153 protein-coding genes, 1 tRNA gene and 1 pseudogene are annotated in these 162,759 nt (G+C 59.0%); 73 read left to right on the top strand and 82 right to left on the bottom strand.

All coding sequences use genetic code 11. The annotated features are described in order from the left end of the window. Positions 1-6: 6 nt before the first annotated feature. The 20 genes from ACP7DE_RS22605 (at position 7) to ACP7DE_RS22510 (ending at position 17,126) form a co-directional block, all read left to right on the top strand. Positions 7-483, top strand: a complete 477-nt coding sequence (locus ACP7DE_RS22605; RefSeq protein WP_426074194.1) for a head completion/stabilization protein — start codon at positions 7-9, stop codon at positions 481-483. Further along, the gene (locus ACP7DE_RS22600; protein ID WP_426074185.1) at positions 483-698 is read left to right on the top strand and encodes a tail protein X; all 216 of its coding nucleotides are present in this window, start codon (positions 483-485) and stop codon (positions 696-698) included. The genes ACP7DE_RS22605 and ACP7DE_RS22600 overlap by 1 nt, the downstream gene beginning before the upstream one ends. 65 nt (positions 699-763) lie before the next feature. Beyond that, positions 764-1,135, top strand: a complete 372-nt coding sequence (locus ACP7DE_RS22595; RefSeq protein WP_035820867.1) for a hypothetical protein — start codon at positions 764-766, stop codon at positions 1,133-1,135. Beyond that, positions 1,135-1,695, top strand: coding sequence for a glycoside hydrolase family 108 protein (locus ACP7DE_RS22590; protein ID WP_426074184.1), 561 nt, complete (start codon positions 1,135-1,137; stop codon positions 1,693-1,695). The genes ACP7DE_RS22595 and ACP7DE_RS22590 overlap by 1 nt, the downstream gene beginning before the upstream one ends. Further along, positions 1,692-2,204: a lysis system i-spanin subunit Rz gene (locus ACP7DE_RS22585; protein WP_426074183.1), complete on the top strand. Its 513-nt coding sequence runs from the start codon at positions 1,692-1,694 to the stop codon at positions 2,202-2,204. The genes ACP7DE_RS22590 and ACP7DE_RS22585 overlap by 4 nt, the downstream gene beginning before the upstream one ends. Beyond that, positions 2,188-2,676 (top strand): phage tail protein, encoded by a 489-nt coding sequence (locus tag ACP7DE_RS22580; protein WP_070301026.1) that lies wholly within the window; start codon positions 2,188-2,190, stop codon positions 2,674-2,676. Before ACP7DE_RS22585 ends, ACP7DE_RS22580 begins: the two co-directional genes overlap by 17 nt. Next, positions 2,673-3,131, top strand: coding sequence for a phage virion morphogenesis protein (locus tag ACP7DE_RS22575; RefSeq protein WP_426074182.1), 459 nt, complete (start codon positions 2,673-2,675; stop codon positions 3,129-3,131). The genes ACP7DE_RS22580 and ACP7DE_RS22575 overlap by 4 nt, the downstream gene beginning before the upstream one ends. A gap of 82 nt (positions 3,132-3,213) precedes the next feature. Continuing rightward, complete coding sequence (locus ACP7DE_RS22570; protein ID WP_426074181.1) at positions 3,214-5,148, top strand: ATP-dependent nuclease; 1,935 nt, start codon at positions 3,214-3,216, stop codon at positions 5,146-5,148. 106 nt (positions 5,149-5,254) lie between these two features. Beyond that, the gene (locus ACP7DE_RS22565) at positions 5,255-5,908 is read left to right on the top strand and encodes a phage baseplate assembly protein V (RefSeq protein ID WP_426074180.1); all 654 of its coding nucleotides are present in this window, start codon (positions 5,255-5,257) and stop codon (positions 5,906-5,908) included. Positions 5,909-5,913: 5 nt separating this feature from the next. Continuing rightward, on the top strand, positions 5,914-6,249 hold the full coding sequence (locus ACP7DE_RS22560) for a GPW/gp25 family protein (protein ID WP_426074179.1): 336 nt from the start codon (positions 5,914-5,916) through the stop codon (positions 6,247-6,249). Next, positions 6,246-7,157: a baseplate assembly protein gene (locus tag ACP7DE_RS22555; RefSeq protein WP_426074178.1), complete on the top strand. Its 912-nt coding sequence runs from the start codon at positions 6,246-6,248 to the stop codon at positions 7,155-7,157. The genes ACP7DE_RS22560 and ACP7DE_RS22555 overlap by 4 nt, the downstream gene beginning before the upstream one ends. Next, complete coding sequence (locus tag ACP7DE_RS22550; RefSeq protein ID WP_426074177.1) at positions 7,150-7,770, top strand: phage tail protein I; 621 nt, start codon at positions 7,150-7,152, stop codon at positions 7,768-7,770. The genes ACP7DE_RS22555 and ACP7DE_RS22550 overlap by 8 nt, the downstream gene beginning before the upstream one ends. Next, complete coding sequence (locus ACP7DE_RS22545) at positions 7,767-9,389, top strand: phage tail protein (protein WP_426074176.1); 1,623 nt, start codon at positions 7,767-7,769, stop codon at positions 9,387-9,389. Before ACP7DE_RS22550 ends, ACP7DE_RS22545 begins: the two co-directional genes overlap by 4 nt. A gap of 1 nt (position 9,390) precedes the next feature. After that, the gene (locus ACP7DE_RS22540) at positions 9,391-9,900 is read left to right on the top strand and encodes a hypothetical protein (RefSeq protein ID WP_426074175.1); all 510 of its coding nucleotides are present in this window, start codon (positions 9,391-9,393) and stop codon (positions 9,898-9,900) included. Between the two features lie 30 nt (positions 9,901-9,930). Then, positions 9,931-11,106, top strand: coding sequence for a phage tail sheath protein (locus tag ACP7DE_RS22535; protein ID WP_426074174.1), 1,176 nt, complete (start codon positions 9,931-9,933; stop codon positions 11,104-11,106). Between the two features lie 59 nt (positions 11,107-11,165). After that, positions 11,166-11,675 (top strand): phage major tail tube protein, encoded by a 510-nt coding sequence (locus tag ACP7DE_RS22530; protein WP_426074173.1) that lies wholly within the window; start codon positions 11,166-11,168, stop codon positions 11,673-11,675. A 35-nt stretch (positions 11,676-11,710) separates the two neighbouring features. After that, entirely contained in the window at positions 11,711-12,142 is a 432-nt protein-coding gene (locus ACP7DE_RS22525; protein ID WP_426074172.1) for a GpE family phage tail protein, read from the top strand. Next, positions 12,143-15,229, top strand: a complete 3,087-nt coding sequence (locus tag ACP7DE_RS22520; protein WP_426074171.1) for a phage tail tape measure protein — start codon at positions 12,143-12,145, stop codon at positions 15,227-15,229. It begins immediately after the preceding gene. Between the two features lie 14 nt (positions 15,230-15,243). Further along, on the top strand, positions 15,244-15,852 hold the full coding sequence (locus ACP7DE_RS22515; RefSeq protein ID WP_426074170.1) for a phage tail protein: 609 nt from the start codon (positions 15,244-15,246) through the stop codon (positions 15,850-15,852). Further along, positions 15,849-17,126 carry a phage late control D family protein gene (locus tag ACP7DE_RS22510; protein WP_426074169.1) on the top strand — a complete coding sequence of 426 codons (1,278 nt, stop codon included), beginning with the start codon at positions 15,849-15,851 and terminating at the stop codon, positions 17,124-17,126. The genes ACP7DE_RS22515 and ACP7DE_RS22510 overlap by 4 nt, the downstream gene beginning before the upstream one ends. Positions 17,127-17,393: 267 nt before the next feature. Here ACP7DE_RS22510 and ACP7DE_RS22505 read toward each other — a convergent pair whose 3' ends face one another. From ACP7DE_RS22505 to ACP7DE_RS22495, 3 genes are read right to left on the bottom strand one after another with little or no spacing between them, the layout of a single operon-like run. After that, on the bottom strand, positions 17,394-18,077 hold the full coding sequence (locus tag ACP7DE_RS22505; protein ID WP_219890828.1) for a hypothetical protein: 684 nt from the start codon (positions 18,075-18,077) through the stop codon (positions 17,394-17,396). Positions 18,078-18,128: 51 nt separating this feature from the next. Next, the gene (locus ACP7DE_RS22500) at positions 18,129-18,488 is read right to left on the bottom strand and encodes a hypothetical protein (RefSeq protein WP_426074168.1); all 360 of its coding nucleotides are present in this window, start codon (positions 18,486-18,488) and stop codon (positions 18,129-18,131) included. After that, positions 18,485-18,940 carry a helix-turn-helix domain-containing protein gene (locus ACP7DE_RS22495; RefSeq protein WP_426074167.1) on the bottom strand — a complete coding sequence of 152 codons (456 nt, stop codon included), beginning with the start codon at positions 18,938-18,940 and terminating at the stop codon, positions 18,485-18,487. The genes ACP7DE_RS22500 and ACP7DE_RS22495 overlap by 4 nt, the downstream gene beginning before the upstream one ends. Positions 18,941-19,020: 80 nt before the next feature. Between ACP7DE_RS22495 and ACP7DE_RS22490 the strand changes: the two genes are divergently transcribed. The 12 genes from ACP7DE_RS22490 (at position 19,021) to ACP7DE_RS22435 (ending at position 24,979) form a co-directional block, all read left to right on the top strand. Beyond that, positions 19,021-19,224, top strand: coding sequence for a hypothetical protein (locus ACP7DE_RS22490; protein ID WP_426074166.1), 204 nt, complete (start codon positions 19,021-19,023; stop codon positions 19,222-19,224). Positions 19,225-19,234: 10 nt separating this feature from the next. Then, on the top strand, positions 19,235-19,438 hold the full coding sequence (locus tag ACP7DE_RS22485; RefSeq protein WP_070292043.1) for a hypothetical protein: 204 nt from the start codon (positions 19,235-19,237) through the stop codon (positions 19,436-19,438). A gap of 47 nt (positions 19,439-19,485) precedes the next feature. Next, positions 19,486-19,674, top strand: coding sequence for a hypothetical protein (locus ACP7DE_RS22480; protein ID WP_070292047.1), 189 nt, complete (start codon positions 19,486-19,488; stop codon positions 19,672-19,674). Then, positions 19,671-19,934: an ogr/Delta-like zinc finger family protein gene (locus ACP7DE_RS22475; RefSeq protein WP_219119088.1), complete on the top strand. Its 264-nt coding sequence runs from the start codon at positions 19,671-19,673 to the stop codon at positions 19,932-19,934. Before ACP7DE_RS22480 ends, ACP7DE_RS22475 begins: the two co-directional genes overlap by 4 nt. 123 nt (positions 19,935-20,057) lie before the next feature. Continuing rightward, a complete protein-coding gene (locus ACP7DE_RS22470) occupies positions 20,058-20,459 on the top strand; it encodes a hypothetical protein (protein WP_426074164.1) in 402 nt (133 codons plus the stop codon). Between the two features lie 101 nt (positions 20,460-20,560). Continuing rightward, a complete protein-coding gene (locus ACP7DE_RS22465; protein ID WP_034745810.1) occupies positions 20,561-20,914 on the top strand; it encodes a hypothetical protein in 354 nt (117 codons plus the stop codon). After that, complete coding sequence (locus tag ACP7DE_RS22460) at positions 20,904-22,742, top strand: replication endonuclease (RefSeq protein ID WP_426074163.1); 1,839 nt, start codon at positions 20,904-20,906, stop codon at positions 22,740-22,742. Before ACP7DE_RS22465 ends, ACP7DE_RS22460 begins: the two co-directional genes overlap by 11 nt. Next, positions 22,739-22,891: a hypothetical protein gene (locus ACP7DE_RS22455; protein ID WP_426074162.1), complete on the top strand. Its 153-nt coding sequence runs from the start codon at positions 22,739-22,741 to the stop codon at positions 22,889-22,891. The genes ACP7DE_RS22460 and ACP7DE_RS22455 overlap by 4 nt, the downstream gene beginning before the upstream one ends. After that, a complete protein-coding gene (locus ACP7DE_RS22450) occupies positions 22,885-23,124 on the top strand; it encodes a hypothetical protein (RefSeq protein WP_426074161.1) in 240 nt (79 codons plus the stop codon). Before ACP7DE_RS22455 ends, ACP7DE_RS22450 begins: the two co-directional genes overlap by 7 nt. Then, positions 23,121-23,735, top strand: coding sequence for a hypothetical protein (locus ACP7DE_RS22445; RefSeq protein ID WP_426074160.1), 615 nt, complete (start codon positions 23,121-23,123; stop codon positions 23,733-23,735). Before ACP7DE_RS22450 ends, ACP7DE_RS22445 begins: the two co-directional genes overlap by 4 nt. A 10-nt stretch (positions 23,736-23,745) precedes the next feature. Continuing rightward, positions 23,746-23,970: a DUF4224 domain-containing protein gene (locus ACP7DE_RS22440; protein ID WP_298402779.1), complete on the top strand. Its 225-nt coding sequence runs from the start codon at positions 23,746-23,748 to the stop codon at positions 23,968-23,970. A gap of 19 nt (positions 23,971-23,989) precedes the next feature. Next, positions 23,990-24,979, top strand: a complete 990-nt coding sequence (locus ACP7DE_RS22435) for a tyrosine-type recombinase/integrase (RefSeq protein ID WP_426074159.1) — start codon at positions 23,990-23,992, stop codon at positions 24,977-24,979. Positions 24,980-24,997: 18 nt separating this feature from the next. Here the strand turns inward: ACP7DE_RS22435 and ACP7DE_RS22430 are convergent, their stop codons facing one another. Beyond that, positions 24,998-26,155, bottom strand: a complete 1,158-nt coding sequence (locus ACP7DE_RS22430; protein ID WP_426074158.1) for a Fic family protein — start codon at positions 26,153-26,155, stop codon at positions 24,998-25,000. A 363-nt stretch (positions 26,156-26,518) separates the two neighbouring features. Continuing rightward, a tRNA-Gly gene (locus tag ACP7DE_RS22425) sits at positions 26,519-26,592 on the bottom strand. A gap of 298 nt (positions 26,593-26,890) precedes the next feature. Between ACP7DE_RS22425 and ACP7DE_RS22420 the strand changes: the two genes are divergently transcribed. From ACP7DE_RS22420 to rfbD, 8 genes are all read left to right on the top strand, one after another. Next, positions 26,891-27,127, top strand: coding sequence for a hypothetical protein (locus ACP7DE_RS22420; protein WP_426074157.1), 237 nt, complete (start codon positions 26,891-26,893; stop codon positions 27,125-27,127). A 288-nt stretch (positions 27,128-27,415) separates the two neighbouring features. Continuing rightward, positions 27,416-27,772: a diacylglycerol kinase gene (locus ACP7DE_RS22415; RefSeq protein ID WP_426074156.1), complete on the top strand. Its 357-nt coding sequence runs from the start codon at positions 27,416-27,418 to the stop codon at positions 27,770-27,772. A gap of 265 nt (positions 27,773-28,037) precedes the next feature. After that, positions 28,038-29,456 carry a mannose-1-phosphate guanylyltransferase/mannose-6-phosphate isomerase gene (locus ACP7DE_RS22410; protein WP_426074155.1) on the top strand — a complete coding sequence of 473 codons (1,419 nt, stop codon included), beginning with the start codon at positions 28,038-28,040 and terminating at the stop codon, positions 29,454-29,456. A 77-nt stretch (positions 29,457-29,533) separates the two neighbouring features. After that, positions 29,534-30,997, top strand: coding sequence for an undecaprenyl-phosphate galactose phosphotransferase WbaP (gene wbaP / locus ACP7DE_RS22405; protein ID WP_426074154.1), 1,464 nt, complete (start codon positions 29,534-29,536; stop codon positions 30,995-30,997). 54 nt (positions 30,998-31,051) lie between these two features. Beyond that, on the top strand, positions 31,052-32,131 hold the full coding sequence (rfbB, locus tag ACP7DE_RS22400) for a dTDP-glucose 4,6-dehydratase (RefSeq protein ID WP_426074153.1): 1,080 nt from the start codon (positions 31,052-31,054) through the stop codon (positions 32,129-32,131). Further along, a complete protein-coding gene (rfbA, locus tag ACP7DE_RS22395) occupies positions 32,131-33,024 on the top strand; it encodes a glucose-1-phosphate thymidylyltransferase RfbA (protein WP_426074152.1) in 894 nt (297 codons plus the stop codon). Before rfbB ends, rfbA begins: the two co-directional genes overlap by 1 nt. 23 nt (positions 33,025-33,047) lie before the next feature. Then, a complete protein-coding gene (gene rfbC, locus ACP7DE_RS22390; protein WP_426074151.1) occupies positions 33,048-33,593 on the top strand; it encodes a dTDP-4-dehydrorhamnose 3,5-epimerase in 546 nt (181 codons plus the stop codon). 41 nt (positions 33,594-33,634) lie between these two features. After that, the gene (gene rfbD, locus ACP7DE_RS22385) at positions 33,635-34,507 is read left to right on the top strand and encodes a dTDP-4-dehydrorhamnose reductase (RefSeq protein WP_426074150.1); all 873 of its coding nucleotides are present in this window, start codon (positions 33,635-33,637) and stop codon (positions 34,505-34,507) included. A 190-nt stretch (positions 34,508-34,697) separates the two neighbouring features. Here rfbD and ACP7DE_RS22380 read toward each other — a convergent pair whose 3' ends face one another. The 32 genes from ACP7DE_RS22380 to leuS all read right to left on the bottom strand — a co-directional run bounded on the left by ACP7DE_RS22380 (position 34,698) and on the right by leuS (position 77,330). Next, complete coding sequence (locus ACP7DE_RS22380; protein ID WP_426074149.1) at positions 34,698-36,650, bottom strand: acyltransferase family protein; 1,953 nt, start codon at positions 36,648-36,650, stop codon at positions 34,698-34,700. Between the two features lie 582 nt (positions 36,651-37,232). Then, positions 37,233-38,261 (bottom strand): glycosyltransferase family 10 domain-containing protein, encoded by a 1,029-nt coding sequence (locus ACP7DE_RS22375; protein WP_426074148.1) that lies wholly within the window; start codon positions 38,259-38,261, stop codon positions 37,233-37,235. Between the two features lie 32 nt (positions 38,262-38,293). Beyond that, positions 38,294-39,289 carry a CgeB family protein gene (locus tag ACP7DE_RS22370; protein ID WP_426074147.1) on the bottom strand — a complete coding sequence of 332 codons (996 nt, stop codon included), beginning with the start codon at positions 39,287-39,289 and terminating at the stop codon, positions 38,294-38,296. 17 nt (positions 39,290-39,306) lie between these two features. Next, a complete protein-coding gene (locus ACP7DE_RS22365) occupies positions 39,307-40,695 on the bottom strand; it encodes a lipopolysaccharide biosynthesis protein (protein WP_426074146.1) in 1,389 nt (462 codons plus the stop codon). A gap of 76 nt (positions 40,696-40,771) precedes the next feature. Continuing rightward, positions 40,772-41,944, bottom strand: coding sequence for a DegT/DnrJ/EryC1/StrS family aminotransferase (locus ACP7DE_RS22360; RefSeq protein ID WP_426074145.1), 1,173 nt, complete (start codon positions 41,942-41,944; stop codon positions 40,772-40,774). Beyond that, positions 41,944-42,867, bottom strand: coding sequence for a GDP-L-fucose synthase family protein (locus ACP7DE_RS22355; protein ID WP_426074144.1), 924 nt, complete (start codon positions 42,865-42,867; stop codon positions 41,944-41,946). The genes ACP7DE_RS22360 and ACP7DE_RS22355 overlap by 1 nt, the downstream gene beginning before the upstream one ends. 14 nt (positions 42,868-42,881) lie before the next feature. Continuing rightward, the gene (gmd, locus tag ACP7DE_RS22350) at positions 42,882-44,009 is read right to left on the bottom strand and encodes a GDP-mannose 4,6-dehydratase (RefSeq protein WP_426074143.1); all 1,128 of its coding nucleotides are present in this window, start codon (positions 44,007-44,009) and stop codon (positions 42,882-42,884) included. A 9-nt stretch (positions 44,010-44,018) separates the two neighbouring features. After that, entirely contained in the window at positions 44,019-44,930 is a 912-nt protein-coding gene (locus tag ACP7DE_RS22345; RefSeq protein ID WP_426074142.1) for a glycosyltransferase family A protein, read from the bottom strand. A gap of 54 nt (positions 44,931-44,984) precedes the next feature. Further along, on the bottom strand, positions 44,985-45,887 hold the full coding sequence (locus tag ACP7DE_RS22340; RefSeq protein ID WP_426074141.1) for a transketolase family protein: 903 nt from the start codon (positions 45,885-45,887) through the stop codon (positions 44,985-44,987). Further along, positions 45,884-46,690 (bottom strand): transketolase, encoded by an 807-nt coding sequence (locus ACP7DE_RS22335; RefSeq protein WP_426074140.1) that lies wholly within the window; start codon positions 46,688-46,690, stop codon positions 45,884-45,886. The genes ACP7DE_RS22340 and ACP7DE_RS22335 overlap by 4 nt, the downstream gene beginning before the upstream one ends. Next, positions 46,683-47,729, bottom strand: a complete 1,047-nt coding sequence (locus ACP7DE_RS22330; protein WP_426074139.1) for an NAD-dependent epimerase/dehydratase family protein — start codon at positions 47,727-47,729, stop codon at positions 46,683-46,685. The genes ACP7DE_RS22335 and ACP7DE_RS22330 overlap by 8 nt, the downstream gene beginning before the upstream one ends. Before the next feature lie 64 nt (positions 47,730-47,793). Then, on the bottom strand, positions 47,794-49,122 hold the full coding sequence (gene rfbH, locus ACP7DE_RS22325) for a lipopolysaccharide biosynthesis protein RfbH (RefSeq protein WP_426074138.1): 1,329 nt from the start codon (positions 49,120-49,122) through the stop codon (positions 47,794-47,796). 18 nt (positions 49,123-49,140) lie between these two features. Continuing rightward, on the bottom strand, positions 49,141-50,208 hold the full coding sequence (gene rfbG, locus ACP7DE_RS22320) for a CDP-glucose 4,6-dehydratase (protein WP_426074137.1): 1,068 nt from the start codon (positions 50,206-50,208) through the stop codon (positions 49,141-49,143). Further along, positions 50,208-50,978 (bottom strand): glucose-1-phosphate cytidylyltransferase, encoded by a 771-nt coding sequence (gene rfbF, locus ACP7DE_RS22315; RefSeq protein WP_426074136.1) that lies wholly within the window; start codon positions 50,976-50,978, stop codon positions 50,208-50,210. The genes rfbG and rfbF overlap by 1 nt, the downstream gene beginning before the upstream one ends. A gap of 198 nt (positions 50,979-51,176) precedes the next feature. Further along, positions 51,177-52,058 carry a glycosyltransferase gene (locus ACP7DE_RS22310; RefSeq protein WP_426074135.1) on the bottom strand — a complete coding sequence of 294 codons (882 nt, stop codon included), beginning with the start codon at positions 52,056-52,058 and terminating at the stop codon, positions 51,177-51,179. 1 nt (position 52,059) lies between these two features. Next, the gene (locus ACP7DE_RS22305; RefSeq protein ID WP_426074134.1) at positions 52,060-53,124 is read right to left on the bottom strand and encodes an acyltransferase family protein; all 1,065 of its coding nucleotides are present in this window, start codon (positions 53,122-53,124) and stop codon (positions 52,060-52,062) included. Positions 53,125-53,188: 64 nt separating this feature from the next. Further along, a complete protein-coding gene (locus ACP7DE_RS22300) occupies positions 53,189-54,250 on the bottom strand; it encodes a hypothetical protein (RefSeq protein ID WP_426074133.1) in 1,062 nt (353 codons plus the stop codon). Positions 54,251-54,419: 169 nt separating this feature from the next. After that, positions 54,420-55,676: a GumC family protein gene (locus ACP7DE_RS22295; protein WP_426074193.1), complete on the bottom strand. Its 1,257-nt coding sequence runs from the start codon at positions 55,674-55,676 to the stop codon at positions 54,420-54,422. A 30-nt stretch (positions 55,677-55,706) separates the two neighbouring features. Beyond that, positions 55,707-57,326, bottom strand: a complete 1,620-nt coding sequence (locus ACP7DE_RS22290) for an SLBB domain-containing protein (RefSeq protein WP_426074132.1) — start codon at positions 57,324-57,326, stop codon at positions 55,707-55,709. A gap of 323 nt (positions 57,327-57,649) precedes the next feature. Continuing rightward, a complete protein-coding gene (locus ACP7DE_RS22285) occupies positions 57,650-60,568 on the bottom strand; it encodes a YjbH domain-containing protein (protein ID WP_426074131.1) in 2,919 nt (972 codons plus the stop codon). Between the two features lie 359 nt (positions 60,569-60,927). Further along, the gene (locus ACP7DE_RS22280; RefSeq protein ID WP_426074130.1) at positions 60,928-61,632 is read right to left on the bottom strand and encodes a DUF4197 domain-containing protein; all 705 of its coding nucleotides are present in this window, start codon (positions 61,630-61,632) and stop codon (positions 60,928-60,930) included. A 181-nt stretch (positions 61,633-61,813) separates the two neighbouring features. Next, the gene (locus tag ACP7DE_RS22275) at positions 61,814-63,403 is read right to left on the bottom strand and encodes an SEL1-like repeat protein (RefSeq protein WP_426074129.1); all 1,590 of its coding nucleotides are present in this window, start codon (positions 63,401-63,403) and stop codon (positions 61,814-61,816) included. 2 nt (positions 63,404-63,405) lie between these two features. Next, positions 63,406-65,610, bottom strand: a complete 2,205-nt coding sequence (locus tag ACP7DE_RS22270) for an EAL domain-containing response regulator (protein WP_426074128.1) — start codon at positions 65,608-65,610, stop codon at positions 63,406-63,408. A gap of 5 nt (positions 65,611-65,615) precedes the next feature. Then, complete coding sequence (locus tag ACP7DE_RS22265) at positions 65,616-67,778, bottom strand: HDOD domain-containing protein (RefSeq protein WP_426074127.1); 2,163 nt, start codon at positions 67,776-67,778, stop codon at positions 65,616-65,618. Between the two features lie 202 nt (positions 67,779-67,980). Next, positions 67,981-69,261 (bottom strand): multidrug effflux MFS transporter, encoded by a 1,281-nt coding sequence (locus ACP7DE_RS22260; RefSeq protein ID WP_426074126.1) that lies wholly within the window; start codon positions 69,259-69,261, stop codon positions 67,981-67,983. A 74-nt stretch (positions 69,262-69,335) separates the two neighbouring features. Next, positions 69,336-70,541 carry a THUMP domain-containing class I SAM-dependent RNA methyltransferase gene (locus ACP7DE_RS22255; protein WP_426074125.1) on the bottom strand — a complete coding sequence of 402 codons (1,206 nt, stop codon included), beginning with the start codon at positions 70,539-70,541 and terminating at the stop codon, positions 69,336-69,338. Positions 70,542-70,642: 101 nt separating this feature from the next. Further along, positions 70,643-71,257, bottom strand: coding sequence for a 2-hydroxychromene-2-carboxylate isomerase (locus tag ACP7DE_RS22250; RefSeq protein ID WP_426074124.1), 615 nt, complete (start codon positions 71,255-71,257; stop codon positions 70,643-70,645). 10 nt (positions 71,258-71,267) lie between these two features. Continuing rightward, entirely contained in the window at positions 71,268-71,705 is a 438-nt protein-coding gene (locus ACP7DE_RS22245) for a CopD family protein (protein ID WP_426074123.1), read from the bottom strand. A gap of 71 nt (positions 71,706-71,776) precedes the next feature. Beyond that, on the bottom strand, positions 71,777-73,048 hold the full coding sequence (locus tag ACP7DE_RS22240) for a glutamate-5-semialdehyde dehydrogenase (protein ID WP_426074122.1): 1,272 nt from the start codon (positions 73,046-73,048) through the stop codon (positions 71,777-71,779). 22 nt (positions 73,049-73,070) lie between these two features. Continuing rightward, a complete protein-coding gene (gene holA, locus ACP7DE_RS22235; RefSeq protein WP_426074121.1) occupies positions 73,071-74,087 on the bottom strand; it encodes a DNA polymerase III subunit delta in 1,017 nt (338 codons plus the stop codon). Positions 74,088-74,097: 10 nt separating this feature from the next. Continuing rightward, positions 74,098-74,688: an LPS assembly lipoprotein LptE gene (lptE, locus tag ACP7DE_RS22230; protein ID WP_426074120.1), complete on the bottom strand. Its 591-nt coding sequence runs from the start codon at positions 74,686-74,688 to the stop codon at positions 74,098-74,100. A gap of 2 nt (positions 74,689-74,690) precedes the next feature. Next, the gene (gene leuS, locus ACP7DE_RS22225; RefSeq protein WP_426074119.1) at positions 74,691-77,330 is read right to left on the bottom strand and encodes a leucine--tRNA ligase; all 2,640 of its coding nucleotides are present in this window, start codon (positions 77,328-77,330) and stop codon (positions 74,691-74,693) included. Between the two features lie 132 nt (positions 77,331-77,462). On the opposite strand from leuS, the gene ACP7DE_RS22220 reads away from it, so the two are divergent. Further along, positions 77,463-78,251, top strand: a complete 789-nt coding sequence (locus tag ACP7DE_RS22220; protein ID WP_426074118.1) for a DUF6597 domain-containing transcriptional factor — start codon at positions 77,463-77,465, stop codon at positions 78,249-78,251. A 79-nt stretch (positions 78,252-78,330) separates the two neighbouring features. Next, a complete protein-coding gene (locus ACP7DE_RS22215; RefSeq protein ID WP_426074117.1) occupies positions 78,331-78,696 on the top strand; it encodes a VOC family protein in 366 nt (121 codons plus the stop codon). On the opposite strand, the gene ACP7DE_RS22210 is transcribed toward ACP7DE_RS22215, so the two are convergent. Further along, positions 78,693-79,598 carry a LysR substrate-binding domain-containing protein gene (locus ACP7DE_RS22210; RefSeq protein WP_426074116.1) on the bottom strand — a complete coding sequence of 302 codons (906 nt, stop codon included), beginning with the start codon at positions 79,596-79,598 and terminating at the stop codon, positions 78,693-78,695. The two genes, ACP7DE_RS22215 and ACP7DE_RS22210, sit on opposite strands and share 4 nt — an antisense overlap. A 159-nt stretch (positions 79,599-79,757) precedes the next feature. Here ACP7DE_RS22210 and ACP7DE_RS22205 point away from each other — a divergent pair, with 159 nt between their 5' ends. Together ACP7DE_RS22205 and ACP7DE_RS22200 are read left to right on the top strand one after the other, a co-directional pair. Then, on the top strand, positions 79,758-80,936 hold the full coding sequence (locus ACP7DE_RS22205; protein ID WP_426074115.1) for an acyl-CoA dehydrogenase: 1,179 nt from the start codon (positions 79,758-79,760) through the stop codon (positions 80,934-80,936). Further along, positions 80,936-82,195 carry a CaiB/BaiF CoA transferase family protein gene (locus ACP7DE_RS22200; RefSeq protein ID WP_426074114.1) on the top strand — a complete coding sequence of 420 codons (1,260 nt, stop codon included), beginning with the start codon at positions 80,936-80,938 and terminating at the stop codon, positions 82,193-82,195. The genes ACP7DE_RS22205 and ACP7DE_RS22200 overlap by 1 nt, the downstream gene beginning before the upstream one ends. A 53-nt stretch (positions 82,196-82,248) precedes the next feature. On the opposite strand, the gene ACP7DE_RS22195 is transcribed toward ACP7DE_RS22200, so the two are convergent. Genes ACP7DE_RS22195 through ACP7DE_RS22185 form a run of 3 tightly spaced genes read right to left on the bottom strand, consistent with a single transcriptional unit; the run spans position 82,249 to position 84,047 of the window. Further along, complete coding sequence (locus ACP7DE_RS22195) at positions 82,249-82,575, bottom strand: barstar family protein (protein WP_426074113.1); 327 nt, start codon at positions 82,573-82,575, stop codon at positions 82,249-82,251. A gap of 8 nt (positions 82,576-82,583) precedes the next feature. Next, positions 82,584-83,393, bottom strand: a complete 810-nt coding sequence (dapB, locus tag ACP7DE_RS22190) for a 4-hydroxy-tetrahydrodipicolinate reductase (protein WP_092711959.1) — start codon at positions 83,391-83,393, stop codon at positions 82,584-82,586. A gap of 18 nt (positions 83,394-83,411) precedes the next feature. Then, positions 83,412-84,047: an outer membrane protein assembly factor BamE gene (locus ACP7DE_RS22185; RefSeq protein ID WP_426074192.1), complete on the bottom strand. Its 636-nt coding sequence runs from the start codon at positions 84,045-84,047 to the stop codon at positions 83,412-83,414. 195 nt (positions 84,048-84,242) lie between these two features. Here ACP7DE_RS22185 and fur point away from each other — a divergent pair, with 195 nt between their 5' ends. Further along, the gene (gene fur, locus ACP7DE_RS22180) at positions 84,243-84,674 is read left to right on the top strand and encodes a ferric iron uptake transcriptional regulator (protein WP_099761922.1); all 432 of its coding nucleotides are present in this window, start codon (positions 84,243-84,245) and stop codon (positions 84,672-84,674) included. Positions 84,675-84,723: 49 nt separating this feature from the next. Here fur and hrcA read toward each other — a convergent pair whose 3' ends face one another. Beyond that, positions 84,724-85,740, bottom strand: a complete 1,017-nt coding sequence (hrcA, locus tag ACP7DE_RS22175; RefSeq protein WP_035822689.1) for a heat-inducible transcriptional repressor HrcA — start codon at positions 85,738-85,740, stop codon at positions 84,724-84,726. A 117-nt stretch (positions 85,741-85,857) separates the two neighbouring features. After that, positions 85,858-86,577 (bottom strand): HAD family hydrolase, encoded by a 720-nt coding sequence (locus ACP7DE_RS22170; RefSeq protein ID WP_426074112.1) that lies wholly within the window; start codon positions 86,575-86,577, stop codon positions 85,858-85,860. A gap of 244 nt (positions 86,578-86,821) precedes the next feature. Here ACP7DE_RS22170 and ACP7DE_RS22165 point away from each other — a divergent pair, with 244 nt between their 5' ends. After that, positions 86,822-87,421, top strand: a complete 600-nt coding sequence (locus ACP7DE_RS22165) for a hypothetical protein (protein ID WP_426074111.1) — start codon at positions 86,822-86,824, stop codon at positions 87,419-87,421. A 36-nt stretch (positions 87,422-87,457) separates the two neighbouring features. Beyond that, positions 87,458-88,039, top strand: a complete 582-nt coding sequence (locus ACP7DE_RS22160) for a hypothetical protein (protein ID WP_426074110.1) — start codon at positions 87,458-87,460, stop codon at positions 88,037-88,039. 186 nt (positions 88,040-88,225) lie between these two features. Here the strand turns inward: ACP7DE_RS22160 and mmsB are convergent. From mmsB to ACP7DE_RS22135, 5 genes and pseudogenes are all read right to left on the bottom strand, one after another. Continuing rightward, positions 88,226-89,140: pseudogene (gene mmsB, locus ACP7DE_RS22155) on the bottom strand (3-hydroxyisobutyrate dehydrogenase); the annotation flags it as partial. A gap of 110 nt (positions 89,141-89,250) precedes the next feature. Further along, positions 89,251-90,405, bottom strand: coding sequence for an enoyl-CoA hydratase/isomerase family protein (locus tag ACP7DE_RS22150; protein WP_426074109.1), 1,155 nt, complete (start codon positions 90,403-90,405; stop codon positions 89,251-89,253). Next, entirely contained in the window at positions 90,398-91,183 is a 786-nt protein-coding gene (locus tag ACP7DE_RS22145; RefSeq protein ID WP_426074108.1) for an enoyl-CoA hydratase, read from the bottom strand. The genes ACP7DE_RS22150 and ACP7DE_RS22145 overlap by 8 nt, the downstream gene beginning before the upstream one ends. Then, the gene (locus ACP7DE_RS22140) at positions 91,180-92,340 is read right to left on the bottom strand and encodes an acyl-CoA dehydrogenase family protein (RefSeq protein WP_426074107.1); all 1,161 of its coding nucleotides are present in this window, start codon (positions 92,338-92,340) and stop codon (positions 91,180-91,182) included. Before ACP7DE_RS22140 ends, ACP7DE_RS22145 begins: the two co-directional genes overlap by 4 nt. 9 nt (positions 92,341-92,349) lie before the next feature. Then, positions 92,350-93,846 (bottom strand): CoA-acylating methylmalonate-semialdehyde dehydrogenase, encoded by a 1,497-nt coding sequence (locus tag ACP7DE_RS22135; protein ID WP_426074106.1) that lies wholly within the window; start codon positions 93,844-93,846, stop codon positions 92,350-92,352. 181 nt (positions 93,847-94,027) lie between these two features. On the opposite strand from ACP7DE_RS22135, the gene ACP7DE_RS22130 reads away from it, so the two are divergent. Next, positions 94,028-95,410: a short-chain fatty acyl-CoA regulator family protein gene (locus ACP7DE_RS22130; RefSeq protein WP_426074105.1), complete on the top strand. Its 1,383-nt coding sequence runs from the start codon at positions 94,028-94,030 to the stop codon at positions 95,408-95,410. Here ACP7DE_RS22130 and ACP7DE_RS22125 read toward each other — a convergent pair. From ACP7DE_RS22125 to ACP7DE_RS22095, 7 genes are read right to left on the bottom strand one after another with little or no spacing between them, the layout of a single operon-like run. Beyond that, positions 95,407-96,483, bottom strand: coding sequence for an adenosine deaminase family protein (locus ACP7DE_RS22125; protein ID WP_426074104.1), 1,077 nt, complete (start codon positions 96,481-96,483; stop codon positions 95,407-95,409). The two genes, ACP7DE_RS22130 and ACP7DE_RS22125, sit on opposite strands and share 4 nt — an antisense overlap. A 28-nt stretch (positions 96,484-96,511) precedes the next feature. Next, positions 96,512-97,456, bottom strand: coding sequence for a nucleoside hydrolase (locus ACP7DE_RS22120; protein ID WP_426074103.1), 945 nt, complete (start codon positions 97,454-97,456; stop codon positions 96,512-96,514). 20 nt (positions 97,457-97,476) lie between these two features. After that, positions 97,477-98,508: an ABC transporter ATP-binding protein gene (locus ACP7DE_RS22115; RefSeq protein ID WP_426074102.1), complete on the bottom strand. Its 1,032-nt coding sequence runs from the start codon at positions 98,506-98,508 to the stop codon at positions 97,477-97,479. A gap of 13 nt (positions 98,509-98,521) precedes the next feature. Then, on the bottom strand, positions 98,522-99,301 hold the full coding sequence (locus ACP7DE_RS22110; RefSeq protein ID WP_070290842.1) for an ABC transporter permease: 780 nt from the start codon (positions 99,299-99,301) through the stop codon (positions 98,522-98,524). Beyond that, complete coding sequence (locus tag ACP7DE_RS22105) at positions 99,298-100,137, bottom strand: ABC transporter permease (RefSeq protein ID WP_071075234.1); 840 nt, start codon at positions 100,135-100,137, stop codon at positions 99,298-99,300. Before ACP7DE_RS22105 ends, ACP7DE_RS22110 begins: the two co-directional genes overlap by 4 nt. A 21-nt stretch (positions 100,138-100,158) precedes the next feature. Next, complete coding sequence (locus ACP7DE_RS22100) at positions 100,159-101,181, bottom strand: ABC transporter substrate-binding protein (RefSeq protein WP_426074101.1); 1,023 nt, start codon at positions 101,179-101,181, stop codon at positions 100,159-100,161. Positions 101,182-101,238: 57 nt separating this feature from the next. Beyond that, positions 101,239-102,354: a porin gene (locus ACP7DE_RS22095; protein WP_426074100.1), complete on the bottom strand. Its 1,116-nt coding sequence runs from the start codon at positions 102,352-102,354 to the stop codon at positions 101,239-101,241. A 225-nt stretch (positions 102,355-102,579) separates the two neighbouring features. On the opposite strand from ACP7DE_RS22095, the gene ACP7DE_RS22090 reads away from it, so the two are divergent. Next, positions 102,580-103,497: a LysR family transcriptional regulator gene (locus ACP7DE_RS22090; protein ID WP_426074099.1), complete on the top strand. Its 918-nt coding sequence runs from the start codon at positions 102,580-102,582 to the stop codon at positions 103,495-103,497. An 8-nt stretch (positions 103,498-103,505) separates the two neighbouring features. Here the strand turns inward: ACP7DE_RS22090 and rsmA are convergent, their stop codons facing one another. The 4 genes from rsmA to ACP7DE_RS22070 form a co-directional block, all read right to left on the bottom strand. Further along, the gene (gene rsmA / locus ACP7DE_RS22085) at positions 103,506-104,285 is read right to left on the bottom strand and encodes a 16S rRNA (adenine(1518)-N(6)/adenine(1519)-N(6))-dimethyltransferase RsmA (RefSeq protein ID WP_426074098.1); all 780 of its coding nucleotides are present in this window, start codon (positions 104,283-104,285) and stop codon (positions 103,506-103,508) included. Between the two features lie 51 nt (positions 104,286-104,336). Next, positions 104,337-105,386, bottom strand: a complete 1,050-nt coding sequence (gene pdxA, locus ACP7DE_RS22080; protein WP_426074097.1) for a 4-hydroxythreonine-4-phosphate dehydrogenase PdxA — start codon at positions 105,384-105,386, stop codon at positions 104,337-104,339. A 19-nt stretch (positions 105,387-105,405) separates the two neighbouring features. Then, positions 105,406-106,806 carry a peptidylprolyl isomerase gene (locus ACP7DE_RS22075; protein WP_426074096.1) on the bottom strand — a complete coding sequence of 467 codons (1,401 nt, stop codon included), beginning with the start codon at positions 106,804-106,806 and terminating at the stop codon, positions 105,406-105,408. 103 nt (positions 106,807-106,909) lie between these two features. Next, the gene (locus tag ACP7DE_RS22070; RefSeq protein ID WP_426074095.1) at positions 106,910-109,153 is read right to left on the bottom strand and encodes an LPS-assembly protein LptD; all 2,244 of its coding nucleotides are present in this window, start codon (positions 109,151-109,153) and stop codon (positions 106,910-106,912) included. Positions 109,154-109,251: 98 nt separating this feature from the next. On the opposite strand from ACP7DE_RS22070, the gene ACP7DE_RS22065 reads away from it, so the two are divergent. From ACP7DE_RS22065 to ACP7DE_RS22045, 5 genes are all read left to right on the top strand, one after another. After that, positions 109,252-110,319 carry an aminoglycoside phosphotransferase family protein gene (locus ACP7DE_RS22065; RefSeq protein ID WP_426074094.1) on the top strand — a complete coding sequence of 356 codons (1,068 nt, stop codon included), beginning with the start codon at positions 109,252-109,254 and terminating at the stop codon, positions 110,317-110,319. Between the two features lie 164 nt (positions 110,320-110,483). Beyond that, positions 110,484-111,203: an N-acetylmuramate alpha-1-phosphate uridylyltransferase MurU gene (gene murU, locus ACP7DE_RS22060; RefSeq protein WP_426074093.1), complete on the top strand. Its 720-nt coding sequence runs from the start codon at positions 110,484-110,486 to the stop codon at positions 111,201-111,203. Next, positions 111,203-112,525 carry a Xaa-Pro aminopeptidase gene (gene pepP, locus ACP7DE_RS22055; RefSeq protein ID WP_426074191.1) on the top strand — a complete coding sequence of 441 codons (1,323 nt, stop codon included), beginning with the start codon at positions 111,203-111,205 and terminating at the stop codon, positions 112,523-112,525. The genes murU and pepP overlap by 1 nt, the downstream gene beginning before the upstream one ends. A gap of 9 nt (positions 112,526-112,534) precedes the next feature. Continuing rightward, positions 112,535-113,677: an FAD-dependent monooxygenase gene (locus tag ACP7DE_RS22050; RefSeq protein ID WP_426074092.1), complete on the top strand. Its 1,143-nt coding sequence runs from the start codon at positions 112,535-112,537 to the stop codon at positions 113,675-113,677. 206 nt (positions 113,678-113,883) lie between these two features. Beyond that, positions 113,884-114,837, top strand: coding sequence for a GGDEF domain-containing protein (locus ACP7DE_RS22045; RefSeq protein WP_426074091.1), 954 nt, complete (start codon positions 113,884-113,886; stop codon positions 114,835-114,837). Between the two features lie 48 nt (positions 114,838-114,885). On the opposite strand, the gene ACP7DE_RS22040 is transcribed toward ACP7DE_RS22045, so the two are convergent. The 3 genes from ACP7DE_RS22040 to ACP7DE_RS22030 are packed head-to-tail and all read right to left on the bottom strand — an operon-like array spanning position 114,886 to position 117,814. After that, complete coding sequence (locus tag ACP7DE_RS22040) at positions 114,886-116,340, bottom strand: NAD(P)(+) transhydrogenase (Re/Si-specific) subunit beta (protein ID WP_426074190.1); 1,455 nt, start codon at positions 116,338-116,340, stop codon at positions 114,886-114,888. Positions 116,341-116,348: 8 nt separating this feature from the next. Then, complete coding sequence (locus ACP7DE_RS22035) at positions 116,349-116,663, bottom strand: NAD(P) transhydrogenase subunit alpha (protein WP_034778841.1); 315 nt, start codon at positions 116,661-116,663, stop codon at positions 116,349-116,351. Between the two features lie 38 nt (positions 116,664-116,701). Continuing rightward, positions 116,702-117,814 carry a Re/Si-specific NAD(P)(+) transhydrogenase subunit alpha gene (locus ACP7DE_RS22030; RefSeq protein ID WP_426074090.1) on the bottom strand — a complete coding sequence of 371 codons (1,113 nt, stop codon included), beginning with the start codon at positions 117,812-117,814 and terminating at the stop codon, positions 116,702-116,704. Positions 117,815-118,226: 412 nt separating this feature from the next. On the opposite strand from ACP7DE_RS22030, the gene ACP7DE_RS22025 reads away from it, so the two are divergent. After that, positions 118,227-118,706 (top strand): NUDIX hydrolase, encoded by a 480-nt coding sequence (locus tag ACP7DE_RS22025; RefSeq protein WP_010401817.1) that lies wholly within the window; start codon positions 118,227-118,229, stop codon positions 118,704-118,706. A 41-nt stretch (positions 118,707-118,747) separates the two neighbouring features. Further along, complete coding sequence (mnmA, locus tag ACP7DE_RS22020; protein ID WP_426074089.1) at positions 118,748-119,863, top strand: tRNA 2-thiouridine(34) synthase MnmA; 1,116 nt, start codon at positions 118,748-118,750, stop codon at positions 119,861-119,863. A gap of 169 nt (positions 119,864-120,032) precedes the next feature. On the opposite strand, the gene ACP7DE_RS22015 is transcribed toward mnmA, so the two are convergent. The 3 genes from ACP7DE_RS22015 to ACP7DE_RS22005 all read right to left on the bottom strand — a co-directional run bounded on the left by ACP7DE_RS22015 (position 120,033) and on the right by ACP7DE_RS22005 (position 121,998). After that, positions 120,033-120,440, bottom strand: a complete 408-nt coding sequence (locus ACP7DE_RS22015) for a response regulator (RefSeq protein WP_426074189.1) — start codon at positions 120,438-120,440, stop codon at positions 120,033-120,035. A 41-nt stretch (positions 120,441-120,481) separates the two neighbouring features. Continuing rightward, a complete protein-coding gene (locus ACP7DE_RS22010; protein ID WP_426074088.1) occupies positions 120,482-121,255 on the bottom strand; it encodes a 5'-3' exonuclease in 774 nt (257 codons plus the stop codon). 71 nt (positions 121,256-121,326) lie between these two features. Continuing rightward, on the bottom strand, positions 121,327-121,998 hold the full coding sequence (locus tag ACP7DE_RS22005) for a glutathione S-transferase family protein (protein WP_426074087.1): 672 nt from the start codon (positions 121,996-121,998) through the stop codon (positions 121,327-121,329). 166 nt (positions 121,999-122,164) lie between these two features. Between ACP7DE_RS22005 and ACP7DE_RS22000 the strand changes: the two genes are divergently transcribed. From ACP7DE_RS22000 to nagZ, 4 genes are all read left to right on the top strand, one after another. Further along, positions 122,165-123,217 carry a YjgN family protein gene (locus tag ACP7DE_RS22000; RefSeq protein WP_426074086.1) on the top strand — a complete coding sequence of 351 codons (1,053 nt, stop codon included), beginning with the start codon at positions 122,165-122,167 and terminating at the stop codon, positions 123,215-123,217. A 2-nt stretch (positions 123,218-123,219) separates the two neighbouring features. Then, positions 123,220-124,230: a M48 family metallopeptidase gene (locus ACP7DE_RS21995; RefSeq protein ID WP_426074085.1), complete on the top strand. Its 1,011-nt coding sequence runs from the start codon at positions 123,220-123,222 to the stop codon at positions 124,228-124,230. A gap of 223 nt (positions 124,231-124,453) precedes the next feature. Beyond that, the gene (locus tag ACP7DE_RS21990) at positions 124,454-126,064 is read left to right on the top strand and encodes an FMN-binding glutamate synthase family protein (protein ID WP_426074084.1); all 1,611 of its coding nucleotides are present in this window, start codon (positions 124,454-124,456) and stop codon (positions 126,062-126,064) included. A 175-nt stretch (positions 126,065-126,239) separates the two neighbouring features. Then, positions 126,240-127,781: a beta-N-acetylhexosaminidase gene (gene nagZ, locus ACP7DE_RS21985; RefSeq protein WP_426074083.1), complete on the top strand. Its 1,542-nt coding sequence runs from the start codon at positions 126,240-126,242 to the stop codon at positions 127,779-127,781. 45 nt (positions 127,782-127,826) lie between these two features. On the opposite strand, the gene ACP7DE_RS21980 is transcribed toward nagZ, so the two are convergent. Next, a complete protein-coding gene (locus tag ACP7DE_RS21980) occupies positions 127,827-128,807 on the bottom strand; it encodes an oxidoreductase (protein ID WP_426074188.1) in 981 nt (326 codons plus the stop codon). A 138-nt stretch (positions 128,808-128,945) separates the two neighbouring features. On the opposite strand from ACP7DE_RS21980, the gene ACP7DE_RS21975 reads away from it, so the two are divergent. Continuing rightward, the gene (locus ACP7DE_RS21975; RefSeq protein WP_426074082.1) at positions 128,946-129,860 is read left to right on the top strand and encodes a cupin domain-containing protein; all 915 of its coding nucleotides are present in this window, start codon (positions 128,946-128,948) and stop codon (positions 129,858-129,860) included. 35 nt (positions 129,861-129,895) lie between these two features. On the opposite strand, the gene ACP7DE_RS21970 is transcribed toward ACP7DE_RS21975, so the two are convergent. The 4 genes from ACP7DE_RS21970 to ACP7DE_RS21955 form a co-directional block, all read right to left on the bottom strand. Then, on the bottom strand, positions 129,896-130,057 hold the full coding sequence (locus ACP7DE_RS21970; protein ID WP_426074081.1) for a hypothetical protein: 162 nt from the start codon (positions 130,055-130,057) through the stop codon (positions 129,896-129,898). Between the two features lie 70 nt (positions 130,058-130,127). Beyond that, on the bottom strand, positions 130,128-130,403 hold the full coding sequence (locus ACP7DE_RS21965; RefSeq protein ID WP_426074080.1) for a DUF6587 family protein: 276 nt from the start codon (positions 130,401-130,403) through the stop codon (positions 130,128-130,130). Between the two features lie 9 nt (positions 130,404-130,412). After that, positions 130,413-132,314, bottom strand: coding sequence for a ferrous iron transporter B (gene feoB / locus ACP7DE_RS21960; RefSeq protein WP_426074079.1), 1,902 nt, complete (start codon positions 132,312-132,314; stop codon positions 130,413-130,415). Positions 132,315-132,316: 2 nt separating this feature from the next. Further along, a complete protein-coding gene (locus tag ACP7DE_RS21955; RefSeq protein WP_426074078.1) occupies positions 132,317-132,601 on the bottom strand; it encodes a FeoA family protein in 285 nt (94 codons plus the stop codon). A gap of 421 nt (positions 132,602-133,022) precedes the next feature. On the opposite strand from ACP7DE_RS21955, the gene ACP7DE_RS21950 reads away from it, so the two are divergent. Both ACP7DE_RS21950 and ACP7DE_RS21945 read left to right on the top strand, forming a co-directional pair. Continuing rightward, positions 133,023-133,238, top strand: a complete 216-nt coding sequence (locus ACP7DE_RS21950) for a (2Fe-2S)-binding protein (RefSeq protein WP_426074077.1) — start codon at positions 133,023-133,025, stop codon at positions 133,236-133,238. Between the two features lie 17 nt (positions 133,239-133,255). Continuing rightward, positions 133,256-133,957 (top strand): energy transducer TonB, encoded by a 702-nt coding sequence (locus ACP7DE_RS21945; protein ID WP_426074076.1) that lies wholly within the window; start codon positions 133,256-133,258, stop codon positions 133,955-133,957. A 177-nt stretch (positions 133,958-134,134) separates the two neighbouring features. Here the strand turns inward: ACP7DE_RS21945 and ACP7DE_RS21940 are convergent, their stop codons facing one another. Further along, positions 134,135-134,815 (bottom strand): Fe2+-dependent dioxygenase, encoded by a 681-nt coding sequence (locus ACP7DE_RS21940; RefSeq protein WP_426074075.1) that lies wholly within the window; start codon positions 134,813-134,815, stop codon positions 134,135-134,137. 419 nt (positions 134,816-135,234) lie between these two features. On the opposite strand from ACP7DE_RS21940, the gene bfr reads away from it, so the two are divergent. Continuing rightward, positions 135,235-135,711, top strand: a complete 477-nt coding sequence (gene bfr, locus ACP7DE_RS21935) for a bacterioferritin (protein WP_034745609.1) — start codon at positions 135,235-135,237, stop codon at positions 135,709-135,711. Between the two features lie 181 nt (positions 135,712-135,892). Here bfr and ACP7DE_RS21930 read toward each other — a convergent pair whose 3' ends face one another. The 5 genes from ACP7DE_RS21930 to ACP7DE_RS21910 all read right to left on the bottom strand — a co-directional run bounded on the left by ACP7DE_RS21930 (position 135,893) and on the right by ACP7DE_RS21910 (position 143,370). Beyond that, positions 135,893-137,221, bottom strand: coding sequence for an MFS transporter (locus ACP7DE_RS21930; RefSeq protein WP_353659690.1), 1,329 nt, complete (start codon positions 137,219-137,221; stop codon positions 135,893-135,895). Further along, a complete protein-coding gene (locus tag ACP7DE_RS21925; RefSeq protein WP_426074074.1) occupies positions 137,218-139,098 on the bottom strand; it encodes an alpha-amylase family glycosyl hydrolase in 1,881 nt (626 codons plus the stop codon). The genes ACP7DE_RS21930 and ACP7DE_RS21925 overlap by 4 nt, the downstream gene beginning before the upstream one ends. A 15-nt stretch (positions 139,099-139,113) precedes the next feature. Further along, positions 139,114-141,408 (bottom strand): TonB-dependent receptor, encoded by a 2,295-nt coding sequence (locus ACP7DE_RS21920; RefSeq protein WP_426074073.1) that lies wholly within the window; start codon positions 141,406-141,408, stop codon positions 139,114-139,116. Positions 141,409-141,719: 311 nt separating this feature from the next. Further along, positions 141,720-142,748: a LacI family DNA-binding transcriptional regulator gene (locus ACP7DE_RS21915; RefSeq protein ID WP_426074072.1), complete on the bottom strand. Its 1,029-nt coding sequence runs from the start codon at positions 142,746-142,748 to the stop codon at positions 141,720-141,722. A 7-nt stretch (positions 142,749-142,755) separates the two neighbouring features. Beyond that, positions 142,756-143,370, bottom strand: coding sequence for a glutathione S-transferase N-terminal domain-containing protein (locus tag ACP7DE_RS21910; RefSeq protein ID WP_426074071.1), 615 nt, complete (start codon positions 143,368-143,370; stop codon positions 142,756-142,758). 277 nt (positions 143,371-143,647) lie between these two features. Here ACP7DE_RS21910 and purB point away from each other — a divergent pair, with 277 nt between their 5' ends. From purB to ACP7DE_RS21880, 6 genes are all read left to right on the top strand, one after another. Continuing rightward, entirely contained in the window at positions 143,648-145,027 is a 1,380-nt protein-coding gene (gene purB / locus ACP7DE_RS21905; RefSeq protein ID WP_426074070.1) for an adenylosuccinate lyase, read from the top strand. 186 nt (positions 145,028-145,213) lie between these two features. Next, the gene (locus ACP7DE_RS21900; RefSeq protein ID WP_426074069.1) at positions 145,214-145,738 is read left to right on the top strand and encodes a cytochrome b; all 525 of its coding nucleotides are present in this window, start codon (positions 145,214-145,216) and stop codon (positions 145,736-145,738) included. Between the two features lie 40 nt (positions 145,739-145,778). Beyond that, complete coding sequence (locus tag ACP7DE_RS21895) at positions 145,779-146,333, top strand: YceI family protein (RefSeq protein WP_426074068.1); 555 nt, start codon at positions 145,779-145,781, stop codon at positions 146,331-146,333. A 38-nt stretch (positions 146,334-146,371) separates the two neighbouring features. Beyond that, on the top strand, positions 146,372-146,947 hold the full coding sequence (locus ACP7DE_RS21890; protein ID WP_426053863.1) for a YceI family protein: 576 nt from the start codon (positions 146,372-146,374) through the stop codon (positions 146,945-146,947). Between the two features lie 165 nt (positions 146,948-147,112). Continuing rightward, positions 147,113-147,382 carry a GlsB/YeaQ/YmgE family stress response membrane protein gene (locus ACP7DE_RS21885; protein ID WP_426074067.1) on the top strand — a complete coding sequence of 90 codons (270 nt, stop codon included), beginning with the start codon at positions 147,113-147,115 and terminating at the stop codon, positions 147,380-147,382. 304 nt (positions 147,383-147,686) lie between these two features. Beyond that, positions 147,687-149,840: a S46 family peptidase gene (locus ACP7DE_RS21880; protein WP_426074066.1), complete on the top strand. Its 2,154-nt coding sequence runs from the start codon at positions 147,687-147,689 to the stop codon at positions 149,838-149,840. A 68-nt stretch (positions 149,841-149,908) separates the two neighbouring features. Here the strand turns inward: ACP7DE_RS21880 and ACP7DE_RS21875 are convergent, their stop codons facing one another. Continuing rightward, entirely contained in the window at positions 149,909-150,484 is a 576-nt protein-coding gene (locus ACP7DE_RS21875) for a hypothetical protein (RefSeq protein ID WP_426074065.1), read from the bottom strand. 149 nt (positions 150,485-150,633) lie between these two features. Between ACP7DE_RS21875 and ACP7DE_RS21870 the strand changes: the two genes are divergently transcribed. The 3 genes from ACP7DE_RS21870 (at position 150,634) to ACP7DE_RS21860 (ending at position 156,610) form a co-directional block, all read left to right on the top strand. Next, complete coding sequence (locus tag ACP7DE_RS21870; RefSeq protein WP_426074064.1) at positions 150,634-152,322, top strand: M14 family zinc carboxypeptidase; 1,689 nt, start codon at positions 150,634-150,636, stop codon at positions 152,320-152,322. A 90-nt stretch (positions 152,323-152,412) separates the two neighbouring features. Beyond that, positions 152,413-154,563 carry an FUSC family membrane protein gene (locus tag ACP7DE_RS21865; protein ID WP_426074063.1) on the top strand — a complete coding sequence of 717 codons (2,151 nt, stop codon included), beginning with the start codon at positions 152,413-152,415 and terminating at the stop codon, positions 154,561-154,563. A gap of 94 nt (positions 154,564-154,657) precedes the next feature. Further along, positions 154,658-156,610, top strand: coding sequence for a phosphatase PAP2 family protein (locus ACP7DE_RS21860; RefSeq protein WP_426074062.1), 1,953 nt, complete (start codon positions 154,658-154,660; stop codon positions 156,608-156,610). Between the two features lie 90 nt (positions 156,611-156,700). Here ACP7DE_RS21860 and ACP7DE_RS21855 read toward each other — a convergent pair whose 3' ends face one another. From ACP7DE_RS21855 to ACP7DE_RS21835, 5 genes are all read right to left on the bottom strand, one after another. Further along, complete coding sequence (locus ACP7DE_RS21855) at positions 156,701-158,650, bottom strand: alpha/beta fold hydrolase (RefSeq protein WP_426074061.1); 1,950 nt, start codon at positions 158,648-158,650, stop codon at positions 156,701-156,703. A gap of 67 nt (positions 158,651-158,717) precedes the next feature. Next, positions 158,718-160,190: an amino acid permease gene (locus ACP7DE_RS21850; RefSeq protein ID WP_426074060.1), complete on the bottom strand. Its 1,473-nt coding sequence runs from the start codon at positions 160,188-160,190 to the stop codon at positions 158,718-158,720. Between the two features lie 411 nt (positions 160,191-160,601). Further along, positions 160,602-162,032: an amino acid permease gene (locus ACP7DE_RS21845; protein WP_426074059.1), complete on the bottom strand. Its 1,431-nt coding sequence runs from the start codon at positions 162,030-162,032 to the stop codon at positions 160,602-160,604. Positions 162,033-162,148: 116 nt separating this feature from the next. Next, the gene (locus tag ACP7DE_RS21840; protein ID WP_096238138.1) at positions 162,149-162,607 is read right to left on the bottom strand and encodes a RidA family protein; all 459 of its coding nucleotides are present in this window, start codon (positions 162,605-162,607) and stop codon (positions 162,149-162,151) included. Between the two features lies 1 nt (position 162,608). Beyond that, on the bottom strand, positions 162,609-162,737 hold the full coding sequence (locus tag ACP7DE_RS21835; protein ID WP_426074058.1) for a hypothetical protein: 129 nt from the start codon (positions 162,735-162,737) through the stop codon (positions 162,609-162,611). Positions 162,738-162,759: the final 22 nt, after the last annotated feature.

The raw sequence follows: 162,759 nt of genomic DNA, 5'->3' as shown, positions 1-162,759 counted from the left end.
CCGTCCATCCCTCCCGGCACCACGCCCGCGCCGCCAGCGGTTGTCCCTGGCGTCATCGAGAACGACGGCTGGTTTCCCGACATCCTGCTCACCGACATGCGCGACGCCATGCGCCTGGATGGCACCGTCACCGACGCGCGCCTGGTGCAAGCCGTGGTCGATGCCATCCTGCAGGTCAACCGCGAACTGGCCGACTGGCAGGCCATGCATGCGCAAGCTGGCATTGCCGCCCTGGTGGACGTACCGGCCACGCGTATCAACCGCGAATCCCGCCTGCTGGCGCAGTACCGGCGCGCCGTCTACAGCACGGCCAAAGCCGATCTGATCGAGCGTTACCGCGACTACGACAGCACGGCCACGTCCGTGAGCGACAAGAAAAGCATGGAATGGCTGGACGAGGCGCCCGGCGCGCAGCGGCGCAATGCGCAATGGGCCATCGCCGATATGGTCGGCCGCACGCACCTCACCGTGGAGCTGATCTGATGCATGTGCGCACGCGGCAGCACGACACGGTGGACGCCCTGGTGTGGCGCTACCTGGGCGACGGCGCGGGATACGTCGAGCACACCCTGGAAATGAATCCCGCGCTGGCGCGCCACGGCGCCGTGCTGCCGGCCGGCCTGGTCGTCACCCTGCCCGAGCCGGCGCCCAGCACGGGCCAGGTGGCCGCAGCAGATCTTGTGCAGCTATGGGACTGACCCTGGCATTCACCCCTTTATTCATCATGAAAAATCTCTCACCCCTCACCTCGGAGTATCAAGCAATGTCCGCAGAATCGTTTGGTGGTTTCGCCACCCTGGTCAAACTGTACGGCTTCAAGGCGGCGCTGGGCATGGTCGGCGCCGCCATGCTGTACATCGTGCTGCCGCCTTTGAACAGCGACGGCACCTTCAACAAGGGCGAATTCGTCGCCCGCCTGGCCTGCGCGGGCGTGTTCTCGTGCCTGCTGGGTGGCACCGTGTATCAGCTGCTGTGCGCCCAGCTCCCGGCCATCGGCGCCATGGTCAACGCTTCCGCCATCGACCTGATCGTCGGCGCGCCCGGCTGGTGGGTATCGCGCGCCGTAGCCCTGTGGTTCCAGCGCCGCAGCGACAAAGACATCGCCGAACTCGTCAAAGACGCAAAGGAACACTGATGGCCACCACCGACAATCCACTGATCGCGCGCGTCATCGACGCCATCTTGCGCGCCGAAGGCGGCTACGTGAACGACCCGCAAGACAAAGGCGGCGAAACCAATTACGGCATCACTGTGGCCGTGGCGCGCGCCAACGGCTACACGGGGCCGATGCGCGACCTGCCCGTGGCCGTGGCGCGCGCTATCTACACGGCCCGCTACATCACGGAACCGAAGTTCGACCAAGTGCTGGCCATCCATGCCGGCATCGGCGCCGAGCTGATCGACACGGGCGTCAACATGGGGCCACACCGCGCGGCCGAGTTCCTGCAGCGCTGGCTGAACGGTTTCAATGATACGGGTGCGCGCTATCCCGCCCTGTTCGTCGACGGCCGCCTGGGCGCGCAGTCGCTGGGCGCCCTTGCATCCTTCCTGACATGGCGCGGCCAGGATGGCGCCACCGTGCTGCTGCGCGCCCTGAACGGCTTGCAAGCGGCGCGCTACCTGGAAATCACCGAGGCCAACAAGACCCAGCGCCGCTTTCTGTTCGGCTGGATTAAGGAACGGGTGGCCATGTGACCACAACCACCTGGCGCCCGCTGGCCGCCTGCCTGCTGTGTGGCGCCATCGCGGGCTGGACGACGCAGGGCTGGCGCAAGGACGCCAGCATCGCCGCCCTGCAGCTGGAGGCGGCTATCCAAACAGCCACCGCCGCCACCGAATTGGCCCAAGCCACCGCCCGCGTGCTGACGCTGGAGCGCGCCGCCGGCGCCGCCCTGGCTCAGCGCGCCGACCACCTCACCCAGGATCAAACCCATGCAAAAACCGAGCGTGACCGTTTCAATGCTGACCTGCGCAGCGGCGCTGTGCGCCTGTCAATCCCCATCGCCAGCGGCCAGTGCCCCGCAACTGCAGATACCGCCGCTGCCGCAGACCATCGGATTGAAGCGCGAGCCGAACTTGACGCAGCGACTGCGGCAGCTCTTGACGCCATTGCCGGCGACGGCGATGACGCCACCCGCCAACTGAACGCCTGCATCGACGCCTACAACACCGTGCGGAACACCTATCATGTACAAACCGAATAGCCTGCGCCAGCACCTGGCCGCCGCCATCCCCGACCTGCAGCGCGACCCCGACCGCCTGCTGGTCTTCGCCGACGAGGGCAACGTGGTGGCGTCGGCCACCGCCTCCCTCTCCTTCGAATACCGCTTCAAGCTCAACCTGATCGTCACCGACTACGCGGGCGACGCCGACGCCATCATGGTGGCCCTGATCGCCTGGCTCAAAGTCCACCAGCTCGACCTGATGGCCAACGAGGAAACGCGCAAGCACGGCATCGCCTTCGAGGTCGATTTTAATAACCATGAAACGGTCGACATTTCCATCAAGCTGGACCTGACCGAGCGCGTGGCCGTCAAGGCTGGCGAGGCGGGCCGCCTGGACATCAAGCACCTGGCCGAGATACAGCATATGCCGGCCTACGCGGATGAGTTCTGGAAGCTGTATGACGGCGAGACCCTGCTGGCGGAATGGCGCACGCCCGAGGCGACGCCATGAGTGACGACCTGCACGCGCTGGAAGCCTGGGCTGGCGCCCTGCTGGCCAAGCTGCAGCCAGCCCAGCGCCGCGCGATCAATCACAAGGTGGCCATCGACCTGCGCCGCAGCCAGGCGCAGCGCATCAAGGCGCAGCAAGGGCCAGATGGCGCGGCGTACCCCGCGCGCAAGTGGCGCAAGGAATTCAAGGGAAAGAATGGACGGATAAAACGGCAGAAGGCGGCGATGTTTGCGAGGATTCGCACCGCCAAACACCTGAAAGTAAAGGCGACCGGCGGCCAGATCGAGGTCGGGTTCTTTGGCTGGGTGGCACGCGTGGCGCATGTGCATCAGTCTGGCCGGCAAGACCGCGTTACAAAAAAAGGGCCCGCCTACAAATACCCGGAGCGGCCGCTGCTGGGGTTAAATGAACTGGATCGTGAATTGATACGACAAAGCCTCTTAAAAAATCTGTAAATCTATGCTTGTCCTAATGTCGCCATGTGAAAAAACAGTCCTAATTGCTGATAAAATTCCCATATGAAAACTGGGGACTAGCATGAATGATACGAAAGTAGTATCCGCGTACACAATATATGAAAACTTAATGGAAGAACTCGCAGACGGTGGAGCAACAGGAATTTCGCTGCTAGATATAAGCCCTCAGTTCGAGGTTACTTCCGAAAAGACTCGAAAGTGGACTCGAGTTGACTCGATAGACATCGAGAACTTCAAAGCGATAAAAAAAACCAGTATTCCTCTAGGTGATGTGACAATTTTAGTCGGCGGAAATGGATCGGGGAAGTCTTCCGTTTTACAGGCTATACATTGGGCGGCGCGCGCCGCAAGCTATATTGCGCCAAAAAATACAAAAGAGGTCATTTCTTTCGAACGACTTGATTTTTTACCATCGAGCGAGCCACTAAGAACTGCCCACAAGTCAACACTCACAACGTCACAAAAAAGTCCGCCTACAAAAGTTTCTTTCATACATGTTGTTGCACCTATTGAGCCTGCAACTTTGGAAGGAAAAGCAGAGTTAACCTCCGAGACAAAACCGACGCAAGATCAACCTTCGGCGGCCAAGGCTGAGACAGATACGACAAATCAAGCCCCAACTGCCACCGTCAAGATCTGGGCGGCTCGAAACCAAGGCGGCATATCGGTGCACATCGATGGCGCCTCAGCGGTTACTCCGTTTAAGCAAAGAGATCAACCATTGACTGCTTACATTCCGGGGTTAGCGGGTCTATCAGAAAAGGAAACAATACTAGCGCAACCCCTTCTCAGGCGCCAAGCTGCCAGCGGCGATGCGGGCGGAGTGCTCAGAAATGTATTATTCAACTTGGCAAGTCGCCTCCCTGGCGAAGAAGACAATAAGAAATCCGCACAACGGATTGGCAGACTAAATGAGCTTTTACAGAGTGTGCACCCCTCTGTACAAGTTCAAGTCGGGTATGACGATCGTGAAGAAATTCATATCAATGCTTCATTTAAGGACTTTGGTTTAGGAGACGACTCCCGTCCATTAGAAGCCGCAGCTACAGGTGTACTTCAAGTCATACAGATATTTGCATACATGGTTTTCTTTCGTCCAAAAATACTCCTGATTGACGAACCGGATGCGCACCTCCACCCAGATAAGCAAGAACGATTGATTGAAGCGTTGGAGCTCGCATCGAAGGAATTCGATGCTCAAATAATTTTAACCACTCATAGTCCGCATATCACAAGGGCGGCATCACCAGACACCAGCTTAGTATGGATGAATGAAGGCGACGTAGTAGGAGGCGACGATAGCGCCATTAGGCGTTTAATGGGCTGGGGAGCACTTGATAAAAAGCTGTTGTTCTTTGTTGAAGATGAAGATGACCAAGCAATTCGCGCTATCCTTCGTCAATGGCCCCACTTGCAACGTCAAGTATCAGTTTGCCGATGTTTTGGTGTAAAAAATCTTCCAAAAGACGAATTTTTACGAGGGTTAGCTTCGAGTGGAGGCGTTAAAGTTAACGCAATAATACACAGGGATCGTGATTTCATGACCCAAAAAGAATGCAGCGGCTGGATCAAATCCTACAAGATTCCGGAAGCGTTTCCTTGGCACACAGAAGATGTGGATGTTGAAGCATATTTTTGCAGTAATGCATACCTTCAAAAAGCATATGAAATTGATTTTGACACTGCGGAAGAATGGCGAAAATTAGCTGCGGATAAAGTACCCATCAAGAAGGCTAAAGTAAAATTTTTCGATAAACGAGATGATATTAATATCATTTATCGGGAGGGCGGAGGTTCTCCTTCATCTCAAGAATTGTGGGATGCTGGAGGCGGGCATTGCCCACATAATATTCTAGGGAAGACTCTTCTCGCGGCGTTGAAAACTGTTGTGACAGCGAACAAAAGAGATGAGTCATTATTGAACGGATACAAAATTCCTCCCGGCTTTGAGATGGCGAGCGACCTCCGCGAAGTACTTGAAAAAGCGTTGAGTTAGATGAAGCCCCCTTGTAAATTGGAATGCCATTTAAGGTGACGCTTATTAGTTAATAATTCGCTTATCAACCCGCCCCCGCGTGCATCCGCACGCGGACTTCGGCAACATGCACTGCATGAACGCCGACCTGTCCGACCTCACCCGCTTGCTGCAAAACCTGATCCGCCTGGGCTCCATTGCCGAGGTCAAAGGGACCAAGGCGCGCGTGCGGCTCGGGCCTACGCTCATCACCGAATGGCTGAACTGGGCCACAGGACGCGCCGGCAGCACGTGCACCTGGTCGGCGCCCACCATCGGCGAACAGGTGATCGTCTTTTCCCCTGGCGGCGACCTGACGCGCGGCATCATCGTGCCGGCGCTGTACTCGCAGGCATTTGACGCGCCCGAGTCCAGCGACACCATCCACACCACGCACTACCCTGACGGCGCCGTGGTGCAGTACGACCATGCGGCCCATGCCCTGACAGCCCTACTCCCCGGCGGCACCGCCACCATCACCGCCGACAAGGTGACGTCGAATGCGCCCAGCACTATCTGCACGGGCGACCTGACCGTCATGAAAAACCTGATCGTCAACGGCTCCACCGCCCTGAACGGCGGCGTGAACGCCAAAGCCGGCGCCGCTGGCGGCGTGGCCATGGCCGTGCAAGGGACCATCAAAGCGACCGAAGACGTGCTGGCCGGCGCCATCAGCCTGGCCAAACACCCGCACAGCGGCGTCAGGGCCGGCGGCGACCAATCGGGCGGGCCGCTGCCATGATGGGCATGCACGCCGCTACCGGGCACAGCCTGACGGGCCTGGACCACCTGCGCCAGTCCGTGACCGACATTCTCACCACGCCCATCGGTTCGCGCATCCGTCGCCGTCGCTATGGCTCCGAAGTGCCCGAACTGATCGACCAGCCCCTGAACAGCGCCACGCAGTTGCGCATCTACGCGGCCACCGCCTTTTCCCTGCGCCGCTGGGAGCAGCGCCTGCAACTTGCCAGCGTACAGCTGACGCGCGACACGGACGGCGCCATCGCGCTGCTGCTGGACGGCACTGCGAATGGCCAAGGCATCACCCTGTCCGTGCCCGTCAAGCAAGGGGGCGCCGTATGAGCACGCCTATCGATCTGACCCAATTGCCCGCACCCAGCGTGGTCGAAGCGCTGGACTTCGAAACCATCCTGGCCACGCGCAAAGCCCACCTGGTGAGCCTGCTGCCGGAAGCGGAGCGCGCCGCCGTCACGGCCCTGCTGGAGCTGGAATCGGAGCCGGCCACCAAGTTGCTGGAAGAGAACAGCTATCAAGAAACCATCCTGCGCAACCGCGTCAACGAGGCCGGCAAGGCCGTCATGCTGGCCTTTGCCCTCGACGGCGACCTGGACCAGCTGGGCGCCAACGTCAACGTGGCGCGCCTGACCATCACGCCGGCCAATCCGAACGCCCTGCCGCCAGTGGCCGCCGTCATGGAAGATAACGACGCCTACCGCCTGCGCATCCAGGAAGCGCCGGATGGCCTGTCCGTGGCCGGCCCGAAAGCCTCCTACGAATTCCACGCACGCAGCAGCGACGGCCGCGTCAAGGACGCGAGCGCCACCAGCCCTTCGCCAGCGCACGTCATCGTCACGGTGCTGGCCAACAACGACACAGGCATCGCCGACGCCGCGCTGCTGGCCACCGTGGCGCGCGCGCTCAACGCCGAGAACGTGCGCCCCCTGGGCGACCGCCTGACGGTGCAGGCCGCCCAGGTGATCGACTACCAGATCGAGGCCACCTTGTTTATCGGCGTCGGCCCGGAAGTGCCGATTCTGCTGGACGCCGCGCGCGCCAACGCCGTGCGCGTGTCGCAGCCGCGCCGCCCGCTGGGCCACAGCATCTATCGATCCGCCTGCAGCGCCGCCGTGCACGTCGAGGGCGTGCGCAAGGTCGTCTTAACCAGCCCGGCGGCGGATATCGAACTGAACGCCACCCAGGCCGCCCGCTGCACTGCCATCAAGCTCAATGTGGTGGTGCTCGATGAATAAGCTCGTGCCCACCCTGCCGCCCAACACCACGGCGCTGGAGCGCGCCATTGCCGTGGCTTGCGCCGAGCTGGTCAACGTGCCCGTGCCGCTGCGCGACCTGTGGAACGCCGACCGCTGCCCGGTCAATCTGCTGCCGTTTCTGGCCTGGGCCTGTTCCGTGGACCGCTGGGATGACATCTGGCCCGAATCGACCAAGCGCGGCGCCATCAAGGCGGCCTATTTCATCCACAAGCACAAGGGCACGATTGCCGCCGTGCGCCGCGTGGTCGAGTCCCTGGGCTACCTGATCCGCATCACCGAATGGTGGCAGACCACGCCACCGGGCGTGCCGGGCACCTTCCGCCTCGATGTCGGCGTGCTGGACTCGGGCATCACGGACGCCATGTTTCAGGAAATGGAACGCCTGATAGCTGACGCCAAGCCCGTCAGCCGCCACATGACGGGCCTGGCCATTTATTTGGAAAGTCGCGGCAGCATCTACGCGGGCGCTTGTGCGTACCACGGCGACGCCATGACCGTGTATCCCTGGATCGCGGAAACCATCGAAGTGCGCGGCACGCTATTGCAGGCCGGCGCATCCCATACCATCGACACCCTGACCATCTATCCATGACCACATACTTTGCCATCCTGACCGAAGTGGGCGAGGCCAAGCTGGCCAACGCCATCGCCCTGGGCCAAACCCTGAAACTGAAAAGCCTGGCCGTGGGCGACGGCAACGGAAATCTGCCCATGCCCGTGCGCACGCAAAAGGCGCTGGTGCGCGAAGTGCGCCGCGCGGGCCTGAACCAGCTGAGCATCGACCCGGCCAACGCCAGCCAGATCATCGTCGAACAAGTCTTGCCCGAGGACGTGGGTGGCTGGTGGATACGCGAAATCGGTATCTACGACGAAGCCGGCGACCTGTGTGCGGTGGCCAACTGCCCGCCTAGCTACAAGCCATTGATGGCCGAAGGCAGCGGGCGCACGCAAGTGGTGCGCATCGTGCTGATCGTCGCAAGCACGGCCGCCATCGAATTGAAAATCGATCCGTCCGTGATTCTCGCCACGCGCAAGTATGTCGATGAGCAGGACATCATTGTGCGTGCCTACGGCGACGCGCAACTGGCCAAGCACCAGGCCGCGCCCGACCCGCACCCGCTGCTGGCAAAGGTCGCCTATGTCGATCAACAAGACACCAGCGCGCGCACCTATGGCGATCTGCAACTGGCCAAGCACCAGGCTGCTGCCGATCCGCACCCGCTCCTGGCCAAGGTCGCCTATGTCGATCAGCAAGACACCAGCGCACGCACCTATGGCGACCAGCAACTGGCCAAGCACCAGGGCGCCGCCGACCCGCACCCGCTCCTGGCCAAGGTCGCCTATGTCGATCAGCAAGACAGAAATATCACTGCCAATGCGGAACAACGACTTGCCGGGCACATGGCTGCCGCCGATGCGCACCCGCTCCTGGCGAAGGTCGCCTATGTCGATCAGCAGGACACCAGCGCACGCACCTATGGCGACCAGCAACTGGCCAAGCACGCAGCGGCTGCCAATCCGCATCCGCAATACAGTATGAAGGAAGTGGCGACGCCGCCGAAGTTCGACGCATCGGGCAAGCTGGTCAATGCCGATTTTGTGCAGCGCGCGCAAGGAAACATGGTGCGCTATGCCGACGTCATCGAGAGCCGCACGCTCACTGCGGATGATATTGGCTGCGCCGTGTACTTCCCTTATGCAGGCAGGACCATCACCATTCCCGACCCGGTATCGCTTGGCATTCCCAACAATTCCGGCAAGTGCGTCCGATTCTTCGGGCTCTTCCAGAGTGGCACCCTCCTTGCCGCGCCAGGCGTCAACATCGGTTTTGATGTCGGTAGCGTGCCAAGCATCACGATCAAGCCTGGGCAATTTCTTACCCTCATGGCGACCGGCCCCGGCGTCTGGCAAGTCATCGAATCGACTGCCGAGCTGTGGCGCAATGCGGACTTTGCATCCAGGCTGCTGCCCGACGGCGATCTGAAACTGCCGGGCGACTTCATCATGCAGTGGGGCGCCGTCACGGCAGGGCCGGCCGGTACGCGCGTGGCCTTTAAGTTTGCCTTTCCGAAACAGTGCCTGCGCGTCTTCCTCACCGTATCGAACGGCAACTACCCTGGCTATGTCAGCTCGGACTCTCCCACCATTACCGGATTTAACGCCTATGCCGCTGCAGATGCCTCCGCCAATTTCCTTGCCATCGGAAAATAACATGACAACGCTCTACTCCAACAAGGCCCGGGGTTTCTTTCCGGCGAACATGCAAGCCGCGTATGAAGCGGCGGGCACCTGGCCGGCCGATGGCGTCGAGGTCACGCCCGTGGATGAGGCCATGCTGCGCGAAGCCATCAGCACCGGCGCGACCATCCGTAAAAAATCCGGCGGCAAGTGGGACATCACCGCGCCCCCGCCTTTGCCCTTTGCCGTGCTGGCGGCGCCCTATCTGGCCGGCGTGCGCCAGACGCGCGACGCCATCCTCAACCGCCTGGCCGGCATCGGCTTTGCCGCCATGGCCGATGGCGACGCCGGCACCGTGCAAGCCATCGCGGCGGCGCGCGCCTGGCTGCTCGACATCACCATCTGCCCGACGGTTGCCGCCGCGCAGGACATCGAGGCGCTACAAGCGGCCGTCAATGCCGAATACGCGCGCATCGCCGCCACCCTGTCCGGCGAGGCGCGGCGCGCCTTCGACGATACCGCCGGCATGGCATCCACCCAATAACGCCTTTTTACCACTCACCAGGAGAGCCCTATGGCCACCGACTACCACCATGGCGTGCGCGTCATTGAAATCAACGAGGGTTCGCGCCCGATCCGCACCGTCTCCACCGCCGTGCTGGGCCTGATCGCCACGGCCGACGATGCCGACCCGGCGGCCTTCCCGCTCGACACGCCCGTGCTCGTCACCAACGTGCTGGCCGCCATGGGCAAGGCCGGCAAGACGGGCACCCTGTACCGCAGCCTGGCGGCCATCGCCGCGCAGACCAAACCGCTGACCGTCGTGGTGCGCGTGGCCGAAGGCGAGACGGAGGCGGAAACCACCAGCAACGCCGTGGGCGGCGTCTCGCCCGATGGCAAGTACCTGGGCGCCAAGGCGCTGCTGGCCGCGCAAAGCAAACTCGGCGTGAAACCGCGCATCCTGGGCGCGCCGGGGCTGGACACCCAGGCCGTGACGAATGCTATGGCCAGCGTGGCACAGCGCCTGCGCGGCTTCGTGTATGCGTCCGCCTATGGCTGCGCCACCGTGACGGCGGCGACCACCTATCGCGGCCAGTTCGGCCAGCGCGAAGTCATGATGATCTGGCCTGACTTCGTGAACTGGAATACCGCCACCGATGAAGAAGCCAGCATTTCCGCCGTGGCTTACGCCATGGGCCTGCGCGCCAAGATCGACGAGGAAACGGGCTGGCACAAAACGCTGTCCAACGTGGTCGTCAACGGCCCGACCGGCATCACCAAGGATGTGTTTTTCGACCTGCAAGACCCGGCCACCGATGCCGGCGTGCTCAACGCCAAGGAGGTGACCACCTTGATTAACATGGGCGGTTACCGCTTCTGGGGTTCGCGCACCTGTGAGGAGCCGGGCGGCTTCTTCTATTTCGAAAGCTACACGCGCACGGCCCAGGTGCTGGCCGACACCATCGCCGAAGCGCATTTCGCCTTTGTCGACCTGCCCTTGCATCCGTCCCTGGTGCGCGACCTGCTGGAAAGCATCAATGCCAAGTTCCGCGACCTGAAATTGCAGGGCTACATCATCGACGGCCACGCCTGGTATGACGAGCAATACAACGACAAGACGGCGCTGAAAGACGGCAAGCTGGCCATCGATTACGACTACACGCCCGTGCCGCCGCTGGAAAACCTGAAATTCCAGCAGCGCATCACCGACCGCTACCTGGCCGACTTCGCCTCGCGTATCGCGGCGTAAGCGTCCAATCACCACCCTGCCCGCGCCCGCGCGGGCGCAACTGAACAACGGAGAACGATATGGGCCTGCCCCGCAAACTGAAAAATTTTAACTTGTTCCAGAACGGCGTGTCCTTCATGGGCATGGTGCCCGAAGTCACCTTGCCGAAACTGAGCCGCAAGATGGAAGAGTACCGCGCCGGCGGCATGAGCGGCCCCGTGTCCGTGGACTTCGGCAACGAGGCGCTGTCGCTGGAATGGAGCGCGGGCGGTCTGATCGCCGAAGCCCTGAAACAGTACGGCGCGCACTCGCACGGCGCCGTGCAACTGCGCTTTGCCGGCGCCTACCAGGAAGACGATGACGGCACGGTCGCTGCCGTGGAAGTGGTCGTGCGCGGCCGTTACAAGGAAATCGATATGGGCGCGGCCAAGATGGGCGACGACACCACCCACAAATACACGATGGCTTGCAGCTATTACAAGCTGATGATCGACGGCGCCACCGTCATCGAACTGGACTTCATGAGCGGCACCGAGAACTTCGGCGGCGGCGACACCAACGCGGCCATCCGCAAGGCCATCGGCCTGTAACCCCTTTTTAATCACACCACAACAAGGAACACACCATGCACAACGATACCCAAAACCAAGCCGTCATCGAGCTGGACGATCCGATCAAACGCGGCGACAGCTTCATCACCTCGCTGACCGTGCGCAAGCCCAAGGCGGGCGCCCTGCGCGGCATTTCCCTGATCGAGCTGGCCAATCTGAACGTGTCGGCCCTGCAGATCGTACTGCCGCGCATCACCGAGCCGACCTTGACCGCGCACGACATCGCCAACATGGACCCGGCCGACCTGCTGGCCGTGGGCGCCGAGGTTGCAGGTTTTTTTGGCGAGCAAAGCCGATCGCCTTTCGGTATCCCCGGCGAAGTAGAAGACGCCATGGCTGACATTGCCGGCGTCTTTCACTGGACGCCGGCAGCGATGGACGGTTTTACGATTGATGAACTGATGGCCTGGCGCGAACGCGCCCGGCAGCGAAGCGGAGCGGAATAGATGGCTGGTCGGGATTTGAAGTTACAAGTGGTATTTGCGGCACTGGACAAGATTACCGGCCCGCTGAAAAAGATCATGGGCGGCTCCAGCGACACGGCCAAGGCCTTGAAGGCCACCAGTGACCGCTTGCGCGACCTGAACGCACAGCAAAAGAACATCAGCAAATTCCGCGAGCTGCATGGCGGCCTGGACGCCACGCGCACCAAGCTGGAAGCGGCGCAGCAAAAGGTGGCCAGCCTGGCCACCAAGATGAAGCAGACGGAAGCGCCCACGCGCGCCATGACGCGCGAATTTAACGCCGCCGTCAAAGCGGCCGGCGCCTTGAAAACTGCCGGCCAGCAACAGGCGCAGCAACTACAGGTCATGCGCGAGCGCCTGGGCGCCGCCGGCATCGGAACCAAAGACCTGGCCAACCACGAGCGCACCTTGCGCCGCGAGATCGAGGCGACCAACAAAACCATGACGCTGCAGCAGCAGAAGCTGGCCAACGCGGCAGCCAAGCAGCAGCGCGTCACCAACGCCACCGAGCACGCCGACAAGCTGCGCAACAAGGCGGGCAACCTGGCCATGGCCGGTGCCGGCGCGACAGCCACGGGCGCTGTGCTCGGCGCGCCCGTCGTCAAGGGGCTGAACGAGGCCAAGCACTATCAAACGGAGGTGGGCAGGGTCAACGCCCTGGGCCTGGGCGACAAGGTGTCAGCCGAGGCCGTCGCCTTCGCGCGCAACATGAAGACCTACGGCACCAGCCAGCTCGACAACCTGCAGCTCATGCGCGATGGCATGAGCGCCTTTGCCGACGTGCATCACGCGGAAATGGTCGCCCCTACCCTGGCCAAGATGAAGTTTGCCAATCACGCCTTCTTTGGTGAAGCCGAGGGTGCCGACAACGAGCGCAAGTTCATGGACATGCTCAAGGTCATCGAGCTGCGCGGCGGCCTGGAGAGCAAGGAGAAGTTCGAAGCCCAAGCCAACATCGTGCAGCAGGTCATCACCGCCACGGGCGGGCGCGTCGGCCCGAATGAGTGGTTGAACATGATCAAGACGGGCGGTATCGCCGCCAAGGGCTTGAAAGACGATGCGTTTTACTACCAGATGGAACCGCTGGTGCAGGAAATGAGCGGCAATCGCGTCGGCACGTCCCTGATGAGCGCCTACCAGAACTTGTACCAGGGCCGCACGACGAAACGCTCAGCCAGGAAGCTGGAAGAGTTCGGCCTGATCGGCGACAAGAGCAAGGTCAAGCACGACAAGGCGGGGCAAGTCTCGTTCCTCGATCCCGGCGCGCTGCTGGGCGCCGAGCTGTTCCGCGAAAATCAATTCGAATGGCTGGAAAAGGTACTGTTGCCGCAACTGGCCAAGAAGGGCATCACGGAAAAGAAACAGGTGCTCGACGCCATCGGCAGCATTTTTTCCAACCGCACCGCGTCGAACCTGTACTCGCAGATGTATTTGCAGCGCGTGCAGATCCACAAAAACGAAAAGCTCAACCGTGGCGCCGCCGATATCGGCCGGCTGGAAAAACTGGGCCGCGACTCGGCCGCCGGCAAGGAACTGGAAGCGCAATCGAAGCTGGCCAATCTCAAGCTGACCATGGGCGAAAAAATCCTGCCACTGTATGCGCAGGGACTGGAAATGGCCATCAGTGCCATTACGCGCCTGAATGGCTTCATGGAGCGCAACCCCACCGTGGCCAAGGTCATGATCGCTGGCTTTGCCGTGCTGGCAAGCGTGCTGCTGGTGCTGGGGCCGCTGATGCTGGGCATTGCCGCCATGATCGGCCCGTATGCCATGCTGCACGTCATGTTCGCCAAGATGGGCGTGACGGGCGGCGTGCTCACGCCCATCTTGCGCAACCTGGGCGGCGCTTTCATGTGGGCGGGTCGCGCCGTACTGTGGCTGGGCCGCGCCCTTCTGATGAACCCGATTGGCATCGCCATCACGGTCATTGCCGGCGCCGCCTTCCTGATTTACAAATACTGGGAGCCGATCAAGGGTTTCTTTGCCGGTCTGTGGTCAGACGTCAAGGCGGCGTTTGCTGGCGGCTTTACCGGCATCAACAGCCTGATCGCCGACTGGTCGCCGCTGGGCCTGTTCTACCGCGCCTTCGCGGGCGTGCTTGGCTGGTTCGGCGTTGCGCTGCCGGCCAGGTTCACCGATTTTGCCGCCAGCATCCGGGGCCGCTTCGCCAAGGGGCTGGCGCCGCTGGCTGGCTTCTTTACCGGCATCTGGTCGCAGATCAAGATGGCCTTTGCCGGTGGCATTGGCGGCGTCAGCGCCTTGGTCGCCAACTGGACACCGCTCGCCCTGTTCTATCGCGCCTTCGCGGGCGTGCTTGGCTGGTTCGGCATCGCGCTGCCGGCGAAGTTCACCGACTTCGGCGCCAGCATCCTGCAGCGCATAACCGCGTCCTGGGCGCCTATCGCTACCTTCTTCGCCGACATCTGGTCACGCCTGCGCACGGTCTGCGCCGGCGGCATGGGCAGCATCACGGCCCTGATTATCAACTGGTCACCCGTCGGCGTGTTTTATCAGGCGTTCGCGGGCGTGTTGAGCTGGTTCGGCATCAAGCTGCCGGCCCAGTTCACCGAGTTTGGCGCCAACATCCTGCGCGGCTTGGTCAACGGCATCACCGGTTCCATGGGCGCCGTCAAGGATGCCATCAGCAACGCCGGTTCCAGCACCATTGCCTGGTTCAAGGAAAAGCTGGGCATCCACAGCCCCAGCCGCGTATTTGCCCAGCTCGGCGACTACACCATGCAGGGGCTGGCCGTGGGCCTGGACCGCAGCGAGGGCGCGCCCCTTGCCAAGGTATCCGGCCTGGCGCAGCGCCTGACGCAACTGGGCGCCGGCATCGCCATCGGCACGGCCACCGCCCTGCCGGCCAGCGCCTTCGACACGCGCGCCCCGCTATCCCAGGGCGGGTTCGGCGCCGGCATGACGATTCAAGGCGACAAGATCGAAATCACCATCCAGGCGCAAGCCGGTTCCGATCCGCAGGCCATCGCGCGCGCCGTGTATGCGGCCATGGAACAGCGCGACCGCGAAAAGGCGGCGCGCATCCGCTCGTCCCTGCGCGACCACGATTAAGAAAGAAGCACACCATGATGATGATTTTAGGAATGTTCGTGTTCAGCCTGCCGACGCTGGCCTATCACGAGCTGCAGCGGCAAACCGAATGGAAACACGCCAGCACGGCGCGCGTGGGCCTGCGCGACGCGCACCAGTACGTGGGGCCCGGCGATGACACCATCACCCTGTCGGGCTGGGTGGCGCCGGAACTGACCGGCTCCCTGTACTCGCTCGATGCGCTGCGCATGATGGCCGACACGGGCAAATCGTGGATTCTGATCCAGGGCACGGGCCGCATTCTCGGCTCGTACCGTATCACCAGCATGACGGAGGGCCGCACCATTCTTGACGGCAGCGGCGGCGCGCGGCGCGTCGAGTTCTCGATTGCACTCAAGCGCGACGACGACGGCGTGCTGGCCATGGTCGGCCTGGGCGACATCGGCGACCTGAAAAACATGCTCAGCATCGACGGCATGACCAGCAGCATCGCCGGCGCGGCCAAGAATGCCGTGGGCAGCGTCGTGGGCAATGTGGTCGGCGGCATCACGTCGAAATATGGCGGCGTGGTCGGCGAAATGAAAGACAAGATCGGCGGCAGCATCAGCGGCGCCATCGGCAGCGCGGCGGACAAGTTCAAATGAGCGAGCATATCCCCGCCTTCAAGGTCAGCATCGAGGACAAGGATTTGACGGCCATCGTGTCGGCGCGGCTGATCAATTTGACGTTGACCCTGTGCCGTGGCGACGAGAGCGACCAGCTCGACATTTCCCTGGACGACAGCGACAGCAAGCTGGCCCTGCCGCCGCGCGGCGCGCAGATCGCCCTGGCGCTGGGCTGGCAAGCCACCGGCCTGGTGGACATGGGCAAGTTCACCGTCGACGAGGTGGAGCACAGCGGCGCGCCCGATACCATCACCCTGCGCGCCAGGTCGGCCAACCTGATCGACACCTTCAAACAGCAGCAGGAGCACAGCTTTCACAAGACCACCCTGGGCGCCATCATCGAGGCGATTGCCTTTCGCAACGAGCTGGCGTCGGGCGTGTCGGCGCGCCTGCGCGACACCGCCGTCGAACACATCGACCAGACCCACGAAAGCGATGCGGCTTTCCTGCGCCGGCTGGGCAGGAAATACGACGCGGTGGCCACCGTCAAGAACGACACTTTGCTATTCATCCCCATCAACCAGAGCCGCACGGCCAGCGGCAAGGCGCTGCCCGTCATCCCCATCACGCGCGCCCTGGGCGACGGCCACCGCTACCACAGCGCCGAAAGCGACGCCTACACGGGCGTGCGCGCCTTCTGGCACGACGAGCGCTACGCGCGCCGCCGCAGCGTAGTGGCCGGCGTGCCAGGCAACAGCAAGCGCCTGCGCACCACCTTCGCCAACGAAACGGACGCGCGCGCGGCGGCCGTGGCCGAATGGCAGCGCATCCTGCGCGGCCTGGCCACCTTCGAAATGAGCCTGGCCTTGGGCAACCCGGCCGTGTTCCCGCAATCGCCAGTGACCGTGCAAGGCTTCAAGCCCGAGATCGACGCCACCGACTGGCTATCGGTCAAGGTCACGCACAGCCTGGGCGGCAACGGCTTTACCACGCGCGTGGAGTTTGAAACGAAGACGGAAGCGGTGGAGGCCGAACGCGAGGAAGAGAAAGACCCGGATGAAGGCGTCACGGGCGTGGTGGCGAACTGGAAGGACGTGGCGGCGAAGAAGAAAAAGGCGGGGCAGGAAATGGCCGGCGCCAAGGGTACGCTCAAGGCGCTTGAGCATCTTTACCATAGCAAGCAGGCCGCCAAGCGGGCGGTCCTGAATGCGTGGAGGCATATTGAGGAAGTGCGGGACATCATCAAGGAAAACAGTGAGGTAGCCTGGAAGCCAGGTAAGGAAACTTCCAATCACATCACAGATGCAGTATGAATTCCAATACACGGAGATAACTATGAGCGATAACCAGCAATGCACTAATCACGCGAATGCGGCGGAACGTGAAGAAAAGGAAATCCGTAATCACATCCACCGCCAAATACTAGGGGAGTCAGACCAAGTTCATTCCAAAGAAATCTGGCAAAGAATTCTAGAGCAAGCTGATCCAAGGGCCATTGCAAACGCGCTGAGTACGCAACTAACGCATTTCAACTATCAGGAGGTGCCGAGCCGAAAAAAATGCAACTGCTGTTGCTAATACTAACGATTTTCAGGAAGCCACATTGAGGGTAACTCGCCTGCCGGTCCGACACATTCCATACCTCTCCCGCGTGATCGCTCAATGTGGCCGATAGAGTAAGCCTTTCCGGCGATGTAGCATTTTTCTTCTTTTGCCGTGCTGGCATCATGATCTGCGAACGGTGGTTGTTCCTTGTAGAGTAGCCAACCACAAGCGATCAAGCAGGTGATCAATGCGGCAAGTTGGAAGCGTGCGGTGCGTTGTAGGCGCGAAAAACTCAACGATTTTTCAGCGCATGCCAAGCAGGGTAATGCCGTGTGGGAATGATGGATTGTCACCGGGTTAGGTTCAGCAACTGAGGGAGGGGCCAATGGAAGGGGTAGCGGGGTAGTTGCCTCGTCGATGCGTCCCTCTAAAATCGCTTTAACCTCCTGATATTTGCTTCGCGGTAGTTCCTTGAACTTTTGCAAGCCATAGTCAGTGATGAGTCCTCTGTAAATCTTAATCTCTTCATCGCCAACTAGAGCGGCAAGTCTGTCCACAAGCGATTTTATATTGGAGCGCTGATAAGAGGTAATCAGCTCTATCTCTTTTTCTTTATCGCCAACGTGAAGCGTCACAACATTGCTAAGCCGTGGCGCCTCGTTCATATTTCCCATTACAGCACTATTAACGTCCCGTTTAAACTCTACTTTGTCCACCATCTTTTACCCGATCAATCTTTGCATGCTGCAGCTACTTTCGTTATTCCAGTTCTACTTCTTTACTTTCCGGTAGTTAGGTTCGGCGATATGAATACCATTTGCAGCTCCTTTTACTGAAACCGGAACGGCTTCGATAAGAGGAGAATTCTCAACGGTTATCACTTTCAACTTCTCTCCTGGCCCGGTGAGCAAACACCTCTTGGAATCAAACAGTGCTTGCAGTCGGGTCTGCTCCCCAGCGCTTGCGTATTTGAATCCGGTAATCAAATCTTCAGCAGATATGCAAGCTATAGTAGGTGCTATCGGTTCGACAATATCCTCCGCCTTAAATTTTGACGAAGCTGCAAAAACACTTGACACGCCAAAGCCTAAAGTAACGGTCGTAACGGCCAGCAATATTTTTTTCATCATTTAATAGTCTTCTTATTGGCGACATTCACGGTCAAGGGTCCAGCAACGTCACCATTAACCTGGTGTCCGACCGCGCCTTTGATGGTGATTTTTTGCTTACGCTGAGTCTGCGGAGCTGCCGCTGCAGCTAGAGTTGGCGTAGTTCCTTCAATCATCCCCTCAACCAGCCCGAGCAGACGCAACTTTCCCCGAAGGTCTAGCTTTCGAAAGCCTAGCAGCAACTCGCTTTCCTCTGCCGGTAGCTCGTCCGAAGATGGCGTGCCATGCAATAAAAAGTGGGAATCCACCCCGGCCCCGCAAATAGCTATCAGGTAGTCCGAATCGGGCTTCCTAGAACCACTCTCATAATTTAACTGTGTGTCTTTTGTTACGCCAGCCAGGGCCGCAAACTTCTCTTGGCTCAAGCCCAAACGCTTTCGTTCAGCGCGAAGACGATCTTTGAAATACGGCATATGACCACTTTTTTATTTGACATGTGGACATTCGTCCACTATAGTTACGCCATCCTGTAGCGATTACACATCATAACATTATGAAAAACGTATCCAAAATCGGGCGCACTGCCAAGGGCGCCACTTCGCAGCCTTTGGGCGTCCGCTTGGCGCCTGATGAAGTGCTGGAGGTCGAAGCCATTGCCGCCAAGCAAGAACGATCCCGTGCCTGGTTATTGCGCTTCCTGATCTTGCGCGGCCTCGCCGACTACAAGCGCGAAATCGCTTCCCAAATCCCCCACTAAGGACGACGCCATGTACCCAGATGCAAAACGTATCCGAAACCACCGCGTCATGTTGCGCCTGGACGATTACGAACACCAGCTTGTTTCCTCGCTCGCCGATTACCAGGGCGAAGCGCTTGCTGTGCTGGTGCGTCAGATCGTCATGCGTGAAGCCTTAGCAGTTATTGCAGGTGACGAAGCCAACATCGACAGCGTACAGCTTCGCAGTGCTTAATCCGAGACACTGAATAGTAACTTTTAAGCAACTGCAAAGCTACCCACATGCCAGATCACCAAATTAATCTCAATGACGACGAGCGCGCGCTGCTAGAAATCGTGCGCCAACGCCAGGGGCTGGCAAGTATCGATCAGGCGGCTGAATGGCTCGTCAAGTCGCGCTTACGCAAGCAGGCAAAAAACATGACAGGTCGCGGTCGCGCCCTGTACCAAGTGGAAAGAAAGCTGAAATGAGAGTCATCGGCCTGCCCTGCCCGCACTGCAGCTACACCGTCCGCGCCGTCAAAAGCCGCATGATGTCTGCCATGTTCAAGGAAATTACCTACATGTGCCAGAACCCCGACTGCGGGCACGTCTTCGTGGCAGGCCTGGAAGTGCTGCGCACCCTCTCACTGTCCGCCATGCCGAAGGCCGATATCCGCATCCCTATGTCCCAGCATGCGCGCACCGCAGCCACCAGCCAGCTTGCCTTTGACCTCACGGCGGGCTGCTGATGAATACCATGCCGATCCTCGCGCCGCCGTAGCCCGGCCGCTGTAACTCCCCTCTTTTGCTGTGCCCTGCAGCGCTCCATTTTGAGCGTGCGGGATTCGTTCAACCTGAAATAAGGAAAACCGATGGAAAACACGCTGCACGCCGCCAAGCAAACCGGCTTTCTCCCCATGCCGGACACGGCCCGCCCGGCCCCGCAACAATGCGTTGTGCCCGTAGCACCTGCTTGTTTCCTGCTGCAAGCCAGCGCTGGCGCCAGCATCGACGCGCTGTCGTACTCCATACACCAGATTGCAAAAACTTATCATGCCTTCGGCGCCGCCAACATCACCTTCATCATCAGCGATGCAAAAGCACTGAACGTAGCGGGCTTCTTTACACCTGCGCACCAGCGTGTGCTGGTCGGCGAGCTGCCCATCGAGCTGCATTACATGTTTGCCACGGAACAAGGCGTGCGGCACAGCAATGGCTCCTCGCGCACGCTGTCCTATTGGGCTGAGTACTTTTCAAAGCAAGGGGCGCACTGATGCTGCGCCTGGCCAAAACCTGCGGCATCTGGCTGCTGTCGCTCCTGATCGTCATTACCCCTGACGTCCTGCGGGCCATCGGCGCCATCAAGGACTGAACCATGCCGGCGTCCCTTATCGACAATCACCTGTCCTTCCAGCCTGCCGCCGAGATTCTGGCCGCGCGCGACAAGGACATGCCGACGCCACCAGGCGCCGGGCATGCGCTGGCCGCCATCGCCGAAGCCAAGGCCCAGCTACGCAGCATCAAGCCGCGCAACCTGGCACCCTTCATGGCCCAGGCCTGGGGATTGTCGCCGCGTGGCGCGCGCCGTTCCGTGTTGATCGCCGCCGGCATGGACGCCGACCGCTGGGAATCGCCCATCCACTCATTTACCGAGGAAGAGCGCATCGAGCTGCGCGCCGCCACCTCTGCCGCTATCCGTGTGTACGAAAGACTGTTAAATGCAATCTAAACAAATCCTGCTGCCTACCCCGCAGCGTCACGAAGCCTTTTTACGATCCGCCCAGTTCGCCCCCGAGCTGGCCCGCATCCCCTACAAATGGCGCAACCGTGTCATCACGGCCGCCATGGCCAAGATGGCCTGGTCATCCTGGTACAAAATTTATGAGTCCATCGCCACCAGCTTTGTGCGCGAGTTCGCCGAGCAGTACGTGCCGGCCGGCGTCGACCTGTCGCAAAGCGATGCCGACATAGTGACCACCGCCGAACGCGCGGCGGCCGGCGTGACCAAAATGCTGTGGATGGCCGTGTCCGACACGCACGCCTTGCAGATCATGGAAGACGAATGCGCCTCGTATGGCATCGAGCTGCCCGAGTTCGACGCACTGACCGACACCATCGCCCGCCTGGTGGACGCCCGCTGGTGGCGCCGCCAGTTGCGTAAGCGCGTCAAGCGCGCCTTCGAAGCCGGCAATATCCGCCTGGGCTACGTGAACTATCGCGGCGAACCCTACGCCAGCAACGACGCCGTGTTGTCGCGCCTGGCGCAGAACCGGCGCAACGCGGCAGCGCTGGCCGCCACCCTGGTGCAAAACGAAAACGGCCAACAATTCAGCATCGCCGAGCTGGCCGAGAAAACGACGGCGAATAAAGCCATCCGGCGCGGCGAGCTGATGTTGCGCATCAACGGATTTGAGCAGATCGCCCGCGAGTGCGGCGACCAGGGCATTTTCATCACCTGGACGTGCCCATCACGCTTCCACGCCATGCAGCACAGCGGCAAGCCAAACGACAAGTTCGACGGCTCCACTCCGCGCGAGGCCAACGCCTACTTGGGCAAGATGACATCGCTGTGCCGCTCCGCGCTGGCGCGCCGTGGCATCGGCCTGTACGGCTTTCGCATCGCCGAGCCGCACCACGACGGCTGCCCGCATTGGCATTTGCTGCTGTTCGTGCGCCCTACCGCGAAATACAAGACGGCCCACCTGCAGGACGTGGCAGGCCGCGCCATCCGCATCATGAAGCGCTACGCCTGGCGCGTGGACCGTGGCGAACCGGGCGCCTTCGCGCGCCGCCTGGACGTGAAGCGCATCGACTGGGCCAAGGGCAGCGCCGCCGGCTACATCGCCAAATACGTGGCTAAGAACATCGACGGCGTGGCCGAGCACAAGACGAAAGAAGGCTATGTCGTCACGGCCGACACCGAAGGCGATGTCGAGCTGACGCCATCGGCGCGCGTCGAGTCGTGGGCCGCATGCTGGGGTATCCGTCAATTCCAGCAATGGGGCGGCGCGCCCGTCACCGTCTGGCGCGAACTGCGCCGCATCGAGGAAAGCATGGTCAACGAGGCGCCGGCCGCCATGCGCCGTGCCTGGAACGCCGTGCAAAAGATCGACGGCGAAAAGCGCGCCTGCTGGGCCGAATACCTGCGCGCCCAGGGCGGCGCCCTGGTGCCGCGCAAGGAATTGGTCGTCACTCTGGCCAAGGATGAAAAGACCGTCATCGGCCGCTACGGCGAAACGCTGCGCACCACGCCGTATGGCGTGCGCTGCAGCGATCTGATTGGCGTGGTCTTCAAGTCCGTACGGCATACGTGGACGCCGGTACAGGCCACAGGCGGGCGCGGGGTGGCTGTTGGGGTTGCCGTTCCTCGGACTCGTGTAAATAACTGTACGCACCCCGACCGCCCTGCCCGGGCTACGCCGCCGGCGGCGCCCGTGCCCAATCTGTCCGACGAGGCAAAAAGAGCGCTGATTACCGCTTGGGCGGCCGTCAACGCCTGCCCATATCCCCGGCTGATCGTCCCCGACACCCCACCCCATGAAGGAAATGGCACATGAGCACCTATGCCGTGATCGTTCGCACGCAAACCGAACGCTTTGAATACGCCGCGATTGCCGCTTCCAGCGGCGACGCGATCCAGGCCGCCATCGACCGCTTCGGCGTGTGCGGCGTTACCGCCAAACTGAAAGGAAAACCGCAATGCTGACCACCCCGACCAATCCGCCGCGGCAAATCGCCCTGGGCGACCGCGTGACATTCGATACCGATGAAGGCTACCAGGCCGGCACCGTCAACGACCTGCGCCGCGACGTGGGCAATGGCGAGCTGCACGCCTGGGTCGAGCTGGATCACCAGTGGGCGGGCTGCTTCCGCGCCGTTCCGCTGGGCGCCATCGAAGCGGTCAAGAAAGCAGCCGCGCCTGTCGGGTGCCCAGCATGACAGCGGAACGCTCATTACCTGCCGTGGCGGCCTTGTTCGTGCGCGCCAATTCGATCTACAAGACCATGCCGGCGGTGGACGCCTGGGACGCGGAGCGCGACGCCCGCGCCTGGCCAGGCGGCGTGCCGGTGGTGGCGCATCCGCCTTGCCGCTCCTGGGGCACGCTGCGCCATCTGGCCAAGCCGCGCCCGGACGAAAAGGAACTCGCGGTGTGGGCCGTCGCCCAAGTGCGCAAGTTCGGCGGCGTGCTCGAGCACCCGAAGCGCTCGACCCTTTGGCCACACTGCGGCTTACCAGGGGCCGGCGAGCGGGACAAATTCGGCGGCTGGACGCTGCCCATTTTCCAAAGCTCCTTTGGCCACCGCGCCGAAAAGGCCACTTTGCTGTACATCGTCGGCTGTGCGCCAGCTCAAATACCGGCCATGCCCATCGTCCTGGGCGAAGCGTCGCATGTGATCGCCCCGTCCGGTCGCAACCGCGCTGGCGAGCGGCGCCGGAAAGGCGATCCGGGCTGGCGGCCGGAATGCGGCAAGGCAGAACGCGAACACACGCCGGCCGAGCTGGCGCATTGGCTGGTGGCCCTGGCTCAACGCTGCGCGGTGCAAGCATGAGGAAATCCATATGAGCACGTTCCTGTCCATGGATGAAATCTGCGCCTTGACCGGCCGGAAGATGAAAACGAAGCAAATTGAGGCGCTGCGGAAGATGGGCCTCCCCTTTTGGGTCAATGCCATCGGGCGTCCGGTTGTCGCGGTCGCTGCAGTTGAGGGGCGCAAGGAAGCGCCACGGGAAAAAACATGGGTAATGCCAAGGATTAATAAAAATGGGCCGACGAAACACACGTAATTTGAACATGCCACCGTGCATGCACCCGCGCACGCAGCGCAGCGGCAAGGTGTACTACTACATGTACACCAAGGACAAGCCGCGCAAGGAAATTCCACTTGGGCCCGACTTCATCCTGGCGCTGAAAAAATATGCTGAACTGAACATCGTGGTGGAGGTCACCGCCAACGCAACGTTCTCCGATGTCGAAAGGCGCTATCTGGTCGAGGCGGTGCCCAAGCTTGCCGCCAGCTCAGCCCGCATGTACCGCTCCGACATCAAGCACTTGCTGGCGGCATTTTCCGAGGCGCCGCTTGCGCAGATCAAGCCGATGCACATACGCCAGTTCCTGGACGACCGTGCAGACAAACCAACCACGGCAAATCGCTGCAAGCGCGTGTTTTCGACCATGTGGAACCATGCGCGCGGCTGGGGCTATACCGACCTGCCAAACCCATGCGAGGGTATACAGGGCCATTCCTTGCCCAAACGCACGGTCTACATCACGGATGCTGTATTCGACGCGGTGTGGGCGCATGCCAGTGCTCCCTTGCGCGATGCAATGGATCTTGCCTACTTGACTGGCCAGCGGCCTGCCGACGCGTTGAAGATGACCGAAAGCGACATCATCGGTGGCTACCTGGTCGTAACACAGGAAAAAACCAAACAGCCCTTGCGCATCAAGGTTGTCGGCGAACTCGCCGCCTTGATTGAGCGCATCAAGGCACGCAAAGCGACACGCAGCATCGTCACTGCCGCGTTGCTGGTAAATGCCCACGGCAAGCGCCTGACGGGTCCGGCGCTGCGTTCGCAATTCGATGCGGCAAAAAAGCTGGCCGCCGAAAAGAATCCCGACTTGCTACCGGAGATCAAAAAATTCTGGTTCTATGACCTCCGCGCAAAAGCCGCAGACGACACCTCGGACCAACACGGAGACCAGGCGGCCAGCGATCTCTTAGGTCACGATAGCGTGAGGACCACGCAACGGCATTACTTACGACGCGGGAAGATCGTCGAGCCGACGCGGTAAGCCGCGTTGCATGCCTGCTTACGCGGGGCCAAGCAAGGACGCGGAGATGAAGCCCTCGTTCGATAGCGCGTTGATAGCCCCGCGAAGCAGGTAGTTATTCGTAAAGCACATCGTGTACTGGCGTGCGCCAAGCTTAATGGGCTGCAACATCTTACCTTCCACCAGGCGCTTGATCTGGTAGGTGCGCTGAGCTGGATTTAGCCCAGGCATCACCTTGGCCAGATCCCCAGATTTCGCGGTGCCCAGCTTTACCACCTCAAGCAAAATCGCCTGTTCCTCATGCGTGATCAATTGCCGCTGGACCGAGTAAGCGAGCGCGGGGATCAGGATTTTTTCCTTCAAGAAAGTGTAGTCGGTCAGCCGGTCCACTTTTTGCAGTTCATCCAAGATGCCTTGCAAAACGTAGGTGCACCAGCGATCCAGGCTTTCATCTGTTCCCTTGTCCGCGCATGAAAGCATCGCATAGTAGCGCTCGCGGTCGTTGCAAAAAACAGCGGTCGGGTTTAACACCCGTCCGCCTGTCTTGACATTGAAACCATACTTGATCAGAAGGGCATAGGTCATCAAACGCACGACGCGCCCATTGCCGTTACTAAACGGGTGAATCCAGCCAAAACGATGATGTGCCAACGCAACCTTGATCAAGGCATACTTGGGAGGATCATCTCGATTGATGAACCCCATCAGCTCTTCCATGTAACCAGGTACAAGGACAGGATCTGGCGGCAGGTGGTCTGACTTCGCAATGCGGACCGCTCCCGTTCTATATGCGCCAGGCGTGCGGTCGCCCTCTCTCTCCAGGTCATGCACTGCCAGCGCGTGCAGCTCCCGGATGAAGTGTTCCGAGACCGCAGAATTCGGCGTCACCACATCCTCGATATATTGCATCGCCTTTTCGATGTTGGAGATCTCGCGCACCTGGTCGCTATCGTTCGTGCCCCCTTCCACCGAAGTCTCGACGTAGTCTGCAAGAGTCGTATGGTTGCCCTCGATTCGCGCAGACCCGAGGCTTTCCAGCATGTGGAAAATATGCTTGAGCTGGAAGAAGGTTGACGCGGGCGTGGTGCCCCCAAGTTGCAATCGCCGCAAGTGTTCCAGTTCCGTTAGAACATCGACAAGCGGCGAGTCGAACGAGGGATTTAAAAGCTTCAGGTCAAAGTGGTGGAAGTCTGGCATAGCGATCCTGTTTTTCTTAAATGGCGACAAGGATTAAGTTGAATTTTTAAGATAATACACCTAAAAATCATATACTTACGCGCCATCCAAGATTATTACATGTGTAATAATCCAAAATCACAAGTCAACACATCTAAACTTTTAGGGGAGGATTGTAGCTTTTAGTGCAAGTTTTTCATGAACGGGCATACAAAAACGGGGGGCTTTTCCCGGAAAAATTTGCTGATAAAACAAATGAAATGAGTAGAATTTATTACATAAAAAGCAACCTAGCCGTAGCCCTGAAAAGCTCGCCTGAACGCCTTTTGTGGAGCAAAGAACCGTTTGTGGAGCGGCGAAAACGAGTTTTTCGCCATTTTTGACTGGAGCGGGTGAAGGGAATCGAACCCTCGTCGTAAGCTTGGGAAGCTTCTGCTCTACCATTGAGCTACACCCGCGAAGCCTGCATTTTACGCGGGATGGCAAGGACTTGGCAAACTTGTGGATCGCTTTCGAGTTGATCAGGAATTCTCACGAAAATTAACAAGAAACAATACTGCAGCATCGGCACGTCAACGTTTTTGTTGATAGAGAACAACAATACGAACAGCCGGACAAGGTGAATGGTTTGGTATGCGGCTAAAATACACCAAATTATTGTTGCTATGGGCCGTGCGGCGCAGACTCGCAAGAGAAATGTTGCTACAATCGTGTGACAGTTTAGCATTCCCGCTGTTCAACCTAAAAGGATATACCATGAAGAAAATTCTGATCGCTTCAGCAATCCTGTGCTTCGCTTCCGCACAAGCCATGGCTCAATCGGCTCCTGCACCAGCAGCAGCTACACCAGCTGCTGGCGCCGCTGCCGGCACCACTGTTGCCGGCCTGAGCGTCAGCACCATGATCGCAATCGGCGCAGCAGTTGCCGTTGTGGCCGGTGCAGCAAGCTCGGATTCGACCACCGCGCACACGACCCCAAGCCACGCCAAGTAATCTGTTAATGCCTTTGGCTGAGACAGACAAGGCCAAGCCAGCAGGCTGACGTCAAGCCGCGAAACGCTGGCCTGGCCCACGAGTAGCTGGCCTCGTCATACGAAGCGCCAATTCCTCGATAAAAGCCCCTTTTCATTTTCTTGAAAACGGGCTTTTTATTTTTCTTCAATGATGCGCGCGCTGTTTACGCCAGTTTTCCTCTCCATGTGCGAGCGATACGCATCTATTTTCAGAAAAAGCACCGCACCGTCAGGAACATGAGATTCCCTGGCCAACCATATAAAGTTAATGAAAAACCAGCCTTTCCATAAACGCATGGGATTTGCCTTGCAAGGCTTGAGCGCCGCCTTCCGCATAGAATCGAGCTTTCGGCTGCAATGCCTTGCTGCCCTCATGGTACTGATCGTACTTGCCTGGAACCGGCCGGCCATGATCTGGTGGGCTTTATTATTGCTCAACTGTGGCATGGTCCTCGCAGCGGAGCTCTTCAACACCGCTCTCGAACATTTGATTGATCACCTCCACCCGAGCCTCCATCCCAGCATCAAGATCGCCAAGGATTGCGCCGCAGGAGCCGTGTTCATTCTCAGTATCAGTGCCGTATGCGTGTTTGTTGCTTTTTGGGTGGAAACGGCTGCTCACTAGACGAATTCCCTGCTTGGCAAATTACAATAGGCCCAAGCATTAATCAGGTCCCGCTCCCGCAAGCCGGGACGCCAGCAAAAGAAATACAAGGATTGCTATAAATCATTAAAATAATGTCCTTTCGAAATATTTACTGGCTGGCAAGAGGGCTTCTTTTCGCTTTGCACTCCAGAACTGACTCGGCACACATATACATACCTTGTGGACGACAGGAAACAGAACGCCCAGCCAATGAGGTTACTTTAAATTTTACATTGATGCATACATGAATACACCCATCGTACCCGTGATTCTTTGCGGCGGTTCCGGCACACGTCTGTGGCCGTTGTCGCGTGAGGGATTCCCCAAGCAATTCCTGCGCCTGTCTGGCAAGGAAAGCATGTTGCAGCAAACACTGCAGCGGCTGAAGGGGTTACCGGGTCTGGCCACCCCACTTCTGGTTTGTAACGAGTCAGCACGCTTCATCGTTGCCGAGCAACTCCGTGAAATTGGCATGGAACAAGCGCGCTTGCTGCTCGAGCCTATGCGCCGCAATACGGCGCCAGCCATTGCCAGCGCCGCTTTGCAGGCGATGGAAAATGGCGATGATCCTGTCCTGTTGGTACTGCCTTCCGACCATGTCATTCTCGACACACAAGCGTTCCACCATGCAATAACGCTGGCGCGTCGGGCCGCAGAAGAGGGAAGCCTGCTGACCTTCGGCATCACGCCGACAGGAGCGGAGACGGGATATGGCTATATCCGCGCGGAAGCGACGGCCAGCGACCAGGTCCAGCGCATTCTTGAATTTGTCGAAAAACCCGCATTGGCGCAAGCTGAGAAATATATCGCCAGCGGTGACTATTTCTGGAACAGCGGCATGTTCCTGTTCCGCGCCAGCCGTTATCTGGAAGAACTCGAACGTTTCCAACCGGCCGTCTTGGCAGCATGCCGCGCCGCCCTTGCCGATGCAAAGAGCGATCTCGACTTCATACGCCTTGACAAGGACGCCTATGCCGCCAGTCCCGATATCGCCGTCGACTACGCCGTGATGGAGCGCACCAGCCATGCGGCCACCATCGCGCTCGACGCCGGCTGGAACGATATCGGCTCCTGGAAAGCCGTACTCGACGTGGCGGAAAAGGATGCCAGCCAGAATAGCACCCAGGGCGATGTACTGATCCAGGATTGCAACGATTGTCTGGTGCACAGCAGCAGCCGCCTGGTTACCGCCATCGGCATGCGCAAAACCGTCATCGTGGAAACCGCAGACGCGGTACTGGTCATGGATGCGGATCAGGCGCAACATACCAAGACCCTGGTGGCGCAGTTGATTGCCAAGGACCGTGCTGAAGCCACCATGCACCGTGAAGTCTTCCGTCCATGGGGTTCCTATGACTCCATCGGCACTGGCGAACGCTTCCAGGTCAAACGCATCACCGTTAAGCCGGGCGCCAAACTGTCGCTGCAAATGCACCATCACCGCGCCGAGCACTGGATCGTCGTGTCAGGCACGGCGCAGATCACCAATGGCGACAAGGAATATCTGCTGACCGAAAACCAGTCCACCTATATCCCCCTCGGCGTCGTCCATTCTCTGGCCAACCCGGGCAAGCTACCGCTGGAATTGATTGAAATTCAATCAGGTAGCTACCTTGGAGAAGACGATATTGTCCGCTTTGAAGACCGCTACGGCCGCGCTTGACCGAGCAGATACGTCATCACCATGCAAGCGGCCCCGCAAGAATTCACACTGAAGTTTATAAGGTTTGGCAAGTCATCATGAAACCAATCGAAGGTATCTTTGTACAAGAAGTGAAATGGTATTGCAGCAGCAGGGCAGAAAAATATTTTCTCACCTTTGCCGATGCACTTTCCATGTTCATGGCATTCTGGCTCGCGGGAAAATGGACCCTCGATTCCAGCGACTTGAACAGCTTCGGGCTGGATAGCTCTCGTTTGCTCAGTTATAGCCTGCTATCCCTGGTCACTCTGGCGATCTTCAAGCTGAAGGGCCATCATGCCAAACGTCGTCCATACTCGAATGAAATCAAGGAGCTCCTGAAGGTCGCCATGGTCATGGGTCTGCTTGACGCAGCCCTGGTCTTTCTCGACAAGCGCGACTCCTCGCGCGAGGCACTATTGGCCACCTGGCTGCTGGTGCCATGCTTTGTCTTGCTGCTGCGCGGCATCGTCAAGTACCTGTTGATGAAAGCGGGCGGCTGGATACGCCCCATGGTCATCATCGGATGGGGCGACAATGCCTTGCAAACAGCGCGTGCCTTCGATGAGGAGACATTGATGGGTTATCGCTTGATTGCCTTCCTGATACCTGAGGGCCAAGACCGCCTGGAACAGCATTATGTGAACCGCAGCAAACAAGCGGTGCCCTGCATCCCTCTGGGCGATAACCCGGAACAAACGCTCAAGCTGCTGGGCGACCCGCATGCGGTTGTCGCCCTGGAGCAGGGTGGCATTGACGCTTATCAAGGCATGATCCAGCAAGTCAGCCGCTGCGTTGTCAATATGCAAGTGGTACCAGCGGTACGCGGCCTACCCCTGTATGGCATGGAGGTCAACCATTTCTTTACACATGAAGTCTTGCTGCTGACCATGCGCAACAACCTGGCACGACCAGGCTTGCAACTGATTAAGCGCTGCTTCGATCTGACGACGTCGATCGCCGTGATGATCGTCGGGGCGCCCGTCCTACTGTGGATCGCCGCCAAGGTATTGGCCTCTGGCCGCCCCATCTTCTACGGCCACAAGCGCGTCGGCCAGAATGGCAAGCATTTCCTCTGCTATAAATTTCGTACCATGGCCGTGAATGCCGATGTGTTGTTGAAAGAGTTACTGGAACGCGACCCGGTCGCCCGTGCCGAATGGGACCGCGACTTCAAACTGAAAAACGACCCGCGCATCACCTCGATAGGTCATTTCCTGCGCAAGACCAGCCTCGATGAATTGCCGCAACTGTGGAACGTATTAAAAGGCGAAATGAGCCTGGTCGGGCCGCGTCCCGTTGTCGATGCCGAACTGGAACGCTATGGCAACCAGATCGACTATTATCTTGAGGCGAAACCCGGGGTCACTGGCCTGTGGCAAGTCAGCGGCAGGAACGATGTCAGCTACGATACGCGCGTCTATCTCGACGCCTGGTATGTCAAGAATTGGTCTCTGTTCAATGATATCGTCATCCTGCTGAAAACGGTCAAAGTCATCTTCAAGAAAGATGGCGCGTATTAACAAAAATATATGGTATAAAATTAGTATTTTACAAGGCAAGAAAAGGATAACAGCATGATTTTAGTGACTGGCGGCGCCGGCTTCATCGGCTCCAACTTTGTAAGAGACTGGCTGGCGCTCAACGATGAGCCCGTGATCAATTTTGACAAACTGACCTACGCTGGCAATCTCAGCAATCTGGCCAGCCTGGAGCACGATCCGCGGCATCTCTTTGTGCGTGGCGATATTTGCGATACCACCCACATCTCCCGCCTGCTGGCCGAACACCAGCCCCGCGCCATCGTGCATTTTGCCGCAGAGAGCCATGTCGATCGCTCGATCCATAGCCCCGGCGAATTCATTTCGACCAACGTCAACGGCACATTCAGCCTGCTCGAAGCGGCGCGCGCTTACTGGTCCGGTCTGACGGGCGAGGCCAAGGATAGTTTCCGTTTCCTGCACGTCTCGACCGATGAAGTCTATGGCACGCTGGGTCCGCAAGATCCGCCATTCACCGAAACGACGCCGTACGCGCCGAACAGCCCCTACTCGGCATCGAAAGCAGCCTCCGACCATCTGGTACGCGCCTATTTCCATACGTATGGCATGCCGGTGCTGACGACAAACTGCTCGAACAACTATGGCTCTTTCCATTTCCCGGAAAAACTGATTCCCCTCATCATCAGCAACGCCCGTGCAGGCAAGCCTTTACCAATTTATGGCGACGGCATGCAAGTGCGCGACTGGCTGTATGTGGGCGACCATTGCTCGGCGATACGCCGCGTACTCGAGGCGGGACGTTTGGGCGAGGTCTACAACGTGGGCGGCTGGAATGAAATGGCCAATCTGGAAGTCGTGCACACCTTGTGCGACATCCTCGACACGCTCGACCCCAAGGCATCGGGCAGCTATCGCGAACAAATCACGTATGTGCAGGATCGCCCCGGCCATGACCGCCGCTATGCTATCGATGCGCGCAAGATCGAGCGTGAACTGGGCTGGAAACCGGCAGAAACCTTCGCCACAGGCATCCGCAAGACCGTCCAGTGGTACCTGGACAACCAGGCCTGGGTACGCGACGTGCAGTCGGGCGACTACTTGAAGTGGGTAGAAAAAAACTACACGGCACGCGATGCGGCAAAGGAAGCACTCTGATGAGCACCACTATTGAACGCAAAGGCATTATCCTGGCCGGTGGTTCCGGTACGCGTCTGTATCCCGTCACCATGGCGGTGTCGAAACAGTTGCTGCCCGTATATGACAAGCCGATGATTTACTATCCGCTGACCACCCTGATGCTGGCCGGCATACGCGATATCCTGATCATTTCCACACCACAAGATACACCGCGCTTCCAGGAGTTGCTCGGCGACGGCAGCCAATGGGGCATTACCCTCAGCTACGCCGTGCAGCCCACGCCCGACGGCTTGGCGCAGGCCTTCATCATCGGTCGTGAATTCGTCGGCGACGCGCCATCGGCCCTAATCCTGGGCGACAACATTTATTACGGCCACGACTTCGAAACGCAGTTGCGCAAAGCCTCGGCACGCACCAGCGGCTCCACCGTGTTCGCCTATCATGTCACCGATCCAGAACGTTATGGCGTGGTCGACTTCGACGCACAGCGGCGCGCCGTCAGCATCGAAGAAAAACCACTCAAACCAAAATCGAACTACGCCGTCACCGGCTTGTATTTCTACGACAGCCAGGTGTGCGATATTGCCGCCAGCATCGCGCCGTCCCCTCGTGGCGAGCTGGAAATCACGGATGTCAACCGCACTTATCTGGAGCGGGGACAATTGAACGTTGAACTGATGGGGCGCGGCATGGCCTGGCTCGATACCGGAACGCATGAGTCCTTGCTGGAAGCGGGCCAATTCATCGCCACCATTGAAAACCGCCAAGGCTTGAAAGTGGCCTGCCCTGAAGAAATCGCCTACCGCCGCGGCTATATCGACGCGGCCAAGCTTGAGGCACTGGCACAACCGTTGAAAAAGAACGCTTACGGTCAATACCTGCTGCGTCTGCTCGAAGAAAAAATATACTAAAGCCGGAACGGCTCATTTCACACATGCAAATTCAAACAACCTCCATACCTGATATTCTGATTCTCGAGCCCACCGTGTTCGGCGATGACCGGGGCTTTTTTTACGAAAGCTTCAACCAGAAGCGCTTTGCCGAACTGACTGGCGTCACGCGCGACTTCGTGCAGGACAATCACTCCAAGTCCGCCAAGGGTGTATTGCGCGGCCTGCACTACCAAATCCAGCAACCGCAAGGCAAGCTGGTGCGTGTGACGGCCGGTGAAGTCTTCGACGTTGCCGTCGACCTGCGCAAGAGTTCGCCGACGTTCGGCCGCTGGGTAGGCGTGACCTTATCAGCGGCCAACAAACGCCAGCTGTGGATACCGGAAGGCTTTGCACACGGCTTCGTCGTCACCAGCGATAGCGCCGAGTTCCTGTACAAGACGACCGATTACTGGGCACCGGAGTTCGAACGCAGCCTCCTGTGGAACGACCCGGCCATCGGCATCGACTGGCCGCTCGATGGCGAACCACTGCTGTCTGGCAAAGATAAAGTCGGTACCTCGCTGGCCAATGCCGACGTTTTTGCCTGACCGTTACCAACCAATCTGCCACACTGGAACACAACTATTTCATGAGCCGTATTTTAATCACAGGAAAAACCGGCCAGGTCGGTTACGAACTCGAACGCAGCCTGCAGGGCCTGGGCGAGATCATTGCTGTAGACCGCAGTCAGATGGACCTGGCTGACCTGGGCCAGGTGCGCGACGTCGTCCGCCGCGTCAAACCGACCCTGATCGTCAACCCTGCCGCCTACACCGCAGTGGATAAGGCAGAGAGCGAGCCGGACCTGGCGCTGCGCATCAATGGAGAGGCGCCGGCTGTCATGGCCGAAGAAGCAAAGAAACTAGGCGCTGCGATGATTCATTACAGCACCGATTATGTCTTTGACGGGTCGAAAGACGGTCCCTACGTCGAAACCGATCCGACCTGCCCCGTGAATGTGTATGGCAGTAGCAAGCTGGCCGGCGAGCAAGCCATCCAGGCGTCCGGCATCCCGCACCTGATCCTGCGCACCAGCTGGGTCTACAGCACGCATGGCAAGAACTTCCTGCTGACCATGCTCCGTCTGGCCCAGGAGCGTGAAGAACTAAGTATCGTTTCCGACCAGTTCGGCGCCCCGACCTGGAGCCGTACCATCGCCGACACCACGGCACATATCGTCGCGAAAAGCCTGGCCACGGCTGACCACCAGGCATGGTGGTCAGAACGCTCGGGCCTGTACCATTTGACGGCCCAAGGAACCACAAGCTGGTTTGGTTTTACCGAGGCGATCATGGCGCATGCCTCGGTACACAAAAAACCTAGACTGAAAGCGATTTTGGCAAAAGATTATCCAGTGCCAGCCCGGCGTCCCACCAATTCAGTATTGTCTTCACAACGTCTGCTGCAGACCTTTTGTGGATTACCACAGTGGCAGGCGGCCCTGAAACTATGCCAGGAGTGACCACCGCATATTGCAGGAATCTTTCAGAAAGCAATAACCTACTCCCTATTAAGCAGCGTGAGCGGCAAAATAATATCATTGGACACCCAATTCCAAGTTGCCATCCTAATCATGGCAACATGGGGAGGATTGAGAGTCCCGAAATCTGGTAGATTTGTACAACAAAAAAACTTTTGACGCTAAATAAAAATTACTCTGGCAGTGTTGCTAACCACAAAGCAAATTTATTTCCATAAGTATCACTTCCATCCAACGTCAAATGATGGGAATCGCGATATAAGATTTTTTCAGCCGTTCTGTATGAGCAAAACTTCTCTGAACAGAAAATATTTAATGGATCATATATATTTACTGAAGGAAATTCCCTTTTAAGTCTTTGCAGGCTTTGTCTGTGCATACTCTGGCGCTCCAGTACCTCTTTGAGAGGAATGGTACAGCTGGATTTTCCTTTGACGCAATCTACAGGAAAAAATGGCAACTCTGGAATATCGACCAGCACGATGACTTTTCTTCCGTCCGCAAGAAGTTCTCGCACTGATTGACTAAGCCCGAAATAGAACAAATCATGCCTGCTCATTCCCTTCTGAATACCGTCATTTTTTCCATGCATTGTGGAAATATTTTTTATTAAATTATCTGCGGCATAAGCGGATATCAGTTCATAGTTTCCAAAAAATGAGAGAACGACAGTGCTTATCTCTCTGGAATTCTTTACCCAAGGAATAATTTTTTCAAACTTCTCAAGGCACATTTTCTGATCCCACTCAACATTGACATCCAATAATGGTGGACAGCTTGAATTTCCAACAAGCGCCCAATTTAATCCTTTAACATTTCTCTCTATACCATAAAATTTATCGGCAGCATGACTATCTCCAATTAATACCGCATTGACATTTCCTTTTCTCCCTTGATAACAATAATTAATGCTTTCATTGCCCATAATTTCTCTTTCAGGGCATTTCCGATAGCCAAGCTTATCCATATCAAATTCAAATGGCTTGAATGGCAACGCCGCTTCCCTGTCAGGGAAACCGTTCGTAACATGACCAGCCAGACCAAAACCTGTAAACACCAGAGTTCCGATAAGTGCAAAAATAAAAATAATACGCTTGCTGTAGCGAGATTTATTTCTAAATGGTGTTTCAATAAATTTCCAACTGAAATAAGAAAGCAGCAAGGTCAATAAAACGATACTAATCATAACGCTTTCAGCGGGCTCATCAAAAGATTTCTGCCTTGCAAAAGCCAGCAAGGGTTGATGCCACAAATATATGCTGTAACTGAGCAATCCCAAGCCGACAAACAATTTATTACCGAGTATCCTTGCAACAACAGTTCCACGTGTGGCGCATAAAATTATCAATGCCGTACCAACTGTGGGTAATAGTGTATAGAAACTCGGGAATGGCACATTCTTATCAAAATAAAAAATTGAATAAATAATCAGAATCAATCCAGCAGTACCACCGAATTCTTTAACACCTCGAGGTAACTGCTTGAAGCCATAGTGATTAAAATAAAAGGCAACAAATGCACCAATCAACAATTCCCAACCACGCGTTGGTAAAAGAAAAAACGCCATGGTCGGAAAACTGAGAGAAGCCCACTGAGCAAATAGTAAGCTCGCCAGAAAAGAGATCACTAGAATTGCAAAAATTGATCGTTTTCCAATTTTCCACGCCATCATTAAAAATATGGGGAAAAACAGATAATATTGCTCCTCCACCGCCAAACTCCAGGTATGCAATAACGGTTTTAATTCTGCAGCAGTACTAAAATAACCGCTTGTTAGCCAGAATAAAATATTTGAAGAAAATATTGAAACTGCAACCAGACTTTGCGAAAAACTTTTCATCTCTGTCGGTATAAGCCATACCCATGAAAATGGCAAACAGATAAATATAACGGCAAATAGAACGGGCAAGATGCGTCTTGCTCTTCGCTCATAAAAGTTAACAATAGAAAATTTTCCCTGTTCGAGTTCGCCCAGAATAATCGTTGTAATCAAATAACCACTGATTACGAAAAACACATCCACGCCGACAAAACCACCACTGAAAATCTGAAATCCTGCATGGAAAAGTACTACCGGCAATACTGCAAGTGCTCTCAGACCATCTATTTCTCTTCTATAATCCATTAATTACCGATCGATCCAAATTTTCAGGGAACTGACGTGATGCAACCAATTTGACGGCAAAGTCAACAGTTAGTCGGAAAGTGGAAGAATCAATATGCTGATGCCTGGTAGGTAACCATACCCGGTCATCCGGCAGCGCCATACCTGCTCGCAACACTACTGCCCAACCTCGTCTCCAGTCAAAATACTCGCCGGACTGGTAAATGCAATTACACACCATGCGCTTATCGACATATCTACTGCTCGAGCCAGCTAGCGATAGCTATATCCGGTTTTTCGGATTTTTCAACAAAAAATTATTTAGTGAAAATTAATAACAATTTTTGACGAAAAAGTTTCATATTGAAAATATTGACGGAAAACAGTATAACCATGATTTAGCAATATGTCGAGAAAAACCAGAGTTGCATTTCACTTGATACAAAAACTACGGAAAATATCCGGTTCATTATGCACAATGATTCCACTCACGCCGAGAAATATCACTGCATTACAAAAACTGCGACAATATGAAAATGCTCCGCTATCAAGAAAAAGCGAAGCATTTTAAAATAATGATCAGATAATGAATTATCCGAGGGATTATGATATTTGCAGAACAGAATCGAGCGAATTGAAGAAGCGTTGACCCTCAGCACTGCGCAGATAATTTTTACCAGCCTCACGCTTCTCTTCAATTTCCTCATCGGACATCGACTGAACTTTTTTTAACAAGTCAGTCCACGAAGTAAATTCCCTGCAATCAATATAGCAATTTTCCGGTATATATTTATCAATATCTGGCGCACCCAAATAAAGAGGAATTGTTCCAGCGTAAAAACAATCGATAATTTTTTCAGTTATATATCCGTCCATTGCCATATTTTCAAAACAAAGGCAAAAACGATATTTACTTAACGTATCAAGTTTCGACTGACATGAGCCTTTGTAAATCGACATCAGACTTTTCCGGTTTCGCCAATACGGTAGCCATAACGATCGCGGACTCCACCATTTCTTCCAGCCAAAGCCATACAAGTCGATTGCACCAGATGGTGCTAATTCAGCCATGGCCTCAATGCGTGTACTATATTGCTCTCCAGCACGAAACCTCGGATTATGATTACCATTGATAACAACAATGGAATTTTTACGATCAGTCCTGGACCAGAATGGTTCCTGTACATCACCATAAGGCATGGGCCAAAAGAATTTCTTCAATTTAGACATATCGACATTTTTGGTCGAATAACCTATGCCTTCGGTATTATGAACATACACGCAGTCATACATTGCAGTCAATTTCGGCAATGCGGCATATAGCTCCGGAGCCACGACTGGTGGTTCCATAATCAGAAATCCAGAATAATTCACTCCAGAAACTCCAGCCAACTCCTTTTCGCCGTTAAGAATGCCGAGGGAATAATATTCGAACTTTCCCTCGCCATATCCGGCACGCATGTCGGCAGTATGGAGCTCATGCCCATTTTCCTTGGCTACCTGTGAGGCGCGAAAAAATGGAAGCAGAGTACCGTCTCTGTTTAAATGCTCATTTCCAATATCAAACAGGCGATCCTGCTGATAATGATAGGATGAGGGTTCCAACAAAATGATGCGTTTTTTATTCTTCATGATATTTACCAGACTATCGAAATGAAAATCAATTAACCTAACAGTCCGATTTCCCGAAACACGCGGTTAAAACGCGCGGAAAACACATGCTCTTTCTGGGTTCGCTTGTAACCAGCATCTGCCATCTCTTCCCTTTTTTTATCTTCCTTCAGATAAAATTTTGCCTTTTCAATCAAGTCGTCAGAGTCAATATAAATTCCTATTTCCGATCCGATATCATAGTATTTTTCAAGGCCTTCAACATAATAGGATAGCTGAAATGCTCCAGTGCTATTAATCTCAAAATGGCGGGCTTTGAGCTGCTCGATATTCTTTTTTGAACGGATACGATTGACTATCCCATATGGCGAAGTGGCGAGATAGCGAAGATCCCAGGAAGCCGAATTTGACAGATTCAAATTAATCTTGCTCTGATTAAATATATCCACCATATCGCTATGGGGCACAATGCCTTTCTCCCAACGATGGCCAGCAGTGACAACGTTCATTCCGGCTTTTCTGAGTCTTTTTACGAGCCACGCACGGTACGGATGCCATCCTCCGACGAAAGAAATATCATAGATTTTTTCTTTTTCTCTTTTATCATAGAGTATTTCATTTGCACCGAATGGAAAGTGAACCGCGTGCATGATGCCCTGCTTTCGATATCTCTCGACACCATAGATATCGGGAGTTGTAAAATTATCAAAAAAAGCAGCCCAGTATTTTGAATATTCCACACGCCATGTATCGTCGTGGAAAAAACATAAAGTCTTGGTCAACTTGCGCAATGCTTCAAGCGATGCAGGTTCAAATTGATCAGTGTACAAGGAAAACATTGCCAAATCAGGCGAGAATGATCCTGCTGTATCCAGCAGCTTCTGGTTCATTTCAGCCTTGCCAATTTCCTTGAGGATGGTCATATAATCGAATAGCAAAACTTCATGACCCAAACTGATCAGGCTTTGATAGAAATTATAATACTCATACGACTCGCCCCGGGACGGATCACCATAGTCATAGCGCATGCATACCAACATTATTTTCATCAAACAAGATCCTAAAATTAAGCTTTAATATGTGACCGGAGCAATATATACAACATGGGAAGGGACAATATTCCCAATATACCTAAAAATAGCAAAGCATGAAAAACATCACTATTTTCTCCCAGTAAATGTCGAATCACGGTACTGCAGAGGTAGACAATGCCAGCCATGAACAATGCCTGCAATACCTTTATCCAGGGCAATCGCAAAACTTTCTGCCGCATGAAAAAATACATGGTAACAGCAACGAAGGCTCCGCCTAAAGCCACTGAAACTGCTGCAGAACCTGAGCCAAAAACCGGGACTAGGAAAACGATCAAACCAATCGTTATTAATACGCCGATAAAATTTGGGAAAAGCAACCAGTGTGTTTTTAACCGTAGATGAGCAACTAATCCTACCATTCCCACCAGAACCCTGGTTGCCTCGGCCAGCGCCCCTAGTAGCACATATCGCCCGGCATCTTGGTAAGATGAGCCCAGCATGACTGCTGTTATTTCTTTTGACGCAATACAAATAGCTGCTGTTACAAATATCAACGCTGGCAATATGGCAGAGGCATAGTCATTCCACGCTTGCGCATCAAACATCACGCCCTGCATGCTCACTCGTTTGTAGAGCAGAGGCTGAAAGTACGTCGTGAGGATCATTTCAAACGCCGTGAGCAGCGAGGCACTCAGACCATAACCTGCAAAATACAAACCCAGTATGGCCAAGCCGACCTGCTTTTCCAGAATGAAGCGGTAACCCTGCATTTGTACCCATCCAAGCCCGACAGCAAGAGCCACCGGCCAGGCATAGCGCCATAATTGCGCTACCAACTGATCGTGATTACCGAGTGCAAACGGTATCGCAATGGCCACCCTCTTGTACAATATTTTGATACCCAGCCAGCCAAAAACAGCCTGTCCTATCAGCAGACCAAGTAGCCAATATTCTGCAGTTGCCTGCATGGCTTGCGTCAGGCCAAACGCTGAAATTAATCCGGTGATTAAAGTTGCAAGTGTCAACAAGATAAACACGTTGCGATAACCCAGCATGTTGAGCGACGGAATAACGGTCTGATTGACGGTATTGAAGAGAAGTGATCCGCAAATCAGCGTCAACAACCAGAATTTCTTTGTATGAACTGAAATAAGTTCAAAATAATTCAATATGTAACAAATGCTGCCTGCTGCGGCACAAACCAGCAACAGATATTTCCAATAAATAGAAAAATAAAACTTGATCTGGCCTTTTTCTGCCCATTCGTGCAAATGTCGATTGATATACATTCCAACCGGATTTACCAGGAACATGGCAAAGAAAGCTGTTATTGCCGTGATTAATGCGATTCTTCCGACTTCATCGGGAGGCAATAATGTGGTAAGGAGACGAGTGCCGATTAATGCAATGACGAATTGCATTAATCGGCCGATAAGGACGGAAATCAATTGAAATCGACCATGGTATCAACTGTTACTGAATAATGCATGCAAGCTCTCAAGCCGGAAGCGAATTCAGTGCTTCTTTCAACAGACCGAATTGTTCATCAAGACCATAATGATGGTTGCCGATAAACAGACCGTGGCTGTCGATGTAGTTTGCATTGACCAGTTCACCATGCACTGAGCTATCAAACCATTTCACCACTTCATTTTTCGCGAAATTGCCGGCCACAATCGGACGGCAGTCGATCTTGAATTTCTCAAAAGCGGCGACGGCATCGGCGCGGGTAAATGGTGCATCCGGATTGACGATCAGGCTGAAACCGAACCAGCTGCTTTTGCCAATTTCAGATTGGACTTTGAAGGCCGGATAAGCTTTCATCAATTCCAGGAATTTCGCCGCATTTGCCCGACGCTCCTCGATGATGGTTGGCAGTTTTTTTACTTGTTCGATACCAATCGCGCCACTCATTTCCAGTGGACGCAGGTTATAACCTGGAAGCACGAAGCGGAATGATTCAACGAATGGATCATCGCTCTTTGTGCCGCATACAAGATTCTCTTTAGGCAAGTTACGGGTCCAGCCATGTGCGCGTACGGACAACAGAATATGGTACAGCTCTTCGTCATCGGTTACCACCATGCCACCTTCCATCGTGGCGATATGATGACTAAAAAACGTGCTATAACTGCCCATCAAACCATGCGTACCAGCTTGACGCCCCTTGAATTCCGCGCCCATGGACTCGCAATTGTCCTCAAGAATAATGATGTCACGGCCTGCAACAATCTCCTGGATTGCATCAAAATCATTAGGGTTGCCAAGCAAATTGACCGTCATGATCGCGCGGGTCTTATCGGTGACCGCGGCGGCCAGCTGTTCCAGATCGTAGTTTAAAGTATCCAGATTAATATCGACGAACTTGATCTTCAGGCCATACTGATACAAAGGATAGTAAGTGGTACTCCATGATACCGCTGGCACAATCACTTCATCGCCTCGTTTTAATGCGCCTTCCTTGCGATAAATCAGTGCAGCGACCATCGCCAAGTTTGCCGATGATCCGGAGTTGACCATGACGCAATATTTGCTGCCAGTATAAGCGCTAAAGTCTCTTTCGAATTCGGCAACATATTTCCCCATCGTAAACATGCCTGAATCGACAACTTTTTGTATTGCAGCGTATTCCGCTTGATCCCATGTCGTACTTGCCAATGGATAGGACATTATTTTTTCTCCGTTTTTAAATAGAATTCATAAGTGAGTGCCAACCCTTCTCGCAAGGAGGTCTTGGCACTCCAACCCCATGTATTCGCAAGTACTATCGACGTAAGTTTTCGCTTCATTCCGACCGGCTTGCTCAGATCGTGAACAAATTCACCCTCGTAGCCAACTACTTCAGCAGCAATTGCGTAATATTCGTTGACCGAATAATCGGTGCCAAGGCCGATATTTACCATGCCTGGCAGAGTTTCGAAGTTATCCGCTGCGTGAAACAGTGCATCGGCCAAATCGCCCGAATACATGAACTCGCGCCGGGCCGTTCCATCTCCCCATATCTCAACCGTCGCCTGATTTGACTGTTTGGCCTCATGCACTTTATGCAATATGGCTGGAATCAGATGAGACCAGCGTGGATCAAATTTATCATGCCGTCCATATAGGTTGCATGGGATCACTGTTTTGTACTGATATTCAGGGTTTTCCCGCGTGATGTATTCACACAGGCGTGCAACCGTAATTTTGGCTAGCGCATAGCCTTCATTCGTCGGTTCCAACTCCCCCGTCAATATCATGTTCTCGCTTAACGGAACATCCAGATTACGTGGATACATGCAGGAACTGCCGATATTGATCAGGCGCTTCACTCCTGCCGCGCGAGCGGCAAGGATCACATTGCGGCCCATATCCAGATTTTCTGTCAAAAATCGGACCGGCTCTCGCATATTGGCCTGGATACCGCCAACCCGACCGGCTGCATGAATGATCAGATCGGGCTGGACCTCGCGGATGAATTTTTCAGTCTGTTCATACGAGAAAAGATTCAGCTCTTGGCGGGTTGGAAACAGCAGCTCATGGCTCTGTGCGGCAGCATGTTCTCGAAGATTGCTGCCGACCATACCACCGCCGCCTGTTATTAATATTCGCATGGCAGTATCCTGAATTACGTGCCGACGCGTGGATAGACCTTGAATCCACTAGCATGCATCAATTGTTCACGGCGAGCCAGATCCAAATCGGCTTGTGCCATTTCCGTCACAAGGGAAGAAAACGAAGTTGTCGGCGACCAGCCCAGTTTTTGTTTGGCATTCGTTGGATCGCCCAACAGCGTTTCCACTTCCGTCGGACGGAAATAACGTGGGTCGACACGCATGATGACCTGGCCAATCGACAGATGAGGCATTGCTTCGGCGCCCGGCAGGAAACCATTAATGATACCGACTTCATCCACGCCGCTCCCCTCCCAACGCATTGCGATGCCATATTCCTTGGCGGTCAATGTGACAAATTCACGAACGCTATGTTGCTCTCCAGTAGCGATGACGAAATCCTCTGCCTTATCTTGTTGCAACATCAACCATTGCATTTCGACATAGTCGCGTGCATGACCCCAATCACGCAAAGAGTCGATATTGCCAAGATACAGACATTCTTGCATGTTCAATTTAATGCGTGCCAATGCGCGGGTAATTTTCCGGGTGACGAATGTTTCGCCACGGATTGGCGACTCATGATTAAACAAAATACCATTGCAGGCATAGATGCCATAAGCCTCGCGATAGTTAATCGTGATCCAGTAGGCATACATTTTTGCTACAGCATAGGGGCTACGTGGATAAAACGGCGTTGTCTCTTTTTGCGGGATTTCTTGAACTAAACCATAAAGTTCAGATGTGGATGCTTGGTAGAAACGAGTTTTTTTCTCTAAGCCCAGAATACGAATTGCCTCTAGAATACGCAACGGACCGAGTCCATCAGAGTTAGCCGTATATTCAGGCTCTTCAAAAGACACCGCCACATGGCTCTGTGCAGCAAGGTTATAAATTTCATCGGGCTGAACCAATTGGATAATACGGATCAGGCTTGTCGAGTCGGTAAGGTCACCATGATGCAAAATCAGGCGCGGATTGTCGACATGAATGTCTTCAAACAGATGATCAATACGATCAGTATTAAAAAGAGAGGTACGGCGCTTGATGCCATGTACCACATATCCTTTTTTAAGCAAAAATTCTGCCAAATATGCGCCATCTTGACCAGTGATACCAGTAATTAATGCAACTTTACTCATTACCATTCCTCATAAAATTTTATTATATATAATTCTTTTGAATATCGCAGGGTCCTTTATCATCATAAAAGATCCCTGAAATAAAACAAATATTGCAACCACTTTTAACTTCCTCAACGAATATTTACTGAAATTCCAATTTTCCCGATTCAAAAGCCATTTCAACCAATAAGCGAATTTATATTGCTTTATCAAATCACTCCGACGGTCCAGTTCTGTATTTCTGAAGATGAATCTTAACAATCTTAAATGTTGAGGGATGCTGTTTGTTCCGCTATCATTTCCAGAATGAAAACGATAATATATTAAAGGTTCCTTCAACCAACAGATAGGGGCGCGCGACGCCACTTGCATCAAAAATGAAACATCAGAATATTTTCCACCTTCTGCTGCATCCAGAAACAATCCTCTCACCTTTTCAGTACGGTACATATAACCGGGGAAAGGTGCCACTCTATCCATGAACCTCAAATAGGGTGCAATAAAATCCTCATTACTTTGGATAAATTTTTTTCTTTCCTGCTGCCGAAAAAAAATTCTTTTTGTAAAATCTTCATCTTTGATTATTCGTGCATTGCAGCCAACGGCAGATAATGACGCATCTACATCTAGTACCTCAACCATACGTAAAACATAATCTTCATGCATGAGATCATCATCATGGAAAATCACGAAATATTCTGAGTTGACTTCTGATAGCACCGTCTTGAAATGATCCAATGCCGACAATCGAGGTATTCTGCGAATATAAGATAGATCCGGATATTTATCCTCCACGATTTTTTCGACTTCGTTATTCGAAGAATTATCCGACACGATCAATCTGAAATTATTCTCGCTCTGGGCCTTAATTGAATCAATTGTTTTTCCGATAAAATTCGGGCGATTACTACTAAGAAGAACTATTGTTACTTTTTCCATTATTTTCAGCGAAGATAATTTTTTTGCCGCGATTGTAGAATTGATGACTAATACTTATATATCGCTCAATCTTTCCTTCAACGTATCGAAATCCAAACCATGCTCTTTCATCAAATATTGATAACTTCCACATTTTTCAGAAAATCTATCTTGAACGCCGAAACGCGTTACTCTGGCAGAGGCCACACTGCTGACAATTTCGGCAATTATGCTACCCAGGCCACCTGCAGTGGAATGTTCCTCCAGAACAACAATATCGTCCGCCAGATCGGCAATCTTGAGTACCTGTTCTTCATTAATGGGCTTCAGGGAGGGGACGCTCCATACACTGCAATCCAGCAACTCGTTTGCGATACGGTTTGCTACCGATACCATTGATCCAGTAGCGAGAAAAGCAATTTTACTATTTTTGCCAGAACGTACCGGGAGCAGATCGCCTAACTTGGCAGTTATTGCCGTTTTGTGAACCACCCCGACATCAGACTTGCCCATTCGGATATAAACAGGGGATTGAAATTGTAACCCATACGACATTGCATAATCCATCTCCAAGCTGTCACATGGCGACAGAATCTCCAGATTTGGTAACGGGCGAAGCATTGCAATATCTTCAGTGGACTGATGACTGCTACCCAAACTGCTATACACCACACCGGCTCCGTCGCCGATGAAGATGATAGGCAGCTTCTCATAGCAAACATCCATCTTTATCTGTTCGATCACTCGCACTGGAACAAATGCGCTCAGTCCGTATACGATCGGTTTATAACCAACCTTGGCCAAGCCAGCGGCGACTCCAACCATGTTTTGTTCGGCAATACCTGCATTTACAAATTGAGCGGGTAAAAGGCTGCGAAACTCATCAAAGAGTGCATAACCATGATCCCCGGTTAAAAGTAAGATTTTTTGGTCAGCTTGCGCTGCGGCGACAATCGCCTTTGAGAATGCAGATCTCATTGCTTTTCCTCCAGTTCAGCCATTGCCGATTCAAACGTATCTGGCGTCAAACGGGTGTAATGCCAGATATTTTGATGCTCCATAAAAGAAACACCTTTACCTTTGACGGTCCTGGCAATAATGGCTTTCGGTGAGCCATTTTTCATTAATTTCAATGCGCTCAATGCGGTATCCAAGGCAGTTTCGTCATGGCCATCCACGGCCAGAGTATCGAAGCCGAAAGCGGAAAATTTATCTTGCAGACTACCGAGATGCATAACCTGTTCGGTAGTTCCCATCGCCTGAAATCCATTTTCGTCAACGATAACAACAAGATTGTCCAGTTTCCAATGTTTTGCAAACAGCATGGCTTCCCACATTGGACCTTCATTCATCTCTCCGTCGCCAGCAATAACATAGCAATGCTGATCGGTTTTGTTGAACTTCGCTCCAAGAGCCATACCCACGCCTACCGGCAAGCCATGCCCCAGCGAACCGGAGGTTACCTCGCAACCGATGACATGAGCGTCAGACAGGCCTTTCAGGCGGGAGCCGTCAGAAAAATAGTTTTCCAAGTCATAACTGGATAACCAACCTTTTTCATGCAGGCAGGCATATTGCGCCATCACGCCATGTCCTTTGCTTAGCACCATATAGTCGCGTAAGCCGGCATTTGCATCGTTATCCGGGTAACGCAGATGATTTCTATAAAGGACGGCAAGTATTTCGATAATCGAGAAAGCGCAGCCAATATGTACCGTCGAACCGGCATAAGCCATTTTCAATACGGTTGCACGTAGCGTTTTTGAATTAAAGTCAGACATGATTTATTCCAAAGGGGTTGGAAAGTTCTTTTTGGCGCTTGGCCCATTCAAACGTCTTTTTCAAAGCACTGTCCAGTGACGTATATTCGCACAGGCCAAGTTCCGCCATGGCCTTGTTCACGCAAGGTACGTAGCGCAACGGTCGTACATCGGGCAGCGGAGCGGTTGCAACGGTGACCGATGTTGTACGCTCGCCCAGCACCGATGCTGCTTCGGCAAGTTCGCGGATAGAGATGCCGTTTGACGACCCCAGGTTATAGGCGACGTCTTGCTTGCCGTTTGCCAAAATGGTCAATAACCAGATTGTCATGTCGGCGGCGTACAAATACGATCGATACGCGGTACCGTCTCCCTTGACACTTATATCGCGCCCGGACAGGACATCATTAATGAAATTGCCAGCCGCGAAATGCGCATCGAGCGGCAGATAGGGGCCCAGCAAGGCAAAGCATCGTGCAATGGCCGTTTGCAGCCCATATTGCCGTGCATGACATTGCACCAGCCATTCGGACGCACGCTTCCCCTGCCCATAGGCAGTTGCCGGCTCCAGCGTGTCCGGCGCGCCCTGGAATTCCTCATCCACTCCATCCATTTCGCTGGGCTGGCGTCCATACACCGCGCCTGAACTGGTTAACAGATAGCGTTTCGCCTGGCAGCGCCTGGACAGGGCGAGCGTTTCTTTTGTACCGTTTACAATATCGTCAAACACCTGTACCGGATCGCTGCTGCAGGTGGCAACATCCGTGGCTGCGTGGATCACGATGTCGACAGATTCGTCAAATTGCGACAAATCGAGCACGTCGCCTTTCAGCAAACGCACGCTGGGATGTGTCGCGAGATGGGCTGCCTTTCGATGAAAGCCATCGGGTTGACGTGTCAATAAAGTCACGCGCAATTCCAGAGCGAGTTCTTCGGATGCCCACAACAGGGCCTCCAACAGCCAGCAGCCGACGAAGCCCGTACCGCCGGTCAGAAAAATATGCTGGCCACGCAGGACGTCCCAGACGCTCGCCGGCGTTTTCTCCAAAATCAATTGCAAATCTTCTGGAGAAACGCCCGGACGGTAGACGTCATATGCGCCGGCTGAACGTGTCGATGACCGATTAGTCAAAGTTCACACCGAAAAACGCTTCAATCTTGCCGATTGTAAAGTCGAGCATTTCTTTGGTCAGGCCAGGGAAGACGCCGATCCAGAACGTATCATGCATGACGCGGTCCGTATTTGTCAGCTCGCCCGAAATTCTGAAATTGCGGCCAAGCATGTATGGTTGGCGAGTCAGGTTTCCTGCAAACAACAACCGCGTACCAATTTTGTGCTGATCCAGGTAGGTCAACAAGTCTACGCGATTGACATTGGCCTCTGGGCGCAAGGTGATCGGGAAGCCAAACCAGGACGGATCCGAGTTTGGTGTCGCCTCTGGCAGTATCAGGAATTCCTCGCAGCTTTTCAGTCCGTCGATCATGTACGCGAAGTTATCCTTGCGAGCCTGGACAAAGCCTGCGGCGCGGTCCATCTGCGCCAGGCCGCATGCCGCTTGCATGTCGGTGATCTTCAGGTTGTAGCCCAGGTGGCTGTAGGTATACTTGTGATCATAGCCTTCCGGCAGCGTGCCCAACTTGCAGCAGAAACGCTGACCGCAGGTATTATCCTTTCCCGGCGCGCAGTAGCAGTCGCGGCCCCAGTCGCGGAACGATTCGGCGATGGCTTTGAGCTCCGGATTGTTCGTAAACACCGCGCCGCCCTCCCCCATGGTGATGTGATGCGCAGGGTAGAAACTCATGGTACCGATGTCACCGAAGGTACCGCACATCTGGCCGTTATAGGTTGCACCCAACGCATCGCAGCAATCTTCCACTAGCCACAGATTATATTTTTTGCACAGTGCAACGATCACTTCCAGGTTGAACGGATTGCCCAAGGTATGAGCCAACATGATTGCTTTGGTCTTGTCGGTGATAGCTGCTTCGATTTTTGAAGCATCGACATTGTAAGTACCCAGTTCGACGTCGATGAAGACGGGCACGGCGCCATATTGCAAAATTGGATTGACGGTGGTCGGGAAGCCCGCAGCCACGCCGATAACTTCGTCGCCAGGCTGGATGGCGCGGGCTCCCAATTTAGGCGATGTCAGGGCTGAAAAAGCCACAAGATTGGCGGACGAACCGGAGTTCACCGTGATCAGGAACTCGACGCCAATAAACTTGGCCAGACGTTTTTCAAACTCGTCGTTAAAACGACCAGTCGTCAGCCAGGCATCCAGCGACGCTTCGACCATCAAGCCCATTTCAGGCGCACCGACCACTTTGCCGGCCGGAGGAATAACTGTCACGCCAGGTTCGAAAGGCTTCGGCACGCTGGCCAATGCGCCATATTGGGCCACCAAGGCAGCGATCTGGTCGCGGATTTGTTGTTGGGTCAGTTGTTCGCTCATGATACAGCCTTCAATGTGTTAGGTATTTTGATAAGTTGTGATTTGTGCCTGGCTTAGCTTACGCATGTCCAGGCCCTGGTCGAAGGCCTTGTGCCATTCAACGATTTTGCTGATCGTCTGCCCGATGTCCCAACGCGGATGCCAGTCCAGCTGGCCACGCGCCTTGGAGCAATCAAGCTTCAGATAAGTCGCCTCATGGGGATGGTTCTGTCCGTCGAGTGACCAGGACGCACCGGCGCCCCACTCTTGCGTCATGCGTTCTATGATCCATTCAACGGGTTTGGCATCGGTATCATGGGGACCAAAATTCCAGCCTTCGGCATGCAAAGGACCTTCGGTGTACAGCTTTTCTGCCAGTGTCAGATAGCCGCTGAGCGGTTCGAGCACGTGCTGCCACGGCCGGATCGAGTGCGGATTGCGTATCATCACCGGCTGGCCGGCACGGATGGCGCGCAGCATATCGGGAATCAAGCGATCCATGGCCCAGTCTCCGCCACCGATCACATTCCCGGCGCGGCCACTGCCTAATGCAATGCCATGCTCGGCATATTTTTCGGCATTAAAAAACGAACTGCGGTAGCCTGCCGTCACCAGTTCGGCGCAGCCCTTGCTGTTGCTATATGGGTCATAACCGCCCATTGCCTCGTTCTCACGGTAACCCCATGGCCACTCGCGGTTTTCATAGCACTTGTCACTGGTGACATTGACCACCGAACGCACGCCAGGCGTAGCGCGCACGCCTTCAAGCAGATTGACCACGCCCATCACATTGGTGGCATAAGTTTCCACCGGATTGACGTAGGAATAGCGCACTAGCGGCTGGGCCGCCATATGGATCACGATTTCCGGCCGCGCTTGTGCCATGGCGCGCTTGAGCGCCTCACCATCGCGCACATCGCCGATGATGGAAAGCATGCCGCGCGCCACGCCCGCCACTTCAAACAAGCTAGGGGTGGTCGGTGCTTCCAGCGCATAGCCGGTCACTTCGGCGCCCAATTGCTGCAGCCAAAGACTCAGCCAGCCCCCTTTGAAACCGGTATGGCCGGTCAGGAAGACCCGCTTGCCCTGCCAGAAAGCGGCGTCCATCAGCGTACCTTCCAGGGTGCTTTATCTGACTGCCACAGCTCTTCCAGGTACACCTTGTCACGCAGGGTATCCATGGGTTGCCAGAAACCTTCATGGAAATACGCTTGCAATTGGCCTTCGCGTGCAAGGCGTTCCATCGGCTCCTTCTCCCAAGTTGTGCTGTCATCAGCAATATAGTCAATAACTTTGGGGGACAGGACGAAAAATCCCCCATTGATCCATGCCCCATCGCCTTGTGGCTTTTCCTGGAAGCTATTGATCTGATGCCCGCTCAAGTTCAGGGCACCAAAGCGGCCTGGCGGTTGTGTTGCCGTCAGGGTTGCCAATTTACCATGGCGCTTATGAAATTCAATGGATGCGCCGATATCAACGTTGCTGACCCCGTCACCATAAGTAAAGCAGAACATCTCTTCATCTGCAACATATTGACTCACCCGTTTCAGACGGCCGCCAGTCAGGGTTTCATCGCCAGTGTCGACCAAGGTCACTTTCCAAGGTTCCGCATTGCGAGCATGCACTTCCATCTGATTGTTCTGCATGTCGAACGTCACGTCCGATGTGTGCAAAAAATAATTTGCGAAATACTCCTTGATGACGTAGCCCTTGTAGCCACAGCAAATAACAAAATCATTGATGCCGTGTGCCGAGTAACTTTTCATGATATGCCAAAGAATAGGCTTACCGCCTATTTCAACCATCGGCTTTGGCTTAATTGTCGTTTCTTCGCTAAGGCGAGTGCCCAAGCCGCCCGCAAGAATTACTGCTTTCATTTGGCTATTCCATTTTTTAGTAAGTTAATTATTTTTGCATTTTCTGAACAAATTTAATCACATCTTGGCATAGTGATTTCCCTCGAAACAATGTTCAAAAAAAACTAAATGAATAATAAAATTATTGCATTAATATATTATCGCTACACCGCAACCGAACAAGATTTCAGCAACACGGTCAACGATTCTTCAATCATTTTAAACGGCACGATTGACTTTATATAAAAAACCTTTTGAAAAAGCAGGCATCAATCTAAATACAAAATAAACACTCGATATCAGTAAAAACTCAAAAATATTATAAAATCCACTTTTATAATGTTTATGACGAAACTTAAAATCATCCAGAATAACGCCTTTTCCACCCCGGCGCTTTCTTTGATCCATCGAAGTTCTTACTCTGATGAGAATTTCTTGTATATTATAAAATTTTCCGCCAGCCTCAATTAATTTTATGAAAAAATCATAATCTTCATTAATCAACTTAAAATCGCCATATCCATCGACGGCAATTGCCAATTCACGTCGAACCATAATTGCAGGATTTGGCACCACGTTTCGCCATTTTAAAGCCTTGACTATATCGTCATGATATTGCGGACATTTTTTGATAAATGTTTGTTGTTTTGATAAATCGTCGAATTCTGCCTGCCAGGCTGCAACAAGCGACAACTCCGGATGAGATTTAAATATGTTGATCTGCTTCTCGATACGCTCGGGCATAGAAATGTCATCACTATCCATCACGGCAATAAATTCAAACTGACATGCATGAATACCGATATTTTTTGCAATTCCGCGGCCCACATTTTCTTCAAGCCTGACCACATTTAGTTGTGTTCGATCATCCTTCATATAATTTCTAATTATCTCTTCCTGTTCTTCAAGAATAGGGCCATCGATAACCATCACAATCTCATCAGGTACTCGCGTTTGCGAATACATACTTAGTAAAGCCTCATCCAAATTTTCCGGCTTTTCATATTTGTAGGTGGTAATTAGAACACTTACCTTTCCGTTAAAAATACTATTTTTTTTCTGCAACTCTTTTCCAGTCTCAAAACTAAAAATATCATTCATTTTAAAGTACCTTTATTTTACTTCGATAGTTATCAATTTTATTTTGAATCATTAAGTTCAAAATAATCGAAGCTAAAACACTGATCAACAATACAAAAATAGAATAATAGCTGGTATTTATAGAGTCGCCAAAAATAAAATTTGCCATGTTAATTACGAGTATATGTACCACATATAATGGATAACTTAGCTCACCTATAAATCGATCTAATTTATTAGATTTTGTAAAATTGAAGATAATCGGCAAAAGAACAAAGACTGACAAATAGAAAAATGGCGCCAACATTTTTACAGGCACTGGGAGCGATTTAAGAGAAATCGCGAAAGTCAGCATGAAAATTAAGCTACTTGCCCCAATTTTTTTATTGTTAATAATATTCCATTTTTTGTCTTTAGCTTTTCTATACATTCTGTACGACAACATGCCAATCAAAAATGTAAACAATTCCAAACCAAAAAATCTATAACTCCAAGGATCTTCGAACAAGCCATTTTTGTAAAAAATGACCCGCAAAAGCAAGCCGACGACTACCAGGAAAACCAGCCAATTAGTTTTACAGCGAACTAAAAATGGCGAAATTAAATAAAAGGAAAGTTCAATTGCGAGTGACCAAGCCTGCGGTACTAATAGAAAATTATATAAGGGCGGTTCCGACATGGAAAAATGTGAAACAAAACTTAAAGCCCCATTATTCCATCCCAAGAACATTATCCAGTCTTGAAAAAAAATAAAAATATTGGAAAAAACAATAAGAAATTTAGTCTCAATATTGAAATTCAAGAACAATTCTTTTCCATTTGGCAAACCAGGAATGCCAAATACAATCACAAATACAACAGAAATTAAAAATACGACGTAATATATTGGGAAAATTCGCAACAATCTACTACGATAAAATTTAGAAATATTCCCATATGCAGGAGATACGTCGAACATCAATGCAACAAAAAATCCGGATATTATATAAAATGATTGAACCGCAATACCGCCGCCAGTAAATACTCCGACAATATTTAAATGTGAAAAAATAACAGAAATAGCTAAAAAAAACCTAATCAATCCCATTCCACAATCCGATCACCAAAAAATTCTTCTCGCAGGTACTTACCTAATTTCTTATGGAAACTATTCATATCTCTTGTTGTCGCCGACTGGAAAACAAATCCGAAATTAAGGGAATCACCGGGAAAATTATAATGTAATATCGTAATTGATTTAATGGATACATTGCATGAAGAAAGACCCACACAAATAAAAACAACAAAACTTCTTTGTTTTCAAAAATAAGGCTTCTAAGAAAATATATACTGACGCCAAGCGATGTAAAAAATAATGCGACTCCTTCCAAGAGTGGACGGGTAACAGAAAAGGACTCCCTGACTGTTTCGCTAATCATCGGGCTAAATAGATTAATTCCAAAATTGACAAACACAAGAAGTGCTATTGAAAATGGATAAGACGAATAGGAAAATACAAAATTGTAATATTTTGATGCGTTTTGATCCAAAAAAGTAAATGCCTGAAAAATAAACGTCGACCGGATTTCATCGGTAAATATAATATTTAAAGGCAAAAATAGCGAAAAAATAACTGCGAAATTAATTATTATTGTCGTTTTCTTATATCCACCAAAAACCAAACATGCATACAATCCAAAAAGGAAATCTATTGGCCTACAGATAAGAAGGAAAAGTCCAAAAAAAACCTGAAAATTAGATTTAGATTTCAACCCAATAAAAAGTATTGTTATTCCGCAAATCAACAATACTTCTTTATTTAACGACCCTGTAGAAAAAATCAATAATGGAGTTGCAAAAAACAATCCAAAAACATATTTCTTCACCACGTCCCAATTAAAAGTTGAAACCAACATCAGATACGTTGAAAATAAAATTAATGAGTTAATTCCAAGTATCAACCACCAACCTAAGCCAGATAATTTTGCCAAGAATCCTATAAATTCAACAATGACATTATTTCCAAAACCGATATCTGCAATATTATTTGCGCCATGAAAATAACGTAAGGTATCAGCCCCAAGAAAAATAGATGCATTATCAGAGGAGAAAAATGACAATGGCGATTCATAGTAACCATTGCCTGGACTGAAAAGAATAACATTTAAAAAGGGGAAAATTGCAAACAGATAGCCAATCAGAATTTTCCAAATTATTTCATTTTTATTCGACATTTTATGTCTGTTGAATTTTTACTTTATTTAATATTTTAAATATTAACGAGAAAGTCAAAAATAAGAATTCAGCTTCTCCATATAGATACTACTATCGTCGTGCTGACGGGTCCATGTTGCTTACAGCCCGAAACCAGCATAATCATGAAGAAATAACAGCAATTCAATTTCAATTTTTCCAGCCACTATATTTTCTCAACTCACTCAAACTACCAAGATTGTTCTGGTTCTTTCTTATTTCCATAATTATCTCCCTTATGATCGCCATGCCAATCCCAGAAAATAATGAAAGCAAGGCGAAAATAATGATAATGGCAATACGGCTAGGTTTATATTTTTTATCAGGCACAACTGCATTATCCAATACCTGGACAAGCGAGCTGTCCTTCGCCTCGTCTATTTTTGCCAACTCGAATTGCTTGGCAAGCATTTCCAATATCGCCTCATTGTATTTGACATCGCGAAGCTTTCTGACGTAATCAAGTGCAGCCTCAGGCACCATGCTGGTTGATACAGATATATCACCTTTCCCAACATTAATACCTGTTTCCACTTTCGACAACTGCGCCTTCAGGCCAGCAATTTTTTGCTGCAAGCGAATATATTCAGGATTATTTTCCGTTGCAAACGTACGCAATGCCCCCAATGCAACCTCCTGAGATGCTATTTCGCCTTTCAACTGCGCAGCAGCTTTAATAATTGCCTCAGCTTGACTATTTAGCTGAATCAAACCCGTTTTTTCTTGAACTTCCTTTAAGGAAATTTCTGAGTCAGCCAGACGACTTTTTGCCTGTTCAAGTTGTTTTTCAAAAAATAAACGGCGCTGCGACGCTTCGCTAATGGCAATAGTTTGCGTTAATTTCTGCAATTCTTCTACATAAGCATTTGCAATTCCGGCAGCACGTTCAGGGCTTTTATCAGTGACATCAATAACAATCATCCCATCTTTTCCTGCATTAAAATTACTTGCCGCAGTCAATGCATTACGTGTATCAGTCGGAAATTCTGTGCCATATAACTTTTGCAACTCAAATTTCTTAATAATGGCATCTTTAACTGTTCTGCTACCAAGCATGCTCAGATACGTATCGCCTGCATTTTTGATATTCAGTGAACCGCCAGCGATCCCCCCCAAAGCGCCGCCCAACTGACCAAGCAGTGCGGAGGATCCACTTTGTCCTTGCGGCGGCAATATTTGTGCAGTTGCTTTATAGCTAACCGGCATCAGATAGGCGATTAAAACTCCCAATCCAATGCCAATTAAAAATTTAAGAAGTATTTTTTTCTTATTTTTTGCCAAAATAATTAAAATTTTCAACAATACATCATTATTCCCACCGATTTCTTTAGCGGAAATTTCATTATTTTTTACAAGATCAGACATAATGGTATAGGCTTCTAAGTTTTTTGTTGAAATGAAAAACATCAGCAATGAATTTCAATTAAATTGCCTGTTTTAATCCTTCAATACTTTCAAACCCGCCGCACCCAAACCAAACTGATAAAAGATCGACGTCCATTCCTTAAGACTCTGCATAAATGTGCTACGTTCTATTTTCTCCGGCACCACCACGGTATCACCCGGATTCAATGCCGTGCCGCCAAGGCCGCTGAACCAACCCGTACTTTGCCCACTCTGGGCAGTACCGTCCGCGCGTATCACGTACATTTCGGATTTATCCGCATTCGCGGTTATGCCACCGGCTTGCTGCATATAGTCGTTGACGGTGCGATGTGGGCGGTAGACAAAGGCGTTTTGTTGGAATACCGAGCCAAGCACATCCACCGTGCCTGGACGGCGCGGGATCAGAATGGTGTCGCCATCCTGCAAGGGCAAGTCGGGTAAGTTCTTGATTTGCGTGTCGACGCCAGGCAAATCGAGCACGATGCGACCCTCGGCCTTGATGGTGCGCAGTTTCTGCACGATGCGGCGCTGCTGCTCCACCTCGGCGGCGGTTTTCGCCGCATTTTCCTTGTCGCCAGAGGCTGCCATGCGCTGGGTCGCATTCGATTCCAGGTCACGTTCGAAGCGGTCAGCCACCTGGTTCAATTTGATTTGCTGGGCGCGGCGTACGGATTCACGGCTCAATTGGGTCGCGTACAGGTAGCCGTTTTCATTGGCGCCGCCGACACGGGCGATCAACTCGCGCAGGGTCTCGCCTTTCTTCAGCAGAAAGATGCCGCTTTGTCTGGCTTCGCCGGCCACGCGCACGTATTCATTCTGGATTTGTGCCTGCACAGGCACGGCGCCTGGTGCAAACACCCGCAGCACATCGGTCGGTTTCACCGGGATACTCGCCAACTGGCTGCTGGTGACGGTTTTGTCGGCGATCAATTCCACTACCGTCTTATATTGATTGTCGACGTTTTTTTCAACGATTACTTGCTTCGTTTCCGCTGCCGAATCAAAGCCGCCGGCCCAGCTCAATACATCGGCCAGGCTGGCATTGCCTTTCAATTCGAAAATAGCGGGCTGTTTTACGTTCCCGGTCAAGGCCACCAAGGGACCGACTTCCGGAATATAGATGACATCGCCATCGCGCAGGGTCACATCGCGGCTCTTGTCGCCCTTGGCCAGCATGTCGTACAAGTCGAAGGTGCTGACGGTTTGTGCGCCACGCTTCAATTGGATGTTGCGCATGCTACCCGTGGCATCCGGGCCGCCCGAGGTGAACAGGGCGTTCAACAGCGTGCTCATGGCGCTCAGGGTGTAGGTGCCGGGACGCACGGCGTGGCCGACCACATACACTTGCACGGCGCGCGTCTGGGCGATGCTGGCCGTCAATTCAAAGTTGGTGTAAATCTTGCCGACGGCTTTCTTCAGGTAGCCCTGCAAATCCTTGTACTGCACGCCGCTGACCTTGACGGAACCGACGCGGGGAATGAAGATCGCACCGCTGCGGTCGACCGTGGCGCTGACGTCGATATCGACCATGCCCCAGCCACGCACCTGCAACTCGTCACCCGTGCCAATGACATAATCCTGGTTCACTTGCGCGCCATCGAAGGGGGCGAAGGTGGATGGTACGTCGCTGAACAAATCCTTGCCAAACACGGTCAACTTTTTCCCTGTCACACCTTCTACATAAGCCTCAAAAGCCCCTGCTTCGGCGGCAACCTCAAGCCGTTTCGCAGGACGGCTGGCGGGCGGGTTCTGCGCCTGCCGCTGTTCACTGCGGCCACTGCGTATGGCCGGCAGGCCGCTGCCAGTCTCCATCGATTGCATTTTGGGCGTGTCACTTGTCCCAAGGTCTTGTGCAACGGCGGAACCCATTCCCATCAGGCAAGCCGAGAAAATCACGTGTTTCACGAACGGCGAGGAAGTACGAAGTTGCTTTTTCATGCTGGTCTTTGTCTGGATGAATGATGTTGTATGAGTAAAGGGGGCGCCATGCGCGCTTAATACTTGCCCTGCCAGGTCACGCTGATTTCTTTTGGGCCGGGATTGATCGACAGGCCCGATTTGCTTTGGTCGCGCTGCGCGTGCCACAGCCAGCTGCCCATGGCATAGCCGACGATGCCGCCGGCGACCGTGTCGGAGACCCAGTGCTTGCGGCCGAATACGCGGCCGGCGGAACCCACGGCAGCCACGCTGTACAGCCATGGCGCATCGTATTCCTTGGCAAACGGCGTCACGGCAGCAAAGCCGATGGCGGCATGCGCGGAAGGGAACGATGAATTCGAACGGGAACTGCCGCTGCCGACACGGCTCCACGCTCCGAGGTCTTCCTCTGGACGGGCGCGGCCAAACGCATATTTGCCAGCCACCGCCACGCCCGTTGCCGCGGCAACCGATTGCAGCGAAATGAGTCCCGTATTTTGCATGCGTTCATCGCCCAGGGCGAAGGCGGCCGCTGCCGCTCCCACTGCCGCGTATGGCATGGCCTTGCCCAGCTTGTCCCAGTTGCGGTAGACCTTGGAATCCTCGTGCTTCTTGACGAAACGGTCGACGGGTTTGTCGCTGAGGGCGGATGCCAGCACCACGCCCCCGACCACCGCCGTCGCCTTGAGCCATTCAGGGGCGCTAGGCGTAGCAGATGCGGATTGCTCCATACGCGCGCGCATGGCGGGCCAGGGGCTGACAAACGGCCGGACCGGCGGATTGACGGCAGGCAGGTGCTGTTCGTCCGGGCGCTCGGCAAAATTACCTAGGCCATCGTAACTGTGCATGTCGGCGCGCGGACGCTCGAACATGTCGTACAGATCGCCCGGCGAGGCCACCATCTGCCCCACGTCCCGCGTCCATGGCGCGATGGCGAAACCGGCCGTCGATTGCGTATCCATCGGCAACATGCTGTTCAACGGTACGGACAGGAAGATGCCACGGTCCTGGTATGGCTTCGATGGCGTGCCAGGGCTGGTGATATCGTTGCCGTTCGTATGCGTATACCAGGCACCGACTTCGATACCGGACTGGAAGCGGCGCTTGAATTCCATGCGCACGCCCGTGTCTTTGGCCAGGAAGCGGCCGGCGCGGGCCGTGACGGTAATATCGTGCGGCAAGCGGTAATGCAGGGAACCGATCGCCGTTACCGTCTTGTAATCGCGCGAATCGAGCAAGCCCTTGTAGCCACGCTGCTGCAAGGCATCGACGGCCACGTCAGCAGCCCAGCGGCTATCCTTCGGCAGGTACAGCACCTGACCACCCACGCCGCGGAACATGTCTTCATACAGGCCGGCCGACATGCGGGTATACACGCGCTCGGCAGGATTGTTGTATTTGTTCAGCAAGACACGGCTCAGCGAGAAACGCCCGCCGCGCAAATATTCCGCGATATCGGTACGCACGTGTGGCAAGTTGCTGTTCGATGGCTGCTTGACGCCCGATACCGTTTCCAGCAACTGCAGGCTGGCGGCGCTATTCAGGTACAGACCGTCGCCCAGGCGGCGGTCGTAGTTGGCCACGGCCGAAATCGAATAGCGGAAGGCGCCGCTCGGGTCATTGAAGAAGAAGCCCACCTTGGGAGCGACTTTGAAGCGGTTCGCTTCCCGGTCCAGCGATTTGATCTGCACCACGTCGCCATCGACGCCAACGCCAACGGCCAGCTTGCCATCGTCCTTGAGGACGTCGGCAGCCTTGGCGGGAGCAGGTGCGATGGCCATCGCGGGAGCCTCCGCCAGTACCGGCGCGGGAGCCGGTGCAGCGGCCACGACGGGCGCCGGCTTGTCGAGGAATTCTTTCAGCCAGCCTTGCTGATCATCCCGGATGACATCGCTTTTCTCCGGGTAGCGCAGCAGCACGACGTCGAGGAAAGCCTTACGATCAATCTTGCCTGCCAAATAGTCGTTCAGTTTGGGCAAATCAAAGAATTCGTAGGTGGCGATTGGCTGGTCCAGCTTGGTATACGTGATGCGCAGGGTCGTCACGCCCTTCGGCGTGAAGGCGACGGCGGTGCGCGCGGCACGGCCAACGGCACGCCCCATGTTCGAAATACGGCTATTGGTCAGGCTCAGGCTGAGGACATTGCCCTCTTGCTCGACACGGATATTCTTGTAGTCCTGCTTCACCAGGGCATTCACCAGGTCGGCGCCATACACGGGGTCGCGGTGCCATTCTTCCTTGCTCGGCAACGGCGGCGGATTCTTGTCGTCCACGAAATACGCTGGTTCATACACCTTCGGAACGAACTCGCGCTCGCCAAACGGAATGCTGATGAAAGCGTTCACGCTGAACTGGTCGCGGTTGCGTGCCGCTTGCAGGGCAAGCCAGCCCCAGCGGTATTCCAGGCCCACGGAAGCGCCCTTGCGGCGCTTGCCAGCAGTCGTTTCGCTGGCGCGGAAGTCGCGCAGATAATTGGTGGTATCGTACTCCGCCACCACCGACCAGCGCGGCAGCGCAGCGGGCGTCCAGCGCGCGCCGGCAAACACGCCGTCCGGGCGTTTATGCGCATAACCGAGGCTCGCTTCGACATTCTTGCTGGCGCCAAAAGTCTTGGTGGCAACCACATATTGGCCCTTGAACAGCGCGGTACCGAACAGGTCCGTCATGCCGACGGCGACAGATGGCATCCACTGCGTTTCCGTCCACAGGCGCAATTTGCCGTCGACGACTTTATCCTTATAGCGGCCATAGCCACTGCCATACTCACCGGGGGCGTTGGTAAAACCCGGGATGCCCGTTATCGACACATAACGTCCCGTCATTTGCAGAAAAGGCAGGATATTCGCTGTCGCCCATAACTGGCCATACGGACTGTCGTAGCTATAGCCGACGCTGAAGGTGCCATCCGTTTCCACCACGGCACTGGGCATATTGATATACCCGGATTGACCGCCATGATTCGGCGTCGCGGCTATCGCCGAAGGCGCGCCAAGCACCAAGCAGCCACACCAGGTATATTTAATTGATTTTCTGAGTACGCTTAACAAATCCGGCTACCTAAAATATCCTGCACCTGGAATTTCTGACGATGTCTTCAGAAAATCAATGAGCTTGGGGAAACGTGAATGAAACGAAAAAAGGCCAACCGACGGGCATCTCGCAATGCCGCGCATCAGTTCGCCACTAAAACTCGGCACTTCCGGGCAATTGAGCGTTGCTTAACCATGCCTCAGGAATGTATATCACAGAATTTTAACATTGTTTTCTTGTAGCAAATGCTTAACTTGTTTCCCTTGCGCCACACCGGTCAGTGCGGCGCAAACGCCGCCTGCGGCCCCGCAGCACGCTGCAACAGTCACTTCAAACTGCCAAACACTTTGCCGATAATCTTGCTGCCGTAAGCGAGCGGATTACTGCGGATGGCTTTCTCTTCCTCGCCTATCATCAGGTACAGGCCGTCAAGCGCCCGGTCCGTGACATAGCCTTCCACCGTCGATTGCTGCTGCGGCACCAATCCTGTCTTGCCGATCTGGCTCATGGTGCTGTTGTACTTGCTGGCCAGGCCGGAACGGTCGGTCACGGATTTCACGATCGGCAGGAATTTGACGGCCAGCGGCGCCGAAGTTTTCTGGCGGAAAAAGTCCGTCACTGAAGTGCTGCCACCGGACAGGATACTTTTCGCATCGCTCACGCTCATCGATTTGACCGCGTCGAGCAGCAAGGGCTTGGCCATGGGCACTGCCGACTCGGCGGCACGGTTCATCGACACCACCAGATCGTCCAATAGCTGGCCGCGCCCCGTCATTTTCAACAAAGGCTGGGCTTGCTCCAGGATACCTGGCAGCTTGATTTTGACCTTGTCATTACTCAGGAAACCATTCTCGCCCCCCAATTTCGATACGGCGGCCGCGGAACCGGCTTCCAGTGCAGCTTTCAAGCCATTGCTGGCATCCTGGTTGCTAAGGGCATCCAGAGGACTGGCGGCGCTGGCGCCAGACGACAGCAACACCAGCGCACACAGGATGGCGGCCGGACGGCCAGGGAAAGGGTTCAGGCGCATGGTTTTCCTTTTCTAAAGAATAGACAGACCACCTTCTTCTGGAACCTTAGCACATCAAAACTGCAAATACTGCAGCAATTTTTGCGTTTGGGGGGAAACAAGGGGCGCCACAGATGGCGAAGGGAAAAGACTATACAGTACCTGCTGTTGTATCCGCGCACGCTAACGCCGGCGGCGCAGCTCAGCCTGCTATCGCCGCCAGATGTTCGCGCACCCGCGTCAGATCTGTCTCGCGCATGCGCGCCGCTGTCTGGCGCAAGGATTTTTCCGCACCGGCCACGCCGGCCGCGACGGCCATCGACAGCCAGATATATGCCTGCTGCAAATCGAGCGGGCCACCCTGACCGCTGGCCGCCATCAAGCCCAGATTCATTTGCGCCCGCGCATGGCCCTGGCGCGCGGCCAGCGCATACCAGTCCCAGGCGGCAGCATAATCCTGCGGCACATCCTGGCCATTGTCATGCCGCAGGCCCAGCGCAAACTGGGCCAGGCTGTGGCCCTGCGCGGCGGCACGGCAATAACAGGCGCAGGCCAGCTGGCTGTCGGGCGCCGGACCATCATCGCGGTCGTGCAAAACGCCCTGCATGTATTGCGCCGGCGCATAATCCTGCTCGGCGGCGCGGCGGTACCACTCCAGCGCCAGTGACAGATCCTGCGGCATGCCCTGGCCATGTTCGTAGCGCAGACCCAGGTCGAACTGCGCCCGCACATGTCCCTGATCTGCCGCCTTGCGGTACCAGAAGATGGCTTCTTGCGCATCGACCGGCGTGCCCTGTCCATGCTCATGCAGGAGTCCCAGCTGATACTGCGCGGCGGGAAAGCCCTGCCCGGCCGCCTGGCGATAGAACACCTGCGCCCGGGTATAGTCTTGCGCGCCATGTTCATGGTGCAGGCCCAAGTTGTGCTGGGCCGCCGCGTGCCCCTGCCCTGCCGCCCTGACATACCAGTCGAGTGCCGCCTGCTTATCGCAGGGCACGCCCTGGCCATTGTCATAGATCAGACCCAGATTGAACTGCGAACTGGCATGGCCCTGCTCAGCGGCGCGCCGGTACCAGATGATCGCCTGCCCGCTGTCCTGCGGCAGCACGTCGCCGTTTTCATAGCGCAATGCCAGATTGAACTGGGCCGGCGCATAGCCTTGCTCGGCCGCCTTGCGCATCCAGGCGCTCGCCTGCTGGCGGTCCTGGCGCACGCCCTGTCCATTGTCGTAGCGCAGGCCCAGGTTGAACTGGGCGCGCGCATAACCCTGTTCGGCCGCTTTGCGATACCAGGCGATGGCTTGCACAAAATCCTGCGGCACGCCCTTGCCATTGTCATACATCATGCCCAGATTGTTTTGCGCCCCCGCGTCGCCCTGCTCGGCCGCGCGACTGAACCACAGCATGGCTTGCCCGCTATCTTGCGCGAGTCCCTGTCCCTTGGCATACAGCCAGCCCAGGTTGTACTGCGCCGCCGCGTAACCTTGCTCGGCCGCCTGCTGGTACCAGTGCGCGGCCTGCACAAAATCCTGTGCCACACCCTGCCCCTTCTGGCACATGACACCCAGGTTGTATTGCGCGTGCTCGAGTCCCTGCGCGGCAGCCAGGCCATACCAGTGCAATGCAAGCGCATAGCTTTGCTCGATACCCTGGCCATTGAAATACATGAAGCCCAGGCCGTGCTGGGCATTCGCATTGCCCTTCTCGGCCAGTCCTTTCAGGCGCAGGTAATCAGCAGTGTAATGAGCAGCAGTGTAATGCGCAGCCGTGTAGCGGGGAGCGGCAAGCGGCACGGTCAGGCCTCGATGGCGAGCAGCTGCGGTGCGCCCGGTGCGGCATCGGCGAGCAGGCGATTCTGCTCCTGCAGCACGCCGATGAAGCTGCCCAGCGAAATGGGCCGGTGGTACAGATAGCCCTGCATCGTGGTGCAGCCCTTGTCCTGCAGATAGCGCGCCTGGCCTTCCGTCTCCACGCCTTCGGCAATCAGGTGCAGCCCCAGGCCGCGCGCGATCGAGATGATGGCCAGGATGACGGGATAGTGTCCATGCTCGTCATGGATTTCCTTGACGAAGGACTGGTCGATCTTGATGGTATGGATGGGGAAGCGGTGCAGATACGACAGCGAGGAATAGCCGGTGCCGAAATCGTCGATGGCGACCGACACGCCCAGCTGGCACAGCTTGTTCAGCTGCTCGATCGCATATTGCGGATTGCGGATACAGATGTTTTCCGTGATTTCCACTTCGATCTTTTCCGGCGCAATGCCATAGCGCGTCAGCGCGCCGCGCATCTTCTCGAAAAAGTCGCCCCGGTCCAGGTATTGCGGCGACAGATTCAGCGACAGGCGCACGGCTTCGCCGCCGGCCGCGTCCCACTGCACCAGGTCGCGGCACAGGGCGCCCAGCATCCAGTCCGAGATCGGCAGCATCAAGCCGTTTTCCTCGGCAAACGGCAGGAATTCGCCGGCCGTCAGCAAGCCCCGCTGCGGGTGGTTCCAGCGCATCAGGCCTTCGGCGCCAACGATGCGGCCCGTCATCACATCCACCTGCGGCTGGTAATACATCTCCAGCTGGTTCAGTTCCAGCGCCTTGCGCAGGCTTTGCTCGAGCGCGATCTTCTGGTGCGACACATCGAGCATGGACTCGTGATAAAAACTGTGGCCATTCTTACCCAGCGCCTTGACCTGGTACATGGCGATGTCGGCATGGCGCAGCAGCTCGTCGATGGTCTCGCCGTCGCCCGGGTAGATGGCGATGCCGATGGAGGCCGAAATATGTACCTGGTTACCATCGAGGTCGAAGGGCTGGTGCAGGCATTCGAGGAATTTGTCGGCGATCAGGCGCGCATCCTGGCGGTCGCGCAGTTCCGGCAGCACGATGGTGAATTCGTCGCCGCCCTGGCGCGCCAGCGTATCGCCGCGGCGCAAACAATCCTTCAGGCGCAGCGCCACCTGCTGCAGCAGCTCGTCGCCCTTCACGTGGCCCAGGGTATCGTTAACCAGCTTGAAGCGATCGAGATCGATGAACATCACGGCCAGTTCCGTCAGCTTGCGCCGCGCCTGGATCACGGCCAGTCCCAGGCGATCCTTGAACAGCATGCGATTCGGCAGGTCCGTCAGGATGTCGTGATAAGCCTGGTAAGAGATGACTTCCTCGGCGCGCTTGCGGTCGGTGATGTCGCGCGCCACGCCGTAGGTGCCGAAGTACTCCTGCTTTTTCGCTTCCTGATCGTGACTGTGCATGCCGATCGAATTGAGCGGAATCGTCATCAGCGTGTTGTTGAAGGTACGGTCGCTGCCGCTACCGCTATGGCATTTCAGGCGCAGTTCCACATTGCGCGAGGCGCGCTCGTCGAGGCGGCGCTCATTGAAGGCATAGCGCGCCCGCTCCTGGTCTTCATCGTGCACGAGAATCGAATAATGGCTGCCAATCAGCTCTTCGCGGCCAAAGCCCAGCAACTGATGCACCCTGTCGTTGATGAAGGTGATGCGGCCTTCGTGATTCAGGGTATAGATGATGTCGGGCGAGCTATCGACCAGGTAGCGGTACATCTTTTCCGAGTTTTCCAGCTGCAGCGCGATGCGCTCGTTCTCCAGCGCCAGCTTGCGCTTTTGCAGCGCGTTCTCCACCGTCTTGAGCAGCTCCTCACGGCTGTAGGGCTTGCGCAGATAATCGTAGGCGCCACGCTTCAAAGCACCGATGGCCGCCTCGATGCCGACGTCGCCGCTCATGACGATCACGTCGCCTTCGATGCCGCGCCGGTTGATGTGGTCCATGATTTCATGACCGCTCATATCGGGCAGGCGCAAATCGAGCAGGATCAGGTCGAAGCGCAGTTTCGACAATTGCGCCAGCGCCTCGCTGCCGCAGGTGGCCGTGTACAGCTGGTAGCCGCGGTCCTTCAACAATTCGTGGAGGGAGGCGAGCAGGCGGGGCTCGTCATCGACGAGCAGGATGCGCGGGCTGTTTTCCAGGTCAAATGGAATGGCGGAGGAGTTCATGGACGTTACGCAGACAAGGCGGTATTGCCGGGTGCGGGCAGCGCGGCTGCTGCACTCGTCGGCACGGGAATGGGCAGTAAAATTTCAAACGACGTGCCGGACTTGCTGCTGCGGCAACCAATCACGCCATGCAGGCGGCTTACCAGGTCATGCACGATGGACAGGCCCAGGCCGTGATGCGCCCCGTCCTTGTTGCTGCGCACGGGAGAAAACAGATTGGCCAGCACCTCCGGCGCCAGGCCGGCACCATTATCACTAACGCACAATTCCAGATACAGGCGACGGTCGCGGTTAACGTGGCCCCGATTCGCCACTTCGATGCGCCCGCCATCGGGCAGCGCTTCGACGGCGTTTTTCAGCAGGTTGAGCAGAATTTGCTTGAGCATGTCGGCATCGGCCTCCACCTCGCATGGCGCGTCCTGCATGCGCGTGACCACCTCGATTTTCGGCGGCAGGAAGTCGGTGGCGCGGAACAATCGCAGCACATCATCGACCACGCGCGCGCAATCGGTCACGCCACCCGCGTCCATGGGCTGCAAATCGGCCAGGCCGCCGATCAACTGCCCGACACGGTCGATTTCCTCGTTCAGGATAGCCATCTCGCCGCTGACCGGCTCCTGTTTCTCCAGCTTGTGATCGAGTACGCTCAGATAGTTCTTGATGATGGACAGCGGATTATTCACTTCATGCACGACGCGGCGCGACGCGGCGCGGTATTCCTCGGCCACGTGATCGAGCTGGCGTCGAGCCAGGCCGCGCGCACTGATGGCCGTTTCCAGCGCCGTAGCGGCCTGGTTGGCATACGCGCGCAGAAAACCCTCGCGCTTCTGGCAAGCGGGAATCTGCCACGCCGCCACGCCGCCGATCAGTACCCCAAGGCTGCGCTGGCCCGACGCCAAAGGCACGCAGACCAGGCTGTCTGTGCCGAGAATGCGGAACAGCTGCTCCTCGACAATGCCCAGCGCCGGCATGTCGCGTTTCAGGAACGCCAGCGCGCACTCCAGCGCCGAGGCGGCCAAGGGCCCGCCCTTGGCCAGCGGGATCGAGAAGCCGGCCAGGCGCTGCTGATGTTCGCCCGCAGCCACACCCACCAGCGCATGGCCGGTGGGGTTTTGCAGCAGGATGACGGCGGTGTCAAAGTCGAACAGGATGCGCGCCGAGCGCGTGATGGCTTCGAGCAGCTTGCTCTCGCCCTGTTGCCGGGCAAAGGTCTGCCCCACTTCGGAAACCAGCACCATGTTGCGCACTTCGTCGGACAGGCGCTGCCGCACCGGCTCGACGGATGGCGGCGCATACGCGGGCGGGGTGACGATATCGTCCGCGCCAGACAGGTCGATGCCCAGGTGCTGCGCGGCCTGCTCCACCTGGCGCGCGACGCTGCCGGCCAGGTCTTCCAATACCTCGACGTCCAGCGCGCACAGGCTTGCCGCCTGCGTGATGGACTCAGCCTCGTCCGCATCGTCGGCATGGCAGCACAGCAGGTGCGCCAGGCGCACGATGCGGATCAAAGGATGGCTCGCTTCCAGGCGCGCCAACGGTTCGTGGTGATACAGCACGCTGTCGGCCAGGAAGGAATCGAGATGCCAGCGTTCGATCAGCCAGGCGCCCGCTTCGGCATGCGTGATCTGCAAGGTGCGCTGCTCCACCGCGCACAGGGCGGCATCGTCGCGCGCCGTGAAATTGAACGCGTATTCCTTCGGCGCCGTAGCCAGCAAAGCCAGGCGGCCCACGTTGTGCAGCAATCCCGCCAGGTACGCTTCCTCGACGTGCGGATAGGCCATGGCCTTGGCCAGCGCGCGCGCCATGACGGCGGCCGACAGCGAGCTTTTCCAGAAGGCGCGCAAATCCGTGCTGCCGGAATGGGGAAAGCTGTTGAAGGTCTGGAAGACGGATTCGCTGATGACCAGGGTCTTGATCATGTCCGTGCCCAGCGACACGAGCGACTGTTCCAGGCTGACGACCTTGCTCTGGCGATGGTAGGCCGAGCTGTTGGCCACGCCGAGGATCTTGCTGGTCATGCCGGCATCCTTGGCGATCAGCGCGGCCAGCTCTGGCATGCCGGCATCGTCGGCCTGCAAGTGGGCTATCAGCTTGATGAGAATCTGCGGCATGGCCGGCAGGCGGGCAATCAGCAGGCGATTGCGAATATCTTGATCAGATTGATGCATCGTATCAGGCATTGCCGGTTCGAAAAGGATAAGCGCTTAGCAGCGAAGCGCGGCCACGTCAGAGGAATCCTCTACTCCTGTAACCCAAAAAATGTCGCCTGAGAGGATGCCGGGAAAAGAAGTCATCTTATCATAAGCGCCGAATATTACTTGCAATATAGAAAATTAAGTTGAAATAAATCCAGCGTTCTGGCATGGAAACTCATGCCTTGAAGGAACCCAGCAAACGGTGGCGGAAGCGCCGCGAGATCAGCCACAGCGCCAACGCCAGGGCCGTAAACGCCAGCTGGCCCGAGGCCAGCCACAACACGGAACCGGACAGCAGCGGCGAGATCACGCCGGCCACCACGGCGCCCAGCAAGGTGCTGGCAAACGACTGGCACGAAGCCACCGTGCCGCGAATATGCGGGAACAGATCGAGCGCCAGGAGGGTCGCGCCCGGCCCCACCAGCGACATGCCGAAGGTGTAGAAGAACAGGGGCAGCACCGACCAGGGCAAGGATGGCGGCAGGAACAGGTGATACACGACATTGACGCTGGCAGCGCACAGCAGGAAGGCAAAGCCGATGCCGATCTGGCGCGCGAACGTCACCTTGCCGGCGATGCGGTTGGCCGCCAGTGCCCCCATGAAAATCCCGCTCACGCACGGGATGAACAGCCAGGCGAATTGCGATGGCCCCAGGCCCAGCTGCTTGGGCAGCATTTCCGGTGCTGCCGTGATGAACAGGAACAGGCCCGCGAAATTGAGGGCGACGATGCCGGCCTTGATGTGGAACAGGGGTGAGCGCAGGATTTGGCCATAGCTCGATGCCAGGAAGCGGGGATTGAAAGGCTGGCGCTTTTCCATCGGCAGGGTTTCAGGCAGGCGCCAGTAGCAGAACGCCAGCAGCACCACCGTGTAAAAGGCGAGGAACAGGAAGATCGAGCGCCAGTCGAACCAGATGACGATCCAGCCGCCAAGAATCGGCGCCACGGCCGGGGCGATGGAAAAGATCATCGTCACCAGCGACAACAGCCGCGCCGCCGCTGCATCCGCGTACAGGTCGCGGATGATGGCGCGGCTGATCACCACGCCGGCGCCGGCCGAGACGCCCTGCATGATGCGGAAGAACCACAGATAGTGCACCGTGTGCGCCGAAGCGCAGCCGAGCGAGCCGATGGCAAACATCAGCAGCGACACGAGGATGACATTGCGCCTGCCGAAGGTATCCGAGATCGCGCCATGCCACAGCACCATGCCGGCAAAGGCCAGCATATAGAACGTCAGCGACTGCTGCACTTCCAGCGGCGAGGCTTGCAGCGAACCCTGGATCGCGCCAAAGGCGGGCAGATACGTGTCGATCGACAGAGGTCCCAGCATCGACAACCCGGCCAGCATCATGGCCAGCGCACCGCGGCTCAGCGGCGCCATGTGGCTCGGTGTGGGAGGCGGAACGGGCGTGACCGGGTCGGGCGGCACATTGGCCGGAGGGGTGGGAAACATGGCGGATCCAAAGTGGCGCGCGGACCGGCATTGGTCCGCGCGCGGGGTTACTGCGGGTGTCTTGCGGTGAACGCTTACTGCTGTGGTTTCGGTTTTGCTTCTTCACGGCGGTTGTAACCCGCCACCATATCAAAGCGGAACAAACGGCATTCCAGCGCGCCATTGAAGAACGGCGTCTTGCGCGCTTCTTTCAAGCGCAGCAGCTTGGGCAGGCCCAGGTCGGCCGTGAAGAGGAACACGGTCCAGCCGGCGAAACGCTGCTTCAGGGTCGTGCCCATGGCCGAATAGAAGGACGTCGACAATTCATCTTCCGGGATGGTACTGTCGCCGCGCACGCCGATACGCTCGCCGTACGGCGGATTGGTCAGCATGATGCCCGGCACGTCGCTTGGCGGCTTGACTTCCTGCGCCTCGATCTGTTTCAAGGGCACGTCGAAGCGCACGCCGGCGCAACGCAGGTTATGGCGCGTCATGGCCACCATGTCGCCCGAGATGTCGCTGCCGAAAATAGTCGGTTCGGCCGGCAGCGGATTGACCTTGATGGCGTTTTTCATGGCATTCCACGGCGCCGGATCGAAGTCGTGGAAGTTTTCAAAGGCGAACTGGCGCGTAGCGCCCGGCGGAATGCCTTGCAGCATCTGCGCCGCTTCGGCCAGGATGGTGCCGGAACCGCACATCGGGTCGAACAGCACCATGCCAGGCTTCCAGCCCGACACGCGCAGCAGGCCGGCAGCCAGGTTTTCACGCAGCGGCGCGTCGCCCGTCTCTTCGCGCCAGCCGCGCTTGAACAGCGCTTCGCCCGAGGTGTCGAGATACACGGTAAACGTGTTCGCATCGAGGAAGCCGACGATGCGCATGTCCGGCGTCTTGGTGTTGACCGATGGACGCTCGTTGAACTGGTCGCGGAAGCGGTCGCAGATCGCATCCTTGATTTTCAATGTCGTGAATTCCAGGCTGCGCAGCGGCGATTTCACGGCCGTGACGTCGACACGGATCGTGTGGTGCACGCCGAACCAGTCTTCCCAGGATTGCGCCAGGGTCAAGTCATAAATATCGTTTTCCGTCTTGTAGCCGGAATGGGCCATGCGCATCAGCACGCGCGAAGCGATGCGCGAATGCAGGTTGATGCGGTAGGAATCGAGCAAGTCGCCCGAGCAGTGTACGCCGCCCGGTACCTGGTTGTGGACCTTCATGGTCGAACTCTCCTGGGCGATCTCGCCCAGTTCCTCGGCCAGTGCCGCTTCCATGCCACGCGGGCATGGGCAAAAATATGAAGCCATGGTTGGTGTACCCTTATTCCATTGTGTTGAACGCCCGCTAAATTACAGGCGCTGCTTACTACGTTAAAAAATACTACATTTAAAAAACTGCTTTTGCTTGACTACCCTGCCAGCGCGCGCTCGACAAAATCGAGGCGGTCCTGGCCCCAGTATCCTTCGCCATCAACGATGTACCACGGCGAGCCAAAGACGCTGGCGGCAGTCGCCGCTTCCGTGTTGGCGTCATATTCTGCCTGCACGCTGGCCGTTTCCGACGTCTTCAGCAGCTGGCGGCCGTCGAAACCGGTATCGGTGGCGATCTGCACCAGGGTTTCCTCGTCGCCGATGTTGCGCTCTTCAGCCCACAGGCCACGCATAATGGCGTGCGCCAGGTTCAGCGATGCCTCCACGCCGTGCGCCAGGCGTGTGGCGATGATCAGTTTGGCCGAGGCTTCCGGCGACACGGGGAAGAACTTCGGCTGCAAGGTCAGCGGCACTTGCAAAAAAGCCGACCAGCGCGCCAGTTCGGCCAGGCGATACGCCTGGCGCTGCGGTGCGCGCTTGGCCAGCGGCAAACCGCCCGAGACACTGAAGACCTTGCCCAGGTCAAAGGGGCGCACGTCGATCTGCGCGCCCGTCTTCGCGGCGATGGCCATCAGGCGCGCATGCCCCAGGTAGGTCCATGGCGAGTGGGGCGCGAAGAAATACTGCACGACTTTGCTCTGGCTTGCACTCATCTCGATTCCCTTAGAAAGGCTTGACCACGACCAGCACGACGACGGCCAGCAGCATCACCACCGGTACTTCATTAAACCAGCGGAACCAGGTGTGGCTACGCTTGTTGACGCCTTTTTCAAACTTGCGCAGGATGGAACCGCAGGCGTGGTGGTAGCCGAGCAGCAGCACCACGAACGTCAGCTTGGCGTGCATCCAGCCCGGCATCTTCACGCGCCCTTCGCCCCCACCGTACAGCATCCACATCAACGCCAGCCCCAGCACCATCGCCGGCAGCGCCAGCAGGGACATGAAGCGGTACAACTTGCGCGCCATCAGCAACAGTCGCTCGGTGGCCACCGTTTCCGTTTCCATCGCCAAGTTCACGAAAATACGCGGCAAATAAAACAGGCCGGCAAACCAGGACATGACGAAGATGATGTGGAAGGCTTTGGTCCAGAGAAAGAGCATGGGGTTCCCAGTGTCAGAAAGATACAGAAATGAGCGCACGGGCAGCCTCGTGAGCCACCCGCGAAGAAAGACTACTTGCGTACTTCACCGTGGCCAAAGACCACGTACTTGAGCGATGTCAGGCCTTCCAGTCCCACCGGGCCACGCGCGTGCAGCTTGTCGTTCGAGATGCCGATCTCGGCGCCCAGGCCATATTCAAAACCATCGGCAAAACGCGTCGATGCGTTCACCATCACCGAAGCGGAATCAACTTCGCGCAGGAAGCGCAGCGCATCGCTGTAGTCTTCCGTAATGATAGCTTCCGTGTGCTTCGATGAATACTGGTTGATGTGGTCCATCGCTTCGTCGATGCCGTCGACCACCTTCACCGACAGGATCGCTGCCAGATACTCGGTGCGCCAGTCTTCTTCGGTGGCGGGCACCAGGTGCGGATAAGCAGCGGCGGCCAGGATCGCATGGCTTTCCGGATCGGCGCGCAGCTCCACCTGCTTGGTCAGGTACAGTTCAGCCAGCTGCGGCAGCACGGTAGCGGCGATGGCGCGCGACACCAGCAGCGTTTCCATGGTGTTGCAGGTGCCGTAGCGGTGGCACTTCGCGTTGAAGCCGATATCGATCGCTTTTTTCAAATCCGCCTTGGCGTCGATATACACGTGGCAGATGCCATCGAGGTGCTTGATCATCGGCACGGTAGCTTCTTCCATCAGGCGCGCGATCAAGCCCTTGCCGCCGCGCGGCACGATGACGTCCACGTATTGCGGCATGGTGATGAGGGCACCGACGGCGGCGCGGTCGGTGGTATCGATGACTTGCACGGCATCGGCCGGCAGGCCTGCTCCCAGCAAGCCCTCCGCCACCAGTTTGGCCAGCGCGCGGTTGCAATGGATGGCTTCCGAGCCGCCGCGCAAAATCGTCGCGTTGCCGCTCTTGATGCACAGGCCTGCCGCGTCCACTGTCACGTTCGGACGCGCTTCATAGATAATGCCGATGACGCCCAGCGGCACGCGCATCTGTCCCACCTGGATGCCCGTCGGGCGGAATTTCATGTTCGAGATTTCGCCGATCGGGTCGGCCAGCGCGACGATCTGCGTCAAGCCTTCGACCATGGTGGCGATGGCGCCGTCGGACAGGGTCAGACGGTCCAGCATGGCCGGCGCCAGGCCGGCGGCAGCAGCCGCATCGAGGTCGCGCTGGTTGGCCGCGCGCAGCAGATCGGCATCGCGCACGATGGCGGCGGCGATCAGGGTCAAGGCGCGGTTGCGCGTGGCGCTGTCGGCACGCGCCATGGCGCGCGAAGCGGCGCGCGCGCGCGTGCCCACGTCCTGCATATATTCTGTAATGTCCATGCTCGTATCCATAGTGTAAAAACTAGCCTCGGGCGATCTTCAGGCCCAGTTGCAGCATGGCATCCCAGGCATCGCCCGCGTAGCCCTTGGCACGCAAGCCCTTGATCATCTTGTCCACCTGCGCCGCCTGCTGCAGCGCCGCTTCCAGCACGGGCAGCGAAATGCGCCGCAGGGCCGGTTCCATCATCCGCTCGCGCGGTCCCCAGATACGGTATTCCTTCAGCAGCGCGCCCAATGGGCGACCTTGCGCCATGCCGGCCTTCAATTTTAACAGCGTGCGGATCTCTTCGGAGACGGCCCACAAGACCAGCGGCAGCGCCTCGCCCTCACCTTTCAAGCCTTCGAGCATGCGCACCAGGCGCGCCGGATCGCCGGCCAGCATGGCCTCGGACAGCTTGAAGACATCGTAGCGGGCCACATTCAGCACCGCGTCCTGCACTTGCTCATACGTCAGCTTGCCCACCGCATGCAGCAAGCCCAGTTTCTGGATTTCCTGGTGTGCCGCCAGCAAATTGCCCTCCACCCGTTCGGCGATGAAGTCGATGCTGGCCCGTTCGGCACTCTGCCCCTGCGCGGCCAGGCGCTGGGATATCCAGGCCGGCAACTGCGCCCGTTCCACATTCGGAATCTCGATATACACGGCCGCCTGCTGCAAGCTGGCGACCCAGGCCGCCTTTTGCGTGGCCCAGTCCAGCTTGGGCAAGGTGATCAGGGTCAGGTTGTCGGGGCTGAGGTTCTTGGCATAGCTTTGCAGCGCCGCACCGCCATCCTTGCCCGGCTTGCCGGTGGGGATGCGCAGCTCGATCAGTTTTTTATCGCCGAACAGCGATAGCTCCTGGTTCGCCGCCAGCAGTTCGCCCCATTTGAAGCTGCGTTCCACCGTCAGCACATCGCGCTCGGAGTAACCCTGCGCGCGCGCCGCGCGGCGGATCTTGTCGGCCGCTTCCAGCGCCAGCAAATGTTCGTCGCTGGTGATCACATACAGCTGCGCCAGCGGCTTGGCCACATGCCCATCGAGCGCGTCTATCCGCAATTGCATGGCGTCCCCGTTACTGCTGCGGGGCTGCCGGCGCGACCGGCGTCACGGGCGCCACCGACATGGCCGGCAGCACCGGCTTGATGGCCGCCAGGCGGCGCATGATCTGCTGCACCAGGTCATTGCGCATGTCGCGGTACAGCGCCGCTTCCTCGGTTTCCTTGGCCAGCACCTGCGATTCATCGAAGGTGATCGGGCGCACCAGGCTGATGGTCGTCGGTGCCAGCAACTGGTTGCCAGCCTTGTCCAGCACGCGGAAATTGATCGAATAGCCGAGCTGGTACTCTTGCACGCGGCCATTTTTGTTCAGCGACAAAATGGTCTTGCTACGATTCCTCTCCGGGTCGTTCAGCACCTCAAGGACAGCGTCGGCGCCCTCCTTGGTATTGACCACCTCCGTGCTGCCAATGGCGCGGATATAGCGTTTCAAGCCGATCGCCAGCGGCGATGTGTCGGGCAAGCCGATGTACATCGTCGCGAACGGCAGCATGAAACTGCCGTTCGAACCGCGCAAATGAAAGCCGCAGGCTGACAGCAGGACAGTCAGACCCAAAGCCAGCACGGCACGGCGGCCAAACAGCGATACTTGAGAGGAAGTCGTCATGATTACACCACGATGCTGATTAACTTGCCTGGCACGACGATGATCTTCTTCGGCGTGGTCTCGACGTACTTTTGCACACTCTCGCACGCCAGCGCGGCAGCTTCGATGCTGGCCTTGTCCGCATCTTTGGCCACCGTGATCGAGCCGCGCAGCTTGCCGTTCACCTGGATCATCATCTCGATCTCGGACTGTTCCAATGCTTGCGGGTCGACTTGCGGCCACGGCGCGTTGAGCAAGTCGCCCTGCGCGCCAGCGTAGCCCAGTTCCTGCCACAGCACATGGGTGATGTGCGGCGCGACAGGATTGAGCAGGCGCAGGAAGATCGAAAAACCTTCGGCGATCAGCGCCTTCGATTGCGCGCTATCGTCCAGCTTGGCCGATTCCAGGGTGTTGAGCATCTTCATGCAGGCCGACACCACGGTGTTGTACTGGATGCGTTTCAAGTCGTAGTCGGCTTGCTGCAGCAGCTTGTGCAATTCGCGGCGCAGGTTTTTCTGCGCATCGCCGGTGGCCGGTGCGGCGCCGCCAGCCAGCGCGGCTTGAATCGTGGCCGACTGGGCGTAGCCGAAGTTCCACACGCGGCGCAGGAAGCGGTTTGCGCCTTCGACGCCGCTGCCCGACCATTCCAGCGTCTGTTCCGGCGGCGAGGCGAACATGGTGAACAGACGGGCCGTGTCGGCGCCATACTGCTCGATCTGCGCTTGCGGGTCGATGCCGTTGTTCTTCGACTTCGACATTTTTTCCGTGCCGCCAATTTCCACCGGCTGGCCGTCGGCCACCAGGACGGCGCTTTGCGGACGGCCTTTGTCATCCAGCGACAGGCGCACGTCGTCCGGGTTGAACCAGGTGGTCTTGCCCACCGCATCCTTGCGGAAGTAGGTTTCGTTCAGCACCATGCCTTGCGTCAGCAGGTTGACGAATGGCTCGTCGAACTTGACCAAGCCGAAATCGCGCATGATCTTGGTCCAGAAGCGCGCGTAAAGCAAGTGCATGACGGCGTGTTCGATGCCGCCGATGTACTGGTCCATCGGCATCCAGTAATCATTGCGCGCATCGACCATGGCGTCGTTCGAGCCTGGCGAGGTATAGCGCATGTAGTACCACGACGAATCCACGAAGGTATCCATGGTGTCCGTCTCGCGGCGCGCTGGCTTGCCGCACTGCGGGCAGTCGCACTGCAGGAAGGCTTCATATTTGTTCAGCGGGTTGCCCGTGCCGTCCGGCACGCAGTCTTCCGGCAGCACCACCGGCAAGTCTTTTTCCGGCACCGGCACCACGCCGCAGTCGGCGCAATGGATCATCGGGATCGGCGTGCCCCAGTAACGCTGGCGCGAAATGCCCCAGTCGCGCAAGCGGAAGGTGGTTTTCTTCTCGCCCAAGCCCAGCTCGGCCAGATCGGCGGCCACCGCATCGACGGCGGAAGCGAAATGCAGGCCGTCGTATTTGCCGGAAGCGACACAGACGCCGTCCTTGCTGCCGTACGACTCCTGCCAGGCATCGGTCGAAAATTCCTGGCCCTTGACGTCGATCACTTGCTTGATCGGCAGATTGTATTTCTTGGCAAAGCCGAAATCGCGCTCGTCGTGCGCCGGCACGCCCATCACGGCGCCATCGCCGTAGGTGATCAGCACATAGTTGCCGACCCATACTTCCACTTGCGCGCCCGTCAATGGATGCGTGACGAACAGGCCGGTCGGCATGCCCTTCTTCTCCATCGTTGCCATGTCCGCTTCGATCACGGAGCCCAGCTTGCACTCGGCATTGAAGGCGGCCAGCGCAGTATTGGTTTGCGCGGCGTGGAGGGCCAGCGGGTGCTCGGCGGCCACGGCGCAGAAGGTCACGCCCATGACGGTGTCCGCACGCGTGGTAAACACGTACAGCTTGCCGTCGCCGATCAGGGCGCCATTCGCGTCCTTGATTGCATGCGGGAAGGCGAAGCGCACGCCCGTCGACTTGCCGATCCAGTTGGTCTGCATGGTGCGCACGCGCTCGGGCCAGCCCGGCAGCTTGTCGTCCACATAGGCCAGCAATTCTTCCGCGTAATCGGTGATGCGCGCGTAATACATGGGGATTTCGCGCTTTTCGATCAGCGCGCCGGAACGCCAGCCGCGGCCGTCGACGACCTGTTCGTTGGCCAGCACGGTCTGGTCGATCGGGTCCCAGTTCACGGTGCCGGTCTTCTTGTAGATGATGCCTTTTTCCAGCATCTTCAGGAACATCCACTGGTTCCACTTGTAATATTCGGGCTTGCAGGCGGTCATTTCACGCGACCAGTCGATGGCCAGGCCCATCGATTCCATCTGCTGCTTCATGTGGGCGATGTTCGAATACGTCCACTGCGCGGGTGGCACGTTATTGGCCATCGCCGCGTTTTCTGCCGGCATGCCGAACGCATCCCAGCCCATCGGCATGAGCACGTTGTAGCCGTTCATGCGCAGGTAGCGGTACATCACGTCATTGATCGTATAGTTGCGCACGTGACCCATGTGCAGCTTGCCCGAAGGGTAAGGCAACATCGAGCAGGCAAAATACTTGCCTTTTGGGAAACGCGGGTCGTGTTCGACGGCTTTGTAGGCGTCGATCGCCTTCCAGTGCGATTGGGCGGCTTGTTCGACGTCGGCGGGACTATATTTATCTTGCATGATGTGCGGCCAATAGTGGATATGAACCGAGCATTATACTGGTTGTCGCCAGCCGATAGCGCGGCGCGCTGGCGGCCCGGGCTGGCATATTTTGGCCGGCGCACAATTATGCTGTGTAATATATGTGCAATCTTGTCCTTTGCATCAAAGCCAGCCATGATCGTCTACCAGGAATATATGCCCATTCCCGCCCTGCAGCCCTGGCTGGACTGCGTCTGGACGTGCCGCGTGCAAACGGGCGCCACGCCCCTGTCGCACCAGGTCTTGCCCGACAATTGCATCGACATCCTGTGCCAGGACCAGCAAGATGCCAGCTTTGCCGTCGGCATGATGACGGCGCCGGTTACCGTCGTCAGCCAGGGGCTGGTGCAGACGGTGGCGGCCCGCTTCAAGCCGGGCAAGGCGGCCCGTTTCTTCCAGCTGCCCTTGTGCGAACTCAGCGATGGCCGCACGGGATTGCAACAATTGTGGGGCCGCGAACTGGCGGCACGCCTGGGTGAGGCCCTGTGGAGCGAGCCCTTGTCCAGCCTGCAACGCATCGCCATCTTGCAGGATTATCTGCTGCTGCGCCTGCGCACCGCGCCGCCACGGCGCCAGGCCGGCGCGGCCGAATACGCCATCGCGGCCATCGAGCGAGCATCCGGCCAGGTGCGCGTGGATGGCCTGGCGCGGCAGCTGGGTGTCTCGCGCCAGCACCTGGCGCTGCAATTTCGCCAGCAAGTCGGCATCAGCCCGAAATTGTTTGCCCGCATCTGCCGTTTTCGCGCTACCAGCCAGGGGCTGACAAGCCTGGCTGGACAGCCGGACTGGGCGCAAGTCGCCTTGCAATTTGGCTATTTCGACCAGTCTCACCTGATCCACGACTTCCAGGATTTCGCCCGCAGCTCGCCCGATGCCTGGCTGGCGGAACGCCACAGCTAATGTAATCTTCCATTTTTACAATCACGCGCCGCGCGCCGGTGGCATGATGGGGTCATTCTTCATTCATCAGGAGCAGAACATGATCAAGGGCTTGCGCACCGTCACCTATCCCGTCCCCGACCTGGACAAGGCCAAGGCCTGGTACAGCCAGGTATTCAACACGGCACCCTATTTCGATCAGCCGTTTTATGTGGGCTTTGCCATCGGCGGCTTCGAACTTGGGCTGATGCCGGGCGGTGAACCGGGCACGCAGGGCAGCGTGACGTACTGGGGCGTGGACGGCATCGAACAGGAAGTCGAGCGCGTCATCGCGTTGGGCGGCAGCCTGCACCACCCGATCACGGACGTGGGCGACGGCATCCGCACGGTGGAATTGCTCGACCCGTTCGGCAACCAGATCGGCTTCATCGACAATCCCCATTTCGATACCAGCAAAGTCGTTTAAGCGGCTTCGCCTTGCAGCCACAGTCGGAATTGCTGCAAGGCCGTCTTTTCATGCGCCGTTTCGGGCGTAATCAGGTAATACGCACGCTGCCCGCGCAGTGGGCGTTCACATACGATGCGCAGTTCGCCACGCGCCAGTTCCGCTTCGACCAGCATGCGCGGCAGCAAGACCGCGCCTTGCCCTTGCACGGCCGCCATGGCCAGCATGGAAAACAGTTCGTAGCGGGCGCCGTAGTGCGCTCCATCGCGCCCCTCCCCCTCGACCTGCATGGCGTCAAACCACTGGCGCCAGGCGCCCGGGCGCGTACTTTGTTGCAACAAGGTCAGTTCCAGCAAATCCTGCGGCTGCCACTGGCTGCGCGCCGCCAGCAGGCGCGGGCTGGCGACGGGCACGATTTCTTCATGCATCAGCAAGGTGGCGCGCGTGCCGGGCCAGCGTGCCAGCTGCTCGGGCGTGCCCGCATACAGGGCGCCGTCATATTCCGTATCGGCAAACATGAAAGGCTTTGTATACGCATCGATATGCACGACGATGTCCGGCTGTTCTCTGGCAAAACTGGCCAGCCGCGGCATCAGCCAGCGCGTGGCAAAGGTGGGCACGGACGCGAGCTGCAGGGCGCCGCCACCGCCCTGGCGTGCCATGGTGTCGAGCGTGTCGCGCTCCAGCCCATCGAGGCGCGCCGCGATCTGCCGCGCATACGCGGCGCCGGCGCTGGTCAGCAACACGCCATGGCGCGTGCGCTGGAATAGTTGCACGCCAAGAAAGGTTTCCAAGGAAGATATCTGCCGCGACACGGCGCTTTGCGTCAACGACAATTCACGCGCTGCATGTGTGTAGCTCTGGTGGCGCGCGGCCGCCTCGAAACAATTCAAAGCTTGCAGCATGGGAATTTTGCGTGACATGGGGGTAGCCGGCCGGTGAAAGCCCCTAGTATGCCGCAAGATATGCGTAATGCGCATGTCTGGGTGCGAAAAAATCGTTTGCGCAAGGCTAGGCAAAAACCTACCATGAGCCATATTCAATCTTGCGCCGATCACCGGCGCTCACCTGCGAGGCCTGTGATGAGCAAAACCGTATTCGACTGGAATTCCCCCCTGCTGCTGGAAGAACAACTGACGGGCGACGAACGCGCCGTGCTGGAAGCGGCCCGCGACTATTGCCAAGGCAGCCTGGTGCCGCGCGTGCTCGAATCGTTCCGCCATGGCCGCACGGACGCCGCCATCTTCCGCGAAATGGGCGAGCTGGGCTTGCTGGGCACGACGATACCCGAAGAATACGGCGGCGCCGGCCTGAACTACGTCTGCTACGGCTTGGCCGCGCGCGAAGTCGAGCGCGTCGATTCGGGCTACCGCTCGATGATGAGCGTGCAATCGTCGCTGGTGATGGTGCCGATCCATGCCTTCGGCAACGAGGAAACCAAACAGAAATACCTGCCGAAACTGGCGACGGGCGAATTCATCGGCTGCTTCGGCCTGACGGAACCAAACCACGGCTCCGATCCGGGCAGCATGGTCACGCGCGCGCGCAAGGTCCCGGGCGGCTACAGCCTGTCCGGCGCCAAGATGTGGATCACCAACAGCCCCATCGCCGATGTGTTCGTTGTCTGGGCCAAGGACGATGAAGGCGCGATCCGCGGCTTCGTGCTGGAAAAAGGCTGGAAAGGCCTGTCGGCACCCGAGATCCACGGCAAGGTCGGCTTGCGCACCAGCATCACCGGTGAAATCGTCATGGATGAAGTATTTTGCCCGGAAGAAAACGCCTTCCCCGACGTGCGCGGCCTGAAAGGCCCGTTCACTTGCCTGAACAGCGCCCGCTACGGCATCGCCTGGGGCGCGCTGGGCGCGGCCGAAGACTGCTATCTGAAGGCACGCCAGTACACCATGGACCGCCAGCAATTCGGCCGTCCCCTGGCCGCGAACCAGTTGGTGCAAAAGAAACTGGCCGACATGCTGACGGAAATCACCATGGGCTTGCAAGGCTGCTTGCGTCTGGGCCGCATGAAGGATGAAGGCTCGCCTGCCGTGGAAATCACCTCGATCATGAAACGCAACAGCTGCGGCAAGGCGCTCGACATCGCCCGCGTGGCGCGCGACATGATGGGTGGCAACGGCATTTCCGACGAGTTCGGCGTCATCCGCCACTTGGTCAACCTGGAAGTGGTCAACACCTATGAAGGCACGCACGATGTGCACGCACTGATCATCGGCCGCGCCATCACCGGCATCGCCGCCTTCAACTAATGGACGCCTTGGCTTCCACCTTCGCCTCCACCTTGCGGCCCGCGCCATTAGTCGGCTTGCGCGTGCTGGACCTGTCGCGCGTGCTGGCCGGCCCGTGGGCCGGGCAAATGCTGGCCGACCTCGGTGCCGACGTGGTCAAGGTTGAACAGCCGGGCCGCGGCGACGATACGCGCTCCTGGGGCCCGCCGTATCTGAAAGATGAAGACGGCCGCGATACCGCCGAGGCCGCCTACTTCCAGTGCGCCAACCGCAACAAGCGCTCCCTGTGCATCGACCTGGCCGCCCCTGAAGGGCAAGCCCTGGTGCGCCAGTTGGCGCAAGAGGCGGACGTGCTGCTGGAAAATTTCAAGCTGGGCGGCTTGAAGCAATATGGTTTAGACGCGGCCAGCTTGCTGGCACTCAACCCGCGCCTCGTCTACTGCTCGATCACGGGCTTTGGCCAGGACGGGCCGTACGCGGCGCGCGCCGGCTATGACTTTTTGATCCAGGGCATGGGCGGTTTGATGAGCATTACGGGCGTGCCCGATGGCCAGCCGGGTGCCGGGCCGCAAAAAGTGGGCGTGGCGCAAACGGACATCATGACGGGCCTGTACGCCACCATCGCAGTGCAGGCGGCGCTGGCCGAACGCGAGCGCTCGGGCCTGGGTCAGCATATCGACCTGGCCTTGCTCGACGTGCAAGTGGCAGCGCTGGGCAACCAGGCAGCCAACTACCTGTGCGGAGGAAAAGTGCCCCAGCGCATGGGCAATGCGCATCCGAACATTGTTCCATATCAAGACTTTCCCACGGCCGATGGCGACATGATTTTGGCGATCGGCAACGACGGGCAGTTTTCGCGCTTTTGCGCCATCGCCGGCCACCCGGAATGGGCGCAGGACGAACGCTTCGCCACCAATCCGCAGCGCGTGGCGCACCGGGCCATCCTGATTCCGCTGCTGCGCCAGGCCACCGTCATGCGCACGACGGCCGAGTGGATCGGCGCCTTCGAGGCGCAGGCCGTGCCGTGCGGCCCCGTCAATCGCATCGACCAGGTCTTTGCCGACCCGCAAGTGGTCGCGCGTGGCTTGAAAGTCGAGATGCCGCATCCGACGGCGGGCACGGTGGCGCTGGTGGCCAATCCCGTGCGCCTGTCCGGCTCGCCGGTGCAATACCGCTTGCCGCCACCGTTGCTGGGGCAGCATACGCAGGAAGTACTGCAGCAGTGGCTGGGGCTCGATAGCGGCCAGATCGACGGCTTGCGCGAACGCAAGGTCGTCTAAAGAAAAACGCCGGACAGTTGCAAAACTGTCCGGCGTTTTTTATTGATTCAGCATTATTTCAGCACCAGCTTCAGCGCCGGCTTTTCGCCATAGTCTTCGTAGCGTTCATTGATGCCGGCGATGCAAAACGTGATTTCTTCCAACAAGTCCGGCGCCTGCGCCTTCATTGCCTCCGCGTCTTGCACGATGACCTCCAGCACTTCGTTCGGTTTCAAACGGAACTTGCTCATACCGTCTTCATCGCGTAGATAGCTGAGGCAATCGACCCAGGCATCCATGCTGTTGCCGTAAAATTCAGGGAAACCGAAGGCTTGCACGCATTGCGCGTGAAAGCTCGCTTCGTCGGTGATGTCTTTTCCATTCAGGATGGCAGTGGCCATGGTCTTCCTCAGTTCTTCAGCGACAACACGTCCTGCATGTCGAACAGGCCGGTCGGCTTGTCGGCCAGGAAACGCGCAGCGCGCAGCGCGCCGTGAGCATAGGTGACGCGGCTGCTCGACTTGTGGCTGATCTCGATGCGCTCGCCGATGCCGGCAAACAGCACCGTATGGTCGCCCACGATATCGCCGCCGCGGATGGTGGCAAAGCCGATGGTTGACGGATCGCGTTCGCCCGTCACGCCTTCGCGGCCGTACACGGCGCATTCCTTCAAGTCGCGGCCCAGGGCCCCGGCCACCACTTCCCCCATCTGCAGGGCGGTGCCCGATGGCGCGTCGACCTTGTGGCGGTGATGCGCTTCGATAATTTCAATGTCGTAGCCTTCGGACAGACTTTTCGCGGCCAGTTCCAGCAACTTCATGGTCACATTCACGCCCACGCTCATGTTCGGTGCGAACATGATGGCCGTCTTTTCGGCAGCGGCGGCAATGGCGGCCTTGCCGGCATCATCGAAACCGGTGGTGCCGATGATCATCTTGATGCCGTGCTCGGCGCAATACGCCAGATGCTGCAAAGTGCCTTCCGGACGCGTGAAGTCGATCAGGTAATCGGCGCCGGCCAAGCCGGTGGCTAGGTCGGATTCGATCAGCACGCCGGCAGGTTTACCAAGAAAGGCAGCGGCATCCTGGCCGACGGACGGCGAGCCAGCGCGATCGAGCGCGCCGGCCAGCACAGCGTCAGGGGCATTGCTGACCGCTTCGATCAGGATATGGCCCATGCGGCCACTGGCGCCAGCGATGGCGATTTTCAGTTCAGTCATTTTATTCTCTTACAGCACTTATTTGGTGGACTCGGCAGCGGGTGCAGGCTCGGCGGCAGGCGCCGTTGCAGGTGCCGGTGCAACGTCAGGCTTGCTCACAGGAATGGCGGGGGCGGCATCGGCTGGCACCGGCACGGCGCTCGGCGCCACGGGCGATGGCACGACGGCGGCAGGCACGTCGGCCTTGGCGACCTTGGCGAACGGCGATGGACCGGCGATACGGTCGATGTATTCTTTCTCCGTCGGCAGGTTGCCGCCTTCGAAACGTTCAACTTTGCCATCCTTGCCGAAGTACACGACCACACGGCTGCTGGTGGTTTCGCCACTGCCCCGGGCCAGGCGGAATGGATAATCCCAGCGGTCGGCATGGAAAATGTCGGTCAGCAGGGAGGTGCCGAGGACGAAACGCACCTGGTCACGCGTCATGCCCACTTTCAACTGGGCCAGCATCTCTTCGGAGACAAAGTTGCCTTGTTGAATGTCAGGACGATACGGCGAGAAAAACCACATGAATTTTTGCAGCGGCGTAATGGTGTTCGTTTGTGCGCCCTGTTCGGGGACCACTTCCTTACCTTCTTTTTGGCTGGCTGCCGGCTTTTCGCCAAGGATGCCGCGGCTGGCGCAGCCGGACATGGCTAGCGCGACACAGACCATGCCTGCCACGACTGGTGCTCGAAATGAAATACGGTGCCAGAGAGATGGCAATACAGCCGGTGTTACGCGCATAAATGACCTCAATTGGATGAACAAAACGCCAGGAGTGACCGGCCTGCCAAAAAATGCATATTTTGGCACTCCCCGACAAAACGCTATATGATAAAGCACCTGACCCACATACGAGCAACAAACATGAGTAACAATCCTAGTGATCTCAAGGCAAGCGGCCTGAAAGCGACCCTGCCACGCCTGAAGATACTCGATATCTTCCAGAGTAGCCCGGTACGCCACCTGACAGCAGAAGACGTCTATAAAATTCTGCTGGCCGACAATATGGATGTTGGCTTGGCAACTGTCTACCGTGTCCTGACGCAATTTGAACAGGCAGGTTTGCTCAACCGCAATCATTTTGAAACCGGCAAGGCGATTTTCGAGCTCAACGAAGGCTCCCACCACGATCACCTGGTATGCCTAGACTGTGGCCGGGTCGAAGAATTCTTCGACGAAGAAATCGAAATCCGCCAGCAAAAAGTGGCCGAAGAGCGCGGCTTCAAGATAGCCGAACACGCCTTGGCCATCTATGGCAACTGCATCAAGACGGCTTGCCCGCACAAAACCGCCTGATCCGTGCCGGCCGTTCTCACGGGAGCAGCCGGCGCGTCAGTCAGTGCGCTCAATGATGGCTAAGTGCGCTTGACAGCAACTTGGCCGTGATATCGACAATCGGGATGACACGCTCGTAAGCCATGCGCGTCGGTCCGATCACCCCCAACGTTCCCACGATCTTGCCGTTGACTTCATACGGCGCCGTCACCACACTCATTTCATCCATCGGCACCAGGTTCGATTCGCCGCCGATGAAGATCTGCACGCCCGTCGCCTTGCTCGACACGTCGAGCAGCTGCATCAAGCCCGTTTTTTGCTCGAACATGTCGAACATCTGGCGCAGCGAATGCATATTTGATGACAGATCGCTCACGCTGAGCAAGTTGCGCTCGCCGGAAATCACCATGTCATCGCTATGGTCGGCCATCGCTTCGCTGCCCGCTTCCACGGCCGCCTGCATCAGGCTGCCCATATCGTCGCGCAGCTGGCGCAATTCACCCTGCAAGCGCACGCGCACGGCATCGAAGGACAGGCCGCCATAATTCTGGTTGATGTAATTGGCCGATTGCACCAGTTGCGCCGGCGTATAGTCGGCCTCCGTCAGCAGCAGGCGGTTCTGCACGTCGCCGCCCGGGGCGACGATGACGAGCAAGATGCGCTTTTCGGACAGGCGCAAGAATTCAATTTGCTGGAACACGGATTCACGGCGCGGACTCAGCACGACGCCGGCAAACTGCGACAGCGACGACAGCATCTGCGCCGCGTTGGCGATGGTTTTTTGCGGCTGCGGCGTCTGCAGGCGCATGCGCGACTCCACCATGTGCTCATCCAGATGCCGGACGGTCAGCAAGGTGTCGACAAAGATGCGGTAGCCGCGCGGCGTTGGTATGCGACCGGCCGAGGTATGCGGACTGGACACATAGCCGAGCTCCTCCAGGTCGGCCATGATATTGCGGATCGTGGCCGGCGACAGATCCAGACCGGAAATTTTCGACAAGGCGCGCGAACCGACCGGCAGGCCGTCGGCGATATATCGCTCGACCAGGGCTTTCAGCAGTGTTTGGGCACGTGTATCGAGTTGCATGGTGTCTTAGGTAAGCAAATATTCTTTAAACAAGCATATTGTTAATCAAGCGGCAATGAAAGCGACCGACCGTGCATCAACAGTACCTATTATGCACGTTCGCCCGTCCGGCGGCGATCAATCTTGCTGCTGCAGCCACAGCAGCAACTCGTCAAAGTTGGCGCAGATAGCGTCGGGCTGCACACCGGCGGCCAGGTGGGCGTCGCTGCCCTTGCGGTTCATCCAGACGGCACGCATGCCCGCTCCTTGCGCTCCCGTCACGTCGAAATGCAGGTCGTCCCCCACATACACGGCTTCATGCGGGGCCACCTCCAGCGCGGCGCAAGCGGCCAGGAAGATGCTGGCATCGGGCTTGGCCACGCCAAAATCACTGGCAGCAATCGATACCTTGAAATGCTGCGCCAGGCCGATAATGTCAAGGTCCGCATTGCCATTCGAGATCGAGCCGACCAACATGCGCTGCCCCATCCAGGCCAGGCCAGGCAAGACGTCGTCATACGGCTGGACGCGGTTGCGCGCGGCCAGGAAGTGCAGGATGGCCCCATCGACCAGGGCGGCATCCTCGCCGGCGGCCTCGAAGGCGGCCAGCAGACCGGCGCGGCGCAACTCGATCAGGTTGCCATGGAAATGCGGTTGTTCCTTGAGCATGGCCAGACGGTGCTGGCGCAGCACCTCGATGGAAAACTGCTGCGCCACCTTGGGCGCATGCGTGGCCAGCCAATCGTGCAGCAGGGTTTCGGCGGCGGCAATCACGGGCGCGATGGGCCACAAGGTATCGTCGAGATCGAACAGGATGGCCTTGGGCGGTACGGCAGCTTTTACAGGAGCAAGAGACATGGGATTCACAGTAGATGCCGCGCCACGGTGCGCAGCCTGCGTCTATTGTCTCACCGATCGCCGCCGCCGGCATGGCTGCGCCCGCGTGAAATGGGGCCGGGCCAGCGCTTCCCGGCGAAAAATTGTTACAGGGTGATACAAGGCAAGATCATCCAGCTTGCCAGATAGACTAAAATAGGCGCCATTCCAATGCGGCGCCAGCGTCCGCGTTGCGCTACCCAACCTAATTCGTTTTGGAGAATGTATGAAAAATTTGTACCTGCGCTCGATGCTGGCGGCGGCTTGCGCCGTCACACTGGCAGGCTGCGGCGGCAGCGGCGGCAACCTGTATCTGCAAGTCAACGTCGGCGGCCTGGCCAAGGATGGCCTGATTCTCTTGAATGACGGGGAACGCTTGCCGGTTACTGCGGGCCAGGGCACCGTTGTTTTCACCAAGCTGGTCAAGACAGATGACCGCTACGATATCACCATTGCGCAACAGCCAAAGGGCGCCGTTTGCAGCATTACCAATGGCAGCGGCAAGGCAACAAGCTATTCCGTGAGCACGGCCCAGGTGATCTGCACAACCAACAGCTACCCGCTGAGCGGCACGATCACGGGCCTGACCGCTGGTGGCTTGCGCCTCGTGATGGGCCCCAACGGCACCAGCCCACTGGCTGGCACCACCTCCTACGAATTCAAAAGCGTTGCTGACGGCGCCGCATACGGCATTTCCATACTGACTCAGCCAACGGGCCTGGCATGCCGCTTCCAGGGTTCAAAGAGTGCCGACGCCAGCGATACGGTTGGCACGATGGGCTCTGCCGCTACGACCGCGGCCACACTTGACTGCACGCCGCAGTAATCCTTGCGATCCGTCACCTATTTTTTGGAGAAATACATGAAGTTATCCTGCTTGCGCCCACTCGCCGCGCTGCTGCTGACCCTGGGACTGGCCGCTTGCGGCGGCAAGGCCTCGTATGATGTCAGTGGCACCATCAGCAACTTGAACACCGACGGCCTGGTCCTGGCCAACGGCGGCGACACCCTCCCGGTTCCATCCGGAAAGACCGCGTTTACATTTATCAAACGCATCGACTATGGCACCGACTACAACATCACCGTACAAACCCAGCCTGCCCACATGACTTGCGGCATCAGTGGTGGCTCCGGTTCGGCAGGTCATTACATCAACATCAGCGCCGCCGTTACTTGCTCGCAAAACAGATATACCGTCGGCGGCACGGTTTCCGGCCTGACGGTGGACGGCCTGGTGCTGATTAACGGTAGTGCAATAACAACGGTGGCCAAGGACGCCACAACCTTTACCATGGCCGGCTCTGTCGACTATGGCAGCACCTATGCCATCAGCGTCTCCGTTCAGCCGAAGGGTCTGCAGTGCGACCTGGCGACAGGTACCGAAAAAGGCACCATGGGCGAAGGGAATGTGACGACGGTAAAGATCGCCTGTAAACCGGTCTGAGTTGCGGGAACGGTAGCCGCTGCGCGGCTACCGGGAAGAGATATCACAAATATCTATAGTTGATATTCAAAAGATAAATTGGAGTTATATGTGGCGACGCAGCATAATGCATCTGTCTCCTCCAACTCTTCCAAGAATTGGATTTAGCCCGCTTTTACCAGCGGGCTTTTTTTTGCCCAAAATTCCTCAGGCCGCAGGCATTTGCAAGCCCGGCTGCAACATGTGCACGATGCTGGAGAAATCCTGCTGCGCATAACCGGCTTGCGCATGCATCTGGTACAGCTGGCGCACCAGGCCGCCCAGTGGCGTGGGCGCGTTTGCCGACAAGGCCGACTGCTGCGCCAGGCCCAGGTCTTTCAGCATCAGCGCCGTGCCGAAGCCGCCAGTGTAGTTGCGTGACGCGGGCGTGCCCTCCATGACGCCGGGCCACGGGTTGTACACTTCCAGGGTCCAGTTGCGGCCCGAACTCTTGGCCATGATGTCGGACAACACTTTCGGGTCCAGTCCATGCGCCACGCCCAGGTTCAGCGCCTCGGCCGTACCGGCCATCAAGATGCCCAACAGCATATTGTTGCAAATTTTCGCCACCTGGCCCGCGCCCGCCTCGCCCGCATGGAAGATGTTCTTGCCCATCTTTTCCAGCAGGGGCCGCGCCTGCTGCAAGGCCGCTACGCTACCGCCGACGATGAACGTCAGGGTGCCGGCCGCCGCGCCCGCCGTGCCGCCCGAAACGGGCGCATCGAGCATGGCAAAACCCCGCTCGCTGGCCGCTTGCGCCACCTGGCGCGCCACATCGGCCGCAATGGTGCTGCAATCGATGAACAAGGCGCCAGGCTTGGCCGAATCGAGCACGCCACCAGCCGCCAGGTACAGGTCCTGCACGTGCTTGTTGGCTGGCAACATGGTGATGACGGCGTCGGCCGTCTGCACGGCTGCGCTGGCCGATGCGGCCGCCGTGGCGCCCGCTTCGACCAGCGAGGCCACTGCCGCCGGCGCCAGGTCGAACACGGAGACATGGAAGCCGGCGGCCACCAGGTTGCGGGCCATCGGCGCGCCCATGTTACCCAGGCCGATGAAAGCGATATGTTGCATATAATGTCTCCTGTAGCGCCTAAAAAACCCATGGCGTTGTTGCCTTGCCTAGTCGTACTGGTCGTACTGCCTTCGGCAAGGCGCCTAGCCCTGAGCATTTTTATGCACTACTTAAATGTTTAAATGGGTAGGTCGGCCAGCGGATGCTTACTCCACGGCGCGACAAAATACTCATCAAGATACGTGGCGCTGACGTCGGCCAGGCTGGCCGGCTGCCATTGCGGCGCGTTGTCCTTGTCGATCAGCAAGGCGCGCACGCCTTCCCTGAAATCGGCATGGGCACAGCATTGCACGGCCACAATCAATTCCAGCTGGAACACTTGCGCCAGGCTCAGATGGCGAGTGCGTTCGCGCATGGCCCACACCAGGGCCGCCGAGCTGGGCGCACCCTTGTCCAGCGAGTGGGCCGCCTTTTGCAGCCAGGCCGACTCGCCGTCATACGCGGCAATGGCGGCCACCACTTCGGGCAAGGTAGGCGCTTGCGTCAAGGCGGCGATGGCATCGAAGTTGGCGCGCACTTCGGAGACGGGCAGCATGGACACCGGGGCCGAGAAACCGCGCAGCAAGCGGTTCAGTTGCTGGTGATTCGCCGGCGGGCTGGCTTGCCATTGCGCCAGCGCCAGCGCGTCGAGCACCATGGCGCGCTCTTCCTGGCGCAGGAAATAGTCACCCAGGCCAGTAAACAGCGCATCGGCTGCGTTCAAGGGAGCGCCCGTCAGGCCCAGGAACAGGCCGCTGCGCCCCGGCATGCGGCCCAGGAACCAGCTGCCGCCCACGTCGGGGAACAGGCCAATCGTGATTTCCGGCATGGCGATGCGCGTGCTTTCCGTCACCACGCGGTGGCTGGCGCCGGCCATCAGGCCCAGGCCGCCTCCCATGACGATGCCGCCGCCCCACACCAGCAGCGGTTTCACATACGTATGGATGCGGTGGTCTAGCCGGTATTCCTCGGCAAAGAAAGCGAGCGCCTGCGGGTTCGGTACGACGCCAGGCTGGTCAAACACGGCCGAACGCAAGCTGCGTACATCGCCGCCTGCGCAAAACGCCTTGTCGGTCGACGATTGCAGCACCACGCAGGCGATGGCGTCGTCACTGGCCCAGCGCACCAGAGCGCCATCGATGGCGCGTATCATCTCCAGGGTCAGGGCATGCAGGGATTTCGGCGCGTCCAAGGTAATGACGCCCAGCTTCATGCCGCCGGGACAGTTGCGCTCCTCGATTTTTACGGTTTCAAGCAAGGTTTCAGCCACGATTTCACCCAAGGTTTCAGCCATTGCACCACTCCGCCGGACGTTTTTCCAGGAACGCTTGCACGCCCTCTTTCTGGTCTTGCGTATCGAACAGGCCCAGGAACAGGGTGCGTTCATCGGGCAAGGAATTGACCAGCGGATGGCTGCGCGCGCCCTGGATCAGGGTCTTGCACGCCGTCACGCTGCTGGGGCTCTGGCGCGCCACCTTGGCGGCCAGCGCCAGCGCCGTGGCGGCAGCCTTGCCGGTTGGCACGACTTCCTCGACCAGGCCGATGGCCAGGGCCTTGGCCGCATCGACGCGCTCGCCACACAGTATCATGCGCTTGGCCCAGCCTTCGCCTACCAGCCACGGCAAGTGCTGCGTGCCACCCGCGCACGGCAGCAAGCCGACCGATGCTTCCGGCAAGGCCATCTGCGCATGCTCCTCGGCAATGCGGATGTCGCAAGCGAGCGCGCATTCGAGTCCGCCGCCCATGGCATAGCCATTGATGGCGGCGATGCTGACGCCGCGAAACGCCGACAGCGCCTCGAAGGCCTCGCCAAACGCGGCGGCCATGGCAAACGCCGTGTCCTTGTTGCCGTCGGCAAACACTTTCAGGTCGGCGCCGGCCGAGAAGAACTTGGCGCCGCCGCCCGTGATCACCAGCGCATACACGTCCGGGTCGGCATTCAGGTCGGCCACCAGCTGCGTCAGCGCGTTCAGGCTGGCCAGAGTCCACGTGTGGGCGGGTGGGTTGTCGAGGGTCACCAAGGCCGTATGGCCACGGCGTTCCAGCAGCAGGTTGGTATACACTTTGCTCATCGTAAGGTCTCCGTGGCGCCATCTTTCAAAATCGCTCGCGCGACGATCAGGCGCATGATTTCATTCGTCCCTTCCAGGATCTGGTGCACCCGCGTGTCGCGCACATGGCGCTCGAGCGGATACTCGCGGATGTAGCCGTAGCCGCCGTGCAGCTGCAGCGCATCGTTGGCGACATTGAAGCCCACATCCGTGGCGAAACGTTTGGCCATGGCGCAATACGCCGTGGCGTCCGGGCTTTCCTGGTCCAGTTTCCAGGCCGCCAGGCGCACCATCTGGCGCGCCGCCACCAGTTCCGTCAGCATGTCGGCCAGCTTGAACTGCAGCGCCTGGAATTGCGCCAGCTCGCGGCCGAACTGCGTGCGCTCCTTCATGTACGCCTGCGCCCGCGTGAGGGCCGCTTGCGCCGTGCCCACCGAGCACACGGCAATGTTGATGCGCCCGCCATCGATGCCCTTCATGGCAATCGCAAAGCCTTCGCCTTCCGCCCCCAGCAAGTTACCAACAGGCACTTTCACCTGGTCGAAACTGATGATGCGCGTGGGCTGGCTATTCCAGCCCATCTTTTCCTCTTTCTTGCCATACACGATGCCGGGCAGATTCGCCGGCACGGCAAACGCGGAAATCCCCGCAGCACCCTCGCCGCCGGTGCGCGCCATGACGATCAGCATGTTCGTCTGGCCCGCGCCCGAGATAAACGCTTTCGTACCGTCCAGCACATAAAAATCGCCATCCCTGACAGCCTTGGAGCGCAAGGACGCCGCGTCGGAACCGGACTGCGGTTCCGTCAGGCAATAGCTGGCCAGCTTCTGGCCCGCTGCCAGGGCCGGTACCCATTCGTCGCACAGGGCTTCTTGACCCCAGCGCGACAACATCCAGGTGGCCATGTTGTGGATGGTAATGTAAGCCGTGGTCGAGGTGCAGCCACCGGCCAGCTCCTCGAACACGATGGCCGCATCCTGGCGCGACAAGCCCAGGCCGCCCCAGCGCTGCGGCGTGTACAGGCCGCAAAAGCCCATCTCGCCCGCCTTGGCGATGGTGTCCACGGGGAAGATCGATTCCGCATCCCAATGCGCCGCGTGCGGCGCCAGTTCGCCTTCGGCAAACGCGCGCGCCGCCTGCTGGAACTCGCGCTGCTCGTCGCTCAACTCAAAGTCCATGCCAGCTCCTTATTTGAGGCTGATGGTGGTGTTGACCTTGCCCACCGAGGCCGCATCCGTGAACCAGCGCTGGGTGATGGTTTGCGTCTGCGTGTAGAACAGCACGACTTGCTTGCCGAACGGACCCAGGTCGCCCAGTTTCGAGCCGCGCGAACCCGTAAAGCTGAACAGCGGGACGGGCACGGGAATGGGCACGTTGATGCCGACCTGGCCCACGTCGATTTCTTCCTGGAAATAGCGTGCGGCCGCGCCGCTTTGCGTGAACAGGGCCGTGCCGTTGCCGTTCGGATTCGCGTTCACCAGGGCGATGGCGTCATCCAGGGTATCGACTTCGACGACGATCAAGACGGGGCCAAAGATTTCCTGGTCATACACGACCATGCCGGGTTTCACGCCGGACAAGATTGTCGGCCCGACGAAGTTGCCGTTCGGATAGCCATCGACCTTCACGTCGCGGCCGTCGAGGGTCAGCACGGCGCCCTGCTCGATGCCCTTGGCGACCAGGCTGAACACGCGCTCTTTCGCCGCGCAAGAGATGACGGGGCCCAGGTCCGGATTGTCCTTGCCCGCGCCGACCGTCAAGGTTTGCGCCTTGGCGGACAGTTCCGGCAGCCACTCGCGGGCTGCGCCCACCAGCACGGCGACGGACGCGGCCATGCAGCGCTGGCCGGCCGCGCCGAAGCCCGCGCCCAGCAACTGGTTCAGGGTCTGTTCCTTATTGGCGTCCGGCAAGACGACGGCGTGATTCTTGGCGCCCATCATGCATTGCGCGCGCTTGCCGTTCAGGCTGGCGCGCTGGTACACATGCGTGCCCACCTTGCTTGAGCCCACGAACGAAATCGCCTTGATGTCCGGGTGGTCGCACAGAGCATTGACCACGTCTTCGCCGCCATGGATCACGTTCAACACGCCAGCCGGGATGCCTGCCTGCAAGGCCAGGCGCACGAGTTTTTCCGTCACCAGCGGGTCTTGCTCCGATGGTTTCAGCACGAAGGTATTGCCGCAGGCAATGGCCATCGGGAACATCCACAGGGGGATCATGGCGGGGAAGTTGAACGGGGTAATGCCGGCGCACACGCCCAGCGGCTGCATCACGCTGTAGGTATCGACGCCACCGGCCACGTTCTGCGCGTATTCGCCCATCTGCAGGGTGCCGATATTGGCGGCATGCTCGACCACTTCCAGGCCACGGAAGACGTCGCCTTCCGCGTCGAGCAGGGTCTTGCCCTGTTCCATCGTCAGGGTGGCGGCCAGGTCGGCCATGTTTTCGCGGATCAGTTGTTGCAACTTCAAAAAGATGCGGGCACGCGCACCGATCGGCGTCTTGCGCCAGGTTTTGAAGGCGCGCTGGGCCGAGGCGATGGCCGCATTGACTTCATCGGGCGTGGCGAACGGCACACGCGCCAATACTTCCTGCGTGGCCGGATTGACGACATCGCGCCAGACGGTGGTTTGGGACTCAACCCACTCGCCGTTGATCAGCAGTGGAACAGTCGGAACATTCATAGCAGCAGCGTTTTGCGTGGTCACTCGGTGTCTCCTCATTGGGGTAGTGGTCTGTTTGCATTATTCGCACAATACGGGCCGCAAACAAGGCGTGAAAATGCGAGATAATGCAAAGCTGAATCTGTTAATCTGCAAATGTTGTAAATTTGCAGATTCCACAAACCGGGGAAGAGGAAACGCAATGGCGAAGGTTTTCATGGGCGTGCGCCTGCAGCGCCTGCGCGAAGAACGGCGCATGACGCAGGTGGCGCTGGCCAAGTCCCTGGGCATATCGCCCAGCTATCTGAACCAGATGGAACGCAACCAGCGCCCGCTGACGGTGCCGATTCTGTTGCGCATCGGCACAGTACTTGGGGTCGATCCGCAAATCTTCTCCGAACACGACAGCGCCAGCCTGGTAGCCGACGTGCGCGACGTGTTCGGCGAATTGCCCGACGCGCCACCCACCTCGATGGCCGAACTCAAAATGCTGGTGGAAAACATGCCGGAACTGGCGCGCTCGATTCTGCTGCTGCAGCGGCGTTACCGGGTGATGGCGGAACGGGCCGATACCCTGGCGGCGCGCCTCGATGATGGCAGCCGTGGCGCCAGCTCGGCCGCCCCGTCTACGGACGAGGAAGTGCGCGAATACCTGAACCGGCGGCAAAACTACATCGATGAACTGGACCGGGCGGCAGAGCTCGTGGCCGGTGAATTCGATCCCGCCCTGCGCACGCTCGACGCGCTGCAAAGCCGCTTGCTGGAGTGCCACGGCATCCAGGTTCAACTGTCCGATGGCGATGCGGGCATGGTGCGCAAGCACCGGTTCGATGCACAACAACATATCCTGTGGCTGCCCGACACCCTGACGGGCGGCCAGCGCGCCTTCCAGATGGCGGCGCAAATCAGTCTGCTCGAGCACAGCGAGCTGATCGACGCCCTGGTGCTGGCGGCGGGATTCTCCGGCGCGGCCGCGCAAACCAGCGCGCGCCTGGCGTTTTCCAATTATTTCGCGGGCGCCCTCTTGATGCCGTACCAACGCTTCTTGCAGGCGGCGGAAACGCGCGCCTACGATATCGAGCGCCTGGCGCACCAGTTCGGCGTGGGTTTCGAAGCCGTGTGCCACCGTTTGAGCACCATGCAGCGCCCCGAGGCGGCGGGATTGCCCTTCTTCTTCGTGCGCGTCGACCGCGCCGGCAATGTCTCGAAGCGCCAGTCGGCCACGGACTTTCACTTTTCAAGGGTGGGCGGCACCTGCCCCCTGTGGATCGTGTACGACGCCTTCAGCCATCCGGGGCAAGTGCTGACGCAAGTGGCCAGCATGCCCGACGGCTGCACCTATCTGTGGATCGCGCGCCAGGTCAGCACGGCCTCGCCCGGCTTCCGGGCGCCGGGCAAGACCTTTGCCGTGGCGCTGGGCTGCGACATCTCGCAGGCGCACCGATTGATTTATTCGAAGGGACTCGATTTGCACGACCCGAGCAGCGCCACGCCCATCGGCACGGGCTGCAAGGTGTGCGAGCGGCAGGCGTGTCCGCAGCGGGCGTTTCCGTCGCTGCTGGCGCCGGCCCCCGTGTCGGCTTAAGACTCTTCGTTGACGCGCGCACGCAGCGCGTCGAATTCACGCGTGAATTGCGCGCGCCAGTCGCGCCGCGTGGACTCGGCTATCCAGGCCGCATCGAGGCCATTCAACATGAAGCCGCGCATGTCATCGAGGCCGAAACCGAATTCGCGCATCATCATCCAGGCGCCCGTCGGCGTCACGTGGTGCAGGGTCGGGTCGTCCGTGTTCGGATGCAGTTTCAAGCCCAGCTTGGCCATGGCGCGGATCGGGTGATCGAGGGCCCAGCGCTCGGGCGCCAGGGTGCGCAGATAATACGAATTGGTCGGCACCACGGTAAATACCAGGCCACGCTCGACGCAGCGCTGCGCCAGCGCGGGATTGTCGACAATCGTGTAGCCATGGTCGACCCGGTCCACCTGCAATTGCTCGATGGCCGTCGCCACGTTCATCCACGGCATGCCGAACTCGCCCGCGTGCGCCGTGCACTTGAAGCCCGCCTCGCGCGCGGCGCGGTAGGCTTCGATGAACAGTTCGGGCGGACGGTCGTTTTCGCGGTAGTCGATGCCGATGCCGATGACTTCCGGCGCGCGGTGCTTCTTCATCCATTCCACCATCTGCACGGCTTCCGCGGGAGCGGCTTCACGGTCGATGCTGGGGATCAAACGGCCGATCACGCCAAAATCGCGCTGCGCGTCGCGGATGGCGGCCACGATGGCGTCTTGCGCCGAGTCATAGCGGATGCCCGACACGCGCACGGTGCCGGTGGGGTTCCAGAAGAACTCCGCGTAGCGCACGCCGTGGCCATGCACGTCTTCCAGGTATTCATAGGCGAGGCAATACAGGTCCGTCGGCGAGACGATCAGGTGCGCGTCAAGCGCGCGCAGCACGCGCAGTACGCCAACGGGCTTGTCACCGCGCGTATAGAACGCATCGATTTCTTCGGGGGTGACGACATTGCCCGTCTTGGCGGCCAGCGCACGGAAAGTGGCTTGCCGCACCGTGCCAAACAGGTGGCAATGCAGCTCCACCTTCGGCATGGCGCGTAAAAACTGTTCTATGCTCAGGGCAGGCAGGGTGTCGGCAGGGTTACTCATGAAGCTCGCTTCGTTAGTGGAAAAAAGGTCAGACGAGAATGGCGGCCAGGCGGCGCATCAAGCGCTCGATGGCGGCCGGACCGTCGGCCAGCATCGCCACCTGCGTGTTGATGGCGGCGCGGCGCGGCACGCGAAATTCGCACACCGTCATGCCACGCGTCAGTTCACCCGTCAATTCGATGGCCACGTGGGCGCTCTGGAACTGGAACAGCTGCGGTGCTTCCAGGTACAGGGCCACTACCGGGTCGTACATGGGCATGGGCACGGAACCGTCGCTGCTGCGGATACGCACATACGCTTCCAGGTAGCCGGCCACGCGCTGCGCGCGCGGCGTGCCGATGGCGCGCAGCTGCTGCACTTCGGCATTCGTCACCAGCAGTTGGCGGCACAGGTTCAAGCCGAACATGCGTAGCGGGATGCCGGACTTGAAGACCTGGGCGGCCGCTTCCGGGTCCGCATAGATATTGAATTCGGCGGCCGCCGTGTGGTTGCCTTGGTCGGTCGAGCCGCCCATCAGGATGATTTCGACGATTTTTTCAGCGATATCGGGCGCCTTGGCCAGCGCCGTGGCCAAATTCGTCATCGGCGCGATGGCCATGATGGTAATCTGGCCGGGGTGGGCGCGCACGGCGGCGATCAGCGCGTCGACGGCATGGCCTGCGGCGTCGCTGGCGGCACCGGGCGGCAAGATTTCGCCTGTCGTCGGCATGCCGCTGTCGCCGAGGATGCGCTGCGCCGTCTCGATGACGCCGCCCAGCGGTTCTTCGCAACCGCGATAAATGGGCACCGTCAAGCCATCATGGGCCTTGATGCGCAGGGCGTTGTCGTAGGTGATATCGACAGGCGCATTGCCCGCCACCACGCTCACGCCCAGCCACGCGATGTCGGGATTGCTGCCCAAGAGCAGCATCGTCAGCCAGTCGTCGAAACCGGGATCGGTATCGAGCCAGATTTTTTTCAAGGTTTTGTCCATGATGCTCTCACGTTAAAACATCAAGCAGCCAAACACAGGGCGCTGTCGGATGGCAGCACGAAGGACACGGCCGTGCCTTCGCGCCAGGCGGCGCCACCGGCCGCGCAGATACCCTTGACCTGGCCCAGCGGCGTTTGCAGCAGGTATTCGACGGTGTCGCCCAGGAAGCCCCGCGCCAGCACGCTGCCCGGGTACTGGCCAGCTGCGTCGTCCGGCGCGCAGACGCGCACCTTGTCCGGACGCCAGCCCAGCAGCGTGGTGCCGGCAGCGACGGGAGACGTGTACGGCAAGCTGGCGCCCGCATGGTGCAGCGCGCCATCGCGGTAGTCGAACAGGTTTTCAAAGCCCATGAAGTTGGCGACAAATCGCGTCGACGGCGTATTGAAGACGGCTTCCGGCGCGGCCAATTGCTCGATGCGGCCGCTGTTCATGACGACGATACGGTCGGACAAAGCCAGCGCTTCTTCCTGGTCATGCGTCACGTACAGCATGGTGATGCCCAGTTCGCGCTGGATGCGGCGCAACTCGGCGCGCATCTGCACGCGCAGCTTGGCGTCCAGGTTCGACAGCGGTTCATCCAGCAGCAGCAGGGCCGGTTCGACGACGATGGCGCGCGCCAGCGCCACGCGTTGCTGCTGGCCACCGGACATCTGCGCCGGCAAACGCGTCTCGAAACCCGTCAGTCCCACGGCGGCGATCACCGCTTCCACCTTGGTTTTCAACAGGGCTGGCGCAACCTTGCGCAGACGCAAGCCGAAAGCGATGTTGTCGTACACGTTCAGGTGCGGGAACAGCGCGTACGACTGGAAGACCATGCCGATATTGCGTTTATTGGGCGCCAGCTTGCCGATTTCGCGGCCGTCGAGCACGATGCGGCCCGATTGCAGCGGCATCAGGCCGGCGATGGCGCGCATGGTGGTGGTCTTGCCGCAGCCGCTGGGGCCCAGCAGGGAAATCAGTTCGCCCTGCTCGACGTGCAAATCCAGGTCTTTCACGGACGTCGTGTTCTTGGCGTAGCCGAGGTTCAGCTTGTGCAGTTCCAGATAACTCATCGTATGTTGCCTCTTACATGTATTTAGAAATGCCCAGCACCTTCTCGGTCACCATCACGAAGGCCATGGTGAACAAGACCAGCAAGGTCGACAGGGCGGCGATCGATGGATCGAAGCTGTTTTCCATATGTCCCAGCATCTCGATCGGCAAGGTGCTGATGCCAGGCCCCGTCAGGAACAGCGAGACAGGCACCTGGTTGAACGAGGTGACGAAGGCGAGGAAGAAGGCCGCGATCACGGCGTTGCGGATATTCGGCAGCACGATCATGAAAAACGCGCGCAGACGCGACGCACCCAAGGTGATGGCGGCATCCTCGATATCCACGCGCAAATTCACCAGGCTGGCGTACACCACGCGCACCGAATACGGAATCAACAGCGCGATGTGGCCGATCAACAGGCCCACATACACGGGCGCATTGATGGTCAGGACCAGGTGATGCAGCAAGCCCAAACCGACGAGGATGGCGGGAATGATCAGCGGCGACGTCAGGATTTGCCGGATGGCGCCGATGCCCGGCGGCGGCATGCGCGAAAACGCATACGCGACGGGAATGCCCAGCAACAGCGCGATGACGGTGGCGATCAGGCCGATTTCCAGGCTGGTCTGGAAGGCGCGGCGGAACTCGGGCGCAGCCCACACTTCGAGTATCCAGCGCAACGAGTACGACTCGGGCGGGAACGCCAGGGTTTCGCCGCCGGAAAAGCCCGCCAGCACGACGATGGCGAAAGGTCCCAACAGGAACAAAAACACCAGCCACAGGACGGCGCGTGAGAACAAGCTTTCTTTCATACGGAGCTCCGGCTCGAGGAAATACGTTTAAGGCCGGCGTTGACCAGCAGGGTCATGCAGACGAGGATGACGGCGATGACATTGGCGGCGCCGAAATCGCTCTCCACGCTGACCTTCTGGTACAGCAGGGTTTCCAGCATCAGCACCTTGGTGCCGCCCAGCAAGGCCGGCGTCACGTAGGCCGTCACGCAGCCCGTAAACACCAGGGTGCCGCCAACGACCAGGCCTTCCTGCGTCAGCGGCAGGGTGACCTTGCAAAACACTTGCCAGGGATTGGCGCCCAAGGTGGCGGCAGCCGGTTCCACGTCGCGCGGCAGGTTTTCCAGCGCGCCAGCCAGCGACATCAGCATCAGCGGCAGCAGCAATTGCAGCAAGCCAACAAACACGGCGAACTCGCTGAACAGCAAACGCAAGGGCTCGTCCGTGAAGCCCATGTTGACGAGTGCCGCGTTGAGGGCGCCGTTACGGCCCAGCAGCACGATCCAGGCGTAGGTACGCGCAATCGGCGAGACCATCAGCGGCAAAATCATCATGCCCACCACCAGGCCGCGCCACTTCGGAGACACGCGCGCCACGGCTTGCGCGGCCGGGTAGCCGAGGATGATGGCCGCCAGCGTCACCAGCGCGGCGATGCGCAGCGTGCGCCAAAAGATGGTGCGGTTAAATTCCTGCGAGAAGAATTCAATGAAGCGGTCAACGCCCCACTGCATGCCGTCGCCGACGCGGAAGGCGTCGACCAGCAAGGCCAGCACGGGCAGCAGGAAGCAGACGACGATAAAGATCAGCGCCGGCAGGACCAGCAGCAGTCCCAGGCGCTTTTTTGGATCAGCAAACATGGTGTTTTCTCCTCGTCACCACTATTTGCTCATGGCCTTGTTCCACTGCGTCATCCAGTTGCTGCGCTGCTTGAGGATGGTTTCCGGCTTGACGAATTTCAGCGAACTGATTTGATCGGCGCCATAGGTATTGAATTGCGCGGCAGCCACCGACAGGCGCACGTCCTTGTTGACGGGCGAGTCGACCAGATTGGTCGCCAGTTGCGTCTGCACTTCCTTGGACAGCCAGAAATCCATCAACTGGTACGCCAAGTCCGCATTCTTCGAACCGGCAACGATGCCCATCACGTTCATGCCGGCCGCCTGGCCTTCGGCCGGGATGCTCCACTTCAGGGGCAGGCCCGTCTTGAGCATTTGCGACCAGGTAAAGCGCGCCACGGGCGCGGCCCAGATTTCATCTTGCGCGAACAGGGCGGCCAGCTGCGCGCTGTTTTTCGAGAACGTGACGACGTTGCCCTTCATGCCGACGATCTTGGCAAAGCCGGTGGCGTAGTCGTCCGTCTTGCCGCCCCAGGCCGCATCGGCCATGCGCAGCATCAATGGGCCCTGCGTGGTGCTCACGTCAGGTAAGGCCACGCGGCCCTTCAGTTCGGGGCGCCACAGGTCCTTCCAGGACGTCAGCGGGGCGATCTTGTCGCTGCGGTACACCAGGCCGACCGAGTACAGGGTGTAGCCGACGGCGAAGTTGCCGCCGATGGGGTTTTTCGCCATGTCGTACAGGGCCTTGTAATTGCTCAGCTTGGAGTAATCCATGGGCTGGATGACGCCCTTTTGCGCCGCTTCCAGCATGCCGGAATCGGACAGCAGCACCAGGTCGATCACCGGGTTCTTGCTGTGCACCACCAGCTTGGCGATGCGATCCGCGTTATTTCCCGTTTCCACCTTGATATCGCACCCGCATTTGGCCTTGAACGGCTCGTACACATACTTCATGAACAAGGGCTGGGCAATCGGATAGGCCGAAATGACCAGCTCGCGTTTTTCCGCGTGGGCGGCGTTTGCCAGCAAGCCTAGGCTCAACGCCAACATGAGGTGCTTTTTCAAGATGCTTCCTTTCAGGGGACGGCGCTGCGGGACAGCGCCTGTAAAAATGAATCAGACTCAGAAATAATGTCGCATGCCGACGATCAGGACACTTTGCGTCTTGCCGCCAGAGGCACCGAAACCGAACACGCGGGCGAACGTCGCATCGCCGGCCGCTTTCTGGTAGCTCCAGGTGACGGCGACGTCGGTGCGCTTGGACAGGAAGTAATCGGCCTGGAAGTTGACCTGATGCCATTTCGGCGTCTTGTTGATCACGTCATATTTCCCGGTAGTAAAGAAATACGACGCGCCCAGGTTCAGCGCTTCCGTCAGCTTGTGGTTCACGTTGAGATCCACGTTTTGCAGGGTCAGATTGCTTTGATCCAGGTAGTGGTAGCGCACGTTGGTGTACAGCGCGCCAAACTTGGTCCTGCCCACATTATAAAAGCCTCCCGTGCCGGCGATGGCCTGGCTGTCCACGCCCGCGCCCTTGACAGCGCTCTTGTTGAAGATCAACAGGGAGCTGCCATAGTCATTGCCGATGGCGCCATTCGGCGCATCCGGGCTGTTCGGGTGGTCCATCTTGGTGTAGGCGACTGCCCAGCTGAAGGCATCGACTTTGTAGCCGGCGCCCATGCTGTAGACGCGGTTGCGGTTGGAATCTTCCGGGTTCTCGCTGAAGCCATACAAGCCTGTGAACGACAAGTTGCTGAGGTTCGGGCTGACATACTTGACGGCATTTTGCACGCGCAAGTTGTTGTAGCCATTGTCGTTGTCGCCGATATGCACGCCGTTACTGGCGATGACCACCGGGCCCAGCAGATCCTTGACGGCTTCGTACTGGCGGCCCAGGGTCAGGGTGCCCTTGTCATTGCTCGACAGGCCCACATACGACTGGCGGCCGAACAGGCGGCCGCTTTGCGCAGCCGTGCCCGTCATGACGTTAAAGCCGTTTTCCAGCACGAAGATAGCCTTGGTGCCGTCGCCCAGGTCTTCCTGGCCGCGGAAGCCGATGCGAGGATTCTGATTCGTGCCGCTCAGCGCATGCGTGCGGCTGCCCTTACCCTCGTCCGACACATAGCCAATACCGGCCGACAGCAAGCCATACACTTGCACGCTGCTTTGCGCCTGCGCGGCGCCCTGCGCCGCCAGCAAGCCACCCACCACCATCGTTCCCGTCATCCATTTGTTCATCGCCGCCACCCTAAAAAGAATAAACCCTGAGTTTTTTGGAATTATTTTATTGATGCGTCCCCTGCATGGCGTGCCAGCGCGAGTACCGGCGCCGCCTGGCAAGCGCTTCTCTGAAGATTGTTGCCTTCAAGACAAGTAAAGACCAGTTCAGAATATGGTAAATTGCGGGATAAGAAAATTTGTTTATTTTTATAAATCCATTACTTTTTCTGATAAGCAACGCCCATGCATGAACTGAGCAAAAAGATTTCCTTACGACATTTACAAGCGTTTGCCACCTTAGCCCGGGTAAACAGCTTCAGCAAGGCCGCACAGGAATTGTGCGTGACCCAACCTGCGCTCAGCGCGTCAATCAAGCTACTGGAAAACCAGCTGGGAAAAAAGTTGTTTAACCGCACAACCCACCAGCTGGAACTGACGCGCGAAGGTAAGCTGGCGCTTGATTACGCCACGCATTTATTGAATACAGCGAGTAACACCTTTGCCGATATCCAGCGCGCCATCGGCAGCGGCCGCCACCGCATCCGCATCGGCGCGATCCCGTCCGCCATGGCGATGACGGCCGTGGTGGTGGCGCGCTACAGCGAGCAGCATGGCGATGAAGTGGAAATCGTCCTGTCGGACATGCCCAATGACGGCTTGCTGCACGCGTTGCATTCGGGCCAGCTGGACTTTTGCGTGGGCATCGAGGTGCCCGGTTCCGTCTCGCTGGAAAGCGTGGGCCTGTTTGAAGACGAGCTGGTGCTGGTGACGGCGGGACGTCATGCGCTGGCACCGCTCAAGGAGGTGCGCTGGGAGCAGCTGGCGGGGCAGGAAATCGTCGTGTTTACCAAGGGCAGCATCTGGGAGTTTGCCTCAAGCGCGCTGCGCCAGCATGGTTTGAGCCCATCAAGCCTGTACCAGATGATACACAGCGAGTCGCTGTATGGCGTGGTGCGCGCCGGCATCGCCGTGGGCATCATGCCCAGCCTGTACACGACTTTCCTCAATGACGAGGAACTGCACGTGGCGCCCTTGCGCCAACCCACGTGCAAGCGCAAGATCGCCTTGATGCGGCGCAATGAAATCAGCCGCAACCACCATGTGGACGACTGCTTTTCAGCCCTGAGACAGGATCTGCAGCAGGTCGACCAATGGTTTTAAGTTAAAGCTTAAGCAGGCGCTTTCAGCAGATTGGCCAAGGCTACATATTGCTCCAGCCCCACGGTTTCCGGACGCTTGGTCGGGTCGATGCCGGCTGCCTTGATCTGCTCTTCCGTAAACATGCCGGCCAGGCAGTTGCGGATCACCTTGCGGCGCTGCGAGAAGGCCTTCATGACCACCGCCTCCAGGGTCGCCTGGTCGCAGGCCAGGCGCTCGGCCACGGGGATCATGCGCACGATGGCCGATTCCACTTTCGGCGGCGGATCAAACGCCGTCGGCGGCACGATGAACAACAGCGACATGGTATAGCGCCATTGCAGCATCACGGACAGGCGACCATACGCCTTGCTGCCCGGCTCAGCCACCATGCGCTCGACGACTTCCTTTTGCAGCATGAAATGCTGGTCTTTTACCAGCGGCGCGAAGTCCGCCAGGTGGAACAGCAGGGGGCTGGAAATGTTGTACGGCAAGTTGCCCACGATGCGCAGTTTCTGGCCGGCCGGCACGGGAATTTGAGCAAAATCGAATTTCAGCGCGTCGCCCGAGTGAATCGTCAGCTTGGCCGGATTGAAGGTCTTTTCCAGGCGCACGATCAGGTCGCGGTCCAGTTCGACCACATGCATCTGCGTCAAGTGGCGCAGCAACTGCTCCGTCATGGCGCCCAGGCCGGGGCCGATCTCGACCATGGCATCGTCTGCCTGCGGCGCGATGGCGGCCGTGATGTCGTTCAGGACGAAGCGGTCATGCAGGAAGTTCTGGCCAAAGCGTTTGCGGGCAACGTGTTTCATATTCTGTTTTTCTATTCTAGAGGCGGTGTAGCGGGGTAAAACCGGTGGGTATCAAACGTGGCTGCTGGCGCGCAGCATATCGAGCGCCGTTTGCAGGGCCTGCTCCATGCTGTGGCAATCGGCCAGCCCCAGCCCTTGCGCGGCCAGGTCCAGCGCCGTGCCGTGGTCGACCGAGGTGCGTATCAGCGGCAAGCCCAGGGTGATATTGATGCCGCGCCCGAAGGTGGCATACTTCAGCACGGGCAAGCCCTGATCGTGGTACATGGCCAGCACGCAATCGGCATCGGCCAGATACTTCTGCTGGAATAAGGTATCGGCAGGGAACGGTCCGCGCGCATCGATGCCGCGCGCTTGCGCCGCGGCAATCGCCGGGGCGATGACCTCGATTTCCTCGCGCCCCAGGTAGCCGCCCTCGCCCGCGTGGGGGTTCAGGCCGGTGACCAGGATGCGCGGCGCGGCGATGCCGAATTTCTGTTGCAAATCAAGCTGGAGAATATCCAGGGTGACGGCCAGCCTGTCCATGGTAATGGCAGCGGAGACGTCCTTCAAGGGCAGGTGCGTGGTGGCCAGCGCCACGCGCAGGGTCGGTTCGCCATGGCCGGGTTCGCCGGCCAGCATCATCACCACCTGCGGCGTCTTGGTTTTTTCTGCCAGGTATTCCGTATGGCCGGAAAAGGCCACGCCGGCGTCGTTGATCGTGCTCTTTTGCAAGGGCGCCGTGACCATGGCGCCAAACCAGCCTGCCTGGACACCTTCCACAGCCGCGTCCAGGGTAGCGAGCACGGAGCGCCCGTTTTCCTTGTCGAGTACGCCAGGAATGACATTATTGACAGTCGGAATATCGATCACGGCCAGGCGGCCGGGGCCGAACTGGGGCAGGCCGTTGTTGCGCACGGCTTGCAACGACAGCGCTGCCAGGCGAATCTCCGGGTCGATCAGGCTGGCCGTCAGCGCCAGGAAGGCGGCGTCGCCCAGCAGGATGCAGTTAACATCATGCCGCATGGCCCAGGCGGCGCGGATCGAAATTTCCGGACCGACACCGGCCGGTTCGCCACAGGTAATGGCGATGGCCGGGCGGCGTAAGACAGGCAAGTTATTCATGCACAAATTGTCGGCAGCATTACTGGTCGTCCGCGCGGAATTCGACATAGGCACGGTCGCGTACTTCGCGCGCCCAGTTTTCCGTCGCTTCTTCCAGCTTACGTTCGCGCAAGGCGTTGCGGGCGGCGCTGCGCTGCTTCTCTTTCGAGACGTCGTCGCTCTTGCGTTCCAGCACTTCGATCAAGTGGAAACCAAAGCTCGATTCGATCGGCTCGCTCACTTCGCCCGGTTTCAGCGCATTCATCGCCGTTTCAAATTCCGGTACGGTATCGCCCGGATACAGCCAGCCCAGGTCGCCGCCCTTGGCCGCCGAACCGTCGTTCGAGAACAAGCGGGCCAGGTCTTCGAACTTGGCGGCCTTGTTATCGAGGCGCTCTTTCAATTCCAGCAATTTACGCTTGGCTTCGGCCGCCGACAAGGTCGGCGTAATTTTCAGCAAGATATGGCGCGCATGCGTTTGCTGCACGGCAGCGACGGCTTGCGCTTCGGCCGCGCTGCGGCGGTCCACCAGCTTGAGGATGTGAAAACCGGTGTTGCTCTTGATGATGGGCGTGATCTGGCCCGGCTTCAATTTCACCAACTGTTCCGTGAACAAAGGCGGCAAACGGTCGCTATTGCGCCAGCCGATATCGCCGCCGCTCAGCGCATCGCTGGCGTCGGAATAGGTGGCGGCCATCTTGGCAAAATCGGCGCCCGTGCGCAACTGGCGGCTGACTTCTTCGGCGCGCGCGCGGCGTGCGGCGATCTGTTCAGGGCTGGAGTTTTCCGGAATGCGCACGAGAATCTGCGCCAGGTTCAGCTCGACCTGCTCGCTGGCCGCCGCTTTTTCCGCTTCCAGGAAGTTATCCACCTCGGAATCGGAAATCTGGATCTTGGCGTCGACTTCATGCTCGCGCAAGCGCTGCATGATGATTTCATCGCGGATTTCTTCGCGGAAGGTCGCAAACGGCGTGCCTTCTTTTTCCATCTGGTTGCGCAGCTCTTGCACCGTCATCTTTTGCTGCTCAGCAATACGACCAATCGCGCGGTCCAGGGTCAGGTCATCCACGCGCACGCCCATTTCCTTGGCCAGCTGCATCTGTGCGCGTTCAACAATCATGCGCTCCAGTAATTGACGACGCAGGTCGGCAGGATCGGGCAAAGGCACGTTCTGCGCCTTCATGCGCTGCTCCACGCTCTTGATGCGGGCCGCCACTTCATTGCGCGTAATCACATCGTCATTGACGACGACGGCGATGGAGTCGATGGTCTGGCCACTGCTCGAGGCGGGGGGCGTGAAGCCCTTGGCCGGTGCGGGTGCGGGTGCAGTGGCAGCGGGCTTGGCCGCAGGCGCTGGCGCAGCCTGTTGCGCCCAGACACTACTGGTCGTGGCGCCGGAAATGGCGCACAACAAAACCGTTGCAATTTTGAGTTGGTGCATACTGGCATTACGCATAATGTGTAGAGCGCTCATGAGTTCAGGTGAATAAAAAAACCGATTTGTGCCAGCGCCGGGGACACCGGCGGCGGCAACGGTGCCTATCTTAACGGAGTGGCTGGCTCAGTGCCTGGTAGCCAGGGATGGTTTTGGTAAATGTTTCCAGGCCATTCGCGCCCAGCCCCAGGCCATTCGACAGCCCAGTCAATTCCAGCTGGAAGAAAATCGGTGTCGAGACAGTCTTGTTCGTCGTCACGAAACGCTGCGCCCCCATGCGGAACACCCAGCAGTCGCCCTTGTATTCCAGGCCGACCAGGCTTTCCAGCATGCTGCGATCCTTCACGGAGTAACTGATGCGTCCCACGCCATATAGGCGGTCCGTCAACGGCCATTGGGTCGACACTTCAACATTGCGCCAACCAGCATTTCCACGTTGGAAACGATTACCAAAATTCAATACTTTCTTGGCACCGGGCTGATATTGCAAGGTGTAGTTGTAGTTCATCAGCTGGCGGTCGCTGGGATTGTACTGCACCAGGCTATCGACGGTCCAAGTCTCGGACACGCGGCCCGTTGCTGCCAGCAGGATATCCGAACGCGACTGGTTGACGGGCGTGCTCGAATCGAGTTGCACGCGCTGGTCGGCAAAGTAGAAACGCTGGCCGAAGGTCAGGCGCATGCGTTCCGTGCCATCGGACTGCAGGAAACGCGATACCAGGGCCGCCGTGACCTGGTTGGCATCGCCGATGCGGTCGCTGCCAACAAAACGGTTTTCCGTGAAGATCTGTGTCAGGTTGAACGTGCCAGCGGCCGTATCGAATTTCGGAAACTGCGACTGGTCGCGGTACGGCGTGTAAACATAGAACAGGCGCGGCTCCAGGGTTTGCGTGCCGCCCTTGGCGCCAAACAGATTCGTGTCGCGTTCAAACACCAGGCCGCTGTCGACCGAGAAAGTCGGCACGGCGCGCGTAAACGACGTATCCGGAAACTTCGCCTTGGTCGTGGCGTCGTTATCAAGCTGATACGCGCTGGCATTGAGTGTCAGCTTGGGCGTGACGAAGTAGCCAGGACGCACGATGGGGAAACTCACCTGCGGCACGGCCACGAGGCGCGACCCTTGCACCTCGGTCGGGTGGGCGAAGCGTGTCGCTTCCGCGTCGAAGGTCCAGTCGAAGCCGCCCCAGACGTCGTATTTGCCAGCGTGGAAGTTCACCGCCGGCAAGCGGTCATACGGGCGCGGTACTGTCACCGTGGGATCGGGATCCTGCAGCACCTGGTAATTCTGCACGCGCGCCGTCAAGCTCCAGTCCTCGGTGCGGTAATCGGTACGCAATTCGCGCAGCAACTGGCGCTCGGTGGCGGTGGCGACGGTTTTCGAAAAATCGTTCGGGTAATTATTGTCGGACGCCTCGCGCAGATCCCAGCTGTAAGTCCAGCCCTTGGCCAGCGCCTGCTCATGCTTGGACTTGATCATGTAGCGGTTGGTCTTGGTCTGCTTGTCGTTAGGCAAGAACTCAAACGAAGTTTCGCCCTGGTACAGGCCGGCATCCGTCTCGCCCATGTAGCGGCCAGTCGCACCGAGCTGAATGCCGCGCCGCTGTATGTAGCGCGGGAACAGCGTCAGGTCGCGGTTCGGCGCAATGTTGACGTAATACGGCATCAGCAGCTCGAAACCGTTCTTCGAGGCAAAGCCCGGCGTGGGCGCCAGCCAGCCTGAGCGGCGCGCGCCCGACAGAGAAAACGAGATGCCCGGCGTGCCCAGAATCGGCACGTCCTTGAAATAGATGATGGTCTTGCTACCGGTGCCCACGTCGCGCCCCGTATCGAGGTTCAAGGTGCTCGATTTCAGGTACCAGTCCGGATTCGGCCCTTCGCAGGTACTGTACGTGCCGTCGATGACAGTGGCTTCGTCGGGGTTGATGAAGTCGACGCGCTCGGCCTTGCCCTGGCCGCCGCCCACTTCGAAGCGGTACGTCGGGTTGAGCAGGAAACCCTTGCCGGTCTCCATGTTCAACTTCAAGACGTCACCCGTGTAGTAATCGCCGAAACGCCACATCTTGATATGGCCCTCGGCGTCGAACTGATCTTCAACTTGTTTGTAACAAGCTGTATCGGCCGTCATTTTTGTGGTTTTTCCGCGCTCAATCACGACATTCTGATCGAGATTGATCTCCCTTTCCGGCCGTCCGTTCATGCTGTTCGCCGTCATGACGGTGGGCGCGTCGGGATCTTCCACATGAACCGGACGCGGTGCTTTCTGGGCGTGGACAGGTACCGTCGTGGCGGCGACGAGCGCGCTGATGGCGAAAGCCCAGCGCTGCGAAGGGGGGGAGGCCGAAAACCAGCTCATGAATTGGAAGGGGCAAGCACCATGACAGGCGATTTTTTGATTTGAATCCCTTATTATATGGGAATCTGCATCATCAACCCGATTCCACAGGCCGCTTAATGTCATTCTCTTCCAATTCCTCTACCGCGCCGGCCCAGGCCGACGCTCGCCTGACCCTGTTGAAAGCCTGGTTGACCTCGCTTAACCTCGTCGCGCCCGATTCCGCCCGCCCCGCTTCCAGCGATGCCAGCTTCCGCCGCTACTACCGTCTCGATATGCTGCCAGGCAATACAACATTGCCAGGAAGCACACTGATTGCCATGGATGCGCCGCCCGAGCGCGAAAACGTGCCCGCCTTTGTCAAGGTGGCCGGCTTGCTGAAAGGCGCCGGCGTGTCCGTGCCCGAGATCATCGCGCAAGACCTGGACAATGGCTTCCTGCTGCTCTCCGACCTGGGCACGACCACCTACCTCGATGCCCTGAACCACGACAATGCCAGCGTGCTGTACGCCGAAGCGCTCGAGTCGCTGATGAAAATCCAGCTGGCCAGCCAGCCGGACGTCTTGCCCGAATTCGACCGCGCCTTCATCCTGCGCGAAATGAATCTGTTCCCGGAATGGTTTATTGGCAAGCACCTGGGCGCCACCTTGACGGATGTACAACAAACCCAGCTGGACAAGGTCTTCGAAGCCATCACGGCGAATATCTTGTCGCAGCAGCAAGTCTTCATGCACCGCGACTACCATTCACGCAATTTGATGCATATCAACGATGGTTCCATCCCCAATCCCGGCATCCTCGACTTCCAGGACGCCGTCTTCGGTCCCGTCACCTACGACATCGCCTCGCTGCTGCGCGACGCGTATATTCAATGGGATGAAGAACTGGTGCTCGACTGGGTAATCCGCTACTGGCAGCGCGCCAAGCAGTTGGGCTTGCCGGTGAATCCCGACATCGACGCCTTCTACCGCGATTTCGAATTCACGGCCCTGCAGCGCCACCTGAAAATTCTCGGCCTGTTCGCGCGCCTGAATTACCGCGACGGCAAGGATCTGTACATGGGCGACCTGCCAACCGTGCTTGACTATGTGCGCAAGACAGCCAACCGCTATACGGAACTCAAGCCGCTGGTGCGTCTGCTCGATGCGCTGGAGAATAAAACGCCGCAAGTCGGCTATACCTTCTGAGGACACCGGCCAAAACCTACTGCGCGTCGCGCTTTGCGGCCGGCGATGCTCACCGTACTAGAGTACGGTTGCGCTTCTCGGCCACAAATCACTGCCGCTCGCTACGGTTTTGTCCGGTGTCGTAACTGCAGAAAAATTACTGAACAAATCAGAAAAGAATACCCATGAAAGCCATGATCTTTGCCGCAGGCCGCGGTGAACGGATGCGTCCGCTTACCGATACCTGTCCCAAACCGCTGCTGAAAGTGCGCGGCCGTCCGCTGATCGTCTGGCATGTGCTGAACCTGGTGCGCGCCGGCATCACGGACATCGTCATCAACCATTCCCACCTCGGCCATCTGATCGAGGAAACCCTCGGTGATGGCAGCGCGTATGGCGCGCGCATCGCGTATTCGCCCGAGACCACGCCGCTGGAAACGGCGGGCGGCATCGCCCAGGCGCGCCACTTGCTGGGCGAGGAACCGTTCCTCGCCATTTCCGGCGACATCTATTGCCCCTACTTTGATTTCAAGCAAGTACTTGACGTGCTGGCCGACAAGGATGTGCTGGGCACGCCGTATCCGGTGGACCAGCGCGACATCGCCTGGACTTACCTGGTGCCTAATCCCGACTTCCATCCAAAAGGCGACTTCGGCCTGACCTTGTTCGCGATCAACAATACGGACAAAACCAAGTGGACTTTCGCCAATATCGGCGTGTACCGTCCCGAGATGTTTGACGGTATCGCGCCCGGCAGCCACGCCAAACTGGGCGATTTGCTGCGCCAGTACGCGGACCAGGGCCGCGTGGGCGGCGAAATCTATCCGGGCGAGTGGACGAATGTGGGCACCCCAAAGCAGCTCAATGCGCTCAATGGCGTGACGGCCAAGGCCAGCGCAACATGATGGCCAATTACGCGGCACGGCGCGCGGCGCTGCTGGCGCAGATGCTGCCGGGCAGCGTGGCCATCCTCGCCACGGCGCCCGAAGTGCCGCGCAACAGCGATTGCGATTATCCGTATCGCCACGACAGCTATTTCTACTACCTGAGCGGTTTCACGGAACCCGACAGCACCGTGGCCCTGGTGGCCGCCAGCGCCACGGCGCCCGCGCGCGCCATCCTGTTTTGCCGCGCCAAGAACACCGAGCGCGAAATCTGGGACGGTTTCCGCCACGGCCCCGAGGCGGCGCGCGCCAGCTTCGGTTTTGACAGCGCCTTCCCCATCGAGGAACTCGACGTGGAAATGACGCGCCTGCTGGCCGACGCGCCCGCCATTTACTATGCGCTGGGCGGCAGCCTCGATGCGCAAGTGAAGGTCTGGCTGCACAATGTGCGGCAAAAGGCCCGCAGCGGCGTCACGGCGCCTGCCATCGCGCATGACATCAATGGCATGCTCGACGCCATGCGCCTGCTGAAAGACACGCAGGAACAAGGCCTGATGCGCCGCGCGGCGGCCATTTCCAGCGCGGCCCACGTGCGCGCCATGCGCGCCACGCGGCCCGGCATGCACGAATACGCGCTGGAAGCGGAACTGCTGTACGAATTTCGCCGCAGCGGCGCGCAGTTTCCCGCGTATTCCTCCATCGTGGCCAGCGGCGACAACGCCTGCATCCTGCATTACAGCGCCAACAACGCCGTCTTGAAAGAAGGCGACCTGGTGCTGATCGACGCCGGCTGCGAACTCGATGGCTACGCCTCCGACATTACGCGAACCTGGCCCGTCAACGGCCGATTCACTGGCCCGCAGCGGGCGCTGTATGAGCTGGCACTGGCGGCGCAGCAGGCGGCGCTGGACATGGTGCGCCCCGGCTTGCCGCACAGCGCCATCCACGAGGCGGCCGTGCAGGTGCTGGCGCAAGGCATGCTGGATTTGAACTTGCTGGACCGGCAAAAAAGCGGCAGCGTGCAGGACGTCATCGCCGACAAGGCGTATATGCCCTTCTACATGCACGGCACCAGCCACTGGCTGGGCATGGACGTGCACGACGTGGGCGCCTACCGCGACACGGGCGCGCCCGGCAAGCCGTGGCGCGCTTTGGCACCGGGCATGGTGCTGACGGTGGAGCCGGGCATTTATGTGCGCCCCGGCGCGGGCGTGCCGGAGCAGTTCTGGCATACAGGCATCCGCATCGAAGACGATGTGCTGGTCACGCCGCAAGGCCATGAAGTCTTCAGCACGGCGCCCAAAAGCGTCGCTGAAATCGAACAACTGATGTCACAGGATTAACGCCGCCGCATGCATACACCGTCCACTTTCGATCTCGCCATCTGTGGCGCCGGCCCCGTCGGCATGGCGCTGGCCGCCCTGCTGGTGCAGCGGGGTACACGCGCCGCCGGCATCGCCCTGCTCGACGCCAAATCCATCGAGCAAGCCAGGCGCGACCCCCGCACCATCGCCCTGTCGCACGGCAGCCGCCAGATTCTCGAGGACGCGGGTGCCTGGCCCGTGGCAGCGACCCCAATTCACCAGATCCACGTCTCGCGCCGCGGCCACTTCGGGCGCAGCCTGATGGACCGCGGCGAGCATGGCGTCGAGGCGCTCGGCTATGTGGCGCGTTACGGCACCGTCGTCAGCGCGCTGGCCGATGTGTGCGAGCGCCTGGGCGTGGCCAGCTTGCGCCCGGCGCTGGTCACGGGTAGCGCGGAAGATGCCGACGGCGTCAGCGTGCAGATCGAACAGGCGGGCGCCGCGTCAAGCTTGCGCGCCAGCCTGCTGGTGCAGGCCGAGGGCGGCCTGTTCGGCCAGCAGCCAGAGCGCGCCGTCAGCCGCGATTATGCTCAAAGCGCCATCATTGCCCATGTGCGCAGCAGCACTCCCATCGCCCATCGCGCCTACGAGCGCTTCACCGACGAAGGCCCGCTGGCCCTGCTGCCGCAGGACGACGGCTACGCGCTGGTGTGGTGCGTGCCGCCGACGCGCGCCGAACAATTGCTGGCCCTGGACGACACAGCCTTCCTGGCGCGCCTGGGCGCCGCTTTCGGCAGCCGCCTCGGACGTTTTACCCACACGACGGCGCGCCTGGCCTATCCGCTGGGCTTGAACGCACAGGCGGGCGGCACGGCGCGCACGGTCGCCATCGGCAATGCGGCGCAAATCCTGCACCCGGTGGCAGGGCAAGGCCTGAACCTGGGCTTGCGCGACGCCGCCGTGCTGGCCCGCGTGCTGGCGCAGGAAAGCAGTCCCGCAGCGCTGGAACGCTACGCCAGCCTGCGCCAGGCAGACCGGGGGCTGACCGTGCGCGTCACCGACACCATGGCGCGCATTTTCACGGGCAGCGCTCCCACGCAAGGCTTGCTGGGCCTGTCGCTGGGTTTGCTGGATGCTTTCCGCCCGGCGCGCAAAAGTTTAGCGGAACTGATGATGTACGGCCGCCGCTGAGGGCGCACAAGGGGCCATGGCGTTGTTGCCATGCCTTGTCGTACTAATCGTACTGTCTTCGGCAAGGCGCCTAGCCCTGCCCCCTGTGCAACCCTCGGTAGTAACGAGCAGGCACGGGCGAAAAAGAAACAGGCGAGATATCCGACATGGAGTAAATCGCCTGCGGATGCGACAATGCCTGTCACCTGGCTTTCGGCGACCGTTCTATGACAGATGCATTGCCCGCAGCACCGCCTGCCGCTCTTCCCGAAATACTTTTTTCCCGCCTGCTGGAAGACGCCCTCGACGCCGTCATCATCATCGACGAGCAGTGTCGCATCCGTTATATCAATGGCGCCATGCAGGCGCTGTCGGGCTATGCCAGCGGGGAATTGCTGGGCCAGACACTGAACGGCCTGTTGCCCGACGCCGTCGGCGCGCAGCACGACAACCACGTAATCAACTACATCCGCAGCTCGCGTACCTCCAGCGTGCTGGGCAAGATACGCGAATTCGCCGTCCGCCACCGCGACACGCAGATGATTCCCATCGAAATGAAGGCGCTGGACCTGGGTGTAGTCGACGGCATGCGCTATTTCGGTGCCTTCTTGCTCGACGTGCGCGAACGGCGCGAACTGGCGGCAAAAAACGCCAGCCTGCTGGCGCAGCTGGAACAGCAGGCGCTGCACGATGCGCTGACGTCGCTGCCCAACCGGCGCGCCTATGAAGCCCAGGCCGAACAAGCCATGGCGCGCGCGGCGCGCAGCGGCGCCGCCCTGAGCGTGGGCGTGGCCGACCTCGACCACTTCAAGAAGATCAACGATCGCTATGGCCACGCGGTGGGCGATGCCGTGCTGCGCACGGTGGCGCAGGCGCTGCGCGACACGGGACGCATCACCGACTTGGCAGCGCGGCTCGGTGGCGAAGAGTTCGGCCTGCTGTTCCCCGACGCCAGCCTGCAGCAGGCACAGCAGGTGGCCGAACGCATCCGCGCGGCGGTGGCTGCCGCCATCACCCCCTTGCCCGATGGCCGCCAATTGCAGGTGACCATCAGTATCGGCGTGGCCTCCTTGATGGCCGGCGCCAGCCTGGACGCAGCCATGTCGGATGCCGACAAGGCCCTGTATGTCGCCAAGCATCAGGGACGCAACCAGGTCGTCGCGGCAACGGCCGATCAATAAAAACGGCCCGCGCAAGGCGGGCCATCTTCAGTTGCGCAAGGCATTGCCTTACTCAACTGCCTTGAGCATATCCTCGATCACCTTCTTGGCGTCACCAAACACCATCATCGTGTTCGGCTGATAGAACAGTTCATTGTCCAGGCCCGCATAGCCGGAAGCCATCGAGCGCTTGTTGACGATGATGCTCTTGGCCTTGTAGGCTTCCAGAATCGGCATGCCGGCGATCGGCGATGTCGGGTCCTTCGCCGCCGGGTTGACCACGTCGTTCGCGCCCAACACCAGCACCACATCGGTCTGGCCGAATTCACCGTTGATGTCTTCCATCTCGAAGACCTGGTCGTACGGTACTTCCGCCTCGGCCAGCAGCACGTTCATGTGGCCCGGCATGCGCCCCGCCACGGGGTGGATCGCATACTTGACGGTGACGCCCTTGTGCGTGAGCTTTTCCACCAGTTCCTTGAGCGAATGCTGCGCGCGCGCCACGGCCAGACCGTAGCCGGGCACGATGATGACGGTTTCCGCATTACCCATGATGAAGGCGGCATCATCGGCTGAACCCGACTTCACGGGACGCTGTTCCTGCGCGCCGGCCACGCCTGCCGCCGGCGCAGCGCCGCCGAAGCCACCGAGGATGACGTTGAAGAACGAACGGTTCATGGCCTTGCACATGATGTACGACAAGATCGCTCCGGAAGAACCCACGAGCGAGCCGGCGATGATCAGCATCGAGTTATTCAGCGAAAAACCGATGCCGGCCGCGGCCCAGCCGGAGTAACTGTTGAGCATCGACACCACCACCGGCATATCGGCGCCGCCGATGGGAATGATGATCAGCACGCCCAGCGCAAAGGCGATGACGGCCATGACGATGAACGGCGTCCAGGCCGGCTCCACCCCGTCGGCGAAGCAGAACACCAGGCCCAGCGCGACCATCACCAGCGCCAGCACCAGGTTAAGCATGTGCTGGCCCTTGAAACTGACGGGCGCGCCCTGGAACAGGCGGAACTTGTATTTGCCCGACAGCTTGCCGAAGGCGATCACCGAACCGGAAAACGTGATGGCGCCGACAAAGGTGCCGATGAACAGCTCGAAACGGTTGCCGATGGGCAGCGCCTGACCCTGCTGGGCGATATTGAAAGCCCATGGCTCGGACACGGCCGCCACGGCAATACACACGGCCGCCAGGCCGATCAGCGAGTGCATGGCCGCCACCAATTCCGGCATCTTCGTCATTTCCACGGTTTTTGCCAGGTAGGCACCGATGGCGCCGCCCGTGACGATGCCGATGATGACGAGGGTCAGTCCCATGCCGCCCGTTTGCTGCTCCTTCAGTTTCAGGATCAGCGCCACGGTGGTGACGGCGGCAATCGCCATGCCGCTCATGCCGAAGGCATTGCCGCGGCGCGCCGTCGAGGGCGACGACAAGCCTTTCAAGGCCTGGATGAAGCACACCGAGGCGATCAGGTACATCATCGTCACCAGGTTCATGCTGACGAAGCTCATGGCGTGACTCATTCTTTTGCTCCTTGCTTGGCCTTCGGTTCTTTTTTACGGAACATCTCGAGCATGCGCTGCGTGACGAGGAAGCCGCCAAACACGTTGACGGCGGCCAGCGCCACGGCCAGGGTGCCGGCCGCCTGCGCCAGCGGGCCTTGCGTCAGGCCGGCCGCCAGCATGGCACCGACGATGATGATGGCGGAAATGGCATTGGTGACGGCCATCAGCGGCGTATGCAGCGCCGGCGTGACGGTCCAGACGACGTGGTAGCCGACATAAATGGCCAGCACGAAAATGATCAGGTTAATGATGGTGTGACTGATTTCCATGATGTTGTTCTCTCCCGGTGCCGCGTTGTTTTTGTAACTTATTTACGTAAGATTTCACTGCCTGCGCACACCAGGCTGGCCTTGATGATTTCATCCTCGCGGTCGATCAGCAGCTGGTCGTCCTTGTCGATGATGAGCTTTAAAAAGTCCAGCACGTTGCGCGCATACAGGGCCGAGGCATCGGCCGCCACCAGGGTTGCCAGGTTCGCTTCGCCCACGATGTAGACACCGTGCTTGAGCACCGTCTTGCCCAGCTCGGACAGGGGGCAGTTGCCGCCCTGCTCGACGGCCAGGTCGACGATGACGGAACCGGGTTTCATGGCTTTCACCGTTTCTTCGGAGATCAGCACGGGCGCGGCGCGGCCGGGGATCAGGGCGGTGGTGATGATGATGTCGGCCAGTTTCGCCCGTTCATGCACCAGTTCGGCCTGGCGGCGCATCCAGTCGGCCGGCATGGCGCGCGCATAGCCGCCCGAGCCCTTGGCGATTTCCTTTTCTTCATCGGTCAGGAAAGGCACGTCGAGAAATTTGGCGCCCAAGGATTCCACCTGCTCCTTGACGGGCGGGCGCACGTCGGACGCCTCGATGACGGCGCCCAGGCGCTTGGCCGTGGCGATCGCCTGCAAACCTGCCACGCCGACGCCCATGATCAGCACGCGGGCTGCCTTGACGGTGCCGGCCGCCGTCATCAGCATGGGCATGAAGCGCTGGTAGGTATTGGCCGCCACCAGCACCGCCTTGTAGCCGGCGATATTCGCCTGCGACGACAGCACGTCCATCGATTGCGCGCGTGTGATGCGCGGCACGGCTTCGAGCGCAAAGGCGGACAGGCCGGCCGTGGCCATGGCGGCGATATTGTCGGCGTCAAACGGGTTGAGCATGCCGATCAGCACCGTGCCGCTGGCCATCAAGGCCCGTTCTCCGGCATCGGGGGCGCGCACCTTGAGCACGATGGCGCAGCCATAGGCTTCCTGGGCGCTGCCGATCTGCGCGCCGGCGGCGGCATACGCATCGTCGGGAATCGAAGCTTGCAAGCCCGCTCCCGCCTGCACGACGACTTGATGCTTGGCTGCCAGCTTCTTGACTGTCTCGGGCGTGGCTGCCACCCGCGTTTCACCAGGCCGTGTTTCGGCCGGTATGCCTATCCTCATGATGCCTCCGCTAATTGATAAACTGACTAGAATCTAACACGGAAAGCAGCGCGTTAAACGTTTGTGAACCAGCAACTTTTAGTTGTACGACACTAATTTCATCCGCATCCCCCGATTCGTTTCACCATGCGGCGCGGCGACCATATTGTGGGAAAGGTGTGTCAATCTCACCACAGTCGAGCCTGCGTGCGCGCTTGTTTTGACCACAGGGAAAGCCTATATTAGCGGGCGTTTCCTGCCATCTTGCCGCCAATGCCCCCATGCTAGTGCGCTGCCCGGGAAAGACGTAAGTACCTCCCACCGCTATTTGCTAAAACGTTGTCATTTATCAATATGTCCGCGCAACAAAAGGCCGGGTTCAAACCGCGCGCGCAGAACAAGATAAAATGTCGGCTCTTTCAAGGATGGAATCATGCCGAGAATCTGGAAACCCTCTGTCACCGTTGCCGCCATTGTCGAGCGAGACGGCCTGTTTTTACTGATTGAAGAAGAGACCAGCGAAGGCATCAAGCTGAATCAGCCGGCCGGTCATCTCGACCCGTTCGAGTCGCTGGAACAAGCGGTGATCCGCGAAACCCTGGAAGAAGCGGCCTACGATTTCATCCCCACGGCACTGGTCGGCATGTACATGTCGCGCTATCAGTCACTGCGCACGGGCGAGGACGTGACCTATTTGCGCTTCACCTTTTGCGGCACGGCCGGCGCCGAGCATGACCGCCCGCTGGACGAAGGCATCATCCGCACACTGTGGATGACGCGCGACGAGCTGGCGGCATGCCAGGAACGCCACCGCAGCCCGCTGGTGCTGCAGTGCGTGGACGAATACCTGGCTGGCCGGCGCGCGCCGCTGGCCCTGCTGCACACGCATGCGTCCGTTTTTAATAGTGCATAGACCCGCGCATGGCAATCATTTAAAAGTAACTGGAAAGCAAGATGAGCAAGAAGAAAGTCGTTATCGGCATGTCCGGCGGGGTCGATTCCTCGGTCGCGGCATGGATGCTGAAGGAACAAGGCTATGAAGTCATCGGCCTGTTCATGAAAAACTGGGAAGATGACGACGATTCGGAATACTGCTCCACGCGCCAGGACTGGATCGACGCTGCCAGCGTGGCCGACGTCATCGGCGTCGATATCGAAGCCGTCAATTTCGCTTCCGAATACAAGGACCGCGTGTTCGCCGATTTTTTACGCGAATACCAGGCCGGCCGCACGCCGAACCCGGACGTGCTGTGCAACGCCGAAATCAAGTTCAAGGCTTTCCTCGACCATGCCATGACGCTGGGCGCCGACCTGATCGCCACCGGCCACTACGCGCGCGTGCGCCAGGCGCCGACCGACCTTGGCCGCTACGAGCTGCTGAAGGCCGTCGATGCCAGCAAGGATCAAAGCTACTTCCTGCACCGCTTGAACCAGGCGCAACTGTCTAAAACTTTATTTCCGCTAGGTGAAATCCCGAAGACGCAAGTGCGCAAGATCGCCGAACAGCTAGCCCTGCCGAACGCGCAAAAGAAGGATTCGACAGGCATTTGTTTTATCGGCGAGCGCCCGTTCCGCGAATTTTTGAACCGCTACCTGTCCTACCAGCCGGGCCCCATGAAAACGGCCGACGGCAAGACGGTGGGCGAACACGTGGGCCTGAGTTTTTATACGCTGGGCCAGCGCAAGGGCATCGGTATCGGCGGCGTGAAGTCGTACCAGAATGCCGATGGCAGCAGCGACGCCTGGTATGTGGCGCGCAAGGATATCGCCAGCAACACCCTGTGGGTGGTGCAGGGCCATGACCACCCGTGGCTGCTGTCGCCCGCCTTGACGGCCGACCAGGCCAGCTGGGTCGCCGGCACGGCGCCGCAGGCTGGCGCCCTGTCCGCCAAGACGCGCTACCGCCAGGCCGACGTGGCTTGCCAGCTGCTGCCGGATGGAAATGAACACTTCAGCCTGGCGTTTGACCAAGCGCAATGGGCCGTCACGCCTGGCCAGTCGGCCGTGCTGTATGACGGCGACGTGTGCCTCGGTGGCGGCATCATCGCCAGCGCAACCGGCCTGGCTTGAAGTTAGGTTGGTAAAGTAAATTTTTACTAATCCAACTCAATAACAACGCCTGAGAAAATCGTAGCGAGCGGCAGTGAGTTGTGGCCGAGAAGCGCAACTGTACTTTAGTACGGGGGCGCCGAGCCAGTGAGCATCGCCGGCCGCAAATCGCGACGCGCAGTAGATTTTATCAGGCGTCTTTCGCAGCAGCGGCCAGCGCCTGCTGCTGCTTGCGCACCATGGCAATCACCGTGTTGCGCACGGTTTTCAGCACCGTGTCTGCCATGAAAGGCTTGACGATGAAGCCCGACACGCCCATCGCATGGGCCGCCTGCAGCGAGGCCGCGTCGATACCGCCCGATACCATGAAAATGAGCGTCTTCGGATACTGGGCGCGGATGGTTTGCACCACATTGGTCCCGTCTTCCACCTGTTCGCGCGCGATACAGACGAAGTGCGGGTGGTGCTTGACCAGCAGCGCCAGCCCCAGCGTGCTGGTATGGGTCTGGCCGCAGACATCGTAGCCGCCATCGATCAGGACCGTGTTCAGCAGGCCGCGCGCCACCGCGCTGCTATCGATCAGGACTGTCTTTAACATCATGATTTACTTCCCTTGCTTGATTGTTCTTGCCTGGCGCTTTACTTTTCCCACACCAGCTTGTTCCAGGTCACGCCTAAAGTCACGTCCGTCTTGAGCGCAACTAACTTTCTTGAAAGATACAGTATTTCCCGCTCTTTTCGCAGGCTTTCGCCCAGCGCGCCGGGCAAAATCCCCGCGCCAGCCATCACGGCATCGATATTGCCGTAAGCGCGCAACAGTTTCGCGCCCGTTTTCAAGCCGATCTTCGACACGCCGGGGATGCTGTCGGTAACGTCGCCCATCAGCGCCAGCAGGTCGGGCAGCAGTTCCGGCGACACGCCGAACTTTTTCTCAACCCAAGCGCGGTCGTGCCAGATACCCTTGAAGTGGTCCCATACCAGCGCGCCGTGGGCGATCAAGCCATGTAAATCCTTGTCGGTGGTAGCGATGACGGCCGCGCCGCGCCCCTCGTGCAGCCAGCGCATGACGGCCGTGCCGATCACGTCGTCGGCCTCGACCTCGGGAATGCTCACGACATGCATGCCGAAGCTGGCCAGGGTGGCATAAAAGCCGGGCAAGGCATCGCGCAGCACCTGCGGCATGGGTTGGCGCCCTTCGCGGTAACCCGCATACAGGGCATGGCGCCAGGTCGGGCCGCCAAAGTCGAAGGCTGGCAGGATGTGCGTCGGCTCGTGGTCGTTGATGAGGGTACGGAACGACGACAGCGCATGGCGCAGCGCGATCTCCGCCTTCAGGTCGGAATCGGGTTCAGGACTGGCTTCGTAGACGCGGCGTACGATATTCAAGCCGTCGATAGCGAGGAGTCTGGCCATGCGGTAAGTGGATACTGGTTGAATCGGGCATTTTACCGTATGGTTCCCCGCACATAGCCCTTCAACCCTCCTTATTTGGCGAAATCGTAGGGCCCGCCCCGCTCCAGAGCACGCTGATAGGCTGGCCGCGCGTGAATGCGCTGCAGGAACGCCGTCAGCTTCGGCAGGCGCTCGTCGAGTCCGCCGCGCATGGCGGCCGCTTCCAGCGGAAAGCTCATCTGGATGTCGGCCGCCGTGAATTCATTGCCGGCAAACCATTTGGTGTTCTCCAACTCCGCTTCCATGTAGGCCAGCTGGCTGTGGATATTGGGCATGATGAAGCTGTTTTTGACCTTGCTGGCGATGCCGCGCGCGATCGGCTTGACGAAAAACGGCATCGGCGACGATTCGACCTTGTCGAACACCAGCTTCATTAGCAGCGGCGGCATGGCCGAGCCTTCCGCGAAATGCAGCCAGTAAGTCCAACGCAGCTTCTCCGGCGTGCCCGCCGCCGGTATCAATCGGCCATTGCCGTAGCGCTCGACCAGGTAATCGATGATGGCGCCCGATTCGGCGATGGTGTGGGCGCCATCCGTGATCACGGGCGACTTGCCGAGGGGATGGACGGCTTTCAAGGAAGCGGGTGCCAGCATGGTTTTCGGATCGCGCTGGTAGCGCTTGACCTCGTAGTCGAGACCCAGTTCCTCAAGCAGCCAGAGCACGCGCTGCGAGCGCGAATTGTTCAGATGGTGGACGACGATCATGGTATTTCCCGTAGGCGATGGTTGAGTTCCAGTATAGCTGGGACGGGAAAATCGCGGCGGCAGGGGCTGCGCACCAAAAGAAATTGCGAAAAACAGTATTTTTAATTGATAACTATTCCATATTCCCTTATCTTGTTTTGTTTCCAATAAGTAAGGATATTTCCCCGTGGATGTCGACGTCAACAACAACAGCGCCCAGCGCGAAGCCATTACCTTCAGTGCCACCGGCAGCGAATACTTCCGTATCTGGATCGTCAACCTGCTGCTGAGCATCGTCACCCTGGGCATTTATTCCGCCTGGGCCAAGGTGCGCCGCAACCGCTATTTCTATTCCAGCACCCACCTGGCGGGCAGCAGCTTCGAATACCATGGCAACGCCGTGGCCATCCTGAAAGGCCGCATCGCCGCCGTGGTGCTGATCGCCGGCTATAACATCGCTTTCCAGGTCTCGCCCGTCGTTGGCTTGCTGATGTTCGTGCTGCTGGCCGCCATCCTGCCCTGGCTGGTCTGGAAAAGCCTGCAATTCAAGCTGTACAACACCAGCTACCGCGGCATCCGCTTCGGCTTTGGCGGCAGCGCCAAGGAAGCCTACAAGTACTTCCTGTGGCTGCCCATCCTGAATACCTTCACGGGCGGCCTGATGACGCCTTTCCTGCACCAGCGCCTGAAGCGCTTCCAGCACACGCAAAGCCGTTTCGGCGCCACCCATTTCAGCTTTGACGCCACGGTCGGCAGCTTCTACAAAACCTATCTGCTGTTCTTCGCGTTGCTGCTGGGCGGCTTGCTGGTCCTGATTTTCGTCGTCTTCGGCAGCGTGTTCGCCTCGTTTGTAGCCAATGCGAATGACAAGACCAAGGTTGGCAGCCTGCTGTTTGCCATCGGTGCCTTGTACCTGTGGGCGTTCACCGTGCTGCCGCTGTTCCTGACCATGATCCAGAACTTGATCTGGAACCATACGCGCTTGCAGCAGCACCAGTTCCAGTCGCAGCTGACGTGGGGCCGCACCACCTTCGTCATGCTGAGCAACCTGCTGGGCATCGTCGTCACCCTGGGCCTGTTTACGCCATTCGCCCACGTGCGCTGGCTGAAGTACCGCCTGGAAGCGACCTCGATGCTGGTGCATGGCAGCCTGGACGAGTTTGTCGCCGCCACGGGCCAGCAAGTGTCGGCCACGGGCGAAGGCATGGTCGACCTGCTGGACTTCGACCTGTCGATGTAAGCATGGATGCCAACACGCAAGAAAGCCACGCTCCCCTGGCTGGCCGCTATTTCGACGGCCAGAGTTCGCGCCTGTACCACGTGACACTGTCCGTGCGCGATGGCCAGGCCGTGCTGGCGGGCGACATCGAGCGCAGTAGCCCGCTGGGCGAGCTGCATGTATCCGAACGCAGCAGCCACGCCGTGCGCAAGGTCAGCTTTCCCGACGGTGCCTACCTGGAGATCGCCGACCAGGCGGCCTTCAACGACATGCTGCACGATACGGGACACCGCGACGGTTGGGTGGTGCGGCTGCAGCAAAGCTGGCGCGGCGCCCTGCTGGCCACGGTCGCCACCATCGTGGCCCTGTGGCTCAGCTATCAATACCTGCTGCCGCTGGCGGCCAAGGGCATTGCGTATGCCTTGCCGCAGTCGGTCGAACGGCAACTGGGCCAGGGCGTGCTCGATATGCTGGACCGCCATGTGTTTGCGCCAAGCCAGCTCGCTGGCGCGCGCCAGCAAGCCTTGCGCAGCCAGTTCGCGCGCCTGGCCACGCCCGGCGACAGCACGCCCGCGCACCGCATCGTTTTCCGCAAGAGCAAGATCGGTCCGAACGCGTTTGCCCTGCCGTCCGGCGACATCGTGCTGACGGACGAAATGATCGAACTGCTGCCGGACGACCAGGCCATCATGGGCGTGCTGGCGCATGAACTGGGGCATTTGCAGCAGCGCCACCTGACGCGGCGCATCATCCAGACCTCGGCCGTGGGCGCCGGCGCCGCGCTGCTGTTCGGCGACGTGTCGACGGTAGTGGCGACCCTGCCGCCGCTGCTGCTGGACTTGAAGTATTCGCGCGATGTCGAACGCGACGCGGACGACTACGCCATCGCCATGCTGCGCCAGAACGGCATTGCGCTGGAACACCTGGCGCAAGTGTTTGTCGCCCTGGGCAAGCTGGACCAGGGCACGCCCTACCTGTCGAGCCATCCGGCCAGCACTGAACGGGTCGAACGTATCCGCGCCGCCCAACGGTAAACACCTGACAAAACCTACTGCGCGTCGCGCTTTGCGGCCGGCGATGCTCACCGTACTAGAGTACGGTTGCGCTTCTCGGCCACAAATCACTGCCGCTCGCTACGGTTTTGTCAGGCGTTGCAAGTATGGATAGCACCGCTCTAACAGCACACTTTTCCAGTCAGCAAGATCTACAAATCACCGGTACACTCAGCAATATCAGTCTGACTTCACCGGAGTGCCCATGCACCTAGTACCATTTCGCTACCTGACCTTCATTGCGACGGCCGCCGTTTTTGCCCTGTCCCTGTTTTACTACGATCACTACTGGCTGCCCCTGCTGGCCGGTGCGCTGACCCTGGTCGGCATCAGCGACCTGCTGCAAACCAAGCGCGCCCTGCGCCGCAACTATCCCATCCTCGCGCATTTCCGCTTTTTCTTCGAGAGCATCCGCCCGGAAATCCGCCAGTATTTCCTGGAAAGCGACAGCGAGGCGACGCCGTTTTCGCGCAGCCAGCGCAGCATCGTCTACCAGCGCGCCAAGGAGCAGACGGACAAGCGTCCGTTCGGCACCCAGCTCGACGTGTATGCAACGGGCTATGAATGGATTAACCATTCCATCGCCCCCGCCAAGGTCACGGGCCACGACTTCCGCATCGAGATCGGCAACCATCCGGACTGCCCGCGCGACAAACCGTATTCGGCCAGCGTCTTCAATATTTCGGCGATGAGCTTTGGCGCCCTGTCGGCGAACGCCATCCTGGCCCTGAACGGCGGCGCGCGCAGCGGCGGCTTCATGCACGACACGGGCGAAGGCAGCATCAGCCCCTACCACCGTGAAAACGGCGGCGACCTGGTATGGGAAATCGGCTCCGGCTACTTCGGCTGCCGCAACCAGGACGGCACGTTTTGCGAAGAACGTTTCAGCGCCAACGCCAGCGCCGAGCAGGTGAAAATGATCGAGCTGAAAATGTCGCAGGGCGCCAAGCCGGGCCACGGTGGCGTGCTGCCCGGCCCGAAAGTGACGATCGAAATCGCCACCACGCGCGGCGTGATGGTGGGCGAGGATTGCGTCTCGCCGGCGGCGCACAGCGCCTTTTCCACGCCGCTGGAAATGCTGCATTTTATCGACCGCCTGCGCAATCTCTCCGGCGGCAAGCCGACCGGCTTCAAGCTGGCCATCGGCCATCCGTGGGAGTTTTTCGCCATCGTCAAGGCCATGCTGGCAACGGGCATCACGCCCGACTTCATCGTCGTCGACGGCAGTGAAGGCGGCACGGGCGCGGCGCCCCTGGAATTTACCGACCATGTGGGCACGCCGCTGCAAGAAGCGCTGGTGCTGGTGCATAACACCCTGGTGGGCGCCAACCTGCGCGACAGGATCAAGATCGGCTGCTCGGGCAAGATCATCACAGCCTTCGACATCGCCCGCCTGCTGGCGCTGGGCGCCGACTGGTGCAATTCGGCGCGCGGCTTCATGTTCGCGCTGGGCTGCATCCAGTCGCAAAGCTGCCACACGGACCGCTGTCCCACGGGCGTGGCCACGCAAGACCCGCAGCGCCAGCGCGCGCTGGTGGTGCCCGACAAGATCGCCCGCGTGGCGCACTTCCACCAGAACACCATGAAGGCGCTGGCCGAACTGATCGCCGCCGCCGGCCTGGCGCATCCGCAGGAACTGCGCCCGCACCACCTGGTGCGGCGCATCTCGCCGAACCAGGTGAAACTGGCCTCAGCCCTGCTGCCCTTCCTGGAAGCGGGCCAGCTGCTCGACCCGAGCCAGCTGCCGCAGCTGCCGCCCGTGTTCGGCCTGTACTGGCCCAAGGCCCAGGCGGTATCGTTCCAGCGCCTGAATTAAGCCTGGCACTGCGCAAGTGGAGCAATACCACTTAATAACCACTTGCGCAAATACCTGAATCCAATACAATACCAAAACAAATACAAACGCAGGCAGCTTTTCCGGTGATCGCCAAGACGCGCCACCACGGTGCCACAATACGTATGCCATCATTACAGACCGGAGGAGTTGCAGCATGGAGCAGGGTTTGCGCGAAAAAGTAGGACAGTTGTTCATGGTGGGCTTCGACGCCCTGCAGGCGGACGAGCATATCAAGACCTTGATACGCGAAAAGAAAGTGGGCGGCGTGATCCTGTTCCGCCGCAACGTGCACACGCCCGCGCAAGTGTCAGCCCTGTGCCGCGAACTGCAGGAAATCAACGCGGAAGTGTCCGATACGCCGCTGCTCATCGCCATCGACCAGGAAGGCGGCATGGTGATGCGCATCGAACAGGGCGTCACGCCGATTCCGGCTGCGATGGCCTTCCAGGCTGCCGGTTCCGTGGAAGATTGCGAACGCATGCACCAGATCAGCGGCGATGAAATGCGCCAGATTGGCATCAACCTGCTACTCGCCCCCGTGCTGGACGTGAACAACAACCGCAACAACCCTGTCATCGGCGTGCGCGCGTATGGCGAGGATGCCGCCACCGTCATCGACTACGGCATGGCGGCCATGCGCGGCCAGCGCGCCAGCGGCGTGGCCGTGACCGCCAAGCACTTCCCCGGCCATGGCGACACGGCCATCGACACGCATTACGCCATGGCGCTGGTGCCCCACGACAAGGAACGCCTGCGCGCCGTGGAACTGGCGCCCTTCCGCGCGGCCATTGTCGGCGGCGTGGACGCCATCATGACGGCGCACGTGGTCTTCCCCGCTTTCGAGGCCGACACCAGCGTGCCGGCCACCCTGTCGAAAGGCGTGTTGACGGACCTGCTGCGCGGCGAGATGGGTTACAAGGGCGTGGTCATTACCGATTGCCTGGAAATGGCGGCCATCGCCGACGGCATCGGCATCGCCCAGGGCGCCATCGCCACCTTGCAGGCGGGCGCCGACATCGTCCTCATCTCGCACCGCGAAGCGCAGCAGACAGCCGCCATCGAGGCCGTCATCGCTGCCGTGGAACGCGGCGACATCGCCATGGCGCGCATCGACGCGGCTTGTGCGCGCGTGGCTGAACTCAAGCGCAACCGCGCCGTGCGCGACTGGCGCACCCGCCCGGTCACCCCGCCTGCGCTGATGCAGCCGGCCGCCATGGCCCTGTCGCAGCTACTGCAAAAGGCCGCCTTGCGCGTGCAAGGCGCATACCGCGCACTCGACCCCGGCCTGCCCGTAACCCTGCTGACGGTGGAAGTGCGTTCGCGCAGCGAAATCGACGAAGTGGCGCTGGGCCGCAACAAGGAAGCACGCAGCTCGATGCTGCCGGCGCTGCTCGACGCGGGCCTGGACGTGCGCGAGTACGCCTTGTCGGCCGAGGCGCTGGATGAAGAGGTCAATGCGGCCATCGCCTTTGCGCAAGACGCGCAGCAGATCGTGCTGCAAACGTATAACGCCATGTTCGTCGACGGCCAGCGCCGCCTGGTTGACGCCCTGCCGCACGATAAACTGTGGCTGGTGGCGGGCCGTTTGCCCTACGACCTGGACCTGGCACCCAACGCGCAAGGCCGCCTGGCCGCCTTCGGCTGCCGCCCGGCCGCGCTGGTGCCTGTCGTGGACAAGCTGGCGGGCAAGGCGTAAAGCCACGCCGTCTTCCTGCACATGCCGGGCATAACCCGGCATTTTCTATGCCGCGTCGCAATCGAAACTCACGCCCGTCATCTGCTCGCTGAGCACCCAAAGCCGGCGTGCCTGCACGGGGTCGCTGGCCCAGCGCCGCACGCCCGGCCCCGTGCTGTCGTCCGCCACCAGGGCAGCGATATCGCAATCCTCGCAATACACGCCGCCCAGCCCATCGAGCCGCGCGCTGGTGGCGCACCAGACGGCCGTGGCGGCGCCCTGCGCCACATTCTTGAATCCCGATTGCGGCGGCGGATTCACTTCCCCTGCGTCGTCCAGCGCGCCCACGCGGCGCAAGTCGTCGAGGTCCAGGTGGCGCACCAGCGGCGTCAGGATGGCGCCCGGATGCAGCGAGAAGGCGCGCACGCCGTGCGCCGCGCCGCGCCGGTCCAGCTCCACGGCAAACAGCGCATTGGCGCTTTTCGACTGCGCATACGCGCGCCACTTGTCGTACTGCTGATGCAGGAAATGCGGGTCGTCCAGATTGACGCCCGCCTGCCGGTGTCCCAGCGACGACACGCACACCACGCGCGCACCCTGCGCCTGCCGCAAGGCCGGCCACAAACGCGCTGTCAGCTGGAAATGCGCCAAGTGATTCGTCGCGAACTGCGCCTCGTAGCCACGCGCATCGCGCAGCAGGGGCGTGGCCATGATGCCGGCGCCGTTGACCAGCACGTGCAGGGCTCGGCCGGTGGCAAGAAAGGCGGCGGCAAAGCTGTCGATGGCCTGCGGATCAAGCAAGTCGAGCGTGGCGACCTCCACGCCGGCCATGCCATGCAAGGCCGCTTGCGCCTGATGCGGATCGCGCGCCGGCACCAGCACACAGGCGCCGGCGCCGGCTAGCACGCGCACCGTTTCCAGCCCCAGGCCCGAAGCGCCACCCGTGACGATGGCCTGCACGCCGGACAGGTCGCGCCCGGCCAGCGCTTCGGTGGCGGTGGTAGTGGCGTCGAAGCCGGCGTGCAGGGGAATTTGTTTGTTGTCGATGCTGCCCATGGGGTCTGCCTTTGCAAGTGGCGCCAGTCCGAATGGCTGGCGAGCTGACGATTTTGCGCGCAAAGAACCGGACTGTGAATGGCATAAAATCTGCAATACTATCGCCATCGTCCGGAATTGAACCCCGCCATGGATTTGCTCTCCGATGTACTCTCGCTGCTCAACACGCACAACTCCCATTTTGCCGGCCTGAAGGCGGGTGGCGACTGGGCCATCGACTTTCCGCCACCGGACGGCATCAAGTTCAACGCCGTGATCGAAGGTGCTTGCTGGCTGACGGTCGCAGGCATCGACGCTCCCGTGCAGCTGCAGACGGGCGACTGCTTCCTGCTGGCGCCGGGGCGCGCGTTCACCCTGGCCAACACACCGGGCTTGCCGGCCGCGCCGGCGCAGGAGGTGTACCGGCACGCACAGCAGGGCGTGGCCCGCCATGGCGCGCCGGAACACGATTTTTTCCTCATCGGCGGACGCTTCAGCTTTGGCGACGAGGCGGCCATCCTGCTCGACTGCCTGCCGCCGCTGCTGCACGTGCGCGGCGATACGGACCAGGCCAGCGTGCTGCACTGGACCTTGCAGCGGCTGGCGCAGGAATTGCAGGCGACGGCACCCGGCGCGGCGCTGATGACGCGCCACCTGGGCCAGATGATGCTGCTGCAAATGCTGCGTCAGTATCTTGAAGCGCAGGCATCGCACCCGGCTGGCTGCTTGTTCGCGCTGGCCGATCCTAGGCTGCGCGCCGCCATCGAAGCCATGCATGCACAGCCGGCACGGCGCTGGACCTTGCCGCAGCTGGCCGCCGTCGCCGGGCAGTCGCGCTCCTCCTTTGCCCTGCATTTCAAGACCAGAGTGGGGGTGGCGCCGCTGGCCTACCTGCTGCACTGGCGCATGCGCCTGGCCACGCGGCGGCTGAAGGACAGCGCCGCGACCGTGACATCGATTGCGCAGGCGCTGGGCTACGATTCCGACAGCGCCTTCAGCCACGCCTTCAAGCGCGTCATGGCCTGCTCGCCGCGCCAGTACCGGCTGCGCCACGCACAGGCGTAAAAAAACCCGCAACTGCGGGTGTTGAAAATACAAGGTCAGGATGCCGGCACAGGCGGCAGAGCTGCCACCGTCAGCAAGGCAAACGGCCCGAGGAACAGGCCGATGCCGAACCAGAGTCCGCCGTGGCGGCCGCGCCGGCTGGCCAGCAGCCAGGTGGCGACAGCAAACAAAAACATGAAGATCAACAGTATCGCCATTGCCACTCCTTGCCATGCGGAAAGCCCAGTGTAGCCCACGGGCGCGCCCGTGGCCAGACGTACATCAACCTTAGCGCTGCACCTGCATCAGGATCACCCGCTTGCTGTTGCCGTCGGTCGGCGGCGTGGCGGATGGAGGCGGCGGACTGTCGCAGGAGCCACAGGAACCGCAGCCACTGCCGCAGCCCGGCGCCACCTTGAACAAGGCCGACATCTTCGCCTCATCAAGGCCGCAGCGCACCAGGCCACGCACGATGGCGCGGCGCACGCCCGCCGGCAGGTATTTGGTCGAAAAATGCAGCAGCGCGGCTGCGACGATCAGGGCGACGATAATGGTTTGCCACATGGTGTGCTCCTAGGCGCCCAGCATCAGGGCGACGCGATACGTGATGAACGAAGCGGCGTAAGCCAGCGCGAACATGTAGCCGGCCATCAGCAGCGGATAGCGCCAGCCGCCCGTTTCGCGTTTCACCACGGAGAGGGTCGACAGGCACTGCGGCGCGAACACATACCAGGCCAGCAAGGAGAGCGCGGTGGCCATCGACCACGAATGGGCGATCAGCGGTTCCAGGGTCGAGGCCAGCGCGTCGCCCGTTTGCGACAGCGCATACACGGTGCCCAGCGCGCCGACGGCCACTTCGCGCGCCGCCATGCCCGGCACCAGTGCGATGCAGATCTGCCAGTTGAAACCGATCGGCGCGAAAATCACTTCCAGGCCGCGCCCCAGGATGCCGGCCAGGCTGTAATAGATCGGCGGGTGGATCGCGTTGTCCGGTGGGCCGGGGAAGGTGCTGAGGAACCACAGGATGATCATCAGGCTCAGGATAATGGTGCCGACGCGCGTCAGGAATATCTTCGCGCGCTCCCACAGGCTGACGGCCAGGTTGCGCAGGTGCGGCCAGTGATAGGCCGGCAGTTCCAGCATCAGCGGCTGGTTGCCGCGCACGCCCATGCCGCGCTTCATGACCCAGGCCACGGCCATGGCCGAGATGATGCCGGCGAAGTACAGGACAAACAGCACCAGGCCTTGCAGGCTCAGATAGCCCCATACCTGGCGTTCCGGGATGAAGGCGGCGATGATCAGCGCATACACGGGCAGGCGCGCCGAGCACGTCATCAACGGCGCGATCATGATGGTGACCAGGCGGTCGCGCGGGTTCTGGATGGTGCGCGCCGCCATCACGCCGGGAATGGCGCAGGCAAAGCTCGACAGCAGTGGAATGAAGGCGCGGCCCGACAGGCCCACGCCCCCCATCATGCGGTCCAGCAAAAAGGCCGCGCGCGGCAGGTAGCCGCAGTCTTCCAGGCTCAGGATAAAGAAGAACAAAATCAGGATCTGCGGCAGGAATACCAGTACGCTGCCGACGCCCCCGATGATGCCCTCCACCAGCAAGCTCTTCAGGTGGCCATCGGGCATGTTCGCCGTCAGCAGGGCGCCCAGGTGGCCCACGCCATCGGTGATCATTTCCATCGGCGTGGCGGCCCAGGCAAACACGGCCTGGAAGATCAGGAACATCAGCACGGCCAGGATGAGGGGGCCGAACACGGGGTGCAGCACCACGTCGTCGATCCTTTCCGTCAGGTTACCCGTGTCGCCCGTGTCATTGCTGACGGCGGCCAGGATGCGGCGCACTTCGCGCTGGGTTTCTTCGACGGTAACGGCATCGATGGCCGCCAGCGGTTTCGCTTCCACGGGCGGCAGCGGCAGCATGGCGTCGATGGCGCCCAATAAAGCTTTTTCGCCATCGTGCTGCACCGCGACGGTTTCCACCACGGGCATGCCCAGTTCTTGCGCCAGCTTGGCCGTGTCGATCAGCATGCCGCGCTTGCGCGCCACATCCGTCATGTTCAGCGCCAGCAGCATGGGCAGGCCCAGGCGCTTGACTTCCAGTACCAGGCGCAAGTTCAGGCGCAGATTGGTGGCATCGACCACGCAGATGATGGCGTCCGGACGCGGGTCGCCCTGGCGCAAGCCCCCCACTACGTCGCGCGTAATGGCTTCATCGGGCGTGGTGGCAGACAGGCTGTAGGCACCCGGCAAATCGAGCAGGCGCACGGGTTTGCCGGCGGGCGAGGTGAAATGGCCTTCCTTGCGCTCGATGGTCACGCCGGCGTAGTTCGCCACTTTCTGGCGCGCGCCCGTCAAACGGTTGAACAGGGCGGTCTTGCCGCAGTTCGGATTGCCCAGCAGGGCTATTTGTGGCTGATGCGGCGGCTTGTGCACGCCCGCATCGACGATAGTTTCGACAGCACCCATGGTTATTCCGGTTGAAGCAGCGGTTGAATCGTGATCAGCGCCGCTTCGAAGCGGCGCAGTGCGAACGTGGCATTGCCGACCTTGATGGCCAGCGGATCGCCGCCGGGCATGCCGCGCTTGAGCATGCGGAGTCGTTCGCCGGGAACGAATCCCAGCTCCATCAAGCGGCGGGCCAGGTCGATGCCTTCCTCCGTCTGTCCTGCCGTGTGGGGCGTAATATGCAACACCGTGCCGCTCTGGCCGACTGCCAGCGCATCGAGCGTCATCAAGGGTGGAACTAGAGTCATGAGCAAATTCCGTTCAAATTAAGAACACCTGATACCGGCTATGGCGCGGGGCGCCTCGCAGTGGTTCCAGGTTTGTGAGGTAAAACGCCACTGTTGCGCATTACCGACAAGCGGCCATTCAATCTGTCCAGACGGCAACCGTCCGAGACGTCCGAGACAATACCAGCATTATAAACATGAATGCGAATAGTTTTTATTTAGCCCGGAGAGCCGCTCCCATCAAGCGCTGCGTCATGCGCGCGAATCGCATATCAACCCGCAGCGCCAGACCGCCAAGCGCCGCACACTTGAGCAAAATCGCTTGCATTGTCCTGTACTTTGCGAGACAATGAAACGTAATGATAATGATTCTCATTAAAACACTAGCAACAATGCTTCTTAGCACTAGTGTCTGTTCATCCTCCAGCCAGAAGGTGCATCAATGATTGTATGTGTCTGCAACAACATATCTGATCGTGAAATCCGTCAAGCCGTCGATCTTGGCCTGTCCAGCATGGCCGAGCTGCGCCGCGACCTGGGCGTGGCCACCTGCTGCGGCAAATGCCATACCTGCGCGCGGGAAGTACTGAACGAGCACCTGAGCGCCACGGTGGTGCTGCAAGAAACCGTATTGATGCGAGCTGTACTGACAAACTAAAGAAAGCGATGAACGCCATGACGATGATGCCCCCGCCCGTAACGGTGCAGGCCGTGCAACAATTTGCCAGCTTCGACAAGAAGCGCAACAAATTCGCGCCGCTGATGGCCATCGTCGTCCTGCATATCGCCGGCTTTTACGCCATCCAGAGCGGCCTCTTGAGCCGCGTCGTCACGGCAGCCATGCCGACCATCACTACCATCAGCATCATTGCCCCGCCGGCGCCGCCCAAGCCACCGGCACCATCGGTGCCAAAAACAGTGGAACTGAGCGCACCCGTGCCGCGCGCCGTGATCCCGCCGCTGCCGCTGATCGCCGTGGCGCCGAGCGAACCGACGATCACGCCGCCCCAGCCGACGCGCGCCGAAGCGGCACCGGTTGCCGCTGCCGCGCCGACAGCGCCATCGACACCGTCGCCGACGCCACCGGCGCCGTCGACGCCGCGCACCGTCAGCAGCGTCGAATACATCAAGGCACCGCAACTGATCTACCCGAATCTGTCGCGCCGCCTGGGCGAAAGCGGCACCGTGGTATTGCGCATCCTGATCAATGAAAAGGGCTTGCCGGAGCAAATCCTGATCCAGAAATCGACCGGCTACAACAACCTCGATGAGGCGGGCCGCCAGGCCGCGCAACGCGCGCTGTTCAAGCCGATGATCGAAAACGGCAAGCCTGTTCCCGTCTACGTTTTAGTACCACTGACCTTCCAACTGAGCTAGCCTTCCGGCGGCCACGGCGCCGCTGCCAGCCCGCAAGCACTGCACCGATGCCCTGCTTGCTTTTTTGCGCCCTGTTTTCTGTACCAGTCAAGCAACTGCTTGTTTCAGTCTGCCAGCCTACATCCCCGGGCCAGGCAGACTTTTTTTTGGGTCAGACCCTGCGGGTCCGCCCCCTTTTTACATCTCCGCCCACATCCTGAGCAGGTTGTGATAATGCCCCGTCAAACCCACCGTCGCGGGCGAATCGCCGTGCTCGCCGCGCACGCTCTGGATGTTTTGATCGAGCTCGAACAGCATGCTGCGCTTCCAGTCCTCGCGCACCATGCTTTGCGTCCACAGGAAGGAGCAGATACGCTCGCCACTGGTGACGGGCAGCACCTGGTGCACGCTGCTCGACGGATACACGATCACGTCGCCGGCCGACAGTTTCACTTCATGCGTGCCGTAGGAATCGACCACCACCAGCTCGCCGCCTTCGTACTCATCCGGCTCGCTCAGGAACACGGTGGAGGAGACGTCGGCGCGCATCGACTGCATGCCGTTTTTCGGCGTGCGAATGGCGCCGTCGATATGCAAGCCATAATGCTCGCCGCCCGCATAACTGTTAAAGAATGGCGGCAGAATACGCAGCGGCAGCACGGCGGCAAAGAACAGCGGATTGGCCATCAGCGCGCGGCTGACGATCTCGCCCAGTTCCAGCGCCAGCGGCGAACCCTCTGCCAGTTGGCGGTTGCGCTTGACCTGCGCCCCTTGCGCGCCGACGCTGGCGCGCCCATCGACCCAGTCCGTCTGCGCCAGGCGCTGGCGAAACTGCGTCACCTGTTCCGGCGTCAGCACGCCGGGTATATGCAGCATCATCTTGCTATCCTTTGTAATGAGTTCCCCGCTGATTATCGCATCGCCGCCAGCGGCCAAGAATACGTAAAGGCAAGAATGACGCAAACATTTTGCGCCGTTTCCACACGACAGCCCAGGCCCGCTGAACATGCACGACAGACAGCATGAACGCGAATGAGAATGGCCTTCATTTTCCTTAACAAATAAAAAACGGAAAAATGTGGCAATCCATTTGAGAATGGGTTTTATTCGCACGATATTTACGTTAAAAAGACGGAAAAACACCGTTTATCAGCAAAAAACGCCCATATTTTGCGCTATCATGCGGGCATAGCGAAACCGGCAACCTGCGCGCCACCAGGCAGCCTGCGCCACCCGGCAGTGAACGCCAGCAGCCTCCGGTTTCATCATCGAACGCGACACAGAACAAAGGACATCCCATGAAGGGCGATAAAGAAGTCATCCGCATGCTCAACGCACAGCTCACCAACGAACTGTCGGCCATCAACCAGTACTTCCTGCATGCGCGCATGTACAAGCACTGGGGCCTGGAAAAGCTGGGCAAGAAGGAATACGAAGAATCGATCGGCGAAATGAAACACGCCGACAAGCTGATCGACCGCATCCTGATGCTCGACGGCCTGCCTAACCTGCAAGCGCTGCACAAGCTGCTGATCGGCGAGAACACGCCGGAAATGCTGGAATGCGACTTGAAGCTGGAACGCGCCGCGCACGCCACCGTCAAGGAAGGCATCGCCATCAGCGAGAAAGCGGGCGACTACGTCTCGCGCGACCTGTTCCTGATGATCCTGGAAGACACGGAAGAGCATATCGACTGGCTCGAAACGCAGATCGACCTGATCGCCAAAGTCGGCATCCAGAACTACCTGCAAAGCCAGATGGCGATTGAAGAGTAATGAGGACACCTGCCAAAACCTACTGCGCGTCGGCATAGGCGGCCTGCGATGCTCACCGTACTAGCGTACGGTTGCGCTTCTCGGCCACCTCTTCCTTCCGCTCGCTACGGTTTTGTCAGGTGTCGTAACATCATTGGTGGAACAAGAAAAACCGGCAGAGCCGGTTTTTTTACGTGCGTCCTCAAGTCTTCGTGGTCTGCGGCGGGCGCAGCTTGACGAACAGCACCGCCACCGCCGCGCACAGCAACAGGGCACCGGCCAGCCGGATGACGTTTTCCGGATTGCCACCCAGCCAGCTGCGGTAATACAAGGGCAAGGTGAAGATCTGGATGATCATCGGGATGACGATGAACATATTGAAGATGCCCATGTAGACGCCCGTGCGCTCGGGTGGAATGCAGCCGGCCAGCATGATGTAGGGGTTGCCCATGATGCTGGCCCAGGCCAGGCCCACGCCCAGCATGGGTAGCAACAGCAGCGCCGGGCTGTGGATCAGCGGGATGCTCAACATGCCCACGCCGGCCGCGCACAGGCACAGGCTGTGCATGCGCTTGGGACCGAAACGGCGCGTGAACGGCACCAGCGCAAAGGCGGCGACAAAGGCGACGAAATTATAGAAGGCGCCCACCTGGCCGTTCAGCAGGCCCGCGTCGCGGAAGCCTTGCGAAGCCGGGTCCGTCGTGTGAAACAGGGTCGCCGCCAGCGATAGCGCAATGTACTGCCAGTAGCAGAACATGGCGTACCACTGGAACAGGTTGACGAGGGCCAGCTGCTTCATCGTCGGCGGCATGTCGCGCAGGGCCGCGCCAATATCGGCCAGCGTGTGGCGCCAGCCCGGCGGGCGGCTGCGGATGGCTGCCAGCTCGCTCGCCGTGAGCGGGTTTTCCGGTGTCGTCTTCAGGGTCCACAGCACCGAGGCGAGGGAAAACACGGCGCCGATCAGGAAGGCGGCGATGACAATATGCGGAATATGGCTGCCATTGACGGCATCCTTGTTCATGCCCAGCATGACCAGCAGCGATGGCGTCAGATAGGCGAGCGTTTGCCCCAACCCCGTAAAGGCGCTTTGCGTGAGAAAACCCAGCGAATGCTGCTTCTTGTCGAGCTTGTCGCTGACGAAGGCACGGTACGGCTCCATCGTCACATTGTTGGCCGCGTCGAGTATCCACAACAGGCTGGCGGCCATCCACAGGGTGGGACTGAAGGGCATGGCCAGCAAGCCCAGGCTGCACAGGATGGCACCGATCAGGAAGTACGGCGTGCGGCGGCCCCAGCGCGTCACCGTGCGGTCGCTCATGGCACCGATCAAGGGTTGCACGAGCAGCCCCGTCATGGGGCCGGCCAGCCACAGGTACGGCAGGCTCGCTTCGTCGGCGCCCAGGTATTTGTAGATCGGACTCATGCTGCTTTGCTGCAGCCCAAAGCTGAACTGGATGCCGAAAAATCCGACATTCATGTTGACGATCTGCCAAAACGACAGATGCGGCCGGTGTGCGCTGGCGTCGCTCATGCTGGCTCCCGTTTCTGCTCTTGCTCCAGCCACAGCATATGCCATGGCTGCAGGCCTACCGTGCCGGCCAGCACACTGCCATCGAGGCTATTGCGCCATTCGCCTGCGGGCAAAGTGTAGCGCTGGCTGGCGCCGCTGAAATTACTCAGGTTGAGAAACGCGTCGCCGCGCAGCAGCGCCAGCACGGCCGGCGTGTCGGCGGGCAGCACGCTGCGCGGCGCAGCGGCAGCCAAGGCCGGCAAGCGCCCGCGCGCGTCGATCAGCTGGCGCAGCGCCAGGTACAGCCGGCCACTGGCGCTCACGCCATCGTGGCGCCATGCCAGCAGGCTGTCGTCAAACGCGGGACGCTGCAGCCAGCGGCTGTCCATCGCCCGGTCGGCGCGCTGCGTGTAGCTGTCATCGTTGGTCATGCCCAGTTCATCGCCCATGTACAGCACCGGCAAGGCGCCAAAGCTCAATGCCAGACCATGCAGCAGCAGCAGGCGGCGCAAGGCATATTCCTGCTCCTGCACCGTGACGGCGCTTTGCAGGCCGGCCAGCGAGGCGGCCATGCCGTTGCTGCCATGCGCCTTGTCGGCGCTGCTGCTCTGGAAGGCCGCCCCGCACGCATAGCTGCCGCTGCCGGGCGTGCCGGCAAAGAACTGCGCGATGCGCGCCAGGCGCGCCGGCCCGTCCACGCCCGCTTCATTGAGCAGCACGTTCCAGCCGATGTCGTCGTGGCAGCGCACATAACTGAGCCAGCTTGCGGCCGGCGGCAGCGGTGGCGTGGCGGCGATCACCTGCTGCAGCAAGTCCGTGCTTTCCTCCGCCAGCGCGCCCCAGCCGGCGGCCATCAGGCTGCTGTGATAGGCGATATGGCATTCGGGCGCGGCATCGCTGCCAAAGTAGGCGGGCAGCTTGGGCGTGGGCACGATGGCTTCGGCCTTGAGCAGCACGCCAGGCGCGACGATGGCGGCAATCGCCCGCAAGGCTTGCAGCAGGCTGTGGGCTTCGGGCTGGTTCATGCAGTCCGTGCCTACACGCTTCCACAGGAAGGCCGTCGAATCGAGGCGGAACACCTCGATGCCCTTGTTGGCCAGGCCCAGCATGGCGCCGGCCATGGCCGCGAAGACGGCCGGATTGGCGTAGTTCAAATCCCACTGATACGGATAAAACGTGGTCCAGACCCAGCGCTGGATTTCTGGCACGAAGGTGAAATTACCGGGCGCCGCCTGCGGGAAGACCTGGCCCACGGTGCGCTCATAGCGGTCCGGCTGCACGCGGTCGGGATAGGTATGGAAAAAATCGCGCAGCAGCGGATCGCCCGCCTTGGCGCCCAGCGCCCACGCATGGTCGTCGGCCACGTGATTGAGGATCAGGTCCGAGCACAGGCTGATGCCGGCCGCGCGCAGCTGCGCCGTCAACGCCAGCAAGTCGGCATTGCTGCCCAGCGCGGGGTCGACTTCCTCGAAGCTGGCGACGGCAAAGCCGCCATCGCTTTCACCGGCGCGCGGACGCAAAAACGGCAGCAAATGCAGATACGTCACGCCCAGTTCGCGCAAGTGGGCAATGCGCGCGGCCACGCCTTGCAGGCTGCCGCCGAAGCGCTGCACGTAGGCGCTGTAGCCCAGCATGGACTGGCTGGCAAACCAGTCCGGCTGCGCTTCGCGCTGCGCATCTTGCCGCAGCAGCGCCGGCGCGCGCGCCGCGTACAGCCGCCCCACGCTTTCCATCAGGTCACCCAGCCAGGGCAGGAAGTCCGGCCGCTGGCCATACAGGCTGCCCAGGCGGTCAAGCAAGACCGCCTCCTGGCGCGCATAACGGCGCGCCGCATCGTCGCGCAAGTGCGTGGGGAGCGGCGCCAGCAGGCGCGCCAGGGGGCTGCGTATCGACATCATGAATCCTATCTTTGCTTAAAATGCGTATTTCAGGCTGACCTTGACGGCGCGCCCCGTGATCGAGCGGGCCGCATGGCCATCGCCCTCGACTTCCGTATAGCCGATCTTGTTGAGCAGATTGTTCGCCGTCAGCGCCACCTGCATTTGCGGCGTGAGCTGGTAATTGACGAAGGCATTGAGCACCTGATAGGCGGGCAAGGTGATCGTGTGCGCATCGTCGCCCCACGACTTGCCCGTGCCGATCAGGCTGGCGCCGAAAGTGGCAGGCCCCCACTCATAGGTGGGCGCGAGCTGATAGACGACACGCGCCTGGCGCCGCGGCGTATTGCCGATCAGCGCCACGTCGGCCGCCGCCGTGCCCGTGATCTCGGCATCCGTGAACGTCAGGCCGCCATTCATGCGGAAGTCACCGGCGCTGTAGGCCGCTTCCAGCTCCGCGCCCTTGGCTTCATAACTGTTGGCCGTGCGCAGCTGGGTAGTCGCTTCGTAATTGCTTTCCTTGGTCTTGGCTTGGAACACGGTGACAAAGGTGCTCAGCGGTCCCTGCCGCCATTTCACGCCGCCTTCGAGCTGGCGCACGGTGTTGATGGCCACCGGCACGCTGCCATCCAACGGTGTGCCGAACAGGATGCGGTCGGCATTGAAGGCCACGCCTTCGCTGACGCGGGCAAACACGGCCAGGTTGGCTTGCAGCTTGTAGTTCGCGCCCAGCGAGTACGAGGTGTGGCCCAAGGTGTAGTCGACCTGCTGCACCGTCGACGGCAGGTAGGCTTGCGCGCCGGTGGCTTGATTGGCCGTGCCGCTGGCATGCTGGCGGTCGCGCCGCAAGCCGCCGTCGAGATTCAGCGCGCCGCTTTCCCAGGCCAGGTTCAGGTACGGTGACGTCGTACGGTACTCCATGTCGACGGCACGCGAGCAGCAGGCGCCGAAGGCCGGACCGATGTAGCCCGGCGTGCCGCTGACCGTCTGCAGCAGCGCCGGCTGGTCGCCCGTGGCCTGCATCAGGTATTCATTGAAGTTCCAGGTCAGGCCCAGCTTTTGCTGCGACAAGTACAGGCCGGCCGTGGTGGTCAGCTTGCCGCTGTCGAGCACAAAAGTCTTAGCCAGCTTGGTGTCGCTCAGGGTATTACTGGCGTCGTCGATCGAGGTATTGAACACCACGGCGGAAAACGCGCGGCCGGTGTAAGGCTTGCCCCGATTCGGGCCGCTGGCAAACACATAGTTGCCCTCGCTGCCGTTATTCGACGGGAACACGCCCGTGAAGCGGCCCGAATTGTCGGCGTAGCGGAAGTTTTCGCTCACGCTCCAGCCCTGCCCCAGCTTGAACGACGCTTCCAGGCCCACGGTATCGCTCTTCACGTGCAAGCCGTCGTTGACGCGGGTGGTCACGCGCTGGTTATCCTTGTTCAGCACCATGTCGGGCACCCAGTACGGCGAATAGAAACTGGCCTTGCGCGGGTCGATGCCGGCGATTTCCGCGATGCGGCCATTGCGCACGCTGACCGGCACCGGCAAGGCCGTGGGCGACTGGTCGTCGAGGTGCTTGAACGACAGGCGTACGAAGCCGCTGTCGAATTCATGCGTGAGATTGCCGCGAATCTGGCCGCCCTTTTCGCTGTTGACGCCACTGTGGCGGATGCCTTCACCCGTGCGCCAGGAGCCGCCGATGAAGAAGCGCGTGCGCTCGGAAATCGGCGCGCCGTAATCGAAGTCCACACGCGTCTGGTCGTAGCCAAGGCCGCGGCTGATGGCCACGCTGCCGCCCTGCTCCTTGCCGTTCTTGCTGATGAAATTGATGATGCCGCCCGGCGAATTGGTGGCCAGGGTGGAGGCCGAGCCGCCGCGCACCACTTCCAGATGGTCGAGCGTGGAATCGATCTTAACGAAACTGTCGGGCGTGGTGAAGTTGAAGTCGCCGAACTGCAGCACCGGCAAGCCGTCTTCCTGGATCTGCACATAGCGCGCGCCGCCTGCGGAAATGGGCAGGCCGCGCACGGTGATGTTGGCATTGCCTTCGCCGCCCGAGGACTCGGCCCGCAAGCCCGGCACCGAGCGCAGGACTTCGGCGGCGCTGGTGGGCGCGTTGTGCAGGATGGTGTCGAGTTCCATGCTGCTGACGGAATTGCTCGATTTCATTTTCGACGTGCCGCCGGTGGTGCCCGTAACGACAATACGTTCCAGGTTCAGGCCATCGGCGGGGGTGGCGCTGGCGGTGTCGCCGGCCGATTGCGCCTGGACGGCGCCCCATTGCAGCATGGCCAGGGCAACGGCTGCGGCCATGCAGCCGCGTTGAGCAGTACGTGTCTTCATCTTGTCTCCAGTGTTGTACGCCGATACGTCGAGGTATCCGCTTGTTATGAGTCCTGGCCGCTGCATGCCGTGGCGCGCTGGCTGTGCCGGTACGTCATTATTCAACGAATAAGAATTTATTGCAATCGATTGCAATCGAGCACTGCAACATGGGAATTATGTTGTTTTTAAGAGAATAATATGGGAATTACAGAGGCAAACAGCGCTTATGCGCTGAGCACACAGCGCTTTTCATGCTGCACAACAGCATGAAAATATAAGGATAAATTTTAAATTATTGCAATCGGTTGCAATCGATGGGCATACGCACCTCAGCGGCCCGAGGCGCGTACGATCAGCTCGGTTGGCAATTGCTGGGATGGCGCCGGCGCGCCGTCGACCAGCGCCAGCAGCGAGGCCACCAGCGCGCGCCCGGCGGCGCGGATCGGCTGGCGCACGGTGGTCAGCGGCGGATGGAAATACGCGGCCAGTTCGATATCGTCGTAGCCGACCACGGCCACCTGTTCCGGCACGGCCACGCCGCGCGCGCGCAGGGCGCTGATGGCGCTCATGGCCAGCAAGTCACTGCAGGCAAAGATGGCGTCGAACGACAGGTGGCGGTCCAGCAGTTCCTGCACGTCCGTCGCGCCACCCTGCGGCAGGAAGGAGCCGGCCACGTACAGTTGCGGGTCGGGCGCCAGTCCCCGCGCGGCCAGCGCTTGCGCATAACCTTGGTGGCGCTGCGCCACTTCGGGCAGCTTGGCGTCGCCAAAAAAGGCGATGCGCCGGCGTCCCGCCGCCAGCAAGTGTTCCGTCGCCAGCCTGCCGCCGGCGATGTTATCGCCGCCGACGGTGCAATACAGCTGCTGCGGCAATTGCGCGCCCCACACGACGATGGGCACCTGGCGCGCGGCCAGCTGGTTCAATTGTTCATGGTGGCGCCACTGGCCGATCAGGATGATGCCGATCACGCGGCCGCTGTCGAAGGACTGGGCGGCCGCATCGAGCGTTTCGGCATCCACGCGCGAAATGAGCATGTCGAAGCCCTGCTCCGTCAGCGCATCGGCCAGGCTGCCCAGCATACTGAGGAAAAAAGGATCGGACAGGTGCTGGCGCGTGGCCGCGTCATACGGCACCACCACGCCGACCGTGCGGTTCTGTTTCAGGCGCAGGTTTTGCGCGCCGATATTGATGGAATACTTGAGCGAACGGGCCAGCGCGATGACGCGCACGCGCGTCTCTTCGTTGACCAGCGAACTGCCGCTCAGCGCGCGCGACACGGTGGACGTGGACACGCCGGCCAGGCGCGCGATATCGGCCATCTGCAGGCGTTGCTGCGCCTTCGAATCTGTCCCGGTCATCGTACGCTCACTGCGGCACGGTGTCCTTGAACGATGGCCGCTCGGACAATTTGTCGAACAGGCGCGCCAGCGCGGGATGGTCCGCGCGCCAGTCGATTTCCGGGAAGCGGAAGCTGAGCCAGCCCAGGGTGCAGCCCACGGCCACGTCGGCCAAGGTGTAGTTCTTGCCGGCGCAATACGCGCTCTCGCCCAGGCGCGCCTCCAGCGCCGCCAGGCCCAGGGTGACTTTTTCCAGCTGGCGCGCGATCCAGGCCGCGCTTTGCTGCTCGGGCGGGCGCTGCGTGCGCTCCAGGCGCACCAGCACGCCCGCATCGAGGATGCCGTCGGCCAGCGCTTCCCAGTTCTTGATATCGGCCCGCTCGCGGCCATTGCCGCCGGCCGGCAGCAGCTTGCACACGGGCGTGAGCGTGTCGAGGTATTCGACGATGACTTTCGAATCGATGAGCGTGCTGCCATCCTCCATCACCAGGCAGGGCACCTTGCCCAGCGGATTGGCCTGGGCGATGCGGGTTTCCGGCGCCCACACGTTTTCCAGCTCGAAGACATAGTCGAGCTTTTTTTCCGCCAGCACGATACGGGCTTTGCGGACATACGGGCTGGCGAGGGAACCGATCAGTTTCATAGGTACTTTAAGGTAAAGGAGCAGCAAGCAGTATAGCATCGGCGGCAGCGGCGTTTGGCAGTACGCGCCCAGCGGTCTCCAGGGTGTGGCAGGCACGCCGCATCGGGGCCGGATTCGGCCAAAATGCGGCGTGCCGGCGGCCAACGGACGGCTGACCAGCGGCCAGCGGTGGTAAAATCGCCCTTTACTGTGGCGCCGCCAGTGTTGCTGTATTGCAATAGACCTGCCCTCCCCGCGCGCCACACGCCAACCGTTTCTTTAACTTGCGTCCGCTCTCATGACTTCTACACCTCCGTATTCCACGCTGTCGGCCCTGTCTCCGCTCGATGGCCGCTACGCCAGCAAGACCGATCTGCTGCGCCCGATCCTGTCCGAAGCCGGTTTCATGCACCACCGCGTGAAAGTGGAAATCTCTTGGCTGCAAGCGCTGTCGCAAGCCGGTTTCGCTGAAATCAAGCCTTTCTCGGCAGAGGCGAGCGCCCTGCTCGACAAGATGGCGGCCGATTTCTCGGAAGCCGATGCGGCCCGCATCAAGGCCATCGAAGCGGTCACCAACCATGACGTCAAGGCTGTCGAGTACTGGCTGAAGGAACAAGTGGCGGACGTGCCGGAACTGGTGGCGGCGTCGGAATTCATCCATTTCGCCTGTACCTCGGAAGACATCAACAACACCTCGCACGGCATGATGCTGAAAGCCGCGCGCGATGGCGTGATGCTGCCAGCCTTGAACGGCCTGGTAGCCAAGCTGACGCAGATCGCGCACGACAATGCCGACGTGCCAATGCTGTCGCGCACGCACGGCCAGACGGCCAGCCCGACCACCCTGGGCAAGGAAATGGCCAACGTCGTGGCCCGTTTGCAGCGCGCCGTCAAGCGCATCGAACAAGTGGAAATCCTCGGCAAGATGAATGGCGCCGTCGGCAACTATAACGCCCACCTGTCGGCCTATCCGGGCTTCGACTGGCCGGCGTTCTCGCAGGCCGTGATTGAACAGCGCCTGGGCCTGGTATTCAACCCGTACACCATCCAGATCGAGCCGCATGACTACATGGCCGAACTGTTCGACGCCTTCGCGCGCGTCAACACGATCTTGCTGGACTTGAACCGTGACATCTGGACGTATGTGTCGCTGGGCTACTTCAAGCAAAAACTGAAAGCGGGAGAAATCGGCTCGTCGACCATGCCGCACAAGGTCAACCCGATCGACTTCGAAAACTCGGAAGGCAACCTGGGCCTGGCCAATGCCATCCTGAAACATCTGTCGGAAAAGCTGCCCGTCTCGCGCATGCAGCGCGACCTGACCGATTCGACCGTACTGCGCAATATCGGCGTGGGCCTGGGCTACACCCTGCTGGCCTATGACAGCTGCCTGCGCGGCCTGAACAAGCTGGAAGTAAACCACGCGCGCCTGGCGCAAGACCTGGACGCCACCTGGGAAGTGCTGGCCGAGCCTGTACAAACCGTGATGCGCCGCTATGGCATCGAAAATCCGTACGAGCAGCTGAAAGAGCTGACGCGCGGCAAGGGCATCTCGAAAGAAGCGCTGCAAACCTTCGTCAATGGCCTGGCCATTCCGCAAGATGCCAAGGACGTGCTCTTGACCATGACGCCGGGTAACTACATCGGCATCGCGGCGCAACTGGCCAAGGCAATCTAAGCCACAATCTGTACCTGGATCAAGCAGATCCACTCCCGCGGGGCGGCCAGCACACAAATGCTGCCCGCCCCGCGGTTTTTCCGGCAATCTTTCTTGTAGAATCTGTAGCACGCAGCGCAATTTGCTTTTCTTTGGTATATTAGGCCGAATTAGTCCTAATGCGTACTATTTTCAAGAAAGCCGCCGATGCAACGCTACACCACCACCGCCATCCTCCTGCACTGGCTGACGGCCCTGCTGATCATCAGCGCCTTTGTCATGGGCCTGGTCATGACAGACATTCCGGGCCTGACGCCCACCAAGCTCAAATATTTCTCCTGGCACAAGTGGCTGGGCGTGACCGTGCTGGCCATCGCCGCCATCCGTCTGCTGTGGCGCAAGGCCAACGTGCCGCCGCCGCACCCGGCCAGCATGCTTGTCTGGCAAAAGAAGGCGGCCGACGCCATGCATGTACTGCTGTACATCCTGATCTTCGCCGTGCCCGTCTCCGGCTACCTGTACACCCTGGCCGCCGGCGTGCCGGTGGTCTATCTGGGCCTGTTCCAGCTGCCGGTCATCATGGCGCCGAACCCGGAACTTAAGCCACTTTTAAAAGAGATTCATTATGTTCTGAACATGACGATGGCCGCCGCCGTGGCCGCCCATGTGCTGGCAGCGCTGAAGCACCAGTTCATCGACCGCGATGGCGTGCTCAAGCGCATGCTGCCTTAACGTTCTTCCCCTTGCTCACTGAAACTCCAGGAAAAATAAGATGAAAACCACCCAACGCATCGTCCTCGCTTCCCTGCTGGGGCTGTCCGTGGCCGCCACCGCCGCCACCCTGCTGAAAGTCGATCCCGCCAAGACCAGCGTGTCAGCCGTGTTCAAGCAAATGAACGTGCCCGTGGAAGCGAAGTTCAAGAAATTCAATATCGCCATCGATTACAACCCGGCCACGCCGGACGCCTCGAAAGCGTCGGTGGAAATCGACACGGCCAGTATCGATATCGGCGACCCCGAGTACAACAAGGAAGTGGCCAAGAAAGAATGGTTCAACGCGGCCCAATTCCCGAAAGCCACCTTTGTCTCGAGCAGCATCAAGGCCGCCGGCGCGGGCAAGCTGACGGTGAGCGGCAAGCTGAGCATCAAAGGCAAGACGACCGACGTGACCTTCCCCCTGACGGTGAAAGCCGACGGCGGCAAATATGCCTTCGACGGCGCCCTGCCAATCAAACGCCTGACTTATAACATCGGCGAAGGCGAGTGGAAAGACACGAGCATGGTTGCGGACGAGGTCACCATCAAATTCCATGTTTCTGCTCAGTAACACCCGAAAATCTGTTGTTTAACTTAATTAGGAATTCAATGAAATTCAAGCACTTGATGATCGCCGTGCTGGCAGCCGCCGGCGCGGGTTCGGCCATGGCCGCTACCGACACCTACAACCTCGACCCGACGCACACCTTCCCCAGCTTTGAAGCCGATCACATGGGCATGTCCGTCTGGCGCGGCAAGTTCAACAAGACCAAGGGAACCGTGACCCTGGACCGTGCCGCCAAGACGGGCAGCCTGGACTTGGTCATCGATGCCGATTCGATCGATTTCGGCCTCGACGCCATGAACACGCATGCGAAAAAAGCGGACATGTTCAACGTGGAAAAATTCCCGGCAATCACCTACAAGAGCAAGTCGTTCAAGTTCAACGGTGATCAACTGGTGGAAGTCGATGGCGAACTGACCCTGCTGGGCGTGACCAAGCCCGTCAAATTGAATGTGAGCAAATTCAAGTGCATCATGCACCCGCGCTACAAGCGCGAAGTGTGCGGCGCCGATGCCAGCGCGGAATTCAAGCGCAGCGACTTTGGCCTGAACTACGGCATGCCGGCGTTCTCGCCGGAAGTCAAGCTGGCCATCCAGGTCGAAGCGATCAAGGCTGACTAAACAAGACCTTGCCGCATGACAAGCCCGCCTCGCTGCCCGCAGCCAGGCGGGCTTTTGCATGCACAGCGCAAATCCGCTGGACTTTTCTATCGTGCTGTATCACTATCCATTGGCATGATGTTGTTCTGACATGAAACCCCACTCACCCATCGCGCGGAGGACTACATGAATTTCATTATCTGGATCGTTATTGGCGGCGTCATCGGCTGGCTCGCCAGCATGATCATGAAAACGGATGCGCAACAGGGCATCTTCCTCAATATCGTCGTCGGCATCGTGGGCGCCTTCCTGGGCGGCTGGCTGCTGGCGCCCCTGTTCGGCACGGGCACCATCAATAGCGACAATTTCAGCCTGTCTGCTTTGCTGGTCTCGTTCCTGGGCGCCGTGATCCTGCTGGGCATCGTGAATCTTTTGCGCCGCGGCAAAATACGCTAAGCAGATAAATAGTAGCGCATCAGCAAATGGCCGGGCCGCGCAAGCGCCCGGCCATTTTTATTGCCGCCAAGACATGTATGGACAATACCACGGCAGCCGCACGGGAAAATGCGGGCTGGCGGCCGGTTCCTGCCCCTACACCACGAAGAACCATGCCATTTAAGCAACCATGCAAGAACATGCCGTCCGGAAAATGTGATTGACTAGTACGAGTTCGATACGGATACTCTAGGTCGCCCGCTGCACAAATCAGCGGGTACTCCGCTGATTCCGACTTCCCTACATCTAAAAGAACAGAACTCGAATGAAAAAATCTCTCATCGCGCTCGCCATCCTGAGCAACTTCGCACACGCCGACGAAGGCATGTGGATGCCCCAACAGCTGCCACAAGTAGCCAAGGAACTGAAAGCAGCCGGACTGAAACTCGATCCGACCACCCTGACCAAACTGACCGAGTTCCCGATGGGCGCCATCGTCAGCCTGGGCGGTTGCTCGGCCTCGTTCGTCTCGCCGCAAGGCCTGGTTGCCACCAACCACCATTGCGTCTACAACAGCGTGGCGGTCAATTCGACCAAGGAGCGCGATTTGCTGGCCAACGGTTTCCTGGCTAAGACTTTCGCTGAAGAATTGCCGGCCGCCCCAGGCAGCCGCATCTTCGTCACCTCGGCCGTAACCAATGTCAGCGACAAGATCATCACCGCCGACGTAGCCAAGCTGCAAGGCAAGGCACGCATCGACGCGATCGAGAAAAACCAGAAGAAACTGGTCGCCGAATGCGAAAAAGAAGCCGGCTTCCGCTGCACCGTGTCGAGCTACTACGGCGGCCTGGAGTTCTACCTGATCAAGCAACTGGAAATCCGCGACGTGCGCCTGGTACACGCGCCACCAGCGGGCGTAGGTAAATTCGGCGGCGACACCGACAACTGGATGTGGCCACGCCACACAGGCGACTACGGTTTCTACCGCGCCTACGTCAGCCGCGACGGCAAAGCTGCCGACTTCAGCAAGGACAACGTACCTTACCAGCCAAAACACGTGCTGAAACTGGCCAAGGATGGCTTGAAAGAAGGCGATTTCGTGATGGCGCTGGGCTACCCTGGCCGCACCAACCGTCACCGTTTGCCCTCGGAAGTGGCGTTCACGTTTGACTGGAACTACCCGGCCTTCGTGAAAGCGTCGGGCGAAACCCTGGCCATCATCGCGCGTGAAACCAAGGACAACAAGGACGTGGCCCTGAAATACGCGGGCCAAGTCGCCGGCGTGAACAATTACTACAAGAACCGCCAAGGCATGCTCGATTCCTACGCCGGCAGCGACTTCCTGGCACGCAAGACGACGCAACACGAAGCCCTGAAAACCTGGGTCAACGCCAATCCTGCACGCAAGGCGGAATTTGCCGGCGATATCGAGCAAGTGGAAAAGCTGATCGCCGAACGCGATGCCGACACCAAACGCGACTTCTTCCTGAGCTACGCACAGCCACGTCTGCTGAACACGGCACGCAGCCTGTACCGCCTGTCCAACGAAAGCACCAAGGCCGATACGGAACGCAAGTCCGGCTACCAGACGCGCGATTTGCCACGCATGGAAGCGGGCATCACCGCGGTCGAGCGCACCTACGATGAAAAAGTCGACAAAGCGCTGGTACTGAACAGCCTGACCAAGTACGCCGCGCAACCGGCAGCACAACGCCGCGCCAGCTTCGACGCCGCCATCGGCATCAAGGATGGCATGTCGCCAGCCGACTTGTCCGCCGCCCTGGACAAGCTGTATGCGGGCAGTAAGCTGGGCGACAAGGAAGAGCGCGCAGCATGGCTGAAACGCACGCCAGCTGAATTCCAGGCTAGCAAGGACAGCTTCATCCAGGCAGCCGTTGCCATGTACCCTGATTCGCTGAAAAACGAAGCGGAAGACGAAGAACTGGCAGGCAAGATCCAGCAAGCCTACGCCAACTACATGAAAGCCAAGATCGCCTTCATGAAGAGCAAGGGGCAAGCCGTGTATCCTGACGCCAACAGCACCCTGCGCGTGACGTTCGGCAAAGTGGCCGGCCGTGACCACGGCGCCGACGGCACCACCTGGACCGCGTTCACTACCGTCAATGGCGTCGTTGCCAAAGCCACGGGCCAGGGCGAGTTCAATGCACCAGCAAATCAGCTGGCCGCGATCAAAGCCAAGGACTTCGGTAAATTCGTCGATCCGAAGCTGAAAACCGTGCCGGTCGACTACCTGGCCACTTTGGACATCACCGGCGGCAACTCCGGTTCGGCTGCCCTGAACGCCAAAGGCGAATTCATCGGCCTGGCCTTCGACGGCACGCTGGACTCGATCATTTCCGATTGGGATTACAACAAGGCCAACACCCGTTCGATCCAGGTCGACCTGCGCTACATGCTGTGGAACATGAAACACATCGACCACGCAGACAAGCTGCTGAAAGAAATGGGCGCTGAATAACAAGAAGCAATGACCCGGCAACGGGCGCTTTAAGCTGAGCCACTCCTGCGGGAGTGGCTTTTTTTCGCCTAACGTTTTACTTTGGTAAAACGGTATGGCACGGCTTGCTCCGCGCCAAACACCTGCGCCCGACTGCGTCCCAGCGGCAGCATCACGCGCCGGCCATCCTGCAGCAGCAAGGCCAGGTCGGCGCCGGGAAAGCGCTGCGCCAGCAGCTGATAGGCTGGCCGCTCGATGCGGGCGGCGGGAATCACGATACGGTAGTCGCTATCGCCAAAGTCCAGCAGCAGCGCGGGAGCCTCCGGCCCCGGCAGCGCCGTGATGCGCAAGCGCGTGCTTCCCTTGACGAGCTCGAAGACTGACCACGGGGGCAAGGCACGCCGCGTGGGGCCGATCTGCAGTTGCGGCGCCTGGCGCGCATCGGCCGACGTCAGCAAGACGTCAGGCCGTTCTTCCGGCACTGCGCCATCGACGGCCAGCAGCCAGCCCCGGTAACGTATCAGCGCGCCCTGCGCGTTGGCCGTGACGGAGCCGCCCTGCGTCACGGGTTCCTTGCTCACCGGCAAGCGCAACGGCGCCGCCTGTGCCGCCAGGCAAGCCCACCACATCAGCGCCGCCATCGCTGCCATCACTGCCTTGCCCATGCCGCCTCCCCTCGCGCGCGAAACGTATTCATAACACAAGTACTGCAACAAGCCCTGCGGCGCCTCAAGGCAGAAGCGCCGGTGCTACAATTGGCCCCTAGCGGGCGTACTTACCCAGCGCGCCTTCCCCCTCCCAGACTCAGACCGCTATGCCACCAGACTTGCGCACGACCTACGAACTCGGTAACCAGAACCAGACCACGACCTGGCTGGAATGCATCACTTTCTACAAGGATCTCGCCGCACGCTACCCGCAGGTGCTGCATTTCGAACAGATCGGCCTGTCCGACTCGGGCGTGCCCATCCACGCTGGCGTCGTCAGCACGGACGGCGTGTTTGACCGCGAACAGATCAAGCGCGCAGGCCGCACTGTGTTCTTCAACAACAACGGCATCCACCCGGGCGAACCGGAAGGCATCGATGCCTGCATGGCCATCGTGCGCGACCTCTGCACGCAGCCCGAGCGTCTGGCGGCGCTGGGCAGCACCGTGCTGCTTTTCATTCCGATCTACAACGTTGACGGCAGCCTGAACCGCGCCAATACCTCGCGCGTGAACCAGGATGGGCCGGAGCAATTCGGTTTCCGCGGCAACAGCCGCCACTTGGACCTGAACCGCGATTTCATCAAGTGCGACAGCCTGAACGCGCAAGTGTTCAACCGCTTGCTGGCCAGCTGGGACCCGGACGTCATGGTCGACACGCATACGTCGAACGGCGCCGATTACCCGTACACGATGACCCTGATCCACACACAGACAGATAAGCTGGGCAATGGACTGGGCCCCTTCCTGCAAGACACCATGCTGCCGCACATCTTTGCGCGCATGGAACAAGCGGGCTGGCCGACCTGCCCATATGTGAATCCCGTCAAGGATAGTCCGGACCACGGCATCGCCGAATTCCTCGAAGTACCGCGTTTCTCGACAGGTTTTGCGGCCCTGCATCACGTCATCGGTTTCATGCCGGAAACGCACATGCTGAAACCGTTTGCCGACCGCTACGCTTCCATGCGCGCCCTGCTCGACATCACCATGGCGTTTACCGTGCAGCATGGCGAGCAGATCAAACAACTGCGCGCACAAGCCAAGGCGGCCGGCCGCACGCAGGCCGAATGGCCGATCCACTGGGCCATGAACGAAGAGCAGCCGTCGACCTTCCCCTTCAAGGGCTATGCGGCCCAATACACGCCGAGCATGCTGGGCGACTACCAGCGCCTGTCGTATGACCGCTCGCAGCCGTGGGAACGCGATATCAAGTATTACAACCGCTTCGATGCGGACGTCACCGTCGCCGCGCCGAAAGCCTATGTCGTGCCGCAAGCCTGGCGCGAAGTGATCGAGCGGCTGCGCTGGAACGGTGTCGAAATGAGCCGCATCACCGCAGAACAGACCTTAACGGCGCGCTACTACCACATCACCAACGTCGGCACGCGCGCCACCGCCTACGAAGGCCACATGTTCCACGAGACAGTGGACGTGGAAGCGCGCACGGGCCAGTTCAGCGTGCAGGCGGGCGATTATGTCATCAGCCTGGAGCAAGACAACGCGCGCTACGCCGTGGAAACCCTGGAACCGCAGGCACACGACAGCTTCTTCCGCTGGGGCTTCTTCAACAGCGTGCTGGAAAAGAAGGAAGCGTTTTCCGATTACGTGTTCGAAGACATGGCCTCCGAACTGCTGCGCGATGAGCCGGCGCTGGCGGCCAAGTTTGCCGAGTGGAAAGCAGCGAACCCAGCCTTGCTGAGCAATCAGGAAGCCGTGCTCGACTTCATCTTCGCCAACTGCCAGCGCTTTGCCGAACCGGAATGGCGGCGTTACCCGGTCATTGCCCTGATGTAACTCGGGGCTGTAGCGAATGCAACATCCTGGCGCCGCATCGGAAACCCCGCTGCGGCGCCTCTTTCTGTGCCCTACCCACAAGGTAATCCCATGCACTACGCACTGAACCTGCGCACCTTTATTTACAGCCATTATTTTTACCTGGGCTTGCGCGTGGCCATCGGGCTGGTCGGCCTGGCCTTGCTGGTCCAGGAAATCAGCGACAGCGCCACCGCCATGACGGTGTGCATCGGCGCCCTGTGCACGACCCTGATGGATATGCCCAGCCCGCTGCGTCACAAGTTCAACGAGATGCTGGCCTCGGTGCTGCTGTGCAGCGCCGTCACTTTACTCATCAGCCTGTGCGGGCCGGTGCAGTGGCTTTTGATGACGGTGCTCGTGCTGGTGAGTTTCCTCGCCAGCATGATGGTGGTATACGGCAAGAAATCCATGCCCTTGCAACTGGCCGCCCTGTTCATCATGACTATGTCGATGGAGCACCAGATGACGTGGCAGCAATCGTTCCACCACGCGGGCCTGTTCATGCTCGGCGGCTTGATTTATCTGGCCTACGCCATGGCCATCGCCTGGGTTTTGCGCCACCGCATTAAACAGCAAGTGCTGGCCGAAGCGCTGTTCGAACTGGCGGCCTACATCGACATCAAGGCCGATTTCTACGACACGCGTTTTAATTTGACGGAACAGTTCAACAAGCTGGTGCGCCATCAAAGCATTTTGGCCGACCGTCAGCAGGCGTCGCGCGACTTGATCTTGCGCAGCCACAAGAACAGCAAGGATGCCATCGTCGTGCAAGTGCATGTGTGCATGCTGGATTTATATGAACTGATCCTTTCCACGCACACCGATTACGCGCTGCTGCGCCAGCACCTGGCCGACTCCGACGTCTTGAAATCCTTGCACGACCTCGCCTACAAGGCGGCGCGCGACATCGAATCCGTCGCTTACGCCGTCACGCGCAAGCGCGCCTCGTATGCGCAGATCAGCTATGACAAGGAATGGTTTGATATCGAAGCAGAAATTGCCCGCCTGCAAGCGAAAGGAGACAACACGCAAGAAGCGCTGGCCACCTTGCGCGCGCAGCGCAACAAGATCCGCGCCATTCTGAAGATGATAGTCGAACTGCATTTGGCCACGCAAACAGTCTATGCCGACGTGCCTTTCTGGAGCGGCGCGGACATGGCACCCTTCCTGTCGCAGCAAAAGTACGAATTCAAGACCCTGCTGTCCAACCTGCGCCTGGACTCGCCCATATTCCGCTTCGCCCTGCGCGTCTCGATGGCCATCTCGGTGGGCTTGCTAATTGGCCATTGGCTGCCGTACGCGGCGCACAGCTACTGGATCGTGCTCACCATCGTCATCATCCTGCGCCCCACGTTCAGCATGACGCGCCAGCGCCGCGCCGACCGCATCTTCGGCACCATCATCGGCTGCGTCATCACGGCCATCGTGATCCGCTTCGTCCACAGCAATATCGTGCTGATGGCCATTTTGTTCCTGTCCATCGTGGCCACGCCCACCTTCATCTATCTGCGCTACCGCTACACGGCCATTGCTGTCAGCCTGATGATCTTGCTGCAAATGCACCTGGTGGCGCCCAGCAACCCGAACCTGGTCAGTGAGCGCCTGATCGATACCCTGATCGGCGCGGCGGTGGCCACCGTGTTCAGCTTCGTGCTGGCCAACTGGGAATACCAGAGCCTGCCACGGCTGGTGCGCCAGGTACTGAATGTAAACTTGAGCTATATGCAGGCCAGTTTCGCGCTGCTGCAGGGGAAATGTTTCGATGACTTCGCCTACCGCATCGAGCGCAAGCGCCTGATGGATAGCCTGGCCGCGCTCAGCTCGGCACTGGTGCGCATGCTCGACGAACCGGCCAGCAAGCAGCGGGCCGTGGAAGACATCAACCTGTTCATCGTGCAAAACTACTTATTGGTAGCCCACGTGGCGGCACTGCGCTCGATCCTGGGGCGCCATGCCAGCCAGCTGCCAGTCGCACCCGTCAACGCCTTGCTCAGCCACAGCCATACGCAAGTGTGTTTGACCCTGTCGCGCGCGCTGGAGCAGCTCGACAACATGGCCAGCATCAGTGCCCCGCTGGCCGCCCCTGCTGCTTCACCCGTCAGCGAAGTGGTCTGGTCGGGCTGGCCGCTGGTCAAAAGGCGCATTCGCCTGTTGCAGGCCGATGCCGACAAGATCGTGGTGCATAGCGCGGCGATCGTGCATATCGTGGCGCCCAGATAATATTTTTCGGCCGCCCAGGCGTAAGTGGTGTCATCAGGAGGTCATCTGAGCTCTTTATGCTGCGATGGTTTTTCCACTTACAGCCAAGGTAATCATGCACGCATCTCCCCTGACCCGGCGCCTGCCACTGGCGCTGGCCATCAGCGCCACCCTCGCCCTTGCCGCTTGCGGCGGTTCCGATCACCGGGAAGCGGCGCTCGTCATTCCAGCAGCGCCAGCAGACCAGGGCGCTCCCGATACGGCGCCACCATCGGCCACGGCCATCCCCTTTGTCGACAATATCGCCAGCAACCAGCGCGGCGACGCCCGCTATGCCACGGCCGCCACGAATGCTGGCGTGCGCGTGCTGATCGGCATGCTCGACATCTGGAAACCGTTGACGCAAATCGTCGATGCCGGCGTTTCCGCGCCGGCCGTGGACGGTTTCCCCGCCGTCGCACCCTCCACCTGGACGGGCGTGCCCAACGATGGCACGCCGGGAGGCACCATCCTCAATGCCAGCGTGCACAACGCGAACATCGATTTCGTCATCAAAGCCACCACCAGCCGCACGCCGGCGCAGGAACTGGCCGCCTACCTGGACGACCGCCGCGGCAAGGGCTACAGCATCACCGATGGCATGGGTCCGCTGACAGACGCCTGGCGTAGCGCGGCACGCCAGACCACCAGCATCACCGACATCGCGCCGGACGCGACAAGCAAGCTCTACAACGACAGCGGCAGCAACACGGGCGTGGCGGGCGGCACCAATGCCGAATTCGGCAATGTGGTTGGCCTCGTCAATGCCATGGGCAACAATGGTTCCACGGAACCGGCCAAGCGCTTCTACAAATATGCGCGGCCATTTCGCTGGAGCAGCAATGTGGTGCTGATTCCCGCCCTGGTGCCGGCCAAGAGCGCCACGCCGGCCACCGATGGCGGCTTTACCAGCGGCCATTCGGCCGAAGCCGTACGCGGCGCGCTGGGCATGGCCTATGCCTTGCCCGAGCGCTACCAGGAAATGGTGGCGCGGGGCCTGGAACTGGGTGAAAACCGCATCATCGCCGGCATGCATTCGCCGCTCGACGTGATCAGCGGCCGCGTGCAGGCGCAAGCCATCGTCGCCGCCAACCTGCTCGACCCTGCCACGGCCGCCACCAAGGCTGCCGCCGTGACGCAGGCGCACACGACCCTGATGGCCAGGACGGGCACCACGGCCGACACATTTTATGACTACGCTCATTCGGGCACCAACGCCAACGACCGTTTTTCGGACTACGCCAGCACCAAGGCCACCTATATCCGCCGCCTGACCTTCGGCTTCGCGCAGACGGGCGCCACCAATGCCCCGGCCGTCGTGCCGAAGGGTGCAGAAGTGCTGTTGGAAACGCGTTTGCCATATCTGTCCGACGCGCAGCGCCGCGTGGTGCTGAAAACCACGGCCTTGCCATCGGGCTACCCGGTGATGGACGATGCTGAAGGCTGGGGCCGCCTAAATCTGTTTGCCGCCGCCGATGGCTATGCCGTCTTCACGGGCAATGTCGTGGTGGCCATGGATGCGGCCAAGGGCGGTTTCTATTCCGTCGACCGCTGGCGCAACGATATCAGCGGCACAGGCAAGCTGAACAAGCAAGGCTCGGGCACCCTGAAACTCGGCGGCAACAATAGCTGGAGCGGTGGAACGCACGTGGAAGCGGGACGCCTTGAAGCCAACTCCGCCACCGCTTTCGGCAAGGGCGATGTGTATGTCAGCGGCGGAACCGTGCTCAGCAACGCCCAGTCGAGTCTGGCACTGGCCGGCCGGTACACGCAGCTGGCAACAGGCAAGCTGGAGCTGAAACTGGGTAACGGCCAGGGTGGCCGATTGAGCGTGGCGGGCCAGATGACGGTTGCGGGCGGTAGCCTGAACGTGACGTTCCAGAATGGCTACAAGCCGGCCGCAGGCGACACCTTGAGCGTCATCAATGCTGCCAGCTTGAAAGGCAAGTTCGACACGATCAGCGTCGACGGCTTTAAAGTGACGCCAACCTACACGGCAACGGGCTTGCAATTGCGCCTAGACACTTGATCCGCATCCGCCAGCATGCAAAAAGCCGCCTTCGTGAACTGAAACCAAGTAGCTTAACGGTTCAGTTCATTCGTGCGGCTTTCTTTATCCTTACTTCAAGTACCGTTCGAACCAGCCGACGATGCGCTGCTGCAAGTCGCGCTGGTGCTCGGGCTTACGGAAGGAATGGCCTTCGCCGTCGTAGATGAACAGGCTGGACGGCACGCCCATGGCGCGCAAGCCGTGCCAGAATTCCAGCGACTGGGCGGCCGGCGTTTCCACGTCGCGCTCACCCACATAGATCAGGGTCGGCGTCTTGGCTGCCTTGATCGATTCGATAGGCGAAGCCCTGCGGTATACGGCTGGATTGTCATACGCGGAAGCGCCAAAGAACGGGATCATCCACTGATTGATGCCGTTCTGGCCGTAATAACTGATCCAGTTAGACACGCCCGCCCCCGCCACGGCCGCCTTGAAGCGGTCGCTGTGCGTGACGCCCCACATGGTCATGAAGCCGCCATACGAATGGCCGATCAGTCCCAGGCGCTGGCCGTCGATGGGAGCCACTTTTTCCACCGCATCGATGCCGGCCAGGATGTCGCGCCAGTCGCCGCCGCCAAAGTCGACCATGTTGGCACGCGTAAATGCCTGGCCCTGGCCAAAGCTGCCGCGCGGGTTGGGCAGGAAAACGAAATAGCCTTTTTGCGTCAATTCCTCGATCACGGTGCTCGCTGCCACATAACGGGGTGAGGCGGCGGCACCCGGGCCGCCATGCACGTTGACGATCATCGGGTAGCGCTTGCCGGCCTCCACCTTCAACGGTCCCAGCAGCCAGCCTTGCACCTTGTATTGCTCGTTGTTCCATCCCACGTTTTGCACCGTCAGCTGCGGCGCAAAGCCGTCATTGTCGCGCGTGATCTTTTTCAGCTGGCCCACCGGTCCCGCCACCAGGTAGCTGGCGTGCGTAAAATTTTCCTGCGTGGCAGCGGCTTGCCGGCCATCGGCGCTGAACGACAGACGGCCATCGCTGCCGCTACTGCTGAGTTCACCAAGCATCACCGGTTGAGCCGGACCGGTTTGCGCATCGACGGGCACCAGCGCCAGTTGCGAATCGATCAGTGCGGTCGCCAGCAAGCCGGTGCCGCGCCAGACGACGCCATTGAAGGTGCCGCGATAGTCTTGTGTGAGATTGCGCGGCGTGCCGCCGGCCAGGGGGACCGTGTACAGGTCGCCGCCGATGGAGCCGAAGTCGCTCATCAGGCCGCCGATGAACACCACCGTCTTGCCATCCGGCGAGACGGAAGGCAGGTTCAGCTGCATGGTTGGCGCGGCGATCACGCGCAGGGCGCCCGTGGCCGCCTCAATATGGCTGAGCTTGGCAACCCACCAGTTGCTGTCGCCATTGCCCTGCGCGCTGGTGGCGACAAAGCCACGGCCATCGGGGGTCCAGCTGTATTCATACACATAGGTGTCGTTTGGTGACAGCAGACGCGCTTCTCCGCCGCTGGCAGGCACGACGGCAATGCGCTGGGCATCGTCTTCGCTACCCACTTCGCCCACCTGGCGCACACCTGCTTCCACGGCGCCGGCCAGCTTGCGCGCCCCCACCGTGGCGAGCAGGGCCAGCTGCTTGCCGTCCGGCGACCAGCGCGCCGTGCTGGCCACGCCTTTGATACTGGTCAACACGCGCGCTTGCGCCTGTGCCATCGTGGCCAAGTACAGATGCGCCATGCCCGCCTTGGCGTCGTAGCCGACAAAGGCCAGCTGCCGGCCATCGGGCGACCAGCTGGGCTTGTCATAGGAGCACACGGCGCAAGGATCGAATTGCTGCACGATGGTGCCATTGGCGGCGTCGCGCACGACGATGGCTGCATGCGGAGACTGCGGCTGTTCGCCCGCCTTGCTCGATTCGATGGCGGCAATGCGCTGGCCATTGCCCGACAGGGCGACGGCGCGGTAATCGCGCAGCACCAGGTCACTGGCAGGAGCGGCCTGCGCGGTGCTACCCAGAAGGCTGCTTGCCAGCAAGCCGCAGGCGGCCAAATCAGTTATTTTCATCATGTAAATTCCAGTTAAGAATAAAAAAAACCGCCGGCAAGCGCGGCGGTTTCGGATCGAACAGACTGCATTAGCGGGCCTTCTTGCCCAGGTGCGAATGCCGCATGCTGTACAGGAAGTAAATAGCTATCGTCACCGCCATCCACACGCTGAACACGACAAACGTCGTATGCGGCAAATCGCGCATGATGTACAGGCAAGCCAATATGCTCAGGCCCGGAATCACATACGGCCCGAAGGGCACGCTGAAGCCTTCGATGCGGTTGGCGCCCTGCTTGTGCCGCAGCACGGGCACGGCAACCGAGACCACCATGAAGGCTGTCAGGGTACCGATGCTGACCATGTCCCACAAGTAAGTCGCATCGACGGAGCCAGCCACCACGGCTACCACCAGGCAGACGATGATGGTATTTCTGACCGGCACCAGGGTGCGCGGATGGATCTTCTGGAACGACTTCGGGATCAAGCCGTCGCGGCTGACGGCAAACAGGATGCGCGTCTGGCCGTAGATCGTCACCAGGGTCACGCTGAAGACGGAAATGACGGCGCCGGCCGACAGCACCAGCGCGGGCCAGGTCTTGCCTGTGACGTTTTGCAGAATCACCGCCAGACCCGCTTCCTGGCCTTCGAACAATTTCGCCTGTTGCGCGCCGAGGGCGGCCACGGCCACCAACAAATAAAACACGGTCACGATCAGCAGGGCGCCGAGGATGCCGCGCGGCACATTGCGCGTGGGATTTTTCACTTCATCGCCCGCCGTCGCCACCGTATCGAGACCGATGAAGGAGAAGAACACAGTGCCGGCGGCGGCCGTCACGCCCGTCATGCCGGCAAAGCCCTTGCTGTTGTCGCTATTAAAGAAGGGAAAGAAATTGTCGGCGTTAAAACCGGAAAACGCGATGACGATGAAAAACACCAGGATCGCCAGCTTGATGATGACCATGATGGCATTCATCAGGGCCGATTCCTTGGCGCCGCGCAGCAGCAAAAAGCCGCACATGCAGATCAAAAAGATCGGCGGCAAGTTGATGTGGCCGGCATGAAACTCCATGCCATGCGGGCCGGAGACGATCATCGGCGTGCGCAGCATCTCGGGAATATGCCAGCCGAAGGCATTTTCCAGGAAGTTATTCAGGTAGGACGACCAGCCGATGGCCACGGCACTGCCCGCCAAGCCGTATTCAAGCAGCAAACAGGCGGCCATGATGAAGGCAAGAAACTCGCCCACGGTGGCGTAAGCAAACGAATACGAGGAGCCGGAGGCGGGAATGCGGAACGACAATTCCGCATAGCACAAGGCCGTCAAGCCGGCGGTGATGGCGGCGATCAGGAAAGACAGGACGACCGATGGGCCCGCCTTGGGCACAGCTTCGACCATGGTAAAGAAAATGCCCGTGCCGATGGTGGCCCCGACGCCGATCATGGTAAGGGAAAACAGGCCGATGGACCGGCTCAAGCCACTGCTGCTGAGGCCTTCACCATATTCGACCGTGGTATCGATCGGCTTGGTGCGGCAAAGTTTCTGGACCAGGGTTTGGCTCACTAGCATTCCTTTATGAGGCATGCACTTGAACACCTGCCAAAACCTACTGCGCGTCGCGATTCGCGGCCTGCGATGCTCACTGTGCATTCGCACAGCTGCGCTTCTTAGCCACAACTCATCCCGCTCGCTACGGTTTTGTCAGGTGTTGTTAGGAACATGACGGGTAAAAACAAATAGCGCTCCGGCCCTACCTGGAAAAAACCGGAAAGATCGCGTCCATTTTCAAAACTAAGCGATTATAGGGCTTTCATCGGCTCAGCTAAACAGAACTTTGATGCAAGGAAACAACGCCAGGCTTGCGCCGGCAAACCCGCCAGCGTGTTGGCGCAGAAGAAATTGCTTTTATGAACAAAAAAAGCGCGCCGCTGCAGGGGCAGGGGCGCGCTTCTGGCTCAGCTCAACTACGCTGGTTTACTTCTTGACGTGTGGTGCATCGGCCGCCGGCCAGCCTGCTTCATAGCCTTGCGGCACGTCATCGCGCCGCTCTTTCGGCGCCAGGCCCAGCACGTAGTACAGCACCGTCAGCAGGATCAGCCAAGCTGGTCCCACCATCAAGGCGATGCGCGTATCGGGGAAATACGCCATCAGGCCGATCACCAGCGCCAGGAAAGCCAGCGAAATCCAGGAACCGTACGGCGCGAACGGCATGCGGAAGGCCAGGTTCTTGATTTCCTGCGGGCTCAAGGTCTTGCGGAACTGGATCTGCGTGATCAGGATCACGCCCCAGGTCCAGACGGCGCCGAAGGTGGAAATCGAGGTGACCCAGATAAACACTTTTTCCGGCACCAAGTAGTTCAGCAACACGCCCAGCAGCAGCGCAAAGACGGACACCAGGATGGCGCGGCGCGGCACGCCGCTGGCCGTGGTTTCCGCAAATGCCTTCGGTGCCTGGCCTTGCAGCGCCAGGTTGTACAGCATGCGGCCTGTGCTGAAGATGCCGCCATTGCACGACGACAGAGCAGCGGTCAGCACGACAAAGTTGATGATGCCGGCGGCCGTCTTGATGCCCAGGCGTTCAAACGTCATCACGAAGGGGCTGCCGGTGGTGCCGATTTCATTCCATGGGTAGATCGACAGGATGACGAACAGCGCGCCGACATAGAAAATCAGGATGCGCCAGAACACCGAATTGATGGCGTCAGGAATCGATTTCTTCGGGTTTTCCGCTTCGCCAGCCGTCAGGCCGATCATTTCCACGCCCAGGTAGGCAAACATCACCATCTGCAAGGACATCAGCACGCCCTGCGCGCCATTCGGGAAGAAGCCGCCATGCGTCCACAGGTTCGAGATGCCGATGGCCACGCCACCGTTGCCGAGACCGAAGATGATCATGCCCGTGCCGCCGACGATCATCAGGATGATGGTGACGACCTTGATCAGGGCGAACCAGAATTCGAACTCGCCGTAGGCTTTCACGGCCAGCAGGTTGATCGCGCCCATGGAACCGAGTGCCGCCAGGGCCCAGATCCAGCGCGGCACGTCGGGGAACCAGATGCCCATGTAGATGGCGACGGCGGTAATTTCAGCCACGCACGTGACCAGCCACAGGAACCAGTAGTTCCAGCCCGTCAGATAGCCTTGCAGGGGGCCCAGGTAATCCTGGGCATAGCGGCTGAAGGAGCCGGCCACCGGATTGTGCACGGCCATTTCGCCCAGCGCGCGCATGATCATGAAAATGACCGCGCCACCGATAATATACGACAGCATGATGCCGGGACCGGCCATCTTGATGGCGTTGCCGGAACCCAAAAACAGGCCCACGCCTATCGCGGCGCCCAGCGCCATCAGGCGGATCTGCCGCTCGCCCAGGCCGCGGTGCAAGCCTTGTTCACTCGTTTTCATTACGTGTCTCCGTTTTTTTCTTGAATACACCGATCCCTCCACCCCAATGGCGGTTCCGCTCTTGCTGGACAGGAAGAAAGGGCGAGCCGGCGGCAAGCGCCGGCATGCTCACATGATCAGGCCAGTTCGGCGATCAGTTCGATCTCGACGCAAGCACCGAGCGGGATTTGCGCCACGCCGAAGGCGGAGCGGGCATGCTTGCCGCTGTCGCCAAAGACTTCGACGAACAGTTCCGAGGCGCCATTGGTCACCAAGTGCTGTTCCGTGAATGTAGAGGTGGAGTTGACCAGGCTCATGACCTTGACGATGCGTTTGACCTTGTTCAAGTCGCCGCCGCACGCGTCTTGCAAGGTGGCGATCAGTTCGATGGCGATGCCGCGCGCTGCGATCTTGCCTTCTTCCGTGGTGACGTCCTTGCCCAGTTGACCGACCCAGACCTTGCCATCCTTCTTGGCCAGGTGGCCGGACAGGAAAACGGTGTTACCCGTGCGGGCATGCATCACGTAAGCGGCAGCTGGCGCAGCAACGACCGGCAATTCGATGTCGAGGGCCTTGAGTTTTTCGTAAAACGACATGCTATTTCTCCAAGAAAACAATATAAACGAAACCGAAATTCATCAGCAGCAGAAAAAGAATGATGGCGGGATGACGGCGCCCTGGCAGCGCGGTAGTGACCGACAACAGCGCCAGATTAAACGTCATCATATTGGTGAACCAGCAGTTTTAG

It is taken from the genome of Janthinobacterium sp. DSP2-3-3 (assembly GCF_049897325.1).
Lineage (GTDB): Bacteria > Pseudomonadota > Gammaproteobacteria > Burkholderiales > Burkholderiaceae_D > Janthinobacterium.
This window is presented reverse-complemented; position numbering and strand designations above follow the sequence as displayed.

Coding starts and splice junctions, on each gene's coding strand:
- ACP7DE_RS22600 (WP_426074185.1), top strand. CDS start 483: ATGCATGTGCGCACGCGGCAGCACGACACGGTGGACGCCCTGGTGTGG.
- ACP7DE_RS22595 (WP_035820867.1), top strand. CDS start 764: ATGTCCGCAGAATCGTTTGGTGGTTTCGCCACCCTGGTCAAACTGTAC.
- ACP7DE_RS22590 (WP_426074184.1), top strand. CDS start 1,135: ATGGCCACCACCGACAATCCACTGATCGCGCGCGTCATCGACGCCATC.
- ACP7DE_RS22580 (WP_070301026.1), top strand. CDS start 2,188: ATGTACAAACCGAATAGCCTGCGCCAGCACCTGGCCGCCGCCATCCCC.
- ACP7DE_RS22575 (WP_426074182.1), top strand. CDS start 2,673: ATGAGTGACGACCTGCACGCGCTGGAAGCCTGGGCTGGCGCCCTGCTG.
- ACP7DE_RS22570 (WP_426074181.1), top strand. CDS start 3,214: ATGAATGATACGAAAGTAGTATCCGCGTACACAATATATGAAAACTTA.
- ACP7DE_RS22565 (WP_426074180.1), top strand. CDS start 5,255: ATGCACTGCATGAACGCCGACCTGTCCGACCTCACCCGCTTGCTGCAA.
- ACP7DE_RS22560 (WP_426074179.1), top strand. CDS start 5,914: ATGCACGCCGCTACCGGGCACAGCCTGACGGGCCTGGACCACCTGCGC.
- ACP7DE_RS22555 (WP_426074178.1), top strand. CDS start 6,246: ATGAGCACGCCTATCGATCTGACCCAATTGCCCGCACCCAGCGTGGTC.
- ACP7DE_RS22550 (WP_426074177.1), top strand. CDS start 7,150: ATGAATAAGCTCGTGCCCACCCTGCCGCCCAACACCACGGCGCTGGAG.
- ACP7DE_RS22545 (WP_426074176.1), top strand. CDS start 7,767: ATGACCACATACTTTGCCATCCTGACCGAAGTGGGCGAGGCCAAGCTG.
- ACP7DE_RS22540 (WP_426074175.1), top strand. CDS start 9,391: ATGACAACGCTCTACTCCAACAAGGCCCGGGGTTTCTTTCCGGCGAAC.
- ACP7DE_RS22535 (WP_426074174.1), top strand. CDS start 9,931: ATGGCCACCGACTACCACCATGGCGTGCGCGTCATTGAAATCAACGAG.
- ACP7DE_RS22530 (WP_426074173.1), top strand. CDS start 11,166: ATGGGCCTGCCCCGCAAACTGAAAAATTTTAACTTGTTCCAGAACGGC.
- ACP7DE_RS22525 (WP_426074172.1), top strand. CDS start 11,711: ATGCACAACGATACCCAAAACCAAGCCGTCATCGAGCTGGACGATCCG.
- ACP7DE_RS22520 (WP_426074171.1), top strand. CDS start 12,143: ATGGCTGGTCGGGATTTGAAGTTACAAGTGGTATTTGCGGCACTGGAC.
- ACP7DE_RS22515 (WP_426074170.1), top strand. CDS start 15,244: ATGATGATGATTTTAGGAATGTTCGTGTTCAGCCTGCCGACGCTGGCC.
- ACP7DE_RS22510 (WP_426074169.1), top strand. CDS start 15,849: ATGAGCGAGCATATCCCCGCCTTCAAGGTCAGCATCGAGGACAAGGAT.
- ACP7DE_RS22505 (WP_219890828.1), bottom strand. CDS start 18,077: ATGGTGGACAAAGTAGAGTTTAAACGGGACGTTAATAGTGCTGTAATG.
- ACP7DE_RS22500 (WP_426074168.1), bottom strand. CDS start 18,488: ATGATGAAAAAAATATTGCTGGCCGTTACGACCGTTACTTTAGGCTTT.
- ACP7DE_RS22495 (WP_426074167.1), bottom strand. CDS start 18,940: ATGCCGTATTTCAAAGATCGTCTTCGCGCTGAACGAAAGCGTTTGGGC.
- ACP7DE_RS22490 (WP_426074166.1), top strand. CDS start 19,021: ATGAAAAACGTATCCAAAATCGGGCGCACTGCCAAGGGCGCCACTTCG.
- ACP7DE_RS22485 (WP_070292043.1), top strand. CDS start 19,235: ATGTACCCAGATGCAAAACGTATCCGAAACCACCGCGTCATGTTGCGC.
- ACP7DE_RS22480 (WP_070292047.1), top strand. CDS start 19,486: ATGCCAGATCACCAAATTAATCTCAATGACGACGAGCGCGCGCTGCTA.
- ACP7DE_RS22475 (WP_219119088.1), top strand. CDS start 19,671: ATGAGAGTCATCGGCCTGCCCTGCCCGCACTGCAGCTACACCGTCCGC.
- ACP7DE_RS22470 (WP_426074164.1), top strand. CDS start 20,058: ATGGAAAACACGCTGCACGCCGCCAAGCAAACCGGCTTTCTCCCCATG.
- ACP7DE_RS22465 (WP_034745810.1), top strand. CDS start 20,561: ATGCCGGCGTCCCTTATCGACAATCACCTGTCCTTCCAGCCTGCCGCC.
- ACP7DE_RS22460 (WP_426074163.1), top strand. CDS start 20,904: ATGCAATCTAAACAAATCCTGCTGCCTACCCCGCAGCGTCACGAAGCC.
- ACP7DE_RS22455 (WP_426074162.1), top strand. CDS start 22,739: ATGAGCACCTATGCCGTGATCGTTCGCACGCAAACCGAACGCTTTGAA.
- ACP7DE_RS22450 (WP_426074161.1), top strand. CDS start 22,885: ATGCTGACCACCCCGACCAATCCGCCGCGGCAAATCGCCCTGGGCGAC.
- ACP7DE_RS22445 (WP_426074160.1), top strand. CDS start 23,121: ATGACAGCGGAACGCTCATTACCTGCCGTGGCGGCCTTGTTCGTGCGC.
- ACP7DE_RS22440 (WP_298402779.1), top strand. CDS start 23,746: ATGAGCACGTTCCTGTCCATGGATGAAATCTGCGCCTTGACCGGCCGG.
- ACP7DE_RS22435 (WP_426074159.1), top strand. CDS start 23,990: ATGCACCCGCGCACGCAGCGCAGCGGCAAGGTGTACTACTACATGTAC.
- ACP7DE_RS22430 (WP_426074158.1), bottom strand. CDS start 26,155: ATGCCAGACTTCCACCACTTTGACCTGAAGCTTTTAAATCCCTCGTTC.
- ACP7DE_RS22420 (WP_426074157.1), top strand. CDS start 26,891: ATGAAGAAAATTCTGATCGCTTCAGCAATCCTGTGCTTCGCTTCCGCA.
- ACP7DE_RS22415 (WP_426074156.1), top strand. CDS start 27,416: ATGAAAAACCAGCCTTTCCATAAACGCATGGGATTTGCCTTGCAAGGC.
- ACP7DE_RS22410 (WP_426074155.1), top strand. CDS start 28,038: ATGAATACACCCATCGTACCCGTGATTCTTTGCGGCGGTTCCGGCACA.
- wbaP (WP_426074154.1), top strand. CDS start 29,534: ATGAAACCAATCGAAGGTATCTTTGTACAAGAAGTGAAATGGTATTGC.
- rfbB (WP_426074153.1), top strand. CDS start 31,052: ATGATTTTAGTGACTGGCGGCGCCGGCTTCATCGGCTCCAACTTTGTA.
- rfbA (WP_426074152.1), top strand. CDS start 32,131: ATGAGCACCACTATTGAACGCAAAGGCATTATCCTGGCCGGTGGTTCC.
- rfbC (WP_426074151.1), top strand. CDS start 33,048: ATGCAAATTCAAACAACCTCCATACCTGATATTCTGATTCTCGAGCCC.
- rfbD (WP_426074150.1), top strand. CDS start 33,635: ATGAGCCGTATTTTAATCACAGGAAAAACCGGCCAGGTCGGTTACGAA.
- ACP7DE_RS22380 (WP_426074149.1), bottom strand. CDS start 36,650: ATGGATTATAGAAGAGAAATAGATGGTCTGAGAGCACTTGCAGTATTG.
- ACP7DE_RS22375 (WP_426074148.1), bottom strand. CDS start 38,261: ATGAAGAATAAAAAACGCATCATTTTGTTGGAACCCTCATCCTATCAT.
- ACP7DE_RS22370 (WP_426074147.1), bottom strand. CDS start 39,289: ATGAAAATAATGTTGGTATGCATGCGCTATGACTATGGTGATCCGTCC.
- ACP7DE_RS22365 (WP_426074146.1), bottom strand. CDS start 40,695: ATGCAATTCGTCATTGCATTAATCGGCACTCGTCTCCTTACCACATTA.
- ACP7DE_RS22360 (WP_426074145.1), bottom strand. CDS start 41,944: ATGTCCTATCCATTGGCAAGTACGACATGGGATCAAGCGGAATACGCT.
- ACP7DE_RS22355 (WP_426074144.1), bottom strand. CDS start 42,867: ATGCGAATATTAATAACAGGCGGCGGTGGTATGGTCGGCAGCAATCTT.
- gmd (WP_426074143.1), bottom strand. CDS start 44,009: ATGAGTAAAGTTGCATTAATTACTGGTATCACTGGTCAAGATGGCGCA.
- ACP7DE_RS22345 (WP_426074142.1), bottom strand. CDS start 44,930: ATGGAAAAAGTAACAATAGTTCTTCTTAGTAGTAATCGCCCGAATTTT.
- ACP7DE_RS22340 (WP_426074141.1), bottom strand. CDS start 45,887: ATGAGATCTGCATTCTCAAAGGCGATTGTCGCCGCAGCGCAAGCTGAC.
- ACP7DE_RS22335 (WP_426074140.1), bottom strand. CDS start 46,690: ATGTCTGACTTTAATTCAAAAACGCTACGTGCAACCGTATTGAAAATG.
- rfbH (WP_426074138.1), bottom strand. CDS start 49,122: ATGAGCGAACAACTGACCCAACAACAAATCCGCGACCAGATCGCTGCC.
- rfbG (WP_426074137.1), bottom strand. CDS start 50,208: ATGGACGCCGCTTTCTGGCAGGGCAAGCGGGTCTTCCTGACCGGCCAT.
- rfbF (WP_426074136.1), bottom strand. CDS start 50,978: ATGAAAGCAGTAATTCTTGCGGGCGGCTTGGGCACTCGCCTTAGCGAA.
- ACP7DE_RS22310 (WP_426074135.1), bottom strand. CDS start 52,058: ATGAATGATATTTTTAGTTTTGAGACTGGAAAAGAGTTGCAGAAAAAA.
- ACP7DE_RS22305 (WP_426074134.1), bottom strand. CDS start 53,124: ATGGGATTGATTAGGTTTTTTTTAGCTATTTCTGTTATTTTTTCACAT.
- ACP7DE_RS22300 (WP_426074133.1), bottom strand. CDS start 54,250: ATGTCGAATAAAAATGAAATAATTTGGAAAATTCTGATTGGCTATCTG.
- ACP7DE_RS22295 (WP_426074193.1), bottom strand. CDS start 55,676: ATGTTTTTCATTTCAACAAAAAACTTAGAAGCCTATACCATTATGTCT.
- ACP7DE_RS22280 (WP_426074130.1), bottom strand. CDS start 61,632: ATGCGCCTGAACCCTTTCCCTGGCCGTCCGGCCGCCATCCTGTGTGCG.
- ACP7DE_RS22270 (WP_426074128.1), bottom strand. CDS start 65,610: ATGAACTCCTCCGCCATTCCATTTGACCTGGAAAACAGCCCGCGCATC.
- ACP7DE_RS22265 (WP_426074127.1), bottom strand. CDS start 67,778: ATGCATCAATCTGATCAAGATATTCGCAATCGCCTGCTGATTGCCCGC.
- ACP7DE_RS22260 (WP_426074126.1), bottom strand. CDS start 69,261: ATGTTTCCCACCCCTCCGGCCAATGTGCCGCCCGACCCGGTCACGCCC.
- ACP7DE_RS22255 (WP_426074125.1), bottom strand. CDS start 70,541: ATGGCTTCATATTTTTGCCCATGCCCGCGTGGCATGGAAGCGGCACTG.
- ACP7DE_RS22250 (WP_426074124.1), bottom strand. CDS start 71,257: ATGAGTGCAAGCCAGAGCAAAGTCGTGCAGTATTTCTTCGCGCCCCAC.
- ACP7DE_RS22245 (WP_426074123.1), bottom strand. CDS start 71,705: ATGCTCTTTCTCTGGACCAAAGCCTTCCACATCATCTTCGTCATGTCC.
- ACP7DE_RS22240 (WP_426074122.1), bottom strand. CDS start 73,048: ATGGACATTACAGAATATATGCAGGACGTGGGCACGCGCGCGCGCGCC.
- holA (WP_426074121.1), bottom strand. CDS start 74,087: ATGCAATTGCGGATAGACGCGCTCGATGGGCATGTGGCCAAGCCGCTG.
- lptE (WP_426074120.1), bottom strand. CDS start 74,688: ATGACGACTTCCTCTCAAGTATCGCTGTTTGGCCGCCGTGCCGTGCTG.
- leuS (WP_426074119.1), bottom strand. CDS start 77,330: ATGCAAGATAAATATAGTCCCGCCGACGTCGAACAAGCCGCCCAATCG.
- ACP7DE_RS22215 (WP_426074117.1), top strand. CDS start 78,331: ATGATCAAGGGCTTGCGCACCGTCACCTATCCCGTCCCCGACCTGGAC.
- ACP7DE_RS22210 (WP_426074116.1), bottom strand. CDS start 79,598: ATGTCACGCAAAATTCCCATGCTGCAAGCTTTGAATTGTTTCGAGGCG.
- ACP7DE_RS22205 (WP_426074115.1), top strand. CDS start 79,758: ATGAGCAAAACCGTATTCGACTGGAATTCCCCCCTGCTGCTGGAAGAA.
- ACP7DE_RS22200 (WP_426074114.1), top strand. CDS start 80,936: ATGGACGCCTTGGCTTCCACCTTCGCCTCCACCTTGCGGCCCGCGCCA.
- ACP7DE_RS22195 (WP_426074113.1), bottom strand. CDS start 82,575: ATGGCCACTGCCATCCTGAATGGAAAAGACATCACCGACGAAGCGAGC.
- dapB (WP_092711959.1), bottom strand. CDS start 83,393: ATGACTGAACTGAAAATCGCCATCGCTGGCGCCAGTGGCCGCATGGGC.
- ACP7DE_RS22185 (WP_426074192.1), bottom strand. CDS start 84,047: ATGGTCTGTGTCGCGCTAGCCATGTCCGGCTGCGCCAGCCGCGGCATC.
- fur (WP_099761922.1), top strand. CDS start 84,243: ATGAGTAACAATCCTAGTGATCTCAAGGCAAGCGGCCTGAAAGCGACC.
- hrcA (WP_035822689.1), bottom strand. CDS start 85,740: ATGCAACTCGATACACGTGCCCAAACACTGCTGAAAGCCCTGGTCGAG.
- ACP7DE_RS22170 (WP_426074112.1), bottom strand. CDS start 86,577: ATGTCTCTTGCTCCTGTAAAAGCTGCCGTACCGCCCAAGGCCATCCTG.
- ACP7DE_RS22165 (WP_426074111.1), top strand. CDS start 86,822: ATGAAAAATTTGTACCTGCGCTCGATGCTGGCGGCGGCTTGCGCCGTC.
- ACP7DE_RS22160 (WP_426074110.1), top strand. CDS start 87,458: ATGAAGTTATCCTGCTTGCGCCCACTCGCCGCGCTGCTGCTGACCCTG.
- ACP7DE_RS22150 (WP_426074109.1), bottom strand. CDS start 90,405: ATGGCTGAAACCTTGGGTGAAATCGTGGCTGAAACCTTGCTTGAAACC.
- ACP7DE_RS22145 (WP_426074108.1), bottom strand. CDS start 91,183: ATGAGCAAAGTGTATACCAACCTGCTGCTGGAACGCCGTGGCCATACG.
- ACP7DE_RS22140 (WP_426074107.1), bottom strand. CDS start 92,340: ATGGACTTTGAGTTGAGCGACGAGCAGCGCGAGTTCCAGCAGGCGGCG.
- ACP7DE_RS22135 (WP_426074106.1), bottom strand. CDS start 93,846: ATGAATGTTCCGACTGTTCCACTGCTGATCAACGGCGAGTGGGTTGAG.
- ACP7DE_RS22130 (WP_426074105.1), top strand. CDS start 94,028: ATGGCGAAGGTTTTCATGGGCGTGCGCCTGCAGCGCCTGCGCGAAGAA.
- ACP7DE_RS22125 (WP_426074104.1), bottom strand. CDS start 96,483: ATGAGTAACCCTGCCGACACCCTGCCTGCCCTGAGCATAGAACAGTTT.
- ACP7DE_RS22120 (WP_426074103.1), bottom strand. CDS start 97,456: ATGGACAAAACCTTGAAAAAAATCTGGCTCGATACCGATCCCGGTTTC.
- ACP7DE_RS22115 (WP_426074102.1), bottom strand. CDS start 98,508: ATGAGTTATCTGGAACTGCACAAGCTGAACCTCGGCTACGCCAAGAAC.
- ACP7DE_RS22110 (WP_070290842.1), bottom strand. CDS start 99,301: ATGAAAGAAAGCTTGTTCTCACGCGCCGTCCTGTGGCTGGTGTTTTTG.
- ACP7DE_RS22105 (WP_071075234.1), bottom strand. CDS start 100,137: ATGTTTGCTGATCCAAAAAAGCGCCTGGGACTGCTGCTGGTCCTGCCG.
- ACP7DE_RS22095 (WP_426074100.1), bottom strand. CDS start 102,354: ATGAACAAATGGATGACGGGAACGATGGTGGTGGGTGGCTTGCTGGCG.
- ACP7DE_RS22090 (WP_426074099.1), top strand. CDS start 102,580: ATGCATGAACTGAGCAAAAAGATTTCCTTACGACATTTACAAGCGTTT.
- rsmA (WP_426074098.1), bottom strand. CDS start 104,285: ATGAAACACGTTGCCCGCAAACGCTTTGGCCAGAACTTCCTGCATGAC.
- pdxA (WP_426074097.1), bottom strand. CDS start 105,386: ATGAATAACTTGCCTGTCTTACGCCGCCCGGCCATCGCCATTACCTGT.
- ACP7DE_RS22075 (WP_426074096.1), bottom strand. CDS start 106,806: ATGCACCAACTCAAAATTGCAACGGTTTTGTTGTGCGCCATTTCCGGC.
- ACP7DE_RS22070 (WP_426074095.1), bottom strand. CDS start 109,153: ATGAGCTGGTTTTCGGCCTCCCCCCCTTCGCAGCGCTGGGCTTTCGCC.
- ACP7DE_RS22065 (WP_426074094.1), top strand. CDS start 109,252: ATGTCATTCTCTTCCAATTCCTCTACCGCGCCGGCCCAGGCCGACGCT.
- murU (WP_426074093.1), top strand. CDS start 110,484: ATGAAAGCCATGATCTTTGCCGCAGGCCGCGGTGAACGGATGCGTCCG.
- pepP (WP_426074191.1), top strand. CDS start 111,203: ATGGCCAATTACGCGGCACGGCGCGCGGCGCTGCTGGCGCAGATGCTG.
- ACP7DE_RS22050 (WP_426074092.1), top strand. CDS start 112,535: ATGCATACACCGTCCACTTTCGATCTCGCCATCTGTGGCGCCGGCCCC.
- ACP7DE_RS22045 (WP_426074091.1), top strand. CDS start 113,884: ATGACAGATGCATTGCCCGCAGCACCGCCTGCCGCTCTTCCCGAAATA.
- ACP7DE_RS22040 (WP_426074190.1), bottom strand. CDS start 116,340: ATGAGCTTCGTCAGCATGAACCTGGTGACGATGATGTACCTGATCGCC.
- ACP7DE_RS22035 (WP_034778841.1), bottom strand. CDS start 116,663: ATGGAAATCAGTCACACCATCATTAACCTGATCATTTTCGTGCTGGCC.
- ACP7DE_RS22030 (WP_426074090.1), bottom strand. CDS start 117,814: ATGAGGATAGGCATACCGGCCGAAACACGGCCTGGTGAAACGCGGGTG.
- ACP7DE_RS22025 (WP_010401817.1), top strand. CDS start 118,227: ATGCCGAGAATCTGGAAACCCTCTGTCACCGTTGCCGCCATTGTCGAG.
- mnmA (WP_426074089.1), top strand. CDS start 118,748: ATGAGCAAGAAGAAAGTCGTTATCGGCATGTCCGGCGGGGTCGATTCC.
- ACP7DE_RS22015 (WP_426074189.1), bottom strand. CDS start 120,440: ATGTTAAAGACAGTCCTGATCGATAGCAGCGCGGTGGCGCGCGGCCTG.
- ACP7DE_RS22010 (WP_426074088.1), bottom strand. CDS start 121,255: ATGGCCAGACTCCTCGCTATCGACGGCTTGAATATCGTACGCCGCGTC.
- ACP7DE_RS22005 (WP_426074087.1), bottom strand. CDS start 121,998: ATGATCGTCGTCCACCATCTGAACAATTCGCGCTCGCAGCGCGTGCTC.
- ACP7DE_RS21995 (WP_426074085.1), top strand. CDS start 123,220: ATGGATGCCAACACGCAAGAAAGCCACGCTCCCCTGGCTGGCCGCTAT.
- ACP7DE_RS21990 (WP_426074084.1), top strand. CDS start 124,454: ATGCACCTAGTACCATTTCGCTACCTGACCTTCATTGCGACGGCCGCC.
- nagZ (WP_426074083.1), top strand. CDS start 126,240: ATGGAGCAGGGTTTGCGCGAAAAAGTAGGACAGTTGTTCATGGTGGGC.
- ACP7DE_RS21975 (WP_426074082.1), top strand. CDS start 128,946: ATGGATTTGCTCTCCGATGTACTCTCGCTGCTCAACACGCACAACTCC.
- ACP7DE_RS21970 (WP_426074081.1), bottom strand. CDS start 130,057: ATGGCGATACTGTTGATCTTCATGTTTTTGTTTGCTGTCGCCACCTGG.
- ACP7DE_RS21965 (WP_426074080.1), bottom strand. CDS start 130,403: ATGTGGCAAACCATTATCGTCGCCCTGATCGTCGCAGCCGCGCTGCTG.
- feoB (WP_426074079.1), bottom strand. CDS start 132,314: ATGGGTGCTGTCGAAACTATCGTCGATGCGGGCGTGCACAAGCCGCCG.
- ACP7DE_RS21955 (WP_426074078.1), bottom strand. CDS start 132,601: ATGACTCTAGTTCCACCCTTGATGACGCTCGATGCGCTGGCAGTCGGC.
- ACP7DE_RS21950 (WP_426074077.1), top strand. CDS start 133,023: ATGATTGTATGTGTCTGCAACAACATATCTGATCGTGAAATCCGTCAA.
- ACP7DE_RS21945 (WP_426074076.1), top strand. CDS start 133,256: ATGACGATGATGCCCCCGCCCGTAACGGTGCAGGCCGTGCAACAATTT.
- ACP7DE_RS21940 (WP_426074075.1), bottom strand. CDS start 134,815: ATGATGCTGCATATACCCGGCGTGCTGACGCCGGAACAGGTGACGCAG.
- bfr (WP_034745609.1), top strand. CDS start 135,235: ATGAAGGGCGATAAAGAAGTCATCCGCATGCTCAACGCACAGCTCACC.
- ACP7DE_RS21930 (WP_353659690.1), bottom strand. CDS start 137,221: ATGAGCGACGCCAGCGCACACCGGCCGCATCTGTCGTTTTGGCAGATC.
- ACP7DE_RS21925 (WP_426074074.1), bottom strand. CDS start 139,098: ATGATGTCGATACGCAGCCCCCTGGCGCGCCTGCTGGCGCCGCTCCCC.
- ACP7DE_RS21920 (WP_426074073.1), bottom strand. CDS start 141,408: ATGAAGACACGTACTGCTCAACGCGGCTGCATGGCCGCAGCCGTTGCC.
- ACP7DE_RS21915 (WP_426074072.1), bottom strand. CDS start 142,748: ATGACCGGGACAGATTCGAAGGCGCAGCAACGCCTGCAGATGGCCGAT.
- ACP7DE_RS21910 (WP_426074071.1), bottom strand. CDS start 143,370: ATGAAACTGATCGGTTCCCTCGCCAGCCCGTATGTCCGCAAAGCCCGT.
- purB (WP_426074070.1), top strand. CDS start 143,648: ATGACTTCTACACCTCCGTATTCCACGCTGTCGGCCCTGTCTCCGCTC.
- ACP7DE_RS21900 (WP_426074069.1), top strand. CDS start 145,214: ATGCAACGCTACACCACCACCGCCATCCTCCTGCACTGGCTGACGGCC.
- ACP7DE_RS21895 (WP_426074068.1), top strand. CDS start 145,779: ATGAAAACCACCCAACGCATCGTCCTCGCTTCCCTGCTGGGGCTGTCC.
- ACP7DE_RS21890 (WP_426053863.1), top strand. CDS start 146,372: ATGAAATTCAAGCACTTGATGATCGCCGTGCTGGCAGCCGCCGGCGCG.
- ACP7DE_RS21885 (WP_426074067.1), top strand. CDS start 147,113: ATGAATTTCATTATCTGGATCGTTATTGGCGGCGTCATCGGCTGGCTC.
- ACP7DE_RS21880 (WP_426074066.1), top strand. CDS start 147,687: ATGAAAAAATCTCTCATCGCGCTCGCCATCCTGAGCAACTTCGCACAC.
- ACP7DE_RS21875 (WP_426074065.1), bottom strand. CDS start 150,484: ATGGGCAAGGCAGTGATGGCAGCGATGGCGGCGCTGATGTGGTGGGCT.
- ACP7DE_RS21870 (WP_426074064.1), top strand. CDS start 150,634: ATGCCACCAGACTTGCGCACGACCTACGAACTCGGTAACCAGAACCAG.
- ACP7DE_RS21865 (WP_426074063.1), top strand. CDS start 152,413: ATGCACTACGCACTGAACCTGCGCACCTTTATTTACAGCCATTATTTT.
- ACP7DE_RS21860 (WP_426074062.1), top strand. CDS start 154,658: ATGCACGCATCTCCCCTGACCCGGCGCCTGCCACTGGCGCTGGCCATC.
- ACP7DE_RS21855 (WP_426074061.1), bottom strand. CDS start 158,650: ATGATGAAAATAACTGATTTGGCCGCCTGCGGCTTGCTGGCAAGCAGC.
- ACP7DE_RS21845 (WP_426074059.1), bottom strand. CDS start 162,032: ATGAAAACGAGTGAACAAGGCTTGCACCGCGGCCTGGGCGAGCGGCAG.
- ACP7DE_RS21840 (WP_096238138.1), bottom strand. CDS start 162,607: ATGTCGTTTTACGAAAAACTCAAGGCCCTCGACATCGAATTGCCGGTC.
- ACP7DE_RS21835 (WP_426074058.1), bottom strand. CDS start 162,737: ATGATGACGTTTAATCTGGCGCTGTTGTCGGTCACTACCGCGCTGCCA.